Genomic DNA, 225,871 nt, shown 5'->3' with positions numbered 1-225,871 from the left:
TACGACCCGTCGACCGGGACGGTCGAGACGATGGCGACCGGGCTGGCCGAGCCGAGCGGAGCCGTTGTCGTAGGCAACGAGCTGCTGGTGGTCGAGTCGGCTGCGCATCGGCTGACCCGGATCCCGTTGGGCGCGTCCGCTGTCGCGGACGAGTTCAGCACGCGTACGCAGCGTCCGCCGATGGACCTCGCGGCCGGCGAGGTGACGCTGGAGGTCGTCTTCACGCCGCCGCCCGGCCAGAAGCTGGACGACCGCTACGGCCCGTCGACGCGGTTGCTGGTGTCGTCCACCCCGGACAACCTGCTTCGTGAAGGCGCCGGCGACTCGACCGATCTCGTACGGCGGCTGGTGATCGATCCGCACGCCGGCTCCGGCGTACTGCACGTGGCCGTCCAGGCCGCCTCCTGCGACGACTCCGCCGAGGTGGAGTTCCCCGCCTGCCACATGCACCGCCAGGACTGGGGTGTTCCCGTCACTGTCACGCCCGCCGGCGCCGACCGTCTTGAGTTAGTGCTCTCGGGCGGCAAGTAGCCGCATGGGTCGGGGTACCGGGAGGAGGTCAGACAGCCGCAGCCCGGGAAGCGAGGACGTCCGATGAGTATCGGTGTGGGCATCTTTCTGATGGTGGTGGGCGCCGTCCTGGCGTTCGCCGTACGAGATACGTGGGACGCGGTCAACCTGCAGGTGGTCGGCTACATCCTCCTGCTCGCCGGCGCGGCAGGAATCGTCCTCTCCTTCTACATCACCAACCGCCGCCGCCGAGTAGAAACCAACGCCATCGACCCCGCGGTAGAAGAGGAATACCGGGTGGTCGAAGAACACCACCGAGACCTCAGCGAGTAGCCGGATTGTCGAGTCGTGAGAAGAGGCTCTGAATCACAGCCCGTTCTCACGACTCGGCGGACGGGGTCGGAGCCGTTTGCCACGACTCGGTTACTCCGAGCGGAGTGTGATGTCGCCGGAGGTGGTGGTGGCGGTGATGGTGTGGGCGCCGGTGGTGCTGTCGGCCAGGCCGGTGTCGACGTCGCCGTGTTTCGTGTCGAGACTCGTCCGGTAGTCGGTGCCGGGCGCCTTGATCTCGATGTCGCCGCTGGTGCCCTTGGCGGTCACGTCGTTGGCCTCGGCGAGGGTCAGTTCCATGTTGCCGGACGTGGTCTCGACGTTCACCGGGCCGCCCTTGAGGTCCTTGGCCTCGATGTCGCCGGAGTTGGCCTTGACGTCGAGTTTGCCGTCGAGACCGTGCACGGAGACGTCGCCGGAGGTGACCTTCAGGTTGACGTCGCCGTCGACGTCGCGGAGTTCGATCTTGCCGGACGTCGACTTGGCGTCGACGCCGCCGACGCCGGAGATCTGGATGTCGCCGCTGCCGTTCTCACCGGTGACCTTGGTACCGCGGGGGACGGTGACCTCGTAGTCGGCGCTGCACTGCCAGCCGCAGTCGCCGTCGAGCTTCAGGGTGCCGTCGTTCACCGAGTACGCCTTGCCGTGCTTGAAGAACCAGAACTTGCGCTTCTCCCGCACGCTGGTCCGGTCGTCGTCGGACACCTTGATCGTGATGTCCGAATGGCCGGCGGCCAGTTGGACGGTGGTGATCTTGTCGGAGATCTGGTGGGTCTCGTCGGAGTCCCGGTCCCCGAACTGCCAGAACGCCAGCCCGGCTGCCGCCACCAGCAGGATGATTCCGAGCTGCTTGTTCTCCGCCATCGTCCGCCTCTTCTCGAGCCCACCCACGTTGTCGCAACGACAGTAGGCGCCGAAGCGGGCACCGAGGATCCGGCACATCCCCCGAGGCTCCCCTGAGCGGCGCTCAGGGTTTACCGGTGTAGTTCCCCGCGGGAGATTGCTGTGGACAGGTCTTCGCCGGTGGTGCCGAAGAAGGTTCTGGCCCAGAGCGAGTCCTCGTACCAGTACGGGCCGGCCTTGCCTGGTAGGGATGCCGGGGCGGTGCCGCGCTTCAGTGCCTGGCGGCAGTCGTTGCACAGCGGCAGGGTCAGAGTCGTACCGTCCGACTCGACCTTGGTCGGCCGCTCGGTCGCCCGCCCGTGCAGCGGGTTGAAAGCGCACAGGTCCGGTACGGCGTCCGCCCGGCGCCCGGCCGCGATCGCGACGGCTGCGTCGTACTCACGCCGCCCCTTGTCGAGCAGCACCATCGCGCCGACCAGATCGACGAGGTCGGGCGCCGCCGAGTCGAGGACCTTCGAAGCGGCAGCATGGTCGTCCAACGCGGCCTGCTGACGTACCAGCCCCGGGCCCGCCGTCGTGGGCAGAGCCGCGAGCTGTGACCCGAGCGTGGTGAGTTCGGCATTGGTGTCCTGGGTGAGCTTCCGCCGCCGCTCGGCCGCGACCGTCGCGGCGACGTGCGGCGGGATCCGGAACGTCTGCTCGCGCCGCGGCGCCGAACCGCCACGCCGCCGCCCGATCACCAGCCCGAGCCCGATCAGTACGACAAGCCCGCCGACGATCGACACCGCAACGGTCCACCCGTGCCCGCCGGACTCCGACGAGTCGTGCGGATCAGCAGACCCCGAGGAGGTGGGCCGCGGCGACGTACTCGGGATCCCCGGCTGCGCGAGCAGCTCGTACATCCGGGCGACCACCTCGGTCGGCCCCGCGTCGTACCCTTCGTCGTCGAGCGCACGCTCCCGTGACGCGTCGAGCTTCTCCTCGCTGACCTGCGGCAGATCCTTCGTGTCGTACCACGGGAAGCGGCTGCCGCCGTCGACGACGACGTACAGCCCCGGCTTCTGGAGAGCGTCCATCACCAGCGTCAGGACGTTGCTCTCCTGACCCTGGAACTCGTCGCTCGGTGTCAGCGGCAGGATGATCGTGTACGTCGGGTACGGGAGTGCCTTCGCCTTCTTCGCAACGTCCGCGCGCAGGTTCGCGGGCAGCGCGGTCTTGTACGCCGCGTCGATGTACAACGGGTCCTTCGTCAACGCGGTCGCGATCTCGCGGGCCCGCTCCGCGGGCGTCCCGGCCGGCGCAGCCTGCGCCGGGGATCCGACCAGTAGCGTCAGCGCCGCAGCAATGCAGGCGAACAGAATCCGGGCCTTCACGAGCGTTCCTTCCGTCGTCGTGGGGTGGCGACCGCCGCCACGATCAGCACGATGCCGCCGAGGACGCCGCCGCCGATCATCCCGACCGCGGTCCCGCCGAGGCCGTTCCCGATCGCCTTGCCGGCGGTGAACCTGTCGTCGCCCGAGGACGACGATTCGGGGGCCGGCGTCGGCGTCGTCCGAGGCGGTTCCGGCGTGCCGTACTTCGTCGGCCCGACACCGTCGAGGTACTCCCGGAGTTGCCGGCTCAGCGACTCCTCACCGTCCGGATAGGTCCAGTCGGGGGCGTACGCTGCGACCTGGTTCGCGACGCCGTACGTACGGTCGCCGTCCATCACGACGTACACGCCTGGCTTCCCGTTGGCGGCGGCCAGCCGGCCGGCCAGCAGTTCGGTGTCGCCCTTCTCCGGGAACCACTCGCCGGTCGGTACGACGGCCACGAACACCGGCACCTTCACCGCCGCGATCACCCGGACCATCTCGTTGCTGTCGGCAATCGATACGAAGTCCGGGTCGACGTACAACGGCCCGCGCGCCCAGGCTGCGACGGCGTCGTCGACGCGCGGATCACCGGCTGCCCAAGCCGGCGAGGTCAACAAGAACAAGGTTGCCGCCAGCAACAGGATGAGCCGTCTCATCGGACCTCGTCCTTCCAGGCGGCGACCCGCTCCGGGAGGTCGTCCGAGAGTGCACCGAACCCGGTCGCCACCATCGGGTTGTCCTCCGGATCGAGCGTCCAGTACGGCACCTGCTTGCGGTCGTGGCCGAGCAGGCCGGACTTGCTCCACACCCGCAGCCCGCGCGGGGTCTTCCCGTGCCGTACGACGGACGCGCACTGCTGGCACGCGGGGACCTGGACGTCGTCCGACCAGTCGACCGTCGCCGTGCCGGGATTGTGCGTCGGGTCGAAGAAGCACGGTGGCTGTACGGCGGCACCGGACGCACCCCGCTCCGCCTGCCGGGCGAGTACGAGCGCACCGGCTGACGCGAGCAGGTCGTCCGGGTGGTCCGCGCGCAGCGCCCGCGCCGCGTCCAACCGGCGGTACGCGTCGTCGCGCTGGTCCAGTTGCTCGGTCGTCCGATTGCGCCGCTTGTCCAGCCGCGCGACGGTCCGCTCGGCCGCCTTGATCCGGTCGTCGGCCTTGAGCTGTACCTCCCACGCGTCGATCGGCGGCTCGTCCTTGGCCGGCTGCTTCGACGCCTTGGGTACGTGCCGGCGACGTCGCCGCAGCCCGATCACCAGCGTCAGCGCGAACCCGAGCACCGCGCCGACCCCCATGCCGATGTACGCCGACCGGTCCTCCTTGTCGGTCGTCGTCAGGCCGTGGTCGGACGGGGGCTCCAGGTCGCCGGCCGGCACCGGCGGCAGCGCGCGACCGTCGAACGCCGTCGACGCCTGCTGGATCGTCCGTACGATCCGCGGCGCCGGCCGATCCGCGAGCACGTCGAGGCGCTGCTTGTCGTCGTTCTGCACGCTGACCAGGTCGCGGCCGCGCAGGCCGCCCGGGCGGTACAGCTCCGCGAGCGTCGACCAGTAGTTGCCGTCCACAACCGCGAGCACGTACAGCCCGGGCGTACCGATCCGCGCGTGCAGCAGGGTCGGCATGTCGTACGTCTTCTTCCCCAGGGCCGGCGTCCGCGGTACGAGTGCGACGTACACCGGTACGGCGGCGGTGCGCATCGCCGCCCGGATCCGGTCGAGCTCGGACTGCGGGATGCCGGGCGCCAGCCGCGGGTCGACCGACAGGTGGTCGGTCCGCCAGGCGGCGGCGATCCGGTCGGGCAACTCGGGCGTGTCCGCCCGCGCCGGAAGGGCGGGGAGGAACGCGAGGGCCGCGAGCAGGGCGGTGAGGAGTCGGGCGCGCATCGCGGACAGCGTACGACGACCGGGGGCAGACACATCCAGACGGACGCACGCACCCCTCACGTAGTTCCTCCCCGGAGTAGACGCGACCCTGGCTCGGACAGGGGAGACCAAGCCAGGGTCACGGTGTTTCAGGGCAGAAACGTTGCTACATCTCCACGCTCTGCAACAGGGCAGATCGTGGGGCAACCCGGGGCAGATTCGGGGGATTCAGGCCCCGGCGGCCTCCGGCTCGACCCGCGCAAGTGGCCGAGCCGGAGGAGCTCAGAACGCGGTCTCGGGGAGGTCCATCACGTCCAGATCGGTGAGCTCGGCCTTCACCCGCTCGGCCCGGACCGACGGCATCGTGGACCGTACGAACCACTGCGCCGCGGCCACCTTGCCGGTGTAAAAGTCCTGGTCAGCGGCCGAAAGCTCGCCACCGAGCCGCTCCAGCGCGACCTCGGCCTGACGCAGCATCAGCCACGAGCAGACGACGTCACCGAGGACGAACAGCAGACGCGAAGTGTTCAGGCCGACCTTGTAGACGTTGCGGGGGTCGCCGTTCTCCGCCTGGGGGTTGCTGGCCATGAGGGCCTGCCCCATGATGCCCAGGATTTTCTGCGTGTCCTCGAGGCCCTTGGCGAGCAGTCCACGCTCCTCCTTGAGGCGGCCGTTGCCCGCCTCGGAGGCGACGAACGCCTGCACCTGCTCGGCCAGATGGCCGAGGGCCTTGCCCTGGTCCTTGATGATCTTGCGGAAGAACAGGTCCTGCCCCTGGATCGCGGTCGTGCCCTCGTAGAGCGTGTCGATCTTCGCGTCCCGTACGTACTGCTCGATCGGGTAGTCCTGCAGGAAGCCGGATCCGCCGAACGTCTGCAGCGACTCGGTGCCGAGCAGCGTCCAGGACTTCTCCGAGCCGTACCCCTTCACCAGCGGCAGCAGCAGGTCGTTGACCCGCTCGGCGAGGTCGTCGTGCTCACCGGCGTACCGCGCCTGCTCGGCCCGGTCCTGGTACGTCGCCGTGAACAGTACGAGCGCCCGCAGCGCCTCCGCGTACGACTTCTGCGTCATCAGCGAACGCCGTACGTCGGGGTGGTGGGTGATCGTGACCCGCGGCGCGTCCTTGGCCGGCTGGGTGAGGTCCGCGCCCTGCACCCGCTCCTTCGCGTACTCGAGCGCGTTCAGGTAGCCGGTCGAGAGGGTGGCGATCGCCTTGGTGCCGACCATCATCCGCGCGTACTCGATCACCTGGAACATCTGCGCGATGCCGTCGTGCACCTCGCCGAGCAGCCAGCCCTTGGCCGGTCCGCCGAGGTTGCTGTCGCCGAAGGTGATCTCGCAGGTCGTGGAGACCTTGATGCCCATCTTCTTCTCGACGTTCGTGACGAAGGCGCCGTTGCGCTCGCCGGTCAGCTCGCCGGTCTCCAGGTCGAAGTCGTACTTCGGCACCACGAACAGGCTCAGGCCCTTCGTGCCCGGACCGCCGACGCCCTCGATGCCCTGCGGGCGGGCCAGCACCAGGTGGATGATGTTCTCGGTCATGTCGTGCTCGCCCGAGGTGATGAACCGCTTGACGCCCTCGATGTGCCAGGAGCCGTCGTCCTGCAGCGTGGCCTTGGTGCGGCCCGCGCCGACGTCGGAGCCGGCGTCCGGCTCGGTCAGCACCATGGTGGCGCCCCAGCCGCGCTCGATGATGTGGTGCGCGATCTTCTGGTCCCGCTCGGTGCCGTTGCGCCAGAGTACGTGCGCGAAGTTCGGGCCGGCGGCGTACATGTGGACCGGCGGGTTGGCGCCGAGCACCAGCTCGGCGGCGGCCCAGCGCAGCGACGGTGGGGTCGGCTGACCTCCGAGCTCAGCCGGCAGCTCGAGCTTGAACCACTCGGCGTCCATGTAGGCGTGGTAGCTCTTCTTGAACGCCTCGGGCATCCGGACCTCGTGCGCCTCGGGATCGAAGACCGGCGGGTTCCGGTCCGCCTCGGCGAACGACTCGGCCAGCTCGTGCTTGGCCAGCCGGTCCACCTCCGCGAGCACCTCGCGGGCGGTGTCGACGTCCATCTCGGCGTACGGGCCCTGTCCGAGCACGTCACCCCGGCCCAGAACCTCGAGCAGGTTGAACTCGATGTCCCGAAGATTCGACTTGTAGTGACTCACAGAAGCTCCCTTACTCACGAGTAACTTAAGTATATACCCGTCGGTAATGAGGGCAAAGGGGTATAGCTGTGACCTGTGACCAGGCTGATATACGAGACGCACTCGATCACCCTCGACAACCTGAACGGCATCGCGAGCGGGTGGTTGCCGGGTGAGCTGGCGCCGGAAGGTGTGCATCTGGCGAAGGAGCTGGGTGAGCGCCGCAGGGAGGTCGATGTGGTGTTCAGCTCGGACCTGCTGCGTGCGGTCCAGACCGTGGAGGCGGCCGGCTTCGTCGTGCCGCATCTGCAGGACTGGCGGCTGCGGGAGTGCAACTACGGCGAGCTCAACGGTGCGCCGGTGGACGCGCTCGCCCCCAGGGTCGAGCGCGTCCGGAACCCGTTTCCGGGCGGTCAGTCGTACGCCGACGTGGTCGACCTGACCCGTTCGTTCCTTGCTGATGTGAAGCAGTGGTACGACGCCGCAACTGTCCTTGTGGTTGCCCACTCCGCCAACAGATGGGCCTTGGAGCACCTGCTCGGCAGCGGCCGACCGATGGAAGAGCTGATCGAAGCCCCGTTCGACTGGCAGCCCGGCTGGACCTACGCCTTGTAGACGGTGTTGCTGCCGTAGAGTTTTTGGGTGAAGGCGGACATGTACGACGACGTGTCCGACTCGGTCAGGTTGTACGTCAGGAAGACGCCGTACCCGCCGCTGACCGTGCGCTGCGCGAGGCTCGCGGCGGTCGACGAACTGGTCGCGGTGTACGAGACCGCGGCCGGCGATACCCGGGACTTCTCGCTCGGCGCGCTGGGAACCGACCAGGTTCCGTAGTACGGGTTCCAGCCGTAGTCGAAGGTCTCGACGATGCTCTGACCCTTGTACGTGAGGCGGTCTGCCGCCGGGCCGATGTCGTACAGCGTGATCAGCTTGTTCGGGAGCTTCGCGCGGAGCGCCTGGACCAGGTACACGAACGAGAAGTCGTTCGGCTGGCCGGTGCCGTTGTTGCCGTACTCCGCGTACTCGTCGTCGAAGTCGATGCCGTCCAGGCCGTACTGGTTCACCGCGTCGGCGAGCTGCTGCGCGAACGCGTCGGCGGACGCCTGGTCCGGGAAGTTCGCGAAGCCGGCGCCCTGGTGGTTGCCGAGGATCGACAGCAGCACCTTGATGCCCTTGGCCTGCAGCGGGCGGACCTGGGTGGCGACGTTGTTCAGTACGTTCGTCACCTGGTCGTTGAAGTACAGGTACGCGTTGGTGCCGTCGTAGTTGATGTTCGCCGCGAAGATCACGGCGACGTCGATCACCTGCGCGCCGTTGCTCGCCAGCGTGTACTTGCCGGCGCTGAGCATGCTGTGGTCGTTGACCTCGATGTACGCGACGGTGACCGGCCCGGTCTTCGCGCGCGGCCGGCGCTTGTCCACGGCCTCGGCCGGCAACGCGGCACCGGTAGCAGCCGCGGCGGTGCCGGCGGCCAGGGCTGACAACAGGGTCCTTCGCTTCATGAGCTGATCGACTCCTCGTCAAAGGTGGGCGGTATCGCTATATCGGTTAAGTACCTGCGACCGCCTGTCGGTGTAGGCAGGCGGTCAGAGCAGATAAACCGGTATAGCGACACCGATCATCGACCGGCGAAAACCCGGGTGTCAAGGGTTCACCGCAGCGGCACGACCTCGGTCTTCCCGCCCACCCGCACCTCGGCGTGCACACCGGCCGGTGATGCACGATGATGGACGCTGCGACCGGCCATCGACGGGAGTGACATGCGCGTGATCGGACTGATGTCCGGGACGTCGTACGACGCGATCGACGCCGCTGCCGCGGACCTGCGGCTGGACGGTGACCAGCTCGTACTGACGCCGCTGGGGATGCTCAGCCAGCCGTACCCGGACGAGCTCCGGGCGGCGATCGCGGCCGCGTTGCCGCCGGCACCTACCTCGATGGAGCAGGTGTGCAGGCTCGACACCGGGATCGGGCAGGCGTTCGCGGGCGTCGCGCGGCAGGCGGTCGAGCAGCTCTGCGGCGGGTACGCGGACCTGATCGTGTCGCACGGCCAGACGATGTTCCACTGGGTCGACGGCGGCGCCGTCCGCGGTACGTTGCAGCTCGGGCAGCCGGCCTGGATCGCGGAGGCCACCGGCGTACCGGTCGTGTCGGACCTCCGGGCGCGGGACGTCGCTGCGGGCGGGCAGGGGGCGCCGCTGGTCAGCATCATCGACGTACTGTGGCTGCGCGGGCGTCCGGGCGTACCCGTGGCACTGAACCTTGGCGGGATCGCGAACATCACCGTGGTGCGGGGCGAGCCGGTCGCGTTCGACACCGGGCCGGCGAACGCGTTGATCGACGCGGTGGTGCAGGAGTTGACCGGGCGGCCGTTCGACGCGGACGGGGTGCTGGCCGCGCGCGGGCAGGTCCAGCTCGAACTGCTCGACCGGTTGCTGGCCGAGCCGTACTACGAACGCCCGGCGCCGAAGTCGTCGGGCAAGGAGCTCTTCAACCTCGCGTACGTCGCGCAGGCTCTCGAAGGGCTGCCGGTGATCCCGGCCGCGGACCTGGTCGCGACGGTCACCACGCTGACGGCGCGGACCGTGGCCGACGCGGTACGGCGCTACGGCGGGACCGAGGTGGTCGCCTCGGGCGGCGGGATCCGGAACCCGGCGTTGATGCAGCTGCTCGCGGACGAGCTGGCGATACCGGTCCGGACCACCGACGAGCTGGGCCTGCCGTCGGCGGCGAAGGAGGCGTACGCGTTCGCCGTACTCGGATTCCTGACCGTGCACGGGCTGGGCGGGACGGTACCGAGCTGCACCGGCGCCGGGCACTCGAGCGTGCTCGGATCGGTGACCCCCGGCCCGAGCGGACTACCGACGATTTCAGGCGAGGCCCGACCTCCCCTCGGGCTTTTCGTGGAATGACCGCACACTAGAGCTGTGACGAGGTTGTTCGTGGTGACCGGTGCGCCCGGTTCGGGGAAGTCGACGGTTGTGCCGGAGCTGGTCCGGCTCAGCCCGGGCAACCTGGTTGTGATGGACATGGACGAGCTGCTCGACGACAACGGGCGGCTGCTCGGGATCTCCATCGCGAGTCCGACGGCGGCGCCGATCTGGCCGGCGTACAACGCGCTGTGGCTGCGGATCACCGAGCTGATCCGGCGCTCCGGCATCCCGGTGCTGCTGCTGTCACCGCTGCTCCCGGCCGAACTCCCCGAAGGACGCTGGCTGCACCTGGACTGTCCGGACGCGGTACGGCGCAAACGCCTCGCGCTCCGGGGCTGGGCCGAGGACCAGATCGCCGACGCCCTCGCGGACGCCGCCGAACTCCGTACCCGCGTCCCGCGCTCGGTCCGGGGCGACCTTTCGCCGGAACGGGTCGCGCGCGGGATCCTGGACTGGATCCGCGGGGAACGCTTCGGGAAGACCCTCAGCCTGTGGGGCCGGATCCGCAGTTGAGGTCTTCGGAACTCTTTCCGCACCTGGCGCCGGATTGTTTCCGCAAAGGCGGGTTGACCTTCGAGTTGGTGCAGGGATGAGGGTCGGGTGCATGACGATCAGTGAGTTCGCCCGGCTGGTGGGGTTGGCGCCGAGCGCGTTGCGGTTCTACGACGACTGCGGCCTGCTCCCTCCCGCCGAGGTCGACACCACCAACGGCTACCGCTACTACGACCCGTCCCAGACCGAGCGAGCCCGCCTACTCCGGGACCTCCGCGAAATCGACCTCCCGCTCCCGGACGTACGCCAGGCCCTGGACGCCCCGCCCGCCGAGGTCGCCGACCTGATCCAGGCTCACCTCCGCACCCTGCACGCCAAATCCACCGCCACCCAGGAAGCCGCCACCCGCCTCCTCGCCCAACTCCTCGCCACCCAAACCACCGCCGTACTAGGCGGCCCCGAACTAGCCAGCGCCATCCGCCAGGTAACCCCATCCGCGGCCCCGCCCGCCGCAACCGCGGCGACGGATCCGGCCCCCGGTGGCTCCTCCGCCCCCGCCGGGGAATCCGGGGTGGGGGTGCCGGCTGCGGGCGAGGACTTGGGCCGGGTGTTGAGTTGTGTGTTGATCGAGTTGTCGCCGGACGAGGTGGTGTTCGTGGCGACCGATCGGTATCGGTTGGCGGTGCGGAGTGTTCGGCCGGTGGAGTTCGGGGGATCCAGCGGGCGGGTGCTGGTGCCGGCGGCGGAACTGGCTGCGGTCGGCCGGTGGGTTGCCGCGGGGGACGGGGTGCGGATCGAGGTGAACGGCGGGCTGCGGCTCGTCCGGGGCGACGAGGCGCGCGAGCTGCCGACGGTTGCCGCGGAGTATCCGGCGTACGAGCAGATCCTCGCGGGCCTGACACCGCCGGTGTGCCGGGTCGTGGTGGATCGGCTGCAGCTGCTGCAGACGCTCGAAGGACGCGAAGTTGTTGCCTTCGACATCGATCCCGAGGTACTGCGGATCGGCGACGAGGTGCGGCTCGACGTGATCGGCACCGGCTCCGTACGGATCGGGTTCACCGCGAGCCTGCTCGCGGCAGCACTGGAGGTCAGCGTCGGACCGGACGTACTGCTGGAGATCTGCGAACCTTCCCGACCGGTCGTCGTACGCTCGGCGGACCAGGGCACGTTCACGACCCTCGTAATGCCTGTCCGGCTGGACGGGTGAACCGGTCGTACTACGGCTGGCTGGCAGGATCCACCCTCTCGGTACTGGGCGACAACGCGCTGTTCTTCGCGCTCGGATGGGCCGCGACGGGCATCGGCCCGCGGGTCGCAGCGCTCGTACTGACCGGGTTCACCCTGCCTCGCGCCGTACTTCTCCTGCTCGGCGGCGTACTCGGCGACCGCCTCGGCCCGCGCCGCCTGCTCCTCCTCTGCACCGCGATCGTCGGCACGTGCTGCTTCCTGCTCCCGGCGGTCATCGGCCTCCACGGCGTATCCGCCGGCATCCTGCTGACCACGTCGGTCGCTGTCGGAACGGTGGACGCGTTCGCGCTACCCGCGGCCGGCGTACTGCCTCGGCTCTTCGTATCCGACGATCAGTTGCCCAGGGCAATGGCGTTGCGAACCTCGGCCACCCAGGTGATCACGCTCGCCGGCGGGCCGCTCAGCGGCGTACTCGTCGCGACGGTCGGCCTCGTCGGAGCGCTCATCCTCAACGGACTGACGTTCGCGGTGGAGTTCGCCGTGCTACTGCTGCTCAGACCTCCGTACGACGTACCGCCGCCGGCCGATCGCCCGTCCGTCGTACGCGCGGCGGTCGACGGCCTACGAGTGGCGGCAGCGGATCCGGTACTGCGAAGGATCCTCGGCGTGGTCGCCCTCGTCGCCGCGTTCGTCCTACCGGTGACGTCGTTGTGCGTACCGCTCCTCGCCCGTTCCCAAGGTTGGTCCGCAGGTCAAGCGGGCATAGTTGTCGCAGGCAACGTCTGCGGCAGCCTGCTGGTAACAGTCCTGGTGGCCCGCCTCGGCTCCTTCAACCGCCCCGCCCTCGCGAGCGGCATCGGCTGCCTGCTAGCCGCCCTCGGCATCGCGAGCCTGCCCCTCGCCCCGTCCGTCCCGCTCGCAGTGGCGGCGACCCTGACCCAGGGCGTCGGCATCGGCCTCTTCACATCCCACCTGGCACCGGTCTTCGTCCGCAGCACGCCGAAGTCCCACCTGACCCGCCTCCAATCCCTCCTGTCCCTAGTCCAAACCGTCCCCCTACTAGCGTCGACGAACCTCCTCGCAACCCTCGACGTACACCAAGCCCTATCCCTCGCCGCCGGCGCCACCGCCATAGCCGGCATCATCCTGCTGGGAACTCGATCTCGAACGTCGGAAACTCCGGCTGCGGACAAGCCTCCCCGCGATACCCAACCGCCTCGTAGAACGGCGCCGCCGGCAAGCACCTGGTTTGTTAGTTGAAGGTCAGGGTGGTGAGGGTGGTCTGGGCGGTGGTGGCGTCGGGTGGGGAGGCGTTGGGGAGGGTGATGAGGAGAACGGCCTGGATGTCCCCGGCGGTTTGGTTGATGGCGTAGGTGATGGTGGTGGCCTGGGACGCGCAGGTGTACCAGGTGAAGCCGGGGAGGTCCGTGAGCGGGGGTGACGGGGTTGGTTCGCACCAGCGGTGGTCGAGGGATCCCTGGAGGAGGACAGCCTCGTAGCAGGCCTTGTCCGTACTCGCGGCACGCAGCGACTCTTCCGGGGCGTTCGCGACGATGAGGGCGGTCTGGTGGTTGGACGAGTTGATGCTCGCGATCTCGGCGTCGTCGCGGTCGCATTGGCCCGGGGTCCAGCCGGATGGCACGGTCATCGTCACTTGATGACCTGGCGGACGGGCAAGTGCCGGCGGGACCTTCGTCAGGCTGAGGACGGCGGAGGTCGCGATGAGCGCGGCCGCGACCACACCCGTGGCGAATCTGAGCGGACCGCCACCAGGCATGACGATCGCCGGGGACCCGCCTCGCCACCCCGGCCCGACCGGTCGCGCGACCGGCTCGGTCTGGCACAGCAACGCGAACGTCAACGGAACGATGAGCAGGTTCCATTCGAGCCTGGAACCGTTGTCGAAGAGGCCGATCCCGGCGCCGGCGCCGATCGTGAAGGCCGCGAGGCTGATCAGCGTGGCCCAGGTCGCCATCGCGAGCACCGACTTCCAGGCCGGGTTCTCCCGCTCCTCACGAGTGTCGACGAGGAACCGCCACGCCACCGGCAGGATCACCAGCAGTACGGCGGCCGCTGTGGCCGGTGATCCGGACAGTACCGCGTCGATGCCGAAGGCCGAGATCGTCGCTCCGATCAGCGTCTGTGCCAACAGCGGCGAGCTCGCGCCGATGTCGCGGACGCCGACCGCGACGACCAGTACGACGAGGCACACGCAGACCACGAGGCGCTGCGGAGAAGCGAGTACATGGTCGCTGGTGAGCCGATGGTTGCTGACAGCAACCTGTACGGCACTCGGAAATCCCCAGAGGACAAAGGCGATTCCAAACATGGTTCCGGTGCTGAGCCGGCGGTCTGACCGCAAGCTTCCGGCGGTCGCGACAGCGACCAGGACGACTGCGACCAGGCTGTCGTACCGCTGGAGCCACAGACCCCAGTCGAGCGCCGTCTGCGCCCAGTTCCCGTGGACAATCGGACCGACGACCAACTGCAACAGTGATCCGCCGACGAGTAACACCGAGGGCAGGCCGAGCGCGACGATCGCGACAGCGACCGTACTCCGTAACCTCCCGGGCACGACCGGGTTGCGAGCTTCCCAGCCCAGCGCCAGCGCGCCGGCAACCGCGGCGAGGACGCAGTACGACCATTGCGCGCCGGAGCCGAATCGCCAGATACCTGCTGCGGTGGACCCGAAGACGCCGAGGTATCCGAGCACCAGCACGATCAGTACGAGTACGGCGGCCGCGAGGATCGTGATCCGCCGCCGCACTACCCGCAGCTTGGCGAAACGGCCCGCCAAAGCTACCTGTGCCCGCGCGAACTCCGATCCGGACAGAAGGATCAGGATGACTAGCCAGCCGGCGATTCCCGCGGCCGCGACGCCGCTGAAGAGCCGCAGCGCCGACGCGGATCGAGGTGCGCGTAGGGCGCCGATGACATCAGTCGGCAGGCCACTTGCGAGATAGAGCGGGATGACGTTCGTGACGTGGCTGGACACTCCCCAGGCGACGATGGTGATCCACAGCGGCACGCTGATCACGAGTCCGGTCATCACCGGTGACTTGCCGAGCAGTCTGCCCGGAAGCACGAGCCACCCCGCCGGGATCAAACTGGACGCCACCATGAGGCCGAGCGTCCACGACGGTACGGCACTCCACTCGACCCGGACGGACGGGAGCGCCTTGCCGGCCAGGGCGATGCTCCGCGCCAGGCCGGTCGCGCCGTCGACGACGCTGAAGCTCACACCGCAGCTGAGCAGCGCGATCACCGCCAGCAGCGGGCGGGCGTTCGGCGCCACCGAGGCCGCGGTCGCGACGGACCAGGCGGCGAGGGCCAGTGCCGCGAGCATGAGTACGACGGTGGCGTCGGCGAGCGGCCGGCTGTAGAACCACACCTGCGGTTCGGTCGGGCCGAGGCTGTAGATGCCCGCGACGATCGCCAGGCCCGCCGAAACCAGGGCGGCTGCGCCGAGCCGGATGCTGGTGTCGTACGGCGCCTCTGCGATCCTCGGCCGAATCACGCGGTCGCCGACGTACCGGCGGATCCGCTCGACCGGCCCGCCGAGCGCGGTTGTCGTCATGGTGCCCCCGATTCCGAGTATGGCACCGCATGATCAGATCTTGACAACACGCTGTCGTAATGACAGTATGTTGTCTATGAGGACAGCATACGTAGCGGTGTACGAGACGTTGGCGGACTGGGAGATCGGGCATCTGCTGGTGGAGTTGCGGACCGGGCGGTTCACCGGGGTGCCGTGGACTGTGGTGACGGTGGGGGAGTCGGCCGATCCGGTGGTGACGATGGGTGGGATGCGGATCGTTCCCGATGTGGTGATCGGGGATGTCGTGCCGGCCGCTGGGGATCTGTTGGTGCTGGCGGGGTCGGGGCAGTGGGACGCGGGCGGCGGGGACGCGTTCGCGAAGCTGGCGGGGCGGTTCCTCGAGGAGGGCGTGCCGGTGGCTGCGATCTGTGGGGCGACGGCAGGACTCGCGCGGGCCGGCTTGCTGGACGAGCGTGCGCATACGAGTGCGGCGAAGGAGTACCTGCAGGCGACCGGGTACCAGGGCTCGGATCGGTACGTCGATGCGCGCGCGGTCATCGGTGGTGACCTGGTCACGGCCGGGCCGGACTCGCCGGTGCAGCTCGCGCGGGCGGTGCTGGAGCGGCTCGAGCTCGCGGACGAGCGGAAGCTGGATGCGTACGAGGGCGTGTTCCACCGCGCCGACCCGGCTGCCTACGCGACGCTGTTGGGATGACCCGCAAGGACGAGGCGGTTGTCCCGCCGAGGGGCGAGTGGCCGGAGCCCGGCCCGCAGTCGGAAGGTGGTGCGGCGTTGACCGAGGTCGTACTCGCCACCTTCCGGCTGAACGCGCGGCTGATGGAGGCCGCGCAGGGCCTGGCCGCGAACGGCGGGCTGACCGCGGCCTGGTGGCAGGTGCTCGGCGGCGTACTGCGTGAACCGCACTCGGTCGCCGATGTCGGCCGGATCATGGGCGTGAGCCGGCAGGGGGTGCAGCGGATCGCGGACCTGCTGGTCGAACACGGGTTGGCGGAGTATCGGCCCAACCCGGCGCATCGGCGGGCGAAGTTGCTGGCGTGTACGGAGGCCGGGCATTACGCGATTCGGCAGATCGCGGTCGCGCAGCATCCGTGGACGTCGGAGCTGGCGGAGACCGTCGGTCTCGACGACCTCCGCACGACGCTGCGGACGATGCAGGCGCTGATCACCAAGCTGGAAGAAGCTTGATCGCTCGGCTGCTTCCGTACGTCTGACGGGTGTCGAAGGTCAGGCGGGTGCCGGTCACCGTACGGGTCACCTGTACGCCTGGCGTTGTGGTCGCAGGTTTCAGGTACTGCGCCGGCAGGTTGATCGTGATGCTGGCGCGCTGCGTTGTCGGGTCGGAGGCGGCGACCTGGATGCTCGCGTCCAGACGACGAATGAGCAGCGAGGCCGGACCGTCGACGGTCAGCCCAGGAAGGTGGTGCAGACCGGGGCCGAACGTGTTGGCGGCGGTCAGGCGGAGTCCTGAGTGCTGGATCGCCTGCATTCTCGGGGTGTTCGAGAGCACGGCCAGCTTGTTGTGCTGGTAGGCGCGTAGGGCAGATTCTGTTGCGTTGGGCACCAATGTGTAGGCGAGGGTGTGCTTCTTGCCGGGTGGTTGGGTGTGGGTGATCGCGAAGACCTGTTTGGTGACTGCAGTGTCCGGGTTGGACGTACGTACTACTCGGCGGCTCCGGGTGACAGCCTGGACCTGGGCGGTAACAGATGCCGGCTGGAGGAAGTAGTAGCCCATGGCAACGGTTCCGTCGGTGTAGTGGAGCCATCGCGGGTCGTCGTTGAGGACCTGTACCGGAGCGCCGGCGGCGGCGATTCGGGTGTCCAGGGTCGTGGTTACCGGGCGGGTGTCGTCGCCGATGTTGGCTGCCAGTACGACGATCTCGTCGTCCAGCAGGAACCAGGATTTGGTGGCGGTGGCGTTCTGGTAGGTGACGAAGTCGGGCGGGAGGTCCGCGCGGGACGCGTACGCGAAGTCGTCGGACTGGATCCAGCCGACCGCGCTGTAAGCATCCAGGGTGGCGCCGCCTGAATACGTATTCATTCCGACCGGGAAGTAGACGTACGTGTTCTGCGACTCCGACGACGCGGTGAACCCGAGCGCGGCGTTGTCGTAGTACGCCGTCCCGTACAGCTCCGGCACCGATTTCCGCGTCTCGACCGGCGCGGTCACCCCGGCCAACGCGTACGGCGACACCGTCGTGAAGTAGTCGATGCCGTACGCCTGCGTCTGGTCCTGCCCGGACAGGTACAGGTAGTGCGCGCCGTCGCCCTGGAACCACGGCAGCAGGTTCTCGCCGCTCATGTACTCGTACTTGCTGATCCGCGTCGAGCTCCGCGCCAGTGCGAACGCATACCCGGGCCGCCGGTGCACCGTTCGGTCCATCGCGTTGAACGCCGTACTCAGCTCCGCCGGGTTGAGGTCGGCCGGCACGATCGACGCATCCGCCTTCAGATCCGCGAACCGGCCGATGCTGACCGGCGACACGAAGCCGTTCACGTTGATCGTCGGCCGCGCCGTGAACTTCGCGAACGCCTTCAGCCGCAGGGCATCCGCGCCGGCGGCGTAGTCGGCGAGATCCACGATCGCCTCGACGATCACCGCCACGTCGTCGTACCCGGTCCCGGTCCGCGACACCGCGCGGCCCTTGACGATCTCCATCATCCAGCCCTCGAAGATCAGCGGCGCGAACCCGTGCTCGACCCAGCCCTGCACCACCCCGACCAGGTCGTCGCTCTGCGCGTACTCCGTTCCCGCGAGCGCCTTGATCGTCTGTACGACGCGACTCAGCAGGCCCTTCCCGTACGAGCCCGTGTACGCGACCGACGCGTGCTGGATGAACGAACCGTCCGCGTAGTACCCGTCCGTGACGCCGTGCTGCAGGTTGTACGGGTCGACCGTCGCGAACACCGTGAACTGGTCCTGCAGTGCCTTCCGGATCCGCGCGTCGTCGTTCAGCAGCGCGCCCTGTAGTACCCGGTTCGCGGTGATGTCGACGAGGTTCGCGCCGGTGTGGAACCGCGAGTCGAGGTCGACGTCGCCGTTCTTCCCGTTCCGCAGGTACGCGTCCATCGAGGCGACGTACGTGGTGATCAGATCGGCCGGTGCGTCGATCAGCACGAGCGTCTTCGATACGAACGTGGAGATGCCGATCTCCCAGGTGAACCAGTTGCCGTAATACCCCTTCGACTGGTCGCCGTAGAAGTTGTCGTGCAACCACACCAGCCCGGCCGCGATCCGGTCGCGGACGGCTGAGGTTTGCAGGTCGGACGCGGGACCGGGGCGGCGGTACGCGAGCGCGATCTCGTACAGGTGCTGGTACGACGAGCTCAGGTTCGGGTCGCTCGTACCGAGCGGGAAGCCGGCGAACAGTTCGCCGGTACCGGCCCGGTCGAGCGCCGACAGCCAGGTGCGGGCCGTGCTGTCGATCGCGGCAACCTTCGCAGCGACCTCGGGGCGCGCGTTGGACTCCGCTGTACCGGCGTAGATCGCGATCATGTTCCGCAACAGCAGATTCGGCTCGGCGGCGTGCGCCGCGGACGCGGGTCGTACGGCGGTCAGCAACGCGGTAGCAGGCACGAAGGACAGCAGGCGACGACGGGACAGCTCCACTGGTACTCCCGGGCGGATGGGAAAACCTGACCCCGGGAGTCAATCAGTAGAAACTATCTTTCGGCAATCGCTTGCCGGCCAGTTTTTCAGACGCCGCCTGCGCCGACCAGCTGAGGGTCGATCGACAGGACCTGGACGGCAGTGCCCGATGCCTTCGATGGGATCACCAGCGCGACCTGGTGAAGGTAGTCCTGGTGCAGGCTCTGCGTGTACTTGACCATGCTGCTGAACGCCGTCGCCTCGCCGCTGGTCCAGTACGCGTTCGAGCCCGGCTCGACGCGCTGCAGGTACTGCTCGGTGAGCGACAGGAAGACCAGCGCGTCGCCGTTCGACGTGATGAAGGCGAGCGGGGTGCCGGACGGGAGGAACGCGTCGGTGACGCTCGCGATGTACGGCTCGGCGGTGTCGGCGGTCTTCGCCTTCGAGCGCAGGTCGAGCAGGTTGATCAGGCTGGCCGAGTTCTCGAACAGACCTGCCTGCGGAGCCTTCGGGCCGGCGGTCAGGTACGCCGCGAGGTCCCGGGCGACCGCGGCCGGCTGGGCGCGGAGGTTGTTCAGGTCCGTGGTGTCCGCGGTGCGGAGGCCGTCGAGGGACGGCACGCCGGCCGTCTTCGTCGGGTAGACCGAGTGGGTGAGGAGCCACGGGCTGCCCGCGTTCTCCCGCTGCCAGACGCCGAGCTGCCGGCTGCCGGGAGCGTTCGAGATGCCGGAGCTGACCACGAAACGCATCGGGTACGACGTGAACTGCGGCGCGCCGATCTCCGGATCGGTGTAGGTGAACGGCTTCGACACCTCCTTGCCGGCCGCGTCGAGCTTCCGCCCGATCTCGAAGCCGGCGAGGGTCTGCGCGAGCGTCGGGTTGCCCTCGATGGTCGAGGACAGCTTCCCGTCCCGGGTGCGGTTCGCCTGGTTGTTCAGCTGGTTGTACCGCTGGACGACCGCCTGCGCATCCGCCAGCGTGACCGCGGGCCGGCTGTCCGGCACGGTCATGCTGTTCTTCGGTGGCATCAGCCCACAGCTCGTTGCCGTCAGCAACATCGCACCGGACGCCAGCAGTGCGGCGGTCCGGCGTACTGCCTCGTCACTCTTCACAAACTCCGGCGACTCGTTCAACGGCACGGTAGCCTCGTCAGCCGCCTCCGCACCGGCTGCCGCCTGCTCGGCGGACGCAACCTCCACCGACGCCGGCACCCCGGCTGCCCCCTCCTCGAACGGCGACTCGTCGTACGTCGGCACCGCGGGCTGCTCGAACGGCGGTTCGTCGTACGTCGGCGCCGCGGCCTGTCCGTACGTGGGCCGGTCGATCCCGTTGTGCCGGTGTGAGGTGCCGGCGCCGATCAGGACGGGCGCCTTGGCGCGCGCCACCGCGGCAGCGGACATGAACATCGGCGCCGCCGGAACAGCAACCGGCACAGTCCGCGCCGCCCCAGTCCGCACCAACGCCGGCCGCACCGCCACCGCCGCAGCAGCCACATCCTCCGCCGGAACCTCGGCAACGGAGGCTGCCACCTCTACCGGAACCGACTCGACCGGCGCGTCCTCGTCTTGCTCCTCCTGCTCCTCGAGCGGGGCGAAGGGGCTCACGCGGTCCGGGTGGAAGGGGGAGACGCGGTACGCCGGACTGTTGTCGGCCGGCGCCGCCGGAGCTGAGACCAGGACCGGGATGCGGGCGTTCTTGATGACCGGAATCTCAGTGGTGTCGGCCACCTGACGGACTGCGGCCACCGGACGACGGCGACGGAGCAGGCGTAGGCCGAAGGCGAAGACCAGCACGCCGGCCCCCAGCACCAGCAGGCAGATGCCGAAGAGCCGGTGGACCTGGATGCCGAACGTGACCTGCGCGCCGACCGCGGGCGACCCGTCCGCGTTCATCACGACGACGTCGTACCGGCCGTCCTGAACCTGCCAGCTCACCGACTGCGCACCGGTGGCAGACTGCGCGACCCACCAGTCCAGCGCGCCGGGCGGCGTCAACTTGTTGGTGCGGCCACGCACCTCCTGCGTGCCGTACGTAGCCGGCGGGTCGAATCGGACCAACTGCGTGTGCGAGACCCCGGACAGGTAGTCCCGGACGTCCAGGTCCTGACCGACGCCGATGAACAGCGGCTTGTCGCCGGTGGCGCTGACATGCAGCGTCGGGCCGTGCCGGTCGAGCAGCGACGGCGCGCTGACGACGGCGAGACCCGTGCTGGCGAGCCGGTGGCTGGGGGTGGTGATCGTGTTGTCCGGGCCGACCAGCCAGAAGGCTGCGACCGCTCCGGCGACGGTGGCCGCCAGGCCTGACAGCGCCAGCAGCAGACCCAGGGTGATGCGGGCGAAACGCATGAAGAGGCTCCCGTTGTACGACGTGTCCGGCGACGGACGGGTGCACCGGACGGCGGGCGCGCGGTCCGGACCCCTCTCCAGGTGTCCGGATGCTTACCCGTTGTCACTGACTAACTGATCGAACAAGGATCTGTTACGATCTCGTGTATTAGCGAATGGCGATTCACAAACTCGGAGGCGACCGGATGGCCCGGCCACGGCTGGTCAGCGACGACGTGATCCTCGACGCGACCCGCGAAGTGCTGGCCGAGCTCGGGCCGCTGAAACTGACCCTCGCGGCAGTCGGATCCCGCGTCGGTCTGGCTCCGCCGACGCTCATGCAGCGGTTCGGCTCCAAGCGCGGCCTGCTGCTCGCGTCGGCCGCTCGCTCGCCGGTGATGGTCCAGCGGCTGGCCGAGCTGGTGGCCGGCCGCAACACCTCACCGCTGGCCACCCTCCGGGACTTCGCGCTGTCCGCGGTCGCGCACATCGAGCACCGCGAGCAGCTCGGCAACGGTCTCGGATTCGTTCAGCTCGACGTCGCGGACCCGGAGTTCCGCCAGCACGCGCTGGCGCACTCCGCCGCGATCGTCGACAGCTGCGACAGGTTCTACCGGGCGGCGGTGGAGGCGGGCGAGTTGCGCGCGGACACCGACGTACCGGCGCTGGCGCGGCACACCCTTGTCTGTTTCAACGGCGCGCTCCAGGTCTGGGCGGTGAACGGCTGGGGCTCGCTGACCGAGTTCCTCAGCGCGCAGCTCGACCTGATGATCGCGCCCTATCTCATCCAGGAGTAGCAGTGTTCTTGCGGGTGGTGGTCTTCTACCTGACCACGATGATCTTCAGCGGGATCCTCAACGCGGTGCAGTCGGCGACCGGTCCGAGTCCGGACCTGATCCAGCTGGTCCAGTTCGCGCCGGCCCTCGGCGTCGGCGTCATGTTCCTGCTGTTCCGCCGTACGACGCGCGTCGCCGCACGGTTCACCCCGGTGAACGTCGCCGCCGGGCGGAGCGCGTTGGTGGTGGGCGTCGTCGTGGCGGTGATGCTCGTGTCGGTACTGGTGCATGTCGTCGCGGGACGGTCGTGGCGGGCGGACAGCCTGCCGTTCCCGTTCTGGACGTTGGTGATCACGATGGTCATCGGCGCGGCGGGCGAGGAGCTCGGCTGGCGCGCGTACCTGCAGCCTTATCTGCAGACGCGCTTCTCGGTCCTGCGGTCCTCGCTGATCGTCGGCGTGCTGTGGGGCTTCTGGCACATCGGTGGGTTCGCCAACGGTCTCGTGTACATGGGCTTGTTCGTGGTGATGGCGACCGCGTTGTCCGTGGTGATGGGTGTCGTACTCCAGGGCGCACGTCGTACGAACCTGGTCGTCGCGACCGCGGCGCACGCCGCCGTCAACCTCGCGCTGATCCTGCTGTTCGACGAGGAGAAGGGCAGCGTGTTCGCGATGGGGGTGCTCGCCGCGGTCTGGACGGTGGCGGCGGTCGTCCTAACGAAGGTACGACGCCCCGTTGAAGTCGAGGACCGCTCCGCTCGCCCAGTTCGCATCGGCTGAGGCGAGCCAGTAGATCGCGTTCCCGACCTCGTCGGCGGTGGCGACCCGGTTGAACGGGCTCTGTGCCCGGATCGCGTCGCCACCGGGACCGGCCAGGAACGACTCCGTCATGTCGGTGGCGATGAATCCGGGCGCGATTGACGTCACCGTGATGTCATGTGGCGCCAACGACGCCGCCAGCGACTGCCCGAGCGCGTGCAGTCCCGCCTTCGAGGCGCCGTACGCCGGTACGTCGGGCTCCCCGCGGTACGCGCCGCGGGACCCGACGTTGACGACCGCGCCCCGCCGTACGCCGTCCGCGGGGTCCGTGTCGAGCATCTGCCGCGCCACGCACCAGGTCACGTGCGCGGCCCCCTCCAGGTTGACGGCCAACGTACGGCGCCAGGTCGCGACCCATTCGTCGTACGACGTCTCGGCCAGTGGGTGACCGACCCGGCGCGACCCCGCGACAGGCTCGTCCACGAACATCGCGGCGTTGTTCACCAGTACGTCGATCCGCCCGAGCGCGGCGGCCGATTCCTCAACCAGAGCAGGGATCGCGGCCGGATCGCCGAGGTCCGCCGCGACCACCACGTGCCCCTCGCCGGGTAGCGCGGCGCGGACCTCCTCGGCCCGGTCGACGGCGCCGCGGCAATGCAGCACGACCCGGTCGCCGGCTCGTGCGAACGCCTGCGCGGCAGCTGCCCCGACACCTCGGGACGCGCCGGTGATGAGTACTCCTCTGGACACTGATCCTCCTTGGTCGACTGCGCCCTATTCTGCCTCTGGCGGCACGCTGACATCAGAGAGGGTTGACAGTGACGTCACGATGACGTCATGATTGCGTCATGGAACTTGACCACTACCTCGAGTCGGTCCGGCGGAGCGTCGAGAACGCCACCGCCCTGGCCGACGAGCAGACCCGCTCCGTGGCACAGCGCCTCGGGGCCACGCTGGATGACGCGGGCCGCCTGGCCCTCATCTCAGCCCTGTCCGACGCCGCCGGGGAGATCAGCCGTGAGCTGTCCCCGGGGTCGGTCGAGCTCCGGATGGCCGGCGGCCGCCCGGAGTTCGTGGTCACGCCGGCGCCCAGCCAGCTGACCGGTCCGGACGAGATCGAGGACGACGTCGAGGACGAGGCGGACGCCGACGCGGAGCAGTACGTGCCGGACGCCGACGAGCCGACCGCGCGGATCACGCTGCGGCTGCCGATGTCGATCAAGAACAAGGTGGACGAAGCCGCCGACGCCGAGGGCATCTCCTCGAACGCCTGGCTGATGCGCACCGTGATGACCGAGCTCAGCGTCGGCCGCCGCGGTGGACCGCGCCCGCCCCGGCCGCCGCGCCCGCCGCGTGGCCCGGTGTTCGGTCCGGAGGGCCCGCTGGGTCCGAACGGACCGCTCGGCCCCGACGGCGTCTTCGGACCGAACGGCGTGTTCGGCCCGAACGGACCGTTCGGTGAGGAAGGTGTGTTCGGCCCGGACCGCGGCCGCGACCGCCGCCGGGACGAGCGCGAGCGCCGCCGGGAGGACAAGGACCGCCGGCGGGACGACAAGGAACGGCGCCGTGGTGGCCACGGCCCGGGCCAGCGAGTGACGGGATGGGCGGAATGAACGACCACAGCGCGACGCAGTTCGTCGACGACGAGAACGAGCGGATCGACCGGATCCGGATCGACATCGGCTCCGGTCTGGTCGAGATCGGGCCCAACCCGGACGGCGACGGCACCACGGTGTCGATGGAGGTCGACGGTGACTACGACGGAGTGATCTTCGAGGTCGACGACGGTGAACTGATCATCGAGAGCCCGCGGAACGTCCGGCACGGACCGGAGATCACGGTCCGGATCGCGACGGCCGGTGTGCTCGACGCCCGGGTGAAGACCGGCTCGGGCGACATCGTCTCCGAGGTGCCGCTGGGTTCGGCGCGACTCGCGACCGGCTCCGGCGACGTCAAGCTGACCCGGGTCGAGAACGAGCTCGGCATCAACACCGGCAGCGGCGACGTGAAGGTCGAGAGCGCCGCGAGCGCGGTGCGGGCCAGTACGGGCTCCGGCTCGATCGACATCGAGGAGGCCGAGGACGCGCTCGGGCTGAGCACCGGCTCCGGTGATGTCACGATCGGCGACGCCGCCGGTCCCACCTCCGTCAAGGTCGGCTCGGGTGACATCACCATCGAGCGGATCCGCGACCACTCGGTCGCCACCTCCGGCTCCGGCGACGTCAAGGTCGAGCTCGCCGACGGGCCGAGCGTCCAGGCCGAGACGGCCCGGGGCGACGTACAGATCGGGGTTCCGGACGGACTCCCGACGTACCTGGACCTGAAGACCGTCACCGGACGGATCCGGTGCGACCTGCAGCCCGGCGACAAGCCGGCCGAGGGTGAGCGTGCGCTGATGCTGCGCGCCCGTACGGTCTCCGGCGACATCACCGTCGTCAAGGTCTGACCGAACGCCCGGCACCTGTCGGACTGGCACGGCCGGGTTCGTTGTCTTGATGTAGGTCCCGCTACTGGGGGCGGGACCTGGTTCAGCACTGCCAAAAACAGCACGGGGACTACTTGAGGGGAGCACCATCATGATCACCGAACAGCAGGAAGTTGCCCGGTACCGCGTCGCCGAGCAGTTGCGGGTGGCCGAGGCGAGGGCACACCGGAACGAGGGCAAGATCCGTAGCACCCCTCGGGAGGGGCTGGCGGGTGCGCTGCGCCGGCTGGCCGACAAGCTGGAGCCGGCGTCCCGGCGGCTGACGGAGCCGGCAGCGCGGGCGATGACGGAGCCGCAGCCCCGGCGCCGCGGGACCGGCCTCTCGATCGTCCGGTGACGGCTGTACCGGTCACCGGGGTGGCGATCGTACTGGGGCGGCTGGGACTGGTCAGGACACGCGGCAGCGGGTGACGGCCCGGGAACATTGCAGGTTCATGCAACGCCTGTGGATAACTTCCGGGCCGACCCGTCGGCACTGCTAGCGTTCAGGCGATCATTCTGAGCGACCTGGGAGAGAAGCCGACGATGTTGCGTCCGATGGTGGCGACCACAGCTGTGACCGCAGCCCTGCTGCTGGTAGCCGGCTGCGGTGGCAACGACAAGAAGTCCGACTCCGGCTCGGGCGACAACGGTGGCAGCTCCACCAGTTCGCCGACCCCGAGCGCACCGGCTGTGCCGACCTTCGACCCGCCGAAGGGCTTCGCGATCGGCGCGGCATACCCGGTGATCAAGGACCAGACCGTGGTCTCCCTGGCCGACACCGAGATGGCGATCATCGGCAAGGTCGCCGTGGCCGGCACGATCAAGAGCCTCGCGGGTCATGACGTCACCGACCCGAGCAAGTCCTGGTCGGTTCCCGCGGCCCAGGCGGCGACCACGAAGGTCAACACCGCGCTCCGGGCGAAGGCGGTGAAGGTCGACGGCAAGGACGTCGCGGTCGTCGTCTACTCGCAGACCGACAAGGGCAACGGCACCCAGAAACCGCAGGGTCTCGTGGTGATCCAGTGGATCGACGTCGCGACCGGCGACAAGATCGCCGAGACGTCGACGAAGACCGCGTTCGAAGACGCGCCGATCGGGTCCGTGGCCTACGACGTGGAATCCGGCCAGGTCGCCGTCGGGACCGCGGGTCCGGTCTCGGGCGGGAACTCGCAGTACGTGACGGTGTACGCCGACCCGGCGACCAAGAAGAGCACGCTCGTGCCGGGGATCGCCCCGGCTGCTGTGCACGGCGGCGTGATCGCGGGCACGAAGGCACCGAAGTCGACCAACACGAACGACGCCGCGCTGGCTCTCGCCGACGGCCCGAGCGGAAAGATCACCAAGCAGGTCGGGCCGCTGCAGACCAACTACCAGTCGATCGCGGGCACCGCCAAGCACGCCTACTTCTACGGCGACAAGTACATCAGCTACGACGCCGGGTACCAGATCGCGATCTATGCGGTCGACCTCTCGACCGGGGCTGTCGCCGTCACACCGCTCCCGGGGCTCAAGAGCAGCACCGACATGACCGGATGGACCTGCTTCGCCGACGAGGCGACCTCGGTCGCCTGCACCGGGAAGATGAAGCAGGGGAGCAACGGGACCGACACGATGATGGGCTTCGACGACACGACCGGCAAGAAGGCCTGGAGCTTCTCGAACGGCTCCGGCAACCGCATCGTTCCCGGTCTGACCGCGGCTTACCACGGCGTCCTGTACGCGCAGACCGAGGCGCAGCCGGTGCTGCTGGACGCGAAGACCGGTGCGGATCTGCCGAGTCCGACCCCGTCCGGGAGCCCGAGCTCGAGCGACACCCCGTCCAGCGGCAGCACGCCCTCGGACGGCAGCAGCCCGACGGCCGGCGACACCCCGTCCAGCGGGGACACCCCTTCGGACGGCGGGTCCCCCGGCAACGGTGACCTCGGTCTCTGGAACGGCACCGCGAGATCGCCCGAGTCCGTCTCGCCGTACGGCGGCGTGTACAGGCAGCTGCCGCAGGGTGACTACAGCGTCACGAACGAGCTCGATTCGGTGTGTGTGTTCCTGAAGGCAACCAGCTGATCCACTCGACGAGGGCTCTGGGGTTTCCCGGGGCCCTCGTCGCCGGTCAGATGTCGGTGCGGTGGAAGTTCTGGTAGGAGCGCGACGGGGTCGGGCCGCGCTGGCCCTGGTAGCGCGAGCCGTACTTGGCCGAGCCGTACGGGTTCTCGGCGGGGGAGGACAGCCGGAAGAAGCACAGCTGGCCGATCTTCATGCCGGGCCAGAGCTTGATCGGCAGCGTGGCGACGTTCGACAGCTCGAGCGTCACGTGGCCGGAGAACCCCGGGTCGATGAACCCGGCCGTGGAGTGCGTGAGCAGACCGAGGCGGCCCAGCGAGGACTTGCCCTCGAGCCGGGCGGCGACGTCGTCGGGCAGCGTGACGAGTTCGTACGTCGACCCCAGGACGAACTCACCGGGGTGCAGGATGAACGGCTCGTCACCGTCCGGCTCGACCAGCCGGGTCAGGTCCGGCTGTTCCTCGGCCGGGTCGATGTGCGGGTACCGGTGGTTCTCGAAGACCCGGAAGAACCGGTCCAGCCGTACGTCGACGCTCGACGGCTGCACCATCGCAGCGTCGAACGGATCCAGCTGGACCCGCTTCGCGTCGAGCTCGGAAAGAATGTCGCGATCGGAGAGCAGCACGGTCGCACGTTAGCAGCGTGCTGCTCATCCGCACAGCGTCAGTACCCCGATGGCCGGTTCTGGTGCTGGAGTCGTCCGGAGCCCTCAGCTCTCCGGCTGGGCTGCACCACCAGACCTGGGCCTGAGGCAACTATCGTCAGTTGGCCAGCTTGTTGAACTTCGACACCTGGGTGGCGAAGGTCTTCACCTGCGCCGGCGACCAGTCCTTGAGCAGGTCCTCGATCACCTTGTGGCGCTTCTTCCGGGCCGCCGTCAGCTTGCGCTTGCCGGCCGCGGTCAGCGTCAGCAGGGTCGCCCGCGCGTCCGACTTGTCGGCCGCCCGCTTCAGCAGACCCTCTTCCTCCAGGCGCGCGCAGGCCCGGCTGACCGGACCCTTGTCGACCTCGAGCGCGGCGACCAGGTCGGCCATCCGCACCGGCGCCAGCTCTTCCACGTGGTTCAGCAACGCGTACTGTGCCGGCTCCAGGTCCGGGTGCGCCTCGTCGGACAGCGTCCGCTGCAGCCCGCGCAGCCGGCGCGCCAACGTGACGAGCTCCTTCTCCAGGTTGTCCACCGCGTCACTTGTGTCTGTTGCCACCGTTCACCCCTTCATCCAGTTGCCCCGCAACCATCTTCGTCCGGTCCAGGACCGTCATCCTCACGTTGCGTCAAATGTTGCCCCCGGCAACGCGTTCTAATCTGCCAGAAGATGACGAGCCTGCCCAGTCCTGAACGTGCCCTTTGTGAAAAACTGCCCAAGAACCCCCGCTGCAAACCGCCCGCCCAGCTCTTTTCGATGCATCCGGCCACCTTTTCCGGTGTATCCGGCTGACACCGCAGCAAACCCCCTCCGCCCCGGTCCCGGGAGCCGTCCGAGCTGTCCGGGCCGCCGCGCGCCCGCCGCGCTGCCCGGAAGTAGGCAACTGGCTCCCGGCACGCGGACCCGGCGTGGTTGCAGCCCCCGACATCGGCTATGCTCATCACCGCTGCCGGGAGACCGGCCAAGCGGGTGTAGTTCAATGGCAGAACATCAGCTTCCCAAGCTGACAGTGCGGGTTCGATTCCCGTCACCCGCTCCAAGCTCGAGCCGACTGGCCGTGTGCCCACTACATGATCGGTGCAACCGGCAACGGATCGGTCGAAAACAATCAAGCGTTCGATGGCGGGATCGCTGTTCCTCGGCGATCCGGTATACCTCGCGCGCCTGGCTGTCGCTGATCTCAGGTCGGCGTCAGGTCGAGATCATGGCTGCGAGGCAGATTGAGGTCTCGTGAGCGCGCCCGGAATCGCCAAGAGGATCAATCGTCGGCAACTGGTCATAGCGGGAGCGGCTCTAGGGGCCGCTAGCCTTGCCGCTACTGATCTCGCCTTCGCCGGCTCGTACGGATCCGGTGACCTTGGTCCGTGGGAGGGCCTGTCGCGAGCGATTTCGACCGAGGACCAGATCGAGCGTGTGGTGGCAACTAACGGCGTCTACATGTTCGGAGACAGTATTTCTGTGCAGGACGGCAAGGCACTGGCGCTCCGTCTGCTGAGCCGCACGGGGGCTCAGCTGGCGGTCAACAACTGGTCCGGCCGGCCGACCGAACCTGCGGTAGATGTGCTCGAGCACTGGGCGAGCGTGTACGGGTTGCCGCGGCGCATTCTGATGGCGACGGGATCCAATGACGTTTTCGATCCACCGCGATTCGCCACGCAGGTTGGCCGGACGATGCAGCTCGCCGGGCCGGAGCGGATGGTGTGCTGGGTCAACGTGCAGGTCTGCCGACGCAAGCAGACCATGGCGGTGCAACTGGCTGACCAGCGCAACAGTGCGTGGATCAACCTGCAGCTTTCGGACGCGCAGAAGCAGCATCCCAACCTGCGCATCATCCACTGGGCGGAATTCCTGGCAGTCAAGCCTGCCCGGCTCGCCATGTACCTGGTCGACGGCGTCCACACCTCTGTACCGGCTGGCCAAGACACTCGCAACGAACTGATCGTTCAAGCCTTGGCCGGTTCCGCCGTGCCTGCTAAATAGGCCGCATGAGTATGGACATGCTGCTTGACGGGTTTCTTCAGGTGTCTGAGGAGCGCGGGCTCGGCGTCTACGGGGTTCATCTCCATCGTGCCGGGCGCGACGATGACGAGCGTCGTGCTCGGTCCGATGACAGGGTGAATCTGTACTCGGTTGCGAAGACTTTCACGTCCGTGGCTCTGGGTCTTGCCGAAGCCGAGGGGTGTCTCACGCTGGAGGATCGCCTGCTCGATCACTTTCCCGAGCTGGCGCGGCTGGCTGCGGATGGTGTCGCGGAGATCAACCTGCGCCATCTGTTGACGATGACCAGCGGATCCAGCCATCAGTGGTTCGCCGATCAGCGGATCGACTCTGCGGATTTGCTGCACGAGATTGTTGCTGCTCCACTCAATGCGGCGCCCGGAACGCAATTTTCTTACACCGGTTCTGGCGCGTATGCGATCGGCCGGGTGATCGCGCGGACGACGGGTGCAGATCTCCGGTCCTATCTCCTTCCGCGGCTGTTCGAGCCACTCGATCTTCACAATCCGGCATGGCACACGTGCCCGAACGGATATCCGTTCGCGGAGAGTGATCTCTTCCTGCGCACCCACGAGCTGGCGCGGTTCGGACGCCTGCTGCTCCAGAACGGCCAATGGGAGGGACGTCAGGTCGTACCGACGGATTATGTGCAGCGCATGCACGGCGATCGAGTCGACACCAGCAGCCTGACTTACGGGGAACGATGGACGTACGGATATGGACTGGGTGTGTGGATCGATCGTGGTGGCGTGTACCGCATGGACGGCCGCTACGGGCAGTACGTCCTGGTCAGTCCAGCCGCGGAGGCTGTCGTCACGGTCACCGCGCACTGCGAGAACGACGATCAATTGCTCGACGTGATCCATGAGTTCGTCCTGGACCGGCTTGGCTGAGCGTTTCAGAGCTGCTTCACAATCTCATCAGCACTGAGCCGTACGGTTCCCTCATGGCTATCAGCTTGCCGGACGGCATGGATGTGCGTGCGCTGGGTGTCGGCGACGCGGAGGCCTTGGCCGCGCTGCTCGCTGCCAAGGAGCTGGTCGACCAGGAGGGCGAGCACTACAGCGCCGAAGATTTGGCCCACGAGCTCGCTGATCCGACTCTCGAGAGCCTTGGAATCTGGTCGGGCGACCAGCTGATCGGGTTCGGGGCGATCCATACGTCGACGACCATCACCGACGTTCATCGGATGAAGACCGAAGGCACGATCCATCCGGATTGGCGGGGCCGGGGTATTGGCAAGGCTTTGATGCTCTGGCTGATTGCCCGGGCCGGGGAGCTGCACGCAGCCAAGCATCCGGGTGCGCCCGCGGAGATCGTCAATACGACGATCGGCACAAATCTCGGAGTTGGCCGACTGCTTCGCAAGCTGGGGTTCCAGGAGACTCGCTACCACTTCGACATGGAGCGCGGGCTGGACGTCGACGTGCCCGAGGCGCTACTCGAAGTCGGCCTGGAGATGGTTCCGTACGACGAGTCGTTGGATGAGGCTCTGCGTGAGACTCACAACTTGGCCAGCGCCGACATCTGGGGTGCGACCTCGAAAGACGCGGACGCCTGGAAGTCGGATGTCACAGGTCTCGGCGCGTTTCGCGGGGGATCGTCGTATCTGGTGCTCGACGGGCAGACTGTCGCGTCGTACGTGCTCGGCTACGAGTGGGATGCGGATACCGCAGCGACCGGCATTCGAGAGCTGTACATCGGACAGCTCGGCACGAGGCAGACACACCGTGGTCGTGGCCTTGCCCGTGCTGCGCTCAGCAAGGTGCTGACGGCCGCAGCCACCGATGGTTATCAGCGTGCGCGGCTCGGGGTTGACGGCGACGGCACAACCGGTGCGCTGCAGCTGTATGAAGGCCTGGGATTCATGGTGCGCAGCAAATGGATCACCTATGGGATCCGGCTCTGAAGCGAGTCGGCGTTCGTCCACACGGTTGGCCCAGGCAACTTGGGGACCGTTGCCCGGGTCAACCGTGTGGCGCATCAGATGATCGGGCCGGTGTTGATGGACGTACTGGCCTGGGCGCCGATGAAGGGATTGTTGACGGCCCAGAGGTCGCCTGGTTGGTAGTCCGGTACGTCGAAGTCGCACATCACCCAGCCGCCGGCCTCGCCGCGGGTGTTGAAGCACTCGCGACCCCACTGGGTGTGGCTCGGCAGCGACTTGATCGTGCCGGCCGCGGACTGGCCGTTCGCCTTGGTGTCCTTCACCCAGACCTTGTCGGACCCCGACTGATAGCACGCCTTCGCGCCGGTCACCGACACACAGGTGACCCCGGACGGCGGCGCTCCACTCGGCGTACCCGTGGTCGCCGACGCAGCAGTAGCCGACCCTGCGGTGATCGCCAACCCCAACACCGGAACCGCCATCAACACGCGCCACTTCTTCATGCAGTACTCCTTTATCAACTCCCGCGAACCTCGATCCCGCCGATCCGCGAGTACGTATGCCATTGCGTCGCCCCAGACAATACGTACGCCCTCGGTCCGACCCCGCCCGATTCCAACGTGACATGCCCCACGGCGCCACCCCGCCCCGCACTGAGACGGGTATTTGTTTTTCTTCGTACTTCTCTTCTTTGATCCTTGAAGCTGTCGGTCCTTCAGTTTCCGTAGACCTCTAGTTCGACTATTCGGGAGTAGGTGTGGTCGTTGCCGTCCAGGCAGAGGATGCGGATGGCTTCGGTTTGGGTTGGGGGGAAGGTTGAGGTTACGTGGCCTTGGGTGTTGGCGCGGACTTGGGCGACTGTTTGCCAGGTGCCGTTGACCTTTGCCTGGACGTCCCAGTCGCGGAGGCCGTTGACTCGGGCTGGGTATTTGGTGGAGTCGAGGGTGTAGAGCTCTACCCGGTTCACGGTTGCGGGGGTGGAGAGGGCTACGTCGTACGTGTCGGGGAAGACTGCGCGGGTGCCGTCGTTCCAGCCGGTCAGGGTGTCCCAGTGTTCGGAGTCCTTGTCGCCGTCGACTGCGCCGCAGAGGGTGAAGTTGCCGTGGGTCGAGGACGCGGTCGCCTGCTCGCCTAGGGCCAGGTTGTCGCCGGGGCCCTTCGGTGGGAGCGGCTGGACGGTTACCGGTACGTCGGTCCGCCGGCGGTCGACCTCGGCGGTGATCTTGTACGTACCGGGGCTGGCGTCTCGCGGTACGCGGACCTCGACCGGGGCGGACACGGGTTGGTCCGGGTCGACCGCGGGAAGCCAGGACGAGAACAACGTACGGGACAACTGCAGCGGGCCGGTCGGCTCGAGCGTCAGGTCGGCGTACCGCGCCTGAGCGCCGGTGTTGGTCATCGTCAGGTTGAGCAGGCCCGGGAAGCACGGGAGGCCGACGACATTCAGTTGCGCCGGGGCGACGCTCACCGCCACGGACGAGGAAGTTGCCGAGGGCATCGAGCTGGAGCCGAGCAAGGCGGCGGCGACGAGCGTGCCGGTCGCGACCACGGTCTGGCGGTTCATTTCTGTACCTCCGCGATGCCAGGCACGCCGTCTTCGACGAGGAGTTTGGCGCGGGTGGTGACGGTGCCGTTCTGGACCGACACCTTGTCGACGACGCGGTAGTCGGAGATCCACCGCTGGGGTGTGATGCTGCAGCTGACGTAACCGCGCTGGAAGTTGCCGAACTTCATGTGCGGGTTCTCCCGGAGCAAGGTCGCGCCGCCGGCGTCCAGGTCCTGGCCGTCGATGCCGGACGTGATCGACGTACCGACGAACTCCGCGCCGACGGTCGCGGACGCCGGATCGGTGAAGTCCAGCTTGAGGTCCGACGCCACGCTGCGATGCAGGTCGCCGGCGATCGAGACGAGGTTGCGGACCTTGCGCTGCGCGGCGCCGCCGAGGACGCGGTTCCGGGACGCCTCGTACCCGTCCCAGGTGTCCATCGGGACCAGTACGCCCGGCCCGTCCTTCGTGTCCAGCCGGGCGATCGCGGTCTGGTGCGCGAGTACGTTCCAGCGGGTCTGCGACGCGGCCCAGCCGTCGAGCAACCACTTCTCCTGCGCGTCGCCGGTGATCGTCCGCGTCGGGTCGGCGGTCTCCGGGCCGGGCGCCTTCGTCCCGTCGCCGTACGCCTGGTCGGACCGGTACTGGCGGGTGTCGAGCACGCTGAACTCGGCCAGCCGCCCGTACCGGATCCGCCGGTACAACTGCATGTCCGGGCCGTCCGGCAGTTGCGCGAACCGCAGCGGCATGTGTTCCCAGTACGCCCGGAACGCGTTGGCCCGCCGTACCAGGAACTGCGCCGGCGGTGCGCTCGGATGCCATTCGTCCGCCCAGTTGTCGACCACCTCGTGGTCGTCGAGCGTGACGATCCACGGCGCGACCGCGTGCGCGTGCTGCAGATCGGGATCCAGCTTGTACGCCGCATAGCGCTGGCGGTACTCGTCCAGCGTCACGGTCTGCTGGGTGATGTACGGCTCCTTCGAATGCGGGCGGATACCGCGGTCGATGCCGAACTCGTAGATGTAGTCGCCGAGGAAGAACACCACGTCGTGGTCGCGCTGAGCCATGTCCGCGTACGCCGTGTACCAGCCCTCCCACCACGCCTGGCAGGACGCGAACGCCAGCGACAGCTCGGACAGTTGCGTGTCGTACGTCGGTGCCGTCTTGGTCCGCCCGGTCGGGCTGAGCTTCCCGTTCACGCGGAAGCGGTACCAGTAGTGCCGCCACGGACGTAGGCCGCGTACGTCGACGTGCACCGCGTGGCTCGACTCGGGCCGAGCCTTGAACGAACCGGCACGTACGACGCGGCGGAACTGCTCGTCCTCCGCGACCTGCCACTGGACCTCGACCGGCCGCCGGTCCATCCCGCCGAACGGCGCGAGTGGATCGGGGGCCAGCCGCGTCCAGATCACCACCGCGTCCGGCAACGGATCGCCGGACGCGACGCCGAGCGTGAACGGGTCCCGCCGGTCCGGCCGGCCGGTCCGGCCCGCCGCCGCGGCCCGGATCTCCGGGAGGCTGCCGCTCAGCGCGAGCGCCGCCGCTGCTCCGCTGACGGTGAGGAAGTTTCGTCGACTGCTCAACATCGGCACCCACCCACCCGATCATCCCGAGGTGATCACATTCGTAACGGGAGATTACGAGAAGTTCACACGATCAGGCGGGAAGATGACCGATACCGGCCGTTACTTCACAATCTTGCTCGCCGGCGGCGCGCTGATGTGCACCGGCTTGTTGTAGTCGGTCATGCTCATCACCATCGAGACGCCGCTCAGGTCGAACGTCATTCGCCGGACCAGGTGGGACTTGTCCAGCCACATCGAGTACACGAGCGTCTTCGGCAGTGCGGCCGGAACCTTCTTGCCCTGGAGGGCCAGCGCTTTCGCGGTGTTCACGGTCACGGCGTACCGGTCGAGCTGCTGCCCGCCGATCGTCTCCGCCCGGACGAACTTGACGTCGACCATGCTCTTGTCGAAGGACTTGTAGATCTTGGTCGGGTCACCGCCCTCGATCAGCTCGCTCAGTTGGTCGTTCAGGCCGGACGCGACCTGCTTGTACTTCCCGGCCGGCGTGAGCCCGGGGATCGAGAGGTAGGCGGTCTTCTTGATCACGACGATCTTCGCGGTCTTGCCCTGGAATGCCGCACCGGACATCTCCATCGACATCGCGACCGGGTTCGTGGTCTGGTAGCCGTCCATCCTCATCAAGGTCGAGCCCTGGGCGGTGACCGTACCGACCGTGTGCCAGGCCTTCTGCTTGCTGACCGCTGACGTCATCGCGGAGACGAACGTGACGCGGTTCAGGCGGGTGGCGGGTTGGACCCGGTCGGCGGCCTTGGTGGTGGTCGTCGGCTTCGGCGCGGGTGTGGTCGCGACGGGCGACGGCTTGTAGCCGGTGGCCTTGGGCTCTCCGTTGCCGCAGGCGGCGAGGCCGAGGGCGAGCGGTACGGCGGCGGCGGTGGCCACGGCGGCGCGGAACTTCATGATGCTGTTTCCTCCCCAGGTGATGCAGACGGTGGATCTTATGGTCTGGACCACCTGGGGAGGAAGGGTTTTGCAGTTAGTTGCAGCTCAGCTTTCACCACGTTTTACAGAAGCGAGCAGCAGCTGCGCGACGTCCTGGACCTCGACGGACTCGCGGGCCGAGCCGTCGGCCTGCTTCGCGGTGAGGCCGTCGGACAGCATCACGCGGCAGAACGGGCAGCCGGTGGCGATCTTGTCGGCGCCGGTCTCCACCGCCTCGGTGGTGCGGTTGAGGTTGATCCGGGTGCCGAGCTTCTCCTCCATCCACATCCGCGCGCCGCCCGCGCCGCAGCAGAACGACTTCGTCTGGTTGCGGGGCATTTCGGCGTACTCGGCGCCCGGGATGATGTCGAGCAGCTCGCGCGGAGCGTCGTACACCTGGTTGTGGCGGCCGAGGTAGCACGGGTCGTGGTACGTGATCTTCTGGCCGTTGAGCGAGCTGTCGGCCGGCGCGACCGGGGTCAGCTTGCCGTCGCGGACGAGCCGGTTCAGCAGCTGGGTGTGGTGGATGACGTCGAGCTCCACACCGAGTTGGCTGTACTCGTTCTTCAACGTGTTGAAGCAGTGCGCGCACGTGGAGACGACCTTGCGGACGTTGGTCTCCTTGAAGACCTCGGCGTTCTGCATCGCGAGCTGCTGGAACACGAACTCGTTCCCGGATCGCCGCGCCGGGTCACCCGTACACGTCTCGCCATCACCCAGTACGGCGAACGAGACGCCGGCGATGTTCAGCAGCTCGGCGACCGCCTGCGTGGTCTTCTTCGCGCGGTCCTCGAACGCGCCGGCGCAGCCGACCCAGAACAGGTACTCGACCTCGTCCAGCGACCCGACGTCCGTACCGACCTGCTTGACCTCGAACGGCAGGTCCTTGGCCCAGTCCATCCGGCCGGACGGGTTCATGTTCCACGGGTTGCCCTTGTTCTCCAGGCCCTTGAACAGCCCGTTGAGCTCGGACGGGAACGACGACTCGATCAGTACTTGGTACCGCCGCATGTCCATGATCGCGTCGACATGCTCGATGTCGACCGGGCACTGCTGCACGCAGGCGCCGCACGACGTACACGCCCACAACGCTTCCTCGTCGATCACCGCGACGTCCGCGGGACCGACCAGCGGCTTCTCCTGCTCGGCGAGCACCAGCTCCGGCAGCGACTTGCGCGCGTCGTCGTCGGCGGCCAAAAGGTACGGGGCCTTGGCGTACGCGTGTTCGCGCAGGCCCATCATGATCAGCTTCGGCGACAACGGCTTGTCGGTGTTCCACGCCGGGCACTGCGACTGGCACCGCCCGCACTCGGTGCAGGTGGTGAAGTCGAGCAGGCCCTTCCAGGTGAAGTCCTCGACCTTTCCGACACCGAGCGCCGCGTCCTCGTCGAGCTCGTCGATGTTCTCGAAGTCGATCGGAGCGCCGTTCACCATGATCGGCTGCAGCGCGCCGAGTGCCGTACCGCCGTCGGCCTCGCGCTTGAACCAGATGTTCGGCCACGCGGTGAACCGGTGCCACGCGACACCCATCGTCGCGTTCAGCGAGATCGTGATCATCCAGGCGAACGAGATCAGGATCTTGATCATCGCGACCAGGTAGACCGCGTTCTCCAGACCGTGCACGCTCAACCCGCCGAACAACCCACTACCCAGGAAGAACGTCATCGGGAAGTGGAACGTGGAAGCGCCGCTCAGCTGGTACTCCAGACCGCGCAGCAACAGGATGCAGACCAGCACGCCGAGGATCGTGTACTCGACGTAGTACGCCTGCCACGACGTCGAACCGTAGAACCGCGACGACCGCGGCTTGTCACCACGCGGCAGGTGCATCAACCGGTACACGATCAGCCCGACGATCGAGACCAGGCCGGTCCAGGTGAGCGCCTCGCTGACCCACTCGAACACGAACCAGTGACCGATCACCGGCAGCGCCCAGTGTGGGTCGAACAGCTGCCCGAACGCGGTCACCAGGGTCAGGAACAACCCGATGAACCCGAACGCGACGAACCAGTGCATCACCCCGATGTGGCTCCACTGCAGCATCCGGGTGTGGCCGAGGCTCTCCTTGACCAGGGTGACGGTCCGCTTGCCCGGGTCGTTCGTCCGGCCGGCCGGCTGCCCGAGCTTGATCACGGACACGATGTGCCCGATCGTCTTGGCGAACAGCGCCACGGCGACGAGCGTCACCGCGAGCGAGACGACGATGGCGAGGATCTGCATACCAGCGATGTTATTGGTTGGTTACTCGTCAGTCATGTCCTTGCGGTGATCATCACGCCCGCGTGTTCCGTCTCACGTCGCGGACCTCCACCACTCACCAGTCGGTGCGGTCCGGCCGGGCGCACGCTCGGCCGACGGGCCTCGGCACGCTCCAGTGGTGGTTGGTGAGTGGTGGGGGTCCGGTCAGTCGACGAGCCGGGCGAGCCGGGCGGCGACCACCGCCCGGCGGCTGTCGGTGCGTGCGAGGGTGCGCTGGAGGACCTCGAAGAGCTCTAGGTCCTCTGCTCCGGTCGGCGTCTGGGCGAAACGCCACAGGAGTTCGGCGTCGTTGGTGTCAAGGGCGGCGCGGCGGATGGTGGCGTCGAGTTCGTCGCGTTCGGAGCGGAGCGCGGGTGCGTCGGAGCGCGCGAGCAGCGGGCCGGCGTACAGCTCCAGGGCCTTCGGCAGGTCGCCGTTGCGGAGGGCTGTTTGTACCTCGGTCACGTCGCCGGTCACGTCCGCGATGATCCGGTACGGCTTCGTGTCGAGAACTCCGCCGCCGAGGAGGTTCCGCAGGCGGTGCATCTCGGCGCGGACCGTCGTCGGGTTGCCCTCGTCGCCGTACAGCTGCAGCATCAGCTGCTCCGCCGTCAGCCCGGTCGGCTGCAGTAACAACAGTGCGAGTACTTCGGCCGGCCGCAACGTCAGCGCGATCTCGCGGCCGCCGACGACCGCGATCGGCTGCCCGGAGCCGAGCAGCTTCAGCCGCAGGGACTGGCGCGCGCGGCGGACCGGCGTACCGGGCATCCGGAGCAGGTAGCCCTCGTCGAGGCGTTCGACGATTCCTTCGCGGCCGTCGCCGAGGTCGATCCGGTCGGCGCCGTCCGGTACGACGAGGCGGTCGGGCAGCCACTCGAGCGGCTGCACCGCGAGCACCCGGCCGGTCGGGGTGAGCAGTGCGCCGGGTGCGTCGCCGAGTGCCATCAGGTGCCGCATGTTGCGGGCGCGCAGCATCTCGTCGGCGGCGGCCATCCGGACCTTCAGTTGTCCTTCGGCGAGCTGGGCCGCAGCGGTGACGAGCGCGACCATCGCGGGATGGACGGTACGCAACGGTCCGGAGACGTCGACGGCGCCGAGCAGCTTGCCGGTGTCGGGGTCGTGGACCGGGGCTGCGGCGCAGGTCCATTCGTGGATCCGGCGGACCAGGTGTTCGGCGGAGTGGATCTGGACCGGTCCGCCGACCGCGAGCGCCGTACCCATGCCGTTCGTACCGATCTGGTCCTCCGACCACACCGCGCCCTCGGACAACGCGATCCGGTCCGCGGTGCGCTTCACGTCGGCGGCACCCTCGCGCCACAGGATCATGCCCTGCGCGTCGGTGATGATCATGATGTGCGACGCCTCGTCGGCGATCGACGTCAGCGTCTGCCGGAGTACGGGGAGGACGGCGCGGAGCGGATGGTTCTCCCGGAGGATCGCGAGGGTGTCGTGGTCGACGACGACGGGCGGGGCGTCGAGCTCGGGGTCGACCGCGGCGGCGAGGGAGCGCTCCCAGGACGCGGCGACGAGCGGGCGCGGTTCGGTGCCGGGCCGGTTGCCGCCGAGTACGTCGTCGTACAGCCCGGCCAACCGGCGGGCCTGCTCCGGTGCGTCCATGCAACCTCACTCAACGATGCAACGTCCGTGCAACGTCACGGTCCCTAGGTTCGGTCCAACGCCGGTTCCGAGGGAGGACCTATGACGATCTTCGCAGCTCCCGGGCAGGATGGCAGCCCGGTCGCGTACAAATCGCGCTACGAGCACTACATCGGCGGCGTTTGGGTGCCGCCGGTCAAGGGCGGGTACTTCGAGAACCCGACTCCGGTGACGGGTGAGAACTTCACCGAGATCGCGCGCGGTACGGCCGAGGACGTCGAGGCCGCGCTGGACGCCGCGCACGGTGCCGCGCCGGGCTGGGGCCGGACGTCGCCGGCCGAACGCGCGAACATCCTGAACAAGATCGCCGACCGGATCGAGGCCAACCTCGAACTGCTCGCGGTCGCCGAGACCTGGGACAACGGCAAGGCCGTCCGCGAGACGCTGGCCGCCGACCTGCCGCTGGCGGTCGACCACTTCCGGTACTTCGCCGGTGCGCTCCGGGCCCAGGAGGGGTCGGTGTCGGTGATCGACGACGACACGATCGCGTACCACTTCCACGAGCCGCTCGGCGTGGTCGCGCAGATCATCCCGTGGAACTTCCCGATCCTGATGGCGGTCTGGAAGCTGGCGCCGGCGCTCGCGGCCGGCAACGCCGTCGTACTCAAGCCCGCCGAGCAGACGCCGGCCTCCATCCACGTACTGATGGAGCTGATCGCGGACCTGCTGCCGCCCGGTGTGGTGAACATCGTCAACGGGTTCGGCGTCGAGGCCGGCAAACCGCTTGCCTCCAGCAACAGAGTCGCCAAGGTCGCGTTCACTGGTGAGACCACGACCGGCCGGCTGATCATGCAGTACGCGTCCGAGAACATCATCCCGGTCACGCTCGAGCTCGGCGGCAAGAGCCCGAACGTGTTCTTCGCCGACGTCGCGTCGTCGCGGGACGACTTCTACGACAAGGCGCTCGAGGGCTTCACGATGTTCGCGCTGAACCAGGGTGAGGTCTGCACGTGTCCGTCCCGGGCGCTGATCCAGTCGTCGATCTACGACTCGTTCCTGGCCGACGCTGTCGGGCGTACCCAGGCGATCAAGCTCGGTAACCCGTTGGACACCGACACGATGATGGGCGCGCAGGCGAGCAACGACCAGTACGAGAAGATCCTCGCCTACATCGGGATCGGCCGGGAGGAAGGCGCCCGGGTGGTCACCGGCGGCGCGCCCGCGGACCTCGGCGGCGACCTGGCCGGCGGGTACTACATCCAGCCGACGATCTTCGAGGGCGACAACAAGATGCGGATCTTCCAGGAGGAGATCTTCGGCCCGGTCGTCGCGGTCACCCGGTTCGACGACTACGCCGACGCGATGAAGATCGCCAACGACACGTTGTACGGCCTCGGCGCGGGCGTCTGGTCGCGCGACATCAACACGGCGTACCGGGCCGGCCGGGAGATCCAGGCCGGGCGGGTGTGGACGAACAACTACCACGCGTACCCCGCGCACGCGGCGTTCGGCGGGTACAAGAACTCCGGCATCGGCCGGGAGAACCACAAGATGATGCTCGACCACTACCAGCAGACGAAGAACCTGCTGGTCAGCTACAGCCCTTCGAAGCTCGGGTTCTTCTGAGTGGTCGAGAAGGTGTTGCTCACCGACGAGGCGGCGGAGTGGTTGCGCCGTCTCACCGGGATGCACGGTCCGCTGATGTTCCACCAGTCCGGTGGCTGCTGCGACGGCAGTTCGCCGATGTGTTACCCGGACGGGGAATTTCGAACGGGGTCGGCGGACGTGCATCTCGGTGATCTGGTCGTAGAGGGCGTCGACCAGCCGATCGGCTTCTGGATGTCCGCGAACCAGTACGAGTACTGGAAGCACACCCAGCTCACCGTCGACGTGGTGAAAGGCCGCGGCAGCGGATTCTCGGTGGAGGCCCCCGAAGGCATCCGCTTCCTGATCCGCTCCCGCCTCTTCACCGACCAAGAGTCCGCATCCCTCGGACTCCTCTGAACGAGTGCCGCCCGCCCGGTGGCGTTGCCGGGCGGCCGGCACTCTCTTTGCGGTTGACAGATCCTCACGGTGCGGGAAGGCTGATTCGGAAAGATCTTTCGGAAGTGTTGCCCCTTCGCCCGAGGTGACTCGATATGAGATCTGTCCGTTTGCTGCTGGTCGGCGTGGTTGTGGCGGCGTCATTCCTGATCGCGCCGGTTGCGCCTGCTGTGGTGTCCGGGCCGGCGCGGGATGCGTTGGTGCGGTTGGTTGGTCAGCGGTATGCCGATCAGGTCGTGCTGCAGACGCTCGAGCGTGGAGCCGGGAAGGACTTCTTCCGGGTCGGGGCGGTCGGCGGGAAGGTGTTGATCGCCGGTACGACGCCGGCCGTGCAGCTGACCGGTTTCGGGTGGTATCTGCGGCACGTGGCGCATGCCGACATCGAGCTCGAGGGGCAGCAGCTGAACCTGCCGGCCAAGCTCCCGCTCCCGGCGCAGCCGACCGAGCAGCGGGCGTCCGTCGACAACCGGTTCGCGTTGAACGACACCAACGAGGGGTACGCCGGCCCGTACCTCGACTGGTCGCAGTGGCAGCACCGCATCGACGTACTCGCGCTGCACGGCATCAACCAGGTCCTCGTGTACGAAGGGCAGGAGGCCGTCTACGAACAGGCCTTCCAGAAGTTCGGGTACTCCGCCGACGAGCTCCGCGGATGGATCCCGCAGCCGGCGCACCAGGCGTGGTGGCTGCTGCAGAACGAGTGCTGTCTCGGCAGCCCGATCTCCCAGCAGCTCATCGACCGCCGTACCGTGCTTGGCCGCCAGATGGCCGACCACCTCCGCGAGCTGGGCATGGTGCCGGTCCTGCCCGGGTACTTCGGCACAGTCCCGCCCGGCTTCACCAGCAGGAACCCTGGCGCGAAGACTGTGCCGCAGGGCAAGTGGGACGGCCTGGCCAGGCCGGACTGGCTGGACCCGACCAATCCGCTGTTCGCACAGGTGGCTGCCGAGTTCTACCGCGTTCAGACGGACCTGTTCGGTCCGAGCACGATGTACAAGATGGACCTGCTGCACGAGGGCGGTACTGCGGGCGACGTGAGTGTGCCGGATGCCTCCCGTGCGGTGCAGAACGCCCTTGAAGCAGCACACCCCGGAGCGATCTGGGCGATCCTCGGTTGGCAGAAGAACCCACTGCCGGCCACGCTGCAGTCCATCGACCGCTCGAAGATGCTGGTCGTCGACGGCATCTCCGAAGCGTCCAACGTCACCGACCGGGACAAGGACTTCCTCGGTACGTCGTACGCGTTCGGCACGATCTGGAACTTCGGAGGCCACTCCAACCTCGGCGCCTCGCTGGCCGCGTGGAACGAGAAGTTCCATGCCTGGCTGGCCAAACCGGGTACGGCGCTGAACGGTATCGCGCTGATGCCGGAGGCGATCGACAACAACCCGGCCGCGGTCGCGTTCTTCACCGACCTCGCATGGGAGAGCCAGCCCGTCGACCTGCAGCAGTGGTTCACGGACTACGCGACCAGCCGTTACGGCTCGGCAGACCCGCATGCGGTCGAGGCCTGGCGCATTCTGGGCAACACGGTCTACAACTGGCCCGCGGCTGCGGACAGCAAGCACCCGACCGGTCTGTTCGACTACGAGCCCAGCCTTGGTGTCACGGGTACGGCGATTCCGTACGACCCGGAGGCGTTCCGTCAGGCGCTCGGTGAGCTGCTGGCGGTGCCGCCCGCGCTCAGGCAGAGTACGGCGTACCGCTACGACCTGGTCGATGTGGCGCGACAGGTGGTCGCCAACGACAGCCGTACGTTGCTCCCGCGGATCTCAGCGGCTTACCAGGCTGGTGATCTCCAGCAGTTCCGGAAGCTGACGGCGAACTGGTTGCAGCGGCTGAAGCTGCTCGACGACCTGCTCGGTACTGACGACAACTTCTTGCTGGGGTCCTGGCTGGCCGGTGCGTCGGCACAGGCGGCCGGCCCGGAGGAGGCCGCAGCGCTGCGGTACGACGTACGTACGCTGATCACCGACTGGACCGCTACGGCGACCCTGCAGGACTACGCGCGGCGGGAGTGGAACGGGCTGGTCGGCGACTACTACGCGGGTCGCTGGCGTACGTACTTCGCTGCGCTCGACACTGCTCTGTCCACAGGTCAGCCGCCGACGCCTGTCGACTGGAAGGCCTACGCGGAGCAGTGGGCGCAAACAGACACCCAGTACCCGGTCAAGGCACGTGGCGACGCTTACCAGCTGGCGTCGCGCATTGCTGCGATTCCCACCGGGACACTGCGGGTGGTGCCTTCTGCGCGGGGAGCACGACCGGGCTCGACTGTGCGGGTCACAGCGACGTACAGCAACACGAACACCCTGCGGCCCGCGCTCGCAGTTCGGGTAGCACTGACTGCTCCCGTGTCCTACAGCGTCAAGGCAGTTGGGCCCCCGGTGGCTGCGCAGGTGGCGCCTGGTGGGACGTTCAGTGTGGCGTACAACGTGACTGTGCCGGCGGGCGCACATGCTCTGGACGTGCCAGTGCTGGCGGCCACCGTCAACTGGGAGGGCACTTCTGAGGCTGCTAGCACACGGCTGCTCGTTAGTGGGGACGTTGGCGCGCCTTGGAAGACCGTGAACACCAACGACGCATCGTTCGCGGTGTCTGGTGAGGACATCGGCATCGCCGGCGGTCAGGGGGCCGTCTATCAGCAGCAGATCCTTGGGGACGGGCAGTCGGTGACCAGCCAGGTCACCTCAGCGGACACGACGGCGGGCCTGGTGGTTGGTGCCGATCTCTCTACCATCGCTGTGACGCCGGACCGCGGGTGCTTGTTCAGCTGGGACTCGAACGGGGACGGGACGCTGGACAGCTCCGCGGCTGCCGCCGGCTTTACCGCACCTGCGTACGTGCGGATCGCGCGCTTCGGCGGGCGGCTCAGCGGTGCGTGCAGCGAGGACGGGCAGAACTGGACGATTGCTGGTTCTACCGTGGGACCTGCTGGTGTGCAGGACGTCGGTGTGTTCGGGACTACTGGCGTCGCGACGTTCCACGGGTTCACGGTTGCGCCGTACACGCCTCGGGACAGCTCTGGTGACACCGTGCTGAGTGTGCGCAAGCCGGTCAGTGCACTGGGTGAAGAGGACGGTCACCCGGCTACCGCGGCCAACGACGGGAGCAGGTCCAACAACCCGTACTGGGGTGGACCGCTCGGGCCGACGTGGTGGCAGGTGGATCTTGGTACTACGTCGGCCGTGTCGGCGGTCAATGTGCGCAACTATGTGGACGGGACTCGGTACTACAACTACAGGTTGCTGGGGAGCGTCGACGGGTCGCATTGGTTCCGGCTGGGTGGGCGGTTCGGTACGGCGCCTGTTGTCGATGCCGGTGACACGTTCCGGACCGAGGCCACCGCGCGGTACGTCCGGGTACAAGGTCTCGCCAACTCCGCCAACAACACGTTCCACCTCACGGAGGTGACTGTTACCGGATCCTCAAATGGTTTCCGGGAGTAATCTGCGTGTTGACCTCATGCGCTGTGCCGTCGACGTAGACGGTCGTTAGGTCTAGGTGGCCGCTTTGGCAGGCGAGGGTGAGAGTACCTGAGGTGAAGGTTGCGGTGGCCCAGCCGGTGTTGGTGATGAACGGGAAGCTCCAGGTGTCTGCTTTGCGGGCCAGGGTTTGTGGGGCGAGGGTGATTGTTTTCGTGATGGCGTTGTGGCGGTAGCCAGTCAGGGCTTCCAGGACGGACCAGCCGGCCGCGTTGCGGATGTAGTGGTCGCCGCACTCGATCGGGTTGAACGGGTTGCGGCGCGTGCCGTCGTACCTCGCCCAGAGCCCTTCCAAGACGGACATGCCCTCGTCGGTCAGGCCTTCGTACAGGCAGTGCGCGGCGACCTGGTACTCCGAGCCGGTCCACACCTCGTCGCAGTACCGAGTCGGTACGTCGGGGCGTCCACCGTGCGGCCACGTACACATCAGCAGGCCGGTGTCGTCACCGTCGGCGAAGACCCGGTACGGGTGCTCGAAGTCGTGGAAGGCGGTCCGAAGGTTGTGCCGCACGACGTTGCGCAGTGCCGTACGGACGTGGTCCTCCGGGAGGATGTACCCGAGGTCCAGTTGGTGTGCCCACCACTGACCGACCAGCTGGTCAGCCAGGCAGCCGTCACCCCACTGGAAGTCACGGGTTTCGTCGGGGTCGAGGATTTGGCGGTAGTACTCGCCTGTGAACAGGAGCTCGTCGTACGCGGTGCTGCCTGCTTCGAACAGGCTGCGGTACTGCTTCCCGTCTTCACCGAGTAGTAGTGCCATCTCTTCAGCTGCACGCAGCGCGGCCAGCCACAGCGTGCCCATGAAGGAGTTCACGCCACACAGGTCGATGTCGTGTGTGCTGGGCTGGATGCCACGCAGTACACCGTCCCGCAGCCACTTGCCGTGAATGTGGTCGAGCAGCCGTAGTACGTTCGGCCAGCGTTCGCGTAGCCAGTCCAGTCCGGCGCCCAGGCGTACCTCCCTGTACGTCTTGAGGACGGTGCCGAGCATGCCGTCGAGGGCCGGTTCTTCCGGGCCGCCGATGACCACGTCCCAGAGTTGCTTCAGGTAAAGGGGTGCGCGGACCCGGTGCGGGATGTAGCCCTCCGGAGCTTGCATGACGTCGTACTCGGTGTCGCGCATGTTCTGCTCGAGCGACGGGAAGAGGCGGGAGAGAGTCTGCTCGTAGTTCCAGACGTGGGTGCAGTTGAGCGGACACGACCCGCCGTACCGTCCGCCCCACATGGCTGTGGATGCGCCTAGGACGCCTTCGAAACCTAGTACGTCGCCTTGAGCCGTTTGGAAGACGGTTGGGCTGCGTACGTCGGCTGCCAGGGCTGCGATACGGGCGCCGGTCTCACCGGGGAGAGTGCTCTCGGTGAAGGCCGTTGTCCATTGGGTGGTTTGGTGCTGCAGTTCGTCCCAGTTCGCGATGAAGTGCTCGGCTGCCGCGACGGCGTCCGGCGTGCGACGGGTGTACGCGTTACCGAGCCAGAACCGGCTGTGGCCGTAGTCCGGGTGCGGGCCGAACTGGTTGAAGTCGACATATCGGTTCGGGAAGTGCCAGGCGAGGAGGAACCTGAACTGCTTACTCTCACCCGGCTCCAACTGGAACGGTACGGCGAGCCCGCCGTTCCAGGTGCCACCCGGCGCGCTTGCTCCGCTCGCTGGTGTCGTCGGGCCGTTGAGGAAGGCAACGAACTCCTCGGGGCTGGTCCACTGGGGGTGAACGAGTGCCTCGCTGTCGGTGGCGAGCACCGTTTGCCCAGCACCGGGATGGTCGACGGGCAGGGTGCTGTTCTCGAAGACCAGGGAGGTCCAGTTGCCGGACGTGCGGGGGCGGTTGGTGTTGCCGCCGTACAGGCTGCACCTGGTGCCGTTGATGGGGGTGATGCCGTCCCAACCGACGGTGTTCTGCAGGGCTGCAGCGAGCTTGCCGTGCAGGGCGATCGGGCCGGGGTTGTGCAGCGTGTACGTGAATCCGACGACCGGCTGTGAACTGGCCGCAGCATCACCCGGCACCAGCGGGTTGAACACCTCGAGCGCCACCTCGATAGGCAGCTCGGTCTCGTACTCCACACGTGCTTGGGGATACGTAGCAGTCACCTTGGTCGGCCCGATCGGCTGGATCACGTCGTACAGCTGCTGCTCTCCAACAGGTACTACATCGTCCGTGACCAGCGGCGTGGTGGACGGTGTGAGTGCAGGACCCTGGAGCAGGCGCACCTCGTCCAGCGGCGGTTCCACCCGCGACAGGCGCAGAGCGAAGAAGCTGTTCGGCACATGCGCTTCGTGGTTGCCGATGTTGTGCAGCTGCCACTGGCGGAGCGCACCGTTGCCGGCCAGCGCGACGGTGCCGGTGCCGAGACCTCCCAGCGGCAGCGCGAAGTGTCGAAGGTTGTCACCGGTGTAGTGCATGTTTCTCCGTCCCATAAGTAGTCGCCGTGCCAGCAGAAGCGAACAACGCCACGGGACCGGGGGCGAGGAGTAACAGAGACGCGGTCACTGACGTCCCGAGCAACAACCCAACAAACGCGAGCGCCAGCACCCCGAGCGGCACCCACGGAGCCCGCGCGACCAACTGCAGCGCGGTGAACCACAGCTGCTTCCCCCGCAGCTCACCAGTCACCCGCAAACTGAACGCATAACAGGAGGCAAGCAGAAGCAACACGCTCGCACACCCACTAACTGCCAACGGAAGCGCGAAGACCGGTCCGGAGTAGAGCTGCCAGTTCAACAACCCCACAGCCACCACTACCCCCGGCACCACCCCAACCCCCACCCCCTGCAGCGCGTGCCTCCGCAAGTTCCTAATCAGTACCAGGACCCCACCACGTTCCTCCTGCACGACAGCATCCGTCGTCGCGACCACAGCCGCCCAGACAGGACAGACGACGAATGCACCTAGCAGGACACTAAGTGGTGAGAGCCCAGGACTGAGGTAAACGACGAGGGCTGCGGAGGTGCAGATGAGTAGGCCGGCGGTTGCTAGCAGCGGAAGCTCGTACCAGAGCGCCCTGAACGCAGCAGGCAGGCGGTCGGTCATGCGCGGAGACCCGTCGTCGCGATGGAGGCGATGAACGAACGCTGGAAGATCAGGAACAGCACCAGGATCGGCAATACCACCAGCGTGATCGCAGCGAACAACACCACCGCCGGTCCACCGCCGACCGCGCCCTGCAGTGACACCAGTCCGACAGGCAGGGTCATCTTCGATGGAGTCGACAGGAAGATGTACGGCCAGAAGAAGTTGTTCCACGACGCCTCGAAGACGAAGATGCCGAGCGCCGTCAACCCGGGCCGGGCCAGCGGCAGGATCACCCGGAACAGGATCCAGAAATGCCCGGCACCGTCCATGATCGCCGCCTCGTCCAGTTCGCGCGGGATCGACGAGATGTACTGCCGCAGGAAGAAGATCCCGAACACGTTCACCAGCGCCGGCAACCAGATCGCCACCGTCGTGTCCACGAGGTGCAGCCAACGCATCATGATGAAGATCGGTACGACGGTCAGCTGCACCGGCACCACCAACGCGGCCAGCAGTACCGAGAAGATCTGATCCCGCCCCGGAAACCGCAACCGATTGAACGCGTACGCCGCCAGCGCGCTCGTGAACAACGCCCCAGCGGTAGTGATGACCGCGATCTGCAAACTGTTCCAAGCCATCCGCGCGAACGGAATCAGCCCCGGCACTTGCTGAAAGTTCTGCAACGTCGGCGGCTGCGGAATCCACCGCGGCGGCAACTGGAACGCGTCGATCGGCTCCGACAACGCGTTCACGATCAGCCACACCAACGGCGCGATCATCACGATCCCACCGAGTACGAGCACGAGGTCGAGCAGCTTGCCCCTCATTGATGCACCCACCGCCGCGAAAGCCGGAACTGCAGTCCGGTGACGAGCATGATCACCACGAACAGCACCAGCGACAGCGCCGCGGCGTATCCGACCTCGAACGACTGGAAGCCCTTCTCGTACGTGTACTGGACGATGCTCCGGGTCGCCCCGTCCGGCCCGCCCTGCGTCATGATCACCATCGGGTCGAAGATCTGGAACGCGCCGATGAACGTGATCACGGTCGCGAAGAAGATCGTCGGCGACATCACCGGCAGCGTCACGCTCCAGAACCGCCACCACGCGTTCGCGCCGTCCACCCGGGCCGCCTCGTGCAGCTGCGCCGGTACGGTCTGCAGGCCGGCCAGCAGGATGATGAACGTGTACCCGATCGTGTGCCACCAGTCGACGACGATCAGCGAGGGCAGCGCCCACGTCGGTGATGCCAGCCAGTTCGTGGTCGCCGAGAGGTAGTAGTTGACCAGCCCGAAGGTCGGGTCGAGGACGTACTTCCAGATCAGCGCGACCGCCGCCCAGGACACCAGGAACGGGAAGAAGTACGCGGTACGGACGAAGTCCTTCGTACCGCGCGTCATCGTCCGGTGTACGCCGAGCGCGAGCAGCATGCCCAGGCCGATGTGCGTGACCACCGACGCCAGCGCGAACACGAACGTGTTGAGCACCGCGCGGATCGTCGTACCGTCCTTCACCAGCTGCTTGAAGTTGTCCAAGCCGGCGAATTCCGGCGTACTCAGCAAGTCCCAGTGGAACAGGCTCAGGCCGAACGCGGCGATCAACGGGACGGCGACGAAGACGAGGAAGAGCAGGACGGCCGGACTGATGAAGACGTAGCCCGGCAACCAGTCCCGACGATGCGGCTTCAGACCAATCCCTCCAGCGTCGTCTGCGCCTTGCCGAGCGCGTCGGCCGGTGCGGCGTTGCCGGTCAGGACCTGCTTCCAGCCGTCCTCGATCGCCTTCTGGATGGCGGCGCCCTTGTCCGGCGACGGGATCGGCGTCGCGTAGCTGAGCGCCTGGTACAGGTACTCGGTTCCGGCCGGAGCGTCCTCGAGGAAGGACTGGCTGTTCGCGATCGACTTGCGGGCCGGGACGATGGTGCCGCCGAGCTGCGCGAACGTCGAGGAACCTTCCTTCGAGATCAGGAACTTGATGAACGTCCAGGCGTCGTCCTTCTTCTTCGACGCCTTCAGGATCGGGTAGCCGTTCCAGCCGACGGGCGAACCCTGCTGCACTTTCACAGGCCAGGGCACGATGCCCATCTTCTGCGTCGCCTTCAGGTTCCGGATGCTGATGATCGGCCAGCGCCCGCCGCCGAACATCGCCAGCTTGCCCTGCGCCGCGGCCGTGAACGCGTCGAAGGTGCCACCCGGCGGCGGTGACAGCTTGTCGGCCACGAGTTTGCGGTTGAACTCCGCCGCCTCGATCACGCGCGGATCGTCGTACGTCGGTTTCGACCAGTCGTCGGTGAAGCTGCTGGTGCCGTTGGTGAGCAGCCACGGCATGATCGCGGCGAAGTACGCCGAGTCGGCCGCGTACCCGAACGCGCCGGTCTTGGCCTTGATCTGCTCGCACGCGTGCCGGAAGTCGTCCCAGGTCCACTTCGGCGTCGGCGCCGGTACGCCGGCCTTCGCGAACAGGTCCTTCGAGTACCACATGCACATCGTGTTGAACTCGCCCGGCAGGTAGTACGTCTTGCCGTCGGTGGAGGCGTACTTCTTGTCCCACTCGATCAGGTTCGGGTCCATGTCGGCGTAGTACTCGTCGATCGTCGACTGGTCCTTCTTGATGTAGTCGTCCAGCGGCGCGAGCAGGCCCTTGGACGCGAACAGCCGTTGGCCCTCGGTGGCGATCTGGATGACGTCAGGTACCTGGCCGCCGGCGATCCGGGTCGAGAGCTTGTTGAAGAAGTCGCCCCAGTTCGACAGCGGGATGCCCTCGGCCTTGAGCTTGATCTCGGGGTGCTGCTCGGAGAACTTCGCGAACAGCTTGTTCCAGGTCGCCTGCTGCTCGGCCGTACCCATGTAGACGAACGAGAGCTCCTTGGACGACGCCCCACTGCTGCCGCTCCCGCCACCACAGCCCGCCAGCGCAGCGGCGAGGGCGGTACCTCCGGTGGTCTGCAGAAACCGTCGCCGGCTGAGCAACCGATCATCCATGGCTGGACCTCTCTGGACGGGAAATCGATTTCTCGGCAGAATAGTCCCGGGCGCCGAAACGGTGTCAAGAGCGCGGCGCGAGGAAACTCACGGGGAATCCTTCATCCCGCCGCGCACCCTCGGTGAGCCCGCGATCACGCGGAAATTCCGGCCCGGCCGGGGCGGGTGTCACGGATTCACCCATGACATTTGTCAGGGCCTCGATCGCTGGCCCCGGTACCGGCCGCGGACGCACGATGCGAAGACCCCCAAATCAAGCCGGCCTCCGCCCACTGGCCGATCGGGGCCATGCGGAGGCCCGCCCAACCTCGAGGAGTCCAGTTGAGGCAACGGATTCTCGTCTCCGCCCTGAGCGCCGGCGCGCTCGCAGTGGTCGGAGCAACCGCGGCGATGTCGAGCGCATCGGCACAGACCGGTGCCGCGCCGACGCCGTACACCGCCGGGAAGCACGCCGCCAAGGTCTGCTCCGCGACCACGGCCGCCCACACCGCGGTCTGCGACGCGATCAAGCTGGTGAACGACAAGGGCGTCGCGCCCGCGTCCACCACGCCGCCGTCGACCGGTCTGACCCCGGCCGGCCTGCAGAGCGCGTACAAGCTCACCGGCCTGCACGCGAGCGGCCGTACGGTCGCCATCGTCGACGCGTACGGCTACCCGAACCTGGAGCGCGACCTCGGCGTCTACCGCTCGCAGTTCGGGCTCGGTGCCTGTACGACCGCCGGCGGCTGCCTGAAGGTCATCGACCAGAACGGCGGGACGTCGCTGCCGCGCTTCAACGCCGGCTGGGCCGGTGAGCAGGCACTCGACGTCGACGCGGTCTCGGCCGCCGCGCCGGACGCCAAGATCATCGTCGTACAGGCCAAGTCGGCGAGCTTCGCGGACCTCGGCGCGGCGGTGCAGACCGCGGCGAAGCAGCCCGGGGTCGTTGCCATCTCCAACAGTTACGGCGGCGGCGACGCGGACGACGCGACGTACGGCGCGTACTACAACCACCCGGGCATCGCGGTCACCGCATCCACCGGCGACAACGGCTACCAGGGCGGCAGCTACCCGGCGTCCTCGTCGTACACCACGGCCGTCGGCGGTACCTCGTTGGTTGCCGCGAGCAACTCCCGGGGCTGGAGCGAGTCCGTGTGGAGCGGTGCCGGCTCCGGTTGCTCGACGTACAACACGGCGCTGAGCGCCGCGTCGTCGTTCGACACCGGCTGCTCGAAGCGCGCGATGGCTGACGTCTCGGCTGCCGCCGACCCGGGCAAGGGCGGCATGGCGATCTACTACCCGACCAGCAAAACTGCTTCCACCTGGGCGCAGTTCGGCGGGACGAGTGAGGCCGCGCCGATCATCGCCGCGGTGTACGCGCTGTCCGGCAACACCGCCGGGTACCCGAACGCGTTGCCGTACGGCCACGCGAGCTCGCTGTTCGACGTGACCAGCGGCAGCAACGGCAGCTGCCCGACGACCCAGTGGTGCAACGCGCGCACCGGGTGGGACGGCCCGACCGGCCTCGGTACTCCGAACGGTGCCGGCGCTTTCTGAGAATTGTCCCAGAGAAATACCGGTAGTGATCGGGTTGTGGCTACGTGCAACTTTCCGATCACTACCGGTACTGTTCCGAGCACGAAGGACAACCCTCGACTCCGCGACATTCCGGAGATTTCTCTTCCCCGGACGCTTCCACAGGCTTAAGGTCAGCCCCCGGGACGGGTCGTGGAGGGCGACCCGCTGATTCGAACTCCATGGAGATTTGCTGTGACCACATCACGCAGAGGGCGGGGGCTCCTGGCAGTCTCCGCCGTCTCCGCGGCCGCCACCGTGCTGGCCATGACCGCCGGTGGCGCGGACGCCGCGCAGACCGCGGGACCGGACAAGGGCAAGGCAGCCCAGTCCGAGAACTTCACCGGCAAGGAGCAGAAGGGCTACTACGACGCCCGGACGCCCGACCCCAAGACGACGTACGCGCGGGCCGCGAAGGTGGCCGGCAAGGAGACCGCGGCTTCGGAGAAGTTCCGGAACTCGCTCGGCACCCAGGGTGTCGTCGAGCTGGACCCGAACACCGGCACCCCGGCCCAGGTGACCAAGCTGAACGGCTTCCTCACCGGTAAGAGCGCCAAGAAGGCCGAGGTCGTCGTCCTCGACTACGTGAAGGCGCACCCCGAGGTCTTCAAGCTGTCCGACGCGGACCTGAAGACGCTGAAGCTGCGCAAGGACTACGTCGACGACCTCGGTACCCACCACGTCTTCTGGTCCCAGGTCGTCGACGGCGTCGAGGTCTTCGGCAACGGCCTGAAGGCGAACGTCACCAAGCACGGCCAGATCGTCTCGATCATGGGTTCGCCGGTCTCCGGCCTGACCTCGGCCGCCCAGAGCAGGTCCGCGGCGGCCGCTCCGAAGCTGTCGGCCGCCGGTGCCCGCAGCGCCGCCATCGAGGACATCGGTGGCAGCGCGAAGGCCGCGACCGCGAAGACGTCGGGCGTGAGCACCACCTTCAGCAACGGTGACACCGCGAAGGAGGTCTGGTTCCACACCGCCGACGGGCTCCGCAAGGGCTGGCTGACCTACGTCAACGCGGGCGGCACCAAGGTCTACTCGCACGTCATCGACGCGCAGACCGGCGGCCTGCTGTACCGCCGGAACCTGTCCAGCGCCGCCAACGGCGACGCGCTCGTCCAGGACTACTACCCGGGCGCGGCCAAGGGCGGCACCCAGCGGGTCGAGAACCTGATCTACAACAAGTGGCTGCCGAAGAACGCGAAGACCCTCCTCGAGGGTACGTCGGTCGCGGCCTGGGCGGACGTCAACGACGACAACCAGCCGAACGCCGGCGAGACGGTCAAGGTGCCCGGTACGGCAGGGCCCAGCGGGACCGGCGCCCAGTACAAGCTGACCACCTTCCAGAGCGCGTCGTCGTTCTGCTCGGCCTCGTTCATCTGCACCTGGGACCCGGCGAAGCCGGACTCCTGGAAGGTGAACATGAACCAGGACGTCACCAACGCGTTCTACCTGGCCAGCAACTTCCACGACTGGCTGGCCAAGCCGCCGATCAGCTTCACCCCGGCGGCCGGTTCGTTCGACGCCGCGGGCGGCGACCCGGTGCACCTGAACGCGCTCGACGGCGCCGCGACCGCCGCCAACGGTGGTCCGGACGCGAACCACATCGACAACGCGAACATGAACACCCCGCCGGACGGCACCCCGCCGACCATGCAGATGTACCTGTGGCACTTCCCGGGTACGACGGACGCGCAGGAGGGCTACGTCCCGTCCAGCGGCGCCAACGACGCCAGCATCCTGTACCACGAGTACACCCACGGTCTGTCGAACCGCCTGGTCGTCGACGCCACCGGGAACTCCACGCTGAACAGCATCCAGGCCGGCTCGATGGGCGAGGCGTGGAGCGACTTCTACGCGATGGACTACCTGGTGTCGCACGGTCTGGAGAAGGACACCACCGCTCCGGGTGAGGTCCTCGAAGGCCGCTACGTCAGCCACGGTGAGCTGTTCCGTACCCAGGCGATCGACTGCCGCGTGCACGCCGTCAGCCCGAACTGCATCCAGCCCGACGGGTCGAAGGGCGGCTACACGTACGCCGACTTCCCGACCATCGGCGGCTCGCCCGAGGTGCACGCCTCCGGTGAGGTCTGGGCGCAGACCCTGTGGGACCTGCGCGAGCGGTTCGGCCGTAGCTACGCGATGAGCATCATCACCCGCGCGATGGAGCTCGCTCCGTCCGACCCGACGATGCTCGACATGCGCAACGCGATCGTCCAGGCCGACCTGATCGCCAGCGGCGGCAAGAACGCCGACACGATCTGGACCGTCTTCGCCAACCGCGGCATGGGCTGGTACGCCGGTGTCACCGACGGCGGCGACGCGTACCCGGTCGAGGACTTCCACAAGCCCCCGACGGGTGCGACCACCACGCTCAGCGGCACCGTGAAGGACAAGGACACCGGCGCCCCGGTCGTCGGCGCGCTGGTCTACATCGGCGGTCACTCGTCCGGCTACGCCGGCGACTACGCCGCGTCGACCGATGCCCAGGGCAACTACAGCATCACGGGTGTTGCTCCCGGCACCTACCCGAAGGTGGTCGTGTCCGCTCCCGGTTACGAGCTGATCGTCCAGTCGGTCAAGGTCACGCCGGGTGTGAAGGCGGCCTTCACCCCGCGCCGCAACTGGGCCGCCGCGTCCGGCGGCGGCACCGTCGCCGACTTCAACGGTCCGGACTTCAGCCCGCAGTGTGGGCCGGCGTACGCGATCGACAACGCCCAGGGCACCGGCTGGGGCAGCACCACCGGTGACAACAACGGCACGGCGACCAACCAGATGATCCCGAAGTTCGTCGCGATCAAGCTGCCGGCGAAGGTCAACATCAGCAACTTCAACGTCGACCCGTCGAACACCTGTGGCGACCCGGGCAGCTCGTCCACCGGCCAGTACAAGATCGAAACCTCGGCTGACGGCACCACCTGGGCCACCGCGGCCACCGGTACGTTCAACTCCACCAACCGTGGTAAGTACAACCTGGTAGCACCGACCGGCAACGCGACCGGCGTCCAGTACGTCCGTTTCTGGATGCTCAGCCCGCAGGTCCCGGACTTCCAGACCAACTGCCCCGCAGGCGCCTACGGCGGCTGCAAGTTCACCGACATGACCGAACTCCAGGTCTTCGGCACCAAGTAACCCGCACCACCCCGCGAAGGCCGGCCGAGCACCCCTCGACCGGCCTTCCGGTCATTCAGCCCCGCGCGCGCTCCGCAGGTGCTCCGGTCGCGAGGCTCCCTCCCGCACCTGCTCCGCGCACTCCCACCCGCCCCCGGGCTGCCGCCTGGAGCATCCGTTTCCGGCTTGCGCCGGGGTGTTGCCGGCTGGCGCCGGCGGGTTGCGAGCTGGCGCTCGCGGGTGACTGCTTGGCTGGTGTGGTCCGTGAAGTGGCGCGCGGTGAGTGGTGGAGGTGGTTCGCCCTCGTCCCTTGCCCAGAAAGCCCACAGGGCGGGCGCGGGACTGTGAATAGCCCTTGGTGTCTGGGAAGACGTAATAGCCTCTTCCCAGACACCAGGAGGTATGGCACGCCTCGCGGGGGCGTCTGTTCAGGTGCGTTTTGTGGGTTTGGCTGGGGGGACGGTTTGGGCCCAGTCGGCCCAGTCGGCCAGGGCTGTGTAGAGGCGGATGCCGGCTTCGATGGTGACGCGCATCGACTGGGTTTGTTCGCTGTAGCCGAAATCGCCGCGGTCCTTGCGGGCGGCGTAGTCGGTGTACTGGCCGGCGAGTTCGCGGTAGTAGCGGGCTTCGGCCTCGAGGTGTGCCTGGAGTTCGTCGCGGTCCATCATCCAGAAGAACAGCGAGCGCAGGAGTGGCTGCAGGCGCATGGTGTGGTCGACGTCGACGTCGGTCAGCCAGCGTTTCACCTCGGCGACGCCGGCGTCGGTGATCCGGTACGCCTTCCGCCGGCGCGGGCCTTCGCTCTCGACCTCGACCAGCCCTTCGGCGGCCAGCTTGTTCAGCTCGGCGTAGATCTTCGGGTGCTGCGCCGGCCAGACCGAGCCGAGTACTTCGGTGAATCGCCGCGCCAGGTCGTACCCACTGGCCGGCCCTTCCGCCAGCAGCCCCAGCAGCCCGTGCCGCAACGACATGTTCGCCTCCTTCGCCGGCACACATCTTGACATGTCCCAGCGGACACGTGCATGCTCGCACATGTCCCTAGGGACATGTCCTGGAGAACATTTCAGAGGAGTCGATATGAAGGCGGTTCTGGTCACAGGTTCGACCGGTGGTATCGGTACGGCGACCGTCAGGCTGCTGCGGCGCCGGGGGTTCACGGTGTACGCCGGCGCGCGCGGGCCGGCCGACTTCGGGCCGGATGACCACGGCGCGGCGGCTGACCCGGGTGTTCGCGTCGTACCGCTGGATGTCGCCGATCCGGAGAGCGTCGCGGCCGCGGCGAAACGGATCGCGGGTGAGGTCGACGGGCTGGCGGCGGTGATCAACAACGCCGGCGTGATCGTGCAGGGCCCGCTCGAACTGGTGCCTGCCGACGAATGGCGGCGCCAACTGGAGGTGAACACGCTCGGCCCGGCGTTGGTCATCCGTGAGTTCCTGCCGCTGCTCCGTACGGGTTCTGGGCGGATCGTCAATGTCAGCGCGGTGACAGGGCGGGTCGCGATGCCGCTGCTCGGCGCCGTGTCCGTGAGTAAGCACGGCCTCGAGGCGCTGTCGAACGCCCTCCGCCTGGAACTGGCGCCGTGGAAGATCCCGGTCGTCGTGGTCGAACCCGGCACCACGCGTACCGAAATCTTCACCCGCGCCGCCGCGGCCGCCGACGCCGCACTGCAGCAGGCGGACCGCTCGCGGGTCGACCTGTACCGACCGCAGTTGGCCGCGTACGAGAAGGCGCTGGCCCGCTTCAAGCCAGGCCCGGTGGACAAGGTCGCCGAGGTGATCGTCCGCGCCGTCGAAGCCCGCCACCCCCGCCGCCGGTACGCGGTAGCCGAGGCCCGGACCTTCGGCGCGATCCTCACCAACCTCCCCGCCCCGCTCCGAGACCGCCTCCTCGCCACCGCCACGGGCCTCAACGGAATCAAGGCCGCCGAGTCGTGAGCATCGGCTCCGAAATCCGACCACGATCCACGACTCGACGAACCGGGCCACGGCCAAACGCCACGACTCGGCGGAAGGTGTGGGCATGAGCACGGTGGTGCTGGTGGGTGCGACCTCGGGGATCGGGCGGCGGGCGGCTGAGCAGTTGTCGGCGGCCGGGCATCGGCTGGTCCTGGTGGGACGCGATCCGGAGAGGGCCGCGGCGCTGGCGAAGCAGTTGCCTGACGCAACGGTTGTCGCCGCGGACGTGTCGGTCCGGTCGGGCGTCGAACGGCTTGCCGGCGAGCTGGCCGCTGCCGGGCGGATCGACGTACTGATCAACAACGCCGGCGTGATGACGCCGACGTACCAGGAGACGCCCGAAGGGGTCGAGCTCAATCTCGCCGTCCACCACCTCGCGCCGTGGCGCCTGGTCGCGGCGCTCGGGGAGCTGATCCCGGCCGGTGGGCGGATCGTGAACGTCAACTCCGAGGGCCACCGATCGCCGATGCGGGGTGGGACCGTGCGGATCGATCCGGACCGGTTGATGGACGGGCCGGGGGAGTTCGACCCGTTCCTCACCTACAGCCGGAGCAAGCTCGCCAACCTGCTGTTCACGTACGAGCTACAGCGCCGGCGCCCTGACTGGCACGTGGTTGCCGTCCATCCGGGCGTGGTACGCACCGACCTCGGCCGGCAGTTCCCGCGGCTGCAGGTCGCGGCGATCTCCGCGTTCGCGTTGCCCGCGCGCAAGGGTGCCGAGCCGGTCGTGCGGCTCGCGGTCGGAGCGGAGCCACCGACCGGGTACTACGACCGGTTCAGCAAGGTCCGCTCGTCGCGGATCTCGTACGACGAGCAGCTCGCGCGGCGGGTCTGGGCCGCGACCGAGGAGCTGGCCGCCGTCCGGATCCTGGACAAGGGGAAGTAAGTCTAGTTGTTTAGTCTAGTTTCGACCGGGTGGAACCTGTTGCGCGACGGTCGTCGCTCCGCCTAGGTGGGCGGAGCGGCGACCGAGCCGCGTTCGATCAGGGTCGGAGTGAGCGTGGTCCGGCGGACGCGGCGGTTGGTGTCGACGGCCGACGTGACGCGGGTGACGACATGACTGACCAGGTCGTCGAGGGGCCAGTGGAACGTGGACAGCGGCGGCGTCAGCAGTTGGGACATCGGCTGGTCGTCGTAGCCGAGCAGGGACAGGTCGTCCGGGATCGTCAGGCCGAGTTCGCGGCCGGCGGCGTACACCCCGAAGGCCATCGAGTCGGCGAGCGCGAGGATTCCGGTCGGGCGGCGGTCCGCGGTGAGCAGCGTCCGCGCGACCTCGGTCGCGCCGGCCAGATCGTGCGGGCACTGCAGCAGGCGGATCTCGAGGCCGAGCTCGCGGGCGACACGTTGGGCGATCTGTTCGGCCGGGCGTTCGATCTCGAAGCGGCGGGTCGGGCTGAGTACGGCGATGTCGTGGTGGCCGGCGTCCGCGAGGCGGCGCAGCGCCGTGGTCACGCCGGTCTCGTTGTCGAGGATGACCTCGGACTTCGCCCTGGCACCCGGGAGTGCGTCCCCGATCGCGATCACCGGGACCTCGCGGGCGATGTCCGCCCAGGCCTTCGCGGCCGGGTTGATCGGGACCACGACGATCGCGTCGGCGCGGTGGTCGACCAGGTGCTGGGCGAGCTCGAGCTGGCGGTCGGCGTCGCCGGCGGAGTCGATGATCCAGGCGTTCCGGTCCGGGGCGAGGAGCTCGCGGCCCAGGGCGGCGGCGACGCGCTGCTGCCAGAGGTCCTCGAGCGAGGCGCAGAGTACGCCGATCGAGCCGCTGCGGCCCGAGGCGAGCGCGCGAGCGACCGGGTCGGCCTGGTAACCGAGCCGCTCGGCCGCCTCCTGGACCCGCTGCCGGGTCTCGGGCGTGCCGTGCAGACCGCGCAGCGCGTACGACACGGCGGCCATCGAGAGCCCGGTCTCGGCGGCGATGTCCTTGAGGGTTGGCCTCCGGCCGGTTCCGGACATGTCCACGACCCTAGCCGTCCCCATGGACAGAAACTTGACAGACCACGCTTTGAAGCGCTTCACTCTATTCATCCTGAAGCGCTTCAATCTGATCAAACCGGCGAGAGAAGAGGCTGATGATCGACGTCCACCAGCACCTCTGGCCGGAGGCGTTCGTCGAGCGGCTGCGAGCCCGCCGCGAGCCGCCGTACCTCGACGGCTGGACGCTGCACACCGCGACTGAAGCGCCGTACGACGTGGATCCGGCGGCGCACGAGATCGGCAAGCGGGTCGCGCTGGAGCAGGACGCCGGTACCCAGCTGGCCGCGGTGTCGCTGTCGAGCCCGCTCGGGGTGGAGGAGCTCGGTGACGCCGAGTTGCTCGCCGCCTGGCACGACGGTGCGGCCGAGTTCCCGAAGCCGTTCCGCGCCTGGGCGTCCGTGGATCTACGGGAACCCGCCGGGCTGAAAGACCTTCTGGACAAGGGCTTTCTGGGACTACAGCTGCCGGCCCATGTACTGACGACGCCGTCCGGGTGGGAAGCGCAGGCGGACCTGCTGCAAACGCTCGAGCAGCTGAACAAGCCGATCCTCGTGCACCCAGGTACGGCGCGGACGCCCGAGGCGCCGTGCTGGTGGGCGCCGGTCGTCGACTACACGACCCAGTTGCAGGCGGCGTGGTGGGCGTGGCACGCGTTCGGCGGACGCCGTACGTACCCGAAGCTCCGGCTCTGCTTCGCCGCCGCCGCCGGCCTCGCGCCGGTGCATCACGAACGGCTGGCCGCCCGCGGCGGGCGGCTCGGCACCATCGACCCCAACCTGTACGTCGACACCTCGAGCTACGGCCCGCAGGGGATCGACGCGGTCGCGCGGGTGCTCGGTATCGACCAGGTCGTGCACGGCACCGACCGGCCGTACGCCGACACCGCCGACCTCCGCCAGGGCGCCGCCGCGACCGCGGTGATCCGCCACGACAACCCGTACCGGCTGCTGTTCGGTACGACTACTCCTGAGAGGGGAGTGCAGTGACTGCTCAGCCGATCGACGTACCCGACGTTCCGGCGCGCCAGGCCAGCCGGCTCGTGGAGCTCAACAACTGTCTGTCGCTGGACGACCTTCCGGGCCGCGACCTGACGCCGGCGGAGCTGTCCGAGCTGGCCGCGTCGATCGCCGCGCAGCCGCACCTGTGGGAGGACCAGGTCGCATACAGCGACGAGGAGCGAGTCTTCGCCTCGCTGCACCGGGACGCGAACGTCGACGTCTGGCTGATCTGCTGGACGCCCGTCAACGACACCGGCTGGCACGACCACGACGTCTCCTCCGGTGCGGTGGCCGTTGCCCGGGGCAAGCTCGTCGAGCACAACCTGGCGATCGGTACCGAGTCGATCGAGACCGAGGTCGAGGCGGGTGACGTGTACGGGTTCGGCCCGGACCACATCCACCGGCTGACCGGGCTCGACAAGGGCAGCGTCACCGTGCACGCGTACAGCCCGCCGCTGTGGCGGATGGGCCAGTACTCGGTGAAGGACGGCGTCCTGCGCCGCGTCTCCGTCTCGTACGCCGACGAACTCCGCCCGATCGACTGACTCCTCCCCGCAGGGCCAGGCACTCATCGGCTCCGGACACTGGTGGACACTGTCCACAGACCTGGGCTAATGTGGACGGTGTCCACTAAAGGAGACCCGATGAGTGCGAATCCGTATCGGACCGGAACCGTCCGCAACGACATCGAGCAGGCGCTCGTCGCTGCCGGCAAGCAGACCGAGAAGCTCGAGGCCGCCGAGCTCGCGATGTTGGAGGATTACCACACCGGCGGCCGGCTCGTGACGGCCCAGTTGGTCGAACTGGCCGGCATCGACCGGTCGACGAAGGTGCTCGACGCGGGCACGGGTATCGGCGGTACGGCCCGGTACATTGCCGACCGGTTCGGCTGTGAGGTGACCGCCGTCGACCTGTCGGAGGAGTACTGCGAGACGGCTCGCTGGCTCGACGACTTGGTCGACCTGCCGATCGTCGTACAACAGGCCGACGTGACGGCGCTGCCGTTCGACGACGAATCGTACGACGTCGTGTTCAGCCAGCATGTGCAGATGAACGTGGCCGACAAGGCCGCGCTCTACCGCGAGGCTGTCCGGGTGCTGAAGCCCGGCGGCCGGCTCGCACTGTGGGATCTGACGGCGGGTGACGGGCGGGAACTCGACTACCCGCTGCCATGGGCGAACGTGCCTGAGTTCAGTCATCTGACCACGCCCGACAAGCTGAGGCAGTTGATCGAAGACGCCGGTCTCACGGTCGACCACTGGCAGGATCTGACCGCGAATGTCGGCGGAATGATGCGCACGATCCAGTCGCTGCCGCCGAGCCCGCTCGGCCTGCACGCGTTCGTCCCCGACTTCCGTGCACGCGTCAAGAACCTCACCGAAGCCCTTGCTGACGGCCGGTTGCGCGCGATCCAGGCGGTAGCGAAACGGGAGATCTCTGACTAAAGTCAGAGAATGGGCGTCAGCGAGGTGCGGCGGTTCAACCGGCTCGTCACGCAACGCATCGGAGCGTTGCACGAGGACTACCTGGACCGGGGCCGACCGCTCGGAGCGGACCGGGTGTTGTGGGAGATCGGGGAGGGCTGCGACGTCAGATCGCTCCGCGCCCGCCTCGACCTCGATTCCGGGTACCTGAGCCGCTTGCTCCGCCAGTTGGAACGTGCCGGGCTGATAGCGGTCGAGCCCGGCGCGACGGATGCCCGCGTACGCCTGGCAAGGCTGACGCCGAAAGGTGAAGTCGAGCGGAGGATGCTCGACGAGCGGTCGGACCAGTTGGCCAAGTCGATCCTCGAGCCGCTCAGCGAACCGCAGCGGCAGCGGTTGGTGACCGCGATGGACGAGGTCACCCGCCTGCTGACTGCGTCGATGGTGCGGGTCGAGCCCGTCGATCCACGGCTGCCGACGGCGCAGTACTGCTTGAACGAGTACTTCGCCGAGCTCGGCCGCCGGTTCGACGACGGGTTCGACCGGACCCGGAGCATCTCGGCGGACAACGCCGAACTCACTCCGCCCGCCGGGTTGTTGCTGATGGCAACGCTTCGCGCGGAGCCGATCGGCTGCGGCGCGCTGAAGCTGCACGGCGACGATCCGGCCGAGCTCAAACGGATGTGGGTATCACCGGACGCGCGCGGCCTGGGCCTCGGCCGCCGCCTGCTGACCGAGCTCGAGCACGCGGCCGCGGCGCATGGTGCACCCGCCGTACGCCTGGAGACGAACCGCACGCTCGCCGAGGCGATCGCGCTCTACCGCAGCTCCGGCTACGAGGAGGTCCCGGCGTTCAACGACGAGCCGTACGCGCATCACTGGTTCGAGAAGCACCTGAACGTCCGCGGTGGCAGCTGAGCTTCCTCCCACCGCAGCCGCATCGCATCCGCCAACTCCGCGAACCACGCGCCGAAGACCGGATAGACCACACCGGCTGCCTCGGCCGCCGATTCCAGCGTCTGGACGATCTGCGTACGTCGACGTACGAGGCCCTGCTGGGCGGACGCGATCATCCGCAGCCGAGCCAACCGGATGATCGCCCACGTCGCGCACCCGGTCGCCATCAGAACATCTCCATCCACGTCCAGCTCGGCCCGGTATGCCCGTTCCATCTCGGCCGACACGTCCGCCGGCAGCACGGCCCAGTGACCGTACTGCGGGAACGGCAACCGCAGGCAGGCCGCATCCAACCCCGGGTGCCGCCGCCCGGCACCCTCCAGGTCGATCATCCGGGCCCGGTCCGTCAGTACGACGTTGTTCGGCGTGAAGTCGCCGTGTGTGAACGTCGTCTCCTGCAGCGCAACCGCGAGGGCATCCAATTCGACCTCGCGCGGCGCCGGGAAGCCGAGCTCGTCGACGGCCTGTGCCACCTCGGGCCACAGGTCCAGCGGACGGTCGAGGAACGAGACCTCCTGCGCAGCGGTGAAGTTCGCGGACGCGGTCCGGTGCAACGTACCGGCGAGCTCTGCCATCGCGACCAGCCCGCGGGTCGCCGCGTCCGGATCGTCGCCGAACAACAGTTCCTGCACCGTCGGTGCGCCGACATCCGTCATCACCGTCAGCCCGCCCGGAACACCCGCGAGCAGACGCGGTGCGAGACCGGTGTCCCGCAGGTGTTCGAGCGCCCGCTGTTCGTTGTCCCGGAGCCCGCTCGAACCCCAGGCGTCGTCGACCAGCCGGCGGCCCTTGGCGATCACGGTCCGGCCGATCCCGTCGTACGGGCGATCGAGCGTCAGCCGCGTCACCGGGGCGTCGGCGCTGCTCCCGAGCTCGGACCGGGCGACGACGCGTACGTCCTGCCCGGTCAGCTCCCGGAGTAGTTGCTCAGCGGTCGGCTCCACCCGCCGACCTTAACGGCGGGTTGGGGAGGATTTCCCACCCGAGTTGGGACGAAAACCTCCCCAACCCGGGGTTACGGCATTTGCAGTTGGCCGAGGAGGCCGTGCTGTTCGTCGTCGGTGCCGGCCGAGAACCAGAGCACGTTGGTACCGCCGGTGGCGGCGGTGCCCTGCAGGAGTGCCCACAGGCCGTCGATCGCCAGCGTCTTGCCGTGGGTGTCTCGGACCTGACCGGCGAACGCGTACCCGCCGTCGTGCCGCGGCCGGAACACGTTGATGCGGCCGTTGCCGAAGTTGCTGACGAGCAGCGTGCCGGCCGGCTGACCCCAAGCGGCCGGAGCGAGCGCCAGGCCCCACGGAGCGTTCAGCGTCCCGCGCGCGGCGACGCGGGCGACCAGCTTGCCGTCGACGGAGAACTTGTCGACGAACCCGAGCCCGGGACCGTCGATCTCGTCGCCGTTCTGCCGGTTCACCAGGGCGTACGCGACGAACAGGTGGTCGCCGAGGGCCTGGACGTTGAACGGCGCGTACCCGCGCGGCACCCGGTTGTCGCGGAACGCCCAGCGCGGCAGCTTCACCGGCTGGAACGTGTTGTCGAAGACGTCGATCCGGTGCTGGGTGAAGTTCGCGGCGAACAGGTGGTCGTTGGCGAGCGCGAGGCCCTTGTACTCGGCGCCCGGCGTACTGGCCTTGATCTCGGCGTCGCCGATCGGCGGGTCGACCAGCCTGCTCCAGGCGGCGATCTTGCCTTCCTCGCTGGCGAAGATGAAGTTGGCGGGCGCGCTGGTGGTGCCGTTGCTGAGTACGAACCCGGTGGTCGGGTTGTTGACCTGCCCGGTAGGTGCCGGCACGTTCACCCGGATCGCGCTCACCTTGGTGGCGTCGTTCGAACCCGGCGCGGACGAGTACAGCGTCGACGAGTCCGTGGCGTTGTTGGACACCCACAGCGGAGTGGTCGCGCCGAGCGACAGGCCCCACGGGTTGACCAGGTCAGGATCCTGACGGACGGCGGCGCCCGCCTGGTCGGAGACCAGGTTCACCTGCCGTACGGCGAGATTGTGCGACGTACCGTGCGCGTCGGCGGTCGCTGGTGCGACCAGTGCGAGGCTGCCGGCGAACGCGGTCACAACTGCGATTGAGCGCAGTGACATGACACTTCCCCCTCGATCGGGATGTGGACACTCTCGATACGGCTCGGCGGCGCCGCCGGTTCAAGGCCACTCGGGTCGAAGTGGGTATGGTCCGCGCCGGTCGCGGGTGGTTAGCGTCTGGGGCATGAGGATTCGCGTGGTTGATGCCTTTGCGGAGCGGGCGTTCACCGGAAACCCGGCGGGCGTCTGCGTACTCGACGCAGGCCCGTGGCCGGACGACAGCTGGATGCAGAGCGTGGCGGCGGAGATGAACCACGCCGAGACCGCGTTCGTACGACCGTCCGAGCGCGCCGACGCGGACTGGGACCTGCGCTGGTTCACGCCGACGCTGGAGGAGCGACTCTGTGGTCACGCCACGCTCGCGACCACCCACGCGCTCGCGGCGGACGGCAAGGTGTCCGGGAAGGTGGCGTTCGCATCACTCAGCGGCATCCTGACCGCGACGGTCGCCGACGACGGCATCACGCTGGACTTCCCGGTCAACCGGCCGATCGCCACACCCGCGCCGGACGGGCTCGAGGCGGCGCTCCAGGCCGAGCCGCTGGAGACGTACGTGACCGGCGAACTCCGCGACCTGCTGGTCGTCGTCCGGGACGAGGCGACGGTCCGCGCGATCGACCCCGACTACGACGCGCTGGCCGGCATCATCGAACGCGGGAACCTGCGCGGGGTGGTCGTCACGGCGCAGGGTTCGGAGTACGACTTCGTGTCCCGCTTCTTCGCCCCTTCATCCGGCATCCCGGAGGACCCGGTCACCGGCAGCGCCCACACCAGCCTCGCCCCGTACTGGTCCGAACGCCTCGGCCGCGACGAACTGACCGGCTACCAAGCATCCGCCCGAGGAGGCATAGTCCGAGTCGTCCCGTCCGGCGACCGCGTGTACCTCAAGGGCAACGCAATCACCGTCCTGGACGGGGAGTTGTTCGTTTGAGGTGTTTTAGCCCCCACCCACCGGCTTAGCGCCGGCGTTACCCGGCTGGCGCCGGGAGTTGCGAGCTGGCGCTCGCGGGTGGGTGCATAAGCGGGGGTGGTGCGTCAGCCGTGCGTGATGTGTGGTGGATGCAGATGCGGGACTGACGGGTGTACCGAACGAGGGAGAGCGGTCATCTCGAGTGTGATGCGCAGCTGCTAGCTCGTCGTTGCGCTCTTCAAAACACAACCGTTGCGAGGGCGTGATCCGCCAGCCGTCCTACTGAGCAGGCACGGCGATGCCGGTGCACAGGCGAAGCGCGAGTCCACCTCGAACGAGTTGTACCGCGTCATCGGACGACATCCCACTCACGATGCACCCCTCCTCACCCACCACCTCCGCCCCACATGACGTCCACCAGTCGCCACCCACCACCAGCAGCTTCACGGACCACGCCCGCCAAGCACTCACCCGCGAGCGCCAGCTCGCAACTCCCCGGCGGGAGCCGGGTGGACGCCGGCGGTAGCCGGTGGGTGGGTGGGGTGTGTGGAGCGGGTGCGGGAGGGAGCGTAGCGACCGGAGCACCCGCGGAGCACGCGGGGGCTCGCTACGTCCCTCACCGCACCCCGACGATCAGGCCCAGGTTTCGGCGTGGGCGGCTGTGCCGTTGGGGGCGATCAGTTCGGTGATGACGTCTTCGGCGTCGGCGTCGAGGGAGTCGAACGGGGGTTCGGGGACGACGTAGGCGCGGGCGCCGGCGATCATCTCGATGCCGGGGAGTTCGAACCACGCCTCGCCGACCTCGCGGCTGATCTCGTAGATGGCCTGTTCGGCGGAGTCGACCGGGTCGCGTTCGCCGGACTCGTCCAGTTCGGCCGGGTGCCGTTCCTGGGCGGCGCGGCCGGCCTCGAGCAGTGCGTCCAGGTCGACGACGCGGAGGTCGAAGCGGGACACGACGCTGATCAGTTGCTCCGGCTCGGTCTCTTCGTCGTCCTCCTCGTCGACGGAGTCGTCCAGCAGCAACGGCGTCGTACCGGTGTGTTCGAAGACGGCGTCGTTCCAGTCCTCGACCACGCCCTCGAGCGCGGCGTTGTGCTCGAAGAGGGTCGCGGTGTCCTCGTCGCCGGTCATCGCGAGCAGGGCGTCGGTGTGCGCCTGCAGCCGCTCGGCGAGCTTGCGGCTGGCCTCGGCCAGCGCGGCCCGGCTCTCCGCGGAGAAGAACTGCTCGGCCGGGGCGGGGGTGTCCAGTTCGGTCACGTGTGTGAATGTCCCTTGTCCGTGGGTGGAATGCCAGCCGTAAGTATGTGAGAAGGCTGTGAGAGCTGCGTCAGCGGGTGTGAGAGACCTGCGAGAACCCTCCTGACCGCGCAATCAGCAAGGTCCAGTAGAGGTGTGAACGCTGAGAATATCGCCGGCCTGGTCGTGGCTGTTGCGTTGGTCCTCTATCTGATCGCCGCCCTGGTCTTTCCCGAGAGGTTCTGATGTCCGACACCGCCGCCGGCCTGTTACAGGTCGGTCTCCTGCTCGCGTGCCTGGCGGCCGTGTACCGCCCGTTCGGCGGGTACCTGGCCCGGGTCTACACGTCCGACAAGGACCTGCGGATCGAGCGGGCGACGTACAAACTGTTCGGCGTCGACCCGACGGCCGACCAGACCTGGGCCGTGTACGCCCGGTCGCTGCTCGCGTTCTCCGCGCTCAGCGTCGTGCTGCTGTACCTGCTCCAGCGGCTGCAGCACTGGCTGCCGCTGTCGCTCGGCCTGCCGAACGTCGAATCCGGTCTGGCCTTCAACACCGCCGCGTCGTTCGTGTCGAACACGAACTGGCAGAGCTACGTCCCGGAGACCGTGATGGGCCACCTGGTCCAGTTCGCCGGCCTCGCCGTACAGAACTTCCTGTCCGCGGCCGTCGGCATCACCGTCGCGATCGCGTTGATCCGCGGTTTCGCGCGGGCCAAGACCGATCGGCTCGGCAACTTCTGGGTCGACCTCACCCGGACCGTACTGCGGGTGCTGCTGCCGATCGCGGTGATCGGGACGCTGGCACTGGTCGCGATGGGTGTCGTACAGAACTTCTCCGGCGGCCACGAGGTCACCTCGGTCGTTGGTCAGACCCAGCACCTTCCGGGCGGCCCGGTGGCCAGCCAGGAGGTGATCAAGGAGCTCGGCACCAACGGCGGCGGCTACTACAACGCCAACTCCGCGCACCCGTTCGAGAACCCGAACGGACTGTCGAACCTGTTCGAGATCTTCCTGCTGCTGGTGATCCCGGTCTGCCTGACCCGGACCTTCGGCCTGATGGTCAAGGACAAGCGACAGGGCTACGCGATCCTCGGTGTGATGGGCACGATCTGGGGAGCCTTCGTCGCCCTCGCGACGTTCTTCGAGGTCCGGGGTGCGGGCACCGCGACCCAGGCCGCCGGAGCCGCGATGGAGGGCAAGGAGACGCGCTTCGGTGAGTGGGCGTCGTCGTTGTTCGCGGTCTCCACGACCGGTACGTCGACCGGCGCGGTGAACTCGATGCACGACTCGTTCACGCCGCTCGGCGGCGGTACAGCCCTGTTCCACATGATGCTCGGCGAGGTCACGCCAGGCGGTACGGGTACGGGTCTGTACGGCATGCTGATCCTCGCCGTACTGGCGGTGTTCGTAGCGGGCCTGATGGTCGGGCGGACGCCGGAGTACCTGAAGAAGAAGATCACCGCGCGCGAGATGAAGCTCGTCTCGCTGTACATCCTCGCGACGCCGACGGTCGTACTCGTCGGTGCCTCGATCGCGATGGGACTCGCCGTCGCGCGGGCCTCGATCCTCAACACGGACAGTCCGCACGGGTTCTCCGAGGTGCTGTACGCGTTCACGTCGGCCGGCAACAACAACGGCAGCGCGTTCGCCGGGATCAGCGCCAACATTCCCTTCTACAACACGGCTCTCGGGCTCGTGATGCTGCTCGGCCGGTTCGTGCCGATCGTGTTCGCACTGGCGCTGGCCGGGTCGTTGGCCCAGCAGCAGCCGGTACCGGTGACCCAGGGCACGCTGCCCACCCACAAGGCCCTGTTCGTGACGCTGCTCGTCGGCACCGTCCTGATCGTCACCGGCCTGACGTACTTCCCCGCACTGACTCTCGGACCCCTCGCGGAGGGATTGTGATTACCCAACTCGTCAACGCGCTGCCGGACGCGCTGAAGAAGCTCGACCCGCGAGTGATGGTGAAGAACCCGGTCATGTTCGTGGTCGAGGTGGGCGCGGTCGCGTCGACGATCTTCGCGGTCACCGACTCCAGCGTGTTCGTCTGGTGGATCGTGGTCTGGCTCTGGCTGACCGTGATCTTCGCGAACCTCGCGGAGGCGGTCGCGGAAGGCCGCGGTAAGGCGCAGGCCGAGACACTGCGCCGCGCCAAAACCGAGACCACCGCGAGGCGGCTGACCAAGGACGGTGCCGAGGAGGCGATCCCGGCCACCCAGCTGCAGCTCGGCGACCTGGTCGTGGTCGAGGCCGGCCAGATCATCCCCGGCGACGGTGACGTCGTCGAGGGCGTGGCGTCGGTGGACGAGTCGGCGATCACCGGCGAGTCGGCGCCGGTCATCCGGGAGTCCGGCGGCGACCGGAGCGCAGTCACCGGCGGTACGAAGGTACTGTCCGACCGGATCGTCGTGAAGATCACCACCAAACCCGGTGAGAGCTTCATCGACCGGATGATCGCGCTGGTCGAGGGCGCCTCCCGGCAGAAGACGCCGAACGAGATCGCGCTGAACATCCTGCTGGCCAGTCTGACGATCGTGTTCCTGATCGCCACCGCCACGCTGCCGACGTTCGCGAACTACGCGCACACGAAGCTCAGCCTGGTGATCCTGGTGGCGCTGCTGGTCTGCCTGATCCCGACCACGATCGGCGCGCTGCTGTCCGCGATCGGCATCGCAGGTATGGACCGGCTGGTGCAGCGCAACGTACTGGCGATGTCCGGCCGCGCCGTCGAGGCCGCCGGTGACGTCAACACCCTGCTGCTGGACAAGACCGGCACCATCACGCTGGGCAACCGGCAGGCGGCGGAGTTCATCCCGGTCGAAGGGGTGTCGGACACCCAGCTCGCCGACGCGGCGCAGTTGTCCAGCCTCGCCGACGAGACGCCCGAGGGCCGGTCGATCGTGGTGCTGGCGAAGACCGGGTACGGTTTGCGCGAACGGCACACCGGAGAGTTGCCGCACGCAACGTTCGTCGAGTTCACCGCTCAGACCCGGATGAGCGGCGTCGATGTCGACGACAGGCAGATCCGCAAGGGCGCCGCGGGTGCCGTGAACGCGTGGATCGGTCAACACGGTGGTACGTCGGACATCGCGCTCGGCGAGATCGTCGACGGCATCTCGGCCTCCGGTGGTACGCCGCTGGTCGTTGCCGAGAGCATCGACGGGAAAGCCCGCGCGCTCGGCGTCATCCATCTGAAGGACGTCGTCAAGGAAGGGATGCGCGAGCGCTTCGACCAGATGCGCGCGATGGGTATCCGGACCGTGATGATCACCGGTGACAACGCGCTGACCGCGAAGGCGATCGCCGAGGAGGCCGGGGTCGACGACTTCCTGGCCGAGGCGACGCCCGAGGACAAGATGGCGCTGATCAAGAAGGAGCAGGAGGGTGGCCGGCTGGTCGCGATGACCGGCGACGGTACGAACGACGCGCCGGCGCTCGCGCAGGCCGACGTCGGCGTGGCGATGAACTCCGGTACGTCGGCCGCGAAGGAGGCCGGCAACATGGTCGACCTCGACTCGAACCCGACCAAGCTGATCGAGATCGTCGAGATCGGCAAGCAGTTGCTGATCACCCGCGGTTCGCTGACCACGTTCTCGATCGCGAACGACGTGGCCAAGTACTTCGCGATCCTGCCCGCGCTGTTCGCCTCGGCCTACCCGGGACTGGACAAGCTGAACGTCATGGGCCTGCACTCGCCGCAGTCGGCGATCGTGTCCGCGATCGTGTTCAACGCACTGATCATCGTGCTGCTCGTCCCGCTGGCGTTGCGTGGCGTCCGGTACCGCCCGTCGTCGGCTTCCGCGATGCTGCGCCGGAACCTGCTGGTGTACGGCGTCGGCGGGCTGATCAGCCCGTTCGTCGGAATCAAGCTTCTCGACCTGGTGATCTCGTTGATCCCGGGTCTTCGGTGAAAGGCAGTGATGATGAGGCAGTTCGGGGTAGCACTGCGGGTGCTGTTGTTCTTCACGGTCGTGCTCGGGATCGGCTATCCGCTGGTGATGACGGGTGCCGCGCAGGTGCTGTTCCACGGCAACGCGAACGGGTCGATCATCGAGGTGAACGGGAAGCCGGTCGCCTCCGACCTGATCGGCCAGGCCTACACGATGGACAGCGGGAAGAAGGATGCCGACGGCAAGGTGATCATGGTCGCCGACCCGAAGTGGTTCCAGACGCGGCCGTCCGCGAGTGCGTACGACGCGAAGGCCAGCGGCGGTTCGAACCTCGGGCCGAACAACGCCGACCTGGTCGCCGCGATCGACCAGCGGCGCAAGGCGGTCGCGGCGCTGGAGGGGGTCGACCCGTCCCAGGTCCCGCCGGACGCGGTCACCGCCAGCGGTAGCGGGCTCGACCCGGACATCAGCCCGGCGTACGCCGCTCTGCAGATGAACCGGGTCGCGCGCGAGCGCGGTCTGAGCGTGGCTCAGGTGCAACAGCTCGTGCAGGAGAACACTGACGGCCGCGACCTCGGCTTCCTGGGTGAGCCGGTCGTGAACGTGGTGAAGCTCAACGCTGCGCTGGCACGACTCTGAGAGCATGGGGATATGAGCAAGAGCGGCCGCGGGTTTCTGCGGATCTATCTGGGGGCCGCGCCCGGTGTTGGCAAGACCTACAAGATGCTGGGCGAGGGCCGGCGCCGGCGCGCCCGCGGGACCGACGTCGTGGTCGGTTTCGTGGAGACCCACGGCCGCAAGTACACCGAAGAGATGCTGGACAGTATGGAGACGGTGCCGCGCCGGATCATCGACTACCGCGGCGCGAGCTTCACCGAGATGGACATCGACGCCGTACTGGCCCGCCGCCCGGACGTCGCGCTGGTCGACGAGATGGCACACACCAACATCCCGGGCAGCCGCAACGAGAAGCGCTGGCAGGACATCGAGGAACTGCTGAACGCCGGCGTCGACGTGATCTCGACGCTGAACATCCAGCACCTGGAGTCGATCAACGACGTGGTCGAGAAGATCACCGGCGTACCGCAGCAGGAGACCGTCCCGGACCGCGTGGTCCGGGCCGCGGACCAGATCGAGCTGGTCGACATGACCCCGGAGGCGCTGCGCCGGCGGATGGCGCACGGCAACGTGTACGCCGCCGACAAGATCGACGCTGCCCTGGGCAACTACTTCCGCGTCGGCAACCTGTCCGCGCTGCGGGAACTCGCACTGCTGTGGCTGGCCGACCGCGTGGACGCCGGCCTGCAGCAGTACCGGGCGCAACATGACATCGACTCGACCTGGGAAGCCCGGGAGCGGGTAGTGGTCGCACTCACCGGAGGTCCTGAGGGCGAGACGCTGATCCGGCGGGCCGCACGGATCGCGGCGCGGTCCTCCGGTGGCGACCTGCTCGCCGTCCACGTGGCTCGTTCCGACGGGCTGACCGGCGCGAACCCGAGCAAGCTCGCCGAGCAGCGGAACCTGGTCGAGAAGCTCGGCGGTACGTATCACCAGGTCGTCGGCGACGACATCCCGGACGCCCTGCTCACCTTCGCGAAGGCTGAGAACGCGACCCAGCTCGTCCTCGGCGGATCCCGCCGCAGCCGGGTGTCCACCCTGCTCAGCGGTCCCGGGATCGGCTCGACGACGATCCGCGATTCGGGCGACATCGACGTACACATCGTCACGCACTCGCTGATGGGCCGCGGCCGGCTGCCCCGGTTGCGCGGCAGCCTGTCCCGGAAGCGGAAGATCCAGGGTTTCGTCCTGGCGATCGTCCTGCAGCCACTGCTCGCGATGATCCTCGGCCTCGGCGGCGACACGCTGAACCTGACCAGCAACGTACTCGCGTTCCTGCTTGCGGTGGTCGTGGTCGCCCTGGTCGGAGGGATGTGGCCGGCGATGCTCACCGCGATCGCAGGTTCGCTGGTGCTGAACTGGTTCTTCACCCCACCGAAGCGCACGTTCACGATCGCCGAGCTGAACAACGCGCTCGCGCTGCTGATCTTCGTCCTGGTCGCGGCGATGGTCAGCTCGGTCGTCGACCGCGCGGCCCGCCGGACCAGACAGGCGGCCCGGGCGGCCGCGGAATCCGAGACGTTGGCGACCTTGGCCGGTTCGGTACTGCGCGGTGAAACAGCACTGCCCGCGCTGCTGGAACGGGTCCGTGAGGCGTTCGGGATGACCGGCGCGTGCCTGATGGAGCGCATCGACGACGACGAGCTGACCGAGGTATGGCGGCCGCTGGCGTCGGCCGGGTCGCTCACCTGTACGCGGCCCGAGGAGGCCGACGCGGAGATCCCGGCGCGGGACGACCTGGTGCTCGTACTGCAAGGCCATCAACTGGAGGCGGACGAACGCCGGCTGGTCGGCGCCTTCGCGGCGCACGCGGCGGCGCTCGTGGACCGGGCCCGGCTGAGTGAGCAGGCCGCCGAGGCGAAGCCGCTGGCCGAGGCCGACAAGCTGCGTACGGCGCTGCTCCGCGCCGTCGGGCACGACCTGCGGTCCCCGCTGGCGTCGGCGAAGGCGTCGGTGACGTCGCTGCGCAGCGACGACGTGGAGTGGAGCGAGTCCGAGCGCGCCGAGCTGCTGGAGACCGCCGACGAGTCGCTGGACCGGTTGTCGCGGCTGGTGGACAACCTGCTCGACCTCAGTCGCCTCCAGGCCGGCGTACTCCCGGTGTTCACGCGGCCGATGGCGCTCGACGAGATCCTTCCCGGCGTACTGACCGAGCTCGGCGACGACGCGAACAGCGTGACCGTCGACATCCCGCACACGCTGCCGCTGGTCGAGGCGGATCCGGCGCTGCTCGAGCGGGTGGTGGCGAACCTGGTCGCGAACGCGGTCCGGTACTCCCCGGCCGGCCGCCCGCCGTTGGTCACCGGCAGCGCGCTCGGCGGCACGGTGGAGATCCGGGTGATCGACCGCGGTCCGGGCATCCCACGGCAGCACCGCGACCGGGTGTTCGCGCCGTTCCAGCGGCTCGGCGACACCGACAACACGGTCGGCGTCGGGCTCGGGCTGGCGCTCGCGCGCGGACTCGCCGAGGCGATGAACGGCACCTTGCAGCCGGAGGACACGCCAGGTGGTGGACTGACCATGGTGGTCGCGATCCCGACCGCGCAGGCCGCGGAGGCCCCGGTTCCAGGCGCCCGCGAAAGATCGGAGCAGAGTGACTCGGGTACTAGTAGTTGACGACGAACCGCAGATCGTGCGGGCGTTGCAGATCAACCTGAAGGCGCGCGGGTACGAGGTGCACCTGGCCGGTACGGGTACGTCGGCGTTGAAGGTGGCCGCGCAGCACCCGCCGGAGCTGGTGATCCTCGACCTCGGGCTGCCGGACTTCGACGGCGTCGACGTGATCCGCGGGCTGCGCGGGTGGACCGACGCGCCGATCCTGGTGCTGTCCGGGCGGACCGACCAGACCGACAAGGTCGAGGCGCTGGACGCCGGTGCCGACGACTACGTGACCAAGCCGTTCGGGATCGACGAACTGCTCGCCCGGATGCGCGCCGTACTGCGCCGCAGCAACCCCGCGCAGGACCAGCCGATCGTGACCGTCGGCGGCATCACCGTCGACCTGGCTGCCAGACGCGTCACGCTGGAGAACAGCGAGGACGTACGGCTCACGCCGACCGAGTGGCACCTGCTGGAGGTGCTGGTCCGCAACCCCGGCAAGCTGATGTCGCAGCGCCAGCTCCTGACCGAGGTCTGGGGCCCCGGCTACGAAACCGCGAGCGGGAACCTGCGCTTCTACATGGGCCAACTCCGCCGCAAACTCGAACTCGACCCCACCCGCCCGAAACACCTCCTCACCGAACCAGGCATGGGCTACCGCTTCGAGCCGTGACGTCCGATTCGTTCAAGACCCGGCGGACGGGTTTGCGAGAGGGTGCGGGCATGGACATCTTCACGGCAGCACGGGACTTCGTACGGCGGGATGCTCGGGTGCTCGAGCGGCGCCTCTTCGCGACGATCTTCGAGGGGGCTGATCCGCGCGGCGTGGTCGACGCGTTGCGCGGATACCAGAACGCCGACGGCGGATTCGGCTGGGGGCTGGAGCCGGACAAACGGTGCCCGGACAGCCTGCCGCTGGACGTCGAGGTCGCGTTCGACACGATGCTCGCGGCCGATGCCCGCGACGAGGGCATGATCCGCCGCGCGGTCGACTGGCTGAGCGGGCTCGCGAACGCGGACGGTGCGGTCCCGCTGTGCGGTCCGGCCGTCGAGGGCTACCCACGCGCGGAGCACATCACGGAGTGGACGTACAAGCCGGACATGAACCCCACCGCCGGACTCGTCGCCGCCCTGTACGAGCTCGACTTCGAGCATCCGTGGCGGGACAAGGCCGAGGCGTGGTGCGCGTCCGAGGTGGCGAAGGGCTTCCACGAGGACGCCCACGGGATGCTGACGATGCTGCGGTTCCTGGAACACACCGGGGAAGCCGACCTCGACCGCGTCCGCGACTGGCTGCCGAAGCTGGCCAACTACCGCGCCGACGCGAAATCCCCGGAGTACGGCGTCACGCCGCTGGGATTCGCGCCGACGCCCGACAGCGTCTGGCGCCCCCTGTTCACCGACGAACAACTCGACGCCCACCTCGACCGCCTGGTCGCCGACCAGCAACCCGACGGTGGTTGGGCCATCGCCTGGGAACCGCCAGGCCCCGCAGCAACCCTCGAGTACCGCGGCATCGTCACCGTCGGCGCCCTCCGCACCCTGAAGGCCTACAACCGGCTCTGACCGATCAACTGATCGGCCAACGGAGTCCGCGCGTACAGCACGACGCGACCGGCCCGGGAGCGGGAGACCAGGCCGGCCGCCCGCAACGCGGTCAGGTGCTGCGAGATGGCGCTGGGCGAGACTTCTCGGCGGCGCGCCAGTTCCCGGGTGCTGGTCGGGGCGGCGAGGTCGGCGAGCAAGGAGGCTCGCGGCTTCCCGAGCAGATCAGCCAGCGCCTGTGGTGCCGGCGTGGGCTGGGGAGACCAGAGAGTGCCGATGCCGCGGGCCGGGTAGGCGACGGTCGGTGGTTCGCTCGGGTCGACCGGGCTGATCGCGTGCTTGGCGAACAACGTCGGTACCAGCCAGAACCCGCGGCCGCGTACGTCCGCGTCGTACTCGAGCTGGTACGACGACACCCGGAGACGCAGTACGCCGTTCGCCCACTGCGCACTCGGGTCCAGCCCGGTCAGTACGGCGGCCGCTCCGTCGCGTGCGAGCAGCTGCGCTCGATGGACCATGTCCGCCTCGAGCAGCATCCGCATCCGTGGCCAGTGCGGCTCGACAGCCAGCTCCCAGTACGACGTGAGCGCCGAACCGACCCGGTCCCGGAGGCGTCGCGGGTGCTCGCACAGCTGCTCGAGGACCGGCGGCAACCGGCGCCCGTCGTACGCGCGGATGACGTCGGCCACCGCGCGTGCGGGCGGCGTAGCGCGGACCTTCGCGAGCTCCTCCTCGATGTCGGGCAGCGGAGAGGTCGGTCGCGGCGTGACGAAATCCGGCAGCCACTGGACCTCCGGTGCAACCAGGCTGAGCAGCAGCTCCCGCTCGGGCAGCTCCTCCAGCAGCGCGGTGGTCCGGCGGATCCAGGGCAGGTGCAGGACATGACTCGACGGCTCGTACAACGCCCAGAGACTGGTCGCGGTCTCGAGCATGGGCGAACACGCGAAGCGCATGTCGGCGAGGTCGTCGACTCCGAGCCGGTAGCTGATCATTAAGCGCAACGCTAACTCTCTCGCGCGGTCAGTACCGGCTGATCTTCGATGGTGAACATGCGAGAGATCCACCTGACCGGACGTCCCGACGGAGTTCCGACCACCGAGCTGTTCACCTTCGTGGACGTGCCGCCGCTCGTGCCCGGGCCGGGCGAGGCGCTCGTCGAGAACTTGTGGCTGTCGGTCGATCCGTACATGCGCCAGGCGATGGACACCGACGAATGGTGGCCGCTGAACACCGCGGGCGAAGGCCGGGCACTCGGCCGGATCGTGCGGAGCCGCACGCCGGAGTACGCCGAGGGCGACATCGTGTTCCACACCCAGGGCTGGCGTACGCATGCCGTCGTGACGCCGGCGTCGTCGCGCCGGATCGACAGCGTGCCCGGCGTACCGCTGTCCGCTCACCTCGGCATCCTCGGCGGCACCGGTCTGAGCGCGTACGTCGGCCTGAAGCGCGTGCTGAACCTGCAGCCCGGCGAGACCCTCCTGGTGTCGGCGGCAGCCGGCGGGGTCGGTACGGCGGCCGCCCGGATCGCGAAACTGCTCGGCGCCGGGCGCGTGATCGGGACCACCGGGTCGGACGCCAAGGCCAAGCACCTGGTCGCCGAGGTCGGGTTCGACGCGGCAATCAACTATCGGGCGGGTGACCTCGCGGCTCAGTTGGCTGCGGAAGCGCCCGACGGCGTCGACGCGTACCTGGACAACGTCGGCGGTGAGCACCTGGCCGCGGCGATCGACGTACTCAGGCAGAACGGCCGGATCGCCTGGTGCGGCGCGGTCTCGACGTACAACCACCAGGCCGGCGTCGCGCCGCGGAACCTGTTCGACATCGTCGGCAAGGAGCTCCGGCTGGAAGGGTTCCTGGTCCGCAACAACCTCGACCTGCGACCGGAACTGATCGAGTTCCTGACGCCGCACCTCCGCTCCGGAGCGGTCGTCTCCGACGAGACCGTCGTCGACGGCCTCGACCGGATGCCCGAGGCGTTCCTGGCGATGCTGCGCGGCGAGAACCTGGGCAAGATGCTGATCCGGCTCTGAAATTGCGTGTTGCGCATAATTGCGTGATGCGCACATACTGGGTGTATGACCGGGCTTCGGGAGCGGAAGAAGGTTGCGACGCGGCGGGCGATCGGGATCGCGGCGATGCGGCTGGCGATCGAGCGCGGGCTGGAGAACGTGCTGGTTGAGGACATCGCGGCAGCGGCCGGGGTGTCGCCGCGGACGTACAACAACTACTTCGCGAACAAGTGCGAGGCGATCTGCTCGCTGGCGGCCGACCGCGCCACCCGGACCGGCTGGGCGCTGCGCGAGCGCCCGGCCGACGAGCCGTTGTGGGACAGCATCAGGGCGAGCGTGCTCGCGGAGTACGAAGCGGGGGATCCGGATCCGGACTGGGTGTCCGGTGTCCGGCTGGTCACGAGTGCGCCGGGGCTGCAGGGGGAGTACCTCAAGGCCCGGAACGCGATGGAGCGCGAGCTGGCTGTCGCGATCGCCGCTCGCGTTGGCGACGGGCTGATGCCTGTCGTGGTGGCCGCGGCGGTCAACGCCGCGGCCGAACTGGCCGTCTCGCGGTGGCTCGATGCGGGCGGCGCGGAAACGATCCACACCTTCGTCGAGAACGCCTTGGACGAGCTCGAATCGATCATCGGGAGGCCGCAATGATGCTCGCCGTACCTGGCGCCGAGTTGTACTACGAGGCCGCGGGCACCGGCCCGGTTCTCCTTCTCATCCCGGGCGGGAACGGCGACGCGATGCCGTACGCCGGCCTCCTCCGCCTGCTCTCCGACAGCTACACCGTCGTCGCGTACAACCGCCGCGGCTTCACTGGGAGCCCGGTCGATGGTCCGATCGATCCCGCGACCCGGCTGGATGCCGACGCGGACGACGCGGTGGCGCTGATCGAGCACCTCGGCTCCGGGCCGGCGCACGTCTTCGGCAGCAGTTCCGGCGCGATCGTCGGGCTGCATCTGCTGACCCGGTCGCCGGATCAGGTCGCGACCCTGATCAGCCACGAGCCGCCGCTTGCCACGCTGCTTCCGGACGGCGACGAGTGGCTCGCGCTCCTGGACGAGTTGTACGACGTCTGGCGCGCGGACGGCCCTGCCGTCGCGATGCGGCGATTCGGTGAGCAGATGCTTGGGGTAACCAACGATGCGCCGTCCGATCGGCTCGCGGCGTTGCCGGCGGAGCAGCGGGTCGAGCTGATGCAGCGGATGAGCGCGAACCTGACGTTCTGGTTCGAGTACGAGTTCAAGACGTACCCGCGCTACGAGCCGGACCTGGCGGCGTTGGACAAGCTGAAGGACCGGCTGGTGCTTGCTGGCGGCAACGATTCGCGGGAGCTGTTCCCGTATCAGCCGAACACGGTCCTGGCCGCGCGGCTCGGGCTGGACGTCGTGGACTTCCCCGGTGACCACGTCGGGTACGCGGCGCACGCGGCCGAGTTCGCCGGGCAGCTGCGCGCCGTACTGGCTAACCGGCCTCCGCTGGGTGTTCGACCTGGCGATCGCCCCACTGCGTGAGCAGACCGCGGGCGATCTCCAGATCCTCCCGCAGCGAGCGGTCCGTCAGGTCGCCCGGCAGCGCCGTAAGCGCGTCGGCCAGCCACGGCCCGATCGCCGCGGGGGCGAGGTCGTCGGGGGTGAGGCCGGCCAGCCGGATCGCGCGTACGGCGGTGACGAGTTCGCAGGCGACCACTTCGCGGAGTGCGTCGAGGAGCTGCTTCGTCAGGGCGGCGGCCTGCGGGGCGAAGCTCGCATGTAGTTCGGCGCCGCGCGACAGGGTCGCCGTACCAAGGGTGGCGGGCTGGGCCGCGGCGCGGACTGCGGCAAGTGCGTCGTGGGCGACGTACTCGATCATCATCACGCCCGAGCTGGCCTCGGCGCCGCTGGCGAGGAAGCGGCTGAGGCCGGTGTAGTCCGGGTCGACGAGGTTCGCCACGCGGGTCGTGGAGAGGGTCGCGACGCTGTGCAGGCTGAGCCGGAGCGAGTCGAGTGCGAGCGCGATCGGCATCGCGTGCCAGTTGCCGTTGTGCAGTACGGTGTCGCCGGCCACGAGCGGGTTCTCGGCGGCGGCGTTGATGTCGATCCGTACGCTGTTGCCCAGGGCATCGGAGTGGTCGACGGCCGGTCCGAGTACCTGCGCGAAAGCCCTTAGCCCGAAGGGGTCCTGGACGCGGACCGGTTTCAACGGGAGGCCGTCGAGCAGTTCGCGCATCCGCCGGGCGACCCGTAGTTGCCCGGGTTGCGGGCGGGCCTCGTGGACGCGTACGTCGTACACCTCGGCGTTGCCGCGCAGCGCGACATGCGTCAGCGCGCCGACCAGCGGTACGACGTTGATCAACGTGGATGCCTCGACGTACGCGAGGCAGCACTCGGCCAGCGTGAACGCGTTGCTGGACAGCAGCGGGAGGGCGCTGGTGCCGTCGATGACGTCGCCGAGCGCGAGCCCGAGTTCGGCCAGCGGGCCGAGGTCGCCGGTACCGATCGCGCCGCCGCGGTGCAGGTCCGGGAGGTCGTCGTCGTTGAGCAGGCCGACGATCGCGTCGGCGACCGCGGGTTCGAGCCCGGAGCCGCCGGCCGCGAGCTGGTTCACCCGGATCAGCAGGCCGAGCCGGACGACGTCCTTCGGGTACGAGGTCGTACCGGTCGTCGAGTGCGACGCGAGCAGCCGGGCGCCGTGCTCCGGGTCGGAGGTCAGCACGTCGCGGTTCGCGCCGACGCCGGTGGTCCGCCCGTACACGGCCCGCCGCCCCGCGACCTCGGCGACCACCCGCGCCGATTCGTGCATCCGCTTCCGCGCGTCGTCACTCAGGCGCACCGCCGTACGCCGCTGTCCCAACGCCACAGCCTCCAGCGGCGCCAACCCAGCCCCGCCGAGCTCGACCGGTTCCATCCCCACAGTGTGAAACCCCGGGCGCCCCGGACGTAACTGCCGCGCTGACGCCCCCGTCTCGAACCCGAGACGGATCTGCGCAACAAAACAGCCCGTCACCCTCGGTGGAGGTGACGGGCTGGTTGTCGGTGCTCGTTACTTCTGGCCGTAGCGCCGCTTGAACTTCTCCACCCGGCCCTGGGTGTCCATCACGCGCTGCTGGCCCGTGTAGAACGGGTGGCTCGCGGACGAGATCTCGACGTCGACGACGGGGTACGTGTTTCCGTCCGTCCAGACGACGGTCTCGTTGCTCTCGCGGGTCGAACCGGTGAGGAAGCTGAAGTCGCCGGACTTGTCCCGGAAGACGACCCGGCGGTAGTCGGGGTGAATGTCCTTCTTCATGCTGCAGTACTTCCTTCCAAGTAGGGGGCGAACGGATCGGTCAGTGGGTGGACCGCTTCATCCGCACGCAGGACACAACCATCGAGGCGCTCCTGTAATTCCCGGGCGTCCAGGCCGGGTCCCGTGAGCGACAGGTACGACGCGCGATCGCCGTACTCCGGGTGCCACTCCAGCGCCGAACGGGCCTGGTGCTGCTGCCCGACGGACGACCAGCGGTCCGCGGGGAGGTCGGCCAGCCACGGGCCGAGTACGCCGATCGCGATGTTCGACCCGAAGCTGTCCCAGCTCAGCCGGTTGCGGTGCTGCGTCGCGATCCACAACGTCCCGCGACCGCGGACCGTCCCGGCGACCAGGTCCTCGAGTGCGTCGTACAGCCGCTCCGGATGGAACGGTCGGCTGCTCTGCCAGACGTACGTCAACCCGTCGACAGGCGCCGCGATCGAGCCGGGTTCGATCGGGGCCGGAGCGGGTCGCCGTACGTCGAGGAGCCCGGCCGGGCTGGTCGTGATCAGCAGGTCCGGGTTGATCGCCTGGACCAGGTTGCGGATGCCGGCGGTACTGAGAACGGCCACGTTCGCTTGTTCGAGTTGGCGTACGACGACCTCGGCGACGGCCCGTCCGTCCTCGGCGGCGGTCGGGATGCCGCGATCTCGGAGCAGGTCCTCATGTTCTTCGAGAGCGGTGAGCGTGGTGACGACCGTTCGCAGGTGGAGGTCGGCGTGCTGGGTGATCTCGGTCGCGATCGCCTGGGTGTCGCCGGCGGCGGGGACGTCGACGATCGCGATGCCGTACCGCTCGACGGCCGCGATGCTCGCCAGCAGTTCGACGAGCGACCCGCGCAACGCACAGGAGACGCACGGGTGGGCGAGCGTGATCACCTCACGGTCGATCACTCCGGTGGCGGTCCGGGCGGTACGGACGACGGCGCTCAGGTCGCGTACGTCGTACTCCACCAGGACGCCGGTGGCGCCGGCTTCGGCCATGAGATTGCCCGCGACGGCGCCCCGGTACCCGTCGTCGAGCCCCGTCACCAAGGTCACCGGCAGCATCGACTCTCCTCGTCTTATTGAAAACGATAACCAATACAAAGTACCCTGCCGGACGGAATGTCCGCCACCCGGCCGGCGTTCTGTCTGGTGAAAGAAAGGACAGCATGGCCAAGCGCAACGACCTCCGCCCGATCGTCAAACTCCGCAGCACGGCGGGCACCGGCTACACCTATGTAACCCGCAAGAACCGCCGGAACAATCCCGACCGCCTCGTCATCCGCAAGTACGACCCGGCTCTCCGCGTCCACGTCGACTTCCGCGAAGAGCGCTGACCCCGCGCCGCGGTCTGCCCACCGCTTCGGCTGTCGGGTTGTTTCACCACTGGCTGGTTACAACGCGCCATCGGTCCAACAACCCGCCAGCGGGCCGCCAGTGCCGCCGGTGCCGCCGGTGAGGCTTGGTCAGGCGCGGAGGGTGCGTAGGCCGGTGCGGATCTCGTTGATCAGGATCTCGGGTTGCTCCAGGGCCGCGAAGTGGCCGCCCTTGTCGGCCTCGCTGTAGTGGATTAGGTTGCTGTAGGTGTCTTCGATCCAGCTGCGGGGTAGGCGAGGGATGTCCTTCGGGAAGACCGTCACCGCGACCGGGAGCGTCAGCTTCGGGCCGGCGAGAGTGGCGGACTTGTTCTCCCAGTAGATGCGGCCGGACGACGCTGCGCTGTTGGTGAACCAGTACAGGGAGATCGCGTCGAGCATGTCGTCCGTGCTGAGGGTGTCCTCGGCGAGCCCGTGGTTGTCGGTCTTGGACTGGAACTTCTCGTAGATCCAGGCCGCCTGGCCCGCGGGGGAGTCCGCCAGGGCGAATCCGACAGTCTCCGGCTTCGTGCGCTGAAGGTGGTTGGAGCCGCCGAGCTCGCCGGTGTAGAGCGCGAGGGTCTCCACGGCGTGCCGCTGTTCGGGTGACAAGGTGTCGGGTATCTGGGCCGGGAAGGCGTACTGGGTGTTCAGGTGTATTCCGAGAAGCCCTTCAGGCTGCATGGCTCCGAGGGCGCTCGTGACGACGGCGCCCCAGTCGCCGCCTTGCGCGGCCCAGTTCGTGTAGCCGAGGCGCCTCATCAGCTCCACCCACGCGCTTGCGATGCGCGATACGGTCCACCCGGTCTTTGTCGGCTTCTGTGAGAAGCCGAAACCGGGGAGCGACGGGATGACGACGTCGAACGAATCGGCGGGGTCCCCGCCGAACGACGCCGGATCGGTGAGCGGGCCGATCAGCTTCAGGAACTCGACGATCGAGCCCGGCCATCCGTGCGTGAGGATCAGCGGCATCGCGTCGGGATTCTTGGACCTGACGTGGATGAAGTGGATGTCGAGCCCGTCGATCTCGGTCAGGAACTGGGGGAAGCGGTTGAGCTCGGCCTCGAAGCGCCGCCAGTCGTAGTCGCGCTCCCAGTACTCGATCAGTGATCTGGCGTTCTGTACGCGAACCCCTTGCGACCAGTCGTCCACCGTCTCCGGATCGGGCCATCGAGTTCTGGCGAGGCGCTGCTTCAGATCGTCGATCTCCGAGTCCGGGATCGCGACTGTGAATGGGCGGACGAGGGGTGCGGTCATTTGCGTCTCCTGCGCTTCGGCTCGTTGCACACTACTGTGCAGTCTAATTCGTTGCACACGGATGTGCAATGATGGTCCGGTGCCCACCGAGTCCACCCGCGCGCGCCTGATGCAGGAGACGCGCGACCGCATCCTCGACGTCGCCCTCGAGGTACTGGGAGAGAACCCCGACGCCGGAATGGGCGAGATCGCCACCGCGGCCGCCGTCGTCCGCCGTACGGTCTACGGCCACTTCCCGTCGCGCCTGGACCTGATCCGGACCCTCACGGAACGCGCCGTCACCGAGATGACGGCCGTACTCACCGAGGTCACCGCCTCCGACGCCGAAGCGGATGCGGCCTGGGCCGAGTTCATCGCCCGCGTCTGGCCGGTGACACACCGATACCGGGTGCTGTTGGCGCTACGCCGCGGCGAGTACGGCGAAGCGATCCACAGCCTCCTCGGCCCAGTCGACGACCTCCTCGCCGACCTCGTCGCACGAGGCCAGCACACCGAGGTCTTCGCGCGGCACCTACCCCCGGACGTCCTCAGCCAGCTCGCCTACACCGTCCTCTTCGCCATCGCCGACAACGCCCGCTCCGACAAGACCCTCAACACCCGGGCTGCAACAATCACAACCCTCCTCCTACTAGGAGTCCCCCAACCCCAAGCAACCACCCTCACCGACAACCAGCCGTAGTCCGAGAACCTGCGACCGCGCTTCGTTTCTCGGTCAGGCAGGCGCCGACGCCCGGCGTCAGCCGGAAACAGCCGGCGTCACCTGGAACTCCCCGGCGTCAGCCGGGCGCACCCCGGCGTCAGCCGGGCGCACCCCGGCGTCGGCCAACGACTCCCTGGCGGCAGCCGAAAGTAGCCGGTGTCAGCCGGAAGACCCCGGCATCAGTAGGCGGGCCCGGCATGAGCCGACTGGCCCTGGCGTGCACCCGGCAGGCCCCGGCGTCAGCCGGAAAGCACGGCGTCAGCCGGAACTCCCCGCGGCAGCTGGGGCACACCCGGGTTCGGCCGGAAAGCTCGGCGGCAGCCGACAACTCCCCCGGCGGTAGCCGGAACATCCCGGCGCCAGCCGGAGATGTCTCGGCGCCAGCCGGAAGCTCATGCACCGCGTTAAGCGGGGGCTGTTCTCCAGTACCTCCCCTGTCAGCTCTTCCAGTCCCGCCCAGTACCTCCCGTGTCAGTTCTTCTAGCCGTGGAGGCGGCGGGTTAGGGCTTTGGCGGCTTGGCGGATTTTGTGGGCCAGGTGGGGGCGGTCGGGGGGTGGGACGGTGTCGGTGCGGAAGGTGACGCTGATGGCTGCGACCGGGTGGCCGCCGTGGTCGACGGCGGCGCTGGCTACCGATGCCATGCCGGGGGTGATGAAGGAGTCCTCGACCGCGAACCCTTGGCGTTTTTCGTCGGCGAGGATGCGGCGGAGTTGGCTGAGGGACTGCGGGCCGTGGTCGGTTCGGCGTACGAAGGTCTCCGCGGACGGGAACAACGCGCGGACCTGCGCGGGTGGTAGTTCGGCCAGCAGCGCCCGTCCGGAGGCGGTGAGCGTTGCGGGCAGACGTACGCCGACGTCCGTCACCAGCGTCACCGGCCGCGGCGGCTGTTCCTTCAGCAGGTAAACGAGTTCCCGCCCGTGCAGCACACCGAGATGCGCGGTCTGACCCACCTCATGGACTAGCTGTACGAGCAACGGCCTCGCCAACCGCTCCAGCGGATCGTGCCGCAGATAGGCCGACCCGATCTCGAACGCAGCAACCCCGAGCCCGTACCGCTTCTCCTCCGGAAGATGTACGACGAACCCTTCGTCGATCATTGCCCGCAGCAAGTGGTACGTCGACGAGCGTGGCAACCCGACCGCGGACGCGATGCGCTCCATCGGTACCGGACCGGGCTGGGTGGCCAGGAACGTGAGAACCCGCAGGGTACGGGTCGAGGCGGGAACGTTGCCGCTCACAACCGCAGCGTAACCCTCAGACGCCGGTGGAATCGCGCTTCTTCGCCCGGCTGCGCCGGATCCAGAACCGGAAGCCCTCGCCGGCCACGGCGAGCGCGAACAACCCGCCCGCGACCCCCCAGTCCATGAGCTCCGGCCCGGACACCGCCAACCCGACGCCGACCGACAGCACGAGGAAGAACGTCAGCGAGACAGCGAGCCGTTTCACAGCACCTTCTCCGCGGTCCACGCGCCGGACTTCTCCTGGTACCCGAGCCACCGGTTCACCGCGAGCATCGGCTCGTTGGCCGCGTCGTTCCCGGTCGAGGCGACGGTGAACCCGGCGTCCCGCGACCGTGCGAGCGCCGCCGACTTCGCCACCTTCGCGAGCCCGCGCCCGCGCGCGGACGGGATCGTCCCGGTCAGGTTCGACCAGATCACCCCACGGTCCGGGTCCGCGGTCGTGGTCACGAACGACAGCACCTGGTCGCCGTCGAGTACGGCGATGCTCAGGTCGTACCGCATGTCCGGGTTCGCCCACTGTGTCTGGACCCACTCCTCGTACGCCGGTCCGCCCGAGAACCCGCTCGGGTCGTCGTCGCGCACCTGGACCTCGGCGTCGAACACCTGCCGCGGCGAGAGCTCCTCGTACGTCGCCAGCCGCAGCCCGTCCGGTACCGGGAGCGGCTCCGGGACCGCGGTCAGGTCGGCCGCGGAATGCGTCATCCGCCGCCCGACCGTGAACCCGTACTTCTCCGCGAACCCCGTCGAGTCATCGGCCACCGCGACCAGCAACCGCCCGGCCCCGAGCTCCCGCGCACGCCCCTCGAGCGCCGAAAGCAACGCACTCCCGATCCCACGCCCGCGATCCGCGGGCGGTACCTGGACAGTGATCCGCACCCGCGGCGCCGAGGCGTCCGCCGGCGGCAGGTAGAGATTCGTGTACCCGACCACGTCCGCACCGTCGACGGCGATCACCACCTCCTGCGAACGCCCGAGCCGGAGCTGCTGCTCGATCGCCCGCGCCGTCTTCACCAGATACGGCATCGTCGCGGCCCAGACCTGGGCGACCCCGACCGCATCCTCCGGCCGTGCCGTCCGGATCTCGAACACCATGGCAGCACCTTACGGCTACCGAGGGTCGCCACCCTTGTCTCAGATTCGAGACGAAAAGTGGTACGCCGCTGCTGTCCGCAGCCAATCCCACGCGGTGCAATGTTCGAGTGGAACACACGGTGAAGGTAGGAGTCGGCCCGCTCACCCCGGCCCAGGTGGTCGCGGTGGCGCGGTACGGCGCCCAGGTACGGATCGACGACCAGGCCCTCGAGGAGATCGCGAAGTCGCGCGCCGCGATCGAGGCGCTGGCCCACGCGGACACCCCGCACTACGGCGTCTCGACCGGGTTCGGCGCACTCGCCACCCGGCACATCGCGCCGGAGCTCCGGGCACAGCTGCAACGCAGCCTGATCCGCTCGCACGCGGCCGGCTCCGGCCCCGAGGTGGAGCCCGAGGTCGTCCGTGCGCTCGCCCTGCTCAGACTGTCCACGCTCGCCACCGGCCGCACCGGTGTGAAGGTCGAGACGGCCCAGGCGTACGCCGGTCTGCTGAACGCGCACCTGACTCCGGTCGTGCACGAGTACGGCAGCCTCGGCTGCTCGGGCGACCTGGCGCCGCTGTCCCACGTCGCGCTGGCGATCCTCGGCGAGGGCAAGGTCCGTGATGCCGACGGCAACCTTCTCGACGCCGGCGAAGCGCTCCGGAAGCACAACCTGACCCCGGTCGTACTCGCGGAGAAGGAAGGCCTCGCGCTGATCAACGGGACCGACGGCATGCTCGGCATGCTGGTCCTGGCGCTCGCCGACCTCGACCGTTTGTTCAAGACCGCCGACCTGGCCGCCGCGATGAGCGTCGAGGCCCAGCTCGGCACCGACCGCGTCTTCGCCGCGGACCTGCAGGCCCTGCGCCCACAGCCTGGTCAGGCAAAGGCCGCGGCCAACCTGCGCACGCTTCTGAAGGACAGTGCGATCGTCGCCAGCCACCGCGGCCCGGACTGCAACCGCGTGCAGGACGCGTACTCGCTCCGCTGCTCGCCCCAGGTCCACGGCGCCGCCCGCGACACCGCCGCGCACGCCAAGAACGTTGCCGGCTACGAACTCCAAGCCGCGATCGACAACCCGGTAGTACTGCCGGACGGCCGCGTCGAGTCCAACGGCAACTTCCACGGCGCGCCGGTCGGGTACGTACTCGACTTCCTCGCGATCGCCGTCGCGGATCTGGCCAGCATCAGCGAACGCCGTACCGACCGTTTCCTCGACGTGGCGCGCAACCACGGCCTGAACGCCTTCCTCGCCGACGATCCGGGTGTCGACAGCGGTCACATGATCGCGCAGTACACGCAGGCCGCGATCGTGTCCGAGCTGAAGCGGCTCGCCGTACCGGCATCCGTCGACTCGATCCCGAGCAGTGCGATGCAGGAGGACCACGTCTCGATGGGCTGGTCCGCGGCACGCAAGCTGCGCAAGGCCGTCGACGGTCTGCAGCGGGTCCTGGCGATCGAGATCCTCACCGCCGCGCGGGCGCTCGACCTGCGCGCACCGCTCACGCCGGCCCCGGCGACGGCCGCCGCACAGGCCGTACTGCGGCAGTACGTCGAAGGCCCGGCCACCGACCGGTTCCTCGCCCCCGAACTCGAGCACTCCGTCCAACTCGTTGCCAATGGCACCTACATCGAAGCCGTCGAGGCCGTCACCGGCCCGCTGAACTGAAAGGCTGGATCACCCATGTCCGGACCACGTCCTGTCCGCGCGCCCCGCGGTACCACGCTCACCGCCCGCGGCTGGCAGCAGGAGGCCGCGCTGCGGATGCTGCAGAACAACCTCGACCCGGAGGTCGCGGAGCACCCCGACGAACTCGTCGTGTACGGCGGTTCCGGTAAGGCCGCCCGGGACTGGAACTCGTTCGACGCGATGGTCCGGACGCTGACCACGCTGAAGGACGACGAGACCATGCTCGTCCAGTCCGGCCGCCCGGTCGGCGTGATGCAGACGCACGAGTGGGCACCGCGAGTGCTGATCGCCAACTCGAACCTGGTCGGCGACTGGGCCACCTGGGAAGAGTTCCGCAAGCTCGAGGCGATGGGCCTCACGATGTACGGCCAGATGACGGCCGGGTCGTGGATCTACATCGGCACCCAGGGCATCCTGCAGGGTACGTACGAGACGTTCGGCGCGGTAGCGGAGAAGAAGTTCGGCGGCACCCTCGCCGGCACGATCACACTGACCGCAGGCCTCGGCGGCATGGGTGGTGCGCAGCCGCTGGCCGTGACGATGAACGACGGCGTCGCGATCTGTATCGACGTCGACGAGTCCCGGATCCAGCGGCGCATCGAGCACCGGTACCTGGACGTACGGGCGTCGTCCGTCGACGAGGCGCTGCGGCTCGCGGAAGAGGCCAAGAAGGCGCGCAAGCCGTTGTCGATCGGTGTCCTCGGCAACGCCGCGACGATCGTTCCCGACCTGCTGAAGCGTGGTGCGCCGATCGACGTCGTGACCGACCAGACGTCGGCGCACGACCCGTTGATGTACCTGCCGATCGGCGTCGAGTTCGAGGACTGGACGACCGCCCGGGAGAAGGACCCGGCCGGGTTCACCGAGCGCGCGCAGGAGTCGATGGCCAAGCACGTGCAGGCGATGGTCGAGTTCCAGGACGCCGGCGCCGAGGTGTTCGACTACGGCAACTCGATCCGGGACGAGGCGCGCAAGGCCGGGTACGCCCGGGCGTTCGAGTTCCCCGGCTTCGTACCTGCGTACATCCGGCCGTTGTTCTGCGAAGGAAAGGGCCCGTTCCGGTGGGCCGCGCTGTCCGGCAACCCGGCCGACATCGCTCGCACCGACCAGGCGATTCTCGACCTGTTCCCCGACAACGAGCACCTGAGCCGCTGGATCAAGCTGGCCGGTGAGCGGGTCGCGTTCCAGGGCCTGCCGGCGCGGATCTGCTGGCTCGGCCAGGGCGAGCGGGACAAGGCCGGCGTACGGTTCAACGAGATGGTGGCCTCCGGTGAACTCGAGGCCCCGATCGTGATCGGTCGCGACCACCTGGACACCGGCAGCGTCGCCTCGCCGTACCGGGAGACCGAAGGCATGCTCGACGGCTCGGACGCGATCGCGGACTGGCCGTTGCTGAACGCGATGGTGAACGTGGCCAGCGGCGCGTCCTGGGTGTCGATCCACCACGGCGGCGGCGTCGGCATCGGCCGGTCCATCCACGCCGGCCAGGTATCGGTTGCCGACGGCACCGACCTGGCCCGGCAGAAGCTGGAACGCGTACTCACCAACGATCCGGCGATGGGTGTCATCCGGCACGTCGACGCCGGCTACGACAAGGCCGTCGAGGTCGCGGACGAGAAGGGTGTCAGGGTCCCGATGCGGGAGTCCTGACCACGGTCAGTATCTCTACCGATACAGTCCACATTCACCGCAGTTTCGACGGCACTTTCCACGGACCGAGAAACCGTCTGATCGCGTGGCTTCGGTCTCTCGGTCCGCTAGGGTCAATCGGGCGACCAACGAGCGCGAAGGGGCGCCATGATCGAGTTCGAGGACGTCACCAAGCAGTATCCGGACGGCACCGTCGCCGTCGACACCTTGTCCCTGCGGATCCCGAGCAACCAGATCACCGTGTTCGTCGGGCCGTCCGGCTGCGGCAAGACCACGTCGCTGCGGATGATCAACCGGACGATCGAGCGGTCCAGCGGGACGATCTCGATCGACGGCGCGGACATCAACTCGCAGGACGCGGTCACGCTGCGGCGGGGGATCGGGTACGTGATCCAGAACGCTGGGCTGTTCCCGCACAAGACCGTGGTGGACAACATCGCGACTGTGCCGAAGCTGCTCGGCTGGGACAAACGTAAGGCCCGCACGACGGCGATGGAGCTGCTGGAACGCGTCGGCCTGGACCCGAAGATGGCCGAGCGGTACCCGGCCCAGCTGTCCGGTGGCCAGCAGCAACGAGTCGGCGTCGCGCGTGCCCTCGCGGCCGATCCGGCGATCATGCTGATGGACGAGCCGTTCAGCGCGGTCGACCCGATCGTCCGGCACCAGCTGCAGGAGGAGCTGCTCCGGCTGCAGCGCGACATCGGCAAGACGATCGTGTTCGTCACGCACGACATCGACGAGGCGATCAAGCTCGGTGACAACGTCGCCGTCCTGCAGGTCGGCGGCAAGCTGGCCCAGTTCGCCCCGCCGGCCGAACTGCTCGCGAACCCGGCCGACGACTTCGTCCGCGGCTTCGTCGGACAGGACCGCGGTTACCGCGCCCTGACGTTCATCTACACCGATCAGCTCACCGTGCAGCCGTTGCCGGACGACCTCGCGCTGAACGACGGCGTACCGGTCGGCTGGCGGAACGGGTCCGAGGAGATCGAGCCGGTCGGCGCGGTCTTCAAGCGCGGCGATTCCCTCCGCGCGGCGCTGGACGCCGTACTGACGTCCCCGAACGGATTGGGCGTCGTCGTCGACGACGAAGGCCGCGCGGTCGGCGTCGTCGACCAAGGTTCCGTAGCTGAGGCGCTCCGCTCATGACGTGGATCGGCGACAACCTCGGCCTGATTTGGGAACAGTTGCGCGAGCACCTCTACCTGGCGATCGTCCCCGTGATCCTGGGGTTGATCATCTCGATTCCTCTCGGGTACGTCGCGACGCGCTACTCGTGGCTGGCGAATCCGCTGATCGCGTTCGGCGGGCTGCTGTACTCGCTGCCGTCGATCGCGCTGTTCATCGTGCTGCCCGCGCTGCTCGGGACCAAGGTGCTGTCCACGGTGAACATCATCGTGGCGCTGACCATCTACACGGTGTCGCTGCTGATCCGGAATGTGATCGACGGGCTCCGCTCCGTACCACCTGACGTCCGGCAGTCCGCGATCGCCGTCGGGTACGGGGCTCTACACCGGCTGGTCGCGGTGGACCTGCCGATCGCCGTACCGGTCATCTTCACCGGGCTCCGCGTCGTCACCGTCGCGAACATCTCGATGGTGAGCGTCGGCGCGGTGATCGGCATCGGCGGCCTCGGCGAGCTGTTCACGCTCGGCTTCCAGAAGGACTTCCTCACGCCCGTCGTCGTCGGTGTGGTGCTGTCGCTGGCGCTCGCGCTGCTCGCGGACCTCGTACTGGTGACCCTGCAACGGGCGCTCACTCCGTGGGCGCGGGTCGCACGGCCTGTGGCGGAGGTGGCGTGACATGTGGCAGTACTTGACCGACTCGTACAACTGGTCCGGTAACGAAGGCATCTGGGCCCGGATCCTCGAGCACCTCTGGTACACGTTTGCCGCGCTCGGCCTGTCCGTCGTGATCGGGCTGCCGATCGGGTTGCGGATCGGGCACACCCGGCGCGGTGCGTTCCTCGCCATCAACGCCGGCAACGCGGCCCGGGCGCTGCCGAGCCTCGGGCTGCTGATGCTCGCGGTGCTCCTGACCAACCAGATCGGCTTCCTGCCGGTGCTGATCGCGCTGGTCGCGCTGGGCATCCCGCCGATCCTCGCGTCGACGTACGCCGGCATCTCGGGTGTCGATCCGGCGACGATCGACGCCGCCCGGGGGATGGGGATGACCGGACGCGAGATCCTGACCAAGGTGGAGATCCCGATCGCGATGCCGCTGATCATCTCCGGCGTCCGGAGCGCGACGCTGCAGATCGTGTCGACCGCGACGATCGCCGCGCTGGTGTCGCTCGGCGGCCTCGGGCGGTACGTGATCGACGGGCTGAAGCTGCGCGACTTCCCGCAGATGTTCACCGGTGCGCTGCTGGTGGCGCTGCTCGCGCTGCTGCTGGACGCCCTGTTCGCCCTGATCGGACGGCTCACCGTCTCGCCGGGACTGAAACTCGGCTGAACTGTCCGGGCTACCTGATGAACTTGAGAGACATCCATCGGCACCGGCCGGTGGCTGAACGAGAACACTGGAGGCTCTCGTGTTGAGATCCACGCTCATCCGTACTGCGATCGCCGGGGTGGCGGTGCTCGGCCTGGCCGGCTGTGGGGGTGGGGGCAACCAGCTCGGCAGCGACAACGCGGGGTCCTCGCCCGCACCGTCCAAGGTGACGAGCATCACCGTCGGGTCCGCCGACTTCTCCGAGAGCCAGCTGCTGGCGGAGATCTACGGCCAGGCGCTCGCCGCCAAGGGCATCGACGTGAAGAAGAAGCCGAACATCGGCAACCGCGAGACCTACATGGCCGCGATCAAGGACGGGTCCGTCGACCTGGTGCCGGAGTACACCGGCGCCTCGCTCGCGTACTTCGACAAGAACTCCACCGAGACCGACCCGCAGAAGGCGTACGACGCGCTGAAGAAGGCGCTGACGCCGGGTCTGGAGATCCTGGAGATGTCGCCGGCCACCGACGAGGACACCATCGTGGTGACCAAGGAGACCGCGGACAAGTACAGCCTGAAGTCGATCGGTGACCTGAAGGGCAAGAACCTGGTCGCCGGGGGCAGCTCCGAGTTCAAGGTCCGGACCGCCGGGCTGAAGGGCATGAAGGAGAAGTACGGCGTCGACTTCAAGGACTACAAGACGCTGGACGCGGGCGGTCCGCTGAGCATCAAGGCGCTGCAGGACAACACCATCCAGGTGACCGACCTGTTCACCACGCAGGCCGTGATCAAGGACAAGGGCTGGGTCCAGCTGGAGGACCCCGAGCACATCCTGCCGCCGAACAACATCGTTCCGCTGATCCGGACCGACCACAAGTCCGACGACGTCGTCGCCACGCTGAACGCGGTCGACGCCAAGCTGACCACCGACGCGCTGACCGACCTGGTCAAGCGAATCGACGTCGGCAAGGAGAGCGCCGACGCGGTCGCGAAGGACTGGCTGTCGAAGAACCCACTGTCCTGAGAGTCCTGTCTTGAGTTTCGAATCCCTGTGGGCGGACCAGTCCGCCATCGGCCGTGACCCGGAAACAGGCGGGTACACCCGTGGCGGCTGGACCCCCACCGAACGCGAGGCGACGCACTGGTTCCTCGACCAGTGCGCCACCCGCAACCTCCCCGTCGAATCCGACGGCATCGGCAACCTCATCGCCTGGTGGGGTTCGTCGGACGGTCCTGGTGTGGTTACCGGGAGTCATTTGGACTCCGTGATCGATGGCGGGGCGTTCGACGGGCCGTTGGGGGTGGTTTCTGCTTTGGCGGCTGTGGATCGGTTGCGGGCGGAGGGATTCGAACCCAGTGTGCCTCTTGGGATCGGAGCTTTTGTCGAGGAAGAGGGGTCGCGGTTCGGGATGCCCTGCTTGGGGTCCCGGGTCGCGGCCGGTGTTCTCCCGCCTTCGAAGGCACTCGCATTGACGGACCGTTCAGGCGTGCTGCTCTCCGAAGCGTTGGAAGCCGCCGGGCTCGATCCGGCTGGAGTAGGTCCTTCGCCGCTCCTGAAGCGGATGGGGACCTTCGTAGAACTGCATGTGGAGCAGGGCAGAGGACTGACCGCACCAGTCGGCGTGGCGAGTTCGATCTGGCCCCACGGCCGGTACCGGTTCACGTTCGGCGGTGAGGCCAACCACGCCGGTACGACCCTGATGGAAGACCGGCACGACCCGATGCTGACGTACGCGATGACCGCCCTCGCCGCGAACAAACAGGCCCGCCTGGCCGGCGCCCGCGCCACGTTCGGCCGGTTGTCGGTCGAGCCGAACGGCACCAACGCCGTACCGTCCCAGGTCACCGCCTGGCTCGACGCCCGCGCCGCCGACACCGCCACCCTCGAATCGTTGCTAGCGGCAATCACCAAGCAAGCCACCGAACGCGCCGAACGCGACGGTACGACGCTCGAGGTCACGCCCGAGTCCGTCTCGCCGATCGTCGACTTCCCGGCCGGCCTGCGCGACCGCCTCGCCGGCGTACTAGGCGGCGCCCCGGTGCTGCCGACCGGCGCCGGCCACGACGCAGGCGTGTTCTCCGACGCCGGCATCCCGACCGCGATGCTGTTCGTCCGCAACCCGACGGGCATCTCGCACTCCCCGGCGGAGTACGCCGAGCTGGACGACTGTCTCGCCGGCGTCGACGCCCTGGCCGCAGTACTGAAGGACCTCGCGAAGTGAGGACGTACTGGTGCGAGACCGCGCTCCTCCCCGATGGCCTCGCCTCTCGCGTCCTGCTCACCGTGGACAACGGCCGCTTCACCGCGGTCGAGCCGAACACCGATCCCGGCGACGCCACGGTCCTGCACGGCCTCGTCGTACCGGGCCTCGCGAACTGCCACAGCCACGCGTTCCACCGCGCGCTCCGCGGCCGTACGCAGACTGAGCGCGGCACCTTCTGGACCTGGCGCGAGCAGATGTACGCCGTCGCCGCCGCGCTCACCCCCGACTCGTACTACGAGCTCGCGAAGGGCGTGTACGGCGAGATGCTGCTCGCCGGCATCACCGCGGTCGGTGAATTCCACTACCTGCATCACGCGCCGGGCGGCCGGCCGTACGACGACCCGAACGCGATGGGCGCGGCGCTGATCGCGGCCGCCCGCGACGTGGGTATCCGGATCGCGCTGCTCGACACCTGTTACGTTGCCGGTGGCATCGATCAACCGCTGAACGAGGTCCAGCAACGCTTCAGCGACGGGGATGCGACGGCCTGGGCCTCCCGGGTCACGCAGCTCAGCGGCGGCGACGACGTGGTGATCGGTGCGGCGGCGCACTCGATCCGGGGCGTACCGCAGGAGCAGCTCGGCGCGGTCGCGTCGGCGTTCCCCGACGTACCGCTGCACATCCACCTGTCCGAGCAGGTCGCGGAGAACGAGGCAAGCCTCGCGGCGTACGGGCGGACGCCGACACAGGTCCTCGACGAGGCCGGATTCCTCAGCGGCCGGACGAGTGCCGTGCACGCGACGCACCTGACCTCGGTCGACGTGGGGCTGCTCGGGAGCTCCGCGACGTACTCCTGCTTCTGCCCGACCACCGAACGCGACCTCGCCGACGGCATCGGTCCTTCCGTCCAACTGCGCGACGCCGGCTCCCCGCTGACGCTCGGCTCCGACAGCCACGCGATCATCGACCTGTTCGAGGAAATGCGCGCTGTGGAACTGAACGAACGCCTCGCCACCCAGGAACGCGGCCACTGGTCCGCCCCCGAACTCCTGAAGGCAGCCACCACCACCGGCCACCACTCCATCGGCTTCCCCGACGCCGGCACCATCGCCCCCGGCGCCCGAGCCGACCTGGTAGCCATCCGCCTCGACACCGTCCGCACCGCCGGCACGACCCACACCGCCGCCACTCCCACCGGCGCCACCACTCCCGCCGGTGCCGCGGAGGCTGCCGTCTTCGCCGCCACCGCCTCCGACGTATCAGATGTGCTCGTCTCAGGAAATCATGTGGTTGCCGACGGCAAGCACATTCGACTGGATGTGGCAGCACAGCTGACCAAGTCGATCCAGGCGGTGACCCGATGACCTCACTGGTACTGACAGGCATCACCTCCCTGGTGACCAACGCCCCCACGCACGGTGGATTGCTAGGCGAACTGCACGACGCCGCCCTGGTGATCGACGGCCGTACGATCGCCTGGGTCGGCCCGCGACGAGACGCACCACCGGCCGACGCCGCGGTCGACCTGGGCGGCCGCGCGGTCATCCCCGGCTTCGTCGACTCCCATTCGCACCTGGTCTTCGCCGGCGACCGCGCCGAGGAGTTCGCCGCCCGGATGACCGGTACGCCGTACTCCGCCGGCGGCATCCGTACCACCGTCGCCGCCACCCGCGACGCCACCGACGAACAGCTCACCGCCAACGTCGCCCGCCTCGTCACCGAGATGCGCCGCCAGGGCACGACCACGGTCGAGATCAAGTCCGGCTACGGCCTCACCGTCAAGGACGAAGCCCGCGCACTCCGCATCGCCGGCCAGTTCACCGACGAGACGACCTACCTGGGAGCTCACGTAGTACCGGCCGACCAGGACCCCGCCGCGTACGTCAACTTGGTAACCGGCCCGATGCTCGACGCCGCAGCCCAGTACTCGAAGTGGATCGACGTCTTCGTGGAACGCGGCGCCTTCGACGCCGACCAGGCGCGCGCGATCCTCCAGGCCGGACTCGCCCGCGGTCTGCAGCCCCGCATCCACGCGAACCAGCTGGGCGAAGGCCCCGGCGTACAACTGGCCGCGGAAGTCGGCGCCGCCGCAGCCGACCACTGCACCTACCTCACCGACGCCGACATCGACGCCCTCGCCTCCACCGGCGTAGTAGCCGGCCTCCTCCCCGCGATCGAGTTCTCCACCCGATCCCCGTACCCCAACGCCCGCCGCCTCCTCGACGCCGGCGTCACCGTAGCCCTGGCCACCGACTGCAACCCAGGCTCCGGCTACTCCTCCTCGATGCCCTTCTGCATCGCCCTGGCAGTCCGCGAAATGCACATGACCCCCGCCGAAGCGCTCTGGTCCGCCACGGCCGGCGGCGCCACCTCCCTCCGCCGCCCCGACCTAGGCCACCTGACCCCCGGCGCCCAAGCCGACCTGGCAGTCCTGGACGCCCCCTCCTACCTCCACCTCGCCTACCGCCCCGCCGTCCCCCTGATAACCCAGACCTTCATCGCAGGCCGGCCTGTCTGACCGAACCGCCAGGCCACCACAATCCCCGCTACGCGGCCGCCCCACGCCTGCTCGCCCACGCGGGCGGCACATTGTGATGGCCTGGGGAACCGGCGATCGCGTCGCGCAACGCGGCAACCACCCACTCACGGTCGTACATCACGTCCTCCCACGTGAAGCGCAGCAATCGCCACCCACGTAGGGTGAGCCCCACATGCCTGCGGCAGTCGCGTGCAAGCGCGGCACGCGTACCGTGATACGCGAAGCCGTCCGTCTCGGCTGCGATCAACAGAGCACGATGACCAAGGTCGATCCGAGCGGAGAAGCTGCCGTCCTGAACCGCGACCTGCGGCTCGAACCCGGGAATCCCCTCTTCGATGATGATGGCCCGCAGTGCCGACTCCAACACCGACTCGGCTCGTCCGTCAGCAGCCGCCGCCACTCGTCTGGCTCGCAGGCTGCCCGGTCCGCGGAGTTCGGCTGCCGCGACCATCAACTGTGAATGGTCCACGGCCCGCAACCGTAGCGCCGAGTCGGCGACGGCCAGACCGTCCGCGAACGGCAGAGTCCGGGCGCAATCCAGGACTGTTCGGAGCTTCGATGTGCAGAACCCGTCGGAGGGAACCTCGTCGGCCCGGTGCAGCACACAGTCGACCGGGCTCAGTCGGCGGTGCTGCCCGCGCGGGACGGTGACCTCTGGTTTGTCGGGGAGCTCGAGTATGCCGAAGCCGTACAGCACGGCAGCGCTGCGATGGGAGATCAGGCCGCCCTGGGCGCGAGCGGCTGCGATCGGATCCGGCGCCGCCGGCAGCGAGTAGACCCCCTTCGCGATCCGTCGAATCGTCCCGCCGTCGAGCGCTGACCGGATCGCGCGACCGGTCACCAGCGCCCGCAACTCCCCGAAAGTCGCCGTGCCGTTGCGGCGGAGCAGCACATCGACAACCTCGGGCATGTGCTCGATGATCCCGCACTGCGGACCACGCCGCGCGGACTTGTCCACAGGCGGATCCCCGGGCCATCACAATCGCCCCGCTGCCCTGGGCGTGAGCGTGAGCGACGCCCGGGTGGTTGATTGTGGTGGCCTGGCGGTCCGCAAAACCACCTGCGTGCCGGCTGCGGATGCGAGAGGCTGAGGGCATGGACACGAGGGCGCGGCTTCGTAGTGCATTCCGGTGGAGTACGGATCGGGGTGTGTGAAGTAGTTATGCCGATCTGACTGGGTGGTGGCGGGATTCGGTGCTGCTCAGGGAGATCGGGCCGGCGTTGGCGTCGTTGTACGACGAGGTGCCGACCGTGGTGCTCGGTCCGGTGTCCCGGGGGTCCTTGGTCGGGGCTTTGACGGCGGCTGCTGTCGGGGTCGGGTTCGTCGAGATGCGGAAGGCTGCGGGGTCGGCGGTCGACAGCGATCGGTGGGTTTCGCGGACGACCGGGCCTGATTACCAGGATCGGCAGCAGGTGTTCGGGTTCCGGCGGCAGCTGGTCCGGTCGGGGGATCGGGTGTTGATGGTTGACGACTGGGCTGATACCGGGGCGACGGCGGTGGTGGGGAAAGCGTTGGTCGAGGAGTGTGGGGCGCGCTGGATCGGGGCGGCCTGCATCGTCGACGGGATGATGGATCCGCGCCTGCGGCACGAGCTCCCGTTGCGCGCGCTGCTCGATGTACGGCAGCTCTAGCCGCGGTAGATGGTGGGAGCGTACGTACGGGCGGCCTGGTCGAAGGCCGGGAGGAGTTCGGGGTTGGGCCCGAGCGGGATCGTGAGTTGCCCGCTCGGGTCCTGGTGCGGGGCGAGCTCCGGGTGGCGGGTGAGGAAGTCGGGCGTGGCCGGTACGAGCAGGAGGCTGACGTATGGGCCGTACACCTGCGGCAGGTTCGTCTGCGCATTGCGGACCGTGTGGCCGGAGGTGAGTACGGCGAGACCGGCGAGCTCGCCCCAGTAGCAGCCCCACGACCCGGCAGGGTCCTCGTACCGCAGGCCGTTCGGGTCGAACCAGAAGCGCCGCGTCCGGGTCAGCGTCCGCAGTTTCAGCGCGGGGATGCCTCCGACGAGCAGCAGGATCACCGCGAGCACCAGGAACGTGGCCCGCACGCTGCCGCTCGCCAGTACGCTCAGCACCAGGCAGACCGCGGCGGCCACGCCCAGCCCGACGATGCCCTTGACGATGGTCCGGCTGTTCCCCGCGGAGACGTCGATCGCGATGCTCATCGCCCCGACGCTAGCGCTTCAGCCGGCCAGTTCCTTGGACATCAGCGTGGTGATCGTGCCGTCGGGGAGCCGCTGCTTGCCGACCTCCTCGTACCCGCGCCCGAGGTGGAAGGCGTACGCCGGGGTGTCGAGGCGGACCCCGGCGACGACCCGGTCGAACGGCGTCGCGGACCGTTCGATCGCCCGGTACACCTTGGTCGCGATGCCCTGGCGGCGGTGCTCGGGGCCGATCACGATCCGCTCGATCAGCAGGAAGCGGTCCGCGTACGTCCGGGTGAACGACTCGAAGGCGAGCCCGTCGTAGGCCGACCCGGGCGTGAACGTGAGGACGAACCCGGCGGGCGTACCGTCCAGGTCGACGACGACGGCGTGGGCGGCGATCAGCCGGAGCCAGTCCAGCCGGTCGGCGCCGAGCGGGCCGACCAGGTCCTCGGCGGTGGCGTTCAGCGCGACGACCGCGGCGGCGTCGGCTGCGGTCATCGGGCGGAGTTTCACAGTGACCACCATCGCACGGTAAACGTTTGCTTCGGGAGGGGTCTCCCTGGCCGCACCCTGGCCCGGACCCCGAAAATCGGGGCCGCCCTTGGGAATGACCTGGGCGGTGTGCAATGTTGAGTCCAGTGAACTCAAGTTTGTTCAGTCACGGATTTGAAACCGAGGCGGATGAACGGCAACATTGAGTCTGCATCACTCAACTTCGTGGAGGTAACAGCATGGCCCGCGCGGTCGGAATCGATCTCGGTACGACGAACTCCGTCATCGCCGTACTGGAAGGTGGCGAGCCCACCGTCATCCCCAACGCCGAGGGAGCGCGTACGACGCCCTCGGTGGTGGCCTTCGCCAAGAACGGCGAGGTCCTGGTCGGCGAGGTGGCGAAGCGCCAGGCCACCACGAACGTCGACCGGACGATCCGCTCGGTGAAGCGGCACATGGGTGAGAACTGGTCCGTCGACATCGACGGCAAGAAGTTCACCCCGCAGCAGATCAGCGCGTTCGTGCTGCAGAAGCTGAAGCGGGACGCCGAGGCGTACCTCGGGGAGCAGGTCACCGACGCGGTCATCACCGTGCCGGCCTACTTCTCCGACGCGCAGCGCCAGGCGACCAAGGAGGCCGGCGAGATCGCGGGCCTGAAGGTGCACCGGATCGTCAACGAGCCGACGGCGGCCGCGCTCGCGTACGGCCTGGACAAGGGCACCGAGCAGACCATCCTGGTCTTCGACCTCGGTGGCGGTACGTTCGACGTCTCGCTGCTGGAGATCGGCGACGGTGTCTTCGAGGTGAAGGCGACCAGCGGTGACAACCACCTCGGTGGTGACGACTGGGACAACCGGATCGTCCAGTGGCTGGTGACCCAGTTCAAGAACAAGAACGGCACCGACCTGTCCGGCGACAAGATGGCCATGCAGCGGCTGAACGAGGCCGCCGAGAAGGCCAAGATCGAGCTGTCCAGCGCCGCCGAGACGACGATCCACCTGCCGTACCTGAGCCTCACCGACGCAGGCCCCCTGCACCTGGAGGAGAAGCTCTCCCGGGCCGAGTTCCAGAAGATGACCAACGACCTGCTGGAGCGCGCCCGCGCCCCGTTCAAGGCCGTCATCAAGGACGCCGGCATCGACGTCAGCAAGATCGACCACGTGATCCTGGTCGGCGGTTCGACCCGGATGCCCGCGGTGGCCGACCTGGTCAAGGAGCTGACCGGTGGCAAGGACCCGAACAAGGGCGTGAACCCGGACGAGGTCGTCGCGGTCGGCGCCTCCCTGCAGGCCGGTGTGCTGAAGGGTGAGGTCAAGGACGTCCTGCTGCTCGACGTGACCCCGCTGAGCCTCGGTATCGAGACCAAGGGCGGCGTGTTCACCAAGATCATCGAGCGCAACACCACGATCCCGACCAAGGGCTCGGAGATCTTCACCACGGCCGAGGACAACCAGCCGTCGGTGATGATCCAGGTCTACCAGGGCGAGCGCGAGATGGCCCGCGACAACAAGTCGCTCGGCAACTTCGAGCTGACCGGCCTGCCGCCGGCGCCGCGGAACGTGCCGCAGATCGAGGTCACCTTCGACATCGACGCGAACGGCATCGTGCACGTGAACGCCAAGGACCTGGCCACCGGCAAGGAGCAGCGGATGACGGTGACCGGCGGCTCCGCGCTGCCGAAGACCGACATCGACCAGATGGTCCGCGACGCCGAGCAGTACGCCGAGGAGGACCGCAAGCGCCGCGAGGCGGTGGAGAACCGCAACCAGGCCGAGTCGCTGGTCTACCAGACCGAGAAGTTCCTGCAGGAGAACGAGGACAAGGTTCCCGACGACGTCAAGACCGAGGTCAAGGACGGCGTCGCCGAGCTGAAGAAGGCCCTCGAGGGTGACGACGCCGACGCGGTCAAGGCCGCTTCGGAGAAGCTCGCCCAGTCCAGCCAGAAGATGGGTGCCGCGATGTACGCGAACGCCCAGGCTGCCGGCGGCCAGGCCGACGACAGCGCCGGCTCCGAGAACGCGAGCAGCAGCAACGACGACGACGTCGTCGACGCCGAGATCGTGGACGAGGACCGGCCGCAGGACAAGACGGAGGACAAGTGACGGATCGACCGACTGGCAGCGAGTTCGGTGACGGTGAGCCCGTCGTCCGCGACAAGCGCCGGATCGACCCGGAGACCGGCAAGCTGCGGGAGCCCTCGGACGGGGCTCCCGCGGCGGGCGGGCCGAGCGGTCAGCCGCCGCAGGACCCGTCCGACCTGATCGGTCCGTCCGCGCAGGAGGCCCTGCTGACGGAGGCGCTCAAGGAGCGTACGGCGGACCTGCAGCGACTGCAGGCCGAGTACGTGAACTACAAGCGCCGGGTCGACCGGGACCGCGAGGCGGCCCGGGAGCTGGTGGTGGGCACCGTGCTCACCGAGTTGCTCGGGATCCTGGACGACATCGGCCGGGCCCGGGAGGCGGGCGAGCTGGACGGCGCGTTCAAGGCGGTCGCCGAATCGCTGGAGCGGGTCACCGAGAAGCTCGGCCTGGTGAAGTTCGGCGAGAAGGGCGACACCTTCGACCCGCGGATCCACGAGGCCCTGCTGCACAACTACTCCGACGAGGTCGACGGCCCGACCGCGACGATGATCATGCAACCGGGCTACCGGCTCGGCGAGCGGATCCTGCGGGCGGCCCGGGTGGCCGTGTCGGAGCCGACCGAACAACTGCCGGCCGAGGCTGCGAAGGCCGACGGACCGGTGGAGAGCATTGATGACGACAAGCCCGCGGACGAGTCCGCGGAGTAACCGGCTGGACGGGAGGGGAGGCGCCAGATGAGCACGAAGGACTGGATCGAGAAGGACTTCTACAAGGTCCTCGGCGTCTCCAAGACCGCCGAGCCCGACGAGATCAAGAAGGCCTACCGCAAGCTCGCGCGGCAGTACCACCCGGACTCCAACGCCGGCGACACCAAGGCGGAGGCCAAGTTCAAGGAGGTCTCCGAGGCGTACGACGTGGTCGGCGACCCGAAGAAGCGCAAGGAATACGACGAGGCGCGGCGGCTGTTCGGCAGCGGCGGCTTCCGGATGCCGGGCGGCAGCGGGCAGGGCGGTGGCTTCGACTTCAACGTCGGCGACCTGTTCAACCGCGGCGGCCAGAGCGGTGCCGGCGGTGGCCTCGGCGACATCCTGGGCGGGATGTTCGGCGGTGGTGGCCGGACGACGACCACCTCGACGACGGCCCGGCCGCGGCGCGGCCAGGACATCGAGACCGAGGCGACGATCGAGTTCGCCGAGGCCGTGAACGGTGTCACGGTCGGGCTCCGGATGACCAGCGACGAACCGTGCCCGACCTGCCGGGGGACCGGCGCGAAGTACGGCACGGTGCCGAAGGTGTGCCTGAAGTGCGAGGGCACCGGGATGCAGACCTCGGTCCAGGGCGGCGTGTTCGCGATGACCGAGCCGTGCACCGAGTGCAAGGGCCGCGGCTTGGTCGTGGACCAGCCGTGCGAGACCTGCCACGGCTCCGGCCGCGGCCAGTCGAGCAAGACCATGCAGGTCCGCATCCCTGCGGGCGTGCAGGACGGTCAGCGGATCCGGCTGAAGGGCAAGGGTGCGGCCGGTGAACGTGGTGGCCCCGCGGGCGACCTGTACGTCACCGTGCACGTGAAGCCGCACCGGATCTTCGGCCGGCAGGGCGAGCACCTGACGCTGAACGTCCCGGTGAGCTTCACCGAGGCGGCGCTGGGGGCCGAGATCAAGGTCCCGACCCTGGACGGCATGCCGGTCACGGTCCGGATCCCGGCCGGTACGGCGAACGGCAGCAAGCTGCGCGTCCGCGGTAAGGGTTCGGTCCGCCGGGACGGTACGAAGGGCGACCTGCTGCTCACCCTGGAGGTGCAGGTGCCGCACGAGCTGACCGACGAGCAGAAGGAAAAGCTGCAGGAGTTCAACTCCGCGTCGGATCATCCTGATCTGCGGGCCGGGTTGTTCGGGAGTTCCTGATGGGCATCCCGTTCAGCCAGGTGCCGACCTGGGACGACCGCACCCCGATCTACGTGATCTCGGTGGCGGCCCAGCTGGCCGGTATGCACCCGCAGACTCTGCGCCAGTACGACCGGCTCGGCCTGGTGGTGCCGAGCCGGGCGTCCGGCCGCGGCCGGCGGTATTCGGCCTACGACGTGGCCAAGCTCAGGTACGTCCAGCACCTGAGCCAGGAAGAGGGCATCAACCTCGCGGGGATTCAGCACATTCTCGCGCTACAGTCCGAAGTGGAGGACCTGCGGAAGCGGGTCAACCAGCTACTGGCAGAGGTCCAGCGCGGTGTCGGCGCCTCCCGGCGTCCCGCCGCCAGCCGGGTCTTCTCCGCCGGCCCCGCGGGCGACGTGATCGCCATGGGCCGGCAGCAGACGACCACCCGGTGGATCCGCACCCAGCCTCTGGAACTCGGCCCACGCTGATCCCCCGCACAACAAGCCACCGGAGGTTTTCCGAACCCACCCCTCGGAGCCTCCGGCGCGGCGGAGGTCGTCGTTCCCCCATCGGCGCCTCCGCAAGTCGAAGGTGCGCTGTCCCCCCGGCGCCCTTCGGCCACCGCAGGGTGGTCCGTTCCAGGACCGCCCTGCGGTTCTTCACCTTCCGTTCCTGTTGTTTGCTGGGCCTGGCCGCATACGCTGGCGAGGTGACGCTGAAGCTGGAGACGGACCGGCTCGTGATCCGGGACTGGGAGGAAGACGACGCCGACGCCGCGCTGGAGATCTACGGCTCCGCCGACGTGGCGCCCTGGCTGTCACCGGCCATCGACAAGGTGCCGGACGCCGCGACGATGCGGTTGATCCTGCAGTCCTGGATCGAGGCCCAGCCGAACTTCGTGGTCCCCGCGGGCCGTTGGGCGGTCGCGCGGCGCGACGACGGCGAGGTCGTCGGCGCACTGCTGATCCGGCTGCTCCCGCCGTACGAGGAGGATCTGGAGATCGGCTGGCAGCTGCGGCCGAGCGCCTGGGGTCACGGGTACGCGACCGAGGCGAGCCGCGGGCTGCTGCGCTGGGCGTTCAGCGGCGGCGAGGTCGACGAACTGTTCGCCGTCGCGCGCCCGCAGAACACCCGCGCGATCGCGACCGCGAAACGGCTTGGGATGGAGTGGGTCGGCGAGACCGACAAGTACTACGACCTCAATCTCCAGGTGTACCGCATCCGCGCCTCCGAGTTCACCAACAGTCCAGCCGCGCAGAGCAGGTAGGCGTTCGCGATCACGGTCTGTACGGCGTCGTAGTGGAACTCCTGGTCGTGCGCGAAGGGCAGCCACCACGGCAGCCCGGACACGAACACCGCGGTCAGGGCGACCGCCCACGCCGTACGCCACGACAGCATCTTGGTGCAGTACGACCAGGTGAGCGCGGCCGCGGGCACGATCCACACCCAGTGACCGGTCCAGGAGATCGGTGAGACGAGCAGACCGGTCAACGCGGTCACGACGACGGCCTCGAACGGCAGGCCACGGTCGTACAGGCGACGGGCGATCAACAGTCCGCCGACGCCAACGGTGGTTGCCGCAAGCAACCACAAGGGAACGGCCGGGCCTCCGGCCAAGCGGGCGATCGCGCCGTGCAGTGACTGATTGCTGATGTAGTGGGCCGGTCCTGGCCGGCTCGGGTCGAAGATGTATCTGGTCCAGAAATCGATCGTTGCCCGCGGCATCACCAGATAGGCGAGTACGAGAGTCGCGGCCGTTGTGCCGGCGGCGATCGCGGCCTCGCGGAAGCGTCTGGTGATCAGCAGGAACACGATGAAGATGCCCGGCGTCAGTTTGATGCCGGTGGCAACGCCGATCAGTACGCCACGGAACCGCCGCGGCATCGGACCGACCAGATCGAGCATCAGCAGCGCGAGCAGAACCAGGTTGATCTGACCGAGGCCCAACGTCGCCCGGACCGGCTCGAACATCAACGCCGCAAAGGCGATCCCGAGCGCGGCGAGCGGTCCCCGGCGGAGCGCCCTCGCGGTCGTCCAGCCGATCACCAGCAGCGCCGCGGCCGATGCGAGCGTGATCAGGACCCGGGCGAGGCCGATCCCGAGCGAGAACGGCGCGAACAGCAGCGCGGCGAACGGTGGGTAGGTGAATCCGAGCCCCTGCCCCGGGATGTCGTAGATGTCCTGCCCGTGCACGAACGCGCGCGCCGACTGGTAGTAGACCTTGAGGTCGCCCATGTCCGCGCTCCACGGATGCCAGACCAGCAGGCACAGGATCGGCAGGATCGTTGCCGTCAGCACCAGAATCGAGCGCCGTTGGATGCGCTCGGTCTCGAGGTCGATCGTCATGTCCTCGACGATCCCGGCGCGACCCGGTCCGGCACATCGCCGTCAGGAGCCAACCCGGATCGCCGCCGCGACCGATCCCGCCGTACCTGACGTAGCACCGAAGAGTGACCCGGGTGTCATACCTGAGAGTGACGGCGTACGGCGGTTCCGCATCGCACAATGGGGGTCGTGCAGCGGCTGTGGCGAACTCCCTGGCCGGACGTCGCGTTCGCGGTGGCCGGTCTGTTCAGCCTGCAGTTGCGTGCGCTGGACAGCCATGCTCGCGGCTGGCCGGTCGCGCCGTTGTGGGTCCGGCTGCTGCTGATGGCCGTGCCCCTACTGATCGCGATCCGCCGGATCGAGCCCGCGCTGGCGCTGATCGGTCTGATCGGTGGCGCCTACCTCGCCGGACTGGTCGGCCAGCTGGACTGGTTCCTGCTGGCCGGTGCCGTGCTCGCCCTGTGGTCGCTGGCGGGCCGCTGCCGCGTGCCGACCGTACTCGTCGTCGCAGGCGTCTCGGCCGCGCTGCCGCTGCTACTGAATCAGGTCCGCGGCAGCTTGATGCGCATCCTCTACTCGTCCTCGAACGACGACTACCACTACCTCAGCACGCACGGCTGGCCGCGGTGGCAGGCGCTGTTCGTGGCTGTGGTTGCGCTGGTGTTCCTCGTGATCCGTCGCCGCAGCTGGGCGCAGGCCGTCACCCTCAGAACGCGACTGCAGGACCTGCGGACGTTCCTGGGCGATCCGGCGTACAACACACAGCGAGACGTACTGCTGGCAGTCTTCGCGTCCAGCCTCGTGCTGACCGAGGTCCTGTTCGAGGGCAGTTGGTGGATGGCGCCCGGCTGGATGAGGTACGCCGCCGCGTACGCCTGCCTGGCCTTGGTGCTGCGACGCGTCCCGGTCGTACCGGTGATACTCCTGGCCGCTGCTTCACTGATGGCCAACTGGCTGGCGGCTGCCCCCATCCTCGCCCTGTACGGTGCCTTCGGGCTCGCCCTGTACCGGCTGATCGTCCTGCCGCCCCGGAACCGCAGCCTTCGCTGGACAGTACCGACCGCCGTGGGCGTCCTGATCGCGATGCCGCTGATCACCTGGCGGATGCGGTACCCGGAGATGGTGCTGCTCGTCCCGAAGATCAAGCACAGCGACCTCGAGCAACGCGCCGACGGCATCCTGCACAACCTCGCCTACGAGTCGATCGTCCGGCACCACTGGCCGATCAGCTTCGCGCTGACGTTGCTGCTGCCGATCTGCGCCGGCGTCGCGGTCCGCCTTTACCGCCGGAACGTACAGGCCGCCCAGCGCGAGGCCGAGCTCGAACAGGCTGCGACGGAACGCGAGGCGGCCCGGGTCGTACTGACCGAGCGCTCGTACATCGCGCGCGACCTGCACGACGTCGTCGCGCATGCGGTGAACCTGATGGTGATCCAGGCGGAGACAGGCCCGGATCTCGTCCGGCGCGGGGAGGACGACGTACTGGCCGGGTTCCAGCGGATCGGTGACGCGGGACGACGGGCGTTGAGCGAGCTGGACCGGCTGCTGTCGGCGTTGCGGGACGCGGACGGCGTACCGGATCCGCAGCTGGCACCGCAGCCCGGCCTGGCGGATCTGCCACAGTTGGTGACAGATGTGTCGGACGGTCACCTGCCGATCGAGCTGGACGTCACCGGCGATCCGGACCGTCCGCCCGACGGGCAGCAGTTGGCGGCGTACCGGCTGGTGCAGGAGGCGTTGACGAACGTCGTACGGCACGCGAAGGCGTCCGCGGTGCGGGTACTGGTACGGGTCGAGGACACGGGGGTGCGGGTCGAGGTGACCGACGACGGGAGCGGGTTCGACGTGGCGGCGGCCGCGCGCGGGACCCGGCACGGGCTGGCCGGGATGCGCGAACGGGTCCGGATCGAGGGCGGCACGCTGGACGTGCGCAGTACGCCGGGATCCGGGACCACCGTCGCCGCCTGGTTTCCGGTCGGAGGCGGCCGGTGAATCCGATCAAGGTGATGGTGGTCGACGACCAGGACCTGGTCCGGGACGGGATCGCGATGATCCTGGACGGGCAGCCGGACATCGAGGTGGTGGCGCAGGCGACCGACGGCGCGGACGCGGTTCGGCAGGCGGCCGCGATCCTGGACCTGGCCGTCGTCCTGATGGACGTCCGGATGCCGGTGATGGACGGGATCGAGGCCACCCGGCAGCTGGCCGGCGGACCGCGGGTGGTGATCCTGACCACGTTCGACCTGGACGAGTACGTGTACGACGCGCTGCGCGCCGGGGCGAGCGGGTTCCTGCTGAAACGGTCCTCCCGGGACGAGCTGATCAACGCCGTCCGGGTGATCGCGGCCGGGGACGCGCTGCTCGCCCCGCCGGTCACCCGGCGGCTGATCGACCGGTTCGCCGAGAACCGGGTCGACACCGAGACCGTCGCGAAGCTCGACGTCCTCACCGCCCGCGAACGCGAGATCCTGGTCCTGGTCGCGAAGGGCAACTCGAACGCCGAGATCGCCGCCGAACTCCACCTCACCGAGCACACGGTCAAGACCCACGTCAGCCGGATGCTCGCCAAGACCGGCGCCCGCGACCGCGTCCAGGCCGTGATCCTGGCCTACAACGCCGGCCTGGTCACCGTCGGTCACAGTTAGTCATTGACTGTGTACGGTAGATGCTTGAAAGATATCCACATGTACAAGCCTGCCGCCCTGCTGACCGCCGCCCTGCTCCTGAGTTCCGGAGTCGCGTACGCCGCCCCGGCCGAACCGGCCACCTACTACGTCGACGCGTCCGCGGGCAACGACGCGAACGCCGGTACCAGTGCCAAGCCCTGGAAGAGTCTCGCCAAGGTCAACGGGTCGACCTTCGGGCCCGACGACCAGATCCTGTTCAAACGCGGCGGTTCCTGGACCGGCACGCTCGAACTGTCGTCGTCCGGCGGCACCGATCACCCGATCGTCGTCGGTGCGTACGGATCCGGCGCGCTGCCGAAGATCGGCGGCCCGGTGCTGAACTGCGTGCACGTCACCGGCTCGGACATCTTCATCGGCGACCTGCGCGCCAGCGGCTGCAACTGGGCCGGGTTCGAGCTGGCCGGCAGTGGCATCGTGCTCGACACCGTGCAGGCCGACAACAACGTCGCGGGCGTCTCGATCGAGGACGGCTCGAACTGGAACGAGATCCGCTGGAGCACGCTGGTCGACAACAACAAGATGAGCGTCAACGACTCCAAGCCGGACAACGACTCCGGCGCGTTCGGGGTACTCGTCAACGGTGACGACAACAAAATCCAGCACAACACCATCAGCGGCAGCTTCGCCAGCAGTATCGACTACACCTACGACGGCGCCGCGGTGGAGATCTTCAACGGCGACCGGAACCACATCGAGTACAACAAGACTGCCGACAACGACACCTTCACCGAGCTCGGGCACGAGTCCGGTCAGACCGCCGACGACAACGTGTTCGCGTACAACAGCGTCACCTCGAACCAGCCGTCCGGTACGTTCCTGATCACCCGCGGCGCGCGGAGCAACATCGGTCCGGTGATGCGCACGTTGGCGATCAACAACTCCGTCGACCTTGCGCACGGCGACGGGTGGAGCTGCGACGCGGGCTGCGGACCGGATGTCCTCAAGCTGCGGAACAACATCGTGAAAGTCAGCGGCAAGGTCGGGTACGACGACTCCTTCGACACCGGCAACCCGGTCGACGCCGCCGACGAGGACCGTGGCGTCTACCAGGGCAGTGTCTATCAGTTCACCCTCGGTGCACACTCGGTGAAGGCCGACCCACTCTTCACGAGCGCCACCGACCTCCGCCTGAAGGCCGGCAGCCCGGCGATCGGGCGTGCGGAGCAGTCGGGGTACGCCTACGACCTGGCCGACAAGCCGCTGACCGGGCTGACCAGCTGGGACTCGGGCGCGTACCAGCACTGAACGACCCTGGTTCAGCCCTGAGATTTTCCAGAGTTGAGTGGAATGGACTCAAGTTTGGATAGGTTGTGTCTAGTGACTGTTTTGTTGCTGGAACTGAAAGGCTGGAACTAGATGGACGTTCAGCGGTTGACGACGCTGGCCCGGGAAACCCTGTCGGTCGCGATCCGTCAGACCTCCGCGGCGGGCAACCCGACCGTGGAACCGATTCACCTGCTGTCCGCGCTGCTCGCGCAGCCGGAGGGCACCACGATCGGTCTGCTCGAGGCGGCCGGTGGTGACCTCGACGCGGTCCGCCGGAAGACCGCCGAGCAGCTGACCCGCCTGCCGAAGGCGAGTGGTGGCAGTGTGCAGGCGCCGAGCCTGTCGCCGAAGACCGGTGACGTGCTGAACCAGGCGGAGCAGCGGGCCCTCGGACTCGGCGATGAATACGTATCCACCGAGCACCTGCTGATTGCGCTCGCGACCGTCGAGACGCCGGCGCAGTCCGCGCTCGGCGTGACCGCGGACGCGTTGCTGAAGGCGTTCGACGAGATGCGCGGCAACCGCCGGATCACCTCGCCGGAGGCCGAAGGCACCACCAAGACGCTGGAGAAGTACGGCGTCGACCTGACCGAGCGTGCGCGCGACGGGAAGCTCGACCCGGTGATCGGGCGCGACTCCGAGATCCGGCGCGTGGTGCAGGTGCTGTCCCGCCGGACCAAGAACAACCCGGTGCTGATCGGTGAGCCCGGCGTCGGCAAGACCGCCGTCGTGGAGGGGCTGGCCCAGCGGATCGTCGCGGGCGACGTGCCCGAGTCGCTGCGCGGTCGCCGGCTGATCAGCCTCGACCTCGGCGCGATGGTCGCGGGCGCGAAGTACCGCGGTGAGTTCGAGGAGCGACTGAAGGCCGTACTGACCGAGATCAAGGAATCCGACGGTCAGATCATCACGTTCATCGACGAACTGCACACCGTCGTCGGCGCCGGTGCGTCCGGTGAGGGCGCGATGGACGCCGGCAACATGCTGAAGCCGATGCTGGCCCGCGGTGAGCTGCGGATGATCGGTGCGACCACGCTGGACGAGTACCGGACCCGGATCGAGAAGGACCCGGCGCTCGAGCGCCGGTTCCAGCAGGTGTTCGTCGGTGAGCCGTCGGTCGAGGACTCGATCGCGATCCTGCGTGGTCTGAAGGAGCGGTACGAGGCGCACCACAAGGTCGCGATCTCCGACTCCGCGCTGGTGGCCGCGGCGACGCTGTCCAACCGGTACATCACCGGCCGGCAGCTGCCCGACAAGGCGATCGACCTGGTCGACGAGGCCGCGTCCCGGCTGCGGATGGAGATCGACTCCTCCCCGGTCGAGATCGACTCGCTGCGCCGGACCGTGGACCGGTTGAAGATGGAGGAGCTCGCGCTGTCCCGCGAGGAGGACGCCTCGTCGCAGGAACGGCTGCAGCGGTTGCGCGCCGACCTCGCCGACCGCGAGGAGGAGCTGCGGGCGCTCGAGGCTCGCTGGGAGCGGGAGAAGTCCGGCCTGAACCGGGTCGGCGAGATCAAGGAGCGGATCGACGAACTCCGTGGCCAGGCCGAACGGGCTCAGCGCGACGGTGACCTGGAGACCGCGGCCCGGATCCTGTACGGCGAGATCCCGCAGCTCACCAAGGAGCTCGAGGAGGCCGCCGACGCCGAGGAAGAGGTTGCCGAAGGCCCCGAGGCGATGGTGAACGAGGAGGTCGGGCCGACCGAGATCGCCGAGGTGATCGCGATGTGGACCGGCATCCCGACCGGCCGGCTGCTCGAAGGTGAGACCGGCAAGCTGCTCCGGATGGAGGACGAGCTCGGGCACCGGCTGATCGGTCAGCGCGCGGCGGTGAAGGCCGTGAGCGACGCTGTCCGGCGGGCCCGCGCGGGCATCTCCGACCCGGACCGGCCGACCGGTTCGTTCCTCTTCCTCGGTCCGACCGGTGTCGGCAAGACCGAGCTGGCGAAGGCGCTCGCGGACTTCCTGTTCGACGACGAGCGGGCGATGGTCCGCATCGACATGTCGGAGTACAGCGAGAAGCACAGCGTTGCGCGGCTGGTCGGTGCCCCGCCCGGCTACGTCGGCTACGAAGAGGGTGGCCAGCTGACCGAAGCGGTCCGCCGTCGTCCGTACTCGGTGATCCTGCTCGACGAGGTGGAGAAGGCGCACCCCGAGGTCTTCGACATCCTGCTGCAGGTGCTCGACGACGGGCGGCTGACCGACGGCCAGGGGCGTACGGTCGACTTCCGGAACGTGATCCTGATCCTGACCAGCAACCTCGGTTCGGCGTACCTGGCCGACATGTCGCTGGACGACAAGGCCAAGCGGGACCAGGTGATGGCGGTGGTGCGGACGTCGTTCAAGCCGGAGTTCATCAACCGGCTGGACGAGATCGTGCTGTTCGACGCGCTCGGCAGCGAGGAGCTGACGCAGATCGTCGGGCTGCAGATCAACAGCCTGCAGCGCCGGCTCGCGGACCGGCGGATCACGCTGGACGTCGACGAAGGCGCGATGGAGTGGCTGGCGATGACCGGGTACGACCCGGTGTACGGCGCCCGCCCGCTGCGCCGGCTGGTGCAGTCCGCGATCGGCGACGAGCTCGCCCGGAGTCTGCTGGACGGCTCGGTCCGCGACGGCGAGACCGTACGGGTGACTCTCAACGAGTCCAAGGACGCGCTCGAAGTCTCGGCCGCCTGATCGGAGGGGCCCGGTTCACACCGGGCCCCTTTCCTATGCCCGCTCGTAGCTGAGCGCGATGATGCCTGTCTCGAGGGTGTGTTGGTTGGTGAGTTTCAGCTCGGTGCGGGGACCGTCGAGCTTCTGACCGGTACCGAGTACGAGCGGGCACACCATCAGGTCCAGCTCGTCGACCAGGCCGTTCTCCATCAGGCTGTACAGCAGCGCCGGGTTGCCGTACATCAGGATGTCGCCGCCGTCCTCCTCCTTGATCTGCTTGAGCGCCGCGATCGCGTCACCCTCGAGGAGCGTCGCGTTCCAGGTCAGCTCGCCGGTCAAGGTGCTGGAGGCAACAAGTTTGGGCAGCTCGCGGAGGCGGTCCGCGTACGGTCCGTCCGCGTCGCCGAAGCCGGCCGAGAACATCTCGTACGTACGGCGCCCGCACAGGAAGTAGTCACAGGACGCGAGCTTCTCGAGGGACAGCCGGACCGCTTCCTGCTGGAAGTACGCGTTCGCCCAGCCGCCGAACGACGTACCGCCGAAACCGCCCGGATCCTCGACGACGCCGTCGAGGGTGATCAGGGTCGAAGCAATGATCTTGCGCATGATTCTCCTCTCGTCAGTTGTGCAGACCAGGCGCGCGGACAAAAGGAATCGGGGAGAATGGATTGTGACTTCACGGGCTGACTGGATCAATACGACGCACGACTGGGCGGCCTCGGTCGACCGGGCACATCTCGACGCCATCCGGGCCGATCCGGAGCGGTACGCGCCCGGCGGCGTACGGCATCTGCTGCTGGAGGTTCTGGCGTACCCGGAGGACGAGGCGGAGTCGGTGGGGGAGCGCGGCCGGTGCACCGTCGAGCTGTACGCCGACAGCTCGATCGCGGTGACCGACTACGGCCGGGGCACCGACACCCGCGTCGATGAACACGGGAACGTCGTGAAGAAGCCGGTGATGGCGACCAAGGACCTGCGCTTCTTCGACGACCCGTCCGCCCCGGTCCTCCCGGACGGCCATCCACGCCGCGGGATGTCCGTGGTCGCCGCCCTCAGCGACTGGCTCGTCCACACGAACCGGCGTACCAACGGCTCCTGGACCCAACGCTACGAACACGGCATCCCGGTGACCGGTCTGGAGCCGATCGATCCCTCCTCCGCCACCGGCACAACCGTCCACTTCCGCCCGTCCGCAGACCTGGCGCCGCTGGACGGGTTCCGGCACCTCGACATCTCCGTCGCGCGGCTTGGGTGATCTGGGAGGATCGGGAGGTACGGGGGGTCGTGGAAGGAAGTACGGAGCGGATGACAGGGCAGCGCGGTGACGAGCCGGGGCCGTACAGCGGGTTGTTCGGTGGCGTTCCGGATTCGTACGGCTACCGGGAGGTCGCCGCGCCGAAGCAGGTGACGGTCGCGGCGGTCGTCTCCGCCGGGCTCGGCGCGATGTGCCTGCTGCTCGCCGGCCTGGCCCTCACGTCAGCCGGCGGCCAGATCTCCCAGGTCCTCACCGGTTCCCGCGGCAACACCCCGGTCGCGGTCGCGGCCGCGCTGGTGTGCGCGGTCATCTACCTGGTCCCGGCCTTCTACATCCGAAAGCGCTACGGCTGGGCCCGGTACATGCTCATCGCCGTTGCCGCGATGGGCATCGCGGGCGGCCTGATGGCGCTACCCGCGAGCCTCCTCGGCCTGGCCATCCACGCGACCCTGCTGACCCTCATGCTCCAACGCCCGACCAAGCTCTGGTTCCACCACCACTGAGGGAGACCCCGTGGAGATCTGGATCAACCCGGCCTGCTCGAAATGCCGAGCCGCCACCAAAGCCCTGGACGAGGCCGGCGTCGCGTACACCGTACGCCGCTACCTCGACGAACCGCCGACTCCTGAGGAACTCTCCGACGTCCTGACCCGCCTGAACCTCGACCCCTGGCACGTGGTCCGCCACAACGAACCCGCCGCCGAACCCCTCCGCGACCTCCCCCGCGACGAGGCCCACCGCGCCGACTGGATCGCCGCCATGGTCGCCGACCCCATCCTCATCCAACGCCCCATCCTGACCGCCGACGACCGAACCACCGCCATCGCCCGCGACCCCGAAACCCTCGCCGGGTTCCTGGGCTAGAGCTTCTTCAGACGGGTCAGGGCTTCTTGGAGGATTTCGGGTTGTTTGCAGAAGGCCCAGCGGACCAGGGGTTGGCCGAGGGGCTGGTGGTCGTAGAAGACCTGGGTGGGGATGGCTACCACGCCGGCCTTTTCGGGGAGTTGGCGGCAGAAGGCGATGCCGTCGGTGTGGCCGAGGGGGCGGATGTCGGTGGTGACGAAGTAGGTCGCGGCAGGGCGGTGGACCTCGAAGCCGAGTGAGGCGAGGCCGTCGCAGAGGAGGTCCCGGCGGGTGCGGAGGTCGGCGCACAGGGTGTCGTAGTAGTCGTTGCCTAGGGCAAGGGCGTTGGCGACGGCGGGCTGGAACGGGGCTCCAGAGGTGTAGGTGAGGAACTGCTTGGCGGTGGTCACGGCTGTGACCACGTCGGGCGAGCCGGTGACCCAGCCGATCTTCCAGCCGGTGACCGCGAACGTCTTCCCGGCACTGCTGATCGAAACGGTACGGTCGGCCATTCCGTCGTACGTCGCCAGCGGCCGGTGCGTACCGTCGTACACCAGGTGTTCGTAGACCTCGTCGGTGATGACGACCAGGTCGCGTTCGACTGCGACGTCGCGGATGCCTTGGAGTTCGTCGTCGGTGAGGACGGTGCCGGTCGGGTTGTGCGGGGAGTTGATCAGCAGGACCTTCGTCCGCGGCGTCACGGCGGCGCGGAGTTCGTCGAGATCCAGCCGGTACGACGGGGCGCGCAGCGTGACGGGTACCCGACGGCCGCCGGCGAAGGCGATGCCGGCCGCGTACGAGTCGTAGTACGGCTCGAGGGCGATCACCTCGTCGCCCGGTTCGACGAACGTGAGCAGCGCCGCCGCGATCGCCTCGGTCGCGCCGGTGGTGACGAGGACCTGCGTGTCCGGGTCGTACGTCAGCCCGTAGAACCGCTGCTGGTGATCTGCGATCGCCTGCCGGAGCGCCGGTACGCCGCGACCGGGCGGGTACTGGTTCGCACCAGTTCGGATCGCGGCGATCGCGTCCTCCAGCAGCGAGTCCGGCCCGTCGCGGTCCGGGAAGCCTTGCCCCAGGTTCACCGACCCGGTCGCGACCGCGAGCGCGGACATCTCCGCGAAGATCGTCGTACCCAGCCCGTCCAACCGCTCAGCGTGTGCGCGCATCGTCTAACCCTCGATGGTCGTCACCATGTGCGCAAGCCAGGCGCGCGCGGTGGCGCGGTCGGTCTTGCTGAAGGCGGCCTCGAGCTCCTCCTCGACCTTGCGGATCGCTGGTGCCGCCTCGTCCAGCCGGCGGCGGCCGCCGTCGGTCAGGTGCACCTGCTGGGTACGGCGGTCCTTCGGGTTCGGGCGCCGCTCGACCAGCCCGGCGCGCTCCATCCCGCTGATCAGCTCGTTCGCCGACTGCCGCGTCGTACCGACCACCCGCCCGACCTCGGCCACCGTCAGCCCCGGGTCCTCCCGTACGCAGAGCAGCGTCCCGTACTGCTGCACCGACAACTCGTGCTCGGCCAGCGCCACCGCCAGCGCCGACCGCATGCTCAACCACGCGTGCCGCACCAGAAAGGTCACACACCCGGTCTCGTCGTTGACGTCCATGCACCACATTCTGCCCAAAAGGAGATTGACAGGTTCCTGTCAATCGAGGGACGATGGAGATCTCGTCAGGGTCCTGACAATTATAGGAGACCTCGTGTCTACGATCGACCCCCAAAAACAACGCCGCATTCTGGGCATCCTCGTCGTCTCGGCCGTCCTGATCTGGATCGACTCGACCGTTCTCGGTATCGCGCTCGAACGCCTCGCCGACCCCGTCGACGGGCTCGGCGCCACGCCCGGCCAGCTCCAGTGGGCGGTCGGCATCTACTCGCTGCTGTTCGCGACCGCACTGTTCCTGGCCGGCGCACTCGGTGACCGGTACGGCCACCGCACCGTGCTGATGATCGGCCTGCTGGTCTTCGGCGGCGCCTCCGCCTGGGCCGCCTGGGCGACCGACCCGGTCGGGCTCATCCTCGCCCGCGCGACCATGGGCCTCGGCGGCGCGCTGATCATGCCGACCTCGATGGCGATCATCGGCTGGACCTTCCCGCCGGAACGCCGGGCCGGCGCGATCGCGATCTGGTCGTCCTCCGCAGGCGTCGGCGTCGCCGTCGGCCCGGTCCTCGGCGGCCTGCTGATCGACCACTTCTGGTGGGGTTCGGTGTTCACCATCAACCTCCCGATCGTGGCGTTCGGCCTGATCGGCGCGGCCCTCGTACTCCCGAACCCGCGCAGCCCGCAGCGCCGCCGCCTCGACCCGCTCGGCCTCGGCCTGTCCACGCTCGGTCTGCTCGGCCTGTCGTACGGGCTGATCGAGGGCGGCCACCAAGGCGGCTGGGACCGCTGGCAGGTGTGGGCGAGTATCGGCGCCGGTCTCGTCCTGCTCGCCGGGTTCCTGTTCTCCGAATGGCGTGAGCACGAGCCGAGTTTCGACCCGCGGCTGTTCCGCAACCGCCGGTTCTCGGCCGGCAACTTCGCGCTCTCGGCGGTGTTCCTCACGCTCACCGGGCAGAGCTTCTACCTGGCGTTCTACCTGCAGGGCGCCCGCGGGATGACCGCGCTGCACGCCGGGTTGATGTCGTTGCCTGGCGCAACGGGCGTGATCGTTGGCGCGCCCCTCGGTGCGAGACTCGCCGCACGCCTCGGCGTCGCGAAGGTCTCGGGTACGGCCATCCTCGTGCTGTCCGCGTGCTTCGCCGCCAACCTCCTGTACGACGTGAACACCTCGCTGATCATCATCGGGATCGTCGGCGGCCTCGCGGGTCTCGCGATCGGGATGACCGTCGCGCCGACGACCGCGGCGGTGATGGCGACGCTTCCGATGGACCGGATCGGCGCCGGCTCCGCGGTCAACAACGCCCTGCGCCAGGTCGGCAGCGTCCTCGGCGTCGCCGTACTAGGCACCGTCGTGTCGTCGACGTACCAGCACCGGATCGCCCCGGCGCTGACCGGTCTGCCGAACCGCGACGCCATCGGTACGTCGGCCGAGGCGACCCGGCACGCGGCCGTCGTACTGCATCGTCCCGACCTGGTGCAGACCGCTAACGACACGTTCGTCCATGCCATGCACGTCGCGGCCGCGGTCGCCGCCGGGTTCGTGCTCACCGGCGCGATCGTGCTCGCGCTCGCGTTCCGGACCGCCAGGCCATCACAATCGGCCGGCGCGGAGCCGGCTGAGCGGGAGGCTGCTCCGATCAGCTGATTGTGATGGCCTGGGGATTCACTCCCAGGGCGACGGCGGCGGCGGTGGCACCACGACGGGCCGGTCCTCGCACCAGCTCGCGCCGGTCCACCCGCCGTCGTTGCCGCCCAGGTCCCGTACCTCGAACTCCGGCGGCCCGTTGAAGTGGAACGTCCCGCAGTTGTTCACGAACGGCGCGCCGACGTTCCGGGCGTCGACGTTCTCGAACGTCGCCCAGCCGCCGACCCGGGCGTTCACCACGTTCGTCCCGGTGCCGTCGACGTGGATGTTGCGGACGGCAACGTTCGTGATCGCGTAGTCGTCCTTCACCGGCCAGTCGACGACGAACATCATCGCGTTGTACGTCGAGTCCAGGAACGAACTGTCGGTGATCTCGATCCGTGCCGACATCGAGGACTGCAGCGCGTACAGCCAGATCGCGCCGAGGCCGATGTCCCAGTTCAGGTCGCGTGGACCGCCACGAACCGTGGTGTTCCGCGCGAACGTCAGCGTCCCCTCGAACGGCGTGGCGTTGAACCGGGACCCGGCGTGCAGCGTGCTGCCCTCGCGGATCGGGTCCGCGACCAGGTTGTCGGTGACGGCGTTGTCCCGGCCGCCGTAGATCGCGATGTCGTTGGCGAGAACAGGCGTCTGTACGGTGTTGTGGTCGTACACGTTGTCGTGGTCGGCCAGGTTCTCCGACCACATGGCCATTCCGTCGTCGCCACTGTTCCGGATGAAGTTGTCGGTCGCCCGAACATTGGACACGCCCTGATGCAGGTTGATGCCGTCGGCAACCGAGTCGGTGATGACGTTGTTCCGGATCAGCAGACCGTCCAGCGGGCCGTCCAGCCAGATCCCGACCTTGGTGTGGTGCAGGTACAGGTTCTCGATCGTCGAACCGCCGCCGATCGCGCCGCCGATCCCGTTCACCTGGTCGGTGTCGATGCGCTCGCGGACATCGCTCTCGATCGCGAAGTCGGACAGGTGCACATCGGTACTGCCGGTGTACTTGCCGTAGAAGCCGGGCGCGCTGTGCGTCGACTTGTCGGGTGCGGGCTGCGCGAGTGGCAGCACCTTGCCCTTGATGATCGTCCACCAGTTGCCGGCGCCGCGGATCGTGACCTGGTCGACGACGATGTGCCGGTTGACCTGGTACGTGCCCGCGGGGATGAACACCGACCAGCCGAGCTTCTTCGCGGCGGCGATCGTACGGTCGATCGCGGGCGCCGCGTCGCGGTGACCTGTCGGGTCGGCGCCGAACAGTCGTACGTCGAGGGACCGCTTCGGCTGTTCGAGCGGTGCGCGGACGAGTTCGAAGTCCGCGACGTCGAGGACGGTCCACGCGGCCGGCGTATCGCGCGGTACGGCGAAGCGCACGCGGTCGCCGGCCTGGTAGGTGTGGCCGAGCAGGACGCGCTGCTCGTCGTAGAAGTGGTTCGGGCGGAACGGCTTCGCGACCGGGTCGGGCTCGGGTTTCCACCAGCCGGGGGTCGGGTCGACGTTCGGGTCGTTCGAGAACGGATACATGCCGTAGAGCCAGGCGTACTGCGACGTCAGCGTCATCGTCCGCTTGTGCTTGCCGTTGACGGTGACGTCGAGTGGCGCGGTGATGCCGCCGCCGGTCGGCGCGTCCGGGATGCTGTAGCGCAGCGTGAAGGCGTTCGCGGGGCGGGTCAGGGTGAATTCGACGTACTGCTTGGGGTCCAGGCGTACGGCGGTACGGCCGGAGGCCTCGGCGGGGAGCGTGTACGCGTCCCGGCCCGGGCCGATCCGCTCGCCGGTGAAGGTGGCGTTCTCGGCCTCCTGTTCGACGAACGGCACATCGGCGCCGCGGCCGGTGGTGAGCGCCGGATCAAGGCCCGCGCGGGTGATACGCGGTGCGGCGGTCACCGGCTGGGCGGTTGCTGGTTGGGCGGTGGTGCTGAGGAGCGCGATCGTCAGTGCGACCGCGAGCAGGCGTGAACGGGACATTGGCGGATCCCCTCCGGACGAAGTGTCTGGAGGTTATGCAGCCGACGTGCGTCGCGCAAGATCTCGACAGTCTAGAGAAATTTCCTCACCATGAAGACGTCCACTGGATCTTCGCTTTCGAGCACGAACCCGTGCCGCTCGTACAACCGCCGAGCCGCACTGCCTTGCAGAACGTTCAGCCTGACCGTCGCTCGGGCGTTGTCCAGGACAGTTCTCAGGACGGAGGTTCCGAGTCCCTGGCCTTGATGCCCCGGATCGAGGTAGAAGTGCTCGAGCCACAGGTCGTCAGCCGTCGGGCGCATGGCGATGGAGCCGGCCACCGCGCCCGCTACCTCGATGATCTGGGTGTGTTCGGGGGTGAAGCCGTCGCGGAAGCGTTGGCGGACCCGGTGTTCGTCGTAGCGGCCGAGGCGTTCGAGGTCGGGGCGCATGACGAGTGCGCGGAGTTCGGTGAGGGGTTCCAGGTCGGCTGGAGTTGCCGGGCGGAGGGTCCAGTTCATGCGGGTCTCGGTTCGGGGCGGAGGGCGCGGAGCCAGAGTTCGGTCTGGGCTATGTGGGCGGAGGCGGCGGTGGCGGCCGCGGCCGGGTCGCGGGTTTGGATGGCGGCGAGGATCTCGCGGTGGCCGCGGTCGCTGGTCTGCTTGATCGCGTCGAAGTCCGCGCCGGGCTCGAAGATCCGGTAGTGCCCGCCGCGGCCGCGGATCACCTCGGTGAGAGCGGTCACGGTCGGGTTGCCGCCGGCGATGCAGATCAGGCCGTGGAACTCCGCGTCCAGGTGCTGGATCTCGGTCGCGTCGGTGGTCGACTCGAGCCGGTCGAGTACGGCGCTCAACCGGTCCGCGAGCTCCGGCTCCTGCCGGGCCGCGGCGAGCGCGGTCGCGTGCGACTCGAGCACCCGGCGTACCTCCAGCAGCTCGAGCACGCCTTCGAGCGGGATCAGCTCGACCGACAGCGAGAACCGGCTGATGATCGCGGCCGGGTCGAGCGCGGACACGTACGTACCCGAGCCGTGCCGCGACTCGATCACGCCGAGCGCGCCGAGCGACCGGACCGCCTCCCGCAGCGAACTCCGGGACACGCCCAGGTGGTCGCACAACTCCGGCTCCGGCGGGAACTTCGCCCCCGGCCCGAGTTCCCCGGACGCGATCATCTGCCGCAATCCGGCCAGCGCCTTGTCCGTAGCAGCCATCCCTCACCTCCTCCCGAAGCGTAAGTCCTCAGACCATTCCTGGTCACATTGGTCCACCCTGAGCCTGCCGAACGCGGCCGACGTAAAGATTCATCAGATGTTTGCGCGGATGAACTCCGGCAGATCGGCGGTCCGCCAGCGCCGCTCGGCCAGTCGTTCGTACGGCGGCCCGTCGCTCACCCAGACGGTCGTCATCCCGCGCTCGTGCGGCAGCGCGAGATTCACCTCGAGGTCGTCGAACATCGCCGCCCGCGCCGGGTCGACCCCGAACCGGCCGACGAACGCGTCCAGGCTCTCCGCGTACGGCTTCGGGATCAGTTCACCGGCGAGGATGTCGAACACGCCGTCGATCCGGTCGGCCAGCCCGAGCCGCCCGAGCACCTGCTCGGCGTGGTACGCCGACCCGTTCGTGTAGACGTACCGCCGGCCGGGCAACGCCGCGAGCGCGGCGCCCAGCGCCGGGTCCGGGGCGATGACCGAGTAGTCGATCCGGCGCTCGAAGCCGAGGAAGTCGTGCGGGTCGATCGTCCCGGTGACCATCGCGCCGCGCAGCGAGGTGCCGTACGCGGCGACGAGCTCGGACTGGATTCGGCGGGCGCCGGCGACATCGGTGCCGTAGTGGTCCGCGAGGGTCGACAGGATGCCGTGGGTGAGCTGTGCGGCGAGCGCGGATCCGGACGGGTACAGGGTGTTGTCGAGATCGAGTACCCAGGTGTCGATGTCCGCCAGCACCCGACCAGCGTAGGTGACAGACTGGGTGGGTCATCGACGGGAGGACTTCACCATGGCGACAGCGCTTGTCACCGGCCCGGCGACCGGAATCGGCCGGGCGTTCGCGGACAAGCTGGCCCGGGAAGGGTACGACCTGGTGCTGGTGTCGCGGGACGAGGCGCGGCTCAAGGAGACCGCGGCCGACCTGACCCGGCTGCACGGTGTCGAGTGCGAGGTACTCGTCGCGGACCTGACCGACCGGGAAGACCTCGCGCGAGTCGAAGAGCGGTTCCGCACCGGCACGGTCGAAGTCCTCGTGAACAACGCCGGCTTCGGGCAGAAGAAGCCGTTCTGGGAGAACCCGGTCGACGTCGAGGAGAAGCAGCTCGACCTGCTCGTTCGTGTCGTACTCCGGCTCACGCACGCCGCCGTACTGCCGATGATCGAACGTGGCTCGGGTGCCGTGATCAACGTGTCGTCGGTCGCGGGATTCCTGCAGCGCAACATCTACAGCGCGCACAAGGCCTGGGTGACGAGCTTCTCCGCCGGGTTGGCGACCGGGCTGCACGCCAAGGGCGTGGCGGTGATGGCGTTGTGTCCCGGATTCGTGCACACCGAGTTCCACGAGCGGATGGAGATGGACAAGTCGGTCATCCCGTCGTTCATGTGGCTGGATGCGACCGACCTGGTCGACGCGGCCTGGAAGGACCTGATGGCCGGCAAGGCGATCTCGATCCCGAGCCGCCGGTACAAGTTGATCGCGGCCGCCGCCCGGTTCACGCCGCGGGCGCTGATCGCGCGGGTGTCAACTGTCGGCCTGGACGGCGGCCGGCGCCGGGCGCAGTGATTCGTACAGCGTCCTGCTGAGCGCGGCGGCGTACTTGGCGGTGTCCTCGCCGGACGGTGCGATCCCGGCGAAGTTCACCTCGAACCCCCGCTGGAAGCACGCCCCGAACAGCAACGCCGCCGCGGCCGGGACATCAGCGGTACGGCGGATCCGCCCGAGCTTCTGCTCCGCGCGGAGGTAGCGGACCAGGCCCTCCTGCGCACGGTGCGGTCCCGCGTTCAGCTCCTTCAGCCGGAGCCGATGCGCGGCCAGGAGTTCGCGGGACGAGAACAGCGACACCAGGATCGGGAATCCCTCGACGTAGAAGTCGATCGCGATCCGGGCGATCTGGGTCAGGTTGCCGCGGACCGTACCGTTGCCGGGGTTGCCGATCAGCTCCTTCAACGAGCCGGGCAGCTGCGGCATCCGCTCGTGCATGACCGCGAGCAGGATCGCCGCCTTGTCCGCGAAATGCTTGTAGAGCGCGGCCTCGGAGTACCCGGCGACCTGTGCGATCGACTTGGTCGTCGCCTTCGCGTAACCCTGCGTCCGCAGTACGTCCGCGGCCGCGTCCAGAATCTCGTCCCTGGTGCCCACTCGCGCAGCGTACCTTGACAAGTTGGTGAGTGTTCACTAACCATAGTGAGTGAGTGATTACTAACCTGGAAGGATCGACGATGAAGCTGGTGGTGTTCGGGGCGTCCGGACGGATCGGGACCGAGCTGGTACGCCAAGGCGTGGCCGCCGGGCACGAGGTGACCGCCGTGGTCCGCAAGGGCTCGAGTCTGCAGGTGGAGCTGCCGGAACTCCGGCTGGTCGCGGCCCGCGCCGGCGCCGCCGGAGACCTCGCGAAGGTGGTGACTGCCGACGTGATGGACCCGAAGTCGATCGCCCCGGTGATCGCCGGGCACGATGTCGTACTGTCCGCACTCGGCCCGCGTCCGAAGGGACCGAGCGACGTACTGACGAGCAGCGCCCGCAGCGTCCTGCAGGCGCTGGGCGACGTCCGCCGCTACCTGGTCGTGAGCGTCGCGGGCATCCACGGCGGCAACGACGACCCGTTCACGCAGTTCGTCGTGAAGCCGATCCTGCAACGACTGCTCCGCGAGGGGTTCGCCGACGCCCGCCGGATGGAGGAACTGGTCGGCGCGAGCACCGTCGACTGGACGATCTGCTGCCCGCCCCGCCTGAGCGACAAGCCCGCGAAGGGCACGTTCCGCTCCAACACCGAAGGCAGCGTCCGCGGCGGCTTCACCATGACCCGCGCCGACGTCGCCACGTACATGCTCAACGCGATCGACGACACGGCCCTGATCCGCAAGACCGCCGTGATCTCCAACTAGAGCTCGGACGCCTGGTCGGAAGTCAGCGAGACCTCAGACGGTCTTCAGGCACCTCGCTGACACTATCGGCGAGCGCTTGTAGCGCTGCGATGTTCGACGAAAGGTGAGAATGATGTCTCGACGACGGCTGATGTCGTCTGCTCTGGCTGTCACGGCGCTAGGTGCCGTGTCCCTCGGCATGGCGACGTCTCAAGCGCCCGCGGCGGCCAGCCCGCACGTGAGCCTGGACGCGATCGCGACCACGAATGATGTAACTGGCGAGGTGACCGCCAACGGCAGCGTGGCGATGGAGGACGGCACCCCGGTCCGCCTCCAGACTTACGATGCAGCGTCCCACGTTTGGGTTGATGTTGCCGATGGCAAGGTTCGTGATGGCAAGGTGTCCATCAAGGCGCAGCGGCCAGGTTCGATCTCGCAGTACCGGTTGACGACCTCGGCGAGTGACCGGTACACCGCCGGGGCCTCAGCGGCGACGACTCTGGCTAGCTATGTTTGGCGCAGCGCCTTCGTCAAGCCGATCCGGGGAGTTGACAGCAACGGCTCGGAATCAGTCGCGATCTCGCCGGCTTCTGTGGACGGGACGCCAAGTCACGTGCGTCTCCGAGTTCTTACGACAGACAACAACAACAACTCCGCCGTCATGATCTCCCCAGACATCACGGGCTGCGATCAGGTACGGACGACGACAAAGAACACCGTGCCTGCGTCGACCACGGACAGCGGATCAACCACCTTGTTCCTGACCGCGAACAACACGAATCGACTTGCGACCTTCAACCTGCCGCGGTGGGCTGCGGCACCGTACTCAGTGTCCGCTTATCTGACCGGCGTGAGCAGCCTTACCTTCGGTGCAACCCCAGCACCGGGCTCGAATCCGATCATCGACCTCACGAGCACTGTAGAGCTGCACTGCGCCAGCTGATAGGCGGCTCTTGTTGAGTTACAGCTTGTCGGCCACCTCGGTGAGGATCGCGAGGGTTGCGGTGATGAGGGGGTGGTCGGCGCGGCTGGTGCGGACGGCGGCGTAGACGCGGCGGGTGGGGGCCGGGTCGGTGAGTGGGCGGATCGCCGCGAGGGTTGGTTCGGGTACGGCGAGGCGGGGGACGAGGGAGACGCCGCCGCCGGCTGCTACCAGGGCTGCTACCGCGCGGAAGTCGTCGGACTGGTGCACGATGCTTGGCTGGAAGCCTGCTTGTTCGCACGCGAGCAGCACGACGTCACGAATCGGATTCCCGGGCGCGGTCATCACCCAGTCGTCGTTGGCGAGCATGCTCAGGTCGAGTTCCTCGTGCTCGGCCGCTGGATGCGCGGGTGGGAGGACGGCGACGAAAGGTTCGGCGTAGAGGGGAATTCGGGTCAGGCGTCGGTCGTCGGGGCGGGGGGAGCCGCGGTGTTCGACGGCGATCGCGAGGTCGGCGTCGCCGTCCAGCAGGTAGGTGATGCCCTGGTGGCCCTCGGCGTCGCGGACGACCAGGTCGAGGCCGGGAGTGGTCTCGCGGAGCCGGGTCAGGGCCGGTGCGACCAGCAGCGTGATCGCGGTCGCGAACGCGACCACCCGGACCTCGCCGTTCGCGCCGTTCGCGTGCAGCCGCATCGCGTCCTCGGCACGTTCGACCTCGGCGAGGATGGTGTCCGCGTGCGCGAGCAGCAGCCGGCCGGCGGAGGTGATCGCGACGCGGCGGCCGCGGCGTTCGAGCAGTTCCTGGCCGATCTCGGTCTCCAGCGCGGCCAGTTGCTGCGAGACCGCCGAGGGCGTCAGGTGCAGCACCTCGGCGGCCGCGGTCACGGTGCCGTGGTCAGCAAGCGCGCGCAACACCTTCAGGCGTCGTACCTCGATCACGGAGTTCAGCTTTGCACACGACCTTGGGCGCTGTGCGGCGTGCGCGCCACCGGGTGAGGGCGTCGCGGATCGGGTGACGTTTGGGGACGTACGGACGGAGCGGCGCGTGCGGCATCGCGGAGTGGGTCTGTTCGTGGATCGACTTGATCACCGAAAACGGAATGTATTGCATGCCTTCGACAGTAGAAATCGACGCGTTGATACGTCCAATGAAAGTTCTGCGCAGAGTTGATGTGTGTGGTGCATGATGGCTGTCATGGAACTACGCCAGCTCAGGTCGTTCGTGGTGGTGGCAGAGGAGCTGAACGTCGGGCGCGCGGCGACCCGGCTGCACCTCACGCAGCCATCGCTCAGCCGTCAGATCGCTGCGCTGGAACACGATCTGGGCGTCGAGCTGTTCGCCCGGGTGAAGCGCCGGTTCGTGCTGACGGCGGCGGGGGAGACGTTCCTCGCCGACGCGCAGGACCTGCTGCGCCGGTCTGACGAGGCGGTCCGGACGGCACAGCGCACGCAGCGCGGTGAGTTCGGGGCGTTGCGGTTGCGGTTCGTGCAGTCGGCGACGTTCGAGGCGTTGCCGCGGCTGCTCGGCGCCTTCCGGCGGGCGTTCCCGGATGTCGTACTGGACCTGGAGTCGTGGACCACGCTCCGGCAGACGGAAGCCTTGCGGGACGGGCGGATCGACGTCGGGCTGATGCGTCCGAGTACGCCGGCCGGCGGAAGTGCTGTCGTCCAGCTGGCGCCGGCGTTGACGTCGCGGGTGGTGGCCGAGGACAGGCTCGTGGTGGCGTTGCCCGCGCGGCACCGGCTCGCGCGACGCAAACGGTTGCGGCTGGCGGAGCTGGCGGACGAGCCGTTCGTGTTCTACTCGCGGTCCAGCGGTCCGGCGGTGTACGACGTGATCGTCGGATTCTGCCGCGCCGCCGGCTTCCTGCCCCGGATCGAGCAGGACGCGGCCGACGTACAGACGATCGTGTCGCTGGTCGCGGCCGGTTTCGGCGTCTCCCTGCTGATCGGCCCGACCCCGCCCTCGGACCCGGCCGCGGTGGTGTACCGCGAGTTGTCCGACGACCTACCCCCGTGGCAACTCTCCGTAGTCTGGTCGCCGGCCAACCGCTCGCCGGTCCTTGAGTGCTTCCTGGACTTCGTTTAGCCCGCGCGCCGCGCCTACGCCGTCATTTGCCTGGCAGACCAAGCAAATGAGGGGTTCCACACCCCGACTGCGGGTGGGGAACCCAGCATTTCGGTGGTCTGCCAGGCAAATTGGTGGGTCTGCCAGGCAAATGGGCGCGGCGGTGGGCGGTTAGCCAAAGACGTCCGGGTCGCCGCCGGTGCGGGTGCCGGTTTCGAGGTCGGCGACGACGGCCATGTCGTCGTTGTCCAGCTGGAAGTCGAAGACCTCGAAGTTCTCCCGGATCCGGCTCGGCGTGACGGTCTTCGGGATCACCACGTTGCCGAGCTGCAGGTGCCAGCGGATCATCACCTGGGCCGCCGACTTGCCGTACTTCGACCCGATCGCCGTCAGCGCCTCGTTGCCGAGCAGCTCGCCGGAGGCCAGCGGGCTCCACGCCTCGGTGACGATGTCGTTCTCGGCGTTGAACGCGCGCAGCTCGTCCTGCGGCAGCGCCGGGTGCAGCTCGATCTGGTTCACCGCCGGGCGGATCGTGGTCTCCTCGAAGATCCGCCGGAGCGCGGGCTCGTGGAAGTTCGAGACACCGATCGCGCGCACCCGCTTGTCGGCGTACAGCTGCTCGAGCGCCTTCCAGGTGTCGACGTACAGGTCCCGCTGCAGCGACTGCCAGTGGATCAGGTACAGGTCGACGGTCTCCAGGCCGAGCTTCGCGAGGCTGGTGTCGAACGCCTTCAGCGTGCGGTCGTAGCCCTGGTCGGAGTTCCACACCTTGGTGGTGACGAACAGTTCGTCACGCGGGATGCCGGCCGCGGCGATCGCCCGCCCGACGCCGGCCTCGTTGCCGTAGATCGCGGCCGTGTCGATGTGCCGGTAGCCGGTCTCGAACGCTGTCGTCACCACGTCGGCGACGATCGAGTCCTCGACCTGCCAGACCCCCAGGCCCAGCTGCGGGATCTCGACGCCGTTGTCCAGAGTGATGGAGGGGACTGTACTCATCTGCCCATTCCACCCGGCAAAAGGTTTCCGGCCCAGTCATCTGACGTGTGACAACAACCTCATTAACCGGCAGTAACCACCGCATAGGACTTCGCGTCGGGCTCCAAGAAGCGAAGCAATGCGGTGCCTTCCCGCTCCAGCTCGGTCTGCGTCTTCTTCAGTGTCCTGCCGAACGGGGTCAGGGTGAGAGTGGCCACACCACGCTTCAGGTCGCTCGTCCACAGTCCGGCGACGAAGCCGTCGACGGTATAGGTCGACTTCACCCGCAGGTTCTTCGTGAAGACGGCCGGCTTGTGTTCGTCGGCGATGATCCGCTCGCGTTTCGCGTGCGACAGCAGGAGGTTGTCGAACTCGGGCAGGAACCGCACCGGCGCGGGCGTGTCCGCGTCCGGCCGGGGCGCATCCGGTACGTCGTACAACGTCTTGCCCGACTCGTCCTCGAACGTCTCCAGGTCGAGCTCGTCGAACAACGGCTTCGCCTTCTGTAACCCGGACCAGGTCTGGAAGTCCGCGGGCGTCGCCGGGCCGAACGCGGCGAGGTACCTGGTGACGAGCTCGGCGGGCTCGGCCGTTCGGCGGAGCTTCGAGCCGATCCAGTCCTCGGCGGGCGTGAACTTAGAGTTCGCCGTCCAGGACCAGCGGGCGCCGGCCGGGTACATCACCAGCGGCACCAGCATCCGCGTGCAGAACCCGAGGGCGCGTTCGTTCACGTCCGGGAACTGCTGCTGCAGCGCGTCCCGCACCTCGGTGAACGTCAACGGCTCCTTCGCGAGCAGCTTCTCCGCCGCCGCGACGACCTTCGCCGGTTCGAGCCCGGCGGCACGATCCCCGAGCACCTTCAGCCCGGCTTCGAGTACGGGCGCCAGGGTCGCCCGGAACCGCAGGTAGTCCGCCGCGGTCACCAGGTGCAACGTCCCGCGCAGGAAGGTCGCCCGTACGACATCCCGCCCGGCCACCGCCCGATCGAGCTCCGCCTCCTCGAACCCGTCGACCCGCGACCACAACCCGACGTACGGGTGCTTCGGCTCCTGCCCCTGCATCCCCGCGAGCCGCCCCACCACGTCAACCACCGCCCCGGCTTCCCGCTCCAGCAACAGCTGCCGCGCCAGCGTCGCCCGATTGACCGCCCGCCCACTCATCACCACCATGCCCGCATCCTGCCCGGTGGCACCGACAAATGTCAGCGCCCGGGCGAGGTGACGGCCAGAGCGTTTCGGCGGCAGGCGTCGGCCAGGCGGTCGTCGTACGTGACCACGAGGTCGGCGTCGACGAGGACTGCGGTCGCCAGGTGGAGTGCGTCGAGGCTGCGCAGGATCAGCGGCTCGATCCGGCGAGCGACGCTGACGACCTCGCCGCTCAGCGGGCGCTCGTCGATACCCGACATCGCGTCGTCGATCAGCTCACCACGGAGGGCCGGCGCCTGCACCCGGCCGAGGACGACCCGGGAGACCTCGACCCACGCGAGTGAGGACGAGACCAGCAGATCGCCCTGCTGGTAACAGGTATCGGTGAATTCGATCAGCTCGTCGGACTCCGGTTCGGCGACGACCCGCTTGATCAGGGCGCTGCTGTCGAAGTACACCCGCATCAGAAGCGGTCGTCCCGGTCCAGCAGGTCGATGCTCGTGGTGCCCTTCGGCAGCCGGATGCGCGGCCGCACCTTGCGGTACGGGACGCGCGCGGGCTGTACCGTGCGCGCGCTCCAAGCCCGTTGACGCTCAGTCAGCTGTGTCTCCACGGACTCGTCGTACAGGTGCAGACGCCGGCCGAGCGCGTCCCGGACGATCTCCTGCTGGGATTGACCTGTCCGCTCAGCCTCCGCCTGCAGCGCCGCCGCCGTCTCGTCGGGAAGTCTCAGGTTCATGGCCATGGATCGATGGTACCATCTTGGTACCGCAAGGTGGTACCGGGCTCAGCTGTAGTCCTTCTCGTTGTATTCGGGGAGGTGGAGGAGCTGGCGGAGCTGGGCGGACGGGGCCTTGTTGCCGGCTGCTGTTGCTTCCTTGAGGTGGTCGGCCATTTCGGACTTGGTGCCGGCGGCCGCGATCTTCAACCAGTGCGGGCGGGCGGCGGCGTCGGCGTTGGCGAGGGCGCGGATCTGCTTGGAGACCGAGCTCGGCCAGGTGACCTTCAGCAGGGCTTGCGATTCGGCCAGGTTCGCGGCGGCCACCACCTTGGCGCGGTTCTGCAGCGTGGTCACCGACGTGTTCTCGTTCGCGGCCTTCTCGAAGCTTTCCAGCGCGACGTTGTACGGACGGGTGAGCTGCAGGTACTTCGCTCCCGCCGCGGCCAGGGTCAGCGCCGCCGGAGCGGTCCGTACGACCGGAGCACTCGGGCCCGGCTGGTACCGGGATTCGTCCGGCGACTCGACCGGCGGCGCGCTGCTCGACGACGCGGGCGACGGCGCCGTGGTGGCCGGCCCTTCGTCGGCGCCGCACCCGGCGACGAACACTGCACTCACGATTCCGACAACGGCCACCAACTGGCGCATGAGGCTCCTCACCCGGGGACGGACCGGGCAACTCTAGCGGGAGCTCAGGCCTGTTCGGCTAGCGCATTCCGAGCCTCCGCGAAGGCCGCGATCGCTCGCTCGACGTCCTCGGTGGAGTGTGCCGCGGACAGCTGTACCCGGATCCGGGCCTTGCCCTGCGGTACGACGGGATAGGAGAAACCGATCACGTAGATCCCGAGGTCGAGCAGCTTGTCCGCGAGCCGTCCGGCCGCCGCGGCGTCGCCGATCATCACCGGCGAGATCGGGTGGTCGCCGGGGAGTACGTCGAACCCGGCCTCGGTCATCTTGGTCCGGAAGAGCTTCGTGTTCGCGGCCAGCTTGTCCCGCAGGTCGCTCGAACCACCGATCAGCTCCAGCGCCTTCAGCGACGCGGCGGTGACGGCCGGGGCGAGCGAGTTCGAGAAGAGGTACGGCCGGGAACGCTGGCGGAGCAGCTCGACGATCTCGCGGCGCGCGGACACGTACCCGCCGGACGCGCCACCGAGTGCCTTGCCGAGCGTGCCGGTGACGATGTCCACGCGGTCCTTCACACCGAACAACGACGGCGTACCGGCACCGTCCGGGCCGACGAAGCCGACCGCGTGCGAGTCGTCCACCATCACCAGCGCGTCGTACCGCTCGGCCAGGTCGCAGATCTCGTCGAGCGGGGCGACGTACCCGTCCATCGAGAACACGCCGTCGGTGGCGATCAGCCGGTACCGCGCGCCGGCGGCGTCCTTCAGCTGCGCCTCCAGGTCGGCCATGTCGCGGTTCTTGTACCGGTACCGCTTGGCCTTCGACAGCCGGATGCCGTCGATGATGCTGGCGTGGTTCAGCTCGTCGGAGATGATCGCGTCCTCCGCGCCGAGCAGCGTCTCGAACAGGCCGCCGTTCGCGTCGAAGCAGGAGCTGTAGAGGATGGTGTCCTCAGTGCCGAGGAAGTTGCTCAGGGCCCCTTCCAGGTCCTTGTGGATCTGCTGCGTACCGCAGATGAAGCGGACCGAGGAGAGCCCGAACCCCCAGCGGTCGAGCGCTTCCTTCGCCGCGGCGACGACGTCCGGGTGGTCGGACAGTCCGAGGTAGTTGTTCGCGCAGAAGTTCAGCACCTCGTTGCCGGTGGCAACCGAGATCAGCGCCTGCTGCGGCGAGGTGATCACCCGCTCGGACTTGTACAACCCGGCGTCCCGGATCTCGCCGATGGTGGTCGTCAGGTCGTCCCGCATCGATGCGAACATCAGTGCTTCTCCTCCAGCGATTGCGTCGTCCAGTCCATGATCACCTTGCCGCACTGCCCCTGCCGCGCGACGTCGAACGCGCGCTCGAAGTCGCCGTACCCGAACCGGTGCGTGATCACCGGCGTCAGGTCCAGCCCACGTTCCAGCATCACCGACATCGAGTACCAGGTCTCGAACATCTCCCGGCCGTAGATGCCCTTGATGGTCAGCATGTTGAGCACCACCGTGCTCCAGTCGATCGCGATCTCGTCGGACGGCAGCCCGAGCATCGCGACCTTTCCGCCGTGGGTCATGTTCGCGAGCATGTCCCGGAGCGCGGCCGGCTGCCCGGACATCTCCATCCCGACGTCGAACCCCTCGCGCATCCCGAGGCTCTGCTGGGCCTGCGCGATGGTCTCCTCGCCGACGTTCACCGCGCGGGTGACGCCGATCTTCCGGGCCAGGTCGAGGCGGTACTCCGACAGGTCCGTGATCACGACGTTCCGCGCACCGGCGTGCAGCGCGACCGCGGCGGCCATCACGCCGATCGGCCCGGCGCCGGTGATCAGTACGTCCTCGCCGACCAGCGGGAAGGACAGCGCCGTGTGTACGGCGTTCCCGAACGGGTCGAAGACCGCGGCGACGTCGAGGTCGACCGGGTCCTTGTGGACCCAGGCGTTCGTCGCGGGCAGGGCGACGTACTCCGCGAACGCTCCGGGTACGTGGACGCCGAGGCCGCGGGTCTTGATGCAGAGGTGCCGGCGGCCGGCGCGGCAGTTCCGGCAGCGGCCGCAGACCAGGTGCCCCTCGCCGCTGACCAGGTCACCGACAGCGACGTCGCGAACACCGACACCGATCTCGACGACCTCACCGCAGAACTCGTGCCCGGTCACCATCGGTACCGGTACGTTCTTCTGCGCCCACGGATCCCAGTTCTGGATGTGCAGGTCCGTACCGCACAGGCCGGTCCGGAGCACCTTGATGAGTACCTCGTCAGCCTCGATCTTCGGCTCGGGTACATCCCGCAGCCAGAGACCTGGCTTCGCCTCAGCCTTCACAAGCGCCTTCATGGCCACATCGTCGTCCTGGGCAACCACACACGTCCATCGACACGTCATGTACAGCCTTTGCAGTTCCTCTGCACACTCGGCCGCCCCGTGGGTGATCTAAGCTCAAGGCCCATGAGCTACGACCGGGACGGACTGCTGGAGCAGGTCAGGACGAAGGCCATCGTGCACGGGAAGGTCACGCTGGCGTCGGGTAAGGAAGCCGACTACTACGTCGACCTGCGGCGGATCACGCTGGACGCGGCCGCGGCGCCGTTGATCGGGCCGGCGATGCTCGAGCTGACCAAGGACCTGGAGTACGACGCGGTGGGCGGGCTGACGCTCGGTGCGGACCCGGTCGCGATGTCGATGCTGCACGCGGCCGCCCAGCAGGGCCGGACGCTCGACGCGTTCGTCGTACGGAAGGCCGAGAAGACGCACGGTCTGCAGCGGCGGATCGAGGGTCCGGACGTCAAGGGCCGCCGGGTGCTCGCGGTCGAGGACACGTCGACGACGGGCGGGTCGGTACTGACCGCGGTCGAGGCGCTGCGCGAAGCCGGTGCCGAGGTGGTCGCGGTCGCGGTGATCGTCGACCGGGCGACCGGCGCGCAGGAACGGGTCGAGGCGGAAGGGCTGGAGTACCGGTCCGTGTTCGGCCTCGAGGACCTGGGGCTCGGCTGATGCAGAGCAGCACCTGGTTGATCCTGCTGGTGGCGGTCGTCGCCGGTGTCGGCATCGCGTACTTCAAGTTCTACACGGCGAAGAAGCGCCGCGAGTTGTTCGCCGGGGTGGCCGCGCAGCAGGGCTGGTCGTACGTACCGGCCAACTACGCGCTCGCCGGCCAGTGGTCGGGCACGCCGTTCCAGACCGGCGACAACTGGCGGGTCACGAACGTGCTGTCGGGTCCGTACAACGGTCACCAGATGGTTGCCTTCGACTACAGCTACCAGACCCACACCACGAACGGCCGGGGTCAGCGGCGGACGACCACGCACCGGTTCGGGGTCGTCGTCCTGCAACTGCCCGGCGCGCTGCCGCACCTCGAGGTGACGCACGAGGGAATCTTCGGCGGCGCGGTGGCGAACGCCTTCGGGTTCCGCGACCTCCAGTTCGAGAGCGAGCAGTTCAACCGGGCGTTCCGGGTGAAGGCGGACGACGAGCGCTTCGGGCACGCGGTGGTGACGCCGCGGATGATGGAGCTGTTGCTCGCCCGCGGCGAGATCGGCTGGCGGTTCGAGGGCAACTCGCTGGTCGGCTGGGACCGGGGCAACCACGACCCGGCCGAGGTGATGAACCGGCTCTGGCTGCTCCAGCAGGTGCTGGAGAACGTCCCGCCGTACGTGTGGCGCGACTACGCCGGCGTGGACCCCCGCCCACAGCAGCCGCAGCAGCCGTACCCGCAGCAGCAACCAGGCGGACCCACCTACCCGTAGAGTCGGCTGCAGCACTGCCAACTTTCGGGAGCTCTTGTCATGCTTTGGCTCATCATCGCGATCGTCGCGGTCGTCGTCATCGTGGCGATCATGCTGATCACGTCCTACAACCGGTTCGTCAAGCAGCGGAACCTGATCCAGGAGTCGTGGCGGCAGATCGACGTCGAGCTGCACCGCCGGTACGACCTGATCCCGAACCTGGTCGAGACCGTCCGCGCGTACGCGGCGCATGAGCGGCACGTGTTCGAGGAGGTCGCCCGGCTGCGTACCCAGGCGGTGAACACGCAGGGCGCGAACCCGGAGCAGCGGGCCGCCGCCGAGGGTCAGCTGTCCGGCGCGCTGCGGCAGATGATGATCTCCGTCGAGCAGTACCCGCAGCTCCAGTCGAACCAGAACTTCCTCGGCCTGCAGCGCGAGCTGACCGACACCGAGGACCGGATCGCGGCCGGCCGGCGGTTCTACAACGCGAACGTGGGTGACTACAACACCCGGATCGAGGCGTTCCCGTCGAACCTGATCGCGAACTCCTTCAAGTTCGAGAAGGCCGGGTACTTCGAGGTCAAGGACGAGTCGGTACGCGCCGTACCGCAGGTCTCGTTCGGCACGATCGGGTCGGTCGCCGGTGAGCAGGCGCCGCCGCAGATGCAGCCGGGCGCGCCGTCGTCGGGCCAGATCCACCCGCAGATGCCGGGGGACCAGGGCAACTACCAGGCGCCGCCGCAGCAGATCCCGGGTGGCTACCAGCAGCCGGGGCAGCCGCCGTACCAGGGGCAGCCGACTCAGCAGCAGCCGTACCCGCAGCAGGGGTACCAGGGAGAGCCACCGGTGGGCGGGCCGCCTGCGGGTTCCCCCGCGCCACAGGACGGACAGCCGCCATTCACCGGTGGCCAGTAGGCACCGGTTCCCCGTGGTCCAGGTCCCCCGAACCCGGACTCGCTCCCAGTGCCAGGCCCGGTGTGACGGCGGTCAAGTCGCCACCTCCGGGCCTGCCCTCCCCCCGGTACCTGTGACAACAGTGCCGGACTGAGATACATCCGGCGTACATCGGACTTCCCGGCGGGTGTGCGCGGATGCCACGATAGGTCGTCCAAGAGTGGAGAGGGTCGGGCGAGTGGACAGTCTGAGGTACGGAATCCTCGGACCTCTGCGCCTCGTCCACGCCCAGGGGCAGCCGCTGAAGGCCGCCAAGCCGCGCCAGCTGCTCGCCACGCTGCTGCTGCATCCGAACCGGTTCGTCTCGACCGATCTGATCGCGGACGCGCTCTGGGAGAACACGCCGCCACGCTCTGCGACCGCGAACATCCGGACGTACGTCCGTGCGCTCCGCGGCGTTCTGCAGGACGCCGGGCTGCCCGCGCCGATCGACACGTCAGCAGCCGGCTACAGCATCGAGGTGGGTGTCGACGAGCTCGACGCCAGCCTGTTCGAGTCACTGCTTGCCGAGGGCGGCCACCTCCGGGACCAGGGCGACGGCCGCCAGGCCATGCAGGTCCTGTCCCGGGCGTACTCGCTGTGGCGCGGCCGTCCGCTCGAGGACCTGCTGATGCCCGCGGCGTGGGAGGGGTCGATCGGCCGCCTCGAGGCGCAACACCGTGGTCTGGTGGACAGCCTCCTGGACCTCCGGCTCGAGTACGGCGACGTGAGCGGTGCTGCTGTACTACTGAGCGCGCGCCTCCAAGAGGACCCGTACGACGAGCAGCTGTGGCGCCGCCTGGTCGACGCACTCGTGGCCGCGGGACGAGTGGGCGAGGCGCGGGCGGCGTACGCCAAGGCCGTCCAGACGCTCGCCGACGAGCTGGACATCAAGCCGGGTCCAGAGCTCGAGGCCGCCGGCGCTCGTGCCGAGAACGGCCGTTCCGCCAACTGGCCCAACCCGGGCGTCCCAGCGGACCGTACTGCAGACCGGCCGAGCCCCAGCGCTCCGCCCGGACCGATGGCCGCACCCGAGCTGACCGATCCAGTACGGCCGCCCAGCCAGCTCCCGCTTGACCTGGCGGATTTCAGCGGACGGCAGGAGCTCCTGGAGCAGCTACGTGATCTGGTCTGCGGCCGTGATCCGGTCAGGCCGCCCGTGGCGGTCATCTCCGGTGCCCCTGGTACCGGCAAGACGTCTCTGGCCGTCAGGCTCGGGCACCTGGTCCGCGAGCACTTCCCGGACGGCCAGATCTACCTGGACATGCACGGGGCGACGCACCCGCGCGACCCTGCCGGTGCACTGACCGACCTGCTGCTCAGCCTCAATCTGCCCGACTACGCGATCCCGACGGATCCGGAGCGGCGTTCGGCCATGCTGCGGTCCGAGCTGGCCAGCCGTCGGGTGCTGATCATCCTCGACGACGTGGCCAGTGCCGGTCAGGTGACCCCGCTGATGCCCGGTACGGGTGCGTCGGCCGTGGTCGTGACGAGCCGTAACCGGCTGATGGACCTGGCCGGTGCGGACAGTACGCCGCTGGACACGTTCGACGACCGCGAGGCTGCCGTCTTGCTCGCGTCGGTCGCGGGTTCCGGCCGGATCGACCCGTCCTCACCCGAGGCCGAGGAGATCCTGACCGCTTGCGCGAACCTGCCGTTGGCGATCCGGATCGTTGGCAGTCGCCTGGCGCAGCGGCCCGACCTGAGTGCGCGTGAGCTCGCACGCCGGCTGCGGGACGAGACGTCCCGGCTGGACGAGCTGAGCATCGGTGAGCTCGCCGTACGGACCAGTGCCGACCTCAGCTACGACGCGTTGAGTCCTCAAGAGGCCAGGCTGTACCGGCTGATCGGGCACTTCGCGGTCGGTGTCTTCTCGGCGCGGGCGCTCGAGGCCGTCGCGTCGCCCGCCGCCGTACGCCGCAGTCTGGACCGGCTGATCGAGGTCAACCTGGTCCGGATCAGCTCGGTCGACCATCGCGGTACGGCGCGGTACCGCGTCCACGACCTGCTTCGCCTGCACGCGCTCGGTGTCGGTACGGAGGAGCAGCAGGCGCAGGCGGTCCGGGACGTGGAGACGGTCGTCGACGCGATCCTGAACAAGATCCGCCGTGCCAATGCCGCGTTGTCCTTCGAGTACTTCGGCGTCCTCGAGCATACCGGTCCACTGACCGCGCCCGACCCGTCGCCGTTCACCGAGACGGACGCGATCGCCTGGTTCGACAGCGAACGGAGTACGTTCGTGCCGGCCATCCGGGCCGCGGCGCAGAACGGGTTGCACGAGCACGCCTGGCGGATCGCCGCCGCCTGGGGTCCGTACCTGGATCTCCGGGCCGGCTTCGACGACTGGAACGGCTCGCACCAGCAGGGCTTGATCAGTGCGATCGCCTGCGGGGACCGGCACGGCGAGGCGATCATGCACCGGAACCTCGGCCAGCTCGCCGTCTACCAGGACGACTGGGACACCGCGCGTACGCACCTCGACGCGGCCGCGCGGGTGTTCGCGGAGGTCGGCGACCGGCTGGGCGAAGGTGTCGCGGCTGTCGGCCTCGGTACGTGGCTGCGCGAACGCGGTGAGCGGGACGCGGGCCTGGCGCAGTACGAGAAGGCGATCGAGGCGTTCGTCGAGGCCGGCAACGCGAACGCCGAGGCCCTCGCCCGAACGGCAGCCGCGAACGTGTACCTGGTCCGCGGCGAGGTGGACACCGCCCGACGGTACCTGGCGCAGGCGTTCCTGATCGCCGTACGCCGGGCAGACGCCCACCGGGAGGCCAAGGTACGGCGCCGGATCGCGGCGCTCCGGGTCCACCAGGGGCGGCACGACGAGGCCGTACGGCAACTGCGCAAGGCGTTGGCGATCTTCGACGGGATGGGCGACGACCACTGTGCGGCGTACACCCGGGCGCTGCTGGGGCGGGCGCTGATGGAGCGCGGCGAGGTCGCGTCGTCGCGGAAGACATTGCTGGACGCGATCGACGTCGGCCACCGGCTGGGGGATCGGAGCGTGGAGGGCCAGGCCGCGCAGTACCTCGGTGAGCTCTACCTGTCCACGGGCAACCTGGACAACGCCCGCCGTACTCTCGAACGCGCTGCGCGCGTCTGGCAGCAGGCCGGGAACGATAGCGCCGCTGCTGACTGCCGACGGTTGCTCGTGGGATCAGAGGCAGGCGCTGCAGCCGGCTGAGCAATGTACGGCGGCTGTATGGCGACCCGGCAGGATTCTGACCATGCCACGGCAAGACCGGCCGAGGACGGGGAATCGGGGGAGGACCTATGGCCTGGGGGGAGGTTGTCGTGGAGCGCGGGAACGTCCCGCGGGTGGCGAACCCGCGGGACACCGAGGCGGCACTGAACTGGCAGCTGGAACGAGTCGGTTCGGCCGCCTGGCTGGACTGGCCGCTGAAGTTCCAGCGGATGGCGTTCGGCTATGCGCACGACAGCGGCTGGCACGACGCGGCCGATGCGGTTCGTTGGCTCGACCACCACACCCTGCTCCGTGAAGGGGCGGCGCCACGGGGGGCGCTGGTCTGGTACCAGGCGGATGACCGGATCCGGGTGGCCTGTTCACTCGGCGCCGGTCAGGTGGTCGGCCCCCTCCCGACGGGGCTGGTCGAGGTCGCCGACCTGCGTGGGCTCAGCACCGACTGGGTCTGGTCAGACCCACACTTCCCCTTCGGCCATTGAGGCCCTGGCTGGCCAGGGCCTAGGCCGGGTGCTTCGGGGCGGCGTGCTTCGGGGCGTCGCCGTTGTTGCTCTTGCGGTTGCGGCGGCGGGCGAGGAAGTACTCGACCACCATCGGGACCAGCGAGATGAGGACCAGCAGGACCAGCGCGGCCTCGAGGTTCTTGTGGATGAACTCGACGTTGCCGAGCGCGTGCCCGAGCAGCGTGATGCCGGGCGCCCAGATCACCGCGCCGACGCCGGTCCAGAGGAAGAACTTCTTCGGGTCCATCCGGCCGGCCCCGGCCACGATCGTGATGAACGTCCGGACGATCGGCACGAACCGCGCCATCACCAGCGCCCGCGGGCCGTACCGGTCGAAGAACTCGTGCGTCTGCTCGATGTACTTCGGTTTGAGAATGCGGGCGTTCGGGTTGCGGAACAACGACGTACCGAGGAACCGGCCGATGTAGTAGCCGGACACGTTGCCGAGGAACGCGGCCACCGTCAGCATCACGCAGGCGAGCCAGAGCGGGACGTGGATGGTGCCCTGTGCGATGAACAGGCCGACCGCGAACAGCAGTGAGTCACCGGGCAGGATCGGGAACAGCACCCCGCACTCGATGAACACCACCAGGAGCGTGCCCCAGAGGGCCCAGTCACCCAGCCAGTGCAGCAGGTACTCGGGGTCCATCCAGGACGGCATCAGCATCGCGACAAGAGCAAGCACGCGGACAGGGTAGCGTCCCGACCTGTGCACGAGCTGAATGGTGACGTCCGGGGAGCAGACATGGTCGGGCCGAACGAGGTCGGCGTCGGTCCCTGGGCCGGCGACCGGCCCGACGACCCACGGCTCGATCCCGAGCTGCTGGCCCACGGTGACCGGCGGAACGTCGTCGACAAGTACCGGTACTGGAAACTCGAGGCGATCGTCGCGGACCTGGACGAACAGCGGAACCCGTTCCACGTCGCGATCGAGAACTGGCAGCACGACCTGAACATCGGTTCGGTCGTCCGGACGGCGAACGCGTTCCTGGCCGCCGAGGTCCACATCGTCGGGAACCGCAAGTGGAACCGCCGCGGCGCCATGGTCACCGACCGCTACCAACACGTCCGCCACCAACCAACCCTGGCCGACCTGGCTTCGTACGCCTCCGAGCTGGGGTTGCCGATCATCGGCATCGACAACCTGCCGGGCTCCGTGCCCCTCGAGACGTATGACCTGCCCCGAGCGTGCATCCTGCTGTTCGGTCAGGAGGGTCCTGGGTTAACAGAAGAGGCCCACCAGGTCTGCACATCCGTCCTCTCCATAGCCCAGTTCGGCTCAACCCGCTCGATCAACGCCAGCGCCGCCGCAGCAATAGCCATGCACGCCTGGATCCGCCGCCACACCTTCGGTCAACCGTCCAGCAGCTGATCCAAGATCCCCGCCGCCAACTCCAACACCGCCTGCTCGGTCGGATTGAGCCGCTCAGCGATCGCCTCAGCCAACCAGTCGTCCGAGCTCTTCATATGCTCTCTGAGCAACGAGCGCCCAGCCGGCGTGAGCTCGATCGTGTTCCGCCGCCGGTCCTCGACGTCCTGCTGCCTACTGATCAGCCCTTGCTCCTCAAGACCCGCCAGCACCCGCGTCAGCGACTGCGGCTGCACCCGCTCAGCCGTAGCGATCTCACTCGCAGTCAGCCGCCCCCGCCGATGCAGCTGCCCCAACACAGCCACCCCCGTGCTGCCCAGCCCGTCCCCGGTCCGTTCAGCCCGCAGCCGCAACGCCAACCGCGTACTGGCGCGCCTCAGTACGACCGCAGTTTCATACGCTTCCACTTACTACTCCTCGGCGCTGCGAGCTGACAGATGCTAAGCTAAGCTTACTATGACCGTGAATGTCATCCACTGGTCCCGAGAAACCCCCGTTCCGTCGGCTCGCCTGCTGACCGCAGCTCTGGCCATGGCCGTGCCCATCACCTACGGCTTCGCCACCGACCACCTACCGCAAGCGTCTTTCGCCGCGTTAGGAGCACTCGCGCTCGCAGCCCCGCCGGTTGGCCATTCCGCGACGGCGGTTCGGCTGACCAGGCTCGTTGCGACCGGGTTGGTGGTGACGGCAGCCGCCGCTCTGGGCGCGCTGGTCGGTGGGCGTGGCTGGACAGCTGTTGTCGTGCTGGTCGGGCTCGCCGCGGTTGCCGCTGTTGTCGGTGGGTTCAACCGGTGGATGGCGGACGCGACGACCCGGTTCGTCACCTTCCTCGTGATGGCGACCGGGTTCGGTGGCGCGGACGTCTGGCAGGTCACCCGATGGTTCGCGGCCGGCGCGTTGTGGGCGATCCTGCTCTCCCTGTTCACTCCGGCGCCGACGCCTGCACCACGGGCGACGTACCGCCAACTGGCGCGACGATGGTGGCGGACCCTGCACCGCTTCGACGGCTGGCAGTACGCCGTACAGCTCCTGCCACCGCTGGCCGTCGCGTCTGTGATCGGCGTGTACTGGCACCAGCAGAAGTCGTACTGGATCGCCCTCGCAGTCGTGATCGTCGTCCGCCGCCGCGGCGACTCGTTGCTCCGGGCAACCGAACGCAGCCTCGGTACCTTTGCCGGTGTGCTGATCGGCGGCGCGCTCGTCCTCTGGGTGTCGCCGTCCTGGGTGATCGTTGCCGTGGTGAGCGTGCTCGCCGGCCTTCGCCCGCTGCTCAAGGAACGCAACTACACCGCCTATGCCACGATCATGACCCCGCTCGTCGTCCTGCTGATGGACCTCGGCCGGACGCCGGAACTGTCGACCGTCGGGTACCGCCTGATCGACACCGTGCTCGGCTGCCTGCTCGCGATCGTCCCTACCCTGATGCTGAGGAGGCGAAATGTGGCCTGACCACGCGATCTGGTGGCAGCTCTACCCACTCGGTTTCACCGGCGCCGAGACGGTCGCCGTGCCGAACGTCGTACATCGCCTGCCACAGTTGGAGAACTGGCTCGACTACGCGATCGACCTCGGCTGCTCGGGCCTGCTGCTCGGCCCGATCTTCGCCTCGGAGACGCACGGGTACGACACGATCGACCACTTCCGCATCGATCCGCGGCTCGGTGACGACGCCGACTTCGACCGCCTGGTCGCCGCCGCGCATGCCCGCGGCCTCCGGATCGCCCTCGACGGCGTCTTCAACCACGTTGCCCGCTCGTTCACGCATCCGGAGTGGTTCCGTGGTGGCTTCTTCGAGGGACACGAGCATCTGCTGGCCTTGGACCACAGCAACCCCGAGGTCGGGCAGTACGTGGGCGACGTACTCCGGTACTGGAACGACCGCGGCGTCGACGCGTGGCGCCTGGATGCCGCGTACGCCGTACCGCCCGAGTTCTGGCGCACCGTGCTGCCGCGGGACCGCGACGTCTGGTACTTCGGCGAGGTCATCCACGGCGACTACGCGGCGTACGTCGACAAGAGCGGGCTGGACTCGGTCACGCAGTACGAGCTGTGGAAGGCCATCTGGAGTTCGCTGAACGACCGCAACTTCTTCGAGCTCTCGTACGCGCTCGGCCGGCACAACGCGCTGCTCGACTCGTTCGTCCCGCAGACGTTCGTCGGCAACCACGACGTCACCCGACTGGCTTCGCGCCTCGAGGACGAGCGGCATCTTCCGCATGCGCTGGCGATTCTGTTCACGGTCGGTGGCGTACCGAGCGTGTACGCGGGCGACGAACAGGCGTTCCGCGGTCTGAAGGAGGAGCGAGCCGGCGGGGACGACGCGATCCGGCCGGCGTTCCCGGACGGGCCGGACGAGTTGGCGCCGTACGGGTGGCCGACGTACCGCCTGCACCAGGAGCTGATCGGCATCCGGCGGCGCCATCCGTGGCTGGTACGGGCGCGGACGACTGTGGAGCATCTGACCAATACGGCGATCGCTCTGCGGAGTACCCACGGCGACGAGTGGGTCCTGCTGCTGCTCAATGTGTCGGACGACGACCTGCGGTTCCCGCTGGCCGACACGCCGGTGGTCCCGGCGAACGGATGGAAATTCTTGACGAGTTCGTAACCTTCGCCCTCGTGTTCCCGTTGTTCTTGGTGACAGAAGTGAGGCCTTCCCGTCGTCCTGCGTTGGTGACGGGGAACATGGGGGTTTTGTCGATGAACGCACTATGGGACGAACTGATACACGAACTGGGCACCGTCCGCGCACTGAGCGCGGCGGCCCTCGAGGCGCGCTCGGAGACCTCGCGGGTCGCGCTGATCACGCTCCTGGACGCCGAGACCGCGGAGATCTCGGCGATCCTGGACAAGATCCTCCGCTCATCGGAGGCGACGTCAGCGGCCTAGGAGTTCGCTGACGGCCTGCCGGAGCGTTTCGGTGGGGTCGTCGGGCTGTTCGAACGCGCGGTAGGCGATGTGTGCGTCCGGGCGGACGAGCAGGCAGCCGGGGTCCGGGATCTCCCGGACCCGCGCCCAGTCGCCGTACAGGTCGTCCAGTTCGCGGCCGGGCCCGATCACGAACGGTTCGATCGGTACGCCGAGCTGCTCGGACACGGACTGCGCCGCCTTCACCCACGCGTCGCCGCCGATCCCGGTGAGCAACGTGAACCGGCCCTTGCCGACCACGTCCAGCGTGCTCACGGTCGCCGATCCGCGGGTCAACCAACAATGCGGGATGCGCGCGCCCGGCCACGTCGTCGGGCGGTAGTACAGCTCGGGATCCTGCTCGTACGGCGGCTCCGGCGTACCGTCTTCGATGACGGCCGACGACTCGTAGCGCTGCCCGAGCTCGACTCCATGCGCGTTGAACTCGTAGTCCTTCAGCTCGATCGCCTGCCGGAGCTCCTCGCGCTGCGCGGCCCCGGCCGACGTGTCGTCCTTGCGCGACTCGATCGTCCAGCCGTCCGGCGCGTCCGGCGTCATCCCGAGCGCGCGGAAGATCTGCCCGAACTGGTTCCGGCTCTTGTTGGCGCGGTCAACGATCTGCTTGGCGATCGGGACGCGTTCGGCGTCGTAGCTTTCCAGAAGCGTTGCTGAGGCCTGGCCCTTGACCACGAGCGCGAGCTTCCAGGCCAGGTTGTACGCGTCCTGGATCGACGTGTTCGAGCCGAGGCCGTTGCTCGGCGGGTGCCGGTGGATCGCGTCACCCATACAGAACACGCGGCCCTTCGAGGCCTGCTCGGCGTACATGTGGTTGACGCTCCACACCGACGTACTCTTCAGCTTCACGTCGATCGTGTCGTCACCCACCAGGTTGTGCACGATCTCGGTCGCCATCGCCTCGTCGACCACCGGAGCCGGCTGGCTGATGTCGTACCCCCAGACGATCAGCCACTCGTTCCACGGGCGCACCATCCGGACCAGGCCGGCGCCGATGCCGCCGATCTGCGCGCCGGGCTGCAGGACCCAGTACAGGACACTCGGGCGGTGCGCGACGTACCGGCTGAGGTCGGCCTCGAACACGATGTTCATCGACCCCTCGATGTCCATCGCGCCCGCCATCGGCAGCCCGATGTCCTGCGCCACCTTGCTGCGTCCGCCGTCCGCGCCGATCAGGTACTTCGCCCGGATCTGGTACGTCGTACCGCTCAGCCGGTCGCGTACCGTCGCCGTCACGCCGTCCGCGTCCTGCTCGAGGCTCTCGTACTCGGTGTTGAAGCGCATCCGCGCGCCGCGGGCGGCCGCCGTACTGACCAGGATCGGCTCGAACAGGGTCTGCGGGAGGTCCATCGGCAGGCACGGACTCGCCTCGGTGTAGTCGGCGAGACGACGCGGATGCGTTCCCCAGGTGCGGATCCGGCCGATCTCCTCACCCGCGAGGCTGGTGCAGAACGCGGTCTGGCCCATCAGATGGTGCGCGGTGCCTTTGCCGGTGAGCTCATCCTCGATGCCCATGTCGCGCATCAGCTCGACCGTACGCTGGTTGGTGATGTGCGCGCGGGGAGTGTTGGCGGTCCAGCCGTACCGGGTGAGGACGATGTTGTCGACGCCGTACGTGGACAGGAACAACGAAGCCGCGCCGCCGGCCGGGCCACTGCCGACGATCAGCACGTCTGTTGTGATCATTGCTGGGCCTCCTCGGTGGTCGCGAGTACGAGGTCGTAATCGACGGTGTAGAAGGTCTTGCCGTCTTCCTGATGCTCTGTGAAGTCGGCGATCAGGGACTGCTTCACGCCGAACACCGCGTCGGTGTCGAGGTACTCGTCGCCGTTGGCGAACACATGCGTGATGAGACGTGCGTAGCCAGGTGCCGTCACCATGAAGTGGATGTGCGCCGGCCGCATCGGGCCGCGCTCGCCGGCACGGAGCAGCTCGCCGACAGGGCCGTCGTCGGGGATCGGGTACGCGACCGGCTTCACCGCCCAGAACCGGTAGTTGCCGTCAGCATCGGTCGTGAGGTGCGCGCGGTTCTGCGGAGCGTCGAGGTCCTTCTGTACGTCGTAGAACCCGTCCTCGTCGGCCTGCCAGGTCTCGACGAGCGCACCGGCGATCGGCTCGCCCTTGGTGTTCAGCACCCGCCCGCTCACCAGGCACGGCTGCCCCGGCGCGCCGTTGGAGATGTCGTCCCCGAGTTGCACCTCCGGCGACCCCTCGACGAAGAACGGCCCGAACACTGTCGACTGCGTTGCCTCCGGCGGCTTCTTGTTGCCCAGCCCAACGGTCAACATCGACAGCCCGAGTACGTCGGCCAGCAGGACGAACTCCTGGCGCGTCCCGGTCGAGATCTGACCGGTCCGGGTGAGGAAGTCGATGGCCTTGAAGTACTCGTCCTCGGTCAGGTCCACCTCCCGCGCGAACGCGTGCAGATGCCGCACAAGGCTGCTCATCAGCTCCCGGTACCGCCGGCTGCCACCGAAACTGTCGACGACCGCATCGGTCAGCTCGTCACCCTGCAGATCCATCCACCCTCCTCAAGGCCGCACCCCGTCCAGCGCTCGTACCAAAATCTCTCGCACCTGGTCCTCTCCTACCGGTACCGGATTCCCCACGACCTTGAACCCGGCCGCCGCCTCGTCCACCTGCTGTCGCGTCAATCCCAGCCCCATGCCGACCCCCGCTGTCTGAAACAGGTCCCACAGCTCGCCTGCCAACGCGTCGGCGCTCCCGGACCCACCGAGTGCGGCCGACAGCCGGGCTGCGCTGTGCGGAATGGCTGGTGCGTTGATGCGCGTCACCTGCGGGAGGATTGCTGCGTGAGTCTCCGCATGCGGCAGACCGTAGGTGCCACCAAGCAAGTGGCACAGCTTGTGGTGCAGTCCCGTACCCGCCGTCGCCAGTGCCGATCCTGCGAGACAAGCGCCGTACATAAGCTTGCCTCGAGCATCTAAATCCGCCGGCTCCACCAATACCGCCCGCAGTCCGTCGCTGAGTGCCCGCAGCCCTTCGACTGCGATCGTCTCGGTAATCGGATCAGCCTTCGGCGTCCAAACCGCCTCCACACAATGCGCAATCGCATTGGCCACACTCGCCGCCGTAACCTTCACGGGCAGCCGCCGAGTCAACACCGGGTCATAAACAACCACCCGCGGCAACACCCGCACATCCACCCCAGTCGCCTTACTCCCGCCAGCAGTCTCCCCCCAAACCGCAGTCATCTCCGACCCCGCATAAGTAGTAGGCACCCCCACAACCACCACCCCACCCGCCCCCACCCCACCCGAAGCACCAGACGTACCCACCCCGCCCGCCCCACCGGGCGCACCCACTCCGCCCGAAGCGCCGGGCGCCCCCACTCCGCCTGCGCTGCCCACTCCGCCCCCACCCGACGCGCCCGCTCCACCCGCTCCGCCCGCCCCGCCCACTGCGCCCGCCGTGCCCGCTCCGCCCGGTGTGCTCTTGAGGGCGACTGCTTTGGCGAGGCCGATGGCTGAGCCGCCTCCGATGGCGACGATTGCGTCCGCGGCGAGTTCGTGTGCTTTGGCGCGGGCCGCGTCGGCGACCTCGGTCGGCACATGCTGCGCCACGCCATCGATCCGCCCCACGAACCGATCACCCAACTGCAGCTCGACCAGATCGGCCGCGTCACGCGCAGAGTTGGTCGCGATGACCAGAACCCGCCGTACCCCGAGCGCCGCCACCTCATCGCCCACCCGCTCGAGCGACCCCGCCCCGAACACCACCCGTCCCGGCCAGAACGTATGCACGAACGAGTCCGGCGAACGGTCGTCTGGACGAGGCATCGGCTGCTCCGCTAGGATTTCGCTCAGCGAATAGTTCTTCTTTCAACGAAAAGCAGGCTAGCGGATGCCGGGTGACGCGTCTACAGGCACATTCCTCCAGGGACTGGACCGCGGCCTGGCCGTGATCCGGGCGTTCTCCGCCGAAGCCCGATCGCTCACCCTCAGCGAGGTCGCTCGCTCCGTCGGCATCACTCCCGCGACCGCCCGCCGGATCCTCCTCACGCTGGAAGAGCTCGGCTACGTACGCAGCGACAACCGCCGCTTCTCCCTGACTCCACGCGTCCTCGCCCTCGGCTGGGCGTACCTGTCCTCGCTGGACCTCGGCGAACTGGCCGGTCCGTACATGGAGGACCTCAGCGCGAAGACCCGGGAGTCCTGCTCGATCGCGACACTCGACCTCCCCGACATCGTCTACGTCGCCCGCGTGCCCACGAGCCGGATCATGACCGTCGCCCTGGGCGTCGGCGCTCGCCTCCCCGCGTACCCGACCTCGATGGGCCGCGTCCTGCTCGCCGGCCTCCCCGACGACGAGCTCACCGCATACCTCGACTCCCTCCAAGCCGAACCGCTCACCGACCGTACGATCACCACCGCCGACGACCTGCGGACCACGATCACCAAGGCCCGCACCGACGGATACGCCCTGGTCGACCAGGAACTCGAACTCGGCCTCCGCTCGATCGCCGCGCCCATCCACAACTCCAGCGGCCGCGTCATCGCCGCCCTGAACGTCTCCGCCCACGCCTCTCGCTCGACCCCGACCTCCCTCTGTGAGGAGTTCCTGCCGCCGCTGCGGGCGGCGGCGGAGCAGATCACCACGGCGCTCACCCACCGCGGCCATCTCTGAGTTCCGGAAGTCGTTCTTCCGGAATCAGGTCTAGCGTCGAATCCATGGACCACACGTTCGCCGGCGAAATCATCGAGTGGCGCGGCCCGGCGCCGTACTACTTCCTGACCGTGCCACCCGAAACCGGCACCGCCCTCCGAGCTGCTGCCTCGGCGGGCGGGGGCTCCTGGGGTACGGTCCCCGTCCGCGCGGTGCTCGGAGGCACCGAATGGACGACATCCCTCTGGTCGAGAGACGGCGACTACCTGCTTCCGTTGAAGGACGCAGTACGCAAGCCCGCCGGTCTGGACGTAGGAGACACGATCGAGGCCCACGTCACCTACCACCCCCGCAAACGAACCACCGCACCACAAGCAAACCCCGCGCAGCCAGCACGCGCGCGATCTACACCCGCGCAGTCGGCACCCGGGCGATCGGCACCCGGGCAGTCGGCACCCGCGCGGTCTACACCCGGCCAGTCGGCGCCCACGCGATCCGCACCCATGCGATCCGCACCCGCGCGATCTGCACCCGGGCAGTCGGCGCTCGGGCGGTCTGCGCCCGCGCGGCCGGTGCGGCCGGTGCCGCGGACTGGGGGATCTCGTGAGCCGGTGAAATCCGGGCAACTCACGATCGTCCCGGCGAATCGAGCGAGGTGGGACGACCTGGAAGCCATCTTCGGCACGACCGGCGACACCTCCCGGTGCTGGTGTCAGCGCTTCCGCATGCTCCCCAAGGAGTCCTGGGCGTCCGAAGGCCCCACAGAACTCGCCGCCCGCCTACGAGACCAAACCGCCTGCGACAATCCGCGAGCCACCACAACAACCGGCCTGATCGCCTACCTTGAGGATGCAGCCGCTGATCCGGACGCTCGCGAGCCTGTGGGGTGGTGTGCGGTGGCGCCGCGGGCGGGGCATGCTCGCTTGGTTCGCGACTATCGGGTGCCTTGGCTCGGACGGAACGAGGACAAGACAGACGCGTCCGTCTGGGCGGTCACGTGTTTCGTCACCCGGATCGGTTTCCGCCGGCGCGGAATCAGCAGACTGCTCGCGCATGCCGCCGTCGAGTTCGCTCGCGAGGGTGGGGCTCGTGCGGTCGAGGGCTATCCGGATCTCGTCGACGGCGGGTCCGTCGGCACCCTCGCGACGTTCGCCGATGCCGGATTCACCGTCGTCAGCCGGCCGGGAAACCGTCGCGCGGTCATGCGTGTCGACTTCTGAGAACTAGCGTGCAGGCTGCAGGTCTTCGAGGATCTGGACGTAGTGCGGGTTGGTCATGATGCCGAGGATGTTGCCGAAGGGATCGACTACCGACGCCGTGCGGAAGCCCGTGTTGTTGCCGCGGTCAACGATGGTCTCGTTGACGGTTGCGCCGAGGTCGGTCAGCCGGGTCAGCGTCGCCTCCAGGTCGTCTACGTGCCAGTACATGATCGCCCCGGACCCCGCACCGACCTGATGCGTCGCGTACTTGGCGTCGATGATCCCCAGTTCGCACTGCAGGTCGCCGAAGCGGAACTCGACGTACGCCGGGGCCTCGGCGCTCGGCACCGCGTAGTACGCCTCGATCCCCAGCAGCTTCTCGTACCACTCCCGCGCCGCCTTCACATCGGTGGCGTAGAAGCTGACAGTCGCAAGTCCTCGCAACATCGTGGTGGTCCTCTCTCGGGTCGTTCCGATTGACGACCACCACGATTCCAGCCAAAGTGCTCACCGAATGAGCACTTTGTTCAGTCGGTCTGGGTGACCTTGCGGAGGCCGCGCGGGGCGTCCGGGTCGAGGCCGAGTTTGCGGGCCAGGAGTTCGATGGCGCGCTGGGCCGGGATGACGAGCGCGAGCGGCGCCAGGGTCTCGGGGAGATCCGGGCCGGGGAGGTTCACGTCGCAGCGGGAGGCGAAGGTGGGGTCGCCACCGATGCCGAGGATCTTGCTGCCCTTCTCGCGGACGATGCCGGCCAGCTCCGTCATGCCGGGCAGCGCGGGGCCCTCGCCCGCAGCGACCAGGATCGTCACCAGGTCGGAGTCCACGACCGCAATCGGTCCGTGCTTGAGGTCGGCGTACGAGAGGCCGCGCACCGGCTGTAGGCAGGTCTCCTCGAGCTTCAGCGCGACCTCGAGCGTCGTGCCGAACGTCAGGCCGCGGCCACTCGCGAGTACGTCGTGGGCGCCCGCGAGCAGGTCCGCCGCCGCCTCGACCGAGCCGGACAGCATCTTGGTCGCCGCGTCCGGAACCCGGGCGATGTCGGCGTCCAGCGTCCCGGGGCGAGGCGCGAGCGCGTCCACCGCGACCGTGATCGCGGCCAGCTGGGTCGTGTACGTCTTGGTGGCCGGTACGGCGAGCTCCTTGCCCGCCTGCGTGATCAGCGCGACGTCGGCCGTCGACGCCAACGGGCTGTTGCCGTCGTTCGTGATGCCGACGATGGCGGCGCCGTTCCGCTTCGCCCACTCGGCGGTGTCGACGATCTCCTGGGTCGCACCGGACTGGCTGACCGCGACGACCAGCGAGTTCGAGAGGTCGAGGTTCGCGCCGTACAGCGTGGCCACCGACGGGGCCGCGAGCGACGCCTGCCGGCCGGCGTGGATCTCGGTCAGGTACCGCCCGTAGACGCCCGCGTTGTCGGAGGACCCGCGGGCCACGAAGATCACGTTCCGGCGCCCGGCGGCCAGCCGGGTGATGTCGTGCCGCAGCGGCAGGACGTGCTCGAACGTCGCGGCCAGGGCGGCCGGCTGCTCGGCGATCTCGGCCGCCATCCGGGTTTCCTGGGTGGGGACAGACACCACTGGGATCACTGGTCCTATCTGGTCTTAACAGGTATGCTGCGCACGATAGCAGTGAGCGGCGCCCCGGGGCACCCCCGAGGACCGCCCAGGTCTGGAGGATCGAGATTCCATGGTGGCGACGAAGCGGGCCCAGGTCCGATCGGTGCTGGAACGGCTGATCGACGTCGAGCTGCATCCCGGGGACCCGATCCCCTCCGAGCGTGCCCTGGTGGACAAGCTGAACGTCTCCCGGGTGACCGTCCGGCAGGCGATCAGCGACCTGGTCGAGTCCGGCGCACTGGAACGGGTGCACGGCAAGGGGACCTTCGTCACGGGTCCGCAGGTCGACTCCCAGCTGCACCTCACCTCGTTCTCCCGGGAGATGCGGGCCCGCGGGCTCGAGCCCGGAACCGTCGTGCTGTCGGCGAGCGAGATCGAGGCCTCCGACGAGACCGCGAAGGGACTGCGGGTCGCCAAGGGCACCAAGGTGATCCGGGTCGAGAGGCTGCGTACGGCCGACGCGTCGCCGATGGCGTACGAGGTCGGCTACTACCCGTCCGCGCTCTTCCCCGGCCTGCTCGGCCGTGAGCTCGGCACTCTGTACGACGTCTTCGCTAGTGAGTACGACGTCGTCGTCACCTCCGGTGAACAGACCGTCCGGGCGGACAACGCCGACGGTCATGTCGCCCGGGTGCTCGGCGTGGCCAGGCGGGCACCCCTGCTGGTCCTCGAGCGCACCACGTTCGCCGGCCGCAAGGTCGTCGAGCTGTCCTGGTCGGCGTACCGTGCCGACCGCTACCGGCTGCACATGGCCCTGACCCCGCGCGGCCCGCGAACCGGGTCCGCCTGACCTGCCCTGCGGAACCGGACGGTCCGGTGCCACCGGACGGAAACCCGGACGCAACGAACTGGATCGATCCTGTTCACCAACTGGTCTACATACCTGCCGATCGCTCCCCGGCCACCAGGCCGGTTCAGCAGGTGGGCCGCTGGTCACGACGAAGTGCCCGGCGGCAATACTGGAGCCGAACCCACAAGAACTGTGTTGTGAGGAGTACCGCGAGACATGCCTATTGCAACCCCTGAGGTCTACGCCGAGATGCTGGACAAGGCCAAGCAGAACCGCTTCGCCTACCCGGCCATCAATGTCAGCTCCTCGCAGACGCTGAACGCCGCGATCCGCGGTTTCGCCGAGGCGGGCTCGGACGGCATCATCCAGGTCTCCACCGGTGGTGCGGACTACCTGTCCGGTCCGACGATCAAGAACATGGTGACCGGCTCGGTCGCGCTGGCTGCCTACGCGCACGAGGTCGCCAAGAACTACCCGGTGAACATCGCGCTGCACACCGACCACTGCCCGAAGGACAAGCTGGACGGCTTCGTCCGGCCGCTGCTGGAGATCTCGGCCGAGCGCGTCAAGCGCGGCGAGAACCCGCTGTTCCAGTCGCACATGTGGGACGGTTCCGCGGTGCCGCTGGCCGAGAACCTGGAGATCGCGAAGGAGCTGCTGGCCAAGACGGCCGCGGCCAAGATCGTCCTGGAGATCGAGGTCGGCGTCGTCGGCGGCGAGGAGGACGGTGTCGCCAACGAGATCAACGAGAAGCTGTACACCACCGTCGAGGACGGCCTGGCCACGGTCGAGGCCCTCGGCACCGGTGAGAACGGTCGCTACCTGACCGCGCTGACCTTCGGCAACGTGCACGGCGTCTACAAGCCGGGTGCGGTGAAGCTGCGTCCGGAGATCCTGGCCGAGATCCAGGAGCAGGTCGGCGCCAAGCTCGGCAAGGACCGCCCGTTCGACCTGGTGTTCCACGGTGGTTCCGGCTCGACGCTCGAGGAGATCCGGGCCGCGGTCGACAACGGCGTCATCAAGATGAACGTCGACACCGACACGCAGTACGCGTTCACCCGGCCGGCGGCGGCGCACATGTTCACGAACTACGACGGTGTGCTGAAGGTCGACGGCGAGGTCGGCAACAAGAAGGCCTACGACCCGCGCGCGTGGGGCAAGGCGGCCGAAGAAGGCATGGCGAAGCGTGTCGGCGAGGCGTGCGAGAACCTGCGTTCGACCGGTACGTCGCTGAACGCCTGACGTTCCGAAAGCTGTTCCGAGCAGGCCCGTCCGGGGGAGTTCTCCGAGGCGGGCCTGTTTCGCGTTGCTGGAATGCATCTGGTGACTCCTTGTTGTCAGCGCACCCGGGCCTGGTCGAAGTGCCGGATTCCGGTGCGGCGGGCGGCCCGGGTGAACGTGGTTCGGATGCGGTCGGCCACGGTCGCGGGGTCGTCGAGATCGGTCCAGGAGATCCAGCAGTGCTCCACGGGGTGTGGGCCTTCGAAGGTTGACGGGTCGGGTGGCGTCTCCTCGGTGGCGGGCTCGAATTCGTCGCTGTAGAAGGGGAAACGCGGCTCGAACTCGACGACGGTGCGGTCCTCCGGGAACCACAGCGCTTCGGCTCGGGGATCGTCGGGATCCGGTTGGTCGAGGTCCGGTGGTGGGTCTGCGCTGGGTGTGGGGAGACCCGCGGTGGCGAGGATGTGGCGCAGGCGGGACTCGGCGATCGAGGCGGCGCCGGTGAGCTGGTCGAGTACGTCGAGGGCTCGTTTGCTGCCGTGGTCAAGGATTGTGATCGCCTGCTTGAGTGCGAGTCGGTCCACGGTGCCGGTGTAGATCGCGGCGTCGGCGAGCACGACTGCGGGCATGGTTGGGGCGGTCGCGGCCACCTCGGCGATCGCGCGAGCCGGTGAGACCATGCGCAGGTTGTTCCACAGTTGGAGGCCGGGGCCGACTGGGTCGCGGATGTGACGGTGCACGCCGCGCAGCAGGCCGGATCGACCGTCCGGCGCGGTCACATGCACCCGGGTGAGGTCGAGACCCCAAACCGGTAAGGCGTGGAGTGCCGCGGCGGACTGGTGGCTGGCGAACACGTTCGGTCCGCTCGCCCGCAGCACGCGATAGGTCCGGCGAAGGTGCAGCACCTCGTCGGTCACCAGCATCAGTGACCGCTGAGCGGCATACGTCCCCCGCCGGATCCGGCGCCAGCGCCCGGACCCGAGGAGCGAGTCGATCTCAACGTCCGCGTACCCACAGGCACGCGCGTCGGCCCGGGTGAACACCCCACCCCGAATCGACGCCATCACAGCAAGCTGACCATTCATGCCCTAGAACTTGCCGCGATTCCCCCCTCCCAGGACCACCAACTTTCAATCTGTGGAGAACTTGCGCCTACCAGCGGGCATAAAAAATGCTCGTCACTTTTCTGTGACGAGCTCGGCGCGGGTGGGTATCCAGGGTTGCCAGAGGAGGGGCATGTCGGCTTCGGCGGGGGTGCGGTTGCCTTTGCGTTCGTTGCAGGAGGCGTGGGCGGCTACGGCGTTGAGCCATTCGGTGCGGCCGCCTCGGGATCTGGGCTGGACGTGGTCCATGGTGTCGGCGTTGTCCAGGCCGCAGTACGCGCAGCGGAACTTGTCGCGGCGCAGGACACCGTGCTTGCTGTACTTCATCCGGCCGGCCGCGTAGCGCCAGTGGGTGACGACGTAGCGGACCAGGCGGAGGACGCGAGGGACCGGGAACGGGCCGATTGTTCGCTCTCCGTGCGCCTCTTCGACCACTGCGACCTCACGAACCAGCATCCGGATGGCGTGCTGGATCGATACGGTGTGCAGCGGTTCGTACGACGCGTTCAGGACTATGACGCTCATCCGGTGCCTCCTTCCGGCCGTAGCTGGGAACCACGGCGGTTGACGCAGGGTCTCAAGCATCCGTGGCCGCCGGGTGAACGGTCAACGGATTTCGTCAGACGGTCACGTGCCGGTACGGCTGCGTGATCGGCGAAGATGTGCTTATGGAATTGAACAATCTGCTCTCAGGTCCACCCGAGACACTACTACCGGTCGACCCGGCCGCGGCGGAACTCGCCGACGGGGCCGCTCCGGCGGACGTCGCGGCCAAGTACCCGACGTCCTCGCTGGCCTGGGCGGTGCTTGCCGAGGGCGCGCTCGCCGACGGCCGGACCATCGAGGGGTACGCGTACGCGCGCACCGGCTACCACCGCGCGCTGGACCTGCTCCGGCGCAACGGCTGGAAGGGCCACGGACCGGTCCCGTGGGAGCACGAGCCGAACCGCGGATTCCTCCGCGCGCTGGCCGCGCTCGGCAAGGCGGCAGCGCTGATCGACGAGAAGGACGAGGCCGAGCGTTGCGCCACGTTCCTGCGCGACAGCTCGCCGACGGCCGCGGACGTGCTGAGCTGAAATCTGCTTGTAGGGCTGGTTCCCGGGCGGGATGATCTGCCGGGTGACCAGCCCTTACGCGCAGGCCGGATTCGGTGCCGGGTTCGACTGGGGACCCGTCGGAGCCGAGGTCGTTGCCGGTGACATCGTCGCCGTCGTCGACGTGCTGTCGTTCACGACGTCGGTGACGGTTGCGGCCGATCGCGGCATCGACGTCTACCCGTACCGCTGGCGCGACGAGACCGCAGTCGCGTACGCGCAGGAGTACGGCGCGACGCTGGCGGTCGGGCGGTCCGCGGCCGGCCCGGGCGATGTGAGCTTGTCGCCGGCATCGATCCGCGGCGTGACCGGAATCACCAAGCTGGTGCTGCCGTCGCCGAACGGTTCGACGATCGCGAAGCAGTTGAGCGACAGCGGTGCGACGGTGATCGCGGTGTCGCTGCGTAACCGGCAAGCAGCGGCGGACTGGGTCAGCAGGCAACGGAGCGCGGGCGGCAGGGTCGTCGCGATCGCGGCGGGGGAGCGCTGGCCTGACGGGTCGCTGCGGCCCGCGGTCGAGGATCTGTGGGGTGCCGGCGGGTTTCTGAGTGCACTCCGGCGCGACGACCTCTCGCCGGAGGCGCAGGCGGCGGTCGCGGCGTACGAGGCGACGAAGGACGAACTGCCCAAGTACCTGCACGAGTGCGCGGGCGGTCGCGAACTGACGGCGTACGGCTTCGCGGCGGACGTCGACGTGGCGGCCGAGGTCGACCAGAGCGAGGTGGTGCCGGTGCTCGTGGACGGTAGACTGTTCCGGTCAACCTGAACCACTCGAGGTTTCTGCCCGTTGACAGTGCCGGCAGGCGGCGAGCGTCCCCGCTTCCTGCCGAACATGGACGGTTCTAGGCGGATGGACAGACCGGCGAAGCTGGACGCCCACGGTCGGGTCCCCGCCCCTTCGGGCAGCGGAAGGTAACACCGTGCCGGCTCTCACCGGACGGATCGTCGCGCCCACCTACGCAGCAGTACTGCGTACTCCTGGCGCTTGGAAGTTCTATTTCGCAGCGGCCCCGGCCAAGATCGGGATCGCGATGACGGGCCTCGGCATCGTCTGGCTGGTGCACGGCTCGACCGGTTCGTATGCCGCCGCGGGGACAGCCACCGGCGGGTTCGCCGTGGCCGAGGCGGTCGCCGGTCCACAGGTCGCGAGGCTCATCGACCGTTTCGGTCAGACCCGCATGTTGCCTGTCACCCTGCTCGTGCACGCCACGATGATGGCGTTGCTGATCGGTCTCACTGTCTCCCACGCACCCCTGTGGTCACTCGTGATGGCGGCCGTACTCGCGGGCGGATCGCTGCCGCAGCTGGGGGCGCAGACAGGAGCCCGCTGGGCCTACGCGCTGCGTGAGAATCCACTGTTGTCCTCGGCGTTCGCACTGGAGTCCCTCAGCGTCGGTGTCGCGTTCATGGTCGGCCCTGGACTCGTAGGCATCGTGAGCTCGTCCAGCACTCCTGCTGCAGGTTCACTGCTCGCGACAGGTCTTCTACTTGCTGGTGGCTTTCTGCTGGCGGTGCAGCGAAGCACCGCGCCGCCGCCAGTCAGGCCTGGGCAGCACGGCAGCTCGAAACGCTTGCTGCACAAGCGGTTCGCCGGCCTGGTCGGTACGAACATCGGCATCGGCCTGTTCTTCGGCAGCATGCAGGTGTCCGTCACAGCGCTCGCAGTCTCCCGGGGTACGCCGGGACTCGCCGGCCCGCTGTACAGCATCACCAGCCTGGTCAGCCTGATCGCCGGATTCGCCTACGGTGCAAGGCGTTGGCGGACTGCACCGGAAACGCAGTTCGTCGTCGCGTTCGTCTGGCTGGCCGTGAGCTGCCTGCCGCTGACCGCGGTACACACGCCGCTGACCGCAGCTCTCGCGCTGACGTTGCCCGGCCTCGCGATCGCCCCGTTCCAGACGTTGTCCGCAGTACTGACCGAGTCGACCGTCGACTCCGCCGTACTGACCCAGGCCTTCACCTGGCTGAACTCGGGCGGCGCCGCCGGCATCGCGCTCGGCTCAGCGTTCGCCGGATGGGTCGTCGACCAGCACAGCCCGCAGTACGGCTTCGTGGTCGCGCTCGCCGCGGCAACATGTGCCCTTGCGATGGCGGTGACGGTGAAGCTCAGCGGTAGGTGACCTGCCGTTCGGCGGCGGCGCGCGTGGCGTACTCCAAAGGAGTCAGGCCGATCTGCTGCTTGAACTCCTTGGAGAAGTGGGCCTGGTCGAAGTAGCCGAGGGAAGCAGAAAGCTCTGCCAGCTCGGCTACGTCTCCCTGGGCCAGCAGCTCGGCGCCGTCGTGGAGGCGGTAGCGGCGCAGCACCCATTTGGGACCTACCCCCACATAGCGGCGGAACAGGCGTTGGAGGGTACGGATCGGTACGTCGAAACGCTCGGTGATCTCGTCGACGCGGGCGACCGACCGGTCCGCGGCCATCGTCGACACGATCTCCCGGACCAGCTCGTACGACGGATCGGGTGGGCCCAGGTGATCACGCAGGAACGCCTCGAACACCGCGCGCCGCCGGACGTCGGACTCGGCCTCGAACATCAGGTCCGCGAGCCGGTCGCCGTCCGGGAACACCGCGGTCAGCGGCAGCACCTCGTCCCGGAACGACCCGACGTCCAGCCCGGTGATCGCCCCGAACCCGCCGGCCCAGAACTTCACCCCGAACGCCCGGCCCCGCCCCACGAGCTCACGGGAGAACTTCCGCGTGCAGACCCCGTTCACGAACGCACCACCAGGCTGCTCGAACGTCACGTTCACGGCCGGGAACGGCAACACCTCCGCGGTGTACGGCTCGTCCAGGTCCCACTCGACGATCCAGTACCACTCCACGAAGCGCCCGGCCTCCGGCCCCGGCACGAGCCGGTTCAGCGACCGGTGCCGGGCTTGCTCCCGGGGGTGCAGGATGCCCTTCTCGCTGTCGGCGGAGTGGGTCAACGCGGCTGTCGCTTTCTTACAAGACCCCACAGGGGGCCGGCGGATTGACTTGGGGCATGACGACGAACACGGTAAACCCCATCCCCGACGGTTATCACTCGCTGACCCCGTACCTCGCCGTCGCGGACGGGCCGAAGGCGATCGAGTTCTACACCTCGGTCTTCGGAGCCGAGGTGGTCAGCCGGCAGGACATGCCTGACGGCCGGGTCGGTCAGGCCGAGCTCAGGTTCGGGAACTCGATGCTGCAGCTGAGCGACCAGATGCCGCAGATCGGGCTGCGGGCGCCGAACGGCGAGTGGGTGCACTCGTCGATCGTGCACTACGTGCCGGACGTGGACACGACCTACGCGAAGGCGGTCGCGGCCGGTGCCAAGCCGGTGGAAGAGGTGCAGACGTTCATGACCGGCGACCGGTTCGGCACCGTGATCGACCCGTTCGGGCACCGGTGGGCGATTCTCACTAAGGTCGAGGACGTCAGCCCGCAGGAGGCCGACCGCAGGGTGAAGGAGTGGCTCGCCTCCAACCCCGAGGAGCTCAACTCCTAGGGGCAAGAGGAAGCGGCCCGCCGGAACCGTCCCCTGCGGCAGTTTCGGCGGGCCGCTGACTAAGAGTGTGCACGTGATCACGCAATATCGCAACCCGTCAGTTGATGAAACAGTGATTTGAAACGGTCGCTCGAACGTTGTGGACAGGCCCGAAACGCCTGCGCCCCGGTCCGGTAAGCTTTGGTCGCAAGAGCCTGGATGCATTGCCGGATGAATGTTCGGTGAATGTCTCCGGGCTTCACCGTTTCCAGCACCGGCCGCCACGGGGTGTGATGTCGGTGCGTGAAGAGGAGGGCTGAGATGCCCGCAATCGTGCTCGTCGGCGCCCAGTGGGGCGATGAGGGCAAAGGCAAGGCGACCGATCTGCTCGGCAACACGGGCGAGGTCATCGACTACGTGGTCAAGTTCAACGGCGGCAACAACGCCGGCCACACGGTCGTGATCGGATCCGAGAAGTACGCGCTGCACCTGCTCCCGAGCGGCATCCTCACACCGGGCGTCACCCCGGTGATCGGCAACGGGGTCGTGGTCGACCTCAGCGTGCTGTTCGAGGAGCTCGACGCGCTGCAGGCGCGCGGGGTGGACACGTCGCGCCTGGTGGTCAGCGCCAGCGCCCACGTGATCCCGCCGTACAACCGGACCCTCGACAAGGTCACCGAGCGGTTCCTCGGCAGCCGGAAGATCGGTACGACGGGACGCGGCATCGGCCCGACGTACGCCGACAAGATGAACCGGCTCGGCATCCGGATCCAGGACCTGTACGACGAGAAGATCCTCGAGCAGAAGGTCACCGGCGCGCTGGAGCAGAAGAACCAGCTGCTGGTGAAGGTGTACAACCGGCGCGCGGTCGAGATCAGCGAGGTCCTCGACGAGCTGCTCGAGTACGCGGACCGCCTGAAGCCGATGGTCGCGGACACCAGCCTGCTGCTGAACAAGGCGCTCGACGACGGCAGGACCGTGCTGATGGAGGCCGGTCAGGCGACGCTGCTCGACGTCGACCACGGCACGTACCCGTTCGTCACCTCCTCGAACGCGATCTCCGCCGGCGCCTGCACCGGTACCGGCATCCCGCCGACCCGGATCGACCGCGTGATGGCCGTCGTCAAGGCGTACACCACCCGTGTCGGTGAGGGTCCGTTCCCGACCGAGCTGCTGGACGCGGACGGCGAGTGGCTGCGTCAGCAAGGCTTCGAGTTCGGTACGACGACGGGCCGCCCGCGGCGTTGCGGCTGGTACGACTCGGTCATCGCCCGGTACGCGGCCCGCGTGAACGGGGTCTCCGACTTCGTACTGACCAAGCTGGACACGCTCACCGGGCGGGAGAAGATCCCGGTCTGCGTCGCGTACGAGGTGAACGGCGTACGGCACGACGAGATGCCGATGACGCAGACCGAGTTCCACCACGCGGTCCCGGTCTACGAGGAGTTCGACGGCTGGACGGACGACATCTCCGGCTGCCGGACGTTCGAGGACCTGCCGAAGGAGGCGCAGTCGTACGTCCGCGCCGTCGAGTCGCTGAGCGGGGCGCGGATCTCCGCGATCGGTGTCGGTCCCGAGCGCAGCCAGATCGTCCAGCTCTGACCCGGTGGACCTCCCCGTCAGTTTCCGATGATGGGGAGGTCCCGGATGAACGGCGCGTTCCGCAGGTCGCCGATGCTCGGGCGCTGGATGTTCGGCGTCTCGATCGGCTGCCGTGCCCAGTCGGCGCCGCCGCCCTGGGTGGCCCGGAAGAACAGGATGCCGCCGATCACCAGCAGCACTACGGCGACGAGCGCGGAAACCCAGTGCGCGCGGAAGGTGTTCCGGGCGGTGATGTGAGCACCGCGTCGTAGTGAGCTGCCACCCGGGCCCCACCAGCTGCAGAACAGGGCAGTCAGGGCCGCCGTGCCGAAGCCGACAGCGGACAAGGGCTTCCAGTCGAGGCCGTAGGTCGACGCAGCGATGCCCGTGACGACTCCGCCGACCACAACTGCTGTCAGCAGCGGCAGGATCAAGCAGGGGACTGTGATGAGTGCTGCGGTAGCCAGTTGCACTGGGCTGGCTGCTGCGGCGACCACTCCGTCTGACTTGCCCGAGCGGCCGCGGACCTGACGGCGTCGCATCAGGGCCGTGCTGGAGCGGTCCACTGTTCGAGCGAGCACCAACAGGATGATGGCGACCGCCGCACCGAAGCCTGGCGTGAACGCGACGAGCCCGGTCAGCAGCAGCATGAAGCCGACGATCACGGCCGTACGACGGCCGGTGGGCGGCGACTTGGCGGGTTGCTGGACCGGCGGCTGAGCCGGTTGCACAGGCATCGGCGCGGACGGCTGCTGGTAAGGGGCCGGAGCGTACGGGTTCGCGGCGTACGGAACGAACGGCTCCGCTGGGTACGGCGTTTGGCCGTAAGGCGGGGGAGGTTCCGGCTTCTTCGTGGTGGCTTCGCGGAGCTTGTCGCGGATCGGTGCGAACGCTGACAGCGGCGGAATCACCGGCGGCACCAGCTCGGCCACCTGGGTCGGTGTGGGGCCGTCGTCGACCTCAGGCTCCACCGTCGGCATCAGCTTCGTCACGAGCCTGGTCGGCGCCACGGCTGCCATCGTCGGCGCCTCGCGCGGCGGCAGCGCGTCGCGACCTTCGGCGTACCGGCTGAGGCCAGTCATGATCTCGTCCTGTGTGGGACGGTCGGCCTTGTCGGGGGAGAGCGCTGCGGCGAGCAGAGACTTCAGCCGCGGGTCCAGTCCGTCCAGGTCGGCCTGCCCGGAGTGCACGCGAGCCAGTACCGCCTCGAACGGTCCCTTGCCGAACGGGCGCCGCCCGGTCGCGGCGAACGCCACGGTGGCCGCCCAGCCCCACCAGTCGGCGGACTGCGACACCATCTCGCCCTCGATGAGCTCCGGCGCCAGGTAGCCCGGCGTACCGATCACCAGCCCGGTCTGGGTCAACCGCAGGTCATCGGCGGCCTGGGCGATGCCGAAGTCGATCATCACCGGCTTGCCGTTGCACATCATCACGTTGCCGGGCTTGAGGTCGCGGTGGATCACTCCGGCCGCGTGGATGGCCTGCAGCGACTCGGCGAGGCAGCCGGCCAGCGGGAGCCACTTGCGTGGGGTCAGTGGGCCGCGCTCGTCGACCTGCTCGTCCAGCGGGCGCCCGGGGACGAAGCGGGTCACAAGGTACGGCTGCTCGCCGTCCAGGTCGTGGTCGAGGATGCCGGCCACGCCAGGGTGGTTGACCTTCTGCAACGTGGTGGCTTCGCGCTGCAACCGCGCCCGTGCGATCGGGTCGTGCGCGACGTGCGGCCGCAGTACCTTGAGCGCGACCTCCTGGTGCTCAGGTCCTTCGGCCAGGTAGACGACACCCATGCCACCCTGCCCGAGCCGCCGGATCAACCGGTACGGCCCGACCCGCTCCTCCACCTCCTCTTCATGGGTGGAAGGCGGTCCCCCTGTGACTGACATGCCATCTACGGTACGTCCCCGGCAGACCAGCTATCGACGCGCGAGTGAACTGAACCAGGTAAGGATTTGCGGGTAGGCGAGTTCGGCGGTGCCGTTGTGGTCGACAGGGCCTACGTCGGTGATCGTGCTGGGCACGCCGAGCTTGCTTTGGCAGCTGGCGGCGTTGGTGGCGGGTACGTCGTGGTCAGCGGAGCCGGTGTAGAAGTGCAGGGGAACCCGGGGCTTCCAGTTGGTGCAGATGGTGTCAGCCGCGCGGAGGCGGTCGCCAAGAGGGCCCGTCGGGTGCGTGAGAGTTTGCAGGAACTCCGGGCGTACCAGCTTGTCCGGGCTGGTCGGTAGGGCGGCGGCGATCTCCTGGACGGTGTGGCTACGAAGGGGCTGACGCGCCCGTCCACCAGGGCTGGAAGCTCGACGCCCAGTAGGTCGTACGGGCCGGCGACCGGGGCGAGTGCACGGAGGGTGAAGCCGGGGACCTGTTCGCGCTGCAGTGCTCGGCCGAGGCTCAGGGTGATGCGGCCGCCTTCGGAGAAGCCGGTGACCAGTACGCCGGGGCGAAGGGAGCGGCCGAGTGCGGTGGTGAGTTCGCGGGCCGCGACCAGTTGGTCCGCCGAGGCTGAGATCTCCGAGGCGGTGTCGCCGTACGGGTGGCGGCCAGGTCCAACGCCCAGGCCGAGGAGATCCGGTGCTGCGACTGCGAAACCGGCGCCGGCGAACATCAGGCTGCGTACTCGGTCGGGGCTCGTGCGGAGGACTGAGGCTGTCGAGTTGCGGGTGGCGTTCGTGCCGTGCAGGAAGGTGACCAGGTCCAGGCGTCGCTTGGCCGAGCGTGGGACGGCTACCAGGCCGCTGGCGGTTGTCGGCTGTCCTTGTGGGGTGATGGTGCGGTACACGACGCGGTATGCGTCGACGCCGTACGACGCCGGCTGTCTCAGGTACTGCGTGAGTTCTGCAGCGGACAGGTGCTCGATGGGAACGACGGAGACGAGCTGGCCACGCGGTGCGTGCTGAGCACGGGCAGCGGGCCGCACGACGGCGGTGGCGGACGCCGTGGAACCCGCTACGAGAGTCGAAGCGATGAGGACAGAGGCACAGACGGGCAGTGCTGCGATCTTGGCGAGCTTCATCTTCCCAGCGAACCGCCGCACGACTGCCCGAACGATGGGTCTGTCCCCACCTCCCCGGTAGGCCTCACACCCGTGGTGGTCAGCCGGCTAGCTCGGGGTAGAGCGCCGTCAGGTCACCTGAGATCGCGGCCTTGGCGCCGCGGGCGGTGTCGTCGGCGAGGACCTCGTACGCGCCGGTCTCGATGCCGTCGAGCGCGGCCTTCGCGATGTCTTCGGGACGGGACTTCGGCGCGGTGACCGTGCTTGCCATGTCGGTGTCGACGTACCCCATGTGCAAGCCGGTGACGCCGATGCCGCGGTTCAGCAGTTCGAGGCGGATCGCATTGGTCTGCAGCCAGAGCGCGGCCTTGGTCGCGGAGTAAGCCCCGTGCCGGGCGACCCAGGACAAGGCCGAGTGCGCATTCAGGATGTGGCCGCCACCGTTCCGCTCGATGATCGGGACGAACGCCCGGGTGAGCTGCAGCGGTCCGAAGAAGTTCGCGTCGAAGACCGCGCGGACGTCGTCGATCGAGCTGTCCAGGTAGGTGTCCGGCGAACCGGCGCCGGCGTTGTTGATCAGCACCGTCACGTCGGGCGCGGCTGCGGCGAGCGTGTCGATCGACGACTGGTCGGTGACCTCGAGCGGCAGCGGTACGACCCGCGGGTCGTCGCTCGGCTTCGGGTCGCGGGCGGTTGCGTACACCTTCGCGACGCCACGGCCGAGCAGGTCGTCGACGATCGCCTTGCCGATCCCGCGCTGCCCGCCGGTGACCAGGACGACGGCGCCTTCGAGTGTGGTCATGGAAACTCCTCAGTGGAAACTGATCTGTTTCCAGCACTGTAAACCGATCGGTTTCTCATTTCAAATCCAGCCGGTACCCTCGATGCCATGAGCACTTCCGCGACTCCCCGTGAGCGGCTTCTGGACGCCGCGGGCGAACTCTTCTACCGCGACGGCGTCAACATCGGAGTGGACGCGCTGTGCAAGGCGGCCGGGGTGTCGAAGAAGTCGATGTACCAGCTGTTCCGGTCGAAGGACGAGCTGATCGCGGAGAGCCTGGCCAGTCGCGGCCCGGCGTACCAGACGCTGCTCCATCCGGGCGCGGAGGACGAGCGGTCGCCGCGCGCGCGGATCCTCACCGTGTTCGAGCGGCAGGACGAGATTGTTGCGACGGGCAACTACCTAGGCTGCCCGTACGTGAGTACCGCGGTCGAGCTGAAGAACCCGGAGCACCCGGGCTCCGTGGTGGCGAGGCACTTCAAGCAGCAGCTCACCGACTTCTTCCACCGCGAACTCGTGAAGGCCGGCGCCGACGACCCGTCCATGCTGGCCGTTCAGCTGACGATGATCTTCGACGGTGCCAGCGCCCGCGCGGTCGTCCGCGCCCAGCCCCTCGGCGGCATCGGCGCAGCCACGGCTGCCGCGCTGATGGACGCCGCTGGCGTCCGTGCCGAGGAGCTAGCCCTGCACTAGTGAGACGGAACCGCCTTTTGTTCCACGGGAAATGGGACAACTGAGCGTTCTGTTCCAGCGAAGTTCCGGTACCGCCGGGCTCTTGACCCTGGTCGCAGTACGTCGTGACACTGCCGTGGAAACCGCTGTCCTACCGCCCCCGAAGACAGGACACCGCCCATGCGAAAGATGCCCCTTGTCCTGGCCACCGCGCTGCTTGCCGGGACCCTCGTCAGTCCAGCCGCACACGCCGCCGACGCGCCGGCGACGTTCACCCATCCCGGTGTCGGTGTCAGTCAGGCCCAACTCGACTTCGTTCGGTCGAAGGTTCAGGCAGGCGCACAGCCATGGACCGACGCCTTCAACCAGGCCAAGAACAGCTCGTACGCTTCCCTGTCCCGGACGCCGAAGCCGCGGGCGATCGTGGAGTGCGGTCCGTACTCGAACCCGAACTACGGCTGCACCGACGAACGCGAGGACGCGATCGCGGCCTACACCGACGCTCTGCTCTGGTACCTGACCCGCGACGACCGCTACGCGCAGAAGTCGATCCAGTTGATGGACGCGTGGTCGGCGACGATCCAGGACCACACCAACAGCAACGCCCCGCTGCAGACCGCGTGGGCCGCGTCGTCCTGGCCGAAGGCCGCGGAGCTCATCAAGTACGAGTACGGCAACTGGCCGAACGCAGGCCGCTTCGCGACCATGCTCCGCAACGTCTACGTCCCGAAGATCATCAACGGCTCCAACTCCAACGGGAACTGGGAGCTGAGCATGACCGAGGCCCTCCAAGGCATCGGCGTGTTCCTTGAGGACAAGACCATCTACGACAAGGCGATCGCGCTGTACCGGCTGCGTGTACCTGCGTACGTGTACCTGGAGTCGGACGGTGCCCTGCCGAAGACCGTACCGAGCCAGAACCTCAACACCCGCGACAAGATCGTGAGCTATTGGCAGGGCCAAGGGACGTTCGTGACCGGGTTGACGCAGGAGACGTGCCGTGACTTCACCCACACCGGCTACGGCATCTCCTCGATCTCACATGTGCTGGAGACAGCCCGTATCCAGGGCGTCGACATGTACCCGGAGTTCGGCGAACGGCTGCGGCAGGCGCTCGGCTTCCAGTCCAAGTGGGAGCGGAACCTGGAGCCGGTGCCTTCCTGGCTCTGCGGCGGCACGTTGAACCGGGGCCTCGGTCCGATCACCGAGGTGGGCTACAACGCGCTCCATACCCGCCTGGGCATCGCGATGACGAACACCCAGGCGTTGACAGAGTCACGTCGTCCGGCCGGCTCCAACAACCTGTTCGTTGCCTGGGAGACCCTCACCCACGCGGAGAACCCGTCCTAGCAGTGAGCTTCGCCGCGCTTCCAGTAGCCCTGGAACGAGATGGCCGGCTTCGGCATCCCGACAGCGTTCACGAGATGGCGGCGTACCTCTTTGATCATCGACGACTCACCGGCGACCCAGGCGTAGTCAGGGTCGAACGGCAGCGCTGCTGACTTCACCGCGTCCACCAGGGATCCCTCAGTGACCCACGTGACGTCAGCAGCACCTGTCAGCGGCCGGATGTCAGCCTCGGAAGGTACGGCGACGAAGACGGTGGCATCTACTCCCGCAGGAAGCTCCTCCAGGATCCCTGCCAGTGCAGGCAGCGCCGTCTCGTCCGCGACGAGCACCCGCCGGACACTCGTCGCCGGAGGCACGTAGTCGACGCCGGAGTGCAGCAGTCCCTTCGTGCTGGTCGTGTCGACCGCGAACGGCAGCAGCAGGCCCACCTGGTCGCCCGGCTGCGCGGAGCTCACCCAGGCCGACGCAGGTCCGTTCACGCCGTGCAGGACGAACTCGACGTCGAGTTCGGCCACCTCCGGCCGCAGGGCGCGCACGGTGTACGTCCGCATGATGAAACGCTCGTCGACAGACTGTGCGCACCAGTCGGCGTACCAGTCGGGCCCTGACGGGAGTCGGATCGCGCTGCCGTTCGGAGGTGCCAGCAGGACCTTGATCCGCTGGTCCGGCCCTGCGGTGACCGCCTCTTTGATCCGCGGTGCGACGAATGTCACGCGCCGCAGGTGCGGGCTCAGGTCGTCGACGGCCGCCACGGTGGCCAGGAGCGAGTCGAAGACGATCGGTCGCTCGAGCACAGTCGTCATGCTGAGTTACTCCATAAACTGAACAGGGGAGGAACGTGCGGACCCGAGGGCGGCCGGGTTAAGGTGTGGCGTCTAGAGGTTAGCCTTACCTAAGAGGATCCCGAAAGTCCAATGCCCCCGCCCAGTGCCACGGCCGAAGCCCGACCGGATACCGCTGCTCCGTCGCGTCCGCGCCGGGCCCGGCGGACCACCCTCGTGCTCGGCCTGATCGGTTGCGTCGTGCTGCTGGTGCTGGTCTGTCTGCTCAGCATCGCGGTCGGCTCGAAGCAGATCCCGCTGTCCACCGTGGCCGATGCCCTGCGCCACTACAACGAGACGAACACCGATCACGTGATCGTCCGCTCGCTGCGGGTACCGCGGACCCTGATCGGTCTGCTGGTCGGCGCGGCGCTCGGGTTGTCCGGGGCGTTGATGCAGGGCGTGACCAGGAACCCGCTGGCCGATCCGGGCATCCTCGGCGTGAACGGCGGGGCCGCGCTGTTCGTTGTCGGCGGCATCTACTGGTTCGGGTTGTCCTCGCTGACGTCGTACGTCTGGCTGGCCTTCGTCGGTGCGGCCGCGGCGTCGGTCGTGGTGTACCTGCTCGGGTCGCTCGGGCGGGAAGGTGCGACGCCGGTGAAGCTCGCGCTCGCCGGTGCGGCGCTGACCGCCATGCTCGGGTCGTTGACGACCGCGCTGCTGATCGGCGACGTCGACACGTTCGACCAGTTCCGGTTCTGGTCGGTGGGATCGTTCGCCGGCCGCGGACCGGACATCGCCAAGCAGGTCGCGCCGTTCATCCTGGTCGGGATCGTGCTGGCGATCTTCTGCGGACGGGTGTTGAACGCGTTGTCGCTCGGGGACGACGTGGCCAAGTCGCTCGGTCAGCGGGTCGGCTGGGCCCGCGCGTTCGTCGCGGTCGTCGTCGTACTGCTCTGTGGCGCGGCGACCGCGGCGGCCGGTCCGATCGGGTTCGTCGGCCTGACCATCCCGCACGTCGCGCGCTTGGTGACCGGGCCGGACTACCGCTGGATCCTGCCGTACTCCGCGCTGCTGGCGCCGATCCTGCTCCTCGGCTCGGACGTGATCGGCCGCGTGGTCGCTCTCCCCGGCGAGCTGCAGGTCGGTATCGTCACCGCGGTCCTCGGCGCTCCGTTCTTCATCATCCTCGTGCGCCGCCGGAAGCTGGCCGACCTGTGACGGCCGAGGCGGTCCACCTCGTTGCCCGTGCGCGGGTCGTACGGCAGACCCGTTCGCTGGTCGTCATCGTCGTACTCGCCGTCGTGGTGTTCGCGGTCTTCTGTGTCTCGTTGTCGCTGGGTGATTTCAAGATCCCGGTGATCGACGTGGTCAAGACGTTGTTCGGCGGTGGCGATCACGCGACCGAGTTCATCGTCAACAAACTTCGGTTGCCCAGGGCACTGACCGGGCTGCTCGTCGGTGCGGCGCTCGGTCTGTCCGGGGCGATCTTCCAGAACATCGCCCGCAACCCGCTGGCCAGCCCGGACATCATCGGCGTGACGTACGGTGCGAGTACGTTCGCCGTACTCGGGATCGTCACCCTCGGGCTGACCGGGGTCGCGGTGTCCGCGCTCGCGATCGCCGGTGCGGTGCTGACCGCGTTCCTCATGTACGTACTCGCGTGGCGGCACGGGGTGTCGAGTTACCGGCTGATCCTGATCGGAATCGGGATCGGTGCGATCGCGACCAGCATCACGTCGTTCCTGCTCACCAAGGCCCGGGTGGAGATCGCGCAGCAGGCACTGGTCTGGCTGACCGGGAGCCTGAACGGGCGGGACTGGTCGAACGTACGGTCGCTGGCGATCACGTTCGTCGTACTGCTGCCGTTCCTGGTGCTCCTGGTCCAGCAGCTCCGGATCCTGCAGCTCGGCGACGAGACGGCGTACGGGCTGGGGCTGCGGGTCGAGGCGTCCCGGCTCGGGCTGATCGTGATCGCCGTGCTCCTGGCCGCGGTGGCGACGGCGGCCGCCGGGCCGATCGGGTTCGTCGCGTTCGTGGCGCCGCCGATCGCGCGCCGGCTGACCCGGTCGCCGGGGCCGGCGATGATCGCGTCCGGTCTGCTCGGGGCACTCGTGGTCGCGGTGTCGGACCTGATCGCGCAGCACGCCTTCGGTGACACGCAGCTGCCGGTCGGCGTGGTCACCGGCGTGGTGGGTGCGCCGTACCTGATGTTCCTGCTGGCCCGGGCGAACCGCGTCGGAAGTGGTGGCTGAAGATGGAGGAGAAGTCCGTGGAGCACAGCTTGGCCGCCGACGGCCTCGCGGTCGGCTACGACCAGCGCGAGATCATCCACGACCTGTCGGTGCGGATCCCGACCGGGAAGATCACCGTCATCGTCGGCGCGAACGCGTGCGGCAAGTCGACGCTGCTGAAGGCGCTCGCGCGGTTGCTCAAGCCGTCGCGCGGCACGGTGCTGCTGGACGGGAAGAGCATCCAGCAGATCCCGACCCGTGAGGTCGCGACCAAACTCGGGCTGCTGCCGCAGTCGCCGACCGCGCCGGAGGGGATCACGGTCGCGGACCTGGTCGGCCGCGGACGGTACCCGCGGACCCGGTGGATCCGGCAGTGGTCGCGAGCCGACGACGAGGCGGTCGCGGAGGCGATGACCTCGACCGACGTACTGTCGATCGCGGACCGGCCGATCGACGAGCTGTCCGGCGGTCAGCGGCAGCGCGTGTGGATCGCGATGGCGCTCGCCCAGGAGACCGACATCCTGCTGCTGGACGAGCCGACCACGTTCCTCGACCTCACCCACCAGTTCGAGGTCCTCGACCTGCTGGTCGACCTGAACAAATCCGATCACCGGACGATCGTGCTGGTACTGCACGACCTGAACCAGGCGTGCCGCTTCGGCGACCACCTGATCGCGATGAAGGACGGCGCGATCGTTGCCGAGGGCAACCCGTCGGACGTGATCACCGAGGACGTCGTCCAGGACGTGTTCGGACTGGCCGTGAAGGTCGTCCCCGATCCGGTCGCCGGTACCCCGATGGTGGTCCCGATCGGCCGCCACACCACGCGCGCGGCGGCGTCGAGCCCGGCCGCCGCCGCACTCGCCGCCACCGCCGCCGCGAACGGAATCTGCCGTCCGACCAACCGCTAACTCTTCATCAGGAGCTTCGCGGCCACAGTCGCGCCGTCGGTCTTGATCGTGCCGCTCACCTCGCGGGCTCGCGGTGCTGCTGCGAGTGCCGTGCCGAGCGCCGCGGACAGCGAGTCGACGGTCGGCGCGGATCCCTCGTGCGCGGCTCCGATGCCCAGAGCGGCGACGCGGGAGGCCCAGTACGGCTGGTCGGCAACGAGCGGTACGACGACCTGCGGTACGCCGGCCCGCGCGGCCGTGGTCGTCGTACCAGCGCCGCCGTGGTGGACGACCGCGGCGACCTGTGGGAACAGGGCCTGCTGGTTGACTTCGCCGACGACGAAGCTGTCGTCCGCTGCGAGCTCGGACCAGCCGCGACCGAGTACGACGCGGTGACCGTGAGCCCGGGCGGCTTCGACGGTTGTCCGGGCGATGTCCTTCGGTGCGTGGGCGGCCATGCTGCCGAAACCGACGTACACGGGAGGCTCGCCGTCCTTCAGAAAGGCCTGCAGGTCGTCCGGCAGCGCACGGTCGTCGGGCAGGATCCACGCGCCGGTCTGTACGACCTCGAGATCGGTCATGCCTTCGGACGGGCACAGGGTCGGATCCGCTGCGAGCCAGGGGTGGTCGGTGAACACGTAGTCGCGGACGTTCTCCACCGGCGGGAGGCCGATCGCGGCGCGCTCGGCGTTGACCGACGGGCCGTACAGCTCGTTCACGCGGCGGGCGTCGTACTCCCATTGGACGCGACGATCGGTCACGTCCGGCGGGGTCGGCGTACCTGGCCGGGCTCCGGGTGCGAAGTGCTGCGACGGGATCCCGCCGAGGTGGAAGCCCGCGAGTACGTAGCCGATGCCGAGCTTGTCCGCCACGTCCCGCGCACCGGCCGGCATCAGCCCGGTCGCCACGATCGCGTCAGCCCCCGGCGCGATCCGGCCGAGCGTCTCGAACCGCGCCGCAACCAGCCGCGGCGCCAACGCGAACGCCGGATGCACACCCTCCGGCTTGGGCGCCGTCACCACCTCGCGCACCGACGGCCCCAACGGCTCCATCGCCACGCCGGCCCGCGCCAGCAGTTCCTCGAACTCGGCCTCCGGCGGCACACACACCGTCGCCTCGGCCCCGAGCCCTTGCAACGCCACTGCAAGCCCCGCCAACGGCTCGACATCCCCGCGAGATCCCCAACTAGTCAACACAAAACGCACCGCGCAGCTCCGTCCCCAACTCGGAAAGACGCCCATTCTCCGAGAAAACAGGGGGCTTGCGGCAAGTCCCCCCACCCGCTATACGTTGAAACCAGAGGGACTACGAAGCCGCGCGACGACGAGGCCTGCGAGTAGGGCGCCGAGGGTGCCTAGGGTTAGGTCGCCGAGGGTGTCGGTGTAGGCGGTTCGGAGTTCGGGGGAGTTGCGGACGAAGGCTACGTACTCGCCTACCTCCCAGACGACGGCGGCGGTGGCGCCGAAGCCCAGGGCCACGAACGTGGTGATGGGGCGGGAGAGGTTGCGCGGTACGAAGGCGAGCAGTACGCCCGCGGTGAGGAAGGCCCAGAGGACGAAGTGCATCGCGTCGTCCCACCAGTCGACGGTGTCGAACAGGTTGAGCCGGTTACCGAGCAGGTCGATTGTCCAGGGCAGCGTCATCAGCAGGTCAGCGAGCCACGGGAAGTTGTCCTTGCGGCGCAGCCACCACCACAGCGGCAGGACCATCCCGCCGATCGGGTAGACGATCAGCCGCGCGGTCGACGCCTTTCCCTTGATACCGCTGAGGTCAGGCCAGACGAGTGCCGCGAGCAACAATGCGAACAGCAGCAACTTCACGGCCAGAGCGCCGTACCGGATCCAGTTCGTCCGTCGGGTCAGCGGGATCGCCATCGTCGTCATGCCGTTCAGTCAACCGCCGGGACGGCCGCGGCGGATGAGTACAACTACGGGAAAAGGGAACAGCCGGCGGTGACCACATGGGCGCCGCCGGCTGTTGTCCGGTCAGCTGACGCTGATCAGGTCCACGACGAAGATCAGGGTCTCGCCCGGCTTGATCGCGTTGCCGGCGCCACGGTCGCCGTAGCCCAGGTGCGGCGGGATGACCAGCTTGCGCCGGCCGCCGACCTTCATGCCCTGGACGCCGGTGTCCCAGCCCTGGATGACCTGGCCGACGCCGAGCTGGAACGCCAGCGGGGCGCCGCGGTTGTACGACGCGTCGAACTCCTCGCCGGTGGAGTGCGCGACGCCCACGTAGTGCACGTTCACCCGCGAGCCGGCCTTGGCCTCGGCGCCGTCGCCCTCGGTGATGTCGGTGATCTCGAGATCCGCCGGCGGCGGACCGTCCGGGAAGTCGATCTCTGGCTTGTCAGTCATGTCTCCAGCTAAGCAGAGAGAGCAGGGAAAGTTCCGATTGGGTTCCTGTTGGGGGCGATCGGGACGGTCTAGGCTCTCGAACACGAGGTCGACCAATGGGGGTGGGCCGCCGCAACGAGGAGTTCGCCGATGCCGGAGCCCGTGACCCTGACCCTCGACGTACCTGGTGCGACGCTGACGTACGACGTCCGCGGCGACCTGGCGAACCGCCCGGTGCTGCTGATGATCGGCTCACCGATGGCCGCGAGCGGATTCCCCACCCTGGCCTCGCACTTCGACGACCGCACCGTCGTGACGTACGACCCGCGCGGTGTCGAGCGCAGCGTCCGCACCGGCGAGCTGACCGAGCTCTCGCCGGACGACCACGCCGGCGACCTGGCCGCGCTGATCGAGCACCTGGACGTCGGCCCGGTCGACCTGTTCGCGAGCAGCGGCGGCGCGGTGAACGCGCTCGCCCTTGCGGGCGCGCGCCCCGACCTGATCAACACCCTGGTCGCCCACGAGCCACCGCTCGCCGCGCTGCTGCCGGACAGCGAGAACGCGCAGGCCGCGATCGCAGACATGTACGCGACGTACCAGCGCGACGGCATGGGTGCCGGGATGGCGAAGTTCATCGCGTTCGTCGGGTACGACGGTGAGATCCCGGCCGACTACACGCAGCAGCCCGCGCCGGACCCCGCGATGTTCGGCCTGCCGACCACGGACGACGGCACCCGCACCGACGCGCTGCTCGGACAGAACCTCCGCGGCTGTACGTCGTACCAACCCGACTTCGACGCGCTGGGCAAGCTCAAGGACCGGGTCGTCGTCGGGGTCGGCGAGGAATCCGGCAACCAGATGGCGGCCCGCGGCGGCAAGGCCGTCGCCGAACGGCTCGGGCTGACGCCGGTGGTCTTCCCGAGCGGGCACGGCGGGTTCCTCGGCAACGAGTACGGCCAGCCTGGCAAACCGGTCGAGTTCGCCGCCAAGCTCCGCGAGGTCCTTGGGTAACCTAGCTCTCTGTGATCAAAGCATTGGTTTTGGTGATCGGCCTGCTGACAGCTCCCACGCCCGAAACCTATGCGCAGTACTCCTTGATGTTCGAGAAGGCCGCCGGCCAGTACTACGCCGGCGGCACCGCGGCCGGCCAGTGGTCGTGGACGCCCCTGTCCAGCACCGAGTCCGATATCTCCTGGGGCGATCCCAAGTCCTGGCCGCCGAAGTCGGCCGAACACTTTATCCACGACGGCGACTGGGTCCTCCTCGACGGCTACAACGACGGAGCCGGCCGTCCGCTCACCCAGATCCAGCGCGTCACCACCGAATCCATCGGCGATGCCGACTGCAACAACCTGCAACCCATCCCGTCGGCCGGCGGCCGCCAGCACTACGTCAAATGGACCATCCCCACCACCGGCTACTGCCTCGACGCCACCGGCACCATCAAACCCCCCGACGGCTCCACCACAGTCCACTTCCGCCACGTCCAGAAATGGCTCCCACCCCATCCCTGCAGCAACCCGTACTACTCATCCCAAACCTGCATCACCCAGTCCGAACAGTGGTGGGACGACAACCAACACCCGTACTCCCTCCAACTAGCCCGCACCGTAGAACTAGCCAAAGACCTAGGCATGGCCTTCACCAACCACACCACACTCCCCCTCGAGTGGAACGCAGACGGCCGCTACTACTGGAAGTACTGAAGGGCGCCTCGATCGAGAAGGCGCTGGAACCGGCTCTGGGGAAGGGATGGCTCAGGGGATGACTACGTACGGCGTTCACGTAACCCGGGAAGGCGATCAGTGGCTGGCCGAGGTGCCGGATCTCGAGGGCACCCAGACGTACGCCCCGAACCTGACCGCGCTTGACCGGTACGTGCGCGAGATCATCGTGCTCGCCGAAGACCTTCCCGCCTCCGTGACCCGCGACCTCGTCCTCGACTGGACCTACGACATCGGTGATCTGGTCAGCGGCTGCGGAGGGGGTGTGGGCTGACTGGCGGGGGGTCGGTGGGGGCACGCTAGGCTGGGCGGCCGTGAAGGTTTTGGTTATCGGGGCTGGTGGGCGTGAGCATGCTCTGGCCTGGGCGTTGGCTCAGGATTCGGAGGTTGTGCAAGTGGTGGCGGCTCCGGGGAATCCGGGGATCGCGGCGTTGCGGCCGGTGTACGACGGGCAGACCGTCGAGTGCCGGGCTGTCGATGTCGAGGACCATGACGCGGTGGTCGCGCTGGCACGGGAGCTGGAGTCCGACCTGGTAGTGGTCGGGCCGGAGGCGCCGCTGGTCGCGGGGCTCGCGGATCCGCTGCGCGATGCAGGCATCGCCGTGTTCGGCCCGTCCCGGGACGCCGCGCAGATCGAGGGGTCGAAGGCGTTCGCGAAGGACGTGATGGCTGCCGCGAGCGTGCCGACCGGGCGCGCGTACGTGTGCACCACGCCCGAGGAGGCGGCGACCGCGATCGACGCGTTCGGGCCGCCGTACGTCGTGAAGGACGACGGGCTCGCCGCGGGCAAGGGGGTCGTCGTCACCTCGGATCGCGAGGAGGCGCTCGCCCACGCCGCGGAGTGTGAGCAGGTGCTGATCGAGGAGTTCCTCGACGGCCCCGAGGTCTCGCTGTTCGCGATCACCGACGGTACGACCGTGCTGCCGATGCAGCCGGCGCAGGACTTCAAGCGGCTCGGCGACGACGACGAGGGACCGAACACCGGCGGCATGGGCGCGTACACCCCGCTGCCCTGGGCGCCGGACGACCTGGTCGCGGAGATCACCGACAAGGTGCTGCAGCCGACGATCGACGAGCTCCGGCACCGCGGCACACCGTTCAGCGGCCTGCTGTACGCCGGTCTCGCGCTGACGTCGCGCGGCGTCCGGGTGATCGAGTTCAACTGCCGCTTCGGCGACCCGGAGACGCAGGCGCTGCTGCCGATGCTGAAGACGCCGCTCGGCGGTCTGCTGTACGCGGCCGCAACGGGCAAGCTCGCCGACCAGGGGGACCTGAGCTGGCGGAACGCGTCGTCGGTCGCGGTCGTGGTGGCCGCGAAGAAGTACCCGGCGAGCCCGCGCAAGGGTGACGTGATCGCGGGCGTCGACCAGGCCGAGAGCGACGACGTACGTGTCTTCCACGCCGGTACGGCGCTCGACAACGACGAGCTGGTGACGTCGGGCGGCCGCGTACTCGCGGTCAGCGCCGTCGGCAAGGACCTCGCCGAGGCGCGGCAGCGCGCGTACGCGGCGGTCGGCCAGATCCGGATCAAGGGCTCCCAGCACCGTACGGACATCGCGCTCAAGGCCGAACGGGGCGAGATCACAGTTCAGTAGAACCGTCAGGAATTGGATGGAACCGGATCGACGGGTCGGGGGTGTAGGTGGGTATGGAGACGGAGGGGTTGCGGGAGTTCTACAGCGCCCACCAGCCACGGCTGGTGGGCGTCGTCTCGCTGCTGACCGGGTCGCGCGCCGAGGCCGAGGACATCGTCCAGGAAGCGTTCGTCCGGTTGGTGCCCCGCTGGGAGAAGGTGTCGCGGTACGACTCACCGGAGGCCTGGGTGCGGCTGGTCGCGATGCGACTCGCCGCGAACAAGCACCGGGACGGCAATCGGGTCAGCCAGCTGTTCCACCGGCTGCCCGCCGAGCACGTCCCGGACCATGCCGACGGGTATTCGGGTGACCTCGAGCAGGCTCTCGCCGGCCTGCCGATGCCGACCCGGCAGGTCGTCGTCCTCCATTACGTCTGCGACCTGAGTGTGGCTCAGGTCGCAGACACCCTCCGGATCGCGGAAGGCACGGTCAAGTCGCGCCTGTCCCGCGCCCGGGACGCCCTGTCCGATTCTTTGCTGTTGAGGAGTGACGACCATGCCTGAGCTGCAGGAAGACCTGCAGGCGCTGGCCGACCGCCGCGCCGCCGAGTCCAGCGGGGACTTCGAGTCCGTGCTGGTCGCGGCGAAGACCCGCAAGCGCCGCCGGACCGCCGGCCTGACCGTGATCGGAGCAGCCGCCGTGGTCGCGGCGGTTGCCATCATCCCTACGCTCCGCCCTGCTTCTAGCAACGCACCCGTGGCCGGCAGCCCGGTGCCCACCAACGCGGTCGCGCCGCCCGTGGTGGAGACGCAGCCGTCCACCTCGGCGCTCCCGAAGATCGCCGGCCCGCTGGCGCTGCGGACCTCGACGGTGGCCTCCGGTGCCCAGTTCGTGGTCGCGTTCCCGGACAAGGCGGTCCGCGCGGCGACGTTCGCGCTGTTCTCCGCCGCCAAGCCGGACGAGCAGCTGTACACGCTGGTCGCGAAGGTCCCGGGCGACGCGATGACGCCGTACGCGTTCAAGCTGGCCGGTGAAATGGGCATCGGACTCCCGTCGTACACGGGCCCCGGTCCGTACACGCTGGCCGTCCCGAAGGGCCTCCCCGCGGGTGCGTACCAGGTCTGCACCCTCACCGGCGCCCGCCTCTGCAGTCCTCTCACCGTCAAGTAACAGCCGTCTGGGAGAATGGGGTTCGTGACCAAACCCCGGATCCCCAACGTTCTCGCCGCGCGCTACGCCAGTCTGTCGATGGCGGAGCTGTGGTCGCCGGAGCACAAGATCGTGCTCGAGCGGAAGCTCTGGGTCGCCGTGCTGAAGGCCCAGAGCGCGCTCGGCGTGACGGTTCCGGACGGGGTCGTCGAGGACTACGAACGGGTGATCGACCAGGTCGACCTGGCCTCGATCGCCGAGCGTGAGCGGGTCACGCGGCACGACGTGAAGGCGCGGATCGAGGAGTTCAGCGCGCTCGCCGGGCACGAGCACATCCACAAGGGGATGACGAGCCGTGACCTGACCGAGAACGTGGAGCAGCTCCAGATCCGCGCCGGGCTCGAGCTGGTCCGGGACCGTGCGGTGGCGACCGCCGTACGGCTCGGCCAGCTGGCGGCCGATCACGCCGCCCTGGTGCTGACCGGCCGCTCGCACAACGTGGCCGCGCAGGCGACCACCCTCGGCAAGCGGTTCGCGTCCGCGGCCGACGAGCTGCTGGTCGCGGTCGCCCGGATCGAGGAGCTCATCGAGCGGTACCCGCTGCGCGGCATCAAGGGCCCGGTCGGTACGTCGCAGGACATGCTCGACCTGTTCGGGGGCGACGCGGAGAAGCTCGCCACGCTGGAGACGACGATCGCCCAGCACCTCGGCTTCAACAACGCGTTGACCAGCGTCGGCCAGGTGTACCCGCGGTCTCTCGACTACGAGGTCGTGTCCGCACTGGTGCAGCTCGCCGCAGGGCCGTCCAGCCTGGCGACCACGATCCGGCTGATGGCCGGGCACGAGCTGGTCACCGAGGGCTTCAAGGAGGGCCAGGTCGGGTCCTCGGCGATGCCGCACAAGATGAACACCCGGTCCTGCGAGCGGGTCAACGGCCTCGCGGTCATCCTCCGCGGGTACGCGTCGATGGCCGGTGAGCTCGCCGGCAACCAGTGGAACGAGGGCGACGTCTTCTGTTCGGTCGTCCGCCGGGTCGCGCTGCCGGACGCGTTCTTCGCGCTGGACGGGCTGTTCGAGACGTTCCTGACCGTGCTCGACGAGTTCGGGGTGTACCCGGCGGTCGTCGCGCGCGAACTCGAGCGGTACCTGCCGTTCCTGACCACGACCAAGGTGCTGATGGCCGCGGTGAAGAACGGTGTCGGCCGGGAGACCGCGCACGAGGTGATCAAGGAGCACGCGGTCGCCACCGCGCTCGACCTGCGCAAGGGCCTCGCGGCGAACGACCTGTTCCACCGCCTCGGCACCGACGGCCGCCTCGGCCTCACCGAGGAGCAGATCGTCGGCATCGTCGGCGAGCCGCTGTCGTTCACCGGCGCGGCCGTCGCCCAGGTAGGCGCGGTCATCGCCAAGATCGACGAACTCGCGAAGCGCCACCCCGAAGCAGCCGCGTACACCCCGGGTGACATCCTCTAATCCGTGTTCACGCCGCTCACTTGGTTTCTCGTCGCGTTGTCGCTGGCTGCGATGGCGTACGCCGTCGTGCTGGCGGCGCGGAGCAAGCGGATCGACTGGCCTGTGCTGGGCGCGGTCGGGGTCGTCGAAGTCGCGCTGATCGCACAGTTGGTCGTGGGGATCGTGCAGCTTGCCGGGACCGACCGGGACGTGTCCGGGCCGTTCTTCGTCGGGTACCTGATCGGCTCGCTGTTGATCCTGCCGATCGGCGTGTTCTGGGCGCTGGCCGAGAGCAGCCGGTGGGGTGCCGGCGCGCTGGCGATCGCGTGCGTCGTGATCCCGATCCTGGAGCTTCGCTTGCACGACGTGTGGACGGCTTGAGATGACTGATCCGGCAGCTACAAAGCATGGTCCCGGGCGGATCCTGATCGCCGTGTACGGCGTGTTCGCGCTGGCCGCGACCGCTCGGGCCGGCGTACAGATCGCGACCAAGTTCAGCGACGCCCCGATCGCGTACGTGTTGTCGGCCGTTGCCGCGGTCATCTATTGCGCGGCGACGTACGCGCTGGCGAAGGCGACCGTGGTGTCCCGCAAGGTCGCCACGATCGCGATCGCGATCGAGCTGACCGGCGTGCTCGCCATCGGCGCGTTCAGCTACGCAGCACCGAACGACTTCCCGGACGCCACCGTCTGGTCCCACTTCGGCCAGGGCTATGGCTTCGTACCGGTGGTACTTCCTGTGCTCGGCCTGCTTTGGTTGCGTCGCACCCGGTAACTGCCAGGGAACTGCCAGCCACGCGGAGGGGCTGACTCAGGTTCACCGGACAGCATCGGTGGCATGGAGATTCCAGGTCAGCCTCGGGTCGAGATCGTCGTACCCGTCAAGAACGAGGAGAACGACCTCGGCCCGAACATCCGGCGGCTCCGTGAGTTCCTCGACACCGCCTTCCCGTTCTCGGCCGAGGTCTGCATCGCGGACAACGGAAGTACGGACGCGACCTATGAGATCGGCATGCTGCTCGCGAGCGAGCTGCCCGGGGTCCGGATCGTCCGGCTCGAGCAGTCCGGCCGCGGCCGCGCGCTGAAGCAGGTCTGGTCCGCGAGCACCGCCGAGGTGCTCGCGTACATGGACGTGGACCTGTCCACCAACCTGAACGCCCTGCTGCCGCTGGTCGCACCGCTGCTCGCCGGGCACAGTGACGTTGCCATCGGCACCCGGTTGGCGAAGAGCTCCCGGGTGGTCCGGCGGCCGAAGCGGGAGTTCATCTCGCGCTCGTACAACCTGTTGCTGCGGGCAACGTTGAGTGCGCATTTCTCGGACGCCCAGTGCGGCTTCAAGGCGATCCGCGCGGACGTCGCCCGGGAACTGCTGCCGCTGGTCGAGGACACCAGCTGGTTCTTCGACACCGAGCTGCTGGTACTGGCCGAGAAGGCCGGCCTGCGGATCCACGAAGTACCGGTGGACTGGATCGACGACCTGGACTCCCGGGTCGCGATCGCGAAGACGGTGGGCGAGGACCTGCGGGGGATCGCCCGGCTGATGCGCAGTCGCGTCGACCTGGAGCCGGTCCGGCAGAAGTACGGACGGCCGAGGGTTCTCGATCCACGGACCGCACTCGCGGCGCGGGTACTGCGGTTCTGCGCGATCGGAGTGCTGAGTACGGCGGCGTACGCGCTGCTCTACCTCGTCCTGCGGCAGGGGATGCCGGCCCAGGTCGCGAACCTGCTGGCCCTGCTGATCACCGCGGTCGGCAACACCACGCTGAACCGGCGGATCACCTTCGGCGTGACCGGCGTCGAGGGTCGTTGGCGGCACCAACTCCGCGGCCTGGTTGCCTTCGGCATCGGCTGGAGCTTGACCGCCGCCTCGCTGTGGCTGTTGCACACCGCGATCACCGCACCGCATCAGGCGGTGGAGATCACGGTCCTCACCGTCGCGAACCTGGCCGCCACCGTGGTCCGGTTCAGCCTCTTCCAGACGTGGGTGTTCGACGACGACGCGCCTACTTTGCCCGCCTTCGAACCCTCAGCGGTTCTCGACCAGACCCGGAGCAACTGAATGACGACCGTCTCCGATCCCGTCGAGGCGACCACGCCTCGCGCGATCACGACGCAGTACACCCTGAGCCGCGACAAGATTCTGTACGGCGGCCTGCTGGCGCTGACGGCGATCGCGTACCTGTGGGGCCTGTCCAAGAACGGGTACGCGAACGAGTACTACGCGGCCGCCGTCCAGGCCGGGTCGAAGAGCTGGAAGGCCTGGTTCTTCGGGTCGTTCGACTCGTCGAGCTTCATCACCGTCGACAAGACCCCCGCCTCGCTGTGGGTGATGGGCCTGTCCGGCCGGATCTTCGGCTTCAACACCTGGAGCATGCTGGTGCCGCAGGCGCTGATGGGTGTCGCGAGCGTCGGTTTCGTGTACGTCTCCGTACGCCGCTGGTTCTCCGCGAACGCCGGCCTGCTGGCGGGGGCGATCCTCGCGCTGACGCCGGTCGCCGTACTGATGTTCCGGTTCAACAACCCGGACGCGCTGCTGATCCTGCTGCTGTGCGCCGGTGCGTGGGCGGTGACGCGGGCGATCGACTCGGCCGAACACGCGGCCCGCTGGATGATCCTGGCCGGTGCGCTGGTCGGGTTCGGGTTCCTGACCAAGATGCTGCAGGCGTTCCTGATCCTGCCGGCGTTCGGCATCGCCTACCTGGTGGCCGGAAAGCCCAAGCTGGGCAGGCGAATCCTGCACCTAGGACTGGCGACGGTCTCGCTGGTCGTCAGCGCCGGCTGGTGGGTCGCGATCGTCGAGTTGCTGCCCGCGTCGGCGCGGCCGTACGTCGGTGGGTCCTCGAACAACAGCATTCTTGAGCTCACGCTCGGGTACAACGGTCTCGGCCGGTTGAGCGGCAACGAGACCGGATCGGTCGGCGGCGGTGTCGGCAATCCTGGCTGGGGCGGCGCGACCGGGTTGCGGCGGCTGTTCGGTGGTGAGTTCGGTTCGCAGATCTCCTGGCTGATGCCGGCCGCCTTGCTCGCCACCGTCGTACTGGTAGTTGCTGCGGGCAAGGCTCCGCGGACGGACCGCCGGCGGGCGTTCGCGCTACTTTGGGGCGGCTGGCTGGTCGTTACTGCATTGGTGTTCAGCTACATGCAGGGGATCATTCACCCGTACTACATGATCGCGCTCGCGCCTGCGTTCGGTGCGGTTGTCGGCGGCGCGATGTGGGTGCTGTGGCGGCGCCGTACCGAATGGTTGCCGCGGGCAACTCTTGCGGGCGGGGCGCTGCTGACCGCGGGCTGGAGCTTCCACCTGCTGGACGCGACTCCGTCATGGCAGCCGTGGCTGCGGTGGGTGGTGTTGTTCACGGGTGTCCTCGCAGCTGGGCTGGTGATGCTGTTGCCGGAGCTGAGGCTGCATCGGACCGCGGCTCGGCGGGGTGGGATGGTCGCTGCGACCGTGCTGGTGATCAGCGCGCTCGCCGGACCGACGGCGTACTCGCTGGACACGATCAGCACGGCGCACTCCGGCGCCATCCCGACAGCCGGGCCTGGCGGTATGGGCGGTATGGGCGGTATGGGTGGCGGTCGTGGTGGTTTCCCCGGTGGGCGGATGGGTACGGCGCCCGGGCAGGGCACCACCGGTACGACGCAGCCCGGGACCGGGACCACGCAGCAGCAAGGCGGCATGGGTGGTGGTGTCGGCGGATTCCTCGGTGGGGGTGGGATCAGCGGAGTTTCGAGCGAGCTCGTGACGCTGCTGCAGCAGGGTGCGAAGGGGTATACCTGGGCGGCTGCGGTGTCGACGGCGATGGGTGCCGCGCCGCTGCAGATCGCGTCCGGTGAGCCGATCATGGCGATCGGCGGGTTCAACGGGACCGACCCGGCGCCGACGCTGGCCGAGTTCAAGGAGCTCGTTGCTCAGGGCAAGGTCCACTACTTCGTCGGGAGCGGCGGCGGGATGGGCTTCGGCGGGCGCGGCGGGAGTGACGGGAGCTCCAGTCAGATCGCTACCTGGGTGAGCGAGAACTTCACCGCGACGACCGTCGGCAACACGACCGTGTACGACCTCTCCACCGGAAAGGGAGCATGAAGATGACGCAGTCCCCAGAGGCACAGTTCCAGGCCGCTCGAACGGCGCAGCAGTCGGCTGCCGGACAACCTCCGGTGGGTGGTGTGGGTCCGGTGGTCGGGCAGCAGCCCAGCGTTCCGCCTCAGTCCGGTGCGTCGCCGCAGGCCGGTGTGGCTCAGCAGGCTGGTGCCACGCGGCGGCCCAGCAATCTGATGCTGGCCGGGGCCGGGTCGATTCTGGCGGTGCTCGCGTTTCTCGGTGGGATGGCGGTCGGGCACTCGTGGGACGGGACCAGCAACCAGCAGGGCCAGTTCGGTGGGCCTGGTGGTCGCGGCGGTTTCCCGGGCAACGGCCAAGGCTTCGGCACCGGCCAGAACGGCACGGGCCAGAACGGCACGGGCCAGAACGGCACGGGCCAGAACGGGACCGGGCAGGGGACTCAGCAGGGGAACGGGAATCAGCAGGGCACGCTGCCGGGGAACGGGACCCAGCAGGGGGCGCAAGGTCAGACCCGGACGAGTTGAGGTAAGGAGAGCAGCCCGGCGGGCCCCGAGCGGACACTCGGCCCGCCGGGCGCTGTTTGTCTGGACAGTCGTCAAACGGCGCCAGGGTTCACCGCCCCGCAGGGTGGGGTAAGGATCGGTTCGTGGAATGGTCGAACGTCACCTGGTTCCTGACCGCGCTCGGGGCGGTCGTCGTACTGATCACGCGCGTCCGGCTCGGTGGCACCGTTGTCGACGGCACCGGTCACGGCGCCGGGCGGCACGGGTACTCGGTGATCCTGCTGCGCCTGCACACGATCGTCGGCATCGTCACGCTGATCGGCTGGGTTGTTGCCCTGATCACCGGTCGCAAGGAGATCGCGCTGATCGTGCTGGCCGGCTGGTGGGCACTGACAGTGGTCGGATTGTTGCTGCTGGCCCGTTGGCTGCCGAGCGGTGGCAAGCATTCCGAGGATGCGCAGAGTGACTCCTGGGGTTCCGGGGCGGGACTGTCCGTGCTCGGCCACGTCGGAATGCTGCTCGGCGTGTGCTACTTCACGTTCGTGGCGGTCACCGACCGGCTCTGAGTCCACCGATCAGCGCGGTCACGGAGCGTCGTACGCCGGCCTCGAACGCTTCTGGTGAAAGCGTTGACCCCGCCCCCGCGACCCGGTCGTACAGCAACCCGTCCATCATCGCCGCGGCCGGCCACGCCGCGGCCTCCGGATCGGGTACGCCGACGCCGTCGAGCAACTGCGCCAGCATCGTCCGCAGCTGCCGCCCGCCCTCGTCGATGGCGGTCCGCAGTTCCGGCTGACGGCTCGCCTCCAGTGACAACTCGTACCGCGCGACCAGATCGTCCGGCCGCTCCTGCGCGAGCCCGGCGACCATCGCCACCATCAACTCGACCGGATCCGCGCCGGGTGGTGGCATCCCGGTCACGTCCCGGGCGAGCATCCGCCGTACGCAGGCGGTGAGCAGTGCGTTCCGCGTACGCAGGTAGTACGACGTGGAGCCCGGCGGAAGGCCCGCCTCGGTGTCGACCGCCCGGTGCGTGAGCCCGCGCAGCCCGCGGGTCGCGACGAGATGGATCGCGGCGTCCGCGATGGCGTCCTGCCGATCCGCTCCCCGAGGCACTGTCACGCCGCAAAGTCTCGCACTTCCCTCCTCGACTCTACAGATGTAGAGTCGAGGGCATGGGTACGGCGATCGTGGTCGGAGCGGGTATCGGAGGGGTCAGCGCGGCTGTCGCGCTGCAGCGGCGCGGGTGGCAGGTCACGGTGCTGGAGCGGGCGTCGGAGCTGGGCGAGGTCGGAGCCGGCATCTCGGTCTGGCCGTCGGCGGTCGCCGTACTGGAAGAGCTCGGGGTGAAGGGCGTCGAGAAGTCGTCCGTGCAGTCCAAGCCCGCCGGGATGCGCCGGCCCGACGGCCGCTGGGTGGTCAGCGCGCCGCAGCTTGGCATGGAGCTCCCGGTGATGATCCACCGCGCGCAGTTGCACGACCTGATCACGGCGGAGTTCAACCGCGCTGGGCATACCAAACCGTTTGGTATGGAGGTGGGGACGGTGACCGTGCGGACGGGGTACGTGGTGCGGGACGTCGTGCAGGACGAGAGCTGCGTGACGGTGAACGGGGAGCTGCGGGCCGACCTGCTCGTCGCCGCGGACGGGATCCGGAGCGTGGTACGCGGCACGCTGTACCCGCAGTACGCCGGCCCGCGGTACTCCGGGTTCACGGCGTACCGCGGGATCGCGGACGTCGACCTCGACGACGGGGGCGGTGAGACCTGGGGCCGTGGGCAACTGTTCGGGTTCGTACGGCTGATCGACGGCCGGTTCTACTGGTACGGGACGGCGAATCAACCGGCCGGGACGAAGAGCGAGCCGACCGTGTTCGAGAGCTGGCACGATCCGATCCCGCGGCTGATCGCGGCCAGCGAGACGATCCTGCAGAACGACATCCTCGACCTGACGACGCCGCTGATGCCGTTCGCGCAAGGCCGGATCGTGCTGCTCGGTGACGCGGCGCACGCGATGACGCCGAACCTCGGCCGCGGCGCCTGCTCCGCCATCGAGGACGCCGGCGCGCTGTACCGGCACCTCGGCAGCACCAACGACCTACCGGCCGCGCTCATCGCTTACGACGCCGAACGCCGCCCCGCGACCACCAAGCTGGTGCAGCGCTCGCGCTCCCTCGGCCGCCTCGCGCAGACCGAGAACCCGCTCCTCTCCACCCTCCGCGACGGCGCGTTCGCCCTCGGCGGGACGCTCCTCAAGCTCCGGCGCCGTTAGAAGCGGACCTGCAGCACTCAGTATCCCGGCCGGACGGCGAACGTGCACGCTCAGCCGAGGCCGGCCGCGGGCGCTGAGCCGTGGTTGGTGAGTGCTGGGCGTCCGCCCCTCGGCGCCGGATGGAACAATCCAGCTGTGATCACACCTCCGCAGGCTCCTGAGATTCCTGGTGCGAAGCATCTGCACTCCGGCAAGGTCCGTGACCTGTACGAGTTGGAGTCGGGTGACCTGTTGATGGTCGCCAGCGACCGGATGAGCGCGTTCGACTGGATCCTGGACACGCCGATCCCGGACAAGGGCAAGGTGCTGACCGCGATGAGCCTGTGGTGGTTCGAGCAGCTCGACGTGCCGAACCACATCGTCTCGACCGACGTGCCGGACGAGGTCGCCGGCCGGGCCGTGGTGTGCGAGAAGCTCGCGATGTACCCGGTCGAGTGTGTCGCCCGCGGGTACCTGAGCGGCTCCGGCCTGCTGGACTACAACGCGACCGGCGCGGTGTGCGGAATCCCGCTCCCGGGCGGCCTGGTCGAGGGCTCGCGGCTGGAGACCCCGATCTTCACTCCGGCCACGAAGGCCGAGATCGGCGAGCACGACGAGAACGTCTCGTACGACGCGGTCGTGCGGACCGTCGGGGAGGCCCCCGCTGAGGCGCTCCGGCGGCTCACGCTGGACGTGTACACGAAGGCGCGCGCGATGGCCGAGGAGCGCGGGATCATCCTGGCCGACACGAAGTTCGAGTTCGGCGCCCGCGCGGACGGGACGATCGTGCTGGCCGACGAGGTGCTGACGCCGGACTCGAGCCGGTTCTGGCCGGCCGACAGGTGGCAGCCGGGCAAGCAGCAGCCGTCGTACGACAAGCAGATCGTCCGGGACTGGCTGCAGTTCGAGTCGGGCTGGGACCGGACGTCCGGCGAGGCACCGCCGCGGCTGTCGGACGAGGTGATCGAGCGCACCAGGTCGGCGTACATCGACGCATACGAGCAGCTCACCGGCCGGAAGTTCTAGAAAGCACTCACGCCCAGGGCGAGCAGGATGAAGCGGGCGCCGCGGCCGACGAGTACGGACAGCGCGAACACCACGGTCCGCATCCGGGAGGCGCCGCCGATCAGCGCCACGCCGTACAGCGGGGGGACGCCGACGAACGCGCTCAGCAGCGTGACCGGGGCGCCCCACCGGCTGTCGCTCATCGCGTCCAGCAGCCGCTTGCTGAGATCGCGGTTCCACTGGACGAAACGGCCCCAGCGGGTGTCCAGGTTGACCGGCTTGGGCTCCTTCTTGGCCTTCCGCGCCGCGTAGCCCGGGCGGTGCCGGACGGCGAGGAACATCGCGACCTTGCCGATGGTCTGGCCGATCGTGACGCCGACGGCGGCAACCACCGGGTTCAGGGCGTGGGTGGCGCCGAGCGCGAGGACGTACGCCTCCGCGTTCATGAACGGTACGACGGCGGACCCGATGCCGAAGCCCACCGCCAGTGCCAGTTGCCAGACCCACATAACTCCGAGGCTAAGCGCCATCCCGGCCGTTGCCATGGAACCCAGGCCTACTTCGGGGAGGGGCCAGGGTTACTACCCATCAGTGCCCCTCCTCTGGTACGGCGGCGCGGCGGCCGCAGATGATCATGATCACTCTGTACGACGAGACGATCTTCACCACCAGCGCCGCGACCGCGATCGTGTACGGCAGCCATTGCGCCCCGGTCCGGTCGGCCACGATCAGCGAGATCACCACGGCCGCCGTGTTCAGCGCCTTCGCGGGCTTGGACCAGTTCCAGAGGTAGATCGGCCGGTCCACCTTGTAGAAGTAGTTCGGGCTGAGCACCCACGGCCAGAGCAGGAACGAGAAGGTCAGCATCGTGTCCAGTACGCCGAACTGGACCAGGTAGATCGCCAGCGGCCCGATGGTCGCCGGGTACGTCGCCATGAACGCGGCCGCGAGCAGGAACGAGCAGGCCCGGTCGCAGACGATGTCGAAGACCGCGCCGGACAGCGACTCCTCGTTGCGGCGGCGGGCCACCCAGCCGTCGAGGCTGTCGCCGAACCAGTACGAGAAGTACCCGACCACGAGCCAGGTCAGGTCACCGGTACGGAACGCGTAGGTGGCGACCGCCATCGCGATCACGGTCCGGAGCAGCGTGATCCGGTTCGGTACGCCGAGCAGCAGCGCCGGGCGGATCGCCAGCGGAAGTGTGGTCATCAGGCCGCCCTCAGGTTCTCGGGATCGAGTGCGTCCCGCAGTTGGTTGCGAAGCAGGAAACCGGCGACCGCGCCGCCGAGCTGGCCGAACACCCAGCCGGCGCCGGCCAGGACCGCCGCGAGGACCAGGGTCGCCGGGGCGAACGCGCTCACCGCACCTCCGGCGACACGGTCGATGCCGATCAGGGTGCCGAACAGTAGGCCGACCGTCAGTGCGGGCGCCGCGACCACGGTCAGCTGGCGGCGTACGACCCGGCGCAGGAACGGCAGGTCGACGCCGAGCGCGGTCAAGCTGGCGAACTGGCGGCGCTGGTCGACCAACTGGTCCGCGACGCCGACGATCAGCGCGGCCATCGCGGTCAGGACGACGATCAGCAGCGCGACGATAACGAGTCCGAAGCCGGTGTTGTAGAACGTCCCGGACCCGCCCAGTTGGTCGGAGGCGAGGACGTCCGCGATCCCGCCGGCCATCGCGCCGACGAGGAAGCCGCAGCACCCGAGCAGCACGCTGATCCGGGACGACGGCCGGCCGTCGGCGATCAGGCGGATCCCGGCCAGCAGGTTCGCCGGGTCGTTCGACCGCTGCATCCGCCGTCCCAGCCAGCTGATCCAGACCGTCGACAGACCGAGGAACAGCAGGGCGATCCCGGCCAGCGCCACGGTGGTCGCCACGTAGCCCAGGTACGGCGCGGTGAACAGGCCGAGCGCCAGTAGTACCGGCCCGGCGATGATGCCCGTACGGCGACCTGCAACGGGCTGCACTGCGGGAGCGGGCCCGTCCCGGTGGAGCAGGCTGCCGATCACTGCACCGGCCGCCGTGGTCATCACGACGACGAACACCCACAGGACGGCGTCCAGCACCTCAGCGCCGGGCAGTACGCGGGCCATGCGGGGCAAGGCGCCGAAGAGCAGGCTCAGCACCAGGTAGGTCGGCCCGGCGATCAGCCCGCCTGCCAGACCGGCCATGGCGGCGTCGGCGACTGTCAGCTGCCGCAACTGCTTGCGGGACGCACCAGCCAGGCGCAGTGCGGTCAGCCGCCGCTCGCGGGCCGCCGTACCGAGGCGCAGCGCTTGGACGGCCAGACCGCCGATGAGCACAGCGAGGATGATCAGGATCGCGATCAGACCGGACCGGAGCCCGCTCTCGGCGATGTAGTTGCTGTAGACACCCTCGTCGAGGTCGCCCTCGCCCATCCGGGCAATCCGCAGCGCACCTAGTAGGACAGCGCCGCTGAGTGCGAGTGCGGCTGTGGCGAGTTGGACCCGGCCGCGGTCCGCAGCGGTCCGTGAGCGCGCCAGCCGTACCAGGGTCTCGAGGGTCATAGCGCTACCTCGTGCTGGATCAGGCCGTCGCGCAGCCTGATCTCACGGTCGGCCGAGGCAGCGACGAGGTTGTCGTGCGTCACCATCATCAGCGCGGACCCCCGGTACCGGGCTGCCTTCAGCAGCACCTCGAGCAGTTCCTGACCAGCCCTGCTGTCCAGACTGCCTGTCGGCTCGTCTGCCAGTACGACAGACGGCCCAGTGATCAAAGCACGAGCTACAGCCGCCCGCTGCGTCTGCCCACCGGACAGCTCCGCCGGTACTGCGTCGGCGTCGTCCGCGATCCCCACCTGCTCAAGCCAGTCCATCGCCGATACATGCGCCTCCCCGCGCTCGTGACCGCTCAGCAGAAGCGGCAGCGCCACATTGTCGATCAGCGGCAGGTCCGGCACGAGTTGCCCGAACTGCAGCACAATGCCGATTTTCGTACGCCGGAGGGCCGCGCGCTGCTCTTCGGGCAGCTCGGCCAGGTCCTTGCCGTCCACCTGGACAGCCCCGGCGTCCGGGGTGAGGATGCCGGCCGCGCAGTGCAGCAGCGTGGACTTGCCGCAGCCGCTGGCGCCGGTGACCGCGACGACCTCTCCCGGTTTGAGTTGCAGGCTGACACCACGCAGCGCCGGGTTGCGGCGGTACGAGTACTCGACTTGGTCCAGGGCCAGGGCAGCGTTCATGAGCGAGTCCCCCTCTGCTCGGAGATGCGGTCCAGGGCGCTGTCCAGCCAGCGCAGGTCGGCGTCCAGGTGGGCCACGATGTACTCGCGGACCAGTGGCGAGGTCGGGTCGTCGTCGGCCGGGGTCTCGCGCAGCTCGCGGATCCGGCGCAGGTGGCTGGCGCGCTGCCGGGCCAGGAACCCCGCGGCGTCGCTGCCGGTGCGGATCGCCGCGACAAGCTTGCGCAGTACCTCGTCGGCGCTGCCCCAGGCGGGTGGGACCGGGTCGTTGAGCCAGTCCGTGAGGTGGTCACGGCCCTTCGTGGTGAGTGCGTACACGGTCCGGTCCGGGCCGCCGCCGGAGGTCTTGTCGACCACCTCGACCAGGCCGTCCCGCTCCAGCCGCCCGAGCGTCGTGTACACCTGCCCGAACGCCAGCGGACGGCTGTCCGGGAACCAGGCGTCGTGGCCGCGCTTCACGTCGTACCCGTGCGCCGGCCCGGCGGACAGCAGCCCGAGAACGAGCTCCGCAGTGGCCATGCCCAGAACTATACATTGCGTGTATGTACTGAGTGTATAGTTCACGATGCGGGACTTCCCCGCGGTGGTCGGTAGGATTCAGGCGTCACCCCGGAACGAAACCTGGAGTAGTCAGTGGCTCGCGTTGTCGTCGACGTCATGCTCAAGCCCGAGATCCTCGACCCGCAGGGCAAGGCGGTGCACGGCGCTTTCGGCCGGCTCGGCTTCGACGGCGTGGCCGACGTTCGGCAGGGAAAGCGCTTCGAGATCACCCTGGACGGTGAGGCGACCGAGGAGCGCGTCGCCGAGATCCGGAAGGCCGCGGACACCCTGCTGGCCAATCCGGTGATCGAGGACTATGCGCTGCACGTGGAGAACGACCAGTGAAGATCGGGGTCGTCACCTTCCCGGGTTCGCTGGACGACGCCGACGCCCGGCGGGCCGCCGCGGTCGCGGGTGCCGAGGCGGTCGCGCTCTGGCACGGCGACGCGGACCTGCACGGCGTGGACGCGGTCGTTCTGCCTGGCGGTTTCTCGTACGGCGACTACCTGCGCGCTGGTGCGATCTCCCGGTTCGCGCCGGTGATGGAGACGATCATCGCCAAGGCCGGCCAGGGGATGCCGGTGCTCGGCATCTGCAACGGCTTCCAGGTGCTCTGCGAGTCGCACTTGCTGCCCGGCGCGCTGATCAAGAACCACCACCGCAAGTTCGTCTGCAAGGACCAGCCGCTGCGGATCGAGAACAACCGCACCGCGTGGACCAGCGACTACGACGCGAACCACGAGATCACCATCGTGCTGAAGAACCAGGACGGTTCGTTCGTCGCCGACGAGGCGACACTGGACCGGCTGGAGGGTGAGGGCCGGGTGGTGGCCCGCTACCTCGGCAACCCGAACGGTTCGTACCGCGACATCGCCGGCATCACCAACGAGCGCGGCAACGTGGTCGGCCTGATGCCGCACCCGGAGCACGCCGTCGAGACACTGACCGGCCCGAGTACGGACGGCCTGGGCTTCTTCACCTCGGTGCTGAAGGCCGTCGTCGCCTCCTGATGAGGTCCACCGGAGTGCGGCGGCTGCTGACCCGCACTCTCTTGATCGTCGCGGCCGCACTGCTGCTGACCACCGGTACGGCGGCCGCGCAGCCGGCCAAGCTGATGGCGAAGGTCGTGGTGATCGGCGTCTCCGGCCTGACCTGGGGTGACGTGAAGGGGTCGCCGGATCTGACCGCGCTGGTGAACCAGTCGAACGTCGGCTCGATGTCGGTGAAGACGGCCGGCCCGCACACCTGCCCGATCGACGCCTGGCTGACGATCAGCGCCGGTACGCGGGCCTGGGGGAACGTCCCGGACCAGCCGTGCGGTGAGCTGCCGACAGTGACCGGCGGCAAGCTGACCGGCTGGCAGACGTACGTCGACCGTCAGGCCGAGCACCACACCGGCGCTCCGATCGGCCGGCTCGGCGTGAGTCGCGAGAACGTCTGCGGGTTCGGTCCCGGCGCGGCGATCGCGGTCGCGAAGCCGGACGGCACCGTGGCGAACTGGTCTGCCGACGTCGACCTGCAGCGGCTCGCGAGTGCCTCCTGCGGCGACGCGATCATTGACGCCGGAGTCCTCCCACTGCGAGAGGGTCGGCCGCAGGCCCTCAGCCGAATCGCCGAGCTGGTCGGCCAGGCCAGGGCAGCCGGCGGCTGGGTGGTGCTCTCCGGCATCAGCCAGGAGACGTACGACGCACACAAGCAGACCCTGGTCGCCATGCAGTTGCCGCCGGACGACGGTGCACGCTGGCTGACCAGTGATTCGACCCGTCGGCCCGGTCTGGTCCAGCTGACCGACCTGACCGCTACGGTCCTGCGTGGTCAGGCCAAGTCGGTCGACCCGGCCGGCGCTGAGACCGCGGGTCCGTTGGACGGTACGGAGCTTCGTTCCACCGGCAAGGTGCACACCGACGCCGCTGCGGTGATCGAGGACCGCCTCGACGCCAACCAGCGGTACGAGCAGCCGCGACCGGTCCTGTTCTCGGTAGCGCTCACGATCGTCGGCGCCGAAGTACTCGCACTGCTGTGGTTCCTGATCCGCCGCTCGCCCGCGTCCCGTCGTGCAGCGGTCTTCACGTTGCTGACGCAGGGCGGGTTCTACATCGCGGTCTTCCTTGCACAGGCGACCGTCTGGTGGCGCTGGCCGTCGCCTGCGTTCTCCCTGTACGCCGTGACGATCGGTATCAGTGCGCTGTCCGCAGCGATCGCGGTACTGGTCTTGAAGAGGTGGGCGTTCCTCGGGCTCGCATTGGGGGCGTACTTGCTCCTATTGGTCGACGGCGTCCTCGGTACGCCCATGCAGCTCGGCAGCATGTACGCGGACGGGCCTGTGATCGGTGGACGGTTCTACGGCTTCGGTAACTCCACCTTCGCGGCCCTTGCGGTCGGTGCGCTCGTCACAGCCGGCTGGGCCTCACAGAAGCTGCTCGACAAGAGCAGGGTGCAGGCTGCGATCGCCGTACTGGTCATCGGTGGTGCTGCGGTCGTCGTAGACGGCAAACCGGGCTGGGGGACCGATTTCGGCGGCATCATCGCTCTCGTCCCGGCCGTACTCCTCATGGCTTGGATGACGTGGCGGGGTAGCCTCTCGCTCCGCACCCTGATCGCAGTGGGGGCGGCTGGTCTGGTTGCTGTCACCGTGGTCGCTTTCCTCGACTACCTGCGTCCCGCAGAACAGCGCAGCCACTTCGGCACGTTCTTCGCGCGGCTGCTGGACGGGCAGGTCAGCGACGTGTTCATCCGCAAACTGCAGTTCGCCGTCCAGTTCTTCACCAGTCCGGTCGGCTGGCTGATGCTGATCGCGGTCCTCGCCTGCATGTTCGCCACGGTCTACCCGGACCGGGTGCCCTCGCAGGCCTACCGTGACTTCTACCGCAGCTTCCCGATGATCCGTCCGGCGCTGATCGCGATGTCAGTCTGCGGTCTGGTCGGCGGGCTGCTCAACGACGCCGGCGTCGCGCTGCCCGCGATCATGGCGGGCTTCGCCGTACCGATCCTGGTGGCGCACCTGATGGCCTCCCACCAGCCAGCTACCGTTTCACCTGAGTCCCACCTAGTGCAGGAGTCCTGAAGTGTCTACCGACACCGTTAGCAACGCCACCAGCACCCCTGAGACCGAGCAGCCTTGGGCAGAGCTCGGCCTGAAGCCGGACGAGTACCAGCGGATCCGCGACATTCTCGGCCGCCGCCCGACCAGCTGCGAGCTGGCGATGTACTCGGTGATGTGGAGCGAGCACTGCTCGTACAAGTCGTCCAAGGTGCACCTGCGCAAGTTCGGCGAGATCCCGCAGGAGACGCCGGCCGGGAAGATGCTGGCCGGGATCGGCGAGAACGCCGGCGTGATCGACATCGGCGAGGGGTACGCGGTCACCTTCAAGGTCGAGTCGCACAACCACCCGTCGTACGTCGAGCCGTACCAGGGTGCGGCCACCGGGGTCGGCGGCATCGTCCGGGACATCCTGGCGATGGGCGCCCGCCCGGTCGCGGTGATGGACCCGCTGCGGTTCGGCCCGCTGGACGCGCCGGACACCAAGCGCGTACTGCCTGGGATCGTCTCCGGCGTCGGCGGGTACGGCAACAGCCTCGGCCTGCCGAACATCGGCGGCGAGGTCGTCTTCGACCCGACGTACGTCGGCAACCCGCTGGTGAACGCGCTCTGCGTCGGCGTCATGCGACACGAGGACCTGCACCTCGCGAACGCGACCGGCCTCGGCAACCAGATCATCCTGTACGGCGCGAAGACCGGCGGGGACGGCATCGGTGGCGTGTCCGTGCTGGCGTCGGAGACGTTCGCGGACGGCGGCCCGACCAAGCGGCCGGCTGTCCAGGTGGGCGACCCGTTCATGGAGAAGCTGCTGATCGAGTGCACGCTCGAGCTGTTCCAGGCGAATGTTGTCGAGGGCATCCAGGACCTCGGTGGCGCGGGGTTGTCCTGCGCGACGTCCGAGCTGGCCAGCGCGGGCGACGGCGGCATGCACGTCTCGCTCGACAAGGTGCCGCTGCGGGACGCGTCGCTCGCGCCGGAAGAGATCCTGATGAGCGAGTCGCAGGAACGGATGATGGCGGTCGTCACGCCTGCGAACGTCGAGGCGTTCCTGAAGATCTGCGCGAAGTGGGACGTGCAGGCCGACGTGATCGGTGAGGTCACCGACACCGGCCGGCTGGAGATCGACTGGCACGGCGAGCGGGTGGTCGACGTACCGCCGCGGACCGTCGCGCACGAGGGACCCGTGTACGACCGTCCGTACGCGCGTCCGGAGTGGCAGGACGAGCTGCAGGCGGACGGCGCCGAGAAGTTGCCGCGGGCAACCAGCGGTGCGGAGCTGCGGGACACGCTGCTGCGGTTGGTGGCGTCGCCGAACCTGTGCGACAAGTCCTGGGTGACGGACCAGTACGACCGGTATGTGCTGGGCAACTCGGTGCTCGCGCAGCCCGAGGACAGCGGGATGATCCGGGTCGACGAGACCAGTGGCCTCGGCGTCGCGGTGTCGACCGACTGCAACGGCCGGTTCGCCAAGCTCGACCCGTACACCGGCGCGAAGCTCGCGCTCGCGGAGTCCTTCCGGAACGTCGCGACCACGGGTGCCCGGCCGGTCGCGGTCACCGACTGCCTGAACTTCGGTTCCCCCGAGGACCCTGGCGTGATGTGGCAGTTCGTCGAGGCGATCCGTGGCCTGGTCGACGCCTGCAAGGAACTCGGTATGCCGGTCACCGGCGGGAACGTCTCGTTCTACAACCAGACCGGCGAGACCCCGATCCTGCCGACGCCGGTGGTCGGCGTGCTCGGCGTGATCGACGACGTCACCCGCCGGACGCCGATCGGCTTCACCGCCGAGATGGAGGGCCACCAGCTGTACCTGCTCGGTGAGACCGAGGAGGAGCTGTCCGGGTCCGAGTGGGCGCACGTCGTCCACGGTCACCTCGGCGGGCGGCCGCCGGCGGTGGACCTGGATGCCGAGAAGCAGCTGGCCGACATCCTGATCAACGCGTCCCGGGACGGGCTGATCGACGCGGCACACGACGTCAGCGACGGCGGCGTCGCGCAGACACTGGTCGAGTCCGCGCTGCGCGGCGGCGTCGGCGCGCGGGTCTGGGCGCCGGACGGGCTGGACCCGTTCCTGTTCCTGTTCGCGGAGTCGACCGGCCGGGCAGTTGTCGCCGTACCGCGGACCGAGGAGGTGCGGTTCACCGACATGTGCACCGCGCGCCGCTTCCCGCACGCGAAGATCGGCGTCGTCACCGGCGACACCCTCGACGTCCAGGACCAGTTCGAGATCCCGCTCACCGAGCTGCGCGAGGCGTGGACCTCGACACTTCCGGCGGCGCTGAACTAACCACCCGGATGGCACACTCTGAGAGACGAGTGTGAGGTGAGGCGGATGGCTGAGCGGCGACCGGTGAAACCGGCCGACCTGATCGGGTTTGCGACCGCGGCCGGGCAGGAGGCGCGCGAGGTCGCGACCCGGCGGCGGATGGTCAACATCCGTCTCACCGACGAGGAACGGCACGTCTGTACCGACGAGCTGGCCGAGCAGTTCGCGATCGGCCGGCTGGACGAGGACGAACTGCACCACCGGGTGGACCTGCTGAACGACGCGGTGACGCACGGCGACCTGATCCCGATCTTCGCGGGCCTGCCGACACCGTCGCTGTACAAGCCCGCGCCGCGCAAGCAAGGCAAGTGGCGGTGGGCGGCGTTCGTCGGCGCGGTGTGGATGGCGTTGCCGTTCGCGCTGGCAGGACTGCTGTTCCTGGTCTTCGGGCGCGAGGTCGCCGCGGCGATCTTCGGGTTGCCTGCGCTCGCCTGGGTGTTCTTCGCCTACCGCTGGGCCTCCCGGCCGCAGCGCGAGGAGCGCCGGAAGTCAGGCTCCTAGCGTCGACTCCCGGGTGATCAGCTGCGCCGGGAGCTCGAGTACGCCGTGGTGCGGTCGGCCTGCCATCGCCTTCTGCAGCAGGGTGGCGGCGCGGCGGCCGAGGTCCTCGAGTCGCGGGTCGACCGTGGTGAGCGGGGGACGGCTCGCCAGCGCCATCACCGGCCAGTTGTCGTAGCCGGTGACGGCGATGTCGTCGGGGACGGTGCGGCCCAGCTCGCGGAGCCGGTCGCAGACGCCGCGGGCGATCTGGTCGCTGCCGCAGCTGATCGCGTCGGGGTCCTGGCGCAGCACGACGTCAGTCGCCTGGCGGCCCCACCGCTCGCTCCACTCGCCGTACAAGGGCTCGCCGCAGAAGGCGGCGCCGGCGGTCGCGGTCACGGCCTCGGCCCGTCCGACGGCCGAGCGGTGGTTGCTGGGACCGGTGATGTGCGCGATCCGGGTGCGGCCGATGCCGAGCAGGTGTGTGATCGCGGACGCGGCGCCGGCAGCGTCGTCGACGATCACCGACGCGTCCCGCGGATCGCTGGAGGCGGCCATCGCGTAGACGACCGGCAGCGGGACGTCGATCGGCGGGCGCGGCTCCGTACGGCGGCCGGTGACGACGATTCCGTCGACGCCGCGGGCAACCATCGAGCGGAGGTACGTCTGCTCGCGCAGCGGGTCGTCGCGGGTGTCGCAGAGTACGGTCGCCAGCTCGCCCGCGCTCAGCACGTCCTCGACGCCGCGCATGATCGGGATGCTGAAGCGGCCGGTGCTGTCGGTGGTCAGCAACGCGACCGTGTACGTGCGTCCCGAGGAGAGCGCGCGGCCGCGGGAATCAGGCGTGAACCCGAGTTTCGCGGCGGCCCGCAGGACCCGGTCGCGGGTTTCCTGGCTGAGCTGGCCGGTGTTGTTCAGCGCCTTGGACGCGGTGCCGGCGGAGACGCCCGCGAGCGCGGCGACATCCACCATCCGCACTGTAGGTGGCCGCATCTGGTGTCCTCTCGGTCTTGCGGGAGAGCTTAGCCGAGTCCTACGTTGTCAACGACGGAAAACGTGTGCCGTCTTTCCGTGTCTTTCGAAGGAGTGCCGTTGACTTTCCTGTCTGTCGCCGACCGTGGTGGACACTACGTCCCGCAACGCGCACCACTGCGACCTGTCCCGTTCCAGAAGCTTCCACCCGGCGCGATCGAGCCGCGTGGCTGGCTGGCGCAGCAGCTCGCTCTGCAGGTCAACGGCCTGTGCGGGCGGTACGACGAGATCTCGGACTTCCTGGTCTACGAGACGAACGGCTGGGTCGACCCGGCGCAGGGGGCCTGGGAGGAGTTGCCGTACTGGCTCCGGGGTTTCGGTGACCTCGGGTACGTCACGGGAGACACCGGCGTACTGACCAGGACGCAGCGGTGGATGGACGGCATCCTCGCGACGCAGGCAGCCGACGGGTGGTTCGGGCCGGAGCGGTTGCGGACCTCGTTGGAGGACGGGCCCGACTTCTGGCCGGGGATGCCGTTGCTGGCGGCGTTCCGATCCTGGTACGAGTACTCGGGCGATGAGCGGGTCATTCCGTTCATGACGAAGTACCTGCGGTTCCAGAACACGCAACCGGCGGAGGTGTTCAACCGGTCGTGGGGTGCGTTCCGCTGGGGCGACAACATCGACAGCGCGTACTGGCTCTACAACCGGACCGGTGACTCGTGGCTGCTCGACCTGGTGACCAAGATGCACAGCGGGTCGGCGGACTATGTGGACGGCATTCCTACGTGGCACAACGTCAACCTGGCGCAGGGCTTCCGAGAGCCGTTGCAGTACTGGCTGTTGTCGGGAGACTCCAAGCATCACGATGCGACGTACCGGAACTACGCGACGATCATGGGGATGTACGGGCAGTTCCCGGGTGGTGGGTTCGCCGGTGACGAGAACTCCCGGCCTGGGTACGGTGATCCGCGGCAGGGGTTCGAGACGTGCGGGATCGTCGAGCTGATGCACAGCTGCGAGCTGCTCACGCGGTTCACCGGTGACGTCGCTTGGACGGACAGGTGCGAGGAGCTCGCGTTCAACTCGTTGCCTGCTTCTTACGACCCGAAGCAGCAGGTGATGCACTACATCACCTGTGCGAACAGCGTGCAGCTGGACAATCAGCCGAAGCACGGGCAGTTCCAGAACGCGTTTCCGATGGGTTCTTATCTCTACGGCGTGCACCAGTACCGGTGTTGTCCGCACAACTACGGCATGGGCTGGCCGTACTACGCGCAGGAGCTGTGGCTCGCCACTACCGACAACGGACTGGCTGCGTCGATGTACGCGGCCAGCAAGGTCACCGCGACTGTGGGGACCGGTGAGACGGTTACCGTCGAGCAGGACACCGATTATCCGTTCTCGGACCGTCTTGAGTTCACCGTGCGGGCTGCGCGACCAGTGCATTTTCCCTTGTATTTAAGGCGTCCTGGCTGGGCGCACGGTGTGTCGGTGAAGGTCAACGGCGAACAGGTGCCGGTGGCGGGCGACTGGCTGAAGGTGGAGCGTACCTGGCACTCAGGTGATCGCGTGGAGCTGACTCTGCCGATGCGTACGACCACACGCGTCTGGAGCGCCAACCACGACTCGGTGTCCGTCGACCGTGGTCCGCTGACGTACTCGCTGAAGATCGACGAGCGCTATGAAAGCATCGGCGGTACGCCCGAACTGTCGGTGTACCCGGAATCGCCGTGGAACTACGGTCTGGTCGCGGGCGCGTCGTTCGAGCTCGTACAACGGGAGACTGGCGAGAACCCGTTCACGACGGACGGTGTGCCGCTGGCGCTCACCACACAGGCGCAGCGGATCCCGCAGTGGGAGACAGACGTCGAGGATGTCGTTGGACTGCTCCAGCAGAGCCCGGCGAAGTCAGCGGAGCCAGTGGAGACCGTGGCGCTCATCCCGATGGGCGCGGCCCGGCTGCGCGTCACGTCGTTCCCGCAGGTCTCCGCTTCGGGGGAGGAGTGGACCTACCGCACCAGGATCACCGCGTCGCACGTGAACTACGGGGACTCCCTCGAAGCGCCCGCCTCCGGTCGTACGCCGGAATCCTCCGCAGACACGTCAATCCCGCGCTTCACGTGGTGGGACCGGCGCGGCACGACCGAGTGGATCGAGTACGACCTGCGCTCGGTGCGCGAGGTCTCAGGCGTCGCGGCGTACTGGTTCGACGACACCGGCTCCGGCCAGTGCCGCGTACCCCAGTCGTGGCGCGTGCTCTGGCTGGACGGCGAGACTTGGCGACCGGTCAACAACCCCACCGCATACGACGTGGACACCGACAAGCTCAACACCACCACCTTCACCCCCGTACGAACGCAACACATCCGCGTAGAGGCCGTGCTACGCCCAACGTACTCAGGAGGCCTGCTGCAGCTTTCCGTGGAGGCTCGGTGACCGCCTGTTCCTGAGATACTGCTCAGGGGACGAGCCGAGGGGGGAACCTGTGGCGATCGACGCGATGCTCGAGCACGCTCCTGCAGCAACTGCAACACGCACCGCTGACGCGGGCCGAGCTGGTACGCCGTACCAGCGCGACCGATCACAGCGTGCAGTCCGCGCTTGACCAGCTGGTCGAGGAGACGTTCGTGAAGCGCCGGCCGCAGCAGGGCATGCCGGCGGAGTACGAGCTGACCGTGAACGGCGCCGGGCGGCTGAAGGTGGTCGGGGAGATCATCGAGTCTCCGTCCGCCGCGATCGGCAAGGCGATCGGCGGCGTGCTCAAGGGCATCGCCGTGGAGGCCATGCGCCCCAATCCTCCGTCGCAGTCGCAGTCGCAGTCGCAGCAGCCGCCGCGGCAACCGCCGAGGTTGCGCCGGCCGCCGGCGCGTCCGTCCATGGTCCGCGACAGGTTGCTGCTGAGTGACCCGGACCGTTCGCTGTGCTCGGACGCCTTGGCGGAACAGTTCAGCCTCGGCCGGATCGACAAGCCCGAGCTGGACCGCCGTACGAACCTCCTCTACGCCGCCAAGAACCGCGGGCAGCTGCGGGAGGTCTTCGAGGGCCTGCCGGCACCGGTGCTCGACAAGCCGATCAAGGTGCCGGGGGAGACCCCCAGGTGGCGCGTCTGGGTCTACAAGTGCGCGGTCGCAGTGTCCGTGCCGTTCCTGTTGCTGGGCGCCTCCATGCTGGCTTCCCACGCCAACGTGGCCACCGTTCTCTTCGGGGTCTTCTTTCTGGTCGGCGGTGGTGTCTGGGACTACTTCGCCTGGTCTTGGATGAGCAGGAGCCGCGACTCCAGCTAGCCTGTGGGCGTGGAGCCTGTGTTGCGGTTGGCTGTGGTGGGGGATGGGCCTGCGGTGGCTGCGTTGGCTCGGGCTGCGGTGGAGACGCAGTTCCCGGCGTACTACGACGCGGTGCAGACAGCCAGTGCGGCTGAGCACATCACCACGCTGGACACCGCTCTGATCGAGGACGGCACCTACTACGTGCTGGAGGCGGGTGGGGAGGTTGTCGCGTGCGGTGGGTGGAGCCGGCGGAACAAGCTGTTCAACGCGAGTACTGCGGGCGCTGACACCCGGCTGCTCGATCCGGCGACCGAGCCTGCCCGTATCCGCGCCATGTTCGTCCGGGCGGACTGGACCCGCCGCGGACTTGGCAGGGCGATCCTGAACGCGTGTACGGAGGCTGCGCGCGCGGAAGGGTTCACTCGGCTCGCACTGATGGCGACGCTGCCCGGCGTACCGCTCTACAAGGCATTCGGCTTCACAGAGGTGGAGGCCGCGCAGCTACCGATGCCGGACGGGACCCTGCTCCCCGGCGTCGCGATGGAACGACCGATCGAGGAGAACGCATGACTGCTGGGACTACTGTCACCGCTCCGGACGGCACGGAGGTCGTACTCGGGGAGATCGGCACCCGGGTGCTGCTGAAGAACTCGCGCGTCCGCGTCTGGGAGGTGGAGTTGCAGCCCGGTACGGCGCAGGCCTGGCATCTGCACCACAACCCGTACGTCGTCCTGTGTCTGTCGACGTCCCCCTGCCACATGGACTGGCTGGACGGCAGCCCTGCTCGTCACCTGAGCGAAACCGTCGGCGGCTCGGTCTACCGCCCGGTGTCCCCGGTCCACATGCTCACCAACGACGGCGACAACCTCTACCTCAACCGCCTCATCGAGGTCCTGGACCTGGGCGAGGAAGCCTCGGGCGACCCGTACTTCGCGGTGTCGGGCGTACCTGCCGAAGCGGGTTTCGAGCAGGCAGGCGAGATCCCCACCAAGCTGGTGGTCGACGAGGACGACGTACGCGTCCAGCACGTCACGCCTGAAGCCGGCGAGTCCTACACCTGGCACACCGGCGCCTACCCCGCTCTGGTGGTCGACCTGGACCTGGAGCACCGGGACGTCACCTACCTGGAGCCAGGCGAGTCCTACACCCTGCCCGCGAAGCCCGAGCGCACCTCAGGCTTCAACCTGGTAGAGCTGCGTTACTACAGCAAGCCGCGGACCTGAGCTGCGTCATTAGCCGCGAGCACTGCGGCGGTGTCGACCCGGCCTAGGTCGGCCTGGCGCAGTGCTGCCTTGACCAAGGGGATTTGCGGGCCTACGGCGCTCAGCTCGGTTACACCGAGGGCTGCCAGGAGTACTGCGGCCTGGGGGTCGCTGGCGAGGTCACCGCAGACGGCTACTCGTACTCCGGCGTGGTGGACCACGTGACTGATCAGTTGGAGTACCGCGGGGTCGAGGCCGTCCGCCAGCGGAGCCACTGCGGCGTTGGTGCGGTCCGCGGCGGTGGTGTACTGCGTGAGGTCGTTGGTGCCGATGCTGACGAAGTCGAGGTCCTTGGCGAGGCTCGCGACGCGTAGGGCGGCCGCTGGGACCTCGACCATGATGCCTACTTCGAGGTTGTCCCGTGGGCCGAGTTGGTCAAGCGCCCAGGCGACCTCCTCGGCGGTCGTGACCATCGGGAACATCACGTGGACAGTGGTTTCGGCCGCCGTCCGGCGGATCGCCTCGAGCTGATCGCGAAGCAGTTCCGGGCGGCGGCGGAAGACCCGGATGCCGCGCTCGCCGAGGAACGGGTTCGGCTCCTTGTCCTGCGGGAGGAACGGCAGCGGCTTGTCGCCGCCGACGTCCCAGGTCCGGATCGTGATCGGCTTGCCGTCGAGCGCCCGCGCGATCGCCCGGAACGCGTCCACCTGCTCGTCCACGGTCGGCGCCGTACGCCGTTCGCCGAACAGCACCTCGGTCCGTACCAGCCCCGATCCGTCCGCTCCGCGTGCCTCGACGGCGTCCTGCACGACCCCGACGTTCACCAGTACGTCGAGGTGTTTGCCGTCCCGGGTGACCGCAGGCTGCGAGGCTTCCGCGACCGCCCGCTCCCGCTCGCCCGCCCGCTCCGCGATCGTGGCGCGTACCCGCGCTTCGTCCGGCGCGATCTCGAACGAAGCGGTCCGGGCGTCGAAGGCCACCGTCACCCCGGCCGGCACCTCGACGTCCCCGATCCCAGCAATCAAAGGAATCCCCCGCGACCGAGCCACAATCACCCCGTGCCCCGTCGTGCCCGCCGCACGAACAGCGATCCCAGCAATCGCAGTCGCATCAACCGTCGCCGCAGTAGCCGCATCCAACTCAGGTACGACGAGGATGCCGTTGGCAGGTACCTCCTCGGTGACGCCGGCCAGCAACCGCAGTACGCGGTCCCGCACCGCGCGGACGTCCTGTGCGCGTTCTTGCTGGTACGGGTCGTCCAGGTGCTCGAAGGTGGTGGCCAGGGCGTCGTATACCTGCCTCCAGGCGAGAGCTGCTGAGGTGCCGTCGGTGACTGCTGTGCGGACCTCGTCCAACAGCTTGCGGTCGGCGAGGAGGGCCAGGTGGGCTTCGAAGATGGCGCCGTGTTCTCCGGTGGTGTCGCGCAGCTCGCGGAGGTCTGCGGCCGCGTGCTCCGTCGCGTCGTCCAGCCGAGCCTGTTCGTTGTCGGCGGCAACATAACCGGCGAGGTCGACCTCCGTGCCCGCCAGCACCGCCGGGCCGATCGCGACGTCGAGCCCCGAACCGCCGACCAGCGCCACGGCGGGTTTCTCCACAACCGCATCGCCGAAGTTGTCATCGGCCAGCGCCTCGACCGCCGCGAGGACCTCACCTGCCTGCGGACCGCTGGCTCCGACCAGCAATCGATGGCCCTGCTGGGCGTTGAGCGTCGCGACCATGCTCAAACTGCCCGCATCGACGGGACCCTTGCCCGTGTCCAGATCGGTCAACGTCACCACAGCGTCGAAACCGTTGACCAGGCCAACCAATCGCGCCGCCGGCCGAGCATGCAGCCCGTGCTCGTTCTCAACCACCACCTCGACACTGCGATCTCCCGCAACCACCGGGCCCGCAGTGGCAACGTCCGCATCACCCAGGTGGTCCTGCTTACCCACCAAGCCCCGCGCAGCCTCAGCCGCAACGGCATCCAACGAAGCGCCGGTCGACGCGGTAACGACAGCCGCGACCAACCCCTCGACGAGCGGCGCGCTCGTCAACCGCACCCGCGCCGCGACCTCGGGGTCCACGAACTCCAGCGCCAGCTCAGCGCTCAGGACCGCCGACCCGAGATCCAGCAGCACCAGCACCCCGTCCGCACTGTCCGCGACCCCGAGCGCCTCCGACACCGCCACTGCATCGGTGCCGAACGTCGTCGCGTCCAGCCCGGCGGCAACGGCGATCACCGGGCGCTTGTCCTCGGCAACCATCTCCGCGGCAAGTCCGACCGCCGCATCAGCCAGCGCCCGGCTGTGCGACACCACCACGATCCCGATCATGCGAGCGTTCGGGCCGCGGACTCCAAGATCAGCGTCGTACTGGTTGCGCCGGGATCCTGGTGACCGGCGCTCCGCTCACCCAGGTAGCTCGCCCGCCCCTTCCGGGCGACCAGCGGCGTGGTCGCGTCCCGTCCCTTGGCGGCCGCCTCCGCCGCGGCGGTCAGGGCCGTACCGAGGTCCGCCCCGTCCGCGACCGCCGCGTCGTACGCCGTCAGCGCCGGAGCCCACGCGTCGTACATCGTCTTGTCCTCGAGTTCGGCCTTGCCGCGGGCCAGGATGCCCTCGACACCGGCGTGCAGCCCTTTGCCGATCGTCTCCGGCGTCAGGTCGGCGCCGGCCAGCGCGGTCCCGAACCGCAGGAAGAACGTCCCGTACAGCGGCCCGCTCGCCCCGCCGACCTTGCTGACCAGCGTCATCCCGGCCTTCTTCAGCAGCTCGTCGGCGCTGTCGAACGACGTCTCGTCCAGCACCGCGACCACGGCCTGGAACCCACGGTCCATGTTCGCGCCGTGATCCGCGTCCCCGATCGAGGAGTCCAGCTCGGTCAGGTACGCCGCGTTCTCGTGCAGCGAAGCAGCGACGTCCCGTAACCAGTTGACGAAGTTCTCGACGCTCATGCACCCCACCGTAGGCCGGGGGTGTTCACCGGGGCGTCCCAGAGACGTACCAGTTCGTCGTCCACCTTCAGGAGCGTGACCGAGCAGCCGGCCATCTCCAACGAGGTGATGTAGTTGCCGACCAGCGAGCGGGCGACCGTGATGCCGGCGCGGTCGAGGAGCTGCGCGACCTCGTTGTACATCAGGTACAGCTCGATCAGCGGCGTACCACCCATGCCGTTGACGAACGCGATCACCGAATCGCCTTGCCGATAAGGGAGATCGGACACCACCGGGTCGACCAGCAGCTCGGCGATCTCGCGGGCCGGGGCCAGCGGCAACCGTTGCCGGCCGGGCTCGCCGTGGATGCCGATGCCGACCTCCATCTCGTTCTCGGCGAGCTCGAACGTCGGCTTGCCCGCGGCCGGGACCGTACACGACGTGAGCGCCATCCCCATGCTGCGGCCGTTGTCGTTGACGCGCTTGGCCAGGTCCGCGACCTCCTGCAGCGAGCGGCCCTCCTCGGCGGCGGCGCCGACGATCTTCTCCAGCAGTACGGTCACGCCGACGCCGCGGCGGCCGGCCGTGTACAGGCTGTCCTGGACGGCGACGTCGTCGTTCGTCACCACCGACAACACCTCGGTACCGGCGTCGGCCGCGGCCAGTTCGGCGGCCATCTCGAAGTTCATCACGTCGCCGGTGTAGTTCTTGACGATGTGCAGTACGCCGGCTCCGGCGTCGACGGCCTTCGTCGCGGCCATCATCTGGTCCGGCACCGGGGAGGTGAACACCTCGCCCGCGCAGGCCGCGTCCAGCATCCCGGCGCCGACGAACCCGCCGTGCATCGGCTCGTGCCCGGAGCCGCCGCCGGAGATCAGCCCGACCTTCCCGGGTCTCGGTGCGTCCTTGCGGTAGACGATCCGGTTCTCCAGGTCCACCCGGAGCCGGTCCGGATGCGCTGCTGCCATCCCCCGCAGCGCCTCACTCACAACATCACCAGGGTCGTTGATGAGCTTCTTCATGCCCACCATCTGAGCACAGGACCGCCCGGAACGGGAGACCCACTTTCACGCCGCTTCGACCTCGGAGAGCAACGGGATCGTCCGGATCGGCCTGCTCGCGGTGAGCAGTACCGCGCCGACGCCGAGCAGCGCGCCGAACACGAGGAGCGCGGTCCGGGCACCGAGCGTCGCCAGGAAGACACCGCCGAGGAACGGCGCCAGCGGGGCGGCGGTGTTGGACATGAACATGAACGCGCTCTGCGCCCGGCCCTGGAGGTGGTTCGGCGTGATCAGCATCTGGTAGCCGAACAGCCCGGAGTTCAGCGCGGGCAGCAGGAAGACGGCGACCGCGGGCAGCGCGATCAGTACGGCAGGGAGCGTACTCAGAGCCGTCGCCGCGAACGTCACGGTGACGACCCAAGCGCCGAGGATGGTGATCTTGCCCGTGCTGTAGCGAGCCAGCAGCCGAGGCGCCGCGAACGCGCCGGCCAGACCGCCGATGCCCATCCCGGTCTCCAGCAACCCGATCACGGACGGCCGTACACCGCGCTGCTGCATGCTGAGGATCAGTACGAGGATGGTCCCGTTCGCGGCGAAGTTGAGCAGGGTGGCCGCGACGGCGATGGTCCGCAGATCGCGCTGGCGGACCAGCCAGGCGAGGCCCGAGCGGATCGCCTTCAGGATCGGCTCGTGCGTGCCGCCGTCGGGCTCCGGGGCCGGCAGCGGGTGCCGGATCGTCGTCAGCATGACCGCCATCACCAGGTACGAAACCGCGTCGGCCGCGATCGGGATCGCCCGGCCGATCGAGAAGAGCAGACCGCCGAGCGGTGCGCCCGCGAGACCGGCCAGGTTCTGCCGGCCGTGGGACGCGGCGAGGGCCGTACTGATGTCCTCGGGGGCGACGATCTCCCGGAGCGCCCCGGTCTCGGCGGGCGTGAACAGGGCGTACCCGGCGCCGTTGAGCAGGCCGACCAGCAGCAGGTGCGGGAGCGTCAGGTGGCCGAGCCAGGCGGCGACGGCGACCGAGCCGAACAGGAAGGCCCCGAGGAACGTGTAGCCGACCAGGATCCGGCGCCTGCTCCAACGGTCGGCCAGTGCGCCGCCAGGCAGTGCGACGAGGATCGTGCCGAGTGAGGACGCCGTACCGACAAGGCCGGCCTGCACCGGCGAACCGGTGATGGCCAGGCCGAGGAGGGTGAAGACGAACGAGCTCATCGCGGAGCCCAGCGAGCTGACCGTTTGGCCGGTCAGCAACTTCAGGTAATCACCGTTGTGCAGCAACCCCCGGGCGGACATAACTCGGAGAGTATGCCCGCGTCAGGTTCAGTCCTTCGGGCGGAGCAGTGGGCGGACGACCTCGCGGGCGTCGTGGATGCGGGACTTGACCGTGCCGAGCGGGGCGCCGACCTCGGCGGCGATCTCCTCGTACGACAGCCCGTACACGTCCCGCAGGACCAGCGGGGTGACCATCTGCGGACGGTCCCGCTCGAGGGTCTCCAGCGCCTCCAGGAGGTCCAGGCGGGTGCCGGCGATCACGCTGGTGGTGCGCGGGTCGGGCTTCTCCATCTGCTCCGGGTTGTGCGCGGCCTGGGCGGAGCGCTTCAGCTTGCGGTACGTCGAGCGGGCGGAGTTGGCCGCAACGGAATGCACCCAGGTCGAGAAGCTGCTGCGACCGGAGTAGGTGTTGATCTTGGTCGCGATGTTCAGCAGGGCCTCCTGCGCCGCGTCCTCCGCGTCGGCGGAGTACGGCAGGACGCTCCGGCAGATCCGCAGGACGCGCGGATACACCTGCCGGAGCAGGTCGTCCATCGCGTTCTTGTCGCCCGCCTGCGCCGCCTCCGCGAGGGTGGCGAGGTCGTCGGTCGGGCTGGTGCTCTCGCTCATCTGCGCCTTTGCTCTCGATCGGCCCCTGGATCGGGACCGGTAAGGACACTCCAATACTCCATAATGCCTTGTATGGGGGTCCCAACCAGACTCGGTCGGTACGTCGTGCGCCGACGCCTGGGCTCAGGCGGTTTCGCGACGGTCTGGCTGGCTCATGACGAGCAGCTCGACGCCGACGTGGCGATCAAGGTGCTGGCCGACAACTGGGGCCACGACGAGTCGGTCCGGAAACGATTCCTGGAGGAGGGCCGGTTCCTGCGCCGGGTCGAGTCCGAGCACGTCGTCCAGGTCCACGACGTCGGCGAACTCGAGGACGGCCGCCCGTTCCTGGTGCTCACGTACGCCGACCGCGGCACGCTGGCGGACCGCCTGAAGCAGAAGCCGCTGGAGCTGGCCGACGCCGTCGACGTGGTCGTCCAGGTCGGCCGCGGCCTGCAGGCCCTGCACCGGCGCGGGCTGCTGCACCGCGACGTGAAGCCCGCGAACGTCCTGTTCCGCAGCACCGACGACGGCGAGCGGGCGGTGCTGTCCGACCTCGGCCTGGGCAAGTCGCTCGACGAGGTGTCGCGGATCACCATGCCCGGCGGCACCCCGTCGTACGTCGCTCCGGAGCAGGCACTGGGTGAACGCCTCGACCAGCGCGCCGACCAGTACTCACTGGGCGCCGTCGCGTACGCCGCCATCACCGGGCGCTCGCCGCACCAGGTCGACGGTCTCGGCGCGGCCAGCCGGGTCCAGGTGGCGCCGCCGCCGAGTTCGCTCGGGTTCGAGCTGCCCGAGCAGGTGGACGCGGCGATCGTCCGCGCGCTCGACCCGGACCGGGAGAAGCGCTGGCCGGACGTGCAGTCGTTCACCAAGCAGCTGGTCGGTGCGCTCGACGAGAACACCCGCGACTTCCCGCTCCGCGAGACGATCGAGGTCGTTTCCGACGACTCGGACCCGGAGCCCGACGGCGAGAAGACCGCGCTGAGCGACGAGAACCAGCCGACGATCGTGAAGGCGGAGGAAGAGCCGCCGTCGGAAACCGTCGACGTCCTCCCGGCTCCTGCCGAGCCTGAGCCGGTTGCGGAGCCTGCTCCTGCGACCACGGCGAAGAAGAAGCGGCGGACCGGCCGCTGGGTGGTTGCTGCGCTGCTGGCGCTGGTCGTCGGTGGAGGCGTCGGGTACGGCGGCCACTGGTACCTGGCCGGCCACAAGCTGGTCCCGGTCGCCCAGAACGGGTTCCAGCTCGAGCTGCCCGAGGCCTGGGCGCACTCCCGGGCCACGTCGAACTGGACCGTGCCGGGCACGAAGGCCAGCGCTCCAGCCTTCCGGGTGAGCGAGGACGCGGACTGGTCGGGCAAGACACCAGGGGTGTTCATCGGTGTCTCCAGCACCAAGCTGGCGCTGCCGGACAGCAACCAGTGCGCAAACCCCGGCGGACCACGTCCGCATGCGGTTGGTGAACAGACGGTCACGGACCGGGTTTCCAGTGGCTGCTTCGGTGCGGATATCGTGCTGCTCCAACGAGTCGTCGATCACGGGGACGGCGGCTCGCTTCTGGTGCAGGTGGTCGTCCCGGGTTCCGACCCGGTCCGTGCCACCGAGATCGCTGACACGGTGCAATACACCCCCTAGGAAGTCCCCAATGCGTCTCCCGTCCGAACGGCTGCGGCCTTCGCCGGCGCTGATCCAGTCCGTACGCCGCAGGTTCTACCGCCTCCGCTCCACCATCTTCCGCACCATCTGGCCGGTCGACTGAGGTCCCCGCACGGTCAGCCAGGTGATGCCGAGGGCAACGGCCCACAGACCACCTCCCAACCAGGCCAGTGCGTGCAGCCCGCTGACGAAGCTGTGCGAGTGGCCGACCACAGCGCCGTACACACCGATGCCCAAGGCCCCCACCGCCTGACGGCTGGTGTTGTTGACGCCGCTGGCGAAGCCTGCGCGTTCTCTTGGCAGTGCAGCGATCGCTGCGTGCACCACGGCGGCTGTGAGGAAGCCCATGCCGATTCCCAAGCCCAGCTGAACTGGTACGACGGCTGCGTAGCCGCTGTGGTCGTTGACGTGTAGGAGGAACAGCGAGCCGGCGACGCCGAGCGTGAGCCCGATCGACATCGGGAGGCGGGGACCGTAGCGGGCGGTGATCCGGCCGGAGACAGGTCCTAGTACGGCTAACGGGAGGAAGAGCGGGATGAGCTCCAAGCCGGCCCGGAACGCCTTCTGGGAAAGGTGTTCCTGCAAGTAGAGCGTCAGTACGAGGACAGTGCCGAGGCCGACGAAGTTCATCAGTCCTGCAATCACGTTGGCGCCGACGAAATCCCGGCCGATCCGCAGTCTTGTGTGAGAACGTTCTTGATTGACCTGCTGTCGCGGGACGAGCCGCCAGGCGAGGGGGAGTCCTACGGCGATGATCGGCAGATTGATGAGGAACACGGCCCGCCAGCCGAGGCCTGCTACGAGAGCGCCGCCGAGCAGTGGACCAGACGGCAACGCCAGCGCGCCGGCACCTGACCAGATACCCACAGCGCGTGCTCTTGCGGCGCTGTCGACGTACAGGTCGGTGATGACGGCCAGGGTGCCTGGCAGAAGTAGCGCGGCGCCGATGCCTTGTACTGCTCGCGCAGCAACGAGTAGCTCGATCGTGGGTGCCGTACCGCATGCGAGAGAGGCACCGCCGAACACCGCGAGCCCTGTGATCAGTACGCGTCTGTGGCCGACGCGGTCGCCCAAGGCGCCTGAGGGGAGTAGGAGTACGGCCAGAGCGATCATGTACGCCGCTACTACCCATTGCTGTCCCGCCAGGGTGGTCGTGAGGTCGCCCCGGATCGTCGGTAGTGCGACGTTGACGACAGTGACGTCCAGCTGGATCAGGAAGATGCCGACGCAGAGCAGTGCAAGGAGCATGTCCTCCAAGTTCCCATCGCAACACTTCGGCCTCCATGGAAGTGTGCTGGTGCAAGCATGGAGGTATGGACGGAGACGCGGACGTAGCACGCGTAGCAGCACTCATGGCTGAGCCGGCCCGGGCGAAGGTCCTGATGGCACTGGCCGACGGCAGATCCCTGCCTGCTTCGCTGCTGGCCTCAGAAGCGGGCGTGTCACCGCAGACCGTCAGCGCACATCTCCACAAGCTGCTGGACGGCGGACTGGTCACCGTTGAGCGCTCAGGACGCCACAGGTACTACGGACTCGCAGGACCCGAGGTGGCCGCGGCCGTAGAAGCCCTGGCCCGCTTGGCGAAGCCCGAGCCGATAAAGTCCCTCCGCCAAAGCACCCGCGCCGCAGCCCTCCGAGAAGCCCGTACCTGCTACGACCACCTAGCTGGACGCCTAGGCGTAGCTCTACTGGAAGGCCTGGTACGCCAGGGTGCCCTGACCCGCACAGACGGTCGTGAGGGGACCGAACGCCGCCCCGAAGACCCCCTGGCCCAGCAGCTCCCAGACGGCCCGTACGCCCTAGGCCCCAACGCCACAAGCGTTTTCGCCACCCTAGGAGTAGACCTGGGAGCCCAGCCAACCCGCCGCCCGCTCCTACGCTTCTGCGTCGACTGGAGCGAACAACGCCACCACCTGGCAGGCCAACTAGGCGCAGCAATCACCAAATCCCTACTAACCCGCCAATGGCTCCACCGCCGCCCAACGCACCGAGCCGTCTACCTCTCGGACAGGGGCCGCGAAGAGCTGTCGGCGTACCTCGGGAGTTAGATGGAAGAGTCGTCGCGAACTGCGGACTCAGCAGCGTGCTGCAGGATGTCCTCCAGCGCGGTGCGGTCCTGCGGCAAGCCCGTCACGGAGATCTCGAATGTGCACAGGCCGTCGCCGTTCGCCACCCAGCGCGTGATCACGTACCGGATCGCGTTGTCCGGCACGTACGTGTAGACCAGCGTCGCTTCCTTGGTGTCCGGGTCGACGTCCTGGGACTTGATCGACAGCAGCTGCGCGGGTGGCACCGAGGAGAGGTTCTTGAGCTTCTCGGCCATCGACTCCGCGGGCGGCCTCCGGATCGTGAACCCTGCCTCGATCCGGATCCAGCGCTTCCCGGTAGGGTCGGTGTACCGGCCGATCTTCGGCGGATCCGGCTGCGTGAAGCTCCAGGTGCTCGGCACCCGCACATGGACGGTCGAGCGCAGAACGGCCGTGACCTCGAACTCACGGGTCTTGTACTCGACCTCGTCGGCGTTCAGCGCCTTCGAGTTGTCCGGCACGATCTTCTTCGGTTGTGGCGGACTGCTAGGAGTCGTCGACGGGGTCGATGAGGCGCCCGTCGGCAAGGGGACCGCTGTACCCGCCAGACTGGGTTCGGCGGTCAGGAACAGGCCCGCGCCGTATCCACCGGCACCGCCCACGCCGGCCAGGGTCAGCAGGCCTGCGCCCAGGATCGCGCGCCTGGTGACAGTCCTCGCCATTCCCCACCTCTCCAGGTCTACCTAACAGAAGACACCTCAGCCGTCCCTCAGGTTGCAGCCGCGGTGTAACAATTCCGTGAAAACCGAGGCTCGCCCGCCACTCCGACACGGCTGCGAGCGCCGCTCGATCACATGGTGGTGTCTCCAGGTCTGTGGGCGGCGCGTCAGCCTACCGCTGGAGCGGGCTAGCCGGTCTCGGTCACCGAGCTGGAGGCGTTCTTGAGGATCTCAGTGAGGGCGGGGGCGTCGGCGGGGATGCCGCTGACGCTCATGGAGATGTTGGCGAGTTGGCCGTTGGTCGCGATGAAGCGGACGAACACGTAGCGCAGAACGTCGCTGGGGACGTAGGTGTAGGTCAGCGTGGCGGCCGACCGGGGCACGCCGTCGTCGCCGGTGATCGTCTCGGGCGTCTGGGCGACGATCTGGACGTTGTTCTGCGGTGGCTGGCTCGTCTTCAGGTTGACGACGAGCTGTGCCATCGCCTCGGCCGGGGTCTTCTGCTGGGCCGGATCGACGGACTGGACCCGCACCGCGCGTTGCTTCAGCTTGTCGAGGAACTTGACCTCGCCGGGGTACCTGTCGTCCCGGGTCAGCTTCCAGCCGTCCGGGATCTGGAGGGAGAGCTGGACGGCCTGGTCGGGTTCGGGGTGGACGGTGAAGGTGCGGTTCGTGTAGTTCATGCCGGGCTGGAGGGGGTCGAGGTTGCTCGGGACCGGGGTTTTGACCGGGAGCGGGGGCTCCGTGGGGGTCTGGGACGGTGTGGGGGACGGGGAGACCTCGCCCAGCGGGTCGGCGGCGCCGGAGGTGCTCGGATCCGGGCCGTCCAGGTAGTCGCCCGCGTAGTAGCCGCCGCCGACGCCGAGGGCCAAGGCCAGCAAGAGCAGGCCGACCAGGAGAACTCGTCTCACACCCGCACCGGTCCACAGGTCGTCGACGGCCCCGGCGCGACGGACGTCGTACGGGCCGGAAGCGGGGAGGCGGTCACGGACACGTGGCCCATCCTCTCAGGCGACCCAGTCACCGGGCCAAAACCCTCGCGGACGGCTTTTCAGACCGTGATCGACTGAATCCTTTCAACAGGGTCTTGACACCCTCTCGGGCCGACCGTAGCGTCCCGCGTGACAAAAGTAACACGATCTTGCGGTTACTTCACATTCTCGGCCGGTATCTCTGGAGGATCCCATGGCACTCGATCGGTCCCTAAGCCGAAGGCGGCTGCTGCAGTTGGCCGGCGGTGCGACCCTCAGCGCCGCCGCGGCCGGCACCCTCGCGGCCTGCGGCGGTGGTAGCGGCAGCGGCTCGTCGTCGGCCGGAGGCACCTTGAAGGTGATCGGCGTCGGCGACCAGGAGGCCGGCCTGCGCAAGGTGCTGGACTCGTACAAGAGTTCGCACTCCGGTTTCGACTTCAACCTGTCGTTCGCCCCGGCCGACCAGGTGCAGACCGCGCTCCGTACCCAGCTCGGCGGCGGCAACGCGCCCGACGTGCACGTGGTTTACCCGGGCAACGGCAGCGCGATGTCGATGGTCCAGCTCAGCAAGGCCGGACTGCTCACCGACCTGAGCGGCCAGTCGTGGACGCAGCAGGTTCCGGCTGGGTTCAAGGGCGCGTTCCAGAACGACGGCAAGACGTACATCTTCTCGCCCGGCTCCAGCATGCTCGGCGCGATCTACAACAAGAAGGCGTTCGCGACCGCCGGCGTGCAGCCGCCGACCACCTGGTCCGAGCTGCTCGAGGTCTGCGACAAGCTGAAGAAGAAGGGCATCACGCCGATCGCCCTCGGCGCGCAGACGCCGTGGATCACCCAGCTGATCCCGTACGCGCTGGTCCCGGGCACGGTCTACTCGAAGACGCCGGACTTCGACGACAAGATGGCCGCGGGCCAGGCGTCGTTCGCGGACTCCGGCTGGGTCGACGCGATGAACAAGTACCTCGAGCTGCAGAAGAAGGGTTTCTTCAACGACAACCCGAACGGTACGACGTACGAGCAGGCGACCTCGATGGTGGCGACCGGCAAGGCGGGCATGGCCGTGCAGGTGTCCGCCGTACTGTCTGCGTTCCGGGCCGCGGCGACCGCCCCGGACGACCTGTCGATGTTCCCGTTCCCGGCCACGGATGTTGCCGCCGACAACTGGATCCCGGCGGGTGTCGTCGTCGGCATCGCGGTCAGCGCGAAGTCGAAGAAGGCCGACCAGGCCAAGTCGTTCCTCGACTACTGCGGCCAGCAGGAGAACCTGAACACCTGGGCCGAGGCAGTCTCCTGCGTTCCCCTTTACGGCGACGCGAAGGTCGACCCCGCCCTGACCTCCTTCCTCCCACTCCTGAAGGCGAACAAAGCCGTCCCGTTCATGGACCAACGCTGGCCGAACGCCGAAGTACAACCCACCCACTTCGCTGTCGTCCAGCAACTCCTCGGTGGCAAAACCACTGTCCAGGACGCCCTCAAGAAGATGGACGACGCATACAAGAAGGGCGCATGACGGTTTCAGCGGTGGATGTGCGGGTAGCGGCCAGGCGAACCCGGCGGCGCGGAGGGATCGTGCCGCCGTGGTGGTTTGCGGTGCCGGCGGTGGTGGTTTACGCGTTGGTGGTGCTGTATCCGAGTATCGCGGGTGCGGGATCGGCGTTCACCGACTGGTCGGGGGTGGGGAACGCCAAGTCGTTCGTTGGGGTGGCCAACTTCAAGGCGTTGTTCCAGGACGATCAGGCGTTGGGGGCCTTGCGCAACACCTTGTTGCTGACGGTTGCGATTGTCGTTGTTCAGAACGGGATCGGCTTGCTGCTCGCGCTCGGCGTGCATACGCGGATCAAGAGCCGGATGTTGTTGCGGCTGGTGTTCTTCGCGCCGGTCGTGGTCAGTCCCGTCATGGTCGCGTTCCTGTGGAAGTTCGTGTACAACCCGGCGCCGGACGCGGGGTTGAACGCCGCGCTCGGTGCGCTCGGGCTCGGGTCGTTGCGGCAGGACTGGTTGGGGAATCCGTCGATCGCGTTGTGGTCCGTCGCGTTCACGGTGATCTGGCAGTGCGCCGGGTACTCGATGGTGATCTTCCTGGCCGGCCTCGAAGGCGTACCGGCCGAGTTGCACGAGTCCGCGATGGTTGACGGCGCGGGTACGGTCGCCCGGTTCCGGCACATCACCTGGCCGCTGCTCGCGCCGGCCGTCACGATCAACGTGATGCTGTCGACGGTCGGCGGGCTGACGCTGTTCACCCAGATCATCGCGATGACGAACGGCGGGCCCGGGTACGCGACGGACACGTTGTCGACCGTGCTGTACAAGCAGGCCTTCGTGTACGGGAAGTTCGGCTACAGTACGGCGGTCGCGCTCGTGCTGGCGATCTTCGTCGCGGCGGTGTCGTTCATCCAGATCGGGTACCTGAGGTCGAGGGAGACGACGGCATGAAATACCGTCCGCGCACGTTCCTGCTCGAGGTCGTGATGATCGCGGTCGCGATCGGCTTCCTGTTCCCGGTGTACGTACTGGTGACGCTGGCGTTCAAGGATCCGCAGCAGATCGCGAACAAGCCGTTGGCGCTGCCGTCGCCGCCGAGCGTCGGCAGTTTCGGTGAGGCCTGGCGTGAGGCGGGGCTCGGATCGGCCTTGCTGAACGGTACGTTGATCACCGTCGTGAGCGTGCTGCTGCTGATCGCGCTCGGCGCGCTGGCGGCGTACTTCCTTGCCCGTACGGTGACCCGCCTGAGCTACAGCCTCTACATCCTGTTCCTGGTCGGCATCATCCTGCCGTTCCAGCTCGGGATGATCCCGCTGTACCAGCTCGTCGACCACCTCGGCCTGCTCGGGACGTACCAAGGCATGATCCTCTTCTACACGGGGATCCAGTTACCGTTCACGGTCTTCCTCTACACCGGCTTCATCCGCTCACTGCCGGCCGACTACACGAACGCGGCGTTGATCGACGGCGCCTCGCACCTGCAGGCGTTCGCGCACATCATCTTCCCGCTGCTCCGGCCGATCACCGGTACGGTGCTGATCCTCAACGCCGTACAGATCTGGAACGACTTCTTCACCCCGCTGCTGTACCTGGGCGGCTCCGGCCACGAAACCGTACCCGTCCGAGTATTTGCCTTCGTCAACCAATACACGTCGAACTACGGACTCGTGGCCGCCGGCCTGATCCTCGCCGCACTGCCGATCCTCCTGCTGTTCCTCGTCCTCCAGCGCTACGTGATCCGCGGCTTCGCCTCGGGTCTGAAGGGCTGACACGCGTGAGCCCCACGCCGGAGTAGAACGTGGGGCTCGCGGGAGTCAGTTGGCGCAGCGCAGCTGCATCCGGATCAGGATGTTGGCGGAGCTGCTGGCCGTGTTGTCCTGGAGGTATGTGATGTGATTGAGGAAGGACGAGCCGGTGAGGTCGATGCTCGAGCTGACCTCGGTGGTGTCCGATGGCAGAGTCTTGATTTCGCCTGTCGAGTTGGATGTGAGCAGCCCGACCCGCGGCGGGACCAACCCCGTCGCCGCGAAGTTCCGGGTGAACTGTCGTGCCTCCCTGCACCCCGTGATCTTCGGACCGACCTCAGCCCACGTCCCGGATGAACCAGCCACATAGGAGTGCACCGAGTTCTGGCCAGGCTGGTCCTCCAGGATGCCGATGCTCTGCAGCCGGGCCTCGACACTGTACGCAGCGTGGTCGATGCCGCCAGCGAATGCATTGCGCCAGACGTAGTGCGCGAACGACTTGGCGGGCGAAATACCCGGACCGTACGTGGACACGCTTCCGATCATGAGCCGGTACGCCGCAACCGAACCCGGTCGGTTGACCTTGATCGCTACCTTGCCGGCGCTGGTCTTGCCGGAAGCGATGGTCGCCCACACCCGGTAGCTAGGCAGATACTGCTGCAGGGCAACGATTGCGCCGTTTGCGGGCGCGGGCGTGGCGTGACCCGTCACCGTCAACTCGCCGAGGTCTGCGTTGGTGGTGGCGATCGAGTCGATCGTCTGTGCCCGATTGGTGACGGGATACCGGACCGGGCTGTAGGCGCGCGCGTACGTCGAGTTGCCCGGGAAGTAGATCCGGTAGTCGTAGGCCGCAACCTGCTTGACCGAGAACGCGAACGATCCGGCTGATGACGTGCGCGTGCTGGCGAGATTCCCGTAATGGTTCTTCGCATGTACCGACCGCTGCAGAACAACGCTGGCGCTGCGAACACCAGTCGTGGTGTGGTACCGCGTCACGCGTCCCGTCAGCTTGATCGTCGACCCGTATGCGGCTGATGCCGGTGCTGCCAAGCTCACCGACACCCGCGCGCTGCCGGCCCCCTGCGCCGCTGGAATCATGACCAGCGACACCAGCCCCACGATCGCCACGGTGCCACCGGCGATCAGGGCGCGAATTCGACGCATTACTTTCCTCTCCACAACAACGACTGGATATAAGTCATGTGACTATGCATTCGGCTCGTGGAACCGAGCTGATCCAGGTCTGAAGTGGGTCGGTCAGTACACCTCGATGCGGTCGAGGCTGATGACCGCGCTGGTCGAGGCTGGGTTCTTGTCGCCGGTCACGCGTACCCGGACGGTGTGCGGGCCGGACGGCAAGGACGGGCTGATGTACATGAGTTGTTCGCCGACGCGGATCGAGCTGTAGTAGTCGACGCGTTGTTCGGGACCGCCGTCGATCGAGATGGCGGCGATGCCGTTTCCGGTGTCGGCGACGCTGAGGAGCGCGACGCGGGTGCCGGTGAAGCTGATCGTGGCGGTCGCGTTCGGTTCCCAGCTCCAGTGGTCGTTGCCCCAGAAGCACTGGTTGCCGCAGCCGGATCCTGAGCTCCACGCACCGGTGTACGCGACGGCAGCGTCGGTGTCATTGATCCAGTAGTTGGACGAACCCGGGTCGCCGGACGGCAGGTCCTGCGTCGCGCCGGCGGCGAGTGGGCGGCCGAGGTTCGGCGTACCGTCCGCGTTCCAGGTGATCTTCTGGACCCGCGTGGTGCGGAAGGAATACGTATACACGCTGGTGTTCTTCCCGTGGTACGCGATCCAGTCCTCGGTGCCGTCGGGCGACTTGAAGAACGAGTGGTGCCCGGGACCCCACACACCGGTGTCGTCGTTGCGGGAGAAGATCGGCCCGGCGTGCTGCACCCAGTTCGACGCGACCATCGGGTCGGCGCCGTTCGCGATGCTCTTCATCCACAGCTGGTAGTCCGGCTTCCCGGTGTCACACGTCGAGTACGTCAGGAACGTCCGCGTCGCGCCGTACAACGGGGTCGGCCCTTCGCGTACTTCGCTGCACCCGCCGTCGGCCGGGATCGCGACCCGGTCGCCGACGGACGTCCACGGGTTGCTCATCCGGACGATGTACAGCTGTGCCGGCCCGCCCTGACCGCGGCCCGGGCCGGTCCAGACGAAGTACTGCTGCCCGTTGATCGTGAACGGTTCGCCGTCGATCGCGTACTCGCCGAAGTCCGCGATCTTCGCCTTGAAGCTGTACGGCCCGAGCGGGTCGTCGCCGGCCGACTCGAGAACGTACATCCGGTGGTTGGCGTCGACGCCGTCCGAAGCCGTGTAGTAGATGTACCAACGGCCGCCGACGTGGCGGAACGCCGGCGCCCACATCTGCGTGTTGCGCGAGGTGTCGGAGTCACGCCAGACGACCTGCTCGGGTTGCACCAGCAGCGTCGCCAGACTGGCCGACGACCAGATCCCGATCCGGTCGCCGCGGGTGGTCGCGACGTAGTACTTGCCGTTGTAGAACATCATCGACGGATCGGCCGACGGGTTCACCGGATTCCGGAACGTCTGCGACGTCACAGCTTTCTCCTGGAACTCGGCGGCCGATGCGGTCGGCGTCACCACACCGAGCAGCAGGACAACGGATACGGCGGCACGCACAAATCTCATGACACACCTCGGGAAACCTGGGGGGCGGACCGGTCTCACCTCGGTTGTACCGTCTCTTTACCATCGTTGTAAACCGCTGAAACGAGGATCGAACAGGCCTTGCCGTCAGCAGCCGCGACAGTGCGGATCAGTGTCTGGTGCCTGCCGTGGCGACATGCATCGTCACGGCGTCAGGGTGCAAACGTGGCCCGGCAATCGCTGTCACAGTCTTGGCGTCCTCGAGCGACTCGTCCCGGATCCACTGCACCGGCGCCGAGAGCCCGAACCGGCCGAGCTCCGAGGCGGTCTCCAGGAAGTTCCGCGATTCCACCACGGTCCACGGGCGGTCCCGCTCCCGGCTGATCGCCTCCGCGGTACGCGCGGGTTCTTGCCATGCAGAGTCGCTCGTGCGCTGGTTGCCGTAGATCATGCCGGCGTCGGGCCGCAGTACGGCGATCCTGTCGCCCCAGTCTCCCGCGTCGATCAGGTCCGCGGCCCGCAGGACTCCCACGTAACCGGCATCGTGCGCGCCCTGCGTCGTCAGCCGCCCGAACCCGAAGTTCTCCAACGCACGCAGATGGCGTTCAAGTACGCCCAACCGGCTGAGGGCCTCGTGAACAGCAAGGAGCGCGACCTCGACCTGGAATCCGGCGTTCTTGAACGCACGGGCACAGTCCGCGAACTCCTCCGGCGCGGACAGATCGATCTCGACGATCACGTCGTGACGCTGCCGCATCGCCCACTCCACGGCCTGCTCGTACCAGCGACGGCCGTCGGCCGCGACATATCTGCCGGCTGCCGGCGGAACGTCCGTAATCGGCTCGTAGAAGCGTGGATGGTAGGGCTCGTAGGCGGTCGCGCTGACAACGATCGGACGACCGCGCTCGGCCAGTACCGCCCTGGCCAGAGCGGTGACAGTGGCCTTGCCATCACCCGGCTGACCGCCGATGAACACCACGATCGGCTGCGCTTGCGTGGCACCGGTCAGCAGGTCCGGCACGATCCGGTCGCGAAAGATCCGTGCGCTCTCCGCCGCATCCAGCAGATACCGATCGTCAGTTGCCTGTTCAGGCGCCCCGGTGTCGCCGACACCGTCCGTAGTGTCGTATGAGTCGTGGATGGGATCGTCGCCGTCGTCATCTTGGTCGTCGTCATCTTGGTCGTCGTCGGCGCTGAGGAGGTCGTCGGCGTCGCTGCGGATCCGCTTGATCGCGCTGCCGTCCGAGGGCGTCAACGCCTCGCCGCGCTCCGCCCAAGCCGCCTGCTCCGCTCGCCACTGCGTGATCGCGGCAACGTCCCGCTCGGCTTCAGCTTCCTCGGTCGCAATCAGGTGGGCGTAGTACCCGATGGCTTGCCGGACACCTTCCAGCGCAACCTCGTACGCGGTCGCCTCAGCCGCTCGCCACCGCGCGGAACCGAGCCTGGCGAGCACCTCGACGGCACCCACATTATTCACTCACCAACGATAACCGGCCGCCGAGGTCAATTCCGATCGATGCCGAACAATTGGAATTCTGGATGGAACCGAACGACGGGTAGTGACCTCTCACCTCTGTACGTTGAACGCACTCGGACACGAAGCAAAGGGGACGCAACATGAGCTGGGGAACTGGGACAAGCAAGAAGCAGGACAAGGCTGTGAAGAAAGAGGAGAAGAAAGAGACGAAGGAGCGCGGCAAGGACATCGCGGCGGGCCAGAAGATCGACAACGGCACCGTTATGTCCGGGCGGCAAGCTGCTCGTTACGCCCGACGTATGAACGGAACAGGCCGGTAGCGCGAGGCACACCAACCGGCATCGCGACCATCCACTGACAGTGGATGGTCGCATTTTTTTTTGCCTTTACTGACGCTAATCTGGCGAAATAATAGGTCGCCGGGTCCCGTTCGGTAAGCCTTTCGATCTGGGTCGAAAGGGTTGGTGCGGAACCTGGGCCCAGGATGCAGCGTCGTATCGCACATGAAGCTCAAGGTGCGGGTCGTGCATTACCGGCGCGACTGCTGGTATGCCGACATCGACGATGCCGAGGATCGGCAGCCGGACGACCCCTACTGGTATGCCGACTGCGCTACGCAGGCCGAGGCCATCGCGCTCGCCTGCACCCAACTGGCCGCCTTCGAGTCCACAGGCACCACCCCGTGCCGGCTCAGCGAGACCCGCGCGCAAGTCGCCTGACGGCTCCTCGCCGTTCGCACGCCCCTGGACCGTCAGCCTCCGGTATGGCTCACCCGGCCGAGCGGGTTGTAACGCAGCGCGACTGTCACTGGATGTAACCCCCGAGGGGGGAACTCACCATGGCAACTTTCAACTCGCCGCCGGGTTGGCCGGCGCCGCCGGCACCGGACTGGCAACCACCGAACGGCTGGAAGCCGGACCCGGCGTGGCCGCCTGCGCCGTCTGGATGGGCGTTCTGGCTGAACGCCCGGGGCGCGCGGAGCCGCGGGCCGAGTGGGCGGTACGGCGCCGAGTCGCCGACGAAGCTGATCGCCGGCTGGGCTGTGGGCGCGGGCGCCTTCGTGGTGCTGCTGGCTGTGATCGCCGGCGGCAACTCGCCGGCCGCTGTCTCGTCGGCAGCACCGAGGACGGTGACGGTACCCGGGCCGACCACGACGGTGACTGTCGCCGGACCTGTCGTCACCGTGCAGCAGACGGTGCCCGGACCGACGGTCACGCAGGCGCCGCTTCCTGCGCGGACCGTGACCGTCCCGGCGCCGCGGACGACCACCGAGCCGGTGCCCTTGGTGCACAGGACGCAGAGCACGGCGCCGAAGACGACCGAACCGTCGGACACCACGTACTACGCGAACTGCGCGGCAGTACGCGCGGCCGGCAAGGCGCCTCTGTATCGCGGCCAGCCCGGATACGCCGCGCACCTGGACCGTGATGGAGACGGCGTCGCCTGCGAGTAGTCGTAAATCCACAGGCCGCGTTGTGGATAACTCCTGCTGGCTGTGGATATCGCGACCATTGCTGTGGACAACTTGTGGATCGGGCAACAACTTCAGGTGCGGATGCACGTGCAGTCCGGGGAGTGAGAGAGCGGTTGCCGGAGGTCTGTTCCGGTGGTGGGATGTGGGCGTAGCGCGGATGAAACTTTACGAAGATTTGTCCGTGACATTCGGTGCGCCGGATCGTTGATCCGTCAGGAACAGACCGCCGGTAGCGGATCGCGTGAACTCGGAGGACCTGCTCGTGCACAAGTTCAACACCCCGCCTGACTGGCCCGAACCGCCCAGCGACAGTTGGCGCCCGCCGATCGGCTGGCAGCCGGACCCGGCCTGGCCGGCGGCCCCGAAGGGCTGGCGGTTCTGGCTGAATCGCAGCGGCCGGCACAGCAGTGGCCCGATCGGCGCGTACGGCTCCGTCGACGCCGGCCGGCTCGAGCTGGCGACCGTCGACCCGGGCCTGCTGCTGATGCACTCCTGAGCACGTCCTGGCTGGGTTACCCGACAGGGCCTGACTGCAGCACCGCGGCTCCCGCGCGCTCCGGGCGTTCGGGAGCCGTCTTGTGTCCGCCTTCGGTCAGCAGGCTGGCGGGTACTTATCGCGTTCTGGTGTTATGTTATCAGCGCAGATAACAGTCACCTGGGAGGCGTCACGTGGGCTGGATCGGGCTCGACCTCGGCACGCAAAGTGTGCGGGCCGTGCTGGCCGATGCCAAGGGGTCGGTACTGGCCCGGGCCACGCGCCCGCTCGCGAGCCACCGCGACGGCGTCCGGCACGAGCAGGATCCGCAGGAGTGGCTGGCCGCCGTCGACGCCGTGCTGGCCGAGGTCGGCCGCAAAGGCGTGGACGGTATCGCGATCTGCTCGACGTCCGGCACCTTCCTGCTGACCGACCACGCCGGCCGCCCGGTCACCACGGCCCTGATGTACGACGACGCGCGCGCGGCTGCCCGGCGTGATCAGATCGTCGACGCCGACCCGGACCGCTGGGCGACCAGTATGCAACCGACCTGGGCACTGCCGAAGATCCTCGACCTGGACCTGACCGGCCGTCGCGTCGCCCACAGCGCCGACTTCGTCGCGGCCCACCTCGTCGGTCATCCGGTCGCGACCGACACCAGCCACGCCCTGAAGACCGGCTACGACCTGATCGCGGAGTCCTGGCCGACAGCCGCGTTCGACAAACTCGGCCTGCCCCTGGACGCATTCCCCGAGGTCGTCCGCCCCGGCGCCGAACTCGGCCGCACTCCGGACGGCATCCCGGTGTACGCGGGCATGACCGACGGCTGCGCGGCCCAGATCGCCGCCGGCGCGCTCGCCCCGGGTGCGTGGAACTCGGTCCTCGGTACGACGCTCGTCCTCAAGGGCGTGAGCGCCGACCTCATCACCGACCCGACCGGCGCCGTCTACAGCCACCGCCACCCCGACGGCGGCTGGCTGCCCGGGGGAGCGTCCAGTTCCGGCGCCGGCGTACTCACCGAACTCCTGCCCGGCGCCGACCTCGATGCCCTGGATCATGCGGCACACCCGGTCGACGCCGTCACCTATCCGCTCACCAAGACCGGTGAGCGGTTCCCGTTCGTCGCACCGCAGGCCGAGCGGTTCACGCTCGGCAGCACGCCCGACGACCTGCATACGTATGCAGCCGTGCTCCAAGGTGTCGCGTTCGTCGAGCGGCTCGCGTTCGAGCACCTGGCGAAGCTCGGCGCGGACCCGGTCCGTTCGGTTTCGCTCACCGGCGGGGCGACCCGCAGCGGGTACTGGAACCAGCTCCGCGCCGACGTCCTCGGCGTACCGGTCGAGCTTCCCGCCGTACCGGATCCGGCGTACGGCATGGCTGTCCTCGCCGCATCCGGTGGAGACGACCTGACCGGCACCGCAAGCCGGATGGTCCGCGTCGCCCGGGTCCTCGAACCGGGCTCGCGGCGCCCCGCCATACCAAACCGTATGGAACGGTCGCTCGACGACCTGTACGGCGAATTCGTCGCGGAGCTCGACCGCCGGGGGTACCGGAGATGAGGACGACGATCGTGCTGGCCCGTCATGGCCGGACCGAATGGCACCACGGCAACCGGTACACCGGTTCGACCGACCTGCCGATCGACGAGGTCGGCGTACAGCAGGCTGGCCAGTTGAAGGAGTGGGCCCTCGGCTACGCGCCGGACGCCCTGTGGTGTTCGCCGATGCTGCGGGCCCGGCAGACCATCGCGCCGCTCGCCGCAGCGCTGCGGCTCGAACCGACCGTCGACGCGCGCTTGCGGGAGGTCGACTTCGGGTCCGCCGAAGGGAAGATGCTCGGCGAGCTGCCGCCCGCGGTGGCGAAGGCGTTCGAGCTCGACCCGGTGCGCGACCACTTCCCGGGCGGCGAGGATCCGGCCGCGGCGGCCGATCGCGTACATGACGTCTTCACCGAGATCGCCCGGCGGCACCAGGGTCAGAAGGTGTTCGTGGTCGCCCACAACACGCTGATCCGGCTGCTCGTGTGCAGGGTGCTGGGGCTGCGGCTGAACGACTACCGCAGACTGCTACCTGCACTCGGTCCCGCGGCGCTCGTGCGCTTCCGGTGGCAGGACGGCACAGTGGGCCTCGAGGCGTACAACATTCCTCCTCTGCGACTGGAGACCCTGGCATGACATCGGATGTCGACGGCGACACCACCGAACTGAGCCGTCCCGCGCGCCGGCAGGCCGAGATCGCGGCGTACGTCGTGAAGAACGGCTCGGTCTCGGCGAACGACCTGGTCGAGGCGTTCGGCGTGAGCGTGATGACGGTGCACCGCGACCTGGACGAGCTCGAACGGCAGGGCGTCGTACGCAAGTACCGCGGCGGCGTCAGCGCGCAGCCGACCAGCGTGTTCGAGAGCAACGTCGCGTACCGGCTGAACACCGCGCATGCGGAGAAGATCGCGATCGCCCGGCACGCCCGGACGATGATCGAGCCCGGGATGTCGGTGATGCTCGACGACTCGACCAGTGCGCTCGCGCTGGTCGACCTGTTCGAGGACATCACCCCGTTGACCGTGGCAACGAACTTCCTGCCTGCGATCACCAAGCTCGCGCAGTTGCGGGACATCACGCTGCTGGCACTCGGCGGGATCTATTCCGCGACCCATGACTCGTTCGGCGGGATGCCGTGTGCGGAGGCTGTCGAGGCGCTGCACACCGACCTCTTGTTCTGCTCGGTGTCCGCGGTGTCGCCGACGCACGCGTTCCACCAGGAGGAGGAGATCGTGCTGGTGAAGCGCGCGATGCTCCGCTCGGCGAAGACCAAGGTACTGCTGCTCGATCACGGCAAACTCCAGCGCACCGCCCTGCACCGGCTCGCCCCGCTGACCGACTTCGACATCGTGATCGTGGACGAGAAGACCCCTCAGGACCTGATCGCTGCTCTGCGTGACAACGGCGCGTCCGTGGAGGTCGCAGAAATCTAGGAGGGGGTACATGGACGTCGGCGTCGACGTAGGCACCACCGTCACCAAGGCCGTTGCGTTCGACGACGCCGGCCGCCCGATTGCCGAGGCTTCACGACCGACCCGGCTGTTGCACCGCAGTACTGGGCGCTTCGAGCACGAGACCGCCGAAGTAGTTGCTTCGGTCAACGAGGTGGTGCAGGAGCTGGCGGCGTCCGTCGGTACGCAACCAGGCGTGCTGGCGATCACCGCCCAGGGGGACGGCCTGTGGCTCGTGGACGACGCGGGTGCGCCGGTGCGGCCGGCCATTTCTTGGTTGGATGCGCGGAGCAGCTCCATCCTCGAGCGGTGGACCGCCGAGGGAGTTGCGGAACGGGTGTTCCGGCGGTCCGGAAACCGGATGTTTCCAGGTGCATCCGGGCCGTTGCTTGCTGCGGTGATTGCTGAAGAGCCTGAGGTTGTCGCGGCGGCTGGTACGGCGGCGTACTGCAAAGACGTGGTGATGCAGGCGTTGACGGGCGTACGGGCTACGGATGTTTCCGATGCATCGGCACCGTTCCTTGATCCCAGAACTGGGGAGTATGACGAGGAAGCGCTCACAGCTACGGGGTTGGCTGGGGTGCGGGAGTTGTTGGCGCCGGTGGCTGCTGCGGGGCCGGTGGGGGAGTTGCGGGACGGGTCTACCGGGATGGTTGCGGGGACTCGGGTTTCGGCGGGGCCTTATGACTTGCCGGCCGCGGCGGCGGGGGCCGGGGTGACCGAGGCTGGGGACGCCCTGTTGACCGTTGGTACGACGCTGGCGTGTCAGGTTGTCACGCGGGAGCTCCCGGTCGACGGTGAGCCCGCGGGCTTGTTCCTGGGGACGTGGACACCTGGTGTCTGGTTGCGGGCGATGCCGGCCATGGTCGGTACCGCGGCGCTCGATCGGGTCCTCGCACTCGTTGGCGTGACCACCGATCAACTGCCCGCGCTGCTCGCGGAAAGCAGGCCCGGTGCGGCCGGCGTCACCGTACTGCCGTACCTGTCCGAGGCCGGCGAGCGCGCCCCGTTCGTCGACACCCGTGCCCGCGGGACCATCGACGGCGTCTCGCTCGCGACGACGACGGCAGACCTGGTACGCGCGACCTGTGAAGGAATCGCGTACGCGGCCCGGCACTGTCTCGAAGCGGCCGGCTGGACCGGACGCGTCACGGTGTGCGGCGGTGGTGCCCGCAGCAGCGAGTGGACGCAGATCCTCGCCGACGTACTGAACGCACCCCTGCACACCGCCGAGGCCGAACAGGTCGCCGCCCGCGGCGCGGTCATCTGCGCGCGGCGCGCGGCCGACCCGGACAGCGCCGGCGCGGAGTGGATCGCCGAGACCCGCCAGGTCGACCCGGATCCGGCCCGCGCCGCGTTCTACGCCGACGGCTACGCCCACTACCTGCGCCGGATCGAGGCGGCCCGCCCGCGCTGGTCCGACCCGGCACCTACCTTCTCTGGAGCCTGATGAGAACCGTCAAGACCCTGCTCGCCGGCGACCACTTCGTCCGGAACGAACAGCTGGCCGCCGCGCTGGGCGCGATCCCGGAGGTCGCGTTCGAGTTCCGTGAGGTGACGTTGCCCTGGCCGCTGACGCCGTACGGGCGGGTGGCCGAGGTGGACGAGGCGAGTGACGCGGAGGACCAGCTGATCGAGGCGCTGGCCGGCGTCGAGCTCGCGGTCACGCAGATGGGGCCGTTCACCGAACGCGTACTGGATGCCGCGCCGGACCTGCGCTACCTGGTGGTCTGC

At 68.4% G+C, this 225,871-nt stretch carries 221 protein-coding genes, 1 tRNA gene and 1 pseudogene (2 of these 223 cut by a window edge); 131 read left to right on the top strand and 92 right to left on the bottom strand.

The features are described from left to right. Both ACFYRU_RS09425 and ACFYRU_RS09420 read left to right on the top strand, forming a co-directional pair. Positions 1-531, top strand: partial view of an NHL domain-containing thioredoxin family protein gene (locus tag ACFYRU_RS09425; RefSeq protein WP_387655153.1) — the final stretch only. The gene continues 1,248 nt to the left of window position 1, outside the view; the window shows 531 of its 1,779 coding nt (coding positions 1,249-1,779); its start codon lies beyond the left edge, outside the window; the stop codon is at positions 529-531. 63 nt (positions 532-594) lie between these two features. Then, on the top strand, positions 595-843 hold the full coding sequence (locus tag ACFYRU_RS09420; protein ID WP_387655151.1) for a DUF6458 family protein: 249 nt from the start codon (positions 595-597) through the stop codon (positions 841-843). A gap of 90 nt (positions 844-933) precedes the next feature. On the opposite strand, the gene ACFYRU_RS09415 is transcribed toward ACFYRU_RS09420, so the two are convergent. From ACFYRU_RS09415 to ACFYRU_RS09395, 5 genes are all read right to left on the bottom strand, one after another. Further along, on the bottom strand, positions 934-1,704 hold the full coding sequence (locus ACFYRU_RS09415) for a DUF4097 domain-containing protein (RefSeq protein WP_387655149.1): 771 nt from the start codon (positions 1,702-1,704) through the stop codon (positions 934-936). Between the two features lie 110 nt (positions 1,705-1,814). Further along, positions 1,815-3,056, bottom strand: coding sequence for a hypothetical protein (locus tag ACFYRU_RS09410; RefSeq protein ID WP_387655146.1), 1,242 nt, complete (start codon positions 3,054-3,056; stop codon positions 1,815-1,817). After that, positions 3,053-3,694 (bottom strand): hypothetical protein, encoded by a 642-nt coding sequence (locus ACFYRU_RS09405; protein ID WP_387655144.1) that lies wholly within the window; start codon positions 3,692-3,694, stop codon positions 3,053-3,055. Before ACFYRU_RS09405 ends, ACFYRU_RS09410 begins: the two co-directional genes overlap by 4 nt. Beyond that, a complete protein-coding gene (locus tag ACFYRU_RS09400; RefSeq protein WP_387655142.1) occupies positions 3,691-4,923 on the bottom strand; it encodes a hypothetical protein in 1,233 nt (410 codons plus the stop codon). The genes ACFYRU_RS09405 and ACFYRU_RS09400 overlap by 4 nt, the downstream gene beginning before the upstream one ends. A gap of 261 nt (positions 4,924-5,184) precedes the next feature. Then, entirely contained in the window at positions 5,185-7,053 is a 1,869-nt protein-coding gene (locus ACFYRU_RS09395) for an acyl-CoA dehydrogenase (protein WP_387655140.1), read from the bottom strand. Positions 7,054-7,128: 75 nt separating this feature from the next. Here ACFYRU_RS09395 and ACFYRU_RS09390 point away from each other — a divergent pair, with 75 nt between their 5' ends. Then, positions 7,129-7,647 carry a histidine phosphatase family protein gene (locus ACFYRU_RS09390; protein WP_387655137.1) on the top strand — a complete coding sequence of 173 codons (519 nt, stop codon included), beginning with the start codon at positions 7,129-7,131 and terminating at the stop codon, positions 7,645-7,647. On the opposite strand, the gene ACFYRU_RS09385 is transcribed toward ACFYRU_RS09390, so the two are convergent. Then, entirely contained in the window at positions 7,635-8,534 is a 900-nt protein-coding gene (locus ACFYRU_RS09385; RefSeq protein WP_387655134.1) for an endo-beta-N-acetylglucosaminidase H, read from the bottom strand. The genes ACFYRU_RS09390 and ACFYRU_RS09385 overlap by 13 nt on opposite strands. A gap of 258 nt (positions 8,535-8,792) precedes the next feature. Here ACFYRU_RS09385 and ACFYRU_RS09380 point away from each other — a divergent pair, with 258 nt between their 5' ends. The 4 genes from ACFYRU_RS09380 to ACFYRU_RS09365 all read left to right on the top strand — a co-directional run bounded on the left by ACFYRU_RS09380 (position 8,793) and on the right by ACFYRU_RS09365 (position 12,905). After that, positions 8,793-9,944: an anhydro-N-acetylmuramic acid kinase gene (locus ACFYRU_RS09380; protein WP_387655131.1), complete on the top strand. Its 1,152-nt coding sequence runs from the start codon at positions 8,793-8,795 to the stop codon at positions 9,942-9,944. Between the two features lie 15 nt (positions 9,945-9,959). Beyond that, entirely contained in the window at positions 9,960-10,478 is a 519-nt protein-coding gene (locus tag ACFYRU_RS09375) for an AAA family ATPase (RefSeq protein WP_387655128.1), read from the top strand. 91 nt (positions 10,479-10,569) lie between these two features. After that, positions 10,570-11,664, top strand: a complete 1,095-nt coding sequence (locus ACFYRU_RS09370; RefSeq protein ID WP_387655125.1) for a MerR family transcriptional regulator — start codon at positions 10,570-10,572, stop codon at positions 11,662-11,664. Further along, complete coding sequence (locus tag ACFYRU_RS09365; RefSeq protein WP_387655122.1) at positions 11,661-12,905, top strand: MFS transporter; 1,245 nt, start codon at positions 11,661-11,663, stop codon at positions 12,903-12,905. Before ACFYRU_RS09370 ends, ACFYRU_RS09365 begins: the two co-directional genes overlap by 4 nt. On the opposite strand, the gene ACFYRU_RS09360 is transcribed toward ACFYRU_RS09365, so the two are convergent. After that, positions 12,898-15,222 (bottom strand): hypothetical protein, encoded by a 2,325-nt coding sequence (locus ACFYRU_RS09360; RefSeq protein WP_387655119.1) that lies wholly within the window; start codon positions 15,220-15,222, stop codon positions 12,898-12,900. The two genes, ACFYRU_RS09365 and ACFYRU_RS09360, sit on opposite strands and share 8 nt — an antisense overlap. A gap of 76 nt (positions 15,223-15,298) precedes the next feature. Here ACFYRU_RS09360 and ACFYRU_RS09355 point away from each other — a divergent pair, with 76 nt between their 5' ends. After that, positions 15,299-15,898, top strand: a complete 600-nt coding sequence (locus ACFYRU_RS09355; RefSeq protein WP_387655117.1) for a DJ-1/PfpI family protein — start codon at positions 15,299-15,301, stop codon at positions 15,896-15,898. After that, positions 15,895-16,389, top strand: a complete 495-nt coding sequence (locus ACFYRU_RS09350; RefSeq protein ID WP_387655114.1) for a MarR family winged helix-turn-helix transcriptional regulator — start codon at positions 15,895-15,897, stop codon at positions 16,387-16,389. Before ACFYRU_RS09355 ends, ACFYRU_RS09350 begins: the two co-directional genes overlap by 4 nt. On the opposite strand, the gene ACFYRU_RS09345 is transcribed toward ACFYRU_RS09350, so the two are convergent. Both ACFYRU_RS09345 and ACFYRU_RS09340 read right to left on the bottom strand, forming a co-directional pair. Then, on the bottom strand, positions 16,367-18,811 hold the full coding sequence (locus ACFYRU_RS09345; protein ID WP_387655111.1) for a polysaccharide lyase family 8 super-sandwich domain-containing protein: 2,445 nt from the start codon (positions 18,809-18,811) through the stop codon (positions 16,367-16,369). The genes ACFYRU_RS09350 and ACFYRU_RS09345 overlap by 23 nt on opposite strands. An 86-nt stretch (positions 18,812-18,897) precedes the next feature. Further along, complete coding sequence (locus ACFYRU_RS09340) at positions 18,898-21,135, bottom strand: hypothetical protein (RefSeq protein WP_387655109.1); 2,238 nt, start codon at positions 21,133-21,135, stop codon at positions 18,898-18,900. Positions 21,136-21,290: 155 nt separating this feature from the next. Here ACFYRU_RS09340 and ACFYRU_RS09335 point away from each other — a divergent pair, with 155 nt between their 5' ends. Both ACFYRU_RS09335 and ACFYRU_RS09330 read left to right on the top strand, forming a co-directional pair. Beyond that, the gene (locus ACFYRU_RS09335) at positions 21,291-21,911 is read left to right on the top strand and encodes a TetR/AcrR family transcriptional regulator (protein WP_387655106.1); all 621 of its coding nucleotides are present in this window, start codon (positions 21,291-21,293) and stop codon (positions 21,909-21,911) included. A gap of 2 nt (positions 21,912-21,913) precedes the next feature. Continuing rightward, complete coding sequence (locus ACFYRU_RS09330) at positions 21,914-22,669, top strand: CPBP family intramembrane glutamic endopeptidase (protein WP_387655104.1); 756 nt, start codon at positions 21,914-21,916, stop codon at positions 22,667-22,669. Here ACFYRU_RS09330 and ACFYRU_RS09325 read toward each other — a convergent pair. Next, positions 22,604-23,398, bottom strand: a complete 795-nt coding sequence (locus ACFYRU_RS09325; RefSeq protein ID WP_387655101.1) for an SDR family NAD(P)-dependent oxidoreductase — start codon at positions 23,396-23,398, stop codon at positions 22,604-22,606. The two genes, ACFYRU_RS09330 and ACFYRU_RS09325, sit on opposite strands and share 66 nt — an antisense overlap. 98 nt (positions 23,399-23,496) lie before the next feature. Here ACFYRU_RS09325 and ACFYRU_RS09320 point away from each other — a divergent pair, with 98 nt between their 5' ends. The 4 genes from ACFYRU_RS09320 (at position 23,497) to ACFYRU_RS09305 (ending at position 27,176) form a co-directional block, all read left to right on the top strand. After that, positions 23,497-24,261 (top strand): hypothetical protein, encoded by a 765-nt coding sequence (locus ACFYRU_RS09320; RefSeq protein WP_387655098.1) that lies wholly within the window; start codon positions 23,497-23,499, stop codon positions 24,259-24,261. Continuing rightward, positions 24,258-25,094 carry a DUF4097 domain-containing protein gene (locus tag ACFYRU_RS09315; protein ID WP_387655095.1) on the top strand — a complete coding sequence of 279 codons (837 nt, stop codon included), beginning with the start codon at positions 24,258-24,260 and terminating at the stop codon, positions 25,092-25,094. Before ACFYRU_RS09320 ends, ACFYRU_RS09315 begins: the two co-directional genes overlap by 4 nt. A gap of 130 nt (positions 25,095-25,224) precedes the next feature. Next, on the top strand, positions 25,225-25,470 hold the full coding sequence (locus tag ACFYRU_RS09310) for a hypothetical protein (protein ID WP_387655092.1): 246 nt from the start codon (positions 25,225-25,227) through the stop codon (positions 25,468-25,470). Between the two features lie 188 nt (positions 25,471-25,658). Beyond that, entirely contained in the window at positions 25,659-27,176 is a 1,518-nt protein-coding gene (locus ACFYRU_RS09305) for a hypothetical protein (RefSeq protein ID WP_387655089.1), read from the top strand. 46 nt (positions 27,177-27,222) lie between these two features. Here the strand turns inward: ACFYRU_RS09305 and dcd are convergent, their stop codons facing one another. Further along, a complete protein-coding gene (dcd, locus tag ACFYRU_RS09300; protein WP_387655087.1) occupies positions 27,223-27,798 on the bottom strand; it encodes a dCTP deaminase in 576 nt (191 codons plus the stop codon). Between the two features lie 136 nt (positions 27,799-27,934). Beyond that, positions 27,935-28,375 (bottom strand): MarR family winged helix-turn-helix transcriptional regulator, encoded by a 441-nt coding sequence (locus ACFYRU_RS09295; RefSeq protein ID WP_387655085.1) that lies wholly within the window; start codon positions 28,373-28,375, stop codon positions 27,935-27,937. Between the two features lie 407 nt (positions 28,376-28,782). On the opposite strand from ACFYRU_RS09295, the gene ACFYRU_RS09290 reads away from it, so the two are divergent. The 4 genes from ACFYRU_RS09290 to ACFYRU_RS09275 all read left to right on the top strand — a co-directional run bounded on the left by ACFYRU_RS09290 (position 28,783) and on the right by ACFYRU_RS09275 (position 31,724). Further along, positions 28,783-28,856 (top strand) — tRNA-Gly (locus ACFYRU_RS09290). A gap of 191 nt (positions 28,857-29,047) precedes the next feature. After that, positions 29,048-29,797 (top strand): hypothetical protein, encoded by a 750-nt coding sequence (locus ACFYRU_RS09285; RefSeq protein ID WP_387655082.1) that lies wholly within the window; start codon positions 29,048-29,050, stop codon positions 29,795-29,797. Between the two features lie 5 nt (positions 29,798-29,802). Continuing rightward, positions 29,803-30,708: a serine hydrolase domain-containing protein gene (locus tag ACFYRU_RS09280; RefSeq protein ID WP_387655080.1), complete on the top strand. Its 906-nt coding sequence runs from the start codon at positions 29,803-29,805 to the stop codon at positions 30,706-30,708. A gap of 53 nt (positions 30,709-30,761) precedes the next feature. Further along, positions 30,762-31,724, top strand: coding sequence for a GNAT family N-acetyltransferase (locus ACFYRU_RS09275; protein ID WP_387655077.1), 963 nt, complete (start codon positions 30,762-30,764; stop codon positions 31,722-31,724). 74 nt (positions 31,725-31,798) lie between these two features. Here the strand turns inward: ACFYRU_RS09275 and ACFYRU_RS09270 are convergent, their stop codons facing one another. From ACFYRU_RS09270 to ACFYRU_RS09245, 6 genes are all read right to left on the bottom strand, one after another. Further along, positions 31,799-32,206, bottom strand: a complete 408-nt coding sequence (locus ACFYRU_RS09270; RefSeq protein ID WP_387655074.1) for a hypothetical protein — start codon at positions 32,204-32,206, stop codon at positions 31,799-31,801. 212 nt (positions 32,207-32,418) lie between these two features. Next, entirely contained in the window at positions 32,419-33,267 is an 849-nt protein-coding gene (locus ACFYRU_RS09265) for an NEW3 domain-containing protein (protein WP_387655071.1), read from the bottom strand. Further along, positions 33,264-34,835, bottom strand: a complete 1,572-nt coding sequence (locus ACFYRU_RS09260; protein ID WP_387655069.1) for an alkaline phosphatase D family protein — start codon at positions 34,833-34,835, stop codon at positions 33,264-33,266. Before ACFYRU_RS09260 ends, ACFYRU_RS09265 begins: the two co-directional genes overlap by 4 nt. 99 nt (positions 34,836-34,934) lie before the next feature. Next, positions 34,935-35,732, bottom strand: a complete 798-nt coding sequence (locus ACFYRU_RS09255) for a hypothetical protein (protein ID WP_387655066.1) — start codon at positions 35,730-35,732, stop codon at positions 34,935-34,937. Between the two features lie 87 nt (positions 35,733-35,819). Then, positions 35,820-37,973 (bottom strand): (Fe-S)-binding protein, encoded by a 2,154-nt coding sequence (locus ACFYRU_RS09250; RefSeq protein ID WP_387655063.1) that lies wholly within the window; start codon positions 37,971-37,973, stop codon positions 35,820-35,822. 183 nt (positions 37,974-38,156) lie between these two features. Beyond that, positions 38,157-39,608 carry a GAF domain-containing protein gene (locus ACFYRU_RS09245; protein ID WP_387655060.1) on the bottom strand — a complete coding sequence of 484 codons (1,452 nt, stop codon included), beginning with the start codon at positions 39,606-39,608 and terminating at the stop codon, positions 38,157-38,159. Between the two features lie 81 nt (positions 39,609-39,689). On the opposite strand from ACFYRU_RS09245, the gene adh reads away from it, so the two are divergent. The 3 genes from adh (at position 39,690) to ACFYRU_RS09230 (ending at position 45,079) form a co-directional block, all read left to right on the top strand. Next, entirely contained in the window at positions 39,690-41,213 is a 1,524-nt protein-coding gene (adh, locus tag ACFYRU_RS09240; protein WP_387655057.1) for an aldehyde dehydrogenase, read from the top strand. Then, a complete protein-coding gene (locus ACFYRU_RS09235) occupies positions 41,214-41,591 on the top strand; it encodes a DUF779 domain-containing protein (RefSeq protein WP_387655054.1) in 378 nt (125 codons plus the stop codon). A 134-nt stretch (positions 41,592-41,725) separates the two neighbouring features. Beyond that, positions 41,726-45,079: an alpha-N-acetylglucosaminidase TIM-barrel domain-containing protein gene (locus tag ACFYRU_RS09230; RefSeq protein WP_387655051.1), complete on the top strand. Its 3,354-nt coding sequence runs from the start codon at positions 41,726-41,728 to the stop codon at positions 45,077-45,079. On the opposite strand, the gene ACFYRU_RS09225 is transcribed toward ACFYRU_RS09230, so the two are convergent. Genes ACFYRU_RS09225 through ACFYRU_RS09205 form a run of 5 tightly spaced genes read right to left on the bottom strand, consistent with a single transcriptional unit; the run spans position 45,048 to position 51,105 of the window. Beyond that, a complete protein-coding gene (locus ACFYRU_RS09225; RefSeq protein ID WP_387655048.1) occupies positions 45,048-47,513 on the bottom strand; it encodes a GH116 family glycosyl-hydrolase in 2,466 nt (821 codons plus the stop codon). The genes ACFYRU_RS09230 and ACFYRU_RS09225 overlap by 32 nt on opposite strands. After that, positions 47,497-48,141, bottom strand: coding sequence for a hypothetical protein (locus ACFYRU_RS09220; RefSeq protein ID WP_387655045.1), 645 nt, complete (start codon positions 48,139-48,141; stop codon positions 47,497-47,499). The genes ACFYRU_RS09225 and ACFYRU_RS09220 overlap by 17 nt, the downstream gene beginning before the upstream one ends. Then, the gene (locus ACFYRU_RS09215; protein ID WP_387655042.1) at positions 48,138-48,950 is read right to left on the bottom strand and encodes a carbohydrate ABC transporter permease; all 813 of its coding nucleotides are present in this window, start codon (positions 48,948-48,950) and stop codon (positions 48,138-48,140) included. The genes ACFYRU_RS09220 and ACFYRU_RS09215 overlap by 4 nt, the downstream gene beginning before the upstream one ends. Then, positions 48,947-49,789, bottom strand: a complete 843-nt coding sequence (locus ACFYRU_RS09210) for a carbohydrate ABC transporter permease (protein ID WP_387655040.1) — start codon at positions 49,787-49,789, stop codon at positions 48,947-48,949. Before ACFYRU_RS09210 ends, ACFYRU_RS09215 begins: the two co-directional genes overlap by 4 nt. A 20-nt stretch (positions 49,790-49,809) precedes the next feature. Further along, a complete protein-coding gene (locus tag ACFYRU_RS09205) occupies positions 49,810-51,105 on the bottom strand; it encodes an ABC transporter substrate-binding protein (RefSeq protein WP_387655037.1) in 1,296 nt (431 codons plus the stop codon). Between the two features lie 321 nt (positions 51,106-51,426). On the opposite strand from ACFYRU_RS09205, the gene ACFYRU_RS09200 reads away from it, so the two are divergent. Further along, on the top strand, positions 51,427-52,641 hold the full coding sequence (locus ACFYRU_RS09200) for a hypothetical protein (RefSeq protein WP_387655034.1): 1,215 nt from the start codon (positions 51,427-51,429) through the stop codon (positions 52,639-52,641). A 213-nt stretch (positions 52,642-52,854) separates the two neighbouring features. After that, positions 52,855-55,785, top strand: coding sequence for a M36 family metallopeptidase (locus ACFYRU_RS09195; protein WP_387655031.1), 2,931 nt, complete (start codon positions 52,855-52,857; stop codon positions 55,783-55,785). 407 nt (positions 55,786-56,192) lie between these two features. Here ACFYRU_RS09195 and ACFYRU_RS09190 read toward each other — a convergent pair whose 3' ends face one another. After that, complete coding sequence (locus ACFYRU_RS09190) at positions 56,193-56,735, bottom strand: PadR family transcriptional regulator (protein ID WP_387655029.1); 543 nt, start codon at positions 56,733-56,735, stop codon at positions 56,193-56,195. 106 nt (positions 56,736-56,841) lie between these two features. Between ACFYRU_RS09190 and ACFYRU_RS09185 the strand changes: the two genes are divergently transcribed. Both ACFYRU_RS09185 and ACFYRU_RS09180 read left to right on the top strand, forming a co-directional pair. Then, the gene (locus tag ACFYRU_RS09185) at positions 56,842-57,699 is read left to right on the top strand and encodes an SDR family NAD(P)-dependent oxidoreductase (protein WP_387655027.1); all 858 of its coding nucleotides are present in this window, start codon (positions 56,842-56,844) and stop codon (positions 57,697-57,699) included. Positions 57,700-57,784: 85 nt separating this feature from the next. After that, a complete protein-coding gene (locus ACFYRU_RS09180; protein ID WP_387655024.1) occupies positions 57,785-58,606 on the top strand; it encodes an SDR family NAD(P)-dependent oxidoreductase in 822 nt (273 codons plus the stop codon). Positions 58,607-58,668: 62 nt separating this feature from the next. On the opposite strand, the gene ACFYRU_RS09175 is transcribed toward ACFYRU_RS09180, so the two are convergent. Beyond that, positions 58,669-59,676: a LacI family DNA-binding transcriptional regulator gene (locus ACFYRU_RS09175; RefSeq protein WP_387655021.1), complete on the bottom strand. Its 1,008-nt coding sequence runs from the start codon at positions 59,674-59,676 to the stop codon at positions 58,669-58,671. Positions 59,677-59,792: 116 nt separating this feature from the next. Between ACFYRU_RS09175 and ACFYRU_RS09170 the strand changes: the two genes are divergently transcribed. The 4 genes from ACFYRU_RS09170 (at position 59,793) to ACFYRU_RS09155 (ending at position 63,037) form a co-directional block, all read left to right on the top strand. Beyond that, positions 59,793-60,683 (top strand): amidohydrolase family protein, encoded by an 891-nt coding sequence (locus ACFYRU_RS09170; protein ID WP_387655018.1) that lies wholly within the window; start codon positions 59,793-59,795, stop codon positions 60,681-60,683. Continuing rightward, entirely contained in the window at positions 60,680-61,240 is a 561-nt protein-coding gene (locus tag ACFYRU_RS09165) for a cysteine dioxygenase (protein WP_387655015.1), read from the top strand. Before ACFYRU_RS09170 ends, ACFYRU_RS09165 begins: the two co-directional genes overlap by 4 nt. Positions 61,241-61,339: 99 nt before the next feature. Continuing rightward, positions 61,340-62,140: a class I SAM-dependent methyltransferase gene (locus ACFYRU_RS09160; protein ID WP_387655012.1), complete on the top strand. Its 801-nt coding sequence runs from the start codon at positions 61,340-61,342 to the stop codon at positions 62,138-62,140. A 9-nt stretch (positions 62,141-62,149) separates the two neighbouring features. After that, entirely contained in the window at positions 62,150-63,037 is an 888-nt protein-coding gene (locus tag ACFYRU_RS09155; protein WP_387655010.1) for a GNAT family N-acetyltransferase, read from the top strand. On the opposite strand, the gene ACFYRU_RS09150 is transcribed toward ACFYRU_RS09155, so the two are convergent. Beyond that, a complete protein-coding gene (locus ACFYRU_RS09150) occupies positions 62,995-64,020 on the bottom strand; it encodes a phosphotransferase family protein (RefSeq protein ID WP_387655007.1) in 1,026 nt (341 codons plus the stop codon). The two genes, ACFYRU_RS09155 and ACFYRU_RS09150, sit on opposite strands and share 43 nt — an antisense overlap. 71 nt (positions 64,021-64,091) lie before the next feature. Then, entirely contained in the window at positions 64,092-65,168 is a 1,077-nt protein-coding gene (locus ACFYRU_RS09145) for a TIGR03118 family protein (RefSeq protein ID WP_387655004.1), read from the bottom strand. A gap of 124 nt (positions 65,169-65,292) precedes the next feature. On the opposite strand from ACFYRU_RS09145, the gene ACFYRU_RS09140 reads away from it, so the two are divergent. Continuing rightward, a complete protein-coding gene (locus ACFYRU_RS09140) occupies positions 65,293-66,099 on the top strand; it encodes a PhzF family phenazine biosynthesis protein (RefSeq protein ID WP_387655001.1) in 807 nt (268 codons plus the stop codon). Between the two features lie 612 nt (positions 66,100-66,711). Here ACFYRU_RS09140 and ACFYRU_RS09135 read toward each other — a convergent pair. Beyond that, positions 66,712-67,335, bottom strand: coding sequence for a hypothetical protein (locus ACFYRU_RS09135; protein ID WP_387654999.1), 624 nt, complete (start codon positions 67,333-67,335; stop codon positions 66,712-66,714). Positions 67,336-67,470: 135 nt separating this feature from the next. Here ACFYRU_RS09135 and kdpF point away from each other — a divergent pair, with 135 nt between their 5' ends. The 7 genes from kdpF to ACFYRU_RS09100 are packed head-to-tail and all read left to right on the top strand — an operon-like array spanning position 67,471 to position 75,988. Beyond that, the gene (kdpF, locus tag ACFYRU_RS09130; RefSeq protein WP_387654997.1) at positions 67,471-67,560 is read left to right on the top strand and encodes a K(+)-transporting ATPase subunit F; all 90 of its coding nucleotides are present in this window, start codon (positions 67,471-67,473) and stop codon (positions 67,558-67,560) included. Continuing rightward, a complete protein-coding gene (gene kdpA / locus ACFYRU_RS09125; RefSeq protein ID WP_387654995.1) occupies positions 67,560-69,221 on the top strand; it encodes a potassium-transporting ATPase subunit KdpA in 1,662 nt (553 codons plus the stop codon). The genes kdpF and kdpA overlap by 1 nt, the downstream gene beginning before the upstream one ends. Then, positions 69,215-71,227 (top strand): potassium-transporting ATPase subunit KdpB, encoded by a 2,013-nt coding sequence (kdpB, locus tag ACFYRU_RS09120; RefSeq protein WP_387658067.1) that lies wholly within the window; start codon positions 69,215-69,217, stop codon positions 71,225-71,227. Before kdpA ends, kdpB begins: the two co-directional genes overlap by 7 nt. A gap of 9 nt (positions 71,228-71,236) precedes the next feature. After that, positions 71,237-71,845 (top strand): potassium-transporting ATPase subunit C, encoded by a 609-nt coding sequence (locus ACFYRU_RS09115; RefSeq protein ID WP_387654992.1) that lies wholly within the window; start codon positions 71,237-71,239, stop codon positions 71,843-71,845. 12 nt (positions 71,846-71,857) lie between these two features. Continuing rightward, positions 71,858-74,440: a DUF4118 domain-containing protein gene (locus ACFYRU_RS09110; protein WP_387654990.1), complete on the top strand. Its 2,583-nt coding sequence runs from the start codon at positions 71,858-71,860 to the stop codon at positions 74,438-74,440. Further along, positions 74,418-75,095 (top strand): response regulator, encoded by a 678-nt coding sequence (locus ACFYRU_RS09105; RefSeq protein WP_387654987.1) that lies wholly within the window; start codon positions 74,418-74,420, stop codon positions 75,093-75,095. Before ACFYRU_RS09110 ends, ACFYRU_RS09105 begins: the two co-directional genes overlap by 23 nt. 50 nt (positions 75,096-75,145) lie before the next feature. Continuing rightward, on the top strand, positions 75,146-75,988 hold the full coding sequence (locus ACFYRU_RS09100; RefSeq protein ID WP_387654985.1) for a hypothetical protein: 843 nt from the start codon (positions 75,146-75,148) through the stop codon (positions 75,986-75,988). On the opposite strand, the gene ACFYRU_RS09095 is transcribed toward ACFYRU_RS09100, so the two are convergent. After that, the gene (locus ACFYRU_RS09095) at positions 75,973-76,959 is read right to left on the bottom strand and encodes a DUF5937 family protein (RefSeq protein WP_387654982.1); all 987 of its coding nucleotides are present in this window, start codon (positions 76,957-76,959) and stop codon (positions 75,973-75,975) included. The genes ACFYRU_RS09100 and ACFYRU_RS09095 overlap by 16 nt on opposite strands. A gap of 57 nt (positions 76,960-77,016) precedes the next feature. Between ACFYRU_RS09095 and ACFYRU_RS09090 the strand changes: the two genes are divergently transcribed. From ACFYRU_RS09090 to ACFYRU_RS09080, 3 genes are read left to right on the top strand one after another with little or no spacing between them, the layout of a single operon-like run. Further along, on the top strand, positions 77,017-77,997 hold the full coding sequence (locus ACFYRU_RS09090; protein WP_387654980.1) for an NADP-dependent oxidoreductase: 981 nt from the start codon (positions 77,017-77,019) through the stop codon (positions 77,995-77,997). A 45-nt stretch (positions 77,998-78,042) separates the two neighbouring features. Next, positions 78,043-78,621: a TetR/AcrR family transcriptional regulator gene (locus ACFYRU_RS09085; RefSeq protein WP_387654978.1), complete on the top strand. Its 579-nt coding sequence runs from the start codon at positions 78,043-78,045 to the stop codon at positions 78,619-78,621. After that, entirely contained in the window at positions 78,618-79,481 is an 864-nt protein-coding gene (locus tag ACFYRU_RS09080) for an alpha/beta fold hydrolase (protein ID WP_387654975.1), read from the top strand. Before ACFYRU_RS09085 ends, ACFYRU_RS09080 begins: the two co-directional genes overlap by 4 nt. On the opposite strand, the gene ACFYRU_RS09075 is transcribed toward ACFYRU_RS09080, so the two are convergent. The 3 genes from ACFYRU_RS09075 to ACFYRU_RS09065 form a co-directional block, all read right to left on the bottom strand. Next, on the bottom strand, positions 79,432-80,853 hold the full coding sequence (locus tag ACFYRU_RS09075) for an aromatic amino acid lyase (RefSeq protein WP_387654972.1): 1,422 nt from the start codon (positions 80,851-80,853) through the stop codon (positions 79,432-79,434). The two genes, ACFYRU_RS09080 and ACFYRU_RS09075, sit on opposite strands and share 50 nt — an antisense overlap. Before the next feature lie 135 nt (positions 80,854-80,988). Continuing rightward, the gene (locus tag ACFYRU_RS09070) at positions 80,989-81,234 is read right to left on the bottom strand and encodes a type B 50S ribosomal protein L31 (RefSeq protein WP_141856056.1); all 246 of its coding nucleotides are present in this window, start codon (positions 81,232-81,234) and stop codon (positions 80,989-80,991) included. Beyond that, the gene (locus tag ACFYRU_RS09065) at positions 81,231-82,283 is read right to left on the bottom strand and encodes a GTP-binding protein (RefSeq protein WP_387654967.1); all 1,053 of its coding nucleotides are present in this window, start codon (positions 82,281-82,283) and stop codon (positions 81,231-81,233) included. Before ACFYRU_RS09065 ends, ACFYRU_RS09070 begins: the two co-directional genes overlap by 4 nt. Positions 82,284-82,387: 104 nt before the next feature. Between ACFYRU_RS09065 and rpmG the strand changes: the two genes are divergently transcribed. Then, positions 82,388-82,555, top strand: a complete 168-nt coding sequence (gene rpmG, locus ACFYRU_RS09060) for a 50S ribosomal protein L33 (protein ID WP_387654964.1) — start codon at positions 82,388-82,390, stop codon at positions 82,553-82,555. A gap of 129 nt (positions 82,556-82,684) precedes the next feature. Here the strand turns inward: rpmG and ACFYRU_RS09055 are convergent, their stop codons facing one another. Then, on the bottom strand, positions 82,685-83,830 hold the full coding sequence (locus ACFYRU_RS09055) for an epoxide hydrolase family protein (protein ID WP_387654961.1): 1,146 nt from the start codon (positions 83,828-83,830) through the stop codon (positions 82,685-82,687). Between the two features lie 79 nt (positions 83,831-83,909). Here ACFYRU_RS09055 and ACFYRU_RS09050 point away from each other — a divergent pair, with 79 nt between their 5' ends. Then, positions 83,910-84,509, top strand: a complete 600-nt coding sequence (locus tag ACFYRU_RS09050; RefSeq protein ID WP_387654959.1) for a TetR/AcrR family transcriptional regulator — start codon at positions 83,910-83,912, stop codon at positions 84,507-84,509. A gap of 501 nt (positions 84,510-85,010) precedes the next feature. On the opposite strand, the gene ACFYRU_RS09045 is transcribed toward ACFYRU_RS09050, so the two are convergent. The 3 genes from ACFYRU_RS09045 to ACFYRU_RS09035 are packed head-to-tail and all read right to left on the bottom strand — an operon-like array spanning position 85,011 to position 86,864. Next, a complete protein-coding gene (locus ACFYRU_RS09045) occupies positions 85,011-85,769 on the bottom strand; it encodes an IclR family transcriptional regulator (RefSeq protein ID WP_387654956.1) in 759 nt (252 codons plus the stop codon). Between the two features lie 16 nt (positions 85,770-85,785). Further along, complete coding sequence (locus ACFYRU_RS09040; RefSeq protein WP_387654954.1) at positions 85,786-85,977, bottom strand: hypothetical protein; 192 nt, start codon at positions 85,975-85,977, stop codon at positions 85,786-85,788. After that, positions 85,974-86,864 (bottom strand): GNAT family N-acetyltransferase, encoded by an 891-nt coding sequence (locus ACFYRU_RS09035; protein ID WP_387654953.1) that lies wholly within the window; start codon positions 86,862-86,864, stop codon positions 85,974-85,976. Before ACFYRU_RS09035 ends, ACFYRU_RS09040 begins: the two co-directional genes overlap by 4 nt. Positions 86,865-86,983: 119 nt before the next feature. On the opposite strand from ACFYRU_RS09035, the gene hutH reads away from it, so the two are divergent. From hutH to hutI, 9 genes are all read left to right on the top strand, one after another. After that, the gene (hutH, locus tag ACFYRU_RS09030) at positions 86,984-88,513 is read left to right on the top strand and encodes a histidine ammonia-lyase (RefSeq protein WP_387654950.1); all 1,530 of its coding nucleotides are present in this window, start codon (positions 86,984-86,986) and stop codon (positions 88,511-88,513) included. 15 nt (positions 88,514-88,528) lie between these two features. Further along, the gene (hutU, locus tag ACFYRU_RS09025; protein ID WP_387654948.1) at positions 88,529-90,184 is read left to right on the top strand and encodes a urocanate hydratase; all 1,656 of its coding nucleotides are present in this window, start codon (positions 88,529-88,531) and stop codon (positions 90,182-90,184) included. Between the two features lie 147 nt (positions 90,185-90,331). After that, complete coding sequence (locus ACFYRU_RS09020) at positions 90,332-91,330, top strand: ABC transporter ATP-binding protein (protein ID WP_387654945.1); 999 nt, start codon at positions 90,332-90,334, stop codon at positions 91,328-91,330. Then, positions 91,327-91,983, top strand: a complete 657-nt coding sequence (locus ACFYRU_RS09015) for an ABC transporter permease (RefSeq protein ID WP_387654942.1) — start codon at positions 91,327-91,329, stop codon at positions 91,981-91,983. Before ACFYRU_RS09020 ends, ACFYRU_RS09015 begins: the two co-directional genes overlap by 4 nt. Before the next feature lies 1 nt (position 91,984). Beyond that, positions 91,985-92,635, top strand: a complete 651-nt coding sequence (locus tag ACFYRU_RS09010) for an ABC transporter permease (protein ID WP_387654940.1) — start codon at positions 91,985-91,987, stop codon at positions 92,633-92,635. Between the two features lie 79 nt (positions 92,636-92,714). After that, positions 92,715-93,638 carry an ABC transporter substrate-binding protein gene (locus ACFYRU_RS09005; protein WP_387654938.1) on the top strand — a complete coding sequence of 308 codons (924 nt, stop codon included), beginning with the start codon at positions 92,715-92,717 and terminating at the stop codon, positions 93,636-93,638. Between the two features lie 10 nt (positions 93,639-93,648). Beyond that, entirely contained in the window at positions 93,649-94,836 is a 1,188-nt protein-coding gene (locus ACFYRU_RS09000; protein ID WP_387654936.1) for an allantoate amidohydrolase, read from the top strand. Next, complete coding sequence (locus tag ACFYRU_RS08995; protein WP_387654934.1) at positions 94,833-96,182, top strand: formimidoylglutamate deiminase; 1,350 nt, start codon at positions 94,833-94,835, stop codon at positions 96,180-96,182. The genes ACFYRU_RS09000 and ACFYRU_RS08995 overlap by 4 nt, the downstream gene beginning before the upstream one ends. Next, a complete protein-coding gene (hutI, locus tag ACFYRU_RS08990; protein WP_387654932.1) occupies positions 96,179-97,336 on the top strand; it encodes an imidazolonepropionase in 1,158 nt (385 codons plus the stop codon). The genes ACFYRU_RS08995 and hutI overlap by 4 nt, the downstream gene beginning before the upstream one ends. Before the next feature lie 28 nt (positions 97,337-97,364). On the opposite strand, the gene ACFYRU_RS08985 is transcribed toward hutI, so the two are convergent. Continuing rightward, on the bottom strand, positions 97,365-98,315 hold the full coding sequence (locus ACFYRU_RS08985; RefSeq protein WP_387654929.1) for a hypothetical protein: 951 nt from the start codon (positions 98,313-98,315) through the stop codon (positions 97,365-97,367). A gap of 236 nt (positions 98,316-98,551) precedes the next feature. Between ACFYRU_RS08985 and ACFYRU_RS08980 the strand changes: the two genes are divergently transcribed. Beyond that, a complete protein-coding gene (locus tag ACFYRU_RS08980) occupies positions 98,552-98,989 on the top strand; it encodes a phosphoribosyltransferase family protein (RefSeq protein ID WP_387654926.1) in 438 nt (145 codons plus the stop codon). On the opposite strand, the gene ACFYRU_RS08975 is transcribed toward ACFYRU_RS08980, so the two are convergent. Continuing rightward, positions 98,986-99,519 (bottom strand): hypothetical protein, encoded by a 534-nt coding sequence (locus tag ACFYRU_RS08975; RefSeq protein ID WP_387654923.1) that lies wholly within the window; start codon positions 99,517-99,519, stop codon positions 98,986-98,988. The two genes, ACFYRU_RS08980 and ACFYRU_RS08975, sit on opposite strands and share 4 nt — an antisense overlap. Before the next feature lie 18 nt (positions 99,520-99,537). After that, complete coding sequence (locus ACFYRU_RS08970; protein WP_387654920.1) at positions 99,538-99,999, bottom strand: GNAT family N-acetyltransferase; 462 nt, start codon at positions 99,997-99,999, stop codon at positions 99,538-99,540. A gap of 233 nt (positions 100,000-100,232) precedes the next feature. Between ACFYRU_RS08970 and dnaK the strand changes: the two genes are divergently transcribed. The 5 genes from dnaK (at position 100,233) to ACFYRU_RS08945 (ending at position 105,212) form a co-directional block, all read left to right on the top strand. Further along, positions 100,233-102,095, top strand: coding sequence for a molecular chaperone DnaK (gene dnaK, locus ACFYRU_RS08965; protein ID WP_387654917.1), 1,863 nt, complete (start codon positions 100,233-100,235; stop codon positions 102,093-102,095). After that, entirely contained in the window at positions 102,092-102,781 is a 690-nt protein-coding gene (gene grpE / locus ACFYRU_RS08960; RefSeq protein WP_387654914.1) for a nucleotide exchange factor GrpE, read from the top strand. The genes dnaK and grpE overlap by 4 nt, the downstream gene beginning before the upstream one ends. Positions 102,782-102,808: 27 nt before the next feature. Next, a complete protein-coding gene (gene dnaJ, locus ACFYRU_RS08955; RefSeq protein WP_387654912.1) occupies positions 102,809-103,978 on the top strand; it encodes a molecular chaperone DnaJ in 1,170 nt (389 codons plus the stop codon). After that, a complete protein-coding gene (locus ACFYRU_RS08950; RefSeq protein WP_387654909.1) occupies positions 103,978-104,433 on the top strand; it encodes a heat shock protein transcriptional repressor HspR in 456 nt (151 codons plus the stop codon). The genes dnaJ and ACFYRU_RS08950 overlap by 1 nt, the downstream gene beginning before the upstream one ends. A gap of 221 nt (positions 104,434-104,654) precedes the next feature. Then, entirely contained in the window at positions 104,655-105,212 is a 558-nt protein-coding gene (locus ACFYRU_RS08945) for a GNAT family N-acetyltransferase (protein WP_387654906.1), read from the top strand. Here the strand turns inward: ACFYRU_RS08945 and ACFYRU_RS08940 are convergent. After that, complete coding sequence (locus ACFYRU_RS08940) at positions 105,137-106,291, bottom strand: glycosyltransferase 87 family protein (protein ID WP_387654903.1); 1,155 nt, start codon at positions 106,289-106,291, stop codon at positions 105,137-105,139. The genes ACFYRU_RS08945 and ACFYRU_RS08940 overlap by 76 nt on opposite strands. A 168-nt stretch (positions 106,292-106,459) precedes the next feature. Between ACFYRU_RS08940 and ACFYRU_RS08935 the strand changes: the two genes are divergently transcribed. From ACFYRU_RS08935 to clpB, 4 genes are all read left to right on the top strand, one after another. Next, a complete protein-coding gene (locus ACFYRU_RS08935) occupies positions 106,460-108,262 on the top strand; it encodes a sensor histidine kinase (RefSeq protein WP_387654900.1) in 1,803 nt (600 codons plus the stop codon). Beyond that, the gene (locus ACFYRU_RS08930; RefSeq protein WP_387654897.1) at positions 108,259-108,915 is read left to right on the top strand and encodes a response regulator; all 657 of its coding nucleotides are present in this window, start codon (positions 108,259-108,261) and stop codon (positions 108,913-108,915) included. Before ACFYRU_RS08935 ends, ACFYRU_RS08930 begins: the two co-directional genes overlap by 4 nt. 39 nt (positions 108,916-108,954) lie before the next feature. Beyond that, positions 108,955-110,202 carry a hypothetical protein gene (locus ACFYRU_RS08925; RefSeq protein WP_387654894.1) on the top strand — a complete coding sequence of 416 codons (1,248 nt, stop codon included), beginning with the start codon at positions 108,955-108,957 and terminating at the stop codon, positions 110,200-110,202. Between the two features lie 111 nt (positions 110,203-110,313). Further along, positions 110,314-112,899, top strand: a complete 2,586-nt coding sequence (gene clpB / locus ACFYRU_RS08920; RefSeq protein WP_387654892.1) for an ATP-dependent chaperone ClpB — start codon at positions 110,314-110,316, stop codon at positions 112,897-112,899. Positions 112,900-112,932: 33 nt separating this feature from the next. Here the strand turns inward: clpB and ACFYRU_RS08915 are convergent, their stop codons facing one another. Then, on the bottom strand, positions 112,933-113,484 hold the full coding sequence (locus ACFYRU_RS08915) for a dihydrofolate reductase family protein (protein ID WP_387654889.1): 552 nt from the start codon (positions 113,482-113,484) through the stop codon (positions 112,933-112,935). Between the two features lie 64 nt (positions 113,485-113,548). Between ACFYRU_RS08915 and ACFYRU_RS08910 the strand changes: the two genes are divergently transcribed. The 3 genes from ACFYRU_RS08910 to ACFYRU_RS08900 are packed head-to-tail and all read left to right on the top strand — an operon-like array spanning position 113,549 to position 114,997. Then, positions 113,549-114,133 (top strand): hypothetical protein, encoded by a 585-nt coding sequence (locus tag ACFYRU_RS08910; protein ID WP_387654887.1) that lies wholly within the window; start codon positions 113,549-113,551, stop codon positions 114,131-114,133. A 50-nt stretch (positions 114,134-114,183) separates the two neighbouring features. Further along, positions 114,184-114,636: a hypothetical protein gene (locus ACFYRU_RS08905; protein ID WP_387654884.1), complete on the top strand. Its 453-nt coding sequence runs from the start codon at positions 114,184-114,186 to the stop codon at positions 114,634-114,636. 10 nt (positions 114,637-114,646) lie between these two features. After that, positions 114,647-114,997, top strand: a complete 351-nt coding sequence (locus ACFYRU_RS08900; protein ID WP_387654881.1) for an ArsC/Spx/MgsR family protein — start codon at positions 114,647-114,649, stop codon at positions 114,995-114,997. Here the strand turns inward: ACFYRU_RS08900 and ACFYRU_RS08895 are convergent. Together ACFYRU_RS08895 and ACFYRU_RS08890 are read right to left on the bottom strand one after the other, a co-directional pair. After that, positions 114,994-116,142 carry a pyridoxal phosphate-dependent aminotransferase gene (locus tag ACFYRU_RS08895; RefSeq protein WP_387654879.1) on the bottom strand — a complete coding sequence of 383 codons (1,149 nt, stop codon included), beginning with the start codon at positions 116,140-116,142 and terminating at the stop codon, positions 114,994-114,996. The two genes, ACFYRU_RS08900 and ACFYRU_RS08895, sit on opposite strands and share 4 nt — an antisense overlap. Positions 116,143-116,145: 3 nt before the next feature. Next, positions 116,146-116,577: a MarR family winged helix-turn-helix transcriptional regulator gene (locus tag ACFYRU_RS08890; protein ID WP_387654878.1), complete on the bottom strand. Its 432-nt coding sequence runs from the start codon at positions 116,575-116,577 to the stop codon at positions 116,146-116,148. 94 nt (positions 116,578-116,671) lie between these two features. Here ACFYRU_RS08890 and ACFYRU_RS08885 point away from each other — a divergent pair, with 94 nt between their 5' ends. Continuing rightward, on the top strand, positions 116,672-118,219 hold the full coding sequence (locus ACFYRU_RS08885; protein WP_387654875.1) for an MFS transporter: 1,548 nt from the start codon (positions 116,672-116,674) through the stop codon (positions 118,217-118,219). A gap of 18 nt (positions 118,220-118,237) precedes the next feature. On the opposite strand, the gene ACFYRU_RS08880 is transcribed toward ACFYRU_RS08885, so the two are convergent. The 4 genes from ACFYRU_RS08880 to ACFYRU_RS08865 all read right to left on the bottom strand — a co-directional run bounded on the left by ACFYRU_RS08880 (position 118,238) and on the right by ACFYRU_RS08865 (position 122,093). Continuing rightward, entirely contained in the window at positions 118,238-120,172 is a 1,935-nt protein-coding gene (locus ACFYRU_RS08880) for a glycosyl hydrolase family 28-related protein (RefSeq protein ID WP_387654873.1), read from the bottom strand. Positions 120,173-120,243: 71 nt separating this feature from the next. Next, positions 120,244-120,672 (bottom strand): GNAT family N-acetyltransferase, encoded by a 429-nt coding sequence (locus ACFYRU_RS08875; RefSeq protein WP_387654870.1) that lies wholly within the window; start codon positions 120,670-120,672, stop codon positions 120,244-120,246. Then, the gene (locus ACFYRU_RS08870) at positions 120,669-121,361 is read right to left on the bottom strand and encodes a FadR/GntR family transcriptional regulator (protein ID WP_387654867.1); all 693 of its coding nucleotides are present in this window, start codon (positions 121,359-121,361) and stop codon (positions 120,669-120,671) included. The genes ACFYRU_RS08875 and ACFYRU_RS08870 overlap by 4 nt, the downstream gene beginning before the upstream one ends. 93 nt (positions 121,362-121,454) lie before the next feature. Continuing rightward, complete coding sequence (locus ACFYRU_RS08865) at positions 121,455-122,093, bottom strand: pyrimidine 5'-nucleotidase (RefSeq protein ID WP_387654865.1); 639 nt, start codon at positions 122,091-122,093, stop codon at positions 121,455-121,457. Positions 122,094-122,145: 52 nt separating this feature from the next. Here ACFYRU_RS08865 and ACFYRU_RS08860 point away from each other — a divergent pair, with 52 nt between their 5' ends. After that, positions 122,146-122,919: an SDR family NAD(P)-dependent oxidoreductase gene (locus tag ACFYRU_RS08860; protein WP_387654862.1), complete on the top strand. Its 774-nt coding sequence runs from the start codon at positions 122,146-122,148 to the stop codon at positions 122,917-122,919. On the opposite strand, the gene ACFYRU_RS08855 is transcribed toward ACFYRU_RS08860, so the two are convergent. Further along, positions 122,878-123,495 (bottom strand): TetR/AcrR family transcriptional regulator, encoded by a 618-nt coding sequence (locus ACFYRU_RS08855; protein WP_387654859.1) that lies wholly within the window; start codon positions 123,493-123,495, stop codon positions 122,878-122,880. The genes ACFYRU_RS08860 and ACFYRU_RS08855 overlap by 42 nt on opposite strands. An 80-nt stretch (positions 123,496-123,575) precedes the next feature. Between ACFYRU_RS08855 and ACFYRU_RS08850 the strand changes: the two genes are divergently transcribed. Further along, on the top strand, positions 123,576-124,241 hold the full coding sequence (locus ACFYRU_RS08850) for an NAD(P)-dependent oxidoreductase (RefSeq protein WP_387654856.1): 666 nt from the start codon (positions 123,576-123,578) through the stop codon (positions 124,239-124,241). Between the two features lie 112 nt (positions 124,242-124,353). Beyond that, the gene (locus tag ACFYRU_RS08845) at positions 124,354-125,163 is read left to right on the top strand and encodes a hypothetical protein (protein ID WP_387654853.1); all 810 of its coding nucleotides are present in this window, start codon (positions 124,354-124,356) and stop codon (positions 125,161-125,163) included. Positions 125,164-125,181: 18 nt separating this feature from the next. Here the strand turns inward: ACFYRU_RS08845 and ACFYRU_RS08840 are convergent, their stop codons facing one another. Beyond that, positions 125,182-126,081 (bottom strand): LysR family transcriptional regulator, encoded by a 900-nt coding sequence (locus ACFYRU_RS08840; protein ID WP_387654850.1) that lies wholly within the window; start codon positions 126,079-126,081, stop codon positions 125,182-125,184. A 256-nt stretch (positions 126,082-126,337) separates the two neighbouring features. On the opposite strand from ACFYRU_RS08840, the gene ACFYRU_RS08835 reads away from it, so the two are divergent. Next, on the top strand, positions 126,338-127,231 hold the full coding sequence (locus ACFYRU_RS08835; protein ID WP_387654848.1) for a LysR substrate-binding domain-containing protein: 894 nt from the start codon (positions 126,338-126,340) through the stop codon (positions 127,229-127,231). Between the two features lie 150 nt (positions 127,232-127,381). Here the strand turns inward: ACFYRU_RS08835 and ACFYRU_RS08830 are convergent, their stop codons facing one another. The 7 genes from ACFYRU_RS08830 to tdh all read right to left on the bottom strand — a co-directional run bounded on the left by ACFYRU_RS08830 (position 127,382) and on the right by tdh (position 132,980). Next, positions 127,382-128,206: an aldo/keto reductase gene (locus ACFYRU_RS08830; RefSeq protein WP_387654845.1), complete on the bottom strand. Its 825-nt coding sequence runs from the start codon at positions 128,204-128,206 to the stop codon at positions 127,382-127,384. A 62-nt stretch (positions 128,207-128,268) separates the two neighbouring features. Then, the gene (locus ACFYRU_RS08825) at positions 128,269-129,354 is read right to left on the bottom strand and encodes a winged helix DNA-binding domain-containing protein (RefSeq protein WP_387654842.1); all 1,086 of its coding nucleotides are present in this window, start codon (positions 129,352-129,354) and stop codon (positions 128,269-128,271) included. A 32-nt stretch (positions 129,355-129,386) separates the two neighbouring features. Then, the gene (locus ACFYRU_RS08820) at positions 129,387-129,794 is read right to left on the bottom strand and encodes a type II toxin-antitoxin system VapC family toxin (RefSeq protein ID WP_387654839.1); all 408 of its coding nucleotides are present in this window, start codon (positions 129,792-129,794) and stop codon (positions 129,387-129,389) included. Then, on the bottom strand, positions 129,794-130,075 hold the full coding sequence (locus ACFYRU_RS08815; RefSeq protein ID WP_387654837.1) for a ribbon-helix-helix protein, CopG family: 282 nt from the start codon (positions 130,073-130,075) through the stop codon (positions 129,794-129,796). The genes ACFYRU_RS08820 and ACFYRU_RS08815 overlap by 1 nt, the downstream gene beginning before the upstream one ends. A 42-nt stretch (positions 130,076-130,117) precedes the next feature. Then, complete coding sequence (locus ACFYRU_RS08810) at positions 130,118-130,696, bottom strand: hypothetical protein (protein ID WP_387654835.1); 579 nt, start codon at positions 130,694-130,696, stop codon at positions 130,118-130,120. A gap of 44 nt (positions 130,697-130,740) precedes the next feature. Then, positions 130,741-131,931: a glycine C-acetyltransferase gene (locus tag ACFYRU_RS08805; protein WP_387654832.1), complete on the bottom strand. Its 1,191-nt coding sequence runs from the start codon at positions 131,929-131,931 to the stop codon at positions 130,741-130,743. After that, positions 131,931-132,980, bottom strand: coding sequence for an L-threonine 3-dehydrogenase (gene tdh, locus ACFYRU_RS08800; protein WP_387654829.1), 1,050 nt, complete (start codon positions 132,978-132,980; stop codon positions 131,931-131,933). Before tdh ends, ACFYRU_RS08805 begins: the two co-directional genes overlap by 1 nt. Positions 132,981-133,091: 111 nt before the next feature. Here tdh and pyrE point away from each other — a divergent pair, with 111 nt between their 5' ends. The 5 genes from pyrE to ACFYRU_RS08775 all read left to right on the top strand — a co-directional run bounded on the left by pyrE (position 133,092) and on the right by ACFYRU_RS08775 (position 138,982). Beyond that, positions 133,092-133,637 carry an orotate phosphoribosyltransferase gene (pyrE, locus tag ACFYRU_RS08795; RefSeq protein ID WP_387654826.1) on the top strand — a complete coding sequence of 182 codons (546 nt, stop codon included), beginning with the start codon at positions 133,092-133,094 and terminating at the stop codon, positions 133,635-133,637. Next, positions 133,637-134,389 (top strand): hypothetical protein, encoded by a 753-nt coding sequence (locus tag ACFYRU_RS08790; protein ID WP_387654824.1) that lies wholly within the window; start codon positions 133,637-133,639, stop codon positions 134,387-134,389. The genes pyrE and ACFYRU_RS08790 overlap by 1 nt, the downstream gene beginning before the upstream one ends. Before the next feature lie 39 nt (positions 134,390-134,428). Further along, positions 134,429-135,283 carry a LemA family protein gene (locus ACFYRU_RS08785; RefSeq protein ID WP_387654821.1) on the top strand — a complete coding sequence of 285 codons (855 nt, stop codon included), beginning with the start codon at positions 134,429-134,431 and terminating at the stop codon, positions 135,281-135,283. Positions 135,284-135,500: 217 nt separating this feature from the next. After that, positions 135,501-138,482: a BTAD domain-containing putative transcriptional regulator gene (locus ACFYRU_RS08780; protein ID WP_387654819.1), complete on the top strand. Its 2,982-nt coding sequence runs from the start codon at positions 135,501-135,503 to the stop codon at positions 138,480-138,482. A gap of 89 nt (positions 138,483-138,571) precedes the next feature. After that, the gene (locus tag ACFYRU_RS08775; protein ID WP_387654817.1) at positions 138,572-138,982 is read left to right on the top strand and encodes a hypothetical protein; all 411 of its coding nucleotides are present in this window, start codon (positions 138,572-138,574) and stop codon (positions 138,980-138,982) included. A 19-nt stretch (positions 138,983-139,001) separates the two neighbouring features. On the opposite strand, the gene ACFYRU_RS08770 is transcribed toward ACFYRU_RS08775, so the two are convergent. Then, entirely contained in the window at positions 139,002-139,688 is a 687-nt protein-coding gene (locus ACFYRU_RS08770; RefSeq protein ID WP_387654814.1) for a DedA family protein, read from the bottom strand. A 60-nt stretch (positions 139,689-139,748) separates the two neighbouring features. Here ACFYRU_RS08770 and ACFYRU_RS08765 point away from each other — a divergent pair, with 60 nt between their 5' ends. Then, positions 139,749-140,375: a TrmH family RNA methyltransferase gene (locus tag ACFYRU_RS08765; RefSeq protein WP_387658064.1), complete on the top strand. Its 627-nt coding sequence runs from the start codon at positions 139,749-139,751 to the stop codon at positions 140,373-140,375. Here ACFYRU_RS08765 and ACFYRU_RS08760 read toward each other — a convergent pair. Continuing rightward, positions 140,357-140,779, bottom strand: a complete 423-nt coding sequence (locus ACFYRU_RS08760; RefSeq protein WP_387654811.1) for a MarR family winged helix-turn-helix transcriptional regulator — start codon at positions 140,777-140,779, stop codon at positions 140,357-140,359. The two genes, ACFYRU_RS08765 and ACFYRU_RS08760, sit on opposite strands and share 19 nt — an antisense overlap. A 49-nt stretch (positions 140,780-140,828) precedes the next feature. On the opposite strand from ACFYRU_RS08760, the gene ACFYRU_RS08755 reads away from it, so the two are divergent. From ACFYRU_RS08755 to ACFYRU_RS08745, 3 genes are all read left to right on the top strand, one after another. Continuing rightward, positions 140,829-141,821, top strand: coding sequence for an FUSC family protein (locus ACFYRU_RS08755; protein ID WP_387654808.1), 993 nt, complete (start codon positions 140,829-140,831; stop codon positions 141,819-141,821). Beyond that, positions 141,811-142,980, top strand: a complete 1,170-nt coding sequence (locus ACFYRU_RS08750; protein WP_387654805.1) for an alpha-amylase family protein — start codon at positions 141,811-141,813, stop codon at positions 142,978-142,980. Before ACFYRU_RS08755 ends, ACFYRU_RS08750 begins: the two co-directional genes overlap by 11 nt. Before the next feature lie 92 nt (positions 142,981-143,072). Next, complete coding sequence (locus ACFYRU_RS08745) at positions 143,073-143,261, top strand: hypothetical protein (RefSeq protein WP_387654803.1); 189 nt, start codon at positions 143,073-143,075, stop codon at positions 143,259-143,261. On the opposite strand, the gene ACFYRU_RS08740 is transcribed toward ACFYRU_RS08745, so the two are convergent. From ACFYRU_RS08740 to ACFYRU_RS08730, 3 genes are read right to left on the bottom strand one after another with little or no spacing between them, the layout of a single operon-like run. Continuing rightward, positions 143,250-144,980 (bottom strand): FAD-dependent monooxygenase, encoded by a 1,731-nt coding sequence (locus tag ACFYRU_RS08740; protein ID WP_387654802.1) that lies wholly within the window; start codon positions 144,978-144,980, stop codon positions 143,250-143,252. The two genes, ACFYRU_RS08745 and ACFYRU_RS08740, sit on opposite strands and share 12 nt — an antisense overlap. Continuing rightward, positions 144,977-145,816, bottom strand: coding sequence for a dioxygenase (locus tag ACFYRU_RS08735; protein ID WP_387654800.1), 840 nt, complete (start codon positions 145,814-145,816; stop codon positions 144,977-144,979). Before ACFYRU_RS08735 ends, ACFYRU_RS08740 begins: the two co-directional genes overlap by 4 nt. Before the next feature lie 9 nt (positions 145,817-145,825). Next, positions 145,826-147,094, bottom strand: coding sequence for a maleylacetate reductase (locus tag ACFYRU_RS08730; protein WP_387654798.1), 1,269 nt, complete (start codon positions 147,092-147,094; stop codon positions 145,826-145,828). A gap of 64 nt (positions 147,095-147,158) precedes the next feature. On the opposite strand from ACFYRU_RS08730, the gene ACFYRU_RS08725 reads away from it, so the two are divergent. After that, entirely contained in the window at positions 147,159-147,941 is a 783-nt protein-coding gene (locus ACFYRU_RS08725) for an IclR family transcriptional regulator C-terminal domain-containing protein (protein WP_387654796.1), read from the top strand. 44 nt (positions 147,942-147,985) lie between these two features. Beyond that, complete coding sequence (locus tag ACFYRU_RS08720; protein ID WP_387654794.1) at positions 147,986-149,140, top strand: DUF1905 domain-containing protein; 1,155 nt, start codon at positions 147,986-147,988, stop codon at positions 149,138-149,140. A 3-nt stretch (positions 149,141-149,143) separates the two neighbouring features. On the opposite strand, the gene ACFYRU_RS08715 is transcribed toward ACFYRU_RS08720, so the two are convergent. Further along, positions 149,144-149,566: a VOC family protein gene (locus ACFYRU_RS08715; RefSeq protein ID WP_387654792.1), complete on the bottom strand. Its 423-nt coding sequence runs from the start codon at positions 149,564-149,566 to the stop codon at positions 149,144-149,146. An 80-nt stretch (positions 149,567-149,646) separates the two neighbouring features. After that, positions 149,647-150,666, bottom strand: coding sequence for an SIS domain-containing protein (locus ACFYRU_RS08710; protein WP_387654790.1), 1,020 nt, complete (start codon positions 150,664-150,666; stop codon positions 149,647-149,649). 139 nt (positions 150,667-150,805) lie between these two features. Between ACFYRU_RS08710 and ACFYRU_RS08705 the strand changes: the two genes are divergently transcribed. Continuing rightward, entirely contained in the window at positions 150,806-151,525 is a 720-nt protein-coding gene (locus ACFYRU_RS08705) for a GntR family transcriptional regulator (protein ID WP_130388014.1), read from the top strand. Positions 151,526-151,741: 216 nt separating this feature from the next. Beyond that, a complete protein-coding gene (gene fbaA / locus ACFYRU_RS08700; protein ID WP_387654788.1) occupies positions 151,742-152,767 on the top strand; it encodes a class II fructose-bisphosphate aldolase in 1,026 nt (341 codons plus the stop codon). A gap of 95 nt (positions 152,768-152,862) precedes the next feature. Here fbaA and ACFYRU_RS08695 read toward each other — a convergent pair whose 3' ends face one another. Next, entirely contained in the window at positions 152,863-153,810 is a 948-nt protein-coding gene (locus ACFYRU_RS08695; RefSeq protein ID WP_387654786.1) for a type IV toxin-antitoxin system AbiEi family antitoxin domain-containing protein, read from the bottom strand. A gap of 114 nt (positions 153,811-153,924) precedes the next feature. Next, positions 153,925-154,374 (bottom strand): HNH endonuclease, encoded by a 450-nt coding sequence (locus tag ACFYRU_RS08690; protein WP_387654783.1) that lies wholly within the window; start codon positions 154,372-154,374, stop codon positions 153,925-153,927. A gap of 143 nt (positions 154,375-154,517) precedes the next feature. Between ACFYRU_RS08690 and ACFYRU_RS08685 the strand changes: the two genes are divergently transcribed. From ACFYRU_RS08685 to ACFYRU_RS08675, 3 genes are all read left to right on the top strand, one after another. Further along, positions 154,518-154,925 (top strand): DUF3151 domain-containing protein, encoded by a 408-nt coding sequence (locus ACFYRU_RS08685; RefSeq protein ID WP_141855919.1) that lies wholly within the window; start codon positions 154,518-154,520, stop codon positions 154,923-154,925. A gap of 43 nt (positions 154,926-154,968) precedes the next feature. Then, positions 154,969-155,709, top strand: coding sequence for a 2-phosphosulfolactate phosphatase (locus tag ACFYRU_RS08680; RefSeq protein ID WP_387654779.1), 741 nt, complete (start codon positions 154,969-154,971; stop codon positions 155,707-155,709). 154 nt (positions 155,710-155,863) lie between these two features. Next, positions 155,864-157,063, top strand: a complete 1,200-nt coding sequence (locus ACFYRU_RS08675; protein WP_387654776.1) for an MFS transporter — start codon at positions 155,864-155,866, stop codon at positions 157,061-157,063. Here ACFYRU_RS08675 and ACFYRU_RS08670 read toward each other — a convergent pair. Beyond that, positions 157,050-157,868 (bottom strand): DUF6597 domain-containing transcriptional factor, encoded by an 819-nt coding sequence (locus tag ACFYRU_RS08670; protein WP_387654773.1) that lies wholly within the window; start codon positions 157,866-157,868, stop codon positions 157,050-157,052. The two genes, ACFYRU_RS08675 and ACFYRU_RS08670, sit on opposite strands and share 14 nt — an antisense overlap. A 56-nt stretch (positions 157,869-157,924) precedes the next feature. Between ACFYRU_RS08670 and ACFYRU_RS08665 the strand changes: the two genes are divergently transcribed. Both ACFYRU_RS08665 and ACFYRU_RS08660 read left to right on the top strand, forming a co-directional pair. Beyond that, entirely contained in the window at positions 157,925-158,413 is a 489-nt protein-coding gene (locus ACFYRU_RS08665) for a VOC family protein (RefSeq protein WP_387654770.1), read from the top strand. A gap of 300 nt (positions 158,414-158,713) precedes the next feature. Further along, the gene (locus ACFYRU_RS08660; protein WP_387654767.1) at positions 158,714-159,994 is read left to right on the top strand and encodes an adenylosuccinate synthase; all 1,281 of its coding nucleotides are present in this window, start codon (positions 158,714-158,716) and stop codon (positions 159,992-159,994) included. Between the two features lie 17 nt (positions 159,995-160,011). Here ACFYRU_RS08660 and ACFYRU_RS08655 read toward each other — a convergent pair whose 3' ends face one another. The 3 genes from ACFYRU_RS08655 to ACFYRU_RS08645 form a co-directional block, all read right to left on the bottom strand. Continuing rightward, the gene (locus tag ACFYRU_RS08655; protein ID WP_387654764.1) at positions 160,012-161,853 is read right to left on the bottom strand and encodes a serine/threonine-protein kinase; all 1,842 of its coding nucleotides are present in this window, start codon (positions 161,851-161,853) and stop codon (positions 160,012-160,014) included. A 110-nt stretch (positions 161,854-161,963) separates the two neighbouring features. Next, positions 161,964-162,977 (bottom strand): hypothetical protein, encoded by a 1,014-nt coding sequence (locus tag ACFYRU_RS08650; protein WP_387654762.1) that lies wholly within the window; start codon positions 162,975-162,977, stop codon positions 161,964-161,966. Positions 162,978-163,056: 79 nt separating this feature from the next. After that, positions 163,057-163,758, bottom strand: coding sequence for an SDR family oxidoreductase (locus ACFYRU_RS08645; protein WP_387654759.1), 702 nt, complete (start codon positions 163,756-163,758; stop codon positions 163,057-163,059). 87 nt (positions 163,759-163,845) lie between these two features. Here ACFYRU_RS08645 and ACFYRU_RS08640 point away from each other — a divergent pair, with 87 nt between their 5' ends. Next, positions 163,846-164,430, top strand: coding sequence for a TetR/AcrR family transcriptional regulator (locus tag ACFYRU_RS08640; protein WP_387654757.1), 585 nt, complete (start codon positions 163,846-163,848; stop codon positions 164,428-164,430). 159 nt (positions 164,431-164,589) lie between these two features. Then, complete coding sequence (locus ACFYRU_RS08635; RefSeq protein ID WP_387654755.1) at positions 164,590-165,759, top strand: alginate lyase family protein; 1,170 nt, start codon at positions 164,590-164,592, stop codon at positions 165,757-165,759. Here ACFYRU_RS08635 and ACFYRU_RS08630 read toward each other — a convergent pair. Then, positions 165,756-166,562 carry a siderophore-interacting protein gene (locus tag ACFYRU_RS08630; protein ID WP_387654752.1) on the bottom strand — a complete coding sequence of 269 codons (807 nt, stop codon included), beginning with the start codon at positions 166,560-166,562 and terminating at the stop codon, positions 165,756-165,758. The two genes, ACFYRU_RS08635 and ACFYRU_RS08630, sit on opposite strands and share 4 nt — an antisense overlap. A 111-nt stretch (positions 166,563-166,673) precedes the next feature. Between ACFYRU_RS08630 and ACFYRU_RS08625 the strand changes: the two genes are divergently transcribed. The 3 genes from ACFYRU_RS08625 to ACFYRU_RS08615 are packed head-to-tail and all read left to right on the top strand — an operon-like array spanning position 166,674 to position 169,665. After that, positions 166,674-167,741 (top strand): FecCD family ABC transporter permease, encoded by a 1,068-nt coding sequence (locus ACFYRU_RS08625; RefSeq protein ID WP_387654750.1) that lies wholly within the window; start codon positions 166,674-166,676, stop codon positions 167,739-167,741. Beyond that, positions 167,738-168,775 carry a FecCD family ABC transporter permease gene (locus ACFYRU_RS08620; RefSeq protein WP_387654747.1) on the top strand — a complete coding sequence of 346 codons (1,038 nt, stop codon included), beginning with the start codon at positions 167,738-167,740 and terminating at the stop codon, positions 168,773-168,775. Before ACFYRU_RS08625 ends, ACFYRU_RS08620 begins: the two co-directional genes overlap by 4 nt. 2 nt (positions 168,776-168,777) lie before the next feature. After that, positions 168,778-169,665, top strand: coding sequence for an ABC transporter ATP-binding protein (locus ACFYRU_RS08615; protein WP_387654744.1), 888 nt, complete (start codon positions 168,778-168,780; stop codon positions 169,663-169,665). Here the strand turns inward: ACFYRU_RS08615 and ACFYRU_RS08610 are convergent. The 3 genes from ACFYRU_RS08610 to ACFYRU_RS08600 all read right to left on the bottom strand — a co-directional run bounded on the left by ACFYRU_RS08610 (position 169,662) and on the right by ACFYRU_RS08600 (position 172,001). Further along, positions 169,662-170,786, bottom strand: coding sequence for a glycosyltransferase (locus ACFYRU_RS08610; protein ID WP_387654742.1), 1,125 nt, complete (start codon positions 170,784-170,786; stop codon positions 169,662-169,664). The genes ACFYRU_RS08615 and ACFYRU_RS08610 overlap by 4 nt on opposite strands. Before the next feature lie 141 nt (positions 170,787-170,927). Further along, entirely contained in the window at positions 170,928-171,527 is a 600-nt protein-coding gene (locus tag ACFYRU_RS08605; RefSeq protein ID WP_387654739.1) for a hypothetical protein, read from the bottom strand. 102 nt (positions 171,528-171,629) lie between these two features. Continuing rightward, on the bottom strand, positions 171,630-172,001 hold the full coding sequence (locus tag ACFYRU_RS08600; protein ID WP_387654736.1) for an FKBP-type peptidyl-prolyl cis-trans isomerase: 372 nt from the start codon (positions 171,999-172,001) through the stop codon (positions 171,630-171,632). 129 nt (positions 172,002-172,130) lie between these two features. On the opposite strand from ACFYRU_RS08600, the gene ACFYRU_RS08595 reads away from it, so the two are divergent. The 13 genes from ACFYRU_RS08595 to ACFYRU_RS08535 all read left to right on the top strand — a co-directional run bounded on the left by ACFYRU_RS08595 (position 172,131) and on the right by ACFYRU_RS08535 (position 183,008). After that, positions 172,131-172,991, top strand: a complete 861-nt coding sequence (locus tag ACFYRU_RS08595) for an alpha/beta fold hydrolase (RefSeq protein ID WP_387654734.1) — start codon at positions 172,131-172,133, stop codon at positions 172,989-172,991. 11 nt (positions 172,992-173,002) lie between these two features. Then, positions 173,003-173,686: a hypothetical protein gene (locus ACFYRU_RS08590; protein ID WP_387654731.1), complete on the top strand. Its 684-nt coding sequence runs from the start codon at positions 173,003-173,005 to the stop codon at positions 173,684-173,686. 58 nt (positions 173,687-173,744) lie between these two features. After that, entirely contained in the window at positions 173,745-173,978 is a 234-nt protein-coding gene (locus tag ACFYRU_RS08585; RefSeq protein ID WP_387654728.1) for a hypothetical protein, read from the top strand. 40 nt (positions 173,979-174,018) lie between these two features. Further along, the gene (gene purD / locus ACFYRU_RS08580; RefSeq protein WP_387654725.1) at positions 174,019-175,299 is read left to right on the top strand and encodes a phosphoribosylamine--glycine ligase; all 1,281 of its coding nucleotides are present in this window, start codon (positions 174,019-174,021) and stop codon (positions 175,297-175,299) included. A 53-nt stretch (positions 175,300-175,352) separates the two neighbouring features. Continuing rightward, entirely contained in the window at positions 175,353-175,841 is a 489-nt protein-coding gene (locus ACFYRU_RS08575; protein ID WP_387654722.1) for a SigE family RNA polymerase sigma factor, read from the top strand. Next, positions 175,834-176,448, top strand: coding sequence for a hypothetical protein (locus tag ACFYRU_RS08570; protein WP_387654719.1), 615 nt, complete (start codon positions 175,834-175,836; stop codon positions 176,446-176,448). Before ACFYRU_RS08575 ends, ACFYRU_RS08570 begins: the two co-directional genes overlap by 8 nt. 24 nt (positions 176,449-176,472) lie before the next feature. Next, positions 176,473-177,900, top strand: a complete 1,428-nt coding sequence (gene purB / locus ACFYRU_RS08565; RefSeq protein ID WP_387654717.1) for an adenylosuccinate lyase — start codon at positions 176,473-176,475, stop codon at positions 177,898-177,900. Positions 177,901-177,903: 3 nt separating this feature from the next. After that, positions 177,904-178,260 (top strand): hypothetical protein, encoded by a 357-nt coding sequence (locus ACFYRU_RS08560; RefSeq protein WP_387654714.1) that lies wholly within the window; start codon positions 177,904-177,906, stop codon positions 178,258-178,260. A 1-nt stretch (position 178,261) separates the two neighbouring features. Further along, the gene (locus tag ACFYRU_RS08555) at positions 178,262-178,654 is read left to right on the top strand and encodes a hypothetical protein (protein ID WP_387654712.1); all 393 of its coding nucleotides are present in this window, start codon (positions 178,262-178,264) and stop codon (positions 178,652-178,654) included. A 63-nt stretch (positions 178,655-178,717) separates the two neighbouring features. After that, positions 178,718-179,938 carry a glycosyltransferase gene (locus tag ACFYRU_RS08550; protein WP_387654709.1) on the top strand — a complete coding sequence of 407 codons (1,221 nt, stop codon included), beginning with the start codon at positions 178,718-178,720 and terminating at the stop codon, positions 179,936-179,938. Further along, on the top strand, positions 179,939-181,960 hold the full coding sequence (locus ACFYRU_RS08545) for a glycosyltransferase family 39 protein (protein ID WP_387654706.1): 2,022 nt from the start codon (positions 179,939-179,941) through the stop codon (positions 181,958-181,960). 2 nt (positions 181,961-181,962) lie between these two features. Next, positions 181,963-182,463, top strand: coding sequence for a hypothetical protein (locus ACFYRU_RS08540; RefSeq protein ID WP_387654704.1), 501 nt, complete (start codon positions 181,963-181,965; stop codon positions 182,461-182,463). A gap of 122 nt (positions 182,464-182,585) precedes the next feature. After that, positions 182,586-183,008 (top strand): hypothetical protein, encoded by a 423-nt coding sequence (locus tag ACFYRU_RS08535; protein WP_387654701.1) that lies wholly within the window; start codon positions 182,586-182,588, stop codon positions 183,006-183,008. Here ACFYRU_RS08535 and ACFYRU_RS08530 read toward each other — a convergent pair. Then, positions 182,992-183,564 carry a TetR/AcrR family transcriptional regulator gene (locus ACFYRU_RS08530; protein ID WP_387654698.1) on the bottom strand — a complete coding sequence of 191 codons (573 nt, stop codon included), beginning with the start codon at positions 183,562-183,564 and terminating at the stop codon, positions 182,992-182,994. The genes ACFYRU_RS08535 and ACFYRU_RS08530 overlap by 17 nt on opposite strands. A gap of 53 nt (positions 183,565-183,617) precedes the next feature. Between ACFYRU_RS08530 and ACFYRU_RS08525 the strand changes: the two genes are divergently transcribed. Together ACFYRU_RS08525 and ACFYRU_RS08520 are read left to right on the top strand one after the other, a co-directional pair. Continuing rightward, on the top strand, positions 183,618-184,712 hold the full coding sequence (locus tag ACFYRU_RS08525) for an FAD-dependent oxidoreductase (protein ID WP_387654697.1): 1,095 nt from the start codon (positions 183,618-183,620) through the stop codon (positions 184,710-184,712). 135 nt (positions 184,713-184,847) lie between these two features. After that, positions 184,848-185,717, top strand: a complete 870-nt coding sequence (locus ACFYRU_RS08520) for a phosphoribosylaminoimidazolesuccinocarboxamide synthase (RefSeq protein ID WP_387654694.1) — start codon at positions 184,848-184,850, stop codon at positions 185,715-185,717. On the opposite strand, the gene ACFYRU_RS08515 is transcribed toward ACFYRU_RS08520, so the two are convergent. From ACFYRU_RS08515 to ACFYRU_RS08495, 5 genes are all read right to left on the bottom strand, one after another. Then, positions 185,714-186,205, bottom strand: a complete 492-nt coding sequence (locus ACFYRU_RS08515) for a hypothetical protein (protein ID WP_387654691.1) — start codon at positions 186,203-186,205, stop codon at positions 185,714-185,716. The genes ACFYRU_RS08520 and ACFYRU_RS08515 overlap by 4 nt on opposite strands. A gap of 79 nt (positions 186,206-186,284) precedes the next feature. Then, positions 186,285-186,905 (bottom strand): CDP-alcohol phosphatidyltransferase family protein, encoded by a 621-nt coding sequence (locus ACFYRU_RS08510; RefSeq protein WP_387654688.1) that lies wholly within the window; start codon positions 186,903-186,905, stop codon positions 186,285-186,287. Then, positions 186,905-188,227, bottom strand: a complete 1,323-nt coding sequence (locus tag ACFYRU_RS08505; RefSeq protein WP_387654686.1) for a hypothetical protein — start codon at positions 188,225-188,227, stop codon at positions 186,905-186,907. Before ACFYRU_RS08505 ends, ACFYRU_RS08510 begins: the two co-directional genes overlap by 1 nt. Next, positions 188,224-188,898 carry an ABC transporter ATP-binding protein gene (locus ACFYRU_RS08500; RefSeq protein ID WP_387654684.1) on the bottom strand — a complete coding sequence of 225 codons (675 nt, stop codon included), beginning with the start codon at positions 188,896-188,898 and terminating at the stop codon, positions 188,224-188,226. The genes ACFYRU_RS08505 and ACFYRU_RS08500 overlap by 4 nt, the downstream gene beginning before the upstream one ends. Beyond that, positions 188,895-189,416 carry a helix-turn-helix transcriptional regulator gene (locus tag ACFYRU_RS08495; RefSeq protein ID WP_387654681.1) on the bottom strand — a complete coding sequence of 174 codons (522 nt, stop codon included), beginning with the start codon at positions 189,414-189,416 and terminating at the stop codon, positions 188,895-188,897. Before ACFYRU_RS08495 ends, ACFYRU_RS08500 begins: the two co-directional genes overlap by 4 nt. Positions 189,417-189,530: 114 nt before the next feature. Between ACFYRU_RS08495 and purS the strand changes: the two genes are divergently transcribed. The 5 genes from purS to ACFYRU_RS08470 are packed head-to-tail and all read left to right on the top strand — an operon-like array spanning position 189,531 to position 195,304. Then, the gene (gene purS / locus ACFYRU_RS08490) at positions 189,531-189,782 is read left to right on the top strand and encodes a phosphoribosylformylglycinamidine synthase subunit PurS (protein WP_141855837.1); all 252 of its coding nucleotides are present in this window, start codon (positions 189,531-189,533) and stop codon (positions 189,780-189,782) included. Next, positions 189,779-190,447, top strand: coding sequence for a phosphoribosylformylglycinamidine synthase subunit PurQ (gene purQ, locus ACFYRU_RS08485; RefSeq protein WP_387654679.1), 669 nt, complete (start codon positions 189,779-189,781; stop codon positions 190,445-190,447). The genes purS and purQ overlap by 4 nt, the downstream gene beginning before the upstream one ends. Next, complete coding sequence (locus tag ACFYRU_RS08480; RefSeq protein ID WP_387654676.1) at positions 190,447-192,501, top strand: hypothetical protein; 2,055 nt, start codon at positions 190,447-190,449, stop codon at positions 192,499-192,501. Before purQ ends, ACFYRU_RS08480 begins: the two co-directional genes overlap by 1 nt. Position 192,502: 1 nt before the next feature. Then, positions 192,503-194,764 carry a phosphoribosylformylglycinamidine synthase subunit PurL gene (gene purL, locus ACFYRU_RS08475; protein WP_387654673.1) on the top strand — a complete coding sequence of 754 codons (2,262 nt, stop codon included), beginning with the start codon at positions 192,503-192,505 and terminating at the stop codon, positions 194,762-194,764. A gap of 45 nt (positions 194,765-194,809) precedes the next feature. Beyond that, positions 194,810-195,304 carry a DUF1707 domain-containing protein gene (locus ACFYRU_RS08470; protein ID WP_387654671.1) on the top strand — a complete coding sequence of 165 codons (495 nt, stop codon included), beginning with the start codon at positions 194,810-194,812 and terminating at the stop codon, positions 195,302-195,304. Here the strand turns inward: ACFYRU_RS08470 and ACFYRU_RS08465 are convergent. Beyond that, positions 195,293-196,276, bottom strand: coding sequence for a LacI family DNA-binding transcriptional regulator (locus tag ACFYRU_RS08465; RefSeq protein WP_387654668.1), 984 nt, complete (start codon positions 196,274-196,276; stop codon positions 195,293-195,295). The two genes, ACFYRU_RS08470 and ACFYRU_RS08465, sit on opposite strands and share 12 nt — an antisense overlap. Before the next feature lie 99 nt (positions 196,277-196,375). Between ACFYRU_RS08465 and ACFYRU_RS08460 the strand changes: the two genes are divergently transcribed. From ACFYRU_RS08460 to ACFYRU_RS08445, 4 genes are all read left to right on the top strand, one after another. Continuing rightward, positions 196,376-198,694, top strand: a complete 2,319-nt coding sequence (locus ACFYRU_RS08460) for a beta-L-arabinofuranosidase domain-containing protein (RefSeq protein ID WP_387654667.1) — start codon at positions 196,376-196,378, stop codon at positions 198,692-198,694. Positions 198,695-198,846: 152 nt separating this feature from the next. Further along, the gene (locus ACFYRU_RS08455; protein ID WP_387654664.1) at positions 198,847-199,542 is read left to right on the top strand and encodes a DUF1707 domain-containing protein; all 696 of its coding nucleotides are present in this window, start codon (positions 198,847-198,849) and stop codon (positions 199,540-199,542) included. 9 nt (positions 199,543-199,551) lie between these two features. Continuing rightward, positions 199,552-200,094 carry a GNAT family N-acetyltransferase gene (locus tag ACFYRU_RS08450; RefSeq protein WP_387654661.1) on the top strand — a complete coding sequence of 181 codons (543 nt, stop codon included), beginning with the start codon at positions 199,552-199,554 and terminating at the stop codon, positions 200,092-200,094. Further along, entirely contained in the window at positions 200,091-200,747 is a 657-nt protein-coding gene (locus ACFYRU_RS08445) for a hypothetical protein (RefSeq protein WP_387654658.1), read from the top strand. Before ACFYRU_RS08450 ends, ACFYRU_RS08445 begins: the two co-directional genes overlap by 4 nt. On the opposite strand, the gene ptsP is transcribed toward ACFYRU_RS08445, so the two are convergent. From ptsP to ACFYRU_RS08415, 6 genes and pseudogenes are all read right to left on the bottom strand, one after another. Beyond that, positions 200,726-202,579: a phosphoenolpyruvate--protein phosphotransferase gene (gene ptsP, locus ACFYRU_RS08440; protein ID WP_387658061.1), complete on the bottom strand. Its 1,854-nt coding sequence runs from the start codon at positions 202,577-202,579 to the stop codon at positions 200,726-200,728. The genes ACFYRU_RS08445 and ptsP overlap by 22 nt on opposite strands. Positions 202,580-202,630: 51 nt before the next feature. After that, positions 202,631-203,041 (bottom strand): annotated as a pseudogene (gene dhaM / locus ACFYRU_RS08435) (dihydroxyacetone kinase phosphoryl donor subunit DhaM); the annotation flags it as partial. Continuing rightward, positions 203,038-203,658, bottom strand: a complete 621-nt coding sequence (gene dhaL, locus ACFYRU_RS08430; protein WP_387654655.1) for a dihydroxyacetone kinase subunit DhaL — start codon at positions 203,656-203,658, stop codon at positions 203,038-203,040. The pseudogene dhaM and the gene dhaL, both read right to left, overlap by 4 nt. After that, positions 203,655-204,659 (bottom strand): dihydroxyacetone kinase subunit DhaK, encoded by a 1,005-nt coding sequence (gene dhaK / locus ACFYRU_RS08425; protein ID WP_387654652.1) that lies wholly within the window; start codon positions 204,657-204,659, stop codon positions 203,655-203,657. The genes dhaL and dhaK overlap by 4 nt, the downstream gene beginning before the upstream one ends. A gap of 45 nt (positions 204,660-204,704) precedes the next feature. After that, positions 204,705-205,934, bottom strand: a complete 1,230-nt coding sequence (locus ACFYRU_RS08420; RefSeq protein ID WP_387654649.1) for an MFS transporter — start codon at positions 205,932-205,934, stop codon at positions 204,705-204,707. Positions 205,935-205,961: 27 nt separating this feature from the next. Next, the gene (locus ACFYRU_RS08415) at positions 205,962-206,522 is read right to left on the bottom strand and encodes an RNA polymerase sigma factor (RefSeq protein WP_141855817.1); all 561 of its coding nucleotides are present in this window, start codon (positions 206,520-206,522) and stop codon (positions 205,962-205,964) included. 72 nt (positions 206,523-206,594) lie between these two features. On the opposite strand from ACFYRU_RS08415, the gene ACFYRU_RS08410 reads away from it, so the two are divergent. Further along, positions 206,595-208,139, top strand: coding sequence for a serine/threonine-protein kinase (locus ACFYRU_RS08410; protein WP_387654646.1), 1,545 nt, complete (start codon positions 206,595-206,597; stop codon positions 208,137-208,139). Between the two features lie 75 nt (positions 208,140-208,214). On the opposite strand, the gene ACFYRU_RS08405 is transcribed toward ACFYRU_RS08410, so the two are convergent. Further along, positions 208,215-209,408, bottom strand: a complete 1,194-nt coding sequence (locus tag ACFYRU_RS08405) for an MFS transporter (RefSeq protein ID WP_387654643.1) — start codon at positions 209,406-209,408, stop codon at positions 208,215-208,217. A 35-nt stretch (positions 209,409-209,443) separates the two neighbouring features. Between ACFYRU_RS08405 and ACFYRU_RS08400 the strand changes: the two genes are divergently transcribed. Continuing rightward, on the top strand, positions 209,444-210,208 hold the full coding sequence (locus tag ACFYRU_RS08400) for an ArsR/SmtB family transcription factor (RefSeq protein ID WP_387654640.1): 765 nt from the start codon (positions 209,444-209,446) through the stop codon (positions 210,206-210,208). Here ACFYRU_RS08400 and ACFYRU_RS08395 read toward each other — a convergent pair. Continuing rightward, complete coding sequence (locus ACFYRU_RS08395; protein ID WP_387654637.1) at positions 210,205-210,909, bottom strand: hypothetical protein; 705 nt, start codon at positions 210,907-210,909, stop codon at positions 210,205-210,207. The two genes, ACFYRU_RS08400 and ACFYRU_RS08395, sit on opposite strands and share 4 nt — an antisense overlap. A gap of 185 nt (positions 210,910-211,094) precedes the next feature. Then, positions 211,095-211,817, bottom strand: a complete 723-nt coding sequence (locus tag ACFYRU_RS08390; protein ID WP_387654635.1) for a hypothetical protein — start codon at positions 211,815-211,817, stop codon at positions 211,095-211,097. A gap of 274 nt (positions 211,818-212,091) precedes the next feature. Here ACFYRU_RS08390 and ACFYRU_RS08385 point away from each other — a divergent pair, with 274 nt between their 5' ends. Genes ACFYRU_RS08385 through ACFYRU_RS08375 form a run of 3 tightly spaced genes read left to right on the top strand, consistent with a single transcriptional unit; the run spans position 212,092 to position 215,128 of the window. After that, positions 212,092-213,387 carry an ABC transporter substrate-binding protein gene (locus ACFYRU_RS08385; protein WP_387654632.1) on the top strand — a complete coding sequence of 432 codons (1,296 nt, stop codon included), beginning with the start codon at positions 212,092-212,094 and terminating at the stop codon, positions 213,385-213,387. Next, positions 213,384-214,310 (top strand): carbohydrate ABC transporter permease, encoded by a 927-nt coding sequence (locus ACFYRU_RS08380; RefSeq protein ID WP_387654630.1) that lies wholly within the window; start codon positions 213,384-213,386, stop codon positions 214,308-214,310. The genes ACFYRU_RS08385 and ACFYRU_RS08380 overlap by 4 nt, the downstream gene beginning before the upstream one ends. Next, positions 214,307-215,128 carry a carbohydrate ABC transporter permease gene (locus ACFYRU_RS08375; protein WP_387654628.1) on the top strand — a complete coding sequence of 274 codons (822 nt, stop codon included), beginning with the start codon at positions 214,307-214,309 and terminating at the stop codon, positions 215,126-215,128. Before ACFYRU_RS08380 ends, ACFYRU_RS08375 begins: the two co-directional genes overlap by 4 nt. 45 nt (positions 215,129-215,173) lie before the next feature. On the opposite strand, the gene ACFYRU_RS08370 is transcribed toward ACFYRU_RS08375, so the two are convergent. From ACFYRU_RS08370 to ACFYRU_RS08360, 3 genes are all read right to left on the bottom strand, one after another. Further along, positions 215,174-216,223, bottom strand: coding sequence for a hypothetical protein (locus ACFYRU_RS08370; RefSeq protein ID WP_387654625.1), 1,050 nt, complete (start codon positions 216,221-216,223; stop codon positions 215,174-215,176). Between the two features lie 138 nt (positions 216,224-216,361). Beyond that, entirely contained in the window at positions 216,362-217,765 is a 1,404-nt protein-coding gene (locus ACFYRU_RS08365) for a family 43 glycosylhydrolase (protein WP_387654623.1), read from the bottom strand. Between the two features lie 127 nt (positions 217,766-217,892). Next, positions 217,893-219,200 carry a zeta toxin family protein gene (locus ACFYRU_RS08360; protein WP_387654620.1) on the bottom strand — a complete coding sequence of 436 codons (1,308 nt, stop codon included), beginning with the start codon at positions 219,198-219,200 and terminating at the stop codon, positions 217,893-217,895. A gap of 140 nt (positions 219,201-219,340) precedes the next feature. On the opposite strand from ACFYRU_RS08360, the gene ACFYRU_RS08355 reads away from it, so the two are divergent. The 9 genes from ACFYRU_RS08355 to ACFYRU_RS08315 form a co-directional block, all read left to right on the top strand. Then, positions 219,341-219,520 carry a hypothetical protein gene (locus ACFYRU_RS08355; protein ID WP_387654618.1) on the top strand — a complete coding sequence of 60 codons (180 nt, stop codon included), beginning with the start codon at positions 219,341-219,343 and terminating at the stop codon, positions 219,518-219,520. 183 nt (positions 219,521-219,703) lie between these two features. Further along, a complete protein-coding gene (locus tag ACFYRU_RS08350) occupies positions 219,704-219,919 on the top strand; it encodes a hypothetical protein (protein WP_387654616.1) in 216 nt (71 codons plus the stop codon). A 119-nt stretch (positions 219,920-220,038) separates the two neighbouring features. Continuing rightward, a complete protein-coding gene (locus tag ACFYRU_RS08345) occupies positions 220,039-220,653 on the top strand; it encodes an excalibur calcium-binding domain-containing protein (protein ID WP_387654613.1) in 615 nt (204 codons plus the stop codon). Positions 220,654-220,915: 262 nt separating this feature from the next. Continuing rightward, on the top strand, positions 220,916-221,170 hold the full coding sequence (locus tag ACFYRU_RS08340) for a hypothetical protein (protein ID WP_387654611.1): 255 nt from the start codon (positions 220,916-220,918) through the stop codon (positions 221,168-221,170). A 173-nt stretch (positions 221,171-221,343) separates the two neighbouring features. Then, positions 221,344-222,708, top strand: a complete 1,365-nt coding sequence (locus tag ACFYRU_RS08335; RefSeq protein WP_387654608.1) for an FGGY-family carbohydrate kinase — start codon at positions 221,344-221,346, stop codon at positions 222,706-222,708. Then, positions 222,705-223,322, top strand: a complete 618-nt coding sequence (locus tag ACFYRU_RS08330; RefSeq protein ID WP_387654605.1) for a histidine phosphatase family protein — start codon at positions 222,705-222,707, stop codon at positions 223,320-223,322. The genes ACFYRU_RS08335 and ACFYRU_RS08330 overlap by 4 nt, the downstream gene beginning before the upstream one ends. Beyond that, on the top strand, positions 223,319-224,119 hold the full coding sequence (locus tag ACFYRU_RS08325) for a DeoR/GlpR family DNA-binding transcription regulator (protein WP_387654602.1): 801 nt from the start codon (positions 223,319-223,321) through the stop codon (positions 224,117-224,119). Before ACFYRU_RS08330 ends, ACFYRU_RS08325 begins: the two co-directional genes overlap by 4 nt. Before the next feature lie 10 nt (positions 224,120-224,129). Beyond that, positions 224,130-225,587 carry an FGGY family carbohydrate kinase gene (locus ACFYRU_RS08320; protein WP_387654599.1) on the top strand — a complete coding sequence of 486 codons (1,458 nt, stop codon included), beginning with the start codon at positions 224,130-224,132 and terminating at the stop codon, positions 225,585-225,587. Next, a protein-coding gene (locus ACFYRU_RS08315) for a 2-hydroxyacid dehydrogenase (RefSeq protein WP_387654596.1) crosses the window boundary here: on the top strand, positions 225,587-225,871 show its 5' end (the start). Its footprint extends 735 nt past the window's final position; only the first 285 of its 1,020 coding nucleotides appear in the window; the start codon lies at positions 225,587-225,589; its stop codon lies beyond the right edge, outside the window. The genes ACFYRU_RS08320 and ACFYRU_RS08315 overlap by 1 nt, the downstream gene beginning before the upstream one ends.

The sequence above is a fragment of the Kribbella sp. NPDC004536 genome (genome assembly GCF_042873835.1).
Taxonomy (GTDB): Bacteria; Actinomycetota; Actinomycetes; order Propionibacteriales; family Kribbellaceae; genus Kribbella.
The sequence above is the reverse complement of the archived record's forward strand: the minus strand, read 5'-3'. Positions and strand labels throughout refer to the sequence as shown.

Bases quoted from the DNA above. Each gene is read 5' to 3' on its own strand.
- ACFYRU_RS08605 (WP_387654739.1), bottom strand. From the start codon at position 171,527: ATGACGACGATGGCGATCCCGCTGACCCGACGGACGAACTGGATCCGG.
- ACFYRU_RS08480 (WP_387654676.1), top strand. From the start codon at position 190,447: ATGAGGTCCACCGGAGTGCGGCGGCTGCTGACCCGCACTCTCTTGATC.
- ACFYRU_RS08915 (WP_387654889.1), bottom strand. From the start codon at position 113,484: ATGCGCAAGATCATTGCTTCGACCCTGATCACCCTCGACGGCGTCGTC.
- ACFYRU_RS08950 (WP_387654909.1), top strand. From the start codon at position 103,978: ATGGGCATCCCGTTCAGCCAGGTGCCGACCTGGGACGACCGCACCCCG.
- ACFYRU_RS08350 (WP_387654616.1), top strand. From the start codon at position 219,704: ATGAAGCTCAAGGTGCGGGTCGTGCATTACCGGCGCGACTGCTGGTAT.
- hutI (WP_387654932.1), top strand. From the start codon at position 96,179: ATGACCTCACTGGTACTGACAGGCATCACCTCCCTGGTGACCAACGCC.
- ACFYRU_RS08775 (WP_387654817.1), top strand. From the start codon at position 138,572: ATGGCCTGGGGGGAGGTTGTCGTGGAGCGCGGGAACGTCCCGCGGGTG.
- ACFYRU_RS08585 (WP_387654728.1), top strand. From the start codon at position 173,745: ATGACTACGTACGGCGTTCACGTAACCCGGGAAGGCGATCAGTGGCTG.
- ACFYRU_RS09400 (WP_387655142.1), bottom strand. From the start codon at position 4,923: ATGCGCGCCCGACTCCTCACCGCCCTGCTCGCGGCCCTCGCGTTCCTC.
- ACFYRU_RS09185 (WP_387655027.1), top strand. From the start codon at position 56,842: ATGAAGGCGGTTCTGGTCACAGGTTCGACCGGTGGTATCGGTACGGCG.
- ACFYRU_RS09115 (WP_387654992.1), top strand. From the start codon at position 71,237: ATGATGAGGCAGTTCGGGGTAGCACTGCGGGTGCTGTTGTTCTTCACG.
- ACFYRU_RS08730 (WP_387654798.1), bottom strand. From the start codon at position 147,094: ATGCCTCGTCCAGACGACCGTTCGCCGGACTCGTTCGTGCATACGTTC.
- ACFYRU_RS08860 (WP_387654862.1), top strand. From the start codon at position 122,146: ATGGCGACAGCGCTTGTCACCGGCCCGGCGACCGGAATCGGCCGGGCG.
- ACFYRU_RS08875 (WP_387654870.1), bottom strand. From the start codon at position 120,672: ATGAACTGGACCCTCCGCCCGGCAACTCCAGCCGACCTGGAACCCCTC.
- ACFYRU_RS08720 (WP_387654794.1), top strand. From the start codon at position 147,986: ATGGACCACACGTTCGCCGGCGAAATCATCGAGTGGCGCGGCCCGGCG.
- tdh (WP_387654829.1), bottom strand. From the start codon at position 132,980: ATGAAGGCGCTTGTGAAGGCTGAGGCGAAGCCAGGTCTCTGGCTGCGG.
- ACFYRU_RS09180 (WP_387655024.1), top strand. From the start codon at position 57,785: ATGAGCACGGTGGTGCTGGTGGGTGCGACCTCGGGGATCGGGCGGCGG.
- ACFYRU_RS08320 (WP_387654599.1), top strand. From the start codon at position 224,130: ATGGACGTCGGCGTCGACGTAGGCACCACCGTCACCAAGGCCGTTGCG.
- ACFYRU_RS09315 (WP_387655095.1), top strand. From the start codon at position 24,258: ATGAACGACCACAGCGCGACGCAGTTCGTCGACGACGAGAACGAGCGG.
- ACFYRU_RS08830 (WP_387654845.1), bottom strand. From the start codon at position 128,206: ATGAGTACAGTCCCCTCCATCACTCTGGACAACGGCGTCGAGATCCCG.
- ACFYRU_RS08660 (WP_387654767.1), top strand. From the start codon at position 158,714: ATGCCCGCAATCGTGCTCGTCGGCGCCCAGTGGGGCGATGAGGGCAAA.
- ACFYRU_RS08640 (WP_387654757.1), top strand. From the start codon at position 163,846: ATGAGCACTTCCGCGACTCCCCGTGAGCGGCTTCTGGACGCCGCGGGC.
- ACFYRU_RS08805 (WP_387654832.1), bottom strand. From the start codon at position 131,931: ATGTTCGCATCGATGCGGGACGACCTGACGACCACCATCGGCGAGATC.
- ACFYRU_RS08550 (WP_387654709.1), top strand. From the start codon at position 178,718: ATGGAGATTCCAGGTCAGCCTCGGGTCGAGATCGTCGTACCCGTCAAG.
- ACFYRU_RS08545 (WP_387654706.1), top strand. From the start codon at position 179,939: ATGACGACCGTCTCCGATCCCGTCGAGGCGACCACGCCTCGCGCGATC.
- ACFYRU_RS08420 (WP_387654649.1), bottom strand. From the start codon at position 205,934: ATGTCCGCCCGGGGGTTGCTGCACAACGGTGATTACCTGAAGTTGCTG.
- ACFYRU_RS08715 (WP_387654792.1), bottom strand. From the start codon at position 149,566: ATGTTGCGAGGACTTGCGACTGTCAGCTTCTACGCCACCGATGTGAAG.
- ACFYRU_RS08465 (WP_387654668.1), bottom strand. From the start codon at position 196,276: ATGCGGCCACCTACAGTGCGGATGGTGGATGTCGCCGCGCTCGCGGGC.
- ACFYRU_RS09355 (WP_387655117.1), top strand. From the start codon at position 15,299: ATGAGGACAGCATACGTAGCGGTGTACGAGACGTTGGCGGACTGGGAG.
- ACFYRU_RS08385 (WP_387654632.1), top strand. From the start codon at position 212,092: ATGGCACTCGATCGGTCCCTAAGCCGAAGGCGGCTGCTGCAGTTGGCC.
- ACFYRU_RS08690 (WP_387654783.1), bottom strand. From the start codon at position 154,374: ATGAGCGTCATAGTCCTGAACGCGTCGTACGAACCGCTGCACACCGTA.
- ACFYRU_RS08790 (WP_387654824.1), top strand. From the start codon at position 133,637: ATGCAGAGCAGCACCTGGTTGATCCTGCTGGTGGCGGTCGTCGCCGGT.
- ACFYRU_RS09260 (WP_387655069.1), bottom strand. From the start codon at position 34,835: ATGTTGAGCAGTCGACGAAACTTCCTCACCGTCAGCGGAGCAGCGGCG.
- ACFYRU_RS09095 (WP_387654982.1), bottom strand. From the start codon at position 76,959: ATGATCAGCTACCGGCTCGGAGTCGACGACCTCGCCGACATGCGCTTC.
- ACFYRU_RS08835 (WP_387654848.1), top strand. From the start codon at position 126,338: ATGGAACTACGCCAGCTCAGGTCGTTCGTGGTGGTGGCAGAGGAGCTG.
- ACFYRU_RS09055 (WP_387654961.1), bottom strand. From the start codon at position 83,830: ATGACCGCACCCCTCGTCCGCCCATTCACAGTCGCGATCCCGGACTCG.
- ACFYRU_RS09280 (WP_387655080.1), top strand. From the start codon at position 29,803: ATGAGTATGGACATGCTGCTTGACGGGTTTCTTCAGGTGTCTGAGGAG.
- ACFYRU_RS08500 (WP_387654684.1), bottom strand. From the start codon at position 188,898: ATGAACGCTGCCCTGGCCCTGGACCAAGTCGAGTACTCGTACCGCCGC.
- ACFYRU_RS09015 (WP_387654942.1), top strand. From the start codon at position 91,327: ATGACGTGGATCGGCGACAACCTCGGCCTGATTTGGGAACAGTTGCGC.
- ACFYRU_RS08970 (WP_387654920.1), bottom strand. From the start codon at position 99,999: ATGACCGCAGCCGACGCCGCCGCGGTCGTCGCGCTGAACGCCACCGCC.
- ACFYRU_RS08695 (WP_387654786.1), bottom strand. From the start codon at position 153,810: ATGGCGTCGATTCGGGGTGGGGTGTTCACCCGGGCCGACGCGCGTGCC.
- ACFYRU_RS09230 (WP_387655051.1), top strand. From the start codon at position 41,726: ATGAGATCTGTCCGTTTGCTGCTGGTCGGCGTGGTTGTGGCGGCGTCA.
- ACFYRU_RS09175 (WP_387655021.1), bottom strand. From the start codon at position 59,676: ATGTCCGGAACCGGCCGGAGGCCAACCCTCAAGGACATCGCCGCCGAG.
- ACFYRU_RS08540 (WP_387654704.1), top strand. From the start codon at position 181,963: ATGACGCAGTCCCCAGAGGCACAGTTCCAGGCCGCTCGAACGGCGCAG.
- ACFYRU_RS09145 (WP_387655004.1), bottom strand. From the start codon at position 65,168: ATGTCACTGCGCTCAATCGCAGTTGTGACCGCGTTCGCCGGCAGCCTC.
- ACFYRU_RS09110 (WP_387654990.1), top strand. From the start codon at position 71,858: ATGAGCAAGAGCGGCCGCGGGTTTCTGCGGATCTATCTGGGGGCCGCG.
- ACFYRU_RS09310 (WP_387655092.1), top strand. From the start codon at position 25,225: ATGATCACCGAACAGCAGGAAGTTGCCCGGTACCGCGTCGCCGAGCAG.
- dhaK (WP_387654652.1), bottom strand. From the start codon at position 204,659: ATGAAGAAGCTCATCAACGACCCTGGTGATGTTGTGAGTGAGGCGCTG.
- ACFYRU_RS09265 (WP_387655071.1), bottom strand. From the start codon at position 33,267: ATGAACCGCCAGACCGTGGTCGCGACCGGCACGCTCGTCGCCGCCGCC.
- ACFYRU_RS08655 (WP_387654764.1), bottom strand. From the start codon at position 161,853: ATGTCAGTCACAGGGGGACCGCCTTCCACCCATGAAGAGGAGGTGGAG.
- ACFYRU_RS08345 (WP_387654613.1), top strand. From the start codon at position 220,039: ATGGCAACTTTCAACTCGCCGCCGGGTTGGCCGGCGCCGCCGGCACCG.
- ACFYRU_RS08785 (WP_387654821.1), top strand. From the start codon at position 134,429: ATGCTTTGGCTCATCATCGCGATCGTCGCGGTCGTCGTCATCGTGGCG.
- ACFYRU_RS09250 (WP_387655063.1), bottom strand. From the start codon at position 37,973: ATGCAGATCCTCGCCATCGTCGTCTCGCTCGCGGTGACGCTCGTCGCC.
- ACFYRU_RS08495 (WP_387654681.1), bottom strand. From the start codon at position 189,416: ATGGCCACTGCGGAGCTCGTTCTCGGGCTGCTGTCCGCCGGGCCGGCG.
- ACFYRU_RS09360 (WP_387655119.1), bottom strand. From the start codon at position 15,222: ATGACGACAACCGCGCTCGGCGGGCCGGTCGAGCGGATCCGCCGGTAC.
- ACFYRU_RS08880 (WP_387654873.1), bottom strand. From the start codon at position 120,172: ATGTCCCGTTCACGCCTGCTCGCGGTCGCACTGACGATCGCGCTCCTC.
- ACFYRU_RS09350 (WP_387655114.1), top strand. From the start codon at position 15,895: ATGACCCGCAAGGACGAGGCGGTTGTCCCGCCGAGGGGCGAGTGGCCG.
- ACFYRU_RS08685 (WP_141855919.1), top strand. From the start codon at position 154,518: ATGGAATTGAACAATCTGCTCTCAGGTCCACCCGAGACACTACTACCG.
- ACFYRU_RS09190 (WP_387655029.1), bottom strand. From the start codon at position 56,735: ATGTCGTTGCGGCACGGGCTGCTGGGGCTGCTGGCGGAAGGGCCGGCC.
- hutU (WP_387654948.1), top strand. From the start codon at position 88,529: ATGTCCGGACCACGTCCTGTCCGCGCGCCCCGCGGTACCACGCTCACC.
- clpB (WP_387654892.1), top strand. From the start codon at position 110,314: ATGGACGTTCAGCGGTTGACGACGCTGGCCCGGGAAACCCTGTCGGTC.
- ACFYRU_RS08410 (WP_387654646.1), top strand. From the start codon at position 206,595: ATGGGGGTCCCAACCAGACTCGGTCGGTACGTCGTGCGCCGACGCCTG.
- ACFYRU_RS09275 (WP_387655077.1), top strand. From the start codon at position 30,762: ATGGCTATCAGCTTGCCGGACGGCATGGATGTGCGTGCGCTGGGTGTC.
- ACFYRU_RS08870 (WP_387654867.1), bottom strand. From the start codon at position 121,361: ATGGCTGCTACGGACAAGGCGCTGGCCGGATTGCGGCAGATGATCGCG.
- ACFYRU_RS08665 (WP_387654770.1), top strand. From the start codon at position 157,925: ATGACGACGAACACGGTAAACCCCATCCCCGACGGTTATCACTCGCTG.
- ACFYRU_RS08445 (WP_387654658.1), top strand. From the start codon at position 200,091: ATGACTGCTGGGACTACTGTCACCGCTCCGGACGGCACGGAGGTCGTA.
- ACFYRU_RS09215 (WP_387655042.1), bottom strand. From the start codon at position 48,950: ATGAGGGGCAAGCTGCTCGACCTCGTGCTCGTACTCGGTGGGATCGTG.
- ACFYRU_RS09070 (WP_141856056.1), bottom strand. From the start codon at position 81,234: ATGAAGAAGGACATTCACCCCGACTACCGCCGGGTCGTCTTCCGGGAC.
- ACFYRU_RS09340 (WP_387655109.1), bottom strand. From the start codon at position 21,135: ATGCGTTTCGCCCGCATCACCCTGGGTCTGCTGCTGGCGCTGTCAGGC.
- dhaL (WP_387654655.1), bottom strand. From the start codon at position 203,658: ATGAGCGTCGAGAACTTCGTCAACTGGTTACGGGACGTCGCTGCTTCG.
- ACFYRU_RS08705 (WP_130388014.1), top strand. From the start codon at position 150,806: ATGGTGGCGACGAAGCGGGCCCAGGTCCGATCGGTGCTGGAACGGCTG.
- ACFYRU_RS08895 (WP_387654879.1), bottom strand. From the start codon at position 116,142: ATGCGCGCACACGCTGAGCGGTTGGACGGGCTGGGTACGACGATCTTC.
- ACFYRU_RS08525 (WP_387654697.1), top strand. From the start codon at position 183,618: ATGGGTACGGCGATCGTGGTCGGAGCGGGTATCGGAGGGGTCAGCGCG.
- ACFYRU_RS08600 (WP_387654736.1), bottom strand. From the start codon at position 172,001: ATGACTGACAAGCCAGAGATCGACTTCCCGGACGGTCCGCCGCCGGCG.
- ACFYRU_RS08635 (WP_387654755.1), top strand. From the start codon at position 164,590: ATGCGAAAGATGCCCCTTGTCCTGGCCACCGCGCTGCTTGCCGGGACC.
- ACFYRU_RS08630 (WP_387654752.1), bottom strand. From the start codon at position 166,562: ATGACGACTGTGCTCGAGCGACCGATCGTCTTCGACTCGCTCCTGGCC.
- kdpA (WP_387654995.1), top strand. From the start codon at position 67,560: ATGTCCGACACCGCCGCCGGCCTGTTACAGGTCGGTCTCCTGCTCGCG.
- ACFYRU_RS08745 (WP_387654803.1), top strand. From the start codon at position 143,073: ATGAACGCACTATGGGACGAACTGATACACGAACTGGGCACCGTCCGC.
- ACFYRU_RS09065 (WP_387654967.1), bottom strand. From the start codon at position 82,283: ATGCTGCCGGTGACCTTGGTGACGGGGCTCGACGACGGGTACCGGGGC.
- ACFYRU_RS09255 (WP_387655066.1), bottom strand. From the start codon at position 35,732: ATGAAGTTCCGCGCCGCCGTGGCCACCGCCGCCGCCGTACCGCTCGCC.
- adh (WP_387655057.1), top strand. From the start codon at position 39,690: ATGACGATCTTCGCAGCTCCCGGGCAGGATGGCAGCCCGGTCGCGTAC.
- ACFYRU_RS08625 (WP_387654750.1), top strand. From the start codon at position 166,674: ATGCCCCCGCCCAGTGCCACGGCCGAAGCCCGACCGGATACCGCTGCT.
- ACFYRU_RS08330 (WP_387654605.1), top strand. From the start codon at position 222,705: ATGAGGACGACGATCGTGCTGGCCCGTCATGGCCGGACCGAATGGCAC.
- ACFYRU_RS08740 (WP_387654802.1), bottom strand. From the start codon at position 144,980: ATGATCACAACAGACGTGCTGATCGTCGGCAGTGGCCCGGCCGGCGGC.
- ACFYRU_RS08510 (WP_387654688.1), bottom strand. From the start codon at position 186,905: ATGACCACACTTCCGCTGGCGATCCGCCCGGCGCTGCTGCTCGGCGTA.
- ACFYRU_RS08905 (WP_387654884.1), top strand. From the start codon at position 114,184: ATGACAGGGCAGCGCGGTGACGAGCCGGGGCCGTACAGCGGGTTGTTC.
- pyrE (WP_387654826.1), top strand. From the start codon at position 133,092: ATGAGCTACGACCGGGACGGACTGCTGGAGCAGGTCAGGACGAAGGCC.
- ACFYRU_RS09220 (WP_387655045.1), bottom strand. From the start codon at position 48,141: ATGACCGACCGCCTGCCTGCTGCGTTCAGGGCGCTCTGGTACGAGCTT.
- ACFYRU_RS08365 (WP_387654623.1), bottom strand. From the start codon at position 217,765: ATGAGATTTGTGCGTGCCGCCGTATCCGTTGTCCTGCTGCTCGGTGTG.
- ACFYRU_RS09140 (WP_387655001.1), top strand. From the start codon at position 65,293: ATGAGGATTCGCGTGGTTGATGCCTTTGCGGAGCGGGCGTTCACCGGA.
- dnaJ (WP_387654912.1), top strand. From the start codon at position 102,809: ATGAGCACGAAGGACTGGATCGAGAAGGACTTCTACAAGGTCCTCGGC.
- ACFYRU_RS08405 (WP_387654643.1), bottom strand. From the start codon at position 209,408: ATGCTCCTTGCACTGCTCTGCGTCGGCATCTTCCTGATCCAGCTGGAC.
- ACFYRU_RS08845 (WP_387654853.1), top strand. From the start codon at position 124,354: ATGTCTCGACGACGGCTGATGTCGTCTGCTCTGGCTGTCACGGCGCTA.
- ACFYRU_RS08925 (WP_387654894.1), top strand. From the start codon at position 108,955: ATGTACAAGCCTGCCGCCCTGCTGACCGCCGCCCTGCTCCTGAGTTCC.
- ACFYRU_RS09385 (WP_387655134.1), bottom strand. From the start codon at position 8,534: ATGAAGCGAAGGACCCTGTTGTCAGCCCTGGCCGCCGGCACCGCCGCG.
- ACFYRU_RS09085 (WP_387654978.1), top strand. From the start codon at position 78,043: ATGACCGGGCTTCGGGAGCGGAAGAAGGTTGCGACGCGGCGGGCGATC.
- ACFYRU_RS09035 (WP_387654953.1), bottom strand. From the start codon at position 86,864: ATGGTGTTCGAGATCCGGACGGCACGGCCGGAGGATGCGGTCGGGGTC.
- ACFYRU_RS09420 (WP_387655151.1), top strand. From the start codon at position 595: ATGAGTATCGGTGTGGGCATCTTTCTGATGGTGGTGGGCGCCGTCCTG.
- ACFYRU_RS08615 (WP_387654744.1), top strand. From the start codon at position 168,778: ATGGAGGAGAAGTCCGTGGAGCACAGCTTGGCCGCCGACGGCCTCGCG.
- ACFYRU_RS08975 (WP_387654923.1), bottom strand. From the start codon at position 99,519: ATGAGCATCGCGATCGACGTCTCCGCGGGGAACAGCCGGACCATCGTC.
- ACFYRU_RS09090 (WP_387654980.1), top strand. From the start codon at position 77,017: ATGCGAGAGATCCACCTGACCGGACGTCCCGACGGAGTTCCGACCACC.
- ACFYRU_RS08595 (WP_387654734.1), top strand. From the start codon at position 172,131: ATGCCGGAGCCCGTGACCCTGACCCTCGACGTACCTGGTGCGACGCTG.
- ACFYRU_RS09320 (WP_387655098.1), top strand. From the start codon at position 23,497: ATGGAACTTGACCACTACCTCGAGTCGGTCCGGCGGAGCGTCGAGAAC.
- ACFYRU_RS08810 (WP_387654835.1), bottom strand. From the start codon at position 130,696: ATGCGCCAGTTGGTGGCCGTTGTCGGAATCGTGAGTGCAGTGTTCGTC.
- ACFYRU_RS08570 (WP_387654719.1), top strand. From the start codon at position 175,834: ATGCCTGAGCTGCAGGAAGACCTGCAGGCGCTGGCCGACCGCCGCGCC.
- ACFYRU_RS08380 (WP_387654630.1), top strand. From the start codon at position 213,384: ATGACGGTTTCAGCGGTGGATGTGCGGGTAGCGGCCAGGCGAACCCGG.
- ACFYRU_RS08515 (WP_387654691.1), bottom strand. From the start codon at position 186,205: ATGTGGGTCTGGCAACTGGCACTGGCGGTGGGCTTCGGCATCGGGTCC.
- ACFYRU_RS08820 (WP_387654839.1), bottom strand. From the start codon at position 129,794: ATGCGGGTGTACTTCGACAGCAGCGCCCTGATCAAGCGGGTCGTCGCC.
- ACFYRU_RS08815 (WP_387654837.1), bottom strand. From the start codon at position 130,075: ATGGCCATGAACCTGAGACTTCCCGACGAGACGGCGGCGGCGCTGCAG.
- ACFYRU_RS09075 (WP_387654972.1), bottom strand. From the start codon at position 80,853: ATGGAACCGGTCGAGCTCGGCGGGGCTGGGTTGGCGCCGCTGGAGGCT.
- ACFYRU_RS09225 (WP_387655048.1), bottom strand. From the start codon at position 47,513: ATGCACTACACCGGTGACAACCTTCGACACTTCGCGCTGCCGCTGGGA.
- ACFYRU_RS09380 (WP_387655131.1), top strand. From the start codon at position 8,793: ATGCGCGTGATCGGACTGATGTCCGGGACGTCGTACGACGCGATCGAC.
- ACFYRU_RS08765 (WP_387658064.1), top strand. From the start codon at position 139,749: ATGGTCGGGCCGAACGAGGTCGGCGTCGGTCCCTGGGCCGGCGACCGG.
- ACFYRU_RS08735 (WP_387654800.1), bottom strand. From the start codon at position 145,816: ATGGATCTGCAGGGTGACGAGCTGACCGATGCGGTCGTCGACAGTTTC.
- ACFYRU_RS08375 (WP_387654628.1), top strand. From the start codon at position 214,307: ATGAAATACCGTCCGCGCACGTTCCTGCTCGAGGTCGTGATGATCGCG.
- ACFYRU_RS09270 (WP_387655074.1), bottom strand. From the start codon at position 32,206: ATGAAGAAGTGGCGCGTGTTGATGGCGGTTCCGGTGTTGGGGTTGGCG.
- ACFYRU_RS09020 (WP_387654945.1), top strand. From the start codon at position 90,332: ATGATCGAGTTCGAGGACGTCACCAAGCAGTATCCGGACGGCACCGTC.
- dnaK (WP_387654917.1), top strand. From the start codon at position 100,233: ATGGCCCGCGCGGTCGGAATCGATCTCGGTACGACGAACTCCGTCATC.
- ACFYRU_RS08850 (WP_387654856.1), top strand. From the start codon at position 123,576: ATGAAGCTGGTGGTGTTCGGGGCGTCCGGACGGATCGGGACCGAGCTG.
- ACFYRU_RS08355 (WP_387654618.1), top strand. From the start codon at position 219,341: ATGAGCTGGGGAACTGGGACAAGCAAGAAGCAGGACAAGGCTGTGAAG.
- ACFYRU_RS08470 (WP_387654671.1), top strand. From the start codon at position 194,810: ATGGCTGAGCGGCGACCGGTGAAACCGGCCGACCTGATCGGGTTTGCG.
- ACFYRU_RS08415 (WP_141855817.1), bottom strand. From the start codon at position 206,522: ATGAGCGAGAGCACCAGCCCGACCGACGACCTCGCCACCCTCGCGGAG.
- ACFYRU_RS09305 (WP_387655089.1), top strand. From the start codon at position 25,659: ATGTTGCGTCCGATGGTGGCGACCACAGCTGTGACCGCAGCCCTGCTG.
- ACFYRU_RS09170 (WP_387655018.1), top strand. From the start codon at position 59,793: ATGATCGACGTCCACCAGCACCTCTGGCCGGAGGCGTTCGTCGAGCGG.
- ACFYRU_RS08325 (WP_387654602.1), top strand. From the start codon at position 223,319: ATGACATCGGATGTCGACGGCGACACCACCGAACTGAGCCGTCCCGCG.
- ACFYRU_RS08645 (WP_387654759.1), bottom strand. From the start codon at position 163,758: ATGACCACACTCGAAGGCGCCGTCGTCCTGGTCACCGGCGGGCAGCGC.
- ACFYRU_RS09010 (WP_387654940.1), top strand. From the start codon at position 91,985: ATGTGGCAGTACTTGACCGACTCGTACAACTGGTCCGGTAACGAAGGC.
- ACFYRU_RS09370 (WP_387655125.1), top strand. From the start codon at position 10,570: ATGACGATCAGTGAGTTCGCCCGGCTGGTGGGGTTGGCGCCGAGCGCG.
- ACFYRU_RS08575 (WP_387654722.1), top strand. From the start codon at position 175,353: ATGGAGACGGAGGGGTTGCGGGAGTTCTACAGCGCCCACCAGCCACGG.
- ACFYRU_RS08890 (WP_387654878.1), bottom strand. From the start codon at position 116,577: ATGGACGTCAACGACGAGACCGGGTGTGTGACCTTTCTGGTGCGGCAC.
- ACFYRU_RS09080 (WP_387654975.1), top strand. From the start codon at position 78,618: ATGATGCTCGCCGTACCTGGCGCCGAGTTGTACTACGAGGCCGCGGGC.
- ACFYRU_RS09245 (WP_387655060.1), bottom strand. From the start codon at position 39,608: ATGGACGCACCGGAGCAGGCCCGCCGGTTGGCCGGGCTGTACGACGAC.
- ACFYRU_RS09405 (WP_387655144.1), bottom strand. From the start codon at position 3,694: ATGAGACGGCTCATCCTGTTGCTGGCGGCAACCTTGTTCTTGTTGACC.
- ACFYRU_RS08750 (WP_387654805.1), top strand. From the start codon at position 141,811: ATGTGGCCTGACCACGCGATCTGGTGGCAGCTCTACCCACTCGGTTTC.
- ACFYRU_RS08825 (WP_387654842.1), bottom strand. From the start codon at position 129,354: ATGGTGGTGATGAGTGGGCGGGCGGTCAATCGGGCGACGCTGGCGCGG.
- ACFYRU_RS09100 (WP_387654985.1), top strand. From the start codon at position 75,146: ATGGACATCTTCACGGCAGCACGGGACTTCGTACGGCGGGATGCTCGG.
- ACFYRU_RS09205 (WP_387655037.1), bottom strand. From the start codon at position 51,105: ATGGATGATCGGTTGCTCAGCCGGCGACGGTTTCTGCAGACCACCGGA.
- ACFYRU_RS08710 (WP_387654790.1), bottom strand. From the start codon at position 150,666: ATGGCGGCCGAGATCGCCGAGCAGCCGGCCGCCCTGGCCGCGACGTTC.
- ACFYRU_RS08555 (WP_387654712.1), top strand. From the start codon at position 178,262: ATGACTGATCCGGCAGCTACAAAGCATGGTCCCGGGCGGATCCTGATC.
- ACFYRU_RS08400 (WP_387654640.1), top strand. From the start codon at position 209,444: ATGGAAGTGTGCTGGTGCAAGCATGGAGGTATGGACGGAGACGCGGAC.
- ACFYRU_RS08940 (WP_387654903.1), bottom strand. From the start codon at position 106,291: ATGACGATCGACCTCGAGACCGAGCGCATCCAACGGCGCTCGATTCTG.
- ACFYRU_RS08725 (WP_387654796.1), top strand. From the start codon at position 147,159: ATGCCGGGTGACGCGTCTACAGGCACATTCCTCCAGGGACTGGACCGC.
- ACFYRU_RS08650 (WP_387654762.1), bottom strand. From the start codon at position 162,977: ATGAAGCTCGCCAAGATCGCAGCACTGCCCGTCTGTGCCTCTGTCCTC.
- fbaA (WP_387654788.1), top strand. From the start codon at position 151,742: ATGCCTATTGCAACCCCTGAGGTCTACGCCGAGATGCTGGACAAGGCC.
- ACFYRU_RS09160 (WP_387655012.1), top strand. From the start codon at position 61,340: ATGAGTGCGAATCCGTATCGGACCGGAACCGTCCGCAACGACATCGAG.
- ACFYRU_RS09335 (WP_387655106.1), top strand. From the start codon at position 21,291: ATGGCGATTCACAAACTCGGAGGCGACCGGATGGCCCGGCCACGGCTG.
- ACFYRU_RS09415 (WP_387655149.1), bottom strand. From the start codon at position 1,704: ATGGCGGAGAACAAGCAGCTCGGAATCATCCTGCTGGTGGCGGCAGCC.
- ACFYRU_RS08755 (WP_387654808.1), top strand. From the start codon at position 140,829: ATGACCGTGAATGTCATCCACTGGTCCCGAGAAACCCCCGTTCCGTCG.
- ACFYRU_RS08505 (WP_387654686.1), bottom strand. From the start codon at position 188,227: ATGACCCTCGAGACCCTGGTACGGCTGGCGCGCTCACGGACCGCTGCG.
- ACFYRU_RS09155 (WP_387655010.1), top strand. From the start codon at position 62,150: ATGGGCGTCAGCGAGGTGCGGCGGTTCAACCGGCTCGTCACGCAACGC.
- ACFYRU_RS08395 (WP_387654637.1), bottom strand. From the start codon at position 210,909: ATGGCGAGGACTGTCACCAGGCGCGCGATCCTGGGCGCAGGCCTGCTG.
- rpmG (WP_387654964.1), top strand. From the start codon at position 82,388: ATGGCCAAGCGCAACGACCTCCGCCCGATCGTCAAACTCCGCAGCACG.